This is a genomic window from Aeromicrobium sp. SORGH_AS_0981, assembly GCF_031453195.1.
In the GTDB taxonomy this organism is placed as follows: Bacteria; Actinomycetota; Actinomycetes; order Propionibacteriales; family Nocardioidaceae; genus Aeromicrobium.
Genome location: NZ_JAVIZD010000001.1, coordinates 3,339,162 through 3,565,335 on the forward strand (window position 1 = coordinate 3,339,162; position 226,174 = coordinate 3,565,335).

The 226,174-nt window shown below is 71.0% G+C and carries 221 protein-coding genes, 2 tRNA genes, 1 other RNA gene and 6 pseudogenes (2 of these 230 only partly in view); 103 read left to right on the top strand and 127 right to left on the bottom strand.

What is annotated here, in order from left to right; genetic code table 11:
- Positions 1–370, top strand: partial view of a DUF350 domain-containing protein gene (locus QE370_RS16485; RefSeq protein ID WP_067856032.1) — the 3' portion only. 50 nt of this gene lie to the left of the window's left edge; only the last 370 of its 420 coding nucleotides appear in the window; its start codon lies off the left edge, out of view; it ends in the stop codon at positions 368–370.
- Positions 371–559: 189 nt separating this feature from the next.
- On the opposite strand, the gene QE370_RS16490 is transcribed toward QE370_RS16485, so the two are convergent.
- From QE370_RS16490 to QE370_RS16535, 10 genes are all read right to left on the bottom strand, one after another.
- Positions 560–3,085 (bottom strand): Ig domain-containing protein, encoded by a 2,526-nt coding sequence (locus QE370_RS16490; RefSeq protein WP_309635007.1) that lies wholly within the window; start codon positions 3,083–3,085, stop codon positions 560–562.
- Positions 3,086–3,427: 342 nt separating this feature from the next.
- Positions 3,428–3,820: a hypothetical protein gene (locus QE370_RS16495; RefSeq protein ID WP_309635008.1), complete on the bottom strand. Its 393-nt coding sequence runs from the start codon at positions 3,818–3,820 to the stop codon at positions 3,428–3,430.
- Positions 3,821–4,016: 196 nt separating this feature from the next.
- Positions 4,017–4,568, bottom strand: coding sequence for an RNA 2'-phosphotransferase (locus tag QE370_RS16500; RefSeq protein WP_309635009.1), 552 nt, complete (start codon positions 4,566–4,568; stop codon positions 4,017–4,019).
- The gene (locus QE370_RS16505; protein ID WP_309635010.1) at positions 4,565–4,966 is read right to left on the bottom strand and encodes a hypothetical protein; all 402 of its coding nucleotides are present in this window, start codon (positions 4,964–4,966) and stop codon (positions 4,565–4,567) included. The genes QE370_RS16500 and QE370_RS16505 overlap by 4 nt, the downstream gene beginning before the upstream one ends.
- Entirely contained in the window at positions 4,963–5,439 is a 477-nt protein-coding gene (locus tag QE370_RS16510; RefSeq protein ID WP_309635011.1) for a DUF6896 domain-containing protein, read from the bottom strand. The genes QE370_RS16505 and QE370_RS16510 overlap by 4 nt, the downstream gene beginning before the upstream one ends.
- Positions 5,440–5,549: 110 nt before the next feature.
- Positions 5,550–6,146, bottom strand: coding sequence for a suppressor of fused domain protein (locus QE370_RS16515; RefSeq protein ID WP_309635012.1), 597 nt, complete (start codon positions 6,144–6,146; stop codon positions 5,550–5,552).
- A gap of 334 nt (positions 6,147–6,480) precedes the next feature.
- Positions 6,481–6,693: a hypothetical protein gene (locus QE370_RS16520; protein ID WP_309635013.1), complete on the bottom strand. Its 213-nt coding sequence runs from the start codon at positions 6,691–6,693 to the stop codon at positions 6,481–6,483.
- Between the two features lie 136 nt (positions 6,694–6,829).
- Positions 6,830–7,276 (bottom strand): hypothetical protein, encoded by a 447-nt coding sequence (locus QE370_RS16525; RefSeq protein ID WP_309635014.1) that lies wholly within the window; start codon positions 7,274–7,276, stop codon positions 6,830–6,832.
- A 37-nt stretch (positions 7,277–7,313) separates the two neighbouring features.
- Positions 7,314–8,645, bottom strand: a complete 1,332-nt coding sequence (locus QE370_RS16530; protein ID WP_309635015.1) for a cytochrome P450 — start codon at positions 8,643–8,645, stop codon at positions 7,314–7,316.
- A gap of 112 nt (positions 8,646–8,757) precedes the next feature.
- Positions 8,758–10,668: a KUP/HAK/KT family potassium transporter gene (locus QE370_RS16535; RefSeq protein WP_309635016.1), complete on the bottom strand. Its 1,911-nt coding sequence runs from the start codon at positions 10,666–10,668 to the stop codon at positions 8,758–8,760.
- A 1,239-nt stretch (positions 10,669–11,907) separates the two neighbouring features.
- On the opposite strand from QE370_RS16535, the gene QE370_RS16540 reads away from it, so the two are divergent.
- From QE370_RS16540 to QE370_RS16555, 4 genes are all read left to right on the top strand, one after another.
- Positions 11,908–12,363, top strand: coding sequence for a hypothetical protein (locus tag QE370_RS16540; protein ID WP_309635017.1), 456 nt, complete (start codon positions 11,908–11,910; stop codon positions 12,361–12,363).
- 45 nt (positions 12,364–12,408) lie between these two features.
- A complete protein-coding gene (locus QE370_RS16545) occupies positions 12,409–13,044 on the top strand; it encodes an ATP-binding cassette domain-containing protein (protein ID WP_309635018.1) in 636 nt (211 codons plus the stop codon).
- Positions 13,019–14,269 carry a hypothetical protein gene (locus tag QE370_RS16550; protein WP_309635019.1) on the top strand — a complete coding sequence of 417 codons (1,251 nt, stop codon included), beginning with the start codon at positions 13,019–13,021 and terminating at the stop codon, positions 14,267–14,269. The genes QE370_RS16545 and QE370_RS16550 overlap by 26 nt, the downstream gene beginning before the upstream one ends.
- 155 nt (positions 14,270–14,424) lie before the next feature.
- Positions 14,425–14,877, top strand: coding sequence for a hypothetical protein (locus QE370_RS16555; protein WP_309635020.1), 453 nt, complete (start codon positions 14,425–14,427; stop codon positions 14,875–14,877).
- A 341-nt stretch (positions 14,878–15,218) separates the two neighbouring features.
- Here QE370_RS16555 and QE370_RS16560 read toward each other — a convergent pair whose 3' ends face one another.
- The 5 genes from QE370_RS16560 to QE370_RS16580 form a co-directional block, all read right to left on the bottom strand.
- Positions 15,219–16,013, bottom strand: a complete 795-nt coding sequence (locus tag QE370_RS16560; protein WP_309635021.1) for a hypothetical protein — start codon at positions 16,011–16,013, stop codon at positions 15,219–15,221.
- A 137-nt stretch (positions 16,014–16,150) separates the two neighbouring features.
- Positions 16,151–16,408, bottom strand: coding sequence for a hypothetical protein (locus QE370_RS16565; protein ID WP_309635022.1), 258 nt, complete (start codon positions 16,406–16,408; stop codon positions 16,151–16,153).
- A gap of 31 nt (positions 16,409–16,439) precedes the next feature.
- Complete coding sequence (locus QE370_RS16570) at positions 16,440–17,276, bottom strand: hypothetical protein (RefSeq protein WP_309635023.1); 837 nt, start codon at positions 17,274–17,276, stop codon at positions 16,440–16,442.
- Between the two features lie 42 nt (positions 17,277–17,318).
- Entirely contained in the window at positions 17,319–18,533 is a 1,215-nt protein-coding gene (locus QE370_RS16575; RefSeq protein WP_309635275.1) for a HAMP domain-containing sensor histidine kinase, read from the bottom strand.
- Positions 18,534–18,538: 5 nt separating this feature from the next.
- On the bottom strand, positions 18,539–19,198 hold the full coding sequence (locus QE370_RS16580) for a response regulator transcription factor (protein ID WP_309635024.1): 660 nt from the start codon (positions 19,196–19,198) through the stop codon (positions 18,539–18,541).
- Positions 19,199–19,446: 248 nt separating this feature from the next.
- On the opposite strand from QE370_RS16580, the gene QE370_RS16585 reads away from it, so the two are divergent.
- From QE370_RS16585 to QE370_RS16595, 3 genes are all read left to right on the top strand, one after another.
- The gene (locus QE370_RS16585) at positions 19,447–19,788 is read left to right on the top strand and encodes a hypothetical protein (RefSeq protein WP_309635025.1); all 342 of its coding nucleotides are present in this window, start codon (positions 19,447–19,449) and stop codon (positions 19,786–19,788) included.
- 29 nt (positions 19,789–19,817) lie between these two features.
- Positions 19,818–20,822 (top strand): DUF2599 domain-containing protein, encoded by a 1,005-nt coding sequence (locus QE370_RS16590; protein WP_309635026.1) that lies wholly within the window; start codon positions 19,818–19,820, stop codon positions 20,820–20,822.
- A 223-nt stretch (positions 20,823–21,045) separates the two neighbouring features.
- Positions 21,046–22,050: an IS481 family transposase gene (locus QE370_RS16595; protein WP_309634077.1), complete on the top strand. Its 1,005-nt coding sequence runs from the start codon at positions 21,046–21,048 to the stop codon at positions 22,048–22,050.
- Here QE370_RS16595 and QE370_RS16600 read toward each other — a convergent pair.
- From QE370_RS16600 to QE370_RS16610, 3 genes are all read right to left on the bottom strand, one after another.
- Positions 22,047–22,424 carry a hypothetical protein gene (locus tag QE370_RS16600; RefSeq protein WP_309635027.1) on the bottom strand — a complete coding sequence of 126 codons (378 nt, stop codon included), beginning with the start codon at positions 22,422–22,424 and terminating at the stop codon, positions 22,047–22,049. The two genes, QE370_RS16595 and QE370_RS16600, sit on opposite strands and share 4 nt — an antisense overlap.
- A gap of 836 nt (positions 22,425–23,260) precedes the next feature.
- A complete protein-coding gene (locus QE370_RS16605) occupies positions 23,261–23,479 on the bottom strand; it encodes a hypothetical protein (RefSeq protein WP_309635028.1) in 219 nt (72 codons plus the stop codon).
- A gap of 144 nt (positions 23,480–23,623) precedes the next feature.
- Positions 23,624–25,027, bottom strand: a complete 1,404-nt coding sequence (locus QE370_RS16610) for a SpaA isopeptide-forming pilin-related protein (protein WP_309635029.1) — start codon at positions 25,025–25,027, stop codon at positions 23,624–23,626.
- 355 nt (positions 25,028–25,382) lie between these two features.
- Here QE370_RS16610 and QE370_RS16615 point away from each other — a divergent pair, with 355 nt between their 5' ends.
- Positions 25,383–25,802, top strand: coding sequence for a hypothetical protein (locus QE370_RS16615; protein WP_309635030.1), 420 nt, complete (start codon positions 25,383–25,385; stop codon positions 25,800–25,802).
- A 381-nt stretch (positions 25,803–26,183) separates the two neighbouring features.
- Here the strand turns inward: QE370_RS16615 and QE370_RS16620 are convergent, their stop codons facing one another.
- Positions 26,184–26,756 carry a hypothetical protein gene (locus QE370_RS16620; RefSeq protein WP_309635031.1) on the bottom strand — a complete coding sequence of 191 codons (573 nt, stop codon included), beginning with the start codon at positions 26,754–26,756 and terminating at the stop codon, positions 26,184–26,186.
- A 552-nt stretch (positions 26,757–27,308) separates the two neighbouring features.
- On the opposite strand from QE370_RS16620, the gene QE370_RS16625 reads away from it, so the two are divergent.
- On the top strand, positions 27,309–28,304 hold the full coding sequence (locus QE370_RS16625; protein ID WP_309632998.1) for an IS481 family transposase: 996 nt from the start codon (positions 27,309–27,311) through the stop codon (positions 28,302–28,304).
- A gap of 144 nt (positions 28,305–28,448) precedes the next feature.
- Here QE370_RS16625 and QE370_RS16630 read toward each other — a convergent pair whose 3' ends face one another.
- Positions 28,449–29,693, bottom strand: a complete 1,245-nt coding sequence (locus tag QE370_RS16630) for an MFS transporter (RefSeq protein WP_309635032.1) — start codon at positions 29,691–29,693, stop codon at positions 28,449–28,451.
- 72 nt (positions 29,694–29,765) lie between these two features.
- Here QE370_RS16630 and QE370_RS16635 point away from each other — a divergent pair, with 72 nt between their 5' ends.
- The gene (locus tag QE370_RS16635; RefSeq protein ID WP_309635033.1) at positions 29,766–30,635 is read left to right on the top strand and encodes a LysR family transcriptional regulator; all 870 of its coding nucleotides are present in this window, start codon (positions 29,766–29,768) and stop codon (positions 30,633–30,635) included.
- A 107-nt stretch (positions 30,636–30,742) separates the two neighbouring features.
- Here the strand turns inward: QE370_RS16635 and QE370_RS16640 are convergent, their stop codons facing one another.
- Positions 30,743–31,549: an isocitrate lyase/phosphoenolpyruvate mutase family protein gene (locus tag QE370_RS16640; protein ID WP_309635034.1), complete on the bottom strand. Its 807-nt coding sequence runs from the start codon at positions 31,547–31,549 to the stop codon at positions 30,743–30,745.
- A 284-nt stretch (positions 31,550–31,833) separates the two neighbouring features.
- On the opposite strand from QE370_RS16640, the gene QE370_RS16645 reads away from it, so the two are divergent.
- Together QE370_RS16645 and QE370_RS16650 are read left to right on the top strand one after the other, a co-directional pair.
- On the top strand, positions 31,834–32,463 hold the full coding sequence (locus QE370_RS16645) for a response regulator transcription factor (protein ID WP_309635035.1): 630 nt from the start codon (positions 31,834–31,836) through the stop codon (positions 32,461–32,463).
- A 395-nt stretch (positions 32,464–32,858) separates the two neighbouring features.
- The gene (locus QE370_RS16650) at positions 32,859–33,410 is read left to right on the top strand and encodes a hypothetical protein (protein WP_309635036.1); all 552 of its coding nucleotides are present in this window, start codon (positions 32,859–32,861) and stop codon (positions 33,408–33,410) included.
- Between the two features lie 31 nt (positions 33,411–33,441).
- Here the strand turns inward: QE370_RS16650 and QE370_RS16655 are convergent, their stop codons facing one another.
- A complete protein-coding gene (locus QE370_RS16655) occupies positions 33,442–33,597 on the bottom strand; it encodes a DUF2188 domain-containing protein (protein ID WP_309635037.1) in 156 nt (51 codons plus the stop codon).
- 176 nt (positions 33,598–33,773) lie between these two features.
- On the opposite strand from QE370_RS16655, the gene QE370_RS16660 reads away from it, so the two are divergent.
- From QE370_RS16660 to QE370_RS16675, 4 genes are all read left to right on the top strand, one after another.
- Positions 33,774–34,421 (top strand): hypothetical protein, encoded by a 648-nt coding sequence (locus tag QE370_RS16660; RefSeq protein ID WP_309635038.1) that lies wholly within the window; start codon positions 33,774–33,776, stop codon positions 34,419–34,421.
- 168 nt (positions 34,422–34,589) lie between these two features.
- A complete protein-coding gene (locus QE370_RS16665) occupies positions 34,590–38,474 on the top strand; it encodes a hypothetical protein (protein ID WP_309635039.1) in 3,885 nt (1,294 codons plus the stop codon).
- Positions 38,444–38,938, top strand: coding sequence for a hypothetical protein (locus QE370_RS16670; RefSeq protein WP_309635040.1), 495 nt, complete (start codon positions 38,444–38,446; stop codon positions 38,936–38,938). Before QE370_RS16665 ends, QE370_RS16670 begins: the two co-directional genes overlap by 31 nt.
- A gap of 448 nt (positions 38,939–39,386) precedes the next feature.
- Positions 39,387–39,764 (top strand): hypothetical protein, encoded by a 378-nt coding sequence (locus tag QE370_RS16675; protein WP_309635041.1) that lies wholly within the window; start codon positions 39,387–39,389, stop codon positions 39,762–39,764.
- Positions 39,765–39,825: 61 nt separating this feature from the next.
- On the opposite strand, the gene QE370_RS16680 is transcribed toward QE370_RS16675, so the two are convergent.
- From QE370_RS16680 to QE370_RS16695, 4 genes and pseudogenes are all read right to left on the bottom strand, one after another.
- Entirely contained in the window at positions 39,826–43,566 is a 3,741-nt protein-coding gene (locus tag QE370_RS16680) for a hypothetical protein (RefSeq protein ID WP_309635042.1), read from the bottom strand.
- A 497-nt stretch (positions 43,567–44,063) separates the two neighbouring features.
- Positions 44,064–44,274: pseudogene (locus QE370_RS16685) on the bottom strand (IS3 family transposase); the annotation flags it as partial.
- A 42-nt stretch (positions 44,275–44,316) separates the two neighbouring features.
- Positions 44,317–44,760 (bottom strand): annotated as a pseudogene (locus QE370_RS16690) (AAA family ATPase); the annotation flags it as partial.
- 352 nt (positions 44,761–45,112) lie between these two features.
- Positions 45,113–45,189: transfer RNA gene (locus QE370_RS16695), tRNA-Met, on the bottom strand.
- A gap of 129 nt (positions 45,190–45,318) precedes the next feature.
- Here QE370_RS16695 and QE370_RS16700 point away from each other — a divergent pair.
- A complete protein-coding gene (locus tag QE370_RS16700) occupies positions 45,319–46,752 on the top strand; it encodes a serine/threonine-protein kinase (protein WP_309635043.1) in 1,434 nt (477 codons plus the stop codon).
- Between the two features lie 3 nt (positions 46,753–46,755).
- Here QE370_RS16700 and QE370_RS16705 read toward each other — a convergent pair whose 3' ends face one another.
- Genes QE370_RS16705 through QE370_RS16715 form a run of 3 tightly spaced genes read right to left on the bottom strand, consistent with a single transcriptional unit; the run spans position 46,756 to position 49,449 of the window.
- Complete coding sequence (locus tag QE370_RS16705; protein ID WP_309635044.1) at positions 46,756–47,169, bottom strand: hypothetical protein; 414 nt, start codon at positions 47,167–47,169, stop codon at positions 46,756–46,758.
- Complete coding sequence (locus tag QE370_RS16710; protein WP_309635045.1) at positions 47,166–48,353, bottom strand: fatty acid desaturase; 1,188 nt, start codon at positions 48,351–48,353, stop codon at positions 47,166–47,168. Before QE370_RS16710 ends, QE370_RS16705 begins: the two co-directional genes overlap by 4 nt.
- Positions 48,354–48,363: 10 nt before the next feature.
- Positions 48,364–49,449 (bottom strand): ferredoxin reductase, encoded by a 1,086-nt coding sequence (locus tag QE370_RS16715; protein WP_309635046.1) that lies wholly within the window; start codon positions 49,447–49,449, stop codon positions 48,364–48,366.
- 249 nt (positions 49,450–49,698) lie between these two features.
- On the opposite strand from QE370_RS16715, the gene QE370_RS16720 reads away from it, so the two are divergent.
- The gene (locus QE370_RS16720; protein ID WP_309635047.1) at positions 49,699–50,520 is read left to right on the top strand and encodes an alpha/beta hydrolase; all 822 of its coding nucleotides are present in this window, start codon (positions 49,699–49,701) and stop codon (positions 50,518–50,520) included.
- Between the two features lie 241 nt (positions 50,521–50,761).
- On the top strand, positions 50,762–54,145 hold the full coding sequence (locus QE370_RS16725; RefSeq protein ID WP_309635048.1) for a S8 family serine peptidase: 3,384 nt from the start codon (positions 50,762–50,764) through the stop codon (positions 54,143–54,145).
- On the opposite strand, the gene QE370_RS16730 is transcribed toward QE370_RS16725, so the two are convergent.
- From QE370_RS16730 to QE370_RS16750, 5 genes are all read right to left on the bottom strand, one after another.
- On the bottom strand, positions 54,146–54,532 hold the full coding sequence (locus QE370_RS16730; RefSeq protein ID WP_309635049.1) for a hypothetical protein: 387 nt from the start codon (positions 54,530–54,532) through the stop codon (positions 54,146–54,148).
- Between the two features lie 1,311 nt (positions 54,533–55,843).
- Positions 55,844–58,771 carry a UPF0182 family protein gene (locus QE370_RS16735; RefSeq protein WP_309635050.1) on the bottom strand — a complete coding sequence of 976 codons (2,928 nt, stop codon included), beginning with the start codon at positions 58,769–58,771 and terminating at the stop codon, positions 55,844–55,846.
- Positions 58,772–58,835: 64 nt separating this feature from the next.
- A complete protein-coding gene (locus QE370_RS16740; protein ID WP_309635051.1) occupies positions 58,836–59,384 on the bottom strand; it encodes a PPA1309 family protein in 549 nt (182 codons plus the stop codon).
- Positions 59,381–60,502 (bottom strand): PDZ domain-containing protein, encoded by a 1,122-nt coding sequence (locus QE370_RS16745; protein ID WP_309635052.1) that lies wholly within the window; start codon positions 60,500–60,502, stop codon positions 59,381–59,383. Before QE370_RS16745 ends, QE370_RS16740 begins: the two co-directional genes overlap by 4 nt.
- A 35-nt stretch (positions 60,503–60,537) precedes the next feature.
- Positions 60,538–60,960, bottom strand: a complete 423-nt coding sequence (locus tag QE370_RS16750) for a molybdenum cofactor biosynthesis protein MoaE (RefSeq protein ID WP_253026335.1) — start codon at positions 60,958–60,960, stop codon at positions 60,538–60,540.
- Between the two features lie 97 nt (positions 60,961–61,057).
- On the opposite strand from QE370_RS16750, the gene QE370_RS16755 reads away from it, so the two are divergent.
- Positions 61,058–62,437 (top strand): zinc-dependent metalloprotease, encoded by a 1,380-nt coding sequence (locus tag QE370_RS16755; RefSeq protein ID WP_309635053.1) that lies wholly within the window; start codon positions 61,058–61,060, stop codon positions 62,435–62,437.
- Positions 62,434–62,988, top strand: coding sequence for an NUDIX domain-containing protein (locus tag QE370_RS16760; protein WP_309635054.1), 555 nt, complete (start codon positions 62,434–62,436; stop codon positions 62,986–62,988). The genes QE370_RS16755 and QE370_RS16760 overlap by 4 nt, the downstream gene beginning before the upstream one ends.
- On the opposite strand, the gene QE370_RS16765 is transcribed toward QE370_RS16760, so the two are convergent.
- Positions 62,942–63,433: a M48 family metallopeptidase gene (locus QE370_RS16765; RefSeq protein WP_309635055.1), complete on the bottom strand. Its 492-nt coding sequence runs from the start codon at positions 63,431–63,433 to the stop codon at positions 62,942–62,944. The genes QE370_RS16760 and QE370_RS16765 overlap by 47 nt on opposite strands.
- A gap of 408 nt (positions 63,434–63,841) precedes the next feature.
- Here QE370_RS16765 and QE370_RS16770 point away from each other — a divergent pair, with 408 nt between their 5' ends.
- Both QE370_RS16770 and QE370_RS16775 read left to right on the top strand, forming a co-directional pair.
- The gene (locus tag QE370_RS16770; RefSeq protein ID WP_309635056.1) at positions 63,842–64,642 is read left to right on the top strand and encodes a hypothetical protein; all 801 of its coding nucleotides are present in this window, start codon (positions 63,842–63,844) and stop codon (positions 64,640–64,642) included.
- Between the two features lie 25 nt (positions 64,643–64,667).
- A complete protein-coding gene (locus QE370_RS16775; RefSeq protein ID WP_309635057.1) occupies positions 64,668–66,041 on the top strand; it encodes an AarF/ABC1/UbiB kinase family protein in 1,374 nt (457 codons plus the stop codon).
- Positions 66,042–66,044: 3 nt separating this feature from the next.
- Here QE370_RS16775 and QE370_RS16780 read toward each other — a convergent pair whose 3' ends face one another.
- Positions 66,045–66,680 carry a LysE/ArgO family amino acid transporter gene (locus tag QE370_RS16780; RefSeq protein ID WP_309635058.1) on the bottom strand — a complete coding sequence of 212 codons (636 nt, stop codon included), beginning with the start codon at positions 66,678–66,680 and terminating at the stop codon, positions 66,045–66,047.
- 69 nt (positions 66,681–66,749) lie between these two features.
- Between QE370_RS16780 and QE370_RS16785 the strand changes: the two genes are divergently transcribed.
- Positions 66,750–67,637, top strand: a complete 888-nt coding sequence (locus tag QE370_RS16785) for an ArgP/LysG family DNA-binding transcriptional regulator (RefSeq protein ID WP_253026664.1) — start codon at positions 66,750–66,752, stop codon at positions 67,635–67,637.
- On the opposite strand, the gene QE370_RS18240 is transcribed toward QE370_RS16785, so the two are convergent.
- Positions 67,618–68,874: a 3'-5' exonuclease gene (locus QE370_RS18240; protein WP_396127827.1), complete on the bottom strand. Its 1,257-nt coding sequence runs from the start codon at positions 68,872–68,874 to the stop codon at positions 67,618–67,620. The two genes, QE370_RS16785 and QE370_RS18240, sit on opposite strands and share 20 nt — an antisense overlap.
- 22 nt (positions 68,875–68,896) lie before the next feature.
- Positions 68,897–69,661, bottom strand: a pseudogene (locus QE370_RS18245) (UvrD-helicase domain-containing protein); the annotation flags it as partial.
- Positions 69,662–69,809: 148 nt separating this feature from the next.
- Here QE370_RS18245 and QE370_RS16795 point away from each other — a divergent pair.
- On the top strand, positions 69,810–70,052 hold the full coding sequence (locus QE370_RS16795) for a mycoredoxin (protein ID WP_067855885.1): 243 nt from the start codon (positions 69,810–69,812) through the stop codon (positions 70,050–70,052).
- Between the two features lie 124 nt (positions 70,053–70,176).
- On the opposite strand, the gene nudC is transcribed toward QE370_RS16795, so the two are convergent.
- From nudC to moeZ, 5 genes are all read right to left on the bottom strand, one after another.
- Complete coding sequence (gene nudC, locus QE370_RS16800; RefSeq protein WP_309635059.1) at positions 70,177–71,067, bottom strand: NAD(+) diphosphatase; 891 nt, start codon at positions 71,065–71,067, stop codon at positions 70,177–70,179.
- Complete coding sequence (locus QE370_RS16805; protein WP_309635060.1) at positions 71,064–74,210, bottom strand: ATP-dependent DNA helicase; 3,147 nt, start codon at positions 74,208–74,210, stop codon at positions 71,064–71,066. Before QE370_RS16805 ends, nudC begins: the two co-directional genes overlap by 4 nt.
- Positions 74,207–77,473, bottom strand: coding sequence for an ATP-dependent DNA helicase (locus QE370_RS16810; protein WP_309635061.1), 3,267 nt, complete (start codon positions 77,471–77,473; stop codon positions 74,207–74,209). Before QE370_RS16810 ends, QE370_RS16805 begins: the two co-directional genes overlap by 4 nt.
- 31 nt (positions 77,474–77,504) lie before the next feature.
- Entirely contained in the window at positions 77,505–77,807 is a 303-nt protein-coding gene (locus QE370_RS16815) for an MGMT family protein (protein WP_309635062.1), read from the bottom strand.
- Positions 77,808–78,501: 694 nt separating this feature from the next.
- Complete coding sequence (gene moeZ, locus QE370_RS16820) at positions 78,502–79,674, bottom strand: adenylyltransferase/sulfurtransferase MoeZ (protein WP_253027166.1); 1,173 nt, start codon at positions 79,672–79,674, stop codon at positions 78,502–78,504.
- Positions 79,675–79,845: 171 nt separating this feature from the next.
- On the opposite strand from moeZ, the gene QE370_RS16825 reads away from it, so the two are divergent.
- The 3 genes from QE370_RS16825 to QE370_RS16835 all read left to right on the top strand — a co-directional run bounded on the left by QE370_RS16825 (position 79,846) and on the right by QE370_RS16835 (position 81,465).
- Positions 79,846–80,487 (top strand): TetR/AcrR family transcriptional regulator, encoded by a 642-nt coding sequence (locus QE370_RS16825; RefSeq protein WP_370186822.1) that lies wholly within the window; start codon positions 79,846–79,848, stop codon positions 80,485–80,487.
- Positions 80,488–80,532: 45 nt separating this feature from the next.
- Positions 80,533–80,769: a DUF3107 domain-containing protein gene (locus QE370_RS16830; RefSeq protein WP_309635063.1), complete on the top strand. Its 237-nt coding sequence runs from the start codon at positions 80,533–80,535 to the stop codon at positions 80,767–80,769.
- Between the two features lie 63 nt (positions 80,770–80,832).
- Positions 80,833–81,465 (top strand): DUF2461 domain-containing protein, encoded by a 633-nt coding sequence (locus QE370_RS16835; protein ID WP_309635064.1) that lies wholly within the window; start codon positions 80,833–80,835, stop codon positions 81,463–81,465.
- 199 nt (positions 81,466–81,664) lie between these two features.
- Here the strand turns inward: QE370_RS16835 and QE370_RS16840 are convergent, their stop codons facing one another.
- Positions 81,665–82,423, bottom strand: coding sequence for a ferritin-like fold-containing protein (locus QE370_RS16840; protein ID WP_253027364.1), 759 nt, complete (start codon positions 82,421–82,423; stop codon positions 81,665–81,667).
- 209 nt (positions 82,424–82,632) lie between these two features.
- Between QE370_RS16840 and QE370_RS16845 the strand changes: the two genes are divergently transcribed.
- Complete coding sequence (locus QE370_RS16845; RefSeq protein WP_396127839.1) at positions 82,633–84,156, top strand: DEAD/DEAH box helicase; 1,524 nt, start codon at positions 82,633–82,635, stop codon at positions 84,154–84,156.
- A gap of 55 nt (positions 84,157–84,211) precedes the next feature.
- On the opposite strand, the gene QE370_RS16850 is transcribed toward QE370_RS16845, so the two are convergent.
- Positions 84,212–84,970, bottom strand: a complete 759-nt coding sequence (locus QE370_RS16850) for a ParA family protein (protein WP_253026866.1) — start codon at positions 84,968–84,970, stop codon at positions 84,212–84,214.
- 66 nt (positions 84,971–85,036) lie between these two features.
- Between QE370_RS16850 and QE370_RS16855 the strand changes: the two genes are divergently transcribed.
- The 4 genes from QE370_RS16855 to QE370_RS16870 are packed head-to-tail and all read left to right on the top strand — an operon-like array spanning position 85,037 to position 87,973.
- Entirely contained in the window at positions 85,037–85,792 is a 756-nt protein-coding gene (locus QE370_RS16855; RefSeq protein WP_253026850.1) for an SDR family oxidoreductase, read from the top strand.
- Positions 85,789–86,628: an alpha/beta fold hydrolase gene (locus QE370_RS16860; protein WP_253026852.1), complete on the top strand. Its 840-nt coding sequence runs from the start codon at positions 85,789–85,791 to the stop codon at positions 86,626–86,628. Before QE370_RS16855 ends, QE370_RS16860 begins: the two co-directional genes overlap by 4 nt.
- Positions 86,625–87,245 carry a sulfite oxidase-like oxidoreductase gene (locus QE370_RS16865; RefSeq protein WP_309635065.1) on the top strand — a complete coding sequence of 207 codons (621 nt, stop codon included), beginning with the start codon at positions 86,625–86,627 and terminating at the stop codon, positions 87,243–87,245. The genes QE370_RS16860 and QE370_RS16865 overlap by 4 nt, the downstream gene beginning before the upstream one ends.
- Positions 87,242–87,973: an FAD-binding oxidoreductase gene (locus tag QE370_RS16870; RefSeq protein WP_309635066.1), complete on the top strand. Its 732-nt coding sequence runs from the start codon at positions 87,242–87,244 to the stop codon at positions 87,971–87,973. Before QE370_RS16865 ends, QE370_RS16870 begins: the two co-directional genes overlap by 4 nt.
- A gap of 101 nt (positions 87,974–88,074) precedes the next feature.
- Here QE370_RS16870 and QE370_RS16875 read toward each other — a convergent pair whose 3' ends face one another.
- The 12 genes and pseudogenes from QE370_RS16875 to QE370_RS16930 form a co-directional block, all read right to left on the bottom strand.
- A complete protein-coding gene (locus QE370_RS16875; RefSeq protein WP_309635067.1) occupies positions 88,075–88,722 on the bottom strand; it encodes a TetR/AcrR family transcriptional regulator in 648 nt (215 codons plus the stop codon).
- Between the two features lie 30 nt (positions 88,723–88,752).
- Complete coding sequence (locus tag QE370_RS16880; protein ID WP_309635068.1) at positions 88,753–89,214, bottom strand: hypothetical protein; 462 nt, start codon at positions 89,212–89,214, stop codon at positions 88,753–88,755.
- Between the two features lie 461 nt (positions 89,215–89,675).
- On the bottom strand, positions 89,676–90,329 hold the full coding sequence (locus QE370_RS16885) for a phosphatase (RefSeq protein WP_309635283.1): 654 nt from the start codon (positions 90,327–90,329) through the stop codon (positions 89,676–89,678).
- 77 nt (positions 90,330–90,406) lie between these two features.
- Positions 90,407–90,502: pseudogene (locus QE370_RS16890) on the bottom strand (PHP domain-containing protein); the annotation flags it as partial.
- Between the two features lie 9 nt (positions 90,503–90,511).
- Positions 90,512–91,084, bottom strand: coding sequence for a histidine phosphatase family protein (locus QE370_RS16895; protein WP_309635069.1), 573 nt, complete (start codon positions 91,082–91,084; stop codon positions 90,512–90,514).
- Positions 91,084–92,127: a MaoC family dehydratase gene (locus QE370_RS16900; RefSeq protein WP_309635070.1), complete on the bottom strand. Its 1,044-nt coding sequence runs from the start codon at positions 92,125–92,127 to the stop codon at positions 91,084–91,086. Before QE370_RS16900 ends, QE370_RS16895 begins: the two co-directional genes overlap by 1 nt.
- A gap of 68 nt (positions 92,128–92,195) precedes the next feature.
- Complete coding sequence (locus QE370_RS16905; RefSeq protein WP_067855831.1) at positions 92,196–92,690, bottom strand: general stress protein; 495 nt, start codon at positions 92,688–92,690, stop codon at positions 92,196–92,198.
- 61 nt (positions 92,691–92,751) lie between these two features.
- Positions 92,752–95,361, bottom strand: a complete 2,610-nt coding sequence (locus QE370_RS16910) for a DEAD/DEAH box helicase family protein (protein WP_309635071.1) — start codon at positions 95,359–95,361, stop codon at positions 92,752–92,754.
- A 27-nt stretch (positions 95,362–95,388) separates the two neighbouring features.
- A complete protein-coding gene (locus QE370_RS16915) occupies positions 95,389–96,285 on the bottom strand; it encodes an alpha/beta fold hydrolase (RefSeq protein WP_309635072.1) in 897 nt (298 codons plus the stop codon).
- Position 96,286: 1 nt separating this feature from the next.
- Positions 96,287–97,480 carry an acyl-CoA dehydrogenase family protein gene (locus QE370_RS16920; protein WP_309635073.1) on the bottom strand — a complete coding sequence of 398 codons (1,194 nt, stop codon included), beginning with the start codon at positions 97,478–97,480 and terminating at the stop codon, positions 96,287–96,289.
- Positions 97,481–97,588: 108 nt separating this feature from the next.
- Positions 97,589–98,455: a DMT family transporter gene (locus QE370_RS16925; protein WP_309635074.1), complete on the bottom strand. Its 867-nt coding sequence runs from the start codon at positions 98,453–98,455 to the stop codon at positions 97,589–97,591.
- Between the two features lie 123 nt (positions 98,456–98,578).
- Positions 98,579–99,964: a wax ester/triacylglycerol synthase family O-acyltransferase gene (locus tag QE370_RS16930; protein WP_309635075.1), complete on the bottom strand. Its 1,386-nt coding sequence runs from the start codon at positions 99,962–99,964 to the stop codon at positions 98,579–98,581.
- Between the two features lie 113 nt (positions 99,965–100,077).
- Between QE370_RS16930 and QE370_RS16935 the strand changes: the two genes are divergently transcribed.
- The 5 genes from QE370_RS16935 to fdhD all read left to right on the top strand — a co-directional run bounded on the left by QE370_RS16935 (position 100,078) and on the right by fdhD (position 105,383).
- Positions 100,078–101,178, top strand: coding sequence for an alpha/beta hydrolase fold domain-containing protein (locus QE370_RS16935; RefSeq protein WP_309635076.1), 1,101 nt, complete (start codon positions 100,078–100,080; stop codon positions 101,176–101,178).
- A 104-nt stretch (positions 101,179–101,282) separates the two neighbouring features.
- Positions 101,283–103,709, top strand: coding sequence for an FdhF/YdeP family oxidoreductase (locus QE370_RS16940; RefSeq protein WP_309635077.1), 2,427 nt, complete (start codon positions 101,283–101,285; stop codon positions 103,707–103,709).
- On the top strand, positions 103,706–104,281 hold the full coding sequence (locus QE370_RS16945; protein ID WP_309635078.1) for an NTP transferase domain-containing protein: 576 nt from the start codon (positions 103,706–103,708) through the stop codon (positions 104,279–104,281). Before QE370_RS16940 ends, QE370_RS16945 begins: the two co-directional genes overlap by 4 nt.
- Positions 104,281–104,565 (top strand): DUF6457 domain-containing protein, encoded by a 285-nt coding sequence (locus QE370_RS16950; RefSeq protein WP_309635079.1) that lies wholly within the window; start codon positions 104,281–104,283, stop codon positions 104,563–104,565. The genes QE370_RS16945 and QE370_RS16950 overlap by 1 nt, the downstream gene beginning before the upstream one ends.
- The gene (gene fdhD, locus QE370_RS16955; RefSeq protein ID WP_253027003.1) at positions 104,562–105,383 is read left to right on the top strand and encodes a formate dehydrogenase accessory sulfurtransferase FdhD; all 822 of its coding nucleotides are present in this window, start codon (positions 104,562–104,564) and stop codon (positions 105,381–105,383) included. Before QE370_RS16950 ends, fdhD begins: the two co-directional genes overlap by 4 nt.
- Before the next feature lie 30 nt (positions 105,384–105,413).
- Here fdhD and QE370_RS16960 read toward each other — a convergent pair whose 3' ends face one another.
- A complete protein-coding gene (locus QE370_RS16960) occupies positions 105,414–106,931 on the bottom strand; it encodes an OFA family MFS transporter (RefSeq protein WP_309635080.1) in 1,518 nt (505 codons plus the stop codon).
- A gap of 168 nt (positions 106,932–107,099) precedes the next feature.
- Between QE370_RS16960 and QE370_RS16965 the strand changes: the two genes are divergently transcribed.
- Genes QE370_RS16965 through QE370_RS16980 form a run of 4 tightly spaced genes read left to right on the top strand, consistent with a single transcriptional unit; the run spans position 107,100 to position 110,540 of the window.
- On the top strand, positions 107,100–108,377 hold the full coding sequence (locus QE370_RS16965; RefSeq protein WP_253027001.1) for a magnesium transporter MgtE N-terminal domain-containing protein: 1,278 nt from the start codon (positions 107,100–107,102) through the stop codon (positions 108,375–108,377).
- Entirely contained in the window at positions 108,370–108,996 is a 627-nt protein-coding gene (locus QE370_RS16970; protein WP_374208332.1) for a DUF1003 domain-containing protein, read from the top strand. The genes QE370_RS16965 and QE370_RS16970 overlap by 8 nt, the downstream gene beginning before the upstream one ends.
- A gap of 49 nt (positions 108,997–109,045) precedes the next feature.
- The gene (locus QE370_RS16975; RefSeq protein ID WP_253027000.1) at positions 109,046–110,212 is read left to right on the top strand and encodes an Mrp/NBP35 family ATP-binding protein; all 1,167 of its coding nucleotides are present in this window, start codon (positions 109,046–109,048) and stop codon (positions 110,210–110,212) included.
- A 19-nt stretch (positions 110,213–110,231) separates the two neighbouring features.
- Positions 110,232–110,540 (top strand): sec-independent translocase, encoded by a 309-nt coding sequence (locus tag QE370_RS16980; protein WP_253027007.1) that lies wholly within the window; start codon positions 110,232–110,234, stop codon positions 110,538–110,540.
- Between the two features lie 33 nt (positions 110,541–110,573).
- Here the strand turns inward: QE370_RS16980 and QE370_RS16985 are convergent, their stop codons facing one another.
- Both QE370_RS16985 and sigE read right to left on the bottom strand, forming a co-directional pair.
- Positions 110,574–111,443: a hypothetical protein gene (locus QE370_RS16985; RefSeq protein ID WP_309635081.1), complete on the bottom strand. Its 870-nt coding sequence runs from the start codon at positions 111,441–111,443 to the stop codon at positions 110,574–110,576.
- On the bottom strand, positions 111,443–112,033 hold the full coding sequence (gene sigE / locus QE370_RS16990; RefSeq protein WP_067855790.1) for an RNA polymerase sigma factor SigE: 591 nt from the start codon (positions 112,031–112,033) through the stop codon (positions 111,443–111,445). Before sigE ends, QE370_RS16985 begins: the two co-directional genes overlap by 1 nt.
- A gap of 192 nt (positions 112,034–112,225) precedes the next feature.
- Here sigE and QE370_RS16995 point away from each other — a divergent pair, with 192 nt between their 5' ends.
- On the top strand, positions 112,226–112,855 hold the full coding sequence (locus QE370_RS16995; RefSeq protein ID WP_253027006.1) for a class I SAM-dependent methyltransferase: 630 nt from the start codon (positions 112,226–112,228) through the stop codon (positions 112,853–112,855).
- 55 nt (positions 112,856–112,910) lie between these two features.
- Here QE370_RS16995 and QE370_RS17000 read toward each other — a convergent pair whose 3' ends face one another.
- Together QE370_RS17000 and QE370_RS17005 are read right to left on the bottom strand one after the other, a co-directional pair.
- The gene (locus tag QE370_RS17000; protein ID WP_309635082.1) at positions 112,911–113,240 is read right to left on the bottom strand and encodes a hypothetical protein; all 330 of its coding nucleotides are present in this window, start codon (positions 113,238–113,240) and stop codon (positions 112,911–112,913) included.
- A 17-nt stretch (positions 113,241–113,257) separates the two neighbouring features.
- Entirely contained in the window at positions 113,258–113,419 is a 162-nt protein-coding gene (locus QE370_RS17005) for a DUF3117 domain-containing protein (protein ID WP_019145023.1), read from the bottom strand.
- Between the two features lie 96 nt (positions 113,420–113,515).
- On the opposite strand from QE370_RS17005, the gene QE370_RS17010 reads away from it, so the two are divergent.
- Positions 113,516–114,133 carry a hypothetical protein gene (locus tag QE370_RS17010; protein WP_309635083.1) on the top strand — a complete coding sequence of 206 codons (618 nt, stop codon included), beginning with the start codon at positions 113,516–113,518 and terminating at the stop codon, positions 114,131–114,133.
- Positions 114,134–114,188: 55 nt separating this feature from the next.
- Here the strand turns inward: QE370_RS17010 and QE370_RS17015 are convergent, their stop codons facing one another.
- Together QE370_RS17015 and QE370_RS17020 are read right to left on the bottom strand one after the other, a co-directional pair.
- Positions 114,189–114,779 (bottom strand): hypothetical protein, encoded by a 591-nt coding sequence (locus tag QE370_RS17015; protein WP_309635084.1) that lies wholly within the window; start codon positions 114,777–114,779, stop codon positions 114,189–114,191.
- 84 nt (positions 114,780–114,863) lie between these two features.
- Entirely contained in the window at positions 114,864–115,436 is a 573-nt protein-coding gene (locus QE370_RS17020; RefSeq protein ID WP_253024559.1) for a DNA-3-methyladenine glycosylase I, read from the bottom strand.
- Positions 115,437–115,511: 75 nt separating this feature from the next.
- Between QE370_RS17020 and QE370_RS17025 the strand changes: the two genes are divergently transcribed.
- The gene (locus QE370_RS17025) at positions 115,512–116,315 is read left to right on the top strand and encodes an ion transporter (RefSeq protein ID WP_309635085.1); all 804 of its coding nucleotides are present in this window, start codon (positions 115,512–115,514) and stop codon (positions 116,313–116,315) included.
- A gap of 96 nt (positions 116,316–116,411) precedes the next feature.
- On the opposite strand, the gene QE370_RS17030 is transcribed toward QE370_RS17025, so the two are convergent.
- The 3 genes from QE370_RS17030 to dapE are packed head-to-tail and all read right to left on the bottom strand — an operon-like array spanning position 116,412 to position 119,012.
- Complete coding sequence (locus tag QE370_RS17030; protein WP_309635086.1) at positions 116,412–117,230, bottom strand: TrmH family RNA methyltransferase; 819 nt, start codon at positions 117,228–117,230, stop codon at positions 116,412–116,414.
- Positions 117,231–117,234: 4 nt separating this feature from the next.
- Positions 117,235–117,954: a TIGR00730 family Rossman fold protein gene (locus tag QE370_RS17035; RefSeq protein ID WP_286689331.1), complete on the bottom strand. Its 720-nt coding sequence runs from the start codon at positions 117,952–117,954 to the stop codon at positions 117,235–117,237.
- A complete protein-coding gene (dapE, locus tag QE370_RS17040) occupies positions 117,951–119,012 on the bottom strand; it encodes a succinyl-diaminopimelate desuccinylase (RefSeq protein ID WP_253024562.1) in 1,062 nt (353 codons plus the stop codon). Before dapE ends, QE370_RS17035 begins: the two co-directional genes overlap by 4 nt.
- 670 nt (positions 119,013–119,682) lie before the next feature.
- On the opposite strand from dapE, the gene QE370_RS17045 reads away from it, so the two are divergent.
- The 3 genes from QE370_RS17045 to QE370_RS17055 are packed head-to-tail and all read left to right on the top strand — an operon-like array spanning position 119,683 to position 121,566.
- On the top strand, positions 119,683–120,375 hold the full coding sequence (locus tag QE370_RS17045) for an SDR family oxidoreductase (RefSeq protein ID WP_309635087.1): 693 nt from the start codon (positions 119,683–119,685) through the stop codon (positions 120,373–120,375).
- The gene (locus tag QE370_RS17050) at positions 120,372–120,890 is read left to right on the top strand and encodes a mycothiol transferase (RefSeq protein ID WP_309635088.1); all 519 of its coding nucleotides are present in this window, start codon (positions 120,372–120,374) and stop codon (positions 120,888–120,890) included. Before QE370_RS17045 ends, QE370_RS17050 begins: the two co-directional genes overlap by 4 nt.
- Before the next feature lie 10 nt (positions 120,891–120,900).
- A complete protein-coding gene (locus QE370_RS17055) occupies positions 120,901–121,566 on the top strand; it encodes an SDR family oxidoreductase (protein WP_309635089.1) in 666 nt (221 codons plus the stop codon).
- On the opposite strand, the gene QE370_RS17060 is transcribed toward QE370_RS17055, so the two are convergent.
- Entirely contained in the window at positions 121,563–122,093 is a 531-nt protein-coding gene (locus QE370_RS17060; RefSeq protein WP_253024570.1) for a GNAT family N-acetyltransferase, read from the bottom strand. The genes QE370_RS17055 and QE370_RS17060 overlap by 4 nt on opposite strands.
- Positions 122,090–122,767 carry a VOC family protein gene (locus tag QE370_RS17065; protein WP_309635090.1) on the bottom strand — a complete coding sequence of 226 codons (678 nt, stop codon included), beginning with the start codon at positions 122,765–122,767 and terminating at the stop codon, positions 122,090–122,092. The genes QE370_RS17060 and QE370_RS17065 overlap by 4 nt, the downstream gene beginning before the upstream one ends.
- A 61-nt stretch (positions 122,768–122,828) precedes the next feature.
- Here QE370_RS17065 and dapD point away from each other — a divergent pair, with 61 nt between their 5' ends.
- The 4 genes from dapD (at position 122,829) to QE370_RS17085 (ending at position 126,875) form a co-directional block, all read left to right on the top strand.
- A complete protein-coding gene (gene dapD, locus QE370_RS17070) occupies positions 122,829–123,761 on the top strand; it encodes a 2,3,4,5-tetrahydropyridine-2,6-dicarboxylate N-succinyltransferase (protein WP_309635091.1) in 933 nt (310 codons plus the stop codon).
- 115 nt (positions 123,762–123,876) lie between these two features.
- Positions 123,877–124,707 (top strand): hypothetical protein, encoded by an 831-nt coding sequence (locus tag QE370_RS17075; RefSeq protein WP_253024576.1) that lies wholly within the window; start codon positions 123,877–123,879, stop codon positions 124,705–124,707.
- A gap of 240 nt (positions 124,708–124,947) precedes the next feature.
- The gene (locus QE370_RS17080; protein ID WP_309635092.1) at positions 124,948–125,997 is read left to right on the top strand and encodes a CoA ester lyase; all 1,050 of its coding nucleotides are present in this window, start codon (positions 124,948–124,950) and stop codon (positions 125,995–125,997) included.
- Positions 125,994–126,875 carry a CoA ester lyase gene (locus tag QE370_RS17085; RefSeq protein ID WP_309635093.1) on the top strand — a complete coding sequence of 294 codons (882 nt, stop codon included), beginning with the start codon at positions 125,994–125,996 and terminating at the stop codon, positions 126,873–126,875. The genes QE370_RS17080 and QE370_RS17085 overlap by 4 nt, the downstream gene beginning before the upstream one ends.
- Positions 126,876–126,929: 54 nt before the next feature.
- Here the strand turns inward: QE370_RS17085 and QE370_RS17090 are convergent, their stop codons facing one another.
- The 5 genes from QE370_RS17090 to QE370_RS17110 all read right to left on the bottom strand — a co-directional run bounded on the left by QE370_RS17090 (position 126,930) and on the right by QE370_RS17110 (position 130,451).
- Positions 126,930–127,853: an AEC family transporter gene (locus QE370_RS17090; protein ID WP_309635094.1), complete on the bottom strand. Its 924-nt coding sequence runs from the start codon at positions 127,851–127,853 to the stop codon at positions 126,930–126,932.
- Between the two features lie 216 nt (positions 127,854–128,069).
- Positions 128,070–128,360, bottom strand: coding sequence for a hypothetical protein (locus QE370_RS17095; RefSeq protein ID WP_253024583.1), 291 nt, complete (start codon positions 128,358–128,360; stop codon positions 128,070–128,072).
- Between the two features lie 339 nt (positions 128,361–128,699).
- Complete coding sequence (locus QE370_RS17100; protein WP_253024585.1) at positions 128,700–129,824, bottom strand: aromatic acid exporter family protein; 1,125 nt, start codon at positions 129,822–129,824, stop codon at positions 128,700–128,702.
- Between the two features lie 52 nt (positions 129,825–129,876).
- On the bottom strand, positions 129,877–130,203 hold the full coding sequence (locus QE370_RS17105; protein WP_067855740.1) for a co-chaperone GroES: 327 nt from the start codon (positions 130,201–130,203) through the stop codon (positions 129,877–129,879).
- Positions 130,204–130,205: 2 nt separating this feature from the next.
- Positions 130,206–130,451: a DUF3618 domain-containing protein gene (locus tag QE370_RS17110; protein WP_253024587.1), complete on the bottom strand. Its 246-nt coding sequence runs from the start codon at positions 130,449–130,451 to the stop codon at positions 130,206–130,208.
- 46 nt (positions 130,452–130,497) lie between these two features.
- Here QE370_RS17110 and bcp point away from each other — a divergent pair, with 46 nt between their 5' ends.
- The 3 genes from bcp (at position 130,498) to QE370_RS17125 (ending at position 132,065) form a co-directional block, all read left to right on the top strand.
- A complete protein-coding gene (gene bcp / locus QE370_RS17115; protein ID WP_253024589.1) occupies positions 130,498–130,974 on the top strand; it encodes a thioredoxin-dependent thiol peroxidase in 477 nt (158 codons plus the stop codon).
- Between the two features lie 33 nt (positions 130,975–131,007).
- Positions 131,008–131,089 (top strand) — tRNA-Leu (locus QE370_RS17120).
- Positions 131,090–131,165: 76 nt separating this feature from the next.
- Positions 131,166–132,065 (top strand): carbohydrate kinase, encoded by a 900-nt coding sequence (locus QE370_RS17125; protein ID WP_309635095.1) that lies wholly within the window; start codon positions 131,166–131,168, stop codon positions 132,063–132,065.
- A gap of 20 nt (positions 132,066–132,085) precedes the next feature.
- Here QE370_RS17125 and QE370_RS17130 read toward each other — a convergent pair whose 3' ends face one another.
- On the bottom strand, positions 132,086–132,526 hold the full coding sequence (locus tag QE370_RS17130) for an SRPBCC family protein (protein ID WP_309635096.1): 441 nt from the start codon (positions 132,524–132,526) through the stop codon (positions 132,086–132,088).
- A 26-nt stretch (positions 132,527–132,552) separates the two neighbouring features.
- Here QE370_RS17130 and QE370_RS17135 point away from each other — a divergent pair, with 26 nt between their 5' ends.
- Together QE370_RS17135 and QE370_RS17140 are read left to right on the top strand one after the other, a co-directional pair.
- The gene (locus QE370_RS17135) at positions 132,553–133,017 is read left to right on the top strand and encodes a tRNA (cytidine(34)-2'-O)-methyltransferase (RefSeq protein WP_309635097.1); all 465 of its coding nucleotides are present in this window, start codon (positions 132,553–132,555) and stop codon (positions 133,015–133,017) included.
- An 84-nt stretch (positions 133,018–133,101) separates the two neighbouring features.
- Positions 133,102–133,920 carry an SGNH/GDSL hydrolase family protein gene (locus QE370_RS17140; protein WP_253024597.1) on the top strand — a complete coding sequence of 273 codons (819 nt, stop codon included), beginning with the start codon at positions 133,102–133,104 and terminating at the stop codon, positions 133,918–133,920.
- Here the strand turns inward: QE370_RS17140 and rdgB are convergent.
- From rdgB to QE370_RS17170, 6 genes are read right to left on the bottom strand one after another with little or no spacing between them, the layout of a single operon-like run.
- The gene (rdgB, locus tag QE370_RS17145; protein ID WP_309635098.1) at positions 133,917–134,570 is read right to left on the bottom strand and encodes an RdgB/HAM1 family non-canonical purine NTP pyrophosphatase; all 654 of its coding nucleotides are present in this window, start codon (positions 134,568–134,570) and stop codon (positions 133,917–133,919) included. The two genes, QE370_RS17140 and rdgB, sit on opposite strands and share 4 nt — an antisense overlap.
- Positions 134,567–135,289 carry a ribonuclease PH gene (rph, locus tag QE370_RS17150; RefSeq protein WP_253024612.1) on the bottom strand — a complete coding sequence of 241 codons (723 nt, stop codon included), beginning with the start codon at positions 135,287–135,289 and terminating at the stop codon, positions 134,567–134,569. Before rph ends, rdgB begins: the two co-directional genes overlap by 4 nt.
- Before the next feature lie 23 nt (positions 135,290–135,312).
- Positions 135,313–136,062: an MBL fold metallo-hydrolase gene (locus QE370_RS17155; protein WP_253024614.1), complete on the bottom strand. Its 750-nt coding sequence runs from the start codon at positions 136,060–136,062 to the stop codon at positions 135,313–135,315.
- Complete coding sequence (murI, locus tag QE370_RS17160; protein WP_253024616.1) at positions 136,059–136,865, bottom strand: glutamate racemase; 807 nt, start codon at positions 136,863–136,865, stop codon at positions 136,059–136,061. The genes QE370_RS17155 and murI overlap by 4 nt, the downstream gene beginning before the upstream one ends.
- Before the next feature lie 58 nt (positions 136,866–136,923).
- Positions 136,924–137,694: an amino acid ABC transporter ATP-binding protein gene (locus QE370_RS17165; RefSeq protein ID WP_309635099.1), complete on the bottom strand. Its 771-nt coding sequence runs from the start codon at positions 137,692–137,694 to the stop codon at positions 136,924–136,926.
- The gene (locus QE370_RS17170) at positions 137,691–139,169 is read right to left on the bottom strand and encodes an ABC transporter substrate-binding protein/permease (RefSeq protein ID WP_309635100.1); all 1,479 of its coding nucleotides are present in this window, start codon (positions 139,167–139,169) and stop codon (positions 137,691–137,693) included. Before QE370_RS17170 ends, QE370_RS17165 begins: the two co-directional genes overlap by 4 nt.
- A gap of 118 nt (positions 139,170–139,287) precedes the next feature.
- Here QE370_RS17170 and QE370_RS17175 point away from each other — a divergent pair, with 118 nt between their 5' ends.
- Positions 139,288–140,145, top strand: coding sequence for a DUF4062 domain-containing protein (locus tag QE370_RS17175; RefSeq protein WP_309635101.1), 858 nt, complete (start codon positions 139,288–139,290; stop codon positions 140,143–140,145).
- Positions 140,146–140,199: 54 nt separating this feature from the next.
- Here the strand turns inward: QE370_RS17175 and QE370_RS17180 are convergent, their stop codons facing one another.
- The 4 genes from QE370_RS17180 to QE370_RS17195 are packed head-to-tail and all read right to left on the bottom strand — an operon-like array spanning position 140,200 to position 142,990.
- The gene (locus tag QE370_RS17180; protein WP_067855709.1) at positions 140,200–141,177 is read right to left on the bottom strand and encodes a ribose-phosphate pyrophosphokinase; all 978 of its coding nucleotides are present in this window, start codon (positions 141,175–141,177) and stop codon (positions 140,200–140,202) included.
- Positions 141,178–141,227: 50 nt separating this feature from the next.
- Positions 141,228–142,178: a cysteine synthase gene (locus QE370_RS17185; protein ID WP_309635102.1), complete on the bottom strand. Its 951-nt coding sequence runs from the start codon at positions 142,176–142,178 to the stop codon at positions 141,228–141,230.
- A gap of 4 nt (positions 142,179–142,182) precedes the next feature.
- Complete coding sequence (locus QE370_RS17190; RefSeq protein ID WP_253024624.1) at positions 142,183–142,515, bottom strand: MoaD/ThiS family protein; 333 nt, start codon at positions 142,513–142,515, stop codon at positions 142,183–142,185.
- Between the two features lie 40 nt (positions 142,516–142,555).
- Positions 142,556–142,990, bottom strand: coding sequence for a M67 family metallopeptidase (locus tag QE370_RS17195; protein ID WP_286689618.1), 435 nt, complete (start codon positions 142,988–142,990; stop codon positions 142,556–142,558).
- Positions 142,991–143,083: 93 nt separating this feature from the next.
- Between QE370_RS17195 and QE370_RS17200 the strand changes: the two genes are divergently transcribed.
- The 3 genes from QE370_RS17200 (at position 143,084) to QE370_RS17210 (ending at position 144,871) form a co-directional block, all read left to right on the top strand.
- A complete protein-coding gene (locus QE370_RS17200) occupies positions 143,084–143,716 on the top strand; it encodes a GntR family transcriptional regulator (RefSeq protein WP_309635103.1) in 633 nt (210 codons plus the stop codon).
- A 116-nt stretch (positions 143,717–143,832) separates the two neighbouring features.
- Positions 143,833–144,489: an ankyrin repeat domain-containing protein gene (locus QE370_RS17205; RefSeq protein ID WP_309635104.1), complete on the top strand. Its 657-nt coding sequence runs from the start codon at positions 143,833–143,835 to the stop codon at positions 144,487–144,489.
- A gap of 64 nt (positions 144,490–144,553) precedes the next feature.
- Entirely contained in the window at positions 144,554–144,871 is a 318-nt protein-coding gene (locus QE370_RS17210) for a hypothetical protein (RefSeq protein WP_309635105.1), read from the top strand.
- Positions 144,872–144,888: 17 nt separating this feature from the next.
- Here the strand turns inward: QE370_RS17210 and QE370_RS17215 are convergent, their stop codons facing one another.
- Both QE370_RS17215 and clpS read right to left on the bottom strand, forming a co-directional pair.
- Positions 144,889–145,464: a DUF2017 domain-containing protein gene (locus QE370_RS17215; protein ID WP_253025612.1), complete on the bottom strand. Its 576-nt coding sequence runs from the start codon at positions 145,462–145,464 to the stop codon at positions 144,889–144,891.
- On the bottom strand, positions 145,464–145,772 hold the full coding sequence (gene clpS, locus QE370_RS17220; RefSeq protein ID WP_253025611.1) for an ATP-dependent Clp protease adapter ClpS: 309 nt from the start codon (positions 145,770–145,772) through the stop codon (positions 145,464–145,466). The genes QE370_RS17215 and clpS overlap by 1 nt, the downstream gene beginning before the upstream one ends.
- A 77-nt stretch (positions 145,773–145,849) precedes the next feature.
- On the opposite strand from clpS, the pseudogene QE370_RS17225 reads away from it, so the two are divergent.
- Positions 145,850–147,137: pseudogene (locus tag QE370_RS17225) on the top strand (nicotinate phosphoribosyltransferase).
- Positions 147,138–147,169: 32 nt separating this feature from the next.
- Positions 147,170–147,745, top strand: a complete 576-nt coding sequence (locus tag QE370_RS17230) for an isochorismatase family protein (RefSeq protein WP_253025610.1) — start codon at positions 147,170–147,172, stop codon at positions 147,743–147,745.
- Here QE370_RS17230 and QE370_RS17235 read toward each other — a convergent pair.
- From QE370_RS17235 to QE370_RS17250, 4 genes are all read right to left on the bottom strand, one after another.
- A complete protein-coding gene (locus QE370_RS17235; RefSeq protein ID WP_158509182.1) occupies positions 147,732–147,869 on the bottom strand; it encodes a hypothetical protein in 138 nt (45 codons plus the stop codon). The two genes, QE370_RS17230 and QE370_RS17235, sit on opposite strands and share 14 nt — an antisense overlap.
- A 78-nt stretch (positions 147,870–147,947) precedes the next feature.
- The gene (locus QE370_RS17240) at positions 147,948–148,985 is read right to left on the bottom strand and encodes an LLM class flavin-dependent oxidoreductase (protein WP_253025608.1); all 1,038 of its coding nucleotides are present in this window, start codon (positions 148,983–148,985) and stop codon (positions 147,948–147,950) included.
- Positions 148,986–149,173: 188 nt separating this feature from the next.
- On the bottom strand, positions 149,174–150,073 hold the full coding sequence (locus tag QE370_RS17245; RefSeq protein WP_309635277.1) for an oxygenase MpaB family protein: 900 nt from the start codon (positions 150,071–150,073) through the stop codon (positions 149,174–149,176).
- On the bottom strand, positions 150,073–151,608 hold the full coding sequence (locus QE370_RS17250; protein ID WP_253025606.1) for a long-chain fatty acid--CoA ligase: 1,536 nt from the start codon (positions 151,606–151,608) through the stop codon (positions 150,073–150,075). Before QE370_RS17250 ends, QE370_RS17245 begins: the two co-directional genes overlap by 1 nt.
- A gap of 146 nt (positions 151,609–151,754) precedes the next feature.
- On the opposite strand from QE370_RS17250, the gene QE370_RS17255 reads away from it, so the two are divergent.
- Positions 151,755–152,378: a TetR/AcrR family transcriptional regulator gene (locus tag QE370_RS17255; protein ID WP_253025604.1), complete on the top strand. Its 624-nt coding sequence runs from the start codon at positions 151,755–151,757 to the stop codon at positions 152,376–152,378.
- 736 nt (positions 152,379–153,114) lie between these two features.
- On the opposite strand, the gene QE370_RS17260 is transcribed toward QE370_RS17255, so the two are convergent.
- Genes QE370_RS17260 through QE370_RS17275 form a run of 4 tightly spaced genes read right to left on the bottom strand, consistent with a single transcriptional unit; the run spans position 153,115 to position 156,678 of the window.
- Entirely contained in the window at positions 153,115–154,071 is a 957-nt protein-coding gene (locus QE370_RS17260; protein ID WP_309635106.1) for an alpha/beta hydrolase, read from the bottom strand.
- 19 nt (positions 154,072–154,090) lie between these two features.
- On the bottom strand, positions 154,091–155,785 hold the full coding sequence (locus QE370_RS17265) for a DEAD/DEAH box helicase (RefSeq protein WP_309635107.1): 1,695 nt from the start codon (positions 155,783–155,785) through the stop codon (positions 154,091–154,093).
- Positions 155,778–156,068: a DUF3039 domain-containing protein gene (locus QE370_RS17270; RefSeq protein WP_253025598.1), complete on the bottom strand. Its 291-nt coding sequence runs from the start codon at positions 156,066–156,068 to the stop codon at positions 155,778–155,780. Before QE370_RS17270 ends, QE370_RS17265 begins: the two co-directional genes overlap by 8 nt.
- A gap of 58 nt (positions 156,069–156,126) precedes the next feature.
- Entirely contained in the window at positions 156,127–156,678 is a 552-nt protein-coding gene (locus QE370_RS17275) for a YqgE/AlgH family protein (RefSeq protein WP_253025597.1), read from the bottom strand.
- An 18-nt stretch (positions 156,679–156,696) separates the two neighbouring features.
- Between QE370_RS17275 and QE370_RS17280 the strand changes: the two genes are divergently transcribed.
- The gene (locus QE370_RS17280; RefSeq protein ID WP_253025595.1) at positions 156,697–157,506 is read left to right on the top strand and encodes a MerR family transcriptional regulator; all 810 of its coding nucleotides are present in this window, start codon (positions 156,697–156,699) and stop codon (positions 157,504–157,506) included.
- Between the two features lie 86 nt (positions 157,507–157,592).
- Here QE370_RS17280 and QE370_RS17285 read toward each other — a convergent pair whose 3' ends face one another.
- A complete protein-coding gene (locus QE370_RS17285) occupies positions 157,593–158,117 on the bottom strand; it encodes a hypothetical protein (protein WP_309635108.1) in 525 nt (174 codons plus the stop codon).
- Between the two features lie 136 nt (positions 158,118–158,253).
- Here QE370_RS17285 and QE370_RS17290 point away from each other — a divergent pair, with 136 nt between their 5' ends.
- Positions 158,254–158,922, top strand: a complete 669-nt coding sequence (locus QE370_RS17290) for a TetR/AcrR family transcriptional regulator (protein ID WP_253025591.1) — start codon at positions 158,254–158,256, stop codon at positions 158,920–158,922.
- A gap of 38 nt (positions 158,923–158,960) precedes the next feature.
- Here QE370_RS17290 and QE370_RS17295 read toward each other — a convergent pair whose 3' ends face one another.
- The gene (locus tag QE370_RS17295) at positions 158,961–159,995 is read right to left on the bottom strand and encodes a DUF3048 domain-containing protein (protein WP_309635109.1); all 1,035 of its coding nucleotides are present in this window, start codon (positions 159,993–159,995) and stop codon (positions 158,961–158,963) included.
- A 90-nt stretch (positions 159,996–160,085) separates the two neighbouring features.
- Between QE370_RS17295 and QE370_RS17300 the strand changes: the two genes are divergently transcribed.
- Positions 160,086–164,837 carry an ATP-dependent helicase gene (locus QE370_RS17300; protein ID WP_309635110.1) on the top strand — a complete coding sequence of 1,584 codons (4,752 nt, stop codon included), beginning with the start codon at positions 160,086–160,088 and terminating at the stop codon, positions 164,835–164,837.
- A gap of 65 nt (positions 164,838–164,902) precedes the next feature.
- Positions 164,903–165,682, top strand: coding sequence for a DNA-formamidopyrimidine glycosylase family protein (locus QE370_RS17305; RefSeq protein ID WP_253026424.1), 780 nt, complete (start codon positions 164,903–164,905; stop codon positions 165,680–165,682).
- On the opposite strand, the gene QE370_RS17310 is transcribed toward QE370_RS17305, so the two are convergent.
- Both QE370_RS17310 and QE370_RS17315 read right to left on the bottom strand, forming a co-directional pair.
- Complete coding sequence (locus QE370_RS17310; RefSeq protein WP_309635111.1) at positions 165,651–166,304, bottom strand: DUF998 domain-containing protein; 654 nt, start codon at positions 166,302–166,304, stop codon at positions 165,651–165,653. The two genes, QE370_RS17305 and QE370_RS17310, sit on opposite strands and share 32 nt — an antisense overlap.
- A gap of 117 nt (positions 166,305–166,421) precedes the next feature.
- On the bottom strand, positions 166,422–167,864 hold the full coding sequence (locus QE370_RS17315) for an NAD(P)/FAD-dependent oxidoreductase (protein WP_309635112.1): 1,443 nt from the start codon (positions 167,862–167,864) through the stop codon (positions 166,422–166,424).
- A gap of 107 nt (positions 167,865–167,971) precedes the next feature.
- On the opposite strand from QE370_RS17315, the gene QE370_RS17320 reads away from it, so the two are divergent.
- A complete protein-coding gene (locus QE370_RS17320; RefSeq protein ID WP_309635113.1) occupies positions 167,972–168,607 on the top strand; it encodes a vitamin K epoxide reductase family protein in 636 nt (211 codons plus the stop codon).
- Between the two features lie 3 nt (positions 168,608–168,610).
- Here the strand turns inward: QE370_RS17320 and QE370_RS17325 are convergent, their stop codons facing one another.
- Positions 168,611–168,913 (bottom strand): 4a-hydroxytetrahydrobiopterin dehydratase, encoded by a 303-nt coding sequence (locus QE370_RS17325; protein ID WP_253026416.1) that lies wholly within the window; start codon positions 168,911–168,913, stop codon positions 168,611–168,613.
- A gap of 16 nt (positions 168,914–168,929) precedes the next feature.
- Entirely contained in the window at positions 168,930–169,778 is an 849-nt protein-coding gene (locus QE370_RS17330) for an alpha/beta fold hydrolase (RefSeq protein WP_309635114.1), read from the bottom strand.
- Positions 169,779–169,926: 148 nt separating this feature from the next.
- On the opposite strand from QE370_RS17330, the gene QE370_RS17335 reads away from it, so the two are divergent.
- The 8 genes from QE370_RS17335 to QE370_RS17370 all read left to right on the top strand — a co-directional run bounded on the left by QE370_RS17335 (position 169,927) and on the right by QE370_RS17370 (position 180,625).
- Positions 169,927–170,547, top strand: a complete 621-nt coding sequence (locus QE370_RS17335) for a hypothetical protein (RefSeq protein WP_309635115.1) — start codon at positions 169,927–169,929, stop codon at positions 170,545–170,547.
- Positions 170,548–170,792: 245 nt separating this feature from the next.
- Positions 170,793–171,353: a hypothetical protein gene (locus tag QE370_RS17340; RefSeq protein WP_309635116.1), complete on the top strand. Its 561-nt coding sequence runs from the start codon at positions 170,793–170,795 to the stop codon at positions 171,351–171,353.
- A 68-nt stretch (positions 171,354–171,421) separates the two neighbouring features.
- Positions 171,422–175,636, top strand: coding sequence for a TIGR03773 family transporter-associated surface protein (locus tag QE370_RS17345; protein WP_309635117.1), 4,215 nt, complete (start codon positions 171,422–171,424; stop codon positions 175,634–175,636).
- Positions 175,633–177,192 (top strand): anchored repeat ABC transporter, substrate-binding protein, encoded by a 1,560-nt coding sequence (locus QE370_RS17350; protein ID WP_309635118.1) that lies wholly within the window; start codon positions 175,633–175,635, stop codon positions 177,190–177,192. Before QE370_RS17345 ends, QE370_RS17350 begins: the two co-directional genes overlap by 4 nt.
- Complete coding sequence (locus tag QE370_RS17355; protein ID WP_309635119.1) at positions 177,192–178,178, top strand: choice-of-anchor M domain-containing protein; 987 nt, start codon at positions 177,192–177,194, stop codon at positions 178,176–178,178. The genes QE370_RS17350 and QE370_RS17355 overlap by 1 nt, the downstream gene beginning before the upstream one ends.
- Positions 178,175–178,975: an anchored repeat-type ABC transporter ATP-binding subunit gene (locus QE370_RS17360; RefSeq protein ID WP_309635120.1), complete on the top strand. Its 801-nt coding sequence runs from the start codon at positions 178,175–178,177 to the stop codon at positions 178,973–178,975. The genes QE370_RS17355 and QE370_RS17360 overlap by 4 nt, the downstream gene beginning before the upstream one ends.
- A 1-nt stretch (position 178,976) precedes the next feature.
- On the top strand, positions 178,977–179,855 hold the full coding sequence (locus tag QE370_RS17365) for an anchored repeat-type ABC transporter permease subunit (protein ID WP_309635121.1): 879 nt from the start codon (positions 178,977–178,979) through the stop codon (positions 179,853–179,855).
- Complete coding sequence (locus QE370_RS17370) at positions 179,852–180,625, top strand: lytic murein transglycosylase (RefSeq protein ID WP_309635122.1); 774 nt, start codon at positions 179,852–179,854, stop codon at positions 180,623–180,625. Before QE370_RS17365 ends, QE370_RS17370 begins: the two co-directional genes overlap by 4 nt.
- Positions 180,626–180,638: 13 nt before the next feature.
- Here the strand turns inward: QE370_RS17370 and QE370_RS17375 are convergent, their stop codons facing one another.
- On the bottom strand, positions 180,639–181,472 hold the full coding sequence (locus QE370_RS17375) for a helix-turn-helix transcriptional regulator (protein ID WP_309635123.1): 834 nt from the start codon (positions 181,470–181,472) through the stop codon (positions 180,639–180,641).
- 129 nt (positions 181,473–181,601) lie between these two features.
- On the opposite strand from QE370_RS17375, the gene QE370_RS17380 reads away from it, so the two are divergent.
- The 3 genes from QE370_RS17380 to QE370_RS17390 all read left to right on the top strand — a co-directional run bounded on the left by QE370_RS17380 (position 181,602) and on the right by QE370_RS17390 (position 184,002).
- Positions 181,602–182,543, top strand: coding sequence for an SDR family oxidoreductase (locus QE370_RS17380; RefSeq protein WP_309635124.1), 942 nt, complete (start codon positions 181,602–181,604; stop codon positions 182,541–182,543).
- A 423-nt stretch (positions 182,544–182,966) separates the two neighbouring features.
- Entirely contained in the window at positions 182,967–183,494 is a 528-nt protein-coding gene (locus QE370_RS17385) for a hypothetical protein (protein ID WP_309635125.1), read from the top strand.
- Position 183,495: 1 nt separating this feature from the next.
- Positions 183,496–184,002 carry a hypothetical protein gene (locus QE370_RS17390; RefSeq protein WP_309635126.1) on the top strand — a complete coding sequence of 169 codons (507 nt, stop codon included), beginning with the start codon at positions 183,496–183,498 and terminating at the stop codon, positions 184,000–184,002.
- Between the two features lie 660 nt (positions 184,003–184,662).
- Here the strand turns inward: QE370_RS17390 and ssrA are convergent.
- The 9 genes and pseudogenes from ssrA to ftsE form a co-directional block, all read right to left on the bottom strand.
- Positions 184,663–185,033: a transfer-messenger RNA gene (gene ssrA / locus QE370_RS17395) on the bottom strand.
- 196 nt (positions 185,034–185,229) lie between these two features.
- Positions 185,230–185,307: a hypothetical protein gene (locus QE370_RS17400; protein ID WP_309635278.1), complete on the bottom strand. Its 78-nt coding sequence runs from the start codon at positions 185,305–185,307 to the stop codon at positions 185,230–185,232.
- Positions 185,308–185,395: 88 nt separating this feature from the next.
- Positions 185,396–186,061: pseudogene (locus QE370_RS17405) on the bottom strand (endonuclease I family protein); the annotation flags it as partial.
- A gap of 57 nt (positions 186,062–186,118) precedes the next feature.
- The gene (locus tag QE370_RS17410) at positions 186,119–187,495 is read right to left on the bottom strand and encodes a DHA2 family efflux MFS transporter permease subunit (RefSeq protein ID WP_309635127.1); all 1,377 of its coding nucleotides are present in this window, start codon (positions 187,493–187,495) and stop codon (positions 186,119–186,121) included.
- Positions 187,492–188,397, bottom strand: coding sequence for an amidohydrolase family protein (locus QE370_RS17415; RefSeq protein ID WP_309635128.1), 906 nt, complete (start codon positions 188,395–188,397; stop codon positions 187,492–187,494). The genes QE370_RS17410 and QE370_RS17415 overlap by 4 nt, the downstream gene beginning before the upstream one ends.
- Positions 188,398–188,874, bottom strand: a complete 477-nt coding sequence (gene smpB / locus QE370_RS17420; RefSeq protein WP_253023514.1) for an SsrA-binding protein SmpB — start codon at positions 188,872–188,874, stop codon at positions 188,398–188,400.
- A gap of 55 nt (positions 188,875–188,929) precedes the next feature.
- A complete protein-coding gene (locus tag QE370_RS17425) occupies positions 188,930–190,204 on the bottom strand; it encodes a M23 family metallopeptidase (protein ID WP_309635129.1) in 1,275 nt (424 codons plus the stop codon).
- A gap of 155 nt (positions 190,205–190,359) precedes the next feature.
- Complete coding sequence (gene ftsX / locus QE370_RS17430) at positions 190,360–191,274, bottom strand: permease-like cell division protein FtsX (protein WP_067855597.1); 915 nt, start codon at positions 191,272–191,274, stop codon at positions 190,360–190,362.
- Between the two features lie 9 nt (positions 191,275–191,283).
- Positions 191,284–191,973, bottom strand: a complete 690-nt coding sequence (gene ftsE, locus QE370_RS17435) for a cell division ATP-binding protein FtsE (protein ID WP_067855594.1) — start codon at positions 191,971–191,973, stop codon at positions 191,284–191,286.
- A 67-nt stretch (positions 191,974–192,040) separates the two neighbouring features.
- Here ftsE and QE370_RS17440 point away from each other — a divergent pair, with 67 nt between their 5' ends.
- A complete protein-coding gene (locus QE370_RS17440) occupies positions 192,041–192,571 on the top strand; it encodes a hypothetical protein (protein ID WP_253023512.1) in 531 nt (176 codons plus the stop codon).
- A gap of 22 nt (positions 192,572–192,593) precedes the next feature.
- On the top strand, positions 192,594–193,211 hold the full coding sequence (locus tag QE370_RS17445) for a DinB family protein (protein ID WP_309635130.1): 618 nt from the start codon (positions 192,594–192,596) through the stop codon (positions 193,209–193,211).
- Positions 193,212–193,241: 30 nt separating this feature from the next.
- Here the strand turns inward: QE370_RS17445 and prfB are convergent, their stop codons facing one another.
- A complete protein-coding gene (gene prfB, locus QE370_RS17450; protein ID WP_309635131.1) occupies positions 193,242–194,357 on the bottom strand; it encodes a peptide chain release factor 2 in 1,116 nt (371 codons plus the stop codon).
- 37 nt (positions 194,358–194,394) lie between these two features.
- Between prfB and QE370_RS17455 the strand changes: the two genes are divergently transcribed.
- Both QE370_RS17455 and QE370_RS17460 read left to right on the top strand, forming a co-directional pair.
- A complete protein-coding gene (locus QE370_RS17455) occupies positions 194,395–194,805 on the top strand; it encodes an HIT family protein (protein ID WP_309635132.1) in 411 nt (136 codons plus the stop codon).
- A 54-nt stretch (positions 194,806–194,859) separates the two neighbouring features.
- Positions 194,860–195,375 (top strand): hypothetical protein, encoded by a 516-nt coding sequence (locus QE370_RS17460; protein ID WP_253023508.1) that lies wholly within the window; start codon positions 194,860–194,862, stop codon positions 195,373–195,375.
- 100 nt (positions 195,376–195,475) lie between these two features.
- Here the strand turns inward: QE370_RS17460 and bla are convergent, their stop codons facing one another.
- Positions 195,476–196,405, bottom strand: coding sequence for a class A beta-lactamase (bla, locus tag QE370_RS17465; RefSeq protein ID WP_309635133.1), 930 nt, complete (start codon positions 196,403–196,405; stop codon positions 195,476–195,478).
- 110 nt (positions 196,406–196,515) lie between these two features.
- Between bla and QE370_RS17470 the strand changes: the two genes are divergently transcribed.
- From QE370_RS17470 to QE370_RS17485, 4 genes are all read left to right on the top strand, one after another.
- Positions 196,516–196,998, top strand: a complete 483-nt coding sequence (locus tag QE370_RS17470) for a DUF4383 domain-containing protein (protein WP_309635134.1) — start codon at positions 196,516–196,518, stop codon at positions 196,996–196,998.
- A 347-nt stretch (positions 196,999–197,345) separates the two neighbouring features.
- On the top strand, positions 197,346–197,783 hold the full coding sequence (locus QE370_RS17475) for a hypothetical protein (RefSeq protein ID WP_309635135.1): 438 nt from the start codon (positions 197,346–197,348) through the stop codon (positions 197,781–197,783).
- Between the two features lie 226 nt (positions 197,784–198,009).
- A complete protein-coding gene (locus tag QE370_RS17480) occupies positions 198,010–199,017 on the top strand; it encodes a hypothetical protein (RefSeq protein WP_309635136.1) in 1,008 nt (335 codons plus the stop codon).
- Positions 199,014–200,147 (top strand): hypothetical protein, encoded by a 1,134-nt coding sequence (locus QE370_RS17485; RefSeq protein ID WP_309635137.1) that lies wholly within the window; start codon positions 199,014–199,016, stop codon positions 200,145–200,147. The genes QE370_RS17480 and QE370_RS17485 overlap by 4 nt, the downstream gene beginning before the upstream one ends.
- Before the next feature lie 164 nt (positions 200,148–200,311).
- Here QE370_RS17485 and QE370_RS17490 read toward each other — a convergent pair whose 3' ends face one another.
- Positions 200,312–200,911: a hypothetical protein gene (locus tag QE370_RS17490; protein WP_309635138.1), complete on the bottom strand. Its 600-nt coding sequence runs from the start codon at positions 200,909–200,911 to the stop codon at positions 200,312–200,314.
- Positions 200,912–201,914: 1,003 nt separating this feature from the next.
- Here QE370_RS17490 and QE370_RS17495 point away from each other — a divergent pair.
- Positions 201,915–202,898: a hypothetical protein gene (locus QE370_RS17495; protein WP_309635139.1), complete on the top strand. Its 984-nt coding sequence runs from the start codon at positions 201,915–201,917 to the stop codon at positions 202,896–202,898.
- Between the two features lie 26 nt (positions 202,899–202,924).
- On the opposite strand, the gene QE370_RS17500 is transcribed toward QE370_RS17495, so the two are convergent.
- From QE370_RS17500 to QE370_RS17540, 9 genes are all read right to left on the bottom strand, one after another.
- Complete coding sequence (locus tag QE370_RS17500; protein ID WP_309635140.1) at positions 202,925–203,947, bottom strand: ParA family protein; 1,023 nt, start codon at positions 203,945–203,947, stop codon at positions 202,925–202,927.
- Between the two features lie 305 nt (positions 203,948–204,252).
- Positions 204,253–204,660: a pilus assembly protein TadG-related protein gene (locus QE370_RS17505; RefSeq protein WP_309635141.1), complete on the bottom strand. Its 408-nt coding sequence runs from the start codon at positions 204,658–204,660 to the stop codon at positions 204,253–204,255.
- On the bottom strand, positions 204,657–205,079 hold the full coding sequence (locus QE370_RS17510) for a hypothetical protein (RefSeq protein ID WP_309635142.1): 423 nt from the start codon (positions 205,077–205,079) through the stop codon (positions 204,657–204,659). Before QE370_RS17510 ends, QE370_RS17505 begins: the two co-directional genes overlap by 4 nt.
- The gene (locus QE370_RS17515) at positions 205,076–205,453 is read right to left on the bottom strand and encodes a pilus assembly protein (RefSeq protein WP_309635143.1); all 378 of its coding nucleotides are present in this window, start codon (positions 205,451–205,453) and stop codon (positions 205,076–205,078) included. The genes QE370_RS17510 and QE370_RS17515 overlap by 4 nt, the downstream gene beginning before the upstream one ends.
- Entirely contained in the window at positions 205,453–205,635 is a 183-nt protein-coding gene (locus QE370_RS17520; RefSeq protein WP_286689669.1) for a hypothetical protein, read from the bottom strand. The genes QE370_RS17515 and QE370_RS17520 overlap by 1 nt, the downstream gene beginning before the upstream one ends.
- A gap of 12 nt (positions 205,636–205,647) precedes the next feature.
- On the bottom strand, positions 205,648–206,559 hold the full coding sequence (locus QE370_RS17525) for a type II secretion system F family protein (RefSeq protein WP_309635144.1): 912 nt from the start codon (positions 206,557–206,559) through the stop codon (positions 205,648–205,650).
- Positions 206,556–207,407, bottom strand: a complete 852-nt coding sequence (locus tag QE370_RS17530) for a type II secretion system F family protein (protein ID WP_309635145.1) — start codon at positions 207,405–207,407, stop codon at positions 206,556–206,558. The genes QE370_RS17525 and QE370_RS17530 overlap by 4 nt, the downstream gene beginning before the upstream one ends.
- Complete coding sequence (locus QE370_RS17535; protein WP_309635146.1) at positions 207,395–208,645, bottom strand: ATPase, T2SS/T4P/T4SS family; 1,251 nt, start codon at positions 208,643–208,645, stop codon at positions 207,395–207,397. The genes QE370_RS17530 and QE370_RS17535 overlap by 13 nt, the downstream gene beginning before the upstream one ends.
- A gap of 498 nt (positions 208,646–209,143) precedes the next feature.
- Positions 209,144–210,121, bottom strand: a complete 978-nt coding sequence (locus tag QE370_RS17540) for a hypothetical protein (protein ID WP_309635147.1) — start codon at positions 210,119–210,121, stop codon at positions 209,144–209,146.
- Positions 210,122–210,497: 376 nt separating this feature from the next.
- Between QE370_RS17540 and QE370_RS17545 the strand changes: the two genes are divergently transcribed.
- The 5 genes from QE370_RS17545 (at position 210,498) to QE370_RS17565 (ending at position 214,016) form a co-directional block, all read left to right on the top strand.
- On the top strand, positions 210,498–210,752 hold the full coding sequence (locus tag QE370_RS17545) for a hypothetical protein (RefSeq protein ID WP_309635148.1): 255 nt from the start codon (positions 210,498–210,500) through the stop codon (positions 210,750–210,752).
- A 543-nt stretch (positions 210,753–211,295) separates the two neighbouring features.
- Positions 211,296–211,727 carry a hypothetical protein gene (locus tag QE370_RS17550; protein WP_309635149.1) on the top strand — a complete coding sequence of 144 codons (432 nt, stop codon included), beginning with the start codon at positions 211,296–211,298 and terminating at the stop codon, positions 211,725–211,727.
- Between the two features lie 363 nt (positions 211,728–212,090).
- Positions 212,091–212,690 carry a hypothetical protein gene (locus QE370_RS17555; RefSeq protein ID WP_309635150.1) on the top strand — a complete coding sequence of 200 codons (600 nt, stop codon included), beginning with the start codon at positions 212,091–212,093 and terminating at the stop codon, positions 212,688–212,690.
- A gap of 271 nt (positions 212,691–212,961) precedes the next feature.
- The gene (locus tag QE370_RS17560; RefSeq protein ID WP_309635151.1) at positions 212,962–213,594 is read left to right on the top strand and encodes a hypothetical protein; all 633 of its coding nucleotides are present in this window, start codon (positions 212,962–212,964) and stop codon (positions 213,592–213,594) included.
- 107 nt (positions 213,595–213,701) lie between these two features.
- Entirely contained in the window at positions 213,702–214,016 is a 315-nt protein-coding gene (locus QE370_RS17565; protein ID WP_309635152.1) for a hypothetical protein, read from the top strand.
- Positions 214,017–214,026: 10 nt separating this feature from the next.
- Here QE370_RS17565 and QE370_RS17570 read toward each other — a convergent pair whose 3' ends face one another.
- Positions 214,027–214,311: a hypothetical protein gene (locus QE370_RS17570; RefSeq protein WP_309635153.1), complete on the bottom strand. Its 285-nt coding sequence runs from the start codon at positions 214,309–214,311 to the stop codon at positions 214,027–214,029.
- Between the two features lie 445 nt (positions 214,312–214,756).
- Here QE370_RS17570 and QE370_RS17575 point away from each other — a divergent pair, with 445 nt between their 5' ends.
- The 8 genes from QE370_RS17575 (at position 214,757) to QE370_RS17610 (ending at position 224,023) form a co-directional block, all read left to right on the top strand.
- Entirely contained in the window at positions 214,757–215,215 is a 459-nt protein-coding gene (locus QE370_RS17575) for a hypothetical protein (RefSeq protein ID WP_309635154.1), read from the top strand.
- A gap of 76 nt (positions 215,216–215,291) precedes the next feature.
- A complete protein-coding gene (locus QE370_RS17580; RefSeq protein ID WP_309635155.1) occupies positions 215,292–216,014 on the top strand; it encodes a response regulator transcription factor in 723 nt (240 codons plus the stop codon).
- Complete coding sequence (locus QE370_RS17585) at positions 216,011–217,444, top strand: HAMP domain-containing sensor histidine kinase (protein ID WP_309635156.1); 1,434 nt, start codon at positions 216,011–216,013, stop codon at positions 217,442–217,444. Before QE370_RS17580 ends, QE370_RS17585 begins: the two co-directional genes overlap by 4 nt.
- A gap of 76 nt (positions 217,445–217,520) precedes the next feature.
- On the top strand, positions 217,521–219,713 hold the full coding sequence (locus tag QE370_RS17590) for a glycosyltransferase family 39 protein (protein WP_309635157.1): 2,193 nt from the start codon (positions 217,521–217,523) through the stop codon (positions 219,711–219,713).
- The gene (locus QE370_RS17595; protein ID WP_309635158.1) at positions 219,710–220,924 is read left to right on the top strand and encodes a glycosyltransferase; all 1,215 of its coding nucleotides are present in this window, start codon (positions 219,710–219,712) and stop codon (positions 220,922–220,924) included. Before QE370_RS17590 ends, QE370_RS17595 begins: the two co-directional genes overlap by 4 nt.
- A 62-nt stretch (positions 220,925–220,986) precedes the next feature.
- A complete protein-coding gene (locus tag QE370_RS17600) occupies positions 220,987–222,702 on the top strand; it encodes a TPM domain-containing protein (protein WP_309635279.1) in 1,716 nt (571 codons plus the stop codon).
- Between the two features lie 43 nt (positions 222,703–222,745).
- On the top strand, positions 222,746–223,513 hold the full coding sequence (locus QE370_RS17605) for a PspA/IM30 family protein (protein WP_309635159.1): 768 nt from the start codon (positions 222,746–222,748) through the stop codon (positions 223,511–223,513).
- A 24-nt stretch (positions 223,514–223,537) separates the two neighbouring features.
- On the top strand, positions 223,538–224,023 hold the full coding sequence (locus tag QE370_RS17610; protein ID WP_253027260.1) for a DUF2505 domain-containing protein: 486 nt from the start codon (positions 223,538–223,540) through the stop codon (positions 224,021–224,023).
- A gap of 83 nt (positions 224,024–224,106) precedes the next feature.
- Here QE370_RS17610 and QE370_RS17615 read toward each other — a convergent pair whose 3' ends face one another.
- From QE370_RS17615 to QE370_RS17625, 3 genes are all read right to left on the bottom strand, one after another.
- Complete coding sequence (locus QE370_RS17615; protein WP_309635160.1) at positions 224,107–224,415, bottom strand: hypothetical protein; 309 nt, start codon at positions 224,413–224,415, stop codon at positions 224,107–224,109.
- Positions 224,412–225,812, bottom strand: coding sequence for a wax ester/triacylglycerol synthase family O-acyltransferase (locus QE370_RS17620; protein ID WP_256475775.1), 1,401 nt, complete (start codon positions 225,810–225,812; stop codon positions 224,412–224,414). Before QE370_RS17620 ends, QE370_RS17615 begins: the two co-directional genes overlap by 4 nt.
- Before the next feature lie 62 nt (positions 225,813–225,874).
- Positions 225,875–226,174 carry the end of a hypothetical protein gene (locus QE370_RS17625; protein ID WP_309635161.1) on the bottom strand. 900 nt of this gene lie beyond the right edge of the window, so only the last 300 of its 1,200 coding nucleotides appear in the window; its start codon lies off the right edge, out of view; it ends in the stop codon at positions 225,875–225,877.

The following is a 226,174-nucleotide window of genomic DNA, read 5'->3' on the forward strand; positions in this document are numbered from 1 at the left end:
CATCGTCGTGCTGGGCGTCGGCTACGGCGTGCTCGACCTGCTCACGCCGGGCCACCTGGGCCGGCACATCATGGCCGGCTCGATGAACGCGGCTCTCGTCGCAGCCTCCGGGATCCTCGGCCTGGGCCTGGTGGTCTACACCGCCATCTGGCACCACGCCGACGCCTCGTTCGGCGAGGCCCTCGGCTACACGATCGTGTTCGGGCTGTTCGGCGTCGTCGTGCAGGCGGTCGCGTTCCGACTCGTCGACATCGTCATGCCCGACGACCTCGCCGCCACCGCGATGGAGACGACCTTCCACCCCGCGACCCTCGTCCCGGCCGCCACCCAGATCGCGGTGTCGCTGGTCGTGGTCGCGAGCATCGCCTGACGGCTTCCCGCCCGCCGGCGCCCGCCCCCAGGCGGTAGGTGAGACGCCTTATCCGCCCTGGCGGTACGTGACGCGCCCCATGTAGACCCCGAAGGGCGCGAGACCTACCGCCGACACGGCCAGGGCGCAAGACGGCGACGGGCCCGCCCGTGAGCTTCACGGACGGGCCCGACTCCGGGTGCTGACGGCTCAGCGCTGCGCACGCACCGGGATGGTGTGCAGGGTCGAGCCCGTCTTGACGCCGAGCACCCAGTGACCCTTGCGGCTCATGCCGCGGTCCATCCGCACCGGCAGCGAGAAGCGGTTCAGGCCCGCCTGCTTGCCAGCCCGGACGAGGTAGCTGCCCGAGGCGGTCGGACGGCTGCCCCGCGGTGCCGCGTTGTAGTACTGCGGCCGGGCCGTGCCGGAGGTCAGCGCGACCACCTGGTACGTCTGGCCGTCACGCACCTGCCACGCGCCGTCACGGAACGTGGCGCCCGCGACGAAGAACCGCGCGACGCGGTACGTCACCGACGCGGTGCTGGTGTTGCCCGCCCGGTCGGTGGCACGGGCGGTGACGGTGACCGTCTCGCCCGAGACCTTCCGGCTGGTCCGGCACGACGCGATGCCCGAGAGGGCGTCGCGGCTCGTGCAGGTGGCCCGGGGCGCCTGGCCGGCGTAGACCCGGCCCTTCGACACGCCCCTGACCGCGACCCGCGGAGCCGTGCGGTCGACGTCGATGCCGGCGACCGTGACGGTCGTGGCGCCGCCGTCGGCCGCGAGCACCGTGCGCGTGACCGACTGGCCGGCGCCGTCCCGGCCGAGCGTGACGGGCGCGGGGCAGCTGCCGACCAGCGCGCCGCTCGTCGGGGCGCACTGGAAGGAGACGGTCACCGGCGTGCGGTACCAGCCGCTCGCCGACTTCTTGACCGCACTCGTGACCTTGGCCGTGACGACCGGGTCCTGACGTGCCGTCGAGTCCGACGAGCCGACGAAGTCGGCGTCACCGGCGTACGCGGCCGCGACGGCCCGCTCCTTGCCGGCCTCGACCCGGTACGCGAGCGTCGCGACACCGTCGACGACGGGTGCGGTGCCGACCTTCTCGCCGCCGACCGAGAAGGTCACGGTGCCGGTCGGCGCGCCGGCGCCGGGAGCCGTGGGCTTCACGGCAGCGGAGAGCGTGTCGCGCGCGACCGAGAGCGTGGTCGACGTCGCGGACTGCGCGACGGTGACGGTCTGGCTCGTCGAGGCGGCGGCGTAGCGGCCGTCGCCCTGCTGGTCGGCGTCGACGACGCAGGCGCCCGGGTGCTGGAAGGTCACCGTGGAGCCGTCGATGGCGCAGACGTCGGCCGAGGCCTCGTCGACGGAGAGGACGACGGGCTGCCCGGACGCCCCGGCGGAGGTGGTGACCGCGTAGGTCTGACCGACCACCGCGTTCGCGGGCGCGTCGGACGTGATGGCGACGGTCTGCGTCGCGAGCGACACCGTCAGCGTGACGTCCTGCGTGCTCGACAGCTTCGCGTTCGACGCCTCGACCGTGACCGGGTAGGTGGCGGCGGAGCCGTTCGCGGGGGTGCCCGCGAGGGTGGCGGTGCCGTCGCCGTTGTCGACGAAGCTCAGGCCCGAGGGCAGGTCGCCGGCCACGGTCAGCGCCGTGTCGGACGGGTACCCCGCGACCGTGGTGACGGTGAACGACCCGGCCTCGCCGACCGTGAACCCGGCGGCGGTGGGGCTGGTGATCCCCGGGGCCTCGTCGACGGTCAGCTCGAGCGTCTGCGTGGCGTCGGGCTCGTTGCCGTTGCTCGCCTTGAGCGCCACGTCGTGGAGGCCGCCCGTCCCGGCGGCCGGGGTGCCGGCCAGCGTGGCCGTGCCGTCGCCGTTGTCGGTGAGCGTCAGGCCGCTCGGCAGCTCGGACGTCGCCGAGATCGTCGCCGCGGGCTTGCCCTTGGTCGTGACGGTGAAGCTTCCCTCGACCCCGGCCGTGAACGACGCCGTCGCGTCGCTCGTGAAGCTCGGGGCCTTCACGACGGGCGCGAGCGTCGCGTTGAGCGCGTTGGCGAGCAGGCGCGTGCCGTCGGTGGACGCGTCCCAGAAGTCCGAGCGGGCGTCGCTCGACGGCGGGAAGAAGTTCAGGTAGATCGACTTCTCGCCGCGGACCACGAGCGGCTCGCCCGTGCTCCAGTGCGCGACCACGGTAGAACCCTCGGCCGGGGCCACCGGGATGCGGTAGCTGCTGCCGCCTCCGTCGAACGAGCCGACGCCGGCCAGCAGCGGGTCGTCGGCGTCGTCGACGACGAGGTGGGCGCGGCCGCCCCCGCCGCCCCCGGACGACACGACGGCCGAGTAGTCCTCGGTGCTGAACCGTCCGGCGATGCTGTCCGCTCCGGCGAAGGCTGCGACCACGACGTGCCCGCCGCCGTCGACGTAGTCGGCGAGGACGTCACCGAGAGCGCGCGGGTCCTGGAAGTTGCAGTCGTTCCACACCATCACGGCGTCGTACTGCTGCAGGTCCTGGAGCGTCGGGGTACCGGCACCACAAGCGGACTCGGGCAGGACGACGACGTCGGCGAAGCCGCCGGTCGCCTTCAGCTTGTCACGGGTGTCAGCGTCCCAGGACGCGCTCGCGTTCGCGTTGAGCAGGCCGACGGTGGGCTTGGCCTCCGGCTCGGCCTGCGCGGGCAGCGCGCCGAACGCGAGGGCGGACAGGACGAGCGCGACGAGCGTCGCGACGCTCACGAGGGACCGGGGCGAGGTCGCGGCCGTACGGCGCGATCGTCCCCCTCCCCCGCGGGCAGGCGTGATGGCATGACGAAACACGAGTTCTCCCAAGAAAGTGGCTGCGGGGCCGGTGAGGACCGCGGTGCACCGCCGCGTCGCGGCGGAGCTCCTGGCACCGTGGTCGACCCGCAACGTAACAGCGGTTTCGTCACCGTGTCCTCGGAACTGGGAGAAACTTCCGCAGGACCTCCTCAGCGCTTTGCTCGCGGCCGGCCTTCACGATGGTCCGGCGGGCGCTGCACCTGGAAGATCGCGCTCACCGGGACGGGAGCGCCCTCTTCATGGCCACGACGGTAGCGGTCAAAGGCGAAGACCAGCCGGGTCCACGGTCGCTGCGTCCCAAAGAACTCCGTCCCCGTCGAGGATCCACCTGACACTGTCAGTCGCCTCGGCGATGCGCGCGACGATGTCCGAGGCGAATACTTCGTCGGCGCACTCGAACGGGCACGCGTGGACGAGGGACATGTCGGGGGCGACGACGCCGTCGAGTATCTCGAATGGCCCTTCCCGCACCTCCCAGACGGTCTCCGGGGGGAGGTCCGCAAACAGCGTGAAGAATCGCCCAGCCGGAGCAGGCATCTGCACGACCCGGTCGATATCGCCCGGGGATCGCTCGCCGCCCAAGGCGACCAGCACCGACGCAGCTTGCTCGAACAGGCCCGGGTCGAGCGCGAGCAAGAATGCGCCCTTCATCCACACTCCTTGATGTAGCTCAGCGTCTCGCGGGGCGATCGCAGGATAGGCCTACCCTGCTGAGCTGCATGACGCCAGGCGGATCACTCCTGTTCGGCAAATCCCGTTGTCCGCGCCTCTGGACCACTCTGGCGGACATCTACCGAGGAACCATCTGATCCCGGTCACCGCTCACAGCGCCCACAACGCGCGCAGCTCAGCCCAAACGCGCGACGAACTCCGCCGGTACGCGATCAGCTAGCCACACCGCTTCGTTGCCTTGGTAGAAGGGGACTCCGCGCGACGCGGCAGCGGCCGCATCGATCATCAGCAGGAGGGGTGACGCGCTCTTTCGCCGTCCCACCATCTCGGCGGTCTCCATGTCCACGGACAGATGAACGAACTGGCGTCCCATCGGCAGCAGCCCGTCAGACTGGATCTGAACCCAGCTGCGCGGAGCCGTCCCGTGGAACAGGCGCTCGGGAGGTGCCATCGGCTGCCGTTGAATTCGAGCACGGACCGAGTGTCCGTACAGAGCCCTGATCCGGTCCCCCACGAGCTCATGCCGGCGTTTGCCAGCATCCTGGATCATCCGTTCCAATGCCTCACGGTCGACGGACAGCCACGCGCCTCCCCTCTCCCTGAGTGCGAACACGAGCTGTTCGACCGGCACCCAACCCTCCTGGTCCAGCTCAAGTTCGTAGAGCCACGGCTCGTGCCGAAGCGCATGTGACACAGCCCGGCTGAGGTCTGACGCCTCCACAGTCATCGTGCATTCTCCTCCGGCAGCCATTCGACATCCTGCGCAGCGACCTCGTAGGCACCTTCTCCGTCGATGTAGATCAGGTAGTGACGGATCGTCCAGAAGCCCCACGTCTCGCTCGGCTCCGCCGCGAGCAGGTCGCTGACCCACTCCGAGGGCACAACTTCGACAAGAGTGTCGTATGCACCCTCGATATGCCAGGCCGTGCAGTGGCCTTCGGCGCGAAACCGATATGCGCGCACCTTGTGGAACCTCAGGCCCCCTCGGAACATCGAGCCCTCGCGCTCGTAGAGGCAGCGAAGTTCTATGTCGCCGCCAGAGTGGAGAAGTGTCGCGGCCTCCGTACAGGCGGAAGGTTGCGGCGAGAGCGGTCCAATCATCCGCTTGCCAGATGCGGAGTTCACTGCGGCTCCGTTCCAGACAAATCCGATGACGGCCCGCCCATCCTGGCCTCCTGAGGTGTGAGGTCGTAACGATCATCCATCCACGTGAAAGATTCGTCATCGATCCGTCGAAGGACTGGCACAGCGCGGAGGGCAGCGGCGATCTCCTTCTGCTGCACGTGTTCGTCACCAGCAGAGCGGGCATACATCAGGACCTGCCAGGCGTCGAGGACCAGCCGGCCCTTGCCGTCCCAGTCGACACTAATGTCGCGCCCTGAATCGAGTTCGAAGCGACAGCCCCGACCATGCAGGATGAAGGTGCCGAGCCCTTCCAAACGTACAGAACGCACAGGAACTGTTCCATCCCGCGGTACTGCAAAGAGTCCCGTCCAGACCGTGGGGCGGTCGAGGCCCTTGAACTGAAGGACGAGCGCATCGAGGCATCGACTGGCGAGCTGGAGGAAACCCTCAACGTGTACTCCTGACGTCACCATCGGATTCGGTCAGCTCCCTTCGAGTCCGCCGATCGCACGAGCTCGTCGGCTGTCGGCCAGACCTGGCCCTCGCACATCCACGCACGCGGTGGACGATGAGTCTGTCTCCCTCAGACTTGCATCGGCGGACGATGAAGATCAACGAGGTCCGGGTCCCGCAACACGAACTCGTTCTCGAGGGCTTCCCAGCCCGCACGTGCCACAGCCTCAGCGTCCGACACTGGGACGAGCCACGGGACGACTACCTGACCTGCTGGGCCTGCGTAGGTTGCGAGCTCATCCGGGAAGTACACCGGACTGGTGATGTAGAAGCTCATGAGGCGCGATCCCTCGGTGATCGGACCGGCCGGTCCGATCACCTCACCGCGGAGCAACGCTCGTTCGTTCGTCAGCGCCATTAATCCGACCTGCAGCAGGAGCGACACCACGACATCGTGGCGCAGGGCCGGCGGCGCCAGCATCATCAGCTCTTGACGTATCGCCCGGCCGGAACGCGGCGACCGAAGGACATGGCGACTGAGTCCCAAGGTCGAGTAGGCAACAGACTCAAGGTCGGACCCCCTCGAGAGCTTCACGACCTGGAACGGCGTCCTCTCTCCGTCCGGATCGACAGACCAGCCCGCATCTATCCGGCCGAGATGCTTCTCGAGATGGTCTACGAGACTTTCGATCTCAGCCACCCCCAGCGAAGCGACCGTCGTCGTCACCGCGGTTCGGTTGCATGACGAACACCCTAGACTCGCCCACGATCGTAGATACCCAGGACTTCGGAGCGCGGTTGGCCTCAACTGGTTGCTACGACGTGCCCCGTGTCGACGGCCCGGACTGGAGTTTTTCGTACAAAGGTATGGCGCGGGCGAGGGGCAGGCGTGCGGGATGGCGTCGCACTAGTCCAGGGTGAAGGAGCGCGGGTCCGCGCCTTGGACCAGGTCAGGCGAAACGGCATTGCTCGCCCGAGCCGTACTCCCGTGAGTTCCGGGATCACGTCGTCCAAGTCGCTCGAAGGACGAGCATCTGCATTGCGTGTCGGCGCAGGATGCTTCAGAGTTCCGCATCAACCTTCGCAAGGAACCAGAGCAGTGTCTCGAGGGGCAGCTCGGGACGAAAGAGCGTCACCGTGCGTTCCCCGGTCGCTTCCCGCTCGAAGACCTCGGCGATCACCTCACCGTCGTCGAGGGTCAGCTCGAGCCCTATCCCGTCGCGCTCCCCCACCGAGCTCGCGAGTCTCGTCGAGAATCCTCCGGTCGACGACATGACTCACCCCCATCACTGCGAGTTCCGTGCCCGGGACGAAGAACGAGCACCCCGCCAGGGGCGGACGCGTCGCCTAGGCTCCCTCACTATCGCATCGCGTCACGAGCGAGATCAATCAGCATTGGGACGAGATCCGCTACTGATCCGGCGACGCTCTGACGAACCGCCGTCCGACGAACTCACTACGATCGATGGCGCTCGTCGGCGACGTCTCTCTGTACCGCCGATAGATCTCCCCGCCGGGCCAGTCCTCGTCGTACACCTCGAGGACCCACCGTGCGAGATCTCTGTGCCGGAAGTCCTCCGCTCCGTTCCGGACCTCCTGCAGCAAGGTCTCGAGCTCCGGCCACCGCGCGTCTCGGAGCACGTACTCCAGGATCTCCACCGCTCCGGGAGGCCAATTCTGGGTCAGATCGCCGAGTCGTGCGACCGCGAACTCACGGTCGACATACTCCGTGACAGCACTTCTTCGCACGTGCTCCAGCGTGCTCTCGAGATGCTCCACACCGGGGTGGAGCTGCGCCGAAGCCTGCACGTCCTCGATCCACTCACCAAAGGCCGCCTCAGGCGAGACATGACTCATCGAGCGCCCTCCCGAACCCCGGCGATCCCACGGGTCCTCACCCTGCGAGCCGAGCGGGCAGCGCCGCGTAGCCGCGCAGGATCCTCGTCGAGCGTCGCTCGGCACCGGGCTGGAGGGTCAGGTTCGGGTAGCGGGTGAGGAGGGTGCGCAGCCCGACTTCGCCCTCCATGCGCGCGAGGGCGGCACCCAGGCAGTAGTGGCGGCCGGAGGAGAACGAGACGTGCTGGTCGGCGTTCTCGCGGCTGACGTCGAAGCGCTGCGGGTCGGCGAACACGTCAGGGTCGCGGTTGGCGCCCGCGAGCAGGGTCGTGACGACCGAGCCGCGTGGCACCTCGCGTCCGCCGAGCACCGTGTCGTTGACGACGCTGCGGCCGGTGAGGAGCACGGGCGGGTCGTAGCGCAGCACCTCGTCGACCGCGCGCGACCACAGGTCCGGCTTCTCCTGCAGGAGCTCGAGCTGCTCGGGGTGCTCGTGGAGCAGGGCGATGCCGTTGCCGAGCAGGTTCACGGTGGTCTCGAACCCAGCGGCGAGCACGAGGCCGGCGGTCGCCTTGAGCTCGAGGTCGGTCAGCTCGACCCCGTCGTCGTCCTGCGCGAGCACGAGCTGGCTGAGCAGGTCGTCGCCAGGGTTGCGGCGGACGGCGGCGATGTGGTCGTCGAGCCAGCGTTCGAACGCGCGCAGCGAGCGCTCGACCGCACGGAAGCGTCCCAGCGGGAGCCCGAGGTCGAGGCTGGGCGCGGCCCCCTCGCCGAACTCCAGCACCTTGTCGCGCTGGTCGTGCGGAACCCCGAGGATCTCCGCGATGACCGTGACCGGCAGCAGTGCGCAGTAGCGCTCGACGAGGTCGACGGTCCCGTCGTCGCTGCTGGCGAGGTCGTCGAGCAGCTGGTCGGCGATGTCCTGGGTCCGGTCCTGCAGCCCCCGTACCGCCTTGACGGAGAAGACGCGCGTCACGAGCTTCCGGTAGCGGGTGTGCTCGGGCGGCTCGACGGACAGCAGCGAAGGCGGCGTCAGAGGTCCGATCGGGGTGCTGCTGTCGGCCCAGCGGCGCACGGGACCGAGCAGCCCGCCCGTGCCGAAGTCGAGGCCGGCGTGCACGTCGGGGCTGCCGAGCACCTCCTTGACCACCGGGTGCGTGGCCGTGACGTACGCGAAGGCGCTCTTGTGCAGCGCCCCGCTCGCGCGCACCTCCTCGAAGAGGTCGAGCGGCAGGCCTCCCCCGGCCTGGCCGTCGCTGCCGGTCGAGGTCGCCATGATCAGCCGAGCCTGCAGGTCGCCGCGACGGGCTCCGGCCTGGATCCCGAAGCGCGGCAGCGCATGGTTGAGTCCCCAGCGCGTCAGCGACGCCGCCTCGTCGAGGATCTGCACGATGGACCTCCGATGCTCGGTTGAGCCCAGTATCAGGTACGGTCCGCGCTCGCGCGGCCCGTCTCGCGTCCTGACGGTGACCTCGACCCATGGGACGCGAACCGTGTCAGGCTCACCACGGCATCTCCCGACCGACGCTGATCGTGCGCTCGCGCGGCAGCCGCAGGACATCGACGGGGTCCGGGCTGAGGCGCACGAGCGTCAGGAAGATCCGCTGGCGCCAGCGCGGCATGCCCGACCGCGGGCTGAACTTCACGACCGGCACGGAGGTGAAGTAGATCGCGCGGTCGAGGTCGACGTGGTCGAGCTCGACCTCCGCGAGCGGGATGGCCTGCTCCAGCACGGCGAGGAGGTCCGGTCTCTCGCGGTAGCCGAACGTCGCGTGGACGTGCACGATGCCGTCGGTCGGGTCGTCCAGGACGTCGACGACCACGCGCTCGTCGTGCCGCACCGCGGGCACGTCCACAGACTCCCAGCTGAGCAGGACGGTCGTGGTGTGCAGGACGTGGTTGAGGTCGAGCATCGCGTCGAGCGCGATCGGCACGACGCCTGGCCCTCGGGTCAGGTAGACGGCCGTCCCGGGCACGCGGGCGAGTCCTGCCTCCGTCTCGCGGATACGAGGCACGAGGTCCTCGACCGGTCCCTCGGCGTCGGCGCGCGCGGCCTCGATGCGCCGCTGGCCGGCGCGCCACGTCGTCATCGTCAGGACGAGGATCGCGCCCATGCCGAGCGGGAGCCAGCCCCCGGACCGGACCTTCGGCAGGTTCGCAGCGAGGAAGACGAGCTCGACGACGAGGATGGCCGCGCCCACGAGGAACCCCGGCGACACCCTGCCGTCGCACCGCCAGCGGTAGGTGAGGTACAGCAGCGTCGTCACCGTGATCGTCGAGGTGACGGCGACCCCGTAGGCCGACGCCAGCGACGCCGAGCTGCGGAAGATGAGGACGACCGCCAGGACGGCGAGGCCGAGCGTCCAATTCACGGCCGGCAGGTAGATCTGCCGGGCGTGGTGCCGCGACGTGTGCGTCGTCCGCAGGTGCGGGAGGAAGCCCAGCCGGGACGCCTGGTGGACGACGCTGAACGCCCCGGAGATGACCGCCTGCGAGGCGATGATCGTGGCCAGCGTCGCCAGGACCACCATCGGCAGCTGGGCCCAGCCGGGCACGATGGCGAAGAACGGGTTGCCCACGGCCGTCGACGAGCCGGCGACCGCTGCCGCCTGCCCGAGGTAGCTGAGCACGAGCGCCGGCAGGACGACGAACACCCACGCCCTCGCGATGGCCTGACGGCCGAAGTGCCCGAGGTCGGCGTAGAGCGCCTCCGCGCCCGTCACCGCCAGGACGACGGAACCGAGCGACAGGAACGCGATCAGCGGCTCGTCACGGAAGTACAGGACGATCCAGTGCGGCGAGAGCGCCTCGAGCGCCGCGGGCTCCTTCGCGACGGCGAGCGCTCCCCACAGCGCGGTGGAGGCGAACCACACGACCATGACGGGCCCGAACAGCCTGCCGATCCTGCCGGTGCCGAACCGCTGGATCACGAACAGCCCGACGAGGACGGCGAACGCGAACGGCACGACCACGTGCGACCACGACGGGTCGAGCAGCTCGAGCCCCTCGGCCGCCGACAGCACCGAGATGGCGGGGGTGATCACGCTGTCGCCGAGGAACATCGCCGCGCCGAAGACGCCCAGCAGGCTCACCACGGCCAGCACCCGACCCGGCGCCAGTCGCTGGCGGAGCAGCCCGACCAGCGCGAGCAGACCACCCTCGCCGTCGTTGTCGGCACGCAGGAGCAGGCGCACGTAGAGCACCGTCACGATCAGCATCATCGACCAGACGATGGTCGAGACCATGCCGTAGACGAGCGGCCGCGCGACGGCGCCGCCTCCCGACGTGTCGGCCTGGAGCACGGCACTCATCGCGTACAACGTGCTCGTCCCGATGTCGCCGAAGACGATGCCCACCGCACCCAGCACCATGAACGGTCCGCCCGACGGCCGCCCTGCACTCCGCTCTGTCACGGGCTCGAGCGTATGCCGGTCGCCGGCGCTTGCAGGGCAACCGCGCACGCGTCCAGCGTTCGGTCGACGTTCGTACCGGTAGGGCCGGGAACGACAGAACCCGCGCCCTCGAGGGGCACGGGTTCTGTCGGACTTCTTCGTGGGAGTCCTGAGTCGAGCCAATCTCAACGTCCCGAGCGTCAACGGGCGCCTTCCGCCCGTCTTGCCAAGGCGATCCGAGACGAGACGGCACGGTCGCCTCACGCCGGCGCTGCGAGAGCACGTTGCTGCGTACTACACGCAGAACGAAGTGAGTGCCCTCAACACGGCCGAGCATTTTGGGATCGGCAAGAGCACGGTGCTCAAGATCCTCAAGGCCTCTGGTGCCGAAGTGCGACCGCAGGGCCGCCGCATTGGGTGAGCCTCCCGGCTTTCGTGTGGGTCACTCGAGAGGAGTCGCTCTCGTGGAGTGACAACACCGCGAGTGGCGCGCAGCGCGTCAGCCGTGCTGCGCGATGAGGTCGTTCGCCGCCTTCTCCGCGACGAGGTAGACCGCAGAAGCGATGAAGAACACGGCGACGGACTGTTCCGGCTGTAGGGTCAACCGAGCGAACTTGCCGCTCCACCGAGCGCTACCGCGTGTCGGTGCCATGCTGTCCACACCACGGCTTTAGGCGCCTGCAGTGAATTGCCACTCGGTGCCGATGAGGTTGACGGTCTCGACTGCAGCCTCAGCAGGAACGTCGAGTGCGCAGGCACGCGTACCTACCCTCCACCACGTCGGTGGGACAAGTACTACGCAACTCGCCGTATGCGCCTCTCCGTCCGTCGCGCCCGAGGAACCAGGGTGCGCGCCCGTCGAGCAGGTGCACTTAGACCGTCGATCGCTCCCCATGGCTGCGTCGATGCTTCGCCAAGTCTGCCGGTGGTGGATGCACGGTGGCCCCGCACTCGAGGCAGAGGTATTCAGCGACGCCTGTCCGGTGGAATCCGCGGAATGCGTAGTTCGACGGGCAGTCCGGGTTCAGGCAGAAGTCGGAGGATTCGTGCTCGTCCGACTCCACTGTGCTTCCGGCTGGGGCTTCAGATCCGCTGCGCACCTCTGACCCGCATTCCTCGCAGCGATGTGGGACGGACGTCATGGTGAACCTCCCGCTTCCCTCGCGACTGTGTACCGCGGCGCGTCGGGAGGAGTACGTTCCGGACTGACCGTATTGGGAAGCCTACGCAGTTTTTGCAGGGCCATCAACAACCCAGAAGATGATGAACATGAAGGCAAAGTCAACAGCAGGCGCAGTCGTGGCAGCTGTGTGTCTCACACTGACCGCGGGCTCGGTCGTCTCATCCGCGAACGCGGCGGTTGGTATCTGCCGCAAGGCCAATGACCCCTCGGGCAACGGTTCGTACGTCCACTACGACGTCAACGGCAAGTGCAGTGGCGAGGACGTCGACACTTGGCGAGTGAAGGTCGGGCTCGCCAAGGAAGACATCAACTGGGGACCGATCCCGAACGACTGGCCGACGGTCTCGGGCTCGTACAGCAGCTACTCGACCTGGGCGGCGCGAGGGGCCAACCGGTACAAGGAGAACCTTGAGTACTGCTCCGACCTGCCAGACAACTGGAAGTTCAAGAGCGTTTCCTACTACCAGGTCGATTACAACAACGGCGTGACGGATGGAAGCCGGGGACTCTCCGGCGAGAAGCGCTACTGCTGAGGGCTGGCATCTGTGCAGAGAACAGAGCCGTCCCACGCGCTTCGCGTGGATGGGCTCCACATCCGGCGAAGAGGCGGGTTCCAGCTCTCGGTTCCGACGTTCGAACTTACGGCTGGGATCACGCTTCTGACCGGCGCCAACGGCTCGGGGAAGTCGACCTTGCTAGAAGCTCTCTCGGGCCTGCACCTTCGTTGCCTCGATGAACTGGCAGTATGCGGCCTGAGCGTGAAGCAGAGGAACTCACGAGCGGCCGCGTTCAAGCTCATGGGCTACATGCCCCAGGCGCTGGTGCTCCCTTCCCGGTGGACGGTTCGCGAGTACCTCGACTACGCGGGTTGGCTCAAGAGAGTCTCGCCGAAGGACGCCGCCGCGTCGGCACGTGAGCTGTCGGAGAAGCTGGAGTTCTCCCAGTTCTTGAGTCGTCGGATCGGTGGCCTCTCAGGTGGTTTCAGGCGAAGAGTTCTGGTTGCCCAGGCGATGATCGCCGCGCCGGCAGTCCTCCTCTTGGATGAACCGTTTGCGGGCCTCGACCAGGAGACATCGCACCTACTGCGAACGGTGTTGATTTCAGCCGATACCGCTCCATCGATACTGCTCACCGATCACGGGCGCGACGCCGCCGACATCGCTGACACTCACCTGACCATCGCTGGAGGTGTCCTTGAACCGCTTGTGGTCTGACATCTGGAAGACGCTGCGTGGCCCGGTTAGCCTCAAGGGTTTCCTCGCGTTGTCGGCCGCCATCCTCCTCTATTACTTCGTCATCCGGGTATCGAGTGTCACCAGTTCGCCCCGAGACGCTCAGTTTCTCTACGGCTCGACGGCGCAGCTGCTCATGCCGATCGCAGGAGCCATGGGTACCTTCGCGGTCGTTAGTGCCAGGCCGCGGGGGCTGCGAGACCTCCTGAGGCAAAGCACGCGCACGCGATTCGTCTGCGACATGCAGACGTTGGCTCACGGGTACGTGGCACTCACGCTCCAGACGTTGCTGTTCGCGTTCGCGTTGACGGTGATCAACGTTGTCCAAGTCGGCGAGCCGCAGATCGGCGTTGCCCAGCTGCTCTATCCTCCGGCATTCTCGCTTCTCGGAATCTCGGTCGGCTACCTCGTTGGAGCCGCGATCGATGTACTGCTACGACTGCCGTTGGCGGGAGCGTACGTGTTTGCGCTCTTGGTTGGCTTGATCATCTTCATTCTCGCGATCTCATTGCCGTCCTCACTCAGCGCGAAAGACGCTGAACGCTACAGCTTTGTCATCACGTCTCGAGCTCTTGAGCCGTCCGCTCAAGTCTCGACGGAGTTGCTGTTCGCCCACGAGGCGGTAGCTGCTTCGGCGGCTCTCTTCCTGTTTGCCACGGTCGGCGCACTGTTGCTAGTCAACAGCCGATCGAGGATCGTCTCTCTTGCCTTCGCTGGGCTCACGGTAGTGGTTTTAGCCCTTGGGATCCAGGGGGTCGGGGCCGTGAGTGCCCCCATCGTGGAGCGACCTCAGGCAGGGAACTTCGCCTGCATCGGGAACAAGTACACCGTCTGTGCCTTCACGAATGAGAAGACGGGCGCGGCGCGTCTTCAGAAAGCCCAGGCCAGAATCGGACGGCAGCTTCCCACGTCGATGGTTCCACGAATGATCGTGCAGCGTGGGTTGCAAGTAGAGGGTAGGCAAGCCGGGCCCACTGCCTACTTTTTAGAGACCCCAAGCAGTGACGAGAAGGCCGTCGTCTACGTCGCAGAGTTCGTCTTCAAGGCTAGCGGCTGCTCTGCAGACCAAGTCTTTACTGACTCGCGCTTGCGATTGCTCTACGACTATGTCGTCCAGCAGGGGTCATCGCCCGGGCCGGCGGACCAGTCGACCGATCAGATGATTGCGTCTGCACGACGCGCGATGCAGAACTGCGCCAAGAATTGACACGGGTACGCATAACAGGCCTCTCCGGTCCTGACTGCTTGCTAATCATCCTCGCCTACGCGACCGGAGCTGGCTGCGCTCTTCTTGCCGACGTACTCGTGCGATCTGGATCTCTCTCGGCGATCAGTTTCGGTCAGGACTCACGATGGAACGTCGTGAGCGAGGTACTGGTACCGCTGACAATGGGAACGCTTGCCTCTTACTACGCGTCGGGAGACGACATTGCCGAGATGCGGGCACGAGTTGGTTCGATGACACGACTGTCCGCCGCAGCGCGTCCGACAATCGTATGCAGCGTCGCATTCGCGTTAGCCTTACCGCTAGTGTCGCGAATGGATCCGGCGGCGGCACTGCTGGCGAGCAGAAACTTTGCCGTGACCTATTTTTGCTGCGCGACCGTGAAGTTCGTCTTCTCAACGCGAATCTATCTCGCGAGCGGTGCGATCCTCTTTTTTGCTAGCACATTCTCCGGCAGCGTCTCGGAGCAAGGACTACTAGGGATCTTCTACTGGGATCCGACGAACTACAGAGACGCATCCCTGAGCGCTCTTTTCCTTGTCGCAGGTATCGTCTTGTTCGCTAGCTCGAAAAATGGTCGAAAACTGTAGCCAAGGCATCGAGAATGTCTGGTGGCGTTACAGATCAGGCATCTGGAGGTAGGTCTTGGCCTGTCTAGCGGCGACAACATGACACGCGCGCTGTTCCTGCCGCCGAACTTCCCCTTAGACCGGATCGGGTAGGCGAGAGATCCCGCCCTGAGATTCAGGTCGGCCATCGTTCCTGGAATCGAAATCTCTGCTGCAAGGGCGGATACAGCACAGTGTGCCGTTCTCCGGGGGCCAGAGCGCAGGTGTCACCAGTAGTCGGTGCTCTTGGCGGTGTTGACTACCCAACCGTTGGCTTGGATCCATCTGCATCCGCACCCTCGCCCGCGCGAGATGTAGACCTGTCAGTGTCCGAGCAGGTCGAGGAGCGCGGTGGCCGGGTGCGTCGCGGCGTAAACAGCGTTGGCGAATATGAAGCCGAAGCCGGTCGCAGAGACAGCAGCCACCACGAGGAGCGTCGTATGCATGCCGCGCGCCCCGGTGGCCCGAGCAGCGGTCGCGCGACGGTGCAGCGACCACGCTGCAGTCATCACAGCCACAATGAGAAGGACTGCGATCACGACCGCCATAGACCATTGGTAGGTCGCGACGTCGTCGACGAGGGCCTGGCTTGGTGCGGCCAGTGGGCCGGGCGCCGCGAGGCTCGCGCGCATCGCCGCCACCGCGCTCCCGAGCGGTCCACGCGGGTCATCAGGCAGCAAAGGGAGCAGCGCGATTGACGGAGCCGCCGTCGCCTGGACGTTGGCCGCAAGGACGAAGGCGACGAGGGGAATGACCGCGGTCACTGCCGTGGCAGCGGTCGTGACCCGCGAGTTGTTCCGAAGTCGCCTCGTCCACAGCTCACGCGCGAGCAAGGTCAGCACACCTAGGCCCACGACGCAGATGACGATCTTCGTCGCGTGCCAGACCATCCAGTAGTCCACGACGTGCTGCAGGGTCGACGGGAACGACGCGGCGCCGGAGCGCCAGAAGTCGACGACACCCCGCCCGAGCTCGGCGCAGACGTCGGACAGGTCACGCGAACCGTGAACGGCGCCGGAGACAGCCGCAGGAGTCGTCATGAAAGCGGCCACGAGGGCGACCGCCGTCCCAGTCAAGAGAGGAAGCTTCGCCCGCTGGCGTGCACCTGTGATCGACATGTCTCGAGGCTAGGAGCAGGCACCCCGTCCAATCGTCAGTCCTGGGTTCGGCTTGTCCATCAGACCTCAGGATGACGCGGGCGATGAGATCACTGCAGCGGAGAGGAACATCCGGGCCAGCTGCTCCTGAGTCGCGATCACCGAACGATCACCGTGAAGCAGGTCAGCCGCCCGGCGCGGTCGTGCAGGACGACGGCGCTCGCACCGGGCGCGAGCGCCAGGAGGGCCGGGTTGAACGCGACGCCGTCGCGCCACTCGCCCGGCAGCGACTCGAGTGCACCGTGGTCGTCTACCTGGACCCACCACCCCCCGGGATCGTGCTCGACGGCGATGACCAGCGTGCCGCCGACCGCGAGATCGATCGTCGCGCCCTCCAGCTCTTCAGGGTGGTGCAAGCGTGGAGGGCACGCCGAGACGGCTGCGTCCTCAGGCACGACGGAGGTCGAGGGCCGGGCCGCTCGTCGGCGTGCCGTGCTGCATGATCTCCCAGGTGCGGGACAGGGGGTCCTTCCCGAACAGGGTCGGCACGGAGGGGAAGTAACCCTCGCCCATGCCCGAGGAGTCGGACGTCCACAGCCAGACGAGCTCGTCGTCGAACGGCACGTGCATGCTCGGCACGCGCTCGATCCTCGAGCGGGCCGTGAACCCGCCGCGCAAGGGGTCGTGGCGGTTCTTGGACAGCGCCCGGTAGGTCCGGCCGTCGACCTTCACGGTCTTCCTGGCGTTGAGGATGGTCGCACCGATCGCCCCGTTCTTGGCGTGCCGGTCGACCTTGACGACCACGGGCACGTCGGCGCCGTCGTACGAACCCTTGGAGTAGGTGGAGATCGTGCCGATCCACGTGCGTCCGGCGAACTGGTGCTGCAGCAGGGCGTCCTCGCTCACGCGCAGCTCAGGGGTCAGCGCGGTGACCTTGCCGTCGGTGACGTCGGCCTGGTAGACGGTCGTGGCGTAGGCGTGGTTGCGGCTCAGCTTGTTGATGACGGACGACGACATCGGCAGGGCGCGACCATCGGCGGTGACGAACCGCTCGCCCCCGCGGGCCACGCCGCCCCACGGGTGGTCGGCGTCGGTCGTGGGCAGACGCAGACCACGCTGACCGGCGTAGAGCTTCGTGCAGACCGTCTTCGCGCCATGCCCTGTGTGGGCGGCGCACACGGCGGAGCGGTCGGGGGTCGCGGCGCTGCTGCAGGCGGGGACGAGCGCGGCACAGGCTGCCACGGCGGCGATGATCGTCGATCGGCGAGTACGGGTGGATGTCATGCCAGCGACGCTAGGAGCGTCGGAGTCGCCGGGGAGGAGATGTCACGAGGTCGATGCACTTTCGTGACAGGTCTGCGACAGGGACTCCTCGGCCCACCGCAGCTCCACCCGGCCACCGCCGGTGACCGCGTCGTTGCCGACCTCCAGGCGTGCGCCGAGGACCGTCGCCTGTCCGACGGCGATCGACAGACCGAGTCCGGTTCCGCGGCCCGAGGTGACGAACCTGTCGGTCGCCGTCGAGAGGAGGTGCCCGGCGAAGCCGTCGCCGTGGTCGACCACCGCGAGACCTGCGTCGGTGACCTCGACGCGGACGGGACCGCGACCGTGGACGAGCGCGTTGTCGACGAGGTTGGCCACGACACGGCGCAGTCGACGCGGGTCCGTGCAGGCGCGAGCGGCTCCGACCACGTCCACGCTCGCCCCGCGGTCCTGCAGGAGGTCCGAGCAGAGTGCGGCGACGTCGACGTCCTCCACCTGTGCGCGCTCCGCGCCCGAGTCGAGTCGGGAGACCTCGAGGAGGTCCTCGACGAGCTGGCTCAAGGCCCGACTCTGCTTCCTCACCATCGCCGAGACGTCGTCGTCCGGCAGGAGGTGGGACGCCGTGACCAGGCCGGTCACCGGCGTGCGCAGCTCGTGCGCCACGTCGGCGGAGAATCGTCGTTCGCGCTCGATCCGCTCGGCCACCCTGGCGGCCATGTCGTCGACGACCCGACCGAGCTGGGCCACCTCGTCCCGTCCCCGCAGGTGCGTGCGGGCGTCCAGGTCTCCCTCCGCGATACGACGTGCCACCTCGGCGGCGCGACGCAGCCGCCGACTGAGGGCACCGGCCGCCACGTAGCCGCCCAGACCGGTGAGCACCACGATCCCCGACGACGACACGACCAACGTCCTGCGCAGGTCCGCCAAGGCCCGCCGGTCGGCCTGCCCCGAGGCGACCACCTCGATGGTGGTCGTCCCGCCGTCAGGCTCCTCCACGGTCGCCTCGGCCCGTGCTCCCGGACCGCGATCGCCGGCGCCGGGCTCGGCCGTCCCCGGCGGAGCCCCGACCACGAGCCCGCCGCCCGAGACGATCCTGGCGCCCTGGGGCAGGTCGTCGCCCCGGGAGTACGCGGCCGCTGCGCTCCGGGCACGCTCGGCGGCGTCGTCGCGCAGGTCGCTCGCGCGGCGTGACTCGCTCGCCCCGTAGATCACGACGCTGATGACCGCGACGACCACGACGGCGACCAGCACGAAGGCCGCCGTGAGCCGGGCGCGCATGCTGCTCACGTGCGCACCGCCCGGTACCCGACACCCCACACCGTCTCGATCGCCTCGGCCCCGAGCTTCGCGCGCAGGCGCTGCACGTGGACGTCGACGAGGCGGGTGTCCCCGTCCCAGTCGTAGTCCCAGACCGCCGTGAGCAGGTCCCGACGGCTGCGGACCTCGCCGACGTGTCGCGCCAGCTCGACGATGAGGCGGAACTCGGTCGGCGTGACGGCGAGACGCTCACCGTCACGTCTGACCTCCATCGCGTTCACGTCGACCAGGCAACCGCCGAGCCGCAGCTGCCCCTCCCGAGCCCCGGAGCCTGCACGTCGGAGCACCGACCGCAGACGGGCGAGCAGCACCTCCGGCACGAACGGCTTCTCCACGTAGTCGTCCGCGCCCGCCTCGAGACCGGCGACGACGTCCGCCGGTGCCGTGCGCGCGGTCAGCATCACGACGGGCACCGTGCTGTCGCTGCGGATCGTGCGACACACGGCGACGCCGTCGAGGCCGGGGAGCATCACGTCCAGCAGCACCAGGTCGGGGCGACGCTCGAAGAACGCGGCCAGCCCAGCCGGACCAGCCGCAGCCGTCCGCACCGCGTAGCCCTCACGCTCCAGGATCCGCTGGAGCCCGGTACGGATCGTCTCGTCGTCCTCGACCAGCAACACGTCCACCGCGCCAGTATGGACGGCGGCCGGAACGGGAGGTCTGGCCGGACGGTGGGCATGTGTCAATCAGACGTTCATGTGCTCCTCCCCCGGGCGCTGCATCAAGAGGTGATGGGTGATCGGACGGCCTGAACAGAAGGTTGCCAAGGGAAACCATCAAGCTGCCATACGAACGCCTGGATCTCGTTCTTCGACGTTGACAGCGGTCCGTCTCGGGCGGAGCGTCAGCAGCACCATCGATCGAGGGGGATCTGATGAAGCAACGCATCCCGGGCAAGACGCTCGGACTCGGACTGTCGGCCGCAGCCATCACCGCAAGCCTGGCTCTGGCCGTCTCGGCGCCGTCGACGGCCGCGCCCGCCCACGAGTCTCGCGCGGCATCGCCGGCCGCCACTACTGACCTGCACAAGGTGCACGTCAACTCCACGGGTTCGACGAGGCTGTTCGCCACACCCAACGGTGAGGCGTACTACGGCTGGCTCGCCCCGTGCACCAACTTCTACCGCGAAACCATCGTGAACGGGCGCTACCACTCCCCTGACCTCGGCGGCTACGTGTCGACCGACAAGGCCGGCCCCGGATGGTGCGGGGACTGACCGGCATGTCGAGGTTCGGGGGAATCACCATGACGAGGAAGTCCGCTTCGATGCGGCGGCCGGGCTTGCGCCTGCTGGGCGTCGCCGCGCTCCTGGTCGGGCTGGTGGGGGTCGCGCCGGCGGCGCAGGCCGACGGCACGTACTGCGGGTACCCGGTGCTCGGAGCGATCGAGGCGAAGTACCGGGCGATGGCTCCGAATCCGAATCGTGCGTGGGAGAGCAAGCTCGGCTGTCCACAGTCCGGCGAGAAGCGCACGCCGGACGGTCGAGGACGTTTCACTACCTTCGCCGGAGGCACGATCTACTGGACCTCGGCAACCGGTGCACACGCCGTGTGGGGTGAGATCGGCAAGAAGTGGGGACAGCTGGGCTGGGAGCGCGGCGCGCTGGGATACCCCAAGGCCGATGAGTTCACCAACCCCGACGGCGTCGGCAAACGACAGGAGTACGAGGGCGGCACCATCTACTGGAACCCCAACGCGGGCGCTTTCGCTGTCTGGGGTCGGATCGGAGAGCTGTGGGGTCAGTTCGGGTACGAGGGCGGGTCGTTCGGCTATCCCACGAGCGATGAGTTCTCGATCTCTGGCGGCGGGAAGACGCAGGCGTACCAGAACGCCACGCTCGCTTGGTATCCCGGCACGGGCGACGAGAACAAGCCAGGCTGCACCAGTGAGTGCGTCGTCTACCGGGCCTCGTGCTCAGGGCCGTGGGCTGAGGAAGTCGAGGTCTTCCGCAACCTCACCAACGGTCGCCAGTCAGTCTCGATCCGTCCGACCGCGGCCGCCTACACCGACGCTCAGGACGACGAGCCGAGGTTCTGGAACGAGATCTGGAGCTGTGTCCCCTACCCGAAGGGGCTGAGCGATGACCAGGGGGAATCGCTCTACAAGCAGATGGCGTGCCACGACCGATTCGCTGACGTCACAGGCCACGGCGGCGACACCTGGGATCTGGAGGCCTGGCGCTCCAACCAGCCCTGGAGCTATGTCACCAACCCGATCTACCTGCCGTTCCACGAGTGCAACTGGGATTGACCGCCAGCGGTCCTGGTGCAGGTCGCCGGCTTCAGGTGTGTAGCCCTGAAGCCGGCGACTTCGAGCTCGCCTCCGCGTCCCTTCGATGGTTAGTCCAGGTTCAGCGGACCGGATGCCGGCTGGTTAGTTGTGATGTCCAGGGACGTTGTTTCTCTGGATAGGTGAAGGCCTCCGGGGTGAGAGTGGAGCTGTCTAGGTTCCGTTCTCTTCCCAGGAGGCCTTCGTGGTCCACGCTAACGCTGCTCTGACTCCTCGTGCTCGGCTCCGGCTGGCTCGGTTGATCGTGGAGGACGGTTGGAGGCCCGCTGACGCGGCGAAGATGTTCATGGTCTCGACCGTCACGGCCCGCAAGTGGGCGAACAGGTTCCGCTGCGAGGGGCCGGCTGGGATGCTCGACCGGTCCAGTCGTCCGCGGACGTGTCCGCATCGCACATCCGAGCGGGTGAAGCGCCAGATCGTCTCCCTGCGGTGGCGACAGCGCCTCGGGCCGGTGCAGATCGGTGGCCGGCTCGGCCTCGCGCCCTCGACCGTCCACGCGGTCCTGGTGCGGTGTCGGATGAACCGGCTCAGTCACATCGACCGGGTCACCGGTGAGCCGATCCGCCGCTATGAGCACCCGCACCCGGGATCGCTGATCCATGTCGACGTCACCAAGTTCGGCAACATTCCCGACGGCGGCGGCTGGCGCTACGTCGGCAAGGCCCAGGGTGACCGCAACCGGGCGGCGACCGTGCTGCGCACCGGGGCACCACGCAGCAAAACCCACGAACCGCTCATCGGGACGGCGTTCCTGCACACCGTCATCGACGACCACTCCCGCGTCGCCTATGTCGAGGTCTGCACCGATGAGAAAGCCGTCACCGCGATCGGTGTCCTGCGCCGGGCCGTTGCCTGGTTCGCCGAGCGCGGTGTCACCGTCGAACGAGTGTTGTCCGACAACGGCAGCTGCTACCGCGCTCACGCCTGGACACAGGCCTGCACAGACCTCGGGATCACCCCGAAACGGACACGGCCCTACCGGCCCCAGACCAACGGCAAGATCGAGCGCTTCCACCGCACCCTGGCCGAGGGGTGGGCCTACGCCCGCTTCTACAGCTCAGAGACCGAACGCCGAGCCGCCCTGCCCGGCTGGATCCACTACTACAATCACCACCGGCCCCACTCAGCCATCGGAGCACTGCCACCCATCAGCAGGATCGCCAACAACCTGCCTGGACATCACAGTTAGTCGGTCTCGAGGGTGTAGCCGAATTTGTTGAGTGCGACGCTGATCGGGACGTAGATGAGGGTGCTGTAACAGGTCGGGGTGACGTCAGGGTTGTGGTCCTGGAATTCCCACTGAGTGGTGTCTCCAGCAAGGATGATGCCTCGAGCCTGCTTCTCACCATTGGCGTAGGTGTCGCACACGGGGCTTCCGCTGCCACCTCCCGCGACCATGCCGAGACCGCCGTTGCGAACTCTCACGTACCAGCTGACCTCGTGACCCCCGAAGGCGTAGTCGTCGCCCGGTGCTGGCGCCGCGTTGAGTGCCGATGTTGGCGCCGGATGCTGTCGCCAGCAAGAGGTGACCACCATCAAGCGCTGCGCGGTCCGGCTGGGCATGTCCCACCTTCAAGGGGCGGATTCTGGCTCTTCTGGACCGTGCCCAGCATCACCACCTCGCCGTGGATCCAACTTTTCGCAAGAGCCTGAACCAAGACGTGTTCGCGGCACTGTTCCTCGAAGGCGACCAGGTCGCTGAGGTCGATGTCTCCCGCCCTTCCAGCGCGTCTCGACGACCGCCAGCGATCACGCTCGACCACGAGGTACGACACGAACGGCGATGACCACGGAGGCAATCCAGCGCCACCGCCAAAGCGTTCGGGACGTGGACGCGCCCAGCATCTTCTGATGAAAGAAACGACAGAACCCGCGCCCTTGAGGGGCACGGGTTCTGTCGGTTTTCTTCGTGGTAGTCCTGAGTCGAGCTAATCTCAACGTCGCGAGCGCTGAGGGACCCCTTCCATCCGTCTTGCCGAGACGCTCCGAGACGAGACAGCGCGGTCGCCTCACGCCGTCACTACGAGAGCAGGTTGCTGCTTACTACACACAGAACGACGTGAGCGCACTCAAGACGGCCGAGCACTTCGGGATCGGCAAGAGCACAGTGCTCAAGATCCTCCAGTCTTCCGGAGCGGATGTGCGACCGCGAGGACGCCGCCTCAGGTAGACCTCCCACCAACCAGGACCGCGGCGACACCGCTGACGATGAACAACGGAGACAGGCGAACGACAGCACCGGCGACGTCCCACGGCTGCTGAGTCGCTATCCCGCCTTCGCAGGCGCCGATAAGCCAACCTCACACCATGCCAGCCTGAGCCGTCGACCTCCCGACGCGCCGAAGGTCGACGGCTCGTCGCTCCCCTGCGGTTTGTGGCGCGGCAGATCCTGGGTGTGCTCAGTCGCGGTCCTCGGGGAGTGGTCGTCGGTAGATGATGCCCAACACGGCGCCCAGGGTGTTGAGGCTCATCAGGTACCCGAAGAGCTTCCAGTTGAGGGCGTTGTCGGTGACGAGGGCGAGCACGCCGATGAAGATGAGGGCGAGGATCGCGACGATCACCCATTGGATGACGTAGAGACGAACTACCTGGGAGGATGTGCGCGGGGTGGACGTCATGGTGTCTTCCTTTCCAGAGTCCTTGAAACGGGCGGCATGACAGCCGGCGGTTGCGGGTCAGTCAAACGACTGCGGGCATGGTTGTCAGAACCGGGCGATGTCCCTCGTCGCCGTGGACGAGGGACATCGCCCGGCGCCCGTGCGTCAGGCGCGGCGCCGGCGCAGTGCCAGTGCCGACCCCAAGGCGATGGCGAGGACGCCGGTCGCCAGGAGGGCGAGCTGGGGACCGCCCGCGTCCGGAAGCGGGCCGCCGCCGCGTCCAGGCCTCGTCACGCCGGTGCCGGTCCCGGGGTCGGGGGTGCCGCCGCCGTCGGGCACGGTCGGCGTCGGGGTGGGCGTGGGTGTCGCAGCCTTGACGTTGACCAGCTCGCCGGCGTCGCCGGTCGGGTCCGCCGCGGACAGGGTGGCGGTGAGTTGACGGTCCGAGCGGACGTAGCCGTCCGGAGCCTGCGCCTCCACGACCGTGTAGGTGCCCTCGGCCAGTCCGGTGAGTGAGAAGTGGCCCGGCCTCGTGTCGCGGTCGCCAGCTCCGTCGTCAGCGACCGTGGTGCTGAAGTTGTTCGGCCCGGTGACCGTGAACGTGGCGCCGGCGAGGGCCTCGCCGTCCTCGTCGACCTTGGTCCACGCGAGCGTGCCCTGGTCGCCGGTGCCGCCGCCACCCTGACGGACGTAGCGGATCCGGTCGGTCGAGGTGCTGTCCCGCGTGCCGAAGGTGTTGACGATGACGTCCCCGGAGGCGACGGAGTCGTCGACCGCGGCCTCGTAGATGTAGCGGTAGGCGATCGTGCCGTCGGTCACGGCGTTCGGGATGGTGACGGTGAATCGGTGGTTCGCGGCATCGTCCGACAGCGTCCAGGTGCTGGAGTCGGTCAGCGTCCAGTTCTGGGAGCTGTCGGACTGGTAGACCTTGAAGGTGGAGGCGACGATCGACGTGCGGGGGTCGTACGTGTCGGTGACAGTGGTGCCGTCGTCGAGACGGCTGCCGCGGATGGCGGCGTCGTACAGGATGTTGCCGTTGTCGCGCAGCGTGGAGGTTTTGACGGCGGCGTCGGCCCAGCCGCTCTGACGAGGGGTGATCTCCGTGTCGGTGTGGATGATGCGGCCCGCGCCGGTGGTCCAGTCGAGCCCCGAGCCGTTCGTGGGCTGGGCGCCGACGAGGGGCACCGTCAGCTCACCCTGGACGTTGGACGCGGTCGCGACGTAGTCGGTGAAGGTGCAGGTGGCGCGGGTCTGCTCGATCACGCAGTTCGCGATGACCGAGCCGTCCGGAGCACGCAGCTGCTGGGTGCCGGCGATGCCGGTCACCTGGGACGGGATGCCCACGGTGAACGTGTCGCTCGGCTGGGTCCCAGCAGGAGCCTGCCAGGTGATGCGGGCCTCGAGCCCGTCACCGACGACCGCAGATGCCGGCGTGACCGAGATGCCGGTGACGGCGTCGCGGTCCGCGGCATTGGCACTGCTGGTACTGGCTGCGACGAGACCGGCGGCAAGGACGGCCGCGAGCGCGAGGAACGCGGCGACCGGCCGTCGCCAAAATGTGGTGTCCATGATCCCCCTTGTGGGTGCGATGCCTCGGTCGAGTCGCCGCGGCGCCGGTCAGGAGTCTAGGAAGGCGTTCGCATCACGCGGAAGTGGTACGAATGTTCATTCTCATGTGAGTTCGGCCTCATCGAGCGGTATCGAGGGCTGGACGGTCGCGCCCTCCGTGGAAGCAGCCGACGCCTCTCGTCACGCATGGGGGCGTTACCGTCGGTCGGGATGTTGCGACGGGCGCTGTTCTCGGGCCGTTCGTCGACTGCGTGCCCGCGATACGATCTCAGAGCTGTTGACGCAGCCGCGTGTTCTGACCGAGCACGAAAGGGGCTGCTTGCGGAGCGCTGACCTGGAGCGCTAGCGTGCCGGCATGAATCGTACGACCTTCCAAGATTTCAAGTCGCTCGCCCTGCTCGCCGCGATCGGGCTCGCGCTCCTGACCGGGTGCGGCGGATCAGACGACGACGGCTCGTCCGCGGACGCGTCGGCCTCTCCGAGTGCTTCCGCCGCTCTCCCGAGCCTCGACCCGTCGAACCCGTGCCCGGCCCTCGTCGGCGAAGACGGGCTGGTGGATCGCGCGCTCGCCGGGGCGGACCTTTCGCACGACGAGCGCCAGTCCCTCGGGGAGGCGTTGTTCCCGGTGGTGTCCTCCGGTCCGAAGAACCTGCAGGACCCGGTCGGACAGCTCGTCGACTACCTCGACGACCCCGAGGCCTATCAGCCTCTTGACGGCGGTTCGGACGATGAGGTCACCGCAGCGGCGAAGGCCATCCGGTCCGCCTGCTCCTGAGCGAGGCGCCGGGTGGAGGGTCCACTCAGACTCTGTCGACGTTCGCTCGCCGGGCCGGGGTCCAGGCTCCACGCTGGGTCGCCCTTCGGGCCCAGCCTGCGCCGACGACAGCAGCCACGGCCTGTGCGATGCCTGTCGCGACGAACACGGTCCCAGCTCCGACCCAGCCGATCACGGCTCTTCCCAGCAGCAGGCCGACGGACGTCCCTCCGGAGTGCATCACCGTTTCGGCGGTGAACTGTTGGCCCCCGACGCGTCGAGAGGGCAGACGAGCGCGGCGTGTACCGCCAGCTCAAGCTCGCCCTTGACCGGCTCGCCACCGCCGCCCACGAGCGCCAGGCGGCCGAGGTCGCCGCGGTGTCGAGCGCGTCGGCCTGACCGTCAGCCGACGTCGAGGTCGAGCAGGACGCGGGCGGTCGACGTCAGCGCCCCGCCGGCCTCGCCACGCCCTACCGCGGTGAGGTAGCCGCGTCGTCGGGCCTCGGCGACCCGGTTCGTCCAGGTCCCGGCGCTGCCGCCGTGCCGCTCCGCCATGCGCTTGGCCGGTGCCCGCTCGCCCTGCTCGACGAGCCGTGTGTACTCGAGCGCCAGAGCTGCCATCGCGAGGTCGTCGCGGCCGAGCCGGCCCGACCGCTCCTCCAGCAGCCGACCCACGGTGGTCCGCGGCTCGCTGCCCGGGTCGACACTGCGGGTCGCGAGCCGTCGGGCCTCGGAGACGACCGCCCCGAGCGGCAGGTCGCGCACGTCGGCGCCCTGGAACGACCGGTCTCCCGCGCCGCGCCGGACGACGAGCTCGCGCATCGCCCACTGTCGGTGATTCCCCTCGCGGTGCAGCCGCACCCCCACCGACCACTCCTCCGCCACCCGCATCGCCACGAGACGCTCACCGTCGTCCGTGACACCCACCGCGTGGTCGCGCGTGACCTCGTCCAGCAGCGCACCGAGCTCGTCCATCGGGACCCCTCCAACGGATTGCGTGGTAGTGCGTCCACACTACCACTGGCCGGAAGGTCTGGGCGACAGCAATCTCGCCGCAGAGAGTGGTCGGCACCGTGTCGTCGCTCGGTGCGGAGACAGCGAAACTCCTGTCGTGATCGAGCGCCGAGCCCGGCAGGAAGGCTGCACGGGCTCGGCGCGAGAGGGACTAGCTGGACGGGGTCCAACCGTTGCAGCCACACCAGGGGTTTTCAGTTGGTGTGTTCACAGCCAGCAAGTTTCCTCTCATCATTAGCAGAGCACGTCGTGGGTCGTCATCCATGTGCGGCCGGTCCGTCTCAGTGAAAGTCGCCTCGGGTTACGCAATCTTGCTGCATCGGCTCAGTCGGATGAGGAGTTCGGGCGGGGGGATGAAGCCGGACCAGAGGATGTGGAGCGCCGTGACGGGCTCGTGGATCCCCGCTAGGTGTGATGTCCAGGGACGTTGTTGTCGACCTGGGTGAAGGGTGAAGGCCTCCTGTGGTGAGAGTGGAGCTGTCTAGGAACCGCTTCACGCACCAGGAGGCCTTCGTGTCCCACGCTAACGCTGCTCTGACCCCACGCGCCCGGTTGAGGCTCGCGAAACTGATCGTCGAGGACGACTGGCCCGTGACTGCGGCGGCGAAGATGTTCATGGTCTCTGTCCCGACCGCCCGCAAGTGGGCGAGCAGGTTCCGCACGGAAGGGCCTGCCGGGATGGTCGACCGCTCGAGCCGGCCGCGCTCGTGCCCACATCGCACGTCCGAGGCGGTGAAGCGCCAGATCGTCGCTCTGCGGTGGCGTCAGCGTCTCGGGCCGGTGCAGATCGGCGGGCAGCTCGGTCTGGCACCGTCGACCGTCCACGCTGTTCTGGTGCGTTGTCGGCTCAACCGGCTGCGTCACATCGACCGGGTCACCGGTGAACCGATCCGCCGCTACGAACACCCACATCCAGGATCGATGATCCACGTCGACGTCACCAAGTTCGCGAACATCCCCGACGGCGGAGGCCACCGCTTCGTCGGGCGACAGCAAGGGCGGGTCAACGCCATCGCCACCGCGACCAGAACCGGTGAGCGGAGCCCGACCTACCGCCCGGTCATCGGCACCGCGTTCGTGCACACCGTCATCGATGACTACTCCCGCCTGGCCTACGCCGAGATCCACGCCGACGAGAAAGCCGCCACCGCGATCGGAGTCCTGCAACGGGCCGTGGCCTGGTTCGCCGACCACGGCGTCACCGTCGAACGCGTCTTGTCCGACAACGGCAGCTGCTACCGCGCCCACGCCTGGACCCAGGCCTGCACCGACCTCGCGATCACCCCCAAACGGACCCGGCCCTACCGACCCCAGACCAACGGCAAGATCGAACGCTTCCACCGCACCCTCGCCGACGGCTGGGCCTACGCCCGGCACTACTCCAGCGAGACCGAACGCCGCTCAGCCCTCCCGCACTGGATCCACTCCTACAATCACCACCGGACCCACTCCGCCATCGGCGGCCCGCCCATCAGCAGGATCAACAACCTGCCTGGACATCACAGCTAGCCGGGGCGGGCCTTCCGCGCGACGAGCGCCAGTGCCTCCAGGACATGTTGTTCACGCCTGCTCCTGACGAAGGACGTACAGGCCGATGGGCTGTGCACCGAGTTGATCTCGCGGGCGCGCTCTGGGTCGGGATTGTGCTGACGCTCAGACTCTGTCGACGTCCGCTCGCCTGGCCAGGGTCGAGGTTGGGCGCTGGGTCGCCCTGCGGGCCCAACCGGCGCCGACGACGGCAGCCAGTACTTGGGCGATGCCCGCTGCGACGAGCACGGTCTCAGCTCCGACCCAGCCGATCACGGCTCCTCCCAGTAGCAGGCCGACGGACGTTCCTCCGGAGTGGAGCACCGTCTCGGCGGTGAACGCCGCTCGTCGGTCAGCCCCGTGGGTTCGGGAGCTGATGGCGGCGTTGAGCGCGGCGATCCCCCACGGCGTGGCGGCGCCCCCGACGGCCGCCGCGCAGGCGACGCCGACCAGGCTCGGAGCTGCCAGCGGGAGGAGCACGAAGGCGCCGCCGAGGGTGAGCCACGCGCTCGACATGGCGAGTGTCTGCGGCACGCGCTGAATGGCGAACGGGACGACGAGCGAGGCGAGCACCGAGGCGAGTCCGTACCCGCTCATCCCGGCCGCCAGCAGCTGCCCGGGGCGGCCGCGCTCCGTGCCCAGGACGGTCAGTCCCAGGCTGAAGCCGAACCAGCATGCGCCGGCGACGCCCGCCATGGCCACCCCGGCGGCGATGTCTGGGTGCCTGCGCAGCACGGCCACCGCGGACACGCCTCGCACGGCCGCGGGGACGATCCGGTCCTGCGCCGGGGTGGGGACGCCGGGCACGGCGAGAAGTGCCACCGTGGCCACCCCGACGACGACCGTCTCGCACCACAGCAGCGGCGCAGCACCCCACACGGTGACGGCCCAGGCCGCGGCAGGCGGGGCGAAGACCATCGACACACGGTGGGCGAGGTCCTGCCAGGCCAGCCACCTGGCGGGTCCTGTCCTTCCACCTCGGCGGACGTGCTCGTCGGCGAGATCGGAGACCAGCGACCGCTCCGCCGGCCCCAGCAGCGCGGCTGCCGCCCCTGTGACGAGCCCGGATGCACCGAGAACCGTCGCTCCGAGGTGGCCCGAGCTCGTCGCCGCAGGCACCAGTGCTATGCCGACAGCGTTCAGGGCCATCACGACCGCCAGAGCCCTGCCCGTCGTCAGACGGTCGCGCACGCGGCGGCCCCACCATGCGACGGTCAGCAGCGGCAGGCCGGCCGCTCCACCGACGAGGCCCATCGTCCAGGGCTCGCCGGTCTCCTGGAGCGCCACGAGAGGGAGCGCGACAGCCGTCAGGCGAGTCCCGATCCAAGTGACGAAGGTGGTCGCGGTCAGGAGGAGCAGTGAGGGGCGCACGACTCCACCCTGAGGCGCGGTGCGCGCGTCGGGTAGGAGTGGAGTCGTCACCTTGACTCATACACTGTGGGCATGACGTCCCGCCTTCGAACCGATGACCTGGTCCTCGCCGAGGCGGTCGCCAGGCACGGATCGGTGGGGGCTGCGGCGAAGGAGCTGCTGACCACCCAACCGTCGGCGTCGCGCCGCCTGGCAGCACTCGAGCGTCGTCTCGGGACTCGGCTGTTCGAGCGCGACACGACGGGCGCTCGCCCCACACCGGCCGGACGTGAGCTGGCACGGCACGCCGCGCGACTCCTGGCCGAGCTCGAGATGCTCCCCGCCCACGTCCAGGCGGCCACCGAGACACGCACCCTCAGCCTCGGGACGATCCAGTCGCTCGCACCCATCGTCTTCACGTCTGCGCAGGTCGAGCTCCCCGACATCGCGATCCACGGGGAGGTCGACCACGGCCCCGTGCTCGTGGGCCAGGTGCATCAAGGCCTGCTCGATGCCGCCATCATCACGATCGCGGGCCAGACCGTCCTCCCCCACGGACTCCGCACCATCGCGCTCGGCAGCTCCTCGCACGTGCTCGTCCTGCCACACCTGACACCCGGCCAAGGCAAGGACGGTAGAGACCTGGCAGGTCGAGAGGTGCTCCACCACTCGATCGACCTCGCAGGCCATCGGCTGCACGAAGCGCTCTCCGCGCTGGGAGCCCACGCACAGCACGGTTTGACGCTCGAGGCGACACTGCGGGTCGCGCGACATCGTCGAGTCCCGGCCGTGGTCCCCGAGCTGGCCGCCCGGTGGTGGAACGACCCGCACGACACTCTCCTGCCCTCGCCGGTCGCGAGCAGCACCGGCCTGCAGCTCGTGACCCGGCGACCACCCCACGCCCTCCTCGAACGAGCAGTTCCTGGTCTACGCGACCGCATCCTGGGCGCACCGCGCCCCTAGGTGCAGAGCGAGTCGTCCAACGGGCAGAGGCTGGAGTGCAGCGACGCCCCAGCGTCTGCGGGCTCGCATCGGGGAGGCTCGCTGTGCGGCGGGAGGGTCGCCGCACGCTAGAACATCGAGTTCAGCTCGCCGTAGTCGAGTGCGAGCGCCAGAGACTCGTAGGTGCCAGCGGCGAAGAGCTCCGTGGCTGCTTGTCGGGCCACGGCGTAGGCGGCTTGGGCCATGCTCGAGCCGACGCTCACGCGTGCCACTCCGAGTCCTGCCAGCTCCGCGACGCTCAGACTGCCGGGGCCGGCCATCACGTTGAGCGGGCCCTCCACAGCCTCCGCGAGCGCCGCGATCGTCTCGCGGTCGGCGAGTCGGGGGACGAAGATGCCGTCCGCTCCAGCGTCGAGGTAGCGGTCCGCCCGATCGATCGTCTCGGCAAGGAGGTTCTCAGGAGCGACCAGACCCCGGAGATAGACGTCGGTCCGCGCATTGATGAACAACGGCACACCCGCCCGGAGAGCGGAGCGTCGGGCGGCGCGGATGCGGTCCGCGAGCTCGGTCGGCGGGAGGGCGCCGTCCTCGATGTTGATCCCGACGGCGCCGGCGTCGAGCACGGCGTCGACCGTCCTCTCCACACCGTGTGCGTCGGCTGCGTATCCCGCCTCGATGTCCACGGTGACCGGCACCGAGACCGCGGTCGCGATCCGAGCGATCGTGGCGATCGCGTCTGCACGCTCCAAGGCGTTGCCGTCTGGACGGCCGAGCGCCCAGGCGACGCCCGCGCTGGTCGTCGCGACAGCCGATGCGCCGGCGTTCTCGACGAGTCGAGCGCTGGCGACGTCCCAGACGTTGGCGAGCAGAAGTGGTCGGTCCGGGTCGGTGTGGAGGGCGTGGAAGGTTGCGGCCTGCTTCATCGTGGTGTTCATGCCGCCAGTCAAGCCGCACGGGCGGGCTGGTTCTGGCGAGTTTCGGACCAGACGGGCACCCGGTCCCGAGGTGGTCTCAACCGGGCCACGGCGAGGGCCGCAGGCGCGTTCACCCCGGATGTTGGACACGGAGTGGTTCATGAGGTTGCGGTTTTCAGCGTAGCGCGTCCGTAGACTCGTCTCGTGGAACAGGCGGAATCCGACGACGGGACGCCGATCGGATTCGAGTTGATCGGCGCCAACGCCCGCACGGATGACCCCGTGCTTGTCCTCCCCGGAGGACCATGCCGGGATCCCGCCTATCTTGGCGATCTCGCTGGACTCACGGACGACCGAACGCTTGCAATCGTTCACTCAGCATCGAAGGCGAACACGGCGGGAAGCTCCTCGACGCCCTCGATCGCGGGGTCGAGGTCGATGTCGCGCTGCTGGACCTGCGCATGCCGGTCATGGACGGACTCCGCACCCTGGCTGAGCTGCCACGCCGCGCGATGCGACCCGCCGTGCTGGTCGTGACGACCTTCAACCGAGACGAGCTGGTACTCGACGCCATCGCCGCAGGAGCCGACGGCTACCTCCTGAAACGAGGCCGCCGCGTCGACCTCCTCTCGGCTGTGAGGACGGTGGCCGCAGGCGGTTCGGTCCTGGCGCCCGACGTCGTCCCCGCGGTCGTTCGCCGCGTCCGTCGAGACCCGGCAACGACCACCGAAGACATCTCACGACTCGGACTCACGCCGCGCGAGCGTGACGTGCTCACTCTCGTGGGGCGCGGTCTCAGCAACCACGAAGTCGCAGACCACCTCACCCTGTCCCCACACACCGTGAAGACCCACGTCACCAACCTCTTGGCGAAGACGCAGAACAGAGACCGCGTGCAGCTGGCGCTTCTGGCCGTTCGCGCCGGTTTGGTTTGAATGCCGAGGTCCTCACCGCACACCAGAACGGCGACGAGCGCCTTCCCATGGACATCGACGACGCCGGAAAATCACCCCATGTGTGGTGGCCGCCGGCCCAGGGAGTGACCCTGGCCAGTCCCCCAGTCGCCTCAACGCGCAGTTTGCGAATCCTGGGCAGACGGGGCTCCGACCCGCGGCCTGCGGTCCGCGGACGTACGGGGCTCGCCGTCGGGTTCTGGGACGGGCTCTCAAGCCTTCCGAGCAATAATGGGGTGAGTCTGCTTTGCGGTCTTTCAGAGAGCGGGTTCTTCGCATGGACCCGCTGGGGCTCTACACCAGCAGGGCCTACGCGGGCTTACCCGATGTCATGATGTGGTCCGACCTGCAGTGTGTACTTGAGGACATGATCACCTATGGCCCGTCTTGACCGCTCGATCGCGGCGCTCCTGGTCGTCGGCGGAATCGTTTCTCTGACGGGATGCGGTCAGGCCCGCCGCCACGACATCCCTCACGACGCGCCCTCGGGCGGTCAGACTCTCAGCGAGATGCGTGCAGCCGTTTCGGACATCCCCGGTCTCTCCATCGACGTCGGAGGAGGCGAAGGGCCCAACGTGAAGGGCAACACGGGTTACGACATCGCGGTGACCGTCTCACCTGGATACCGGATCATGGACGGCTCGGCCCTGGTCACCTTCCTGACCGAGTCCGCGTGGTCGGTTCGCGAGGGGTACATGCCCAACGCGCAGATCTCGATCACCGTGAAGGACGACGCCGGGTCGGGCTTCGACGCCGCCGCCGCGGCTGCTGCCGGGGGATGGATCGAGCCAAGGGCCCCCGTGCCTGACTCGCACGGGTTCACTGTCGTCAACGTCAACGTCCGTGACGGCTCGCCTGCGCGGCAGCGACTGGGCGACTGGCCCGGCGATGTCCCCGCTGTTCCCACCGACGTGACCGCGGCGAAGTGACACTTCGCGACACCGGCGCGGAGGGTTCGTGTCAGCCTCGCCTGCTGCGTGGGTCGCGCGATCGGGGATAGGTGTTGCGGTCTCCGATGGTGCCGTCTTTCTTCTTGACCATGTGCTCCACGCCGCGGTCGCCGGCCATTTCGCGGCCGGTTGCCTGGCCCTTCTCGATCACTCCGTAGACCAGCATCCGGGACTGCCCCTTCGGAGCGCGACGAACGCCGACGTGTCGCTCTGAACCAGATCCGACGGCTCGAGACCGAACGCGAGAAGCTTCTCCAGGCGCACTACGCGGATGCCATCAGCGTTGATCTCCTCAAGAGCGAGCAGCAACGCATCGCGGGCTCACTGGCCCACGCTGAATCGGTGCTGGCTGAAGCCACCCAGTCCCGTGCCCAGGTCGACGAGCAACTCGACAACATCCTTGCGCTCCTCGGCCGTGCTCAGCAGCACTACCTCGCAGCCGATCCCGTGGTGCGCAAGAGTCTGAACCAAGCCGTGTTCACAGCACTGTTCATCGAAGACGACGATGTCGCCGGGGTCGACCTTGCCTCACCCTTCCAGCGCGTCCTCGACCACCGCCTAGCTGCCACGCTCGAGCACGAGGTGCGGAACGCAAACCGGAAGGGCCACGGCGTCAGGGCGACACCTTCCGCGCCAGTCCGTTCGAGACGCGAACGTCCGAAGGCCCTCCTGGCCTGGGAACGAAAGAACCCCCGACCTTCACAGGTCGAGGGTTCTCACGAACTTCTTCTGGTAGTCCTGAGTCGAGCCAATCTCAACTTCCAGAGCGCCATTGGGGGCCCTAGGTCCGTCATGCCGGGATGCTCAGAGATCAGACAGCGCAGCCAACTCACGCCGGCACTACGAGATCAAGTTGCTGCCTTCTACACGCACAACGAGGTGAGTGCACTCAAGACGGCCGAGCACTTTGGGATCGGCAAGAGCACTGTGCTCAAGATCCACAAGTCTTCCGGGACGGATGTGCGACCGCGAGGACGCCGCCTCACGTGAAGCGAGATCACTAACCCGGAAGGTGGGATGCACATACATCGCTCGCCCCGCAGGAGCGAGCGCACACCTTTAGCAGCACAGGCTGAGGAGCAGCCACCAAGCCCTACTTGGGATGGTCCAACCGGACTACTCGATTTCTGGCCCCGAAGCACCGTCGGCGCAGACTCGATGGGATACCTTGCGCACAACTTCAATTTTCCTGAACGAAGGAGAAGCATGCGCGCGGTCACAGCTTTGCTGACTGGAGCCCTGTTGGTGCTCACCATCGGCATCCAAGCTGCGCCCAGTGCGCAGGCGGTCGGAGAGGGAAATGGCGGCGTCTATGTTCCGATGACGCCGTTCCGTGCCGGGTCGGCCACCATCGGGGCGGGCGCAGTCGCGAACTACCAGATCACCGGTGATGGGCGGGTTCCGGCCGGCTCGTCTGCTGTGGTGGTCGACATCGCTGTTACTGATGTGACGTCTACCGGCTCGTCGCACCTCACGGCCTACCCGACTGGTACGACGCGTCCCGCGGTGAGCACCATGCAGTACACCCAGGCGACGGCGCCACGCTCGAACACAGCGATCGTTCCCATCGGTGACGGTGGACGAATCACCGTCTACAACAGGCTCGGCTCCAGCGCAGTGCACGTCGACGTCCAGGGCTACTTCACCGCGTCATCGGATGAAGCATCCCCCGGCGGTTTCCAGGCAGTGCAGCCCTTCCGTGTGGCGCGCTCTGACACCGGACAGGGAATGACTCAAGGCATCATCCCGAAGAACGGGGTCCGCGACATCCAGGTGACCGGACTGGGGGACGTTCCCGAGTCGGCGAGCGCCGTGTTCGCCAACGTCGAAGTCAGTGGCGCGTCCGCTGCAGGCAACCTGTGGGTGGGCCCAGGAGGGCAGACTCGCGCCGGGCCTGCCGGGGTGAATTACGGCGGACCCGGGGTCTTCGACACCGGGCTTGCCATCCGACTCTCGAACGACGGCCGAATCCGAGTCACGAACAACAGCACGTCCGACATCCACATCAAGGTAGACGTGCAAGGGTTCTTCACAAAAGACCCGGACCACGGCGGCTCGTTCCACCCCCTCTCGCCTGCCTTGGTCTACGACACGACATGGACAGGGCAGACGGCACTGGCTGGCGGGGAAACGAGAGAAGTCATGCTGCGCGGCATGGGTGGAATCCCCGACGAGGAACAGGTCGGAGCCGTCCCTCTTATCGTGAATGTCAAGAACTGGTCCGCCTCGGGGACGGTTCGTCTGTGGAGCGCTGATGAGGCGAGTGTTCCCGCGACGGTCAATGTGTCGTTCTCCGGGACGGCTGGCAGCCCATCAGTCGGATCGACCTCGAGTGCCATCGTCGCGGTCTCCACTGCTGGAAAGATCAAGCTAAGGAACACGTCCTCGAACTCTGTCCATGTCTCACTCGTATCCAGCGGATGGTTCGACGCGGCACTCAAGAACACCGCCCCGTCAGTGCGGCTATCAGAGAAGGACGTCTCCCCGTCCACGGCCGTGGGATCGATCTACCGCACGTATGCCGACAACCCCGTGATTCAGCCTCTGGTAGTCGACGGGGACGGGGAGGACGTGCGCCTGCGAGTTCGGGTCCGATCTGGCTCAACGGTCGTTTCCGATTCTTGGTCGAGCTTCTCCCCGCAGGGACAACGCGTGAAGGTTCGCCTGAATGGCATCACGGGCACGGGAACTTACGACGTGGACATGTGGGCCCACGACGGGACCGCTGTGTCCGAGCCGCGGAGCCTTCGCCTTCGTCGCGGGACGCCGAGCGGTGTAGTCAACGCTTCGGTCAGGTCCGCGACCAGTTCCGCAGCGTTGGCCGGCATGGTCACTGATCAGCGGTTCCCTTCGGGCGTGAAGACCGCAGTGATCGTGCCGAATGTTGACGATCTCCTCTTGGAGGGTGCTGCGGTCGCCTCGAGCATCGATGCGGCGCTCGTTCCCGTCTCCGGCGCGGAAGCCCGTCTGCAGGAGCTGGGGGTCGAGCAGGTGTACTTCTACTCGACCGCAGACGGAATCGATCCGGGGACCCGAAGTAGCTTGCTGGCGGGACGAAACGAACTCGGCGCGGCTGTGGCGGACAACCCCTCCGTGAGGACGGCCGCTGCAGCGATTTGGGCGAGCACCGACAGGGCGATTCTGGTCAGCACTGGCGCTCCCGACGGTTTGCGGGGAGTCGCAGCCAGCGCCGCTGCAGCCAGCAAGATTCCGCTTCTCGTCATGAATGAAGCCTCCGAAGCCGTGCCCGCTCCCGACAACAGCGCGGTGCGCGAGCTGGTGGTTGACGGCCCGGTGAAGAAGATCGCAGCCGTTGGCGGGCTTTCTGGCCTCCAGTTCTTCGAGGGAGATGAGGTCGGCGAGGACGGCGAGGCGAAGGAAGGCGGCCCGACCAATCCGTCAGTAGACGTCAACGAGTTCGAGGGCGACGTCGACGAGATTTCAGCGGCCCTTGCCGAAGCTGTTGTGGCAGAGGGGCAGTCCGCGAGGCGGGTCGCGGTCGGGCGGACATCAGAACCGTTGGCGATTGCTCTGGCCGGGTTCAACGTCGCGGGCGAAGGTGTAGTCCTGACTGGTGCCCCCACTGCGGACTTGGAGTCGTTGAACAACTCTGCTGCGGTCGACTGGGTCAGACAGTTCAGCGGAGAGATCTCGTCACTGACAGCTCTAGGCGTCGCCATGCCAAGCAACTACGCCGCGTCGATCGGTCTTTTCGCGGAGCCGCGAGCTCACGCGAATGGCCTTCGTGTAGCCGACATCGAGGCCGTCGGTGACACCACCCGACTCAGTTTCGCCGGCATCGGAAACGCAACATCTCTGACTGCCTACGACATCGAAGGTGCCGAAGCGGCAACGAGCTCCTCGAGTGTCCTGACAGTGCCCGGCACCGAACCCGTTTCGCTTCGCGTTGTCGCGAAGAACGGCACCGCGACGACAGCAGATATCGAGGTTCGATACACCAGCCCCGTCGATGACGTCGAGGCCGGAACGCTGGTCTCAAGTGCCGGAAACTCCCACCACATCTCGTGGTACTCCAACAGCGAAGCCCCAAGGCTGGTCACGAGATACATGCTCGATCCGCTCTCGATCGACGAACCCGTCCTGACCGATACAGGCCACGTCGTCGGAGTCACCTGCGGCTCCAGCATCGCCGACGCGACGAGCGACCAGACGAAGCAGTACCGGTACGAGGTGACGACACTCGCCGCCGGCGGCGCGGGTTGTGAGACTTCCGGACAGAGCACTCCCGACGACGAGCCAACCACGGTAGGCACGGTCGAAGCACCGCCAATGGACTCTGGATCCTCCGCCTCCTTGATGGCGCAGAGCGCCGATACCTACAACGAAGGCGAAGGAGTTGCTGCCCGTCCATCGGTCTTCGATGCGCTCATCCGTACGACGAAAGACAGCGAGTCAGGGCTCATGCGCGCCGCCGCTCCGGGCGATGACTGGCTACCTTTCCTCATCCGTTACCAGGGGTTCATTCCGAGAAACAAGGTCACGGTGCCAGTGCCGACTGGGAGCGTGTTCCGCCCCTTGATGAAGTTGGGCGCAGACGGTAACGACCGGGTGCCGCACCCGAGATCGAATCGGTACAGGTTCCGTGTCGACACGCGATTCTCATTCGGCGCGAACCACGGAGTCTCCACGGCGCGTAGCTTCGGCCGCTCGCACCGTTATCACTGCAGACCATGGGGTTCTTCGTGCAAGCTCGCGAAGACTGGTCTTGCTCCTCAGAGCGATATCGACATCCAGGGCGTCGAGACAACGCGGACGAGTGGAAAACTGCGCATCAGCATGAACTCTCCGGTCCCTGTACTGCCACGCTTCCTCACTCCCGGCATCGACGCGGAGCTTGTCTACACCCTGCGGGCGGGATCCTCGTCGATTCGCGGGTTCCACGACCGCATGCCGTCCCATGAGATCTGGGGAGGCCCGGTTCCCGGGCAGTTCTTCCCCATCCACTACACGCGCATGAAGAGCGTCCGGTGTCTCTTTCCAGGCGTCCCAAGATGCACAGCGATCGTCTCAGCGCGATTGTGATGAACATGAATGGCACCTTGAGCACGCGAGCGAGAAGGCTGGTGGGGATCGCCGTCGGGGGGACGGCTTTCTCTTTCGTCGGCTTCACGCTTCTCGGCCTGGTACGCCTTGTCTCAGGCGAGCGAGACTTCACCATCATCGACGTGCCCCTGACCGGTCTCGCGGGCGCAGTGCTCGGACTCCATCTGTCTCTCCTCCTTGGCGTCGTCCTCCTCGTGCGGCGGGGTCAGGTCTCAAGATGGGCTGCCGGGCTTTCTGCGTTCGCGATCGTCCAGGTGTTCGTCATTAGTCTGCTAGCAATAATCTGGCCGGTGGAAGATGGTTCGCTCATCGAGGACGTCATCACTGGTGCGTATCTTGGTTTCATTCCGGCCGCCTGTGTCGGTCTTGGCGCGGCATGGTTGCCGAGATCTCACTACCAGGAAGTAGTGAGCCGCAGCTCACAGCGCAGTGACGAAATGTAGTCCGCGTTGCCATGAACGACGCTCTCGCAACGCAGCGGCAGCCTGAAACGCCGGCCTTCACGATCGCCTCGCGAATCGGACGCTACTGGCGGTGGAGACACGAACGGGGAGGGCCACGGCGCCATTGCACAATCCCCGCCGACAGAGCGTTCGAGACACGAACGCCCGAAGGGCTACGAGTTTAGGAACGACAGAATCCCCGACCTGTCACAGGTCGGGGATTCTGCCGGACTTCTCCGTGGTAGTGCTGAGCAGAGTAAATCTCAACACCCCTCGACAGAGGCGGAAGCCTTCCGCTGCAGTGCCTGATTGCCGGGTTCAGACCAAGCGGCGAATCACCCAAAGCCTGCGAGGCGAGATCGTGGCCTACTACAAACGCGGCAACGTCAGCGCCCTTCAGACAGCAGAAGCGCACGGCTCGGCAAATCCACCGTGCTGATGATCCTTCGTGAAGCCGGAGCTGAGGTACGACCCCACGGCCGGCGCCTCACCTGAGTCACTCAGCGTCAGCGATTGCTCGCGAGAGCACGATGCCGGTGATCCTGGAGACGAGTCGGTGCGGCTGGTTCGGCTCTTGCTGGCAACCGTGGTCGGGACGTTATTGCGTGAGTCGTCCGGCGGTCCAACGCTCGGGTCGACGGACCCGAACGCGGTGGCGCGGCGGCAGCGCGAATTGGAGGCGTCAGGCCTCCCGGCACTCGTTCGAGCCGCGAGCGAGTTGTCGTTCTACGACCAGGATGCGGACTACGTGTACGCGATGGAAGCGTTGATTGAACTGGTGGTCGCCCGATCGCGTGCATGGCACCCGCGCCCACTGACCAGTTAGGGAAACTCGACCCGAGCGCTCTTCACCAGTGAGGCTCGACTCCCTCGCGGCCGCTTCATTCTCAACCGCGACGCTTGCTCACTCGATAGTCGTTGCTGAGCAATTCCTTGCTGTACTTGCTGACGATGCCTTCACGCCTCAACCGCTCAAGCAGTGCCCTAATGCCAGGGACGATCGGTACCTTCGGACGGTCTCTGCCGTGGGTGGTGAGTTTTGCGTACTCGCCGCCAAGCAAGTTCAGCGTGCGGCGGATAATTTCAATGTCGCCGTCATCGGCGTGTGCCCCGAGGAGTTTCACGAATGCCGCAGCGTCGGGCGCCCCTGCCTTCGAAGCAAGTAGTTCGATCGCGTCGAGAGCGAGGCCGCGATCCACCCTTGCAGCCCACTTCGCGAACGCGGCGGACCCACGTTGACCGAATGAGGGGCCGAAGGTGTCGAAGTTGTCAGCAATCGTCACCCGCAGTACCTCTGGGCTTCCCGTCCACATCATGATGTACAGCTCCTGAGCGCTGAACGTTCTTTCCAGCATGTACGACGGGAAGTTCTTCGAGCTGATTATCACCCGCTGTTTCAGGTTGTTGTCCTCGCCGCCGGCCACCGCTTCGTAAGCCGCCTCATCGTCAGTGATCAGGCCCAACTGCAGCAGTTCAGGGATCAAGTTCTGGCCCGCTCCAGTCAACGAAGCAGGGGCGATCGACCCGTTATCCAGCCCCAGGCTCTCCGCCAGTGCTACTCGCAACTCAGACGCGAGCTCCGAAGAGTTCAGGAGTTCAAGCGCGAGTTTGAGGCGCTCAGCGTGTTCACCGTCAGGGTCGATCTCCTTGCGACCCTCGAGCAGTACCTTCATCGCTGCATCGAGCCCGCACTCGTCCAGGTAGGCGGCAACATTCGATGCTGAAGGCGTGACACGCTGCGCACTCGCCAAGGCTGGCCAATGCTCTGCACTCAACTCGCTCAAGTCGGCAACCACGCAAGTGTCGTTCGCACGTTGGGCGATGCCTTCGACCAATGAACTGTCCTTCGCACCCACGGCCTCAAGCACGGCAACGAACTTGGATGGCTCCGTCACTGTCGCTGCGGCCGGCTCCTCGTCCAAGCGATCGATGTAGTCCGGCAGCCTGTTCATGACCAGCTCGTAGACCGGACGGTGCGTGGGCAGCTTCAACACGTCGAGACTGATCGGGTTGCCATCGCCGACCACGGCCTGGAGGTTACGCCGATTGAGCGCGATCGCGGATTGTGCAATGAGCTCCGTGCGAAGCGGGGTCGCGATTTCGTCGATCGCCGCGACGCGAATGCCAAGCTTGCTGACCGCGGCAGCCACAGACTTCGCCTTCGATAGAGGCAGCTGAGACGTTGACAGTTTGAGTTTCCCAAGCAGCGAATTGATGATCTCGCGGTGAGCATCAGACAGATCGTAAGCGCGACTTTCGTTGGCTCCTAACAACGCAGCATCGAGTAAGTCCAGGTCAACTGATTCAGCGTCATCTTCGAGCAGGTGCTCAAACACTCCGTCCCAGGAGCGGCTGAGCTCAGTGACAAACTTCAGCCTAAAAGCACCAGCTGCCTCATACGCGTCGATGAACCGCAGGGCGTCCTCGCCACCGCTCGCTAACCGACGAATCGGCTCGGTGAGGAGGGCCGGGTTGCTGCTGAACAGGTAGTCGAAGATTTCCTTGTTGTAGATACTCTTGCCCTTGAGCAGACGAGTTCCCTCGGAGTCGAGCACCGCCCTAATGTCGTCGGTGTCGACCGCATTGTCGGATCCGAAGTGATAGTCAATGTCCATCTCATTGCGTTGGACAGCTTTCAGGATGAAGTTGATGGCGGAGGCACTGCTGTCGCCCGGGAACTGAGTTACGTAGAGCGTGAAGTTTTCGTCGAGATAGCCGGCTCGCAAGAGACCAAGGACCACTTCGGCGTCCTGGAACACTCCCGACGCGTGAGCCTCCAACGTCTGCTTCTTCTCTCGATAGGTGAAGTCGAGCTCAGAAGCATTGAGCGCGTAGCGAAGTGAGGCATGGGCATATGTCAGCTGCTTCGCTGTTGCGTCCGCAATCTCCTCCTTTAACTCGGAGCGATCGCGTTCCGCCCAGTCGGCGCTGTCGAGCGACTCGCCGATGAGGGTCTCGACCTTGGCGAACGAGAGCGTCGCGCTGACGGCCTGCGGCTGAAAGTGATTCGTGTCGTAGTTGATCGACAATGGCTCTTCGGCGTTCAAGAAAGTTCGCCAGAAATCAACGCCCAACAGGTCGTCCCACCCAAACGGGGTGCCGTCTGCTTGGATCTGGATCCGCGACTGCGAGTAGTCCGGCTGCACACGGGCGGCGAGAACTGCCTGCAGCCGCTCCCCCAAACGCTTGCTTCGTCGCGTCACGGAGTCGAGGCGTCGCAGTTCGGCGCGCTTCAAGACTTCTCTCGTTCGTTCGACCGACGCCCTATGGGCGACCCAGGCGCGGTAGGCCTTGTAAACGTCGTCGAGCAGACTGTCGCCAGTTCGAAGGCGTTCGTAGTCGCTCAGGTACAGGTTCTTGTAGACGATCGATGCAAAGAGCTTGTCGGGTTTCAGGCCCTCGAGCCCGTCGTCGCGAAGGATGCGCGTTCGGAACATGTCGTACTCATTGCAGATGTTTTTGATGAGCCGCATGTCGGTGATGTAGCTGCCGACAAGATCCACGACCTCTTGGCTCGGACGATGCTTGTCGGGTATCGATCGAAGTTCGTCCCGCATCAAGTTGCGTGAGGTGCGGTGCGAGATGAACGGCACCATCGGAATCACCAGGTCGAAGAACTTCGTGCGATTTGTGGTGATGAGACGGCGCTCTTCCGCCTTCGATACCTCGTGCAACTTTGCTGGCTCAGTCTTCACCTCATCGGACTCATCTTCGACGCCGTCGGGCTCAGGCAGTTCGTTATCGAGTTGCTCGAAGATGCTGTCCCGGATGGCGTAGACGAAACGGATGGGGTCGTCGCCGGTTTGAGCCGCATTGTTGAGCAACAGATTGAGCTCGCGAAGCGTCTCGAAGATCTGTGGGTTCTTGAATCGATCGAGATCCTCGAACACCACGATCGTCGTCTGAGAGGTCTGGAAGAAGTACACAATCTCGTCGAGATACTCGTCGAAGTAGGAAGACGTCGATTCGGACAACTTCAGCTTTGCTGGCCCAGCACCTGCTCCCAACTCGGTGATGCGAAGACGCTGCTGGAGGAGGCGCTGAGTCGCGGTTGCCAACCACGTAACCGCGAAGTAGAGCGGAACGAAGCTTGCCCACTGGAGCGCAGTCGAAAGATGATCGAGCGTCTTCCCGTCGAGCCAGGCCCAGGCTGAGTCAGGAAGGATGGACGCGACTCGCGAAGGAAATGAGAGCAAGAGTCCCAGCACGATCGCTGCCACGCCAACTCTGCGACTGTTGCTGCGCGCCCTAGCTTCATCAAACGTATCGAGGCGGTTGTACCGTGACGCCGGCATCTGCGCCGGGGGTCGGCGGTAGAGAAGTTGCTTGACGATCTCCTTCTGAATGAGGTTCGTCGTGTTGAAGACTTGCTCGCCATCCTTCGGCAGGCGACCGTTCCCGATGCCTAGGCTCGGCAGCGACAAGTTCGTGACTTCATGACCGCTTGTCCGCAGTCGCCTTGTAATCTCTGTGAGAACGCTGCTCTTACCACTCCCGTAGTGACCAGTGAGAGCGATGTTGAGCGGAGCTTCGTCACCCGATTTCTCAAGTTCGCCAACGAGGACCTGGACGTATCCTTCGTGCTCATCCTTTTCAAACTTGGGACTGAGGCTTCGCAGCTGAGCCACGTCAGACGTCCCCGGCAGAGCTGGAGGGGTCGCCTCGCTGACCTTTGCAGGGATTCCACCAGCAGGCGCAAGACTAGTAGCGATTCTTGTTGAACCGGATCGAATCATTCTGCGGAGCCAACTCGACTGCTTTGCTTCGTGCTTTTCACTCATATTGCAGTTCCTATTATAGATGAGCTCTGTCATTTTGGACGGATAGTTCGTATCACTAGCGATGTCAGATTCTCGCCTTCATGCCGTTAGTCGTCATTGACGACGTTCAGACTGAAAACTACCCGCCGGTCGAGATCAAAGCCTCTACAGGACCCTCGGGGGTGTAGCCGTACAGATCCTTGACTATGACGCCCCTCCCAGCACCCGATCTGGCATCCTGCCGAGTGGCTTCGGACTGAAGCAGCCGGTCTCCTCCCGCGGGGCTTCTAGAACCGTGCTGCCTGACTCGAACTGCAACCGAGAATCCGCCGGCAAGGGCTGCTGCAAGGATCTGTGACAGCGGTTCAGGCCGCCTGAGTGACGGCCTGGCTCATAATTATCTCGAACTCGACGGGCGTCAATCGTCCGAGTCGGGCCTGTCTGCGGCGACGGTGGTAGGTCCGTTCGATCCACGTCACGATCGCGATCCGGAGATCATCGCGGGTGGCCCACGTCTGGCGGTCGAGGACGTTGCGCTGGAGCAGCGCTGAAGAAACTCTCCGTGGCCGCGTTGTCGAGCACCACCACGTCTATCTCGTCGCACGCCGGTGGCTCGAATCCAGCCAGGAAGACGGTCAACAGGTCGTCACTGACGAGCATGTCGTCGGCCTTTCGCCCACCTCGTCGCGCGAGACGATCTCGCAAGACAATCTCGGGAACGTCGAGGTACAGGACCTGCACTTGCGCACCGGTCACAGCACCGATCGCGCGATACTCATCGCGCTGACGACGCGACCAGAGCGAGTAGTCGACGACCACGTCTTTGCCCTCGAGAAGCGTCCGCTCGATCTCGAGCTTCTGCCGCGCACGAATTTCCTCGGAGATGTCGTCAGGCAGTGGCGCACGGCGAAAACCGCGACGGTAAGCCTCGCGGTCGTTCGAGAACCGCACCCAGCCCGCATCCTCGAGAACGGTCACCCGCCTCGACTTTCCAGACCCAGCGAGACCGCACAACAAGAGCAGACGCGGACCCTCGATCTCGCCCGACACCTGCACCTCCATGCGTCCAGGAACATCACGGAACTCAGTCAACCTTCTCGGCCCGCCGAGCGGCACTACCTGGCGGCGGACCCTGTGGTTCGCAGGAGTCTGAACCAAGCCGTGCTCACGGCCCTGTTCATTGAAGACGACAATCCCGAAGGGGCCGACCTCTCTGTGCGCTTCCAGCGCGTTCTCGACGACCACCTCGCCATCACGCTCAACCACGAGGTGCGATCCACCAGTGGGCACGGCGGCGAGACGACGCCCCCGCGGCCAGAGCGTTCGAGACTCGAACGTCTGAAGGGCCCTCTTTTCCCTAAGAACGACAGAACCCCCGACCTTCAGAGGTCGGGGGTCCTGTCGAACTTTCTCGTGGTAGCGGGGACAGGATTTGAACCTGTGACCTCTGGGTTATGAGCCCAGCGAGCTACCGAACTGCTCCACCCCGCGTCGCACGTAGAACATTACGCCACGGTGAACGGGGATCCAAATCGGGGGTGTGAGACGACGCTCACAGGGGGTCTCTCGACTCGCGGGACCGTCCAACCGCTCCTACCGTCATGGGGAAAGGAGTCGTCGGTGATCGCAGGTCGGTACAGGCTCGAGCGCGAGATCGGTCGAGGTCGCTCCACGAGCGTGTGGGCAGGCCACGACACCCTTCTCGACCGTCGGGTGGCACTGAAGAGACTGGGGTTCTCCCCCGGCTCTGACGAGGTCGACGCCGCACGCGCCGAGCGCGAGGCGAGGCTCGCGGCACGGGTGCACCACCCGCACGTCGTCTCCGTCTACGACCTCGCCGACGACGGCGACTTCACCTGGCTCGTCATGGAGCTCGTCGACGGGCCGACGCTCGCCGACCTCGCCCACGACGGCCCCCTCGACCTCGAGCGCGCAGCCCGCCTCCTCGCGCAGGTGGCCGACGCGCTCGCCGCAGCCCACGCCGACGGGCTCGTGCACCGCGACGTCAAGCCGTCGAACGTCTTCGTCACCGGCGACGACGTCGCGAAGCTCGGCGACTTCGGCATCGCCCGCCGCGAGGACGACGAGGCACTCACCCGCACCGGCCTCATCACCGGCTCGCCCGCCTACCTCTCCCCCGAGATCGCCAGGGGCTCCACCGCCACGGCCGCGGGCGACGTGTGGGCCTTCGGCATCACCGTCTACCGCGTGGTCACCGGCTCGGCGCCGTACGACGTCGAGGGCGACGACGTCGTCACCGCCGTGCAGAAGATCCTCGACGCGCCGGGCCCAGCACTGCCCGCGGACCACCCGCTGGCTCCCGTGGTCGCCGCCGCGACCCGCCACGACCCCACCGACCGCGCGACGATGCGCGAGATCGCCGACCTCCTGCAGACGCTCGCGCAGCCGGGCGGCCTCGGCCACCACCGGTCCGCGCTGGCCGACCTGGCCGTCGCGCGCGCCGCGACCGCTCGAGCGACCGAGTCGACCGCGACGATCCCCGCTCCCGACGGACGCCGCACCTCCGTCACGCAGGCGCCGCCGCCCCGCGACGCCGTGACCGCTCCCCCGACCCTGCCGCCGCCGACCAGCCGTCGGGGCGGACGGGGTCGACGCGACCGCCGCACGATCCTCGTCGCTGCCGCGGCGCTCGTCGCCTTCGGTGCGGCCGGCGCCGGGGTGCTGGCGACCACGGACGACGACAGCGCCCCCGTCGCCGCAGCGGCATCGGCCGCACCACCGCTCACCGCGCAGCAGCGCCTGGAGAAGTTCGCCACGGACTACGTCCAGACGGCGGCCAGCGACCCGCAGCGTGGCTTCCAGCTGCTGACGGCGTCCTACCAGCAGGCCAGCGGCGGCATCGCTGGCTACACCGACTTCTGGGGACGGGTCAGCGACGTGCGCGTCGAGGCCGTGCGCTCCGACCCCGACCAGATGCGCGTCACCTACACCTACTCCTACGAGATCGGCGGAGTGCGTCGCACCCAGGCGCTCACCCTGCTGCTCACGCAGGAGGGCGACCGCTACCTCATCCGCGGCGCGCTGGAGGCCTGACGCTCAGAGCGTCTCGCGCTCCAGCACCGAGTTCGGTCGGAACCACACCGGCTCGCCGCGGCGAGCCGGCCGGACGAGGTCGAAGCCCGCGGTGCTGACCAGCACCCAGCGGTGCGGCCGCTGCTCGTGACCGAGTCGCTGCCGCGGGTCGGCAGCGACCTCGCGGGCGCAGGCCACGTGGCACGGCGGGAACGCGAACTCCCCGTCGAGGGCCTCGTCGGGGGTGCCGACGAACGCGACCGGGCGGGTCAGCGTCTCGCCGCACACCCCGCAGATGCGGCTCAGGGAGCACCGGATGGCCTGCTTCTTCACGACCTTCTCGTGCGTGCCGCGGCCCTCGTCGTCCACGCACGCGAACGGCAGCGCCGAGCCTTCGACCACCGGGCCCGACGCCGCCGTCACCACGCCCTCGCTCACGACGTGGCGACCGCGTTCGTCCAGCGGCCCAGCTCGTGGCGACGTCCGGGACGCTCGTCGTCGCGCAGCCGGCGCGTCCGCGGCGCCGGTGGGGCCGGGTTGTCCTTCGTGCGACGGTTCGGCAGCGACAGCTTCATGATCGTGCGCAGCGTCTGGCCGTACTGCTTGTACAGCGGACCGGTCGTGTACGGGATGCCGTAGCGCCGGCAGATGTCCTTGACCTTCACCGAGATCTCGGCGTACCGGTTGCTGGGCAGGTCGGGGAACAGGTGGTGCTCGATCTGGTAGCCGAGCTGGCCGCTCATGACGTGCAGGAGCGTGCCGCCCTCGAAGTTGGCCGACCCGAGCATCTGGCGCAGGTACCACTCGGCGCGCGTCTCGTCCTCGAGCTCCTCCTCGGTGAAGTGCACCGCACCGTCGGGGAAGTGCCCGCAGAAGATGATCATGTAGGCCCACACGTTGCGCACGAGGTTCGACGTGATGTTCGCCGTCAGCGTGCTGAGGAACGCCGGACCGGTCAGCGCCGGATAGACGACGTAGTCCTTGAGCGCCTGCTTGCCGATCTTGTCGCCGATCTGCTTGAGCTGGCGCTTGAGCAGCTTCGGGTCCTTCTCGCCCTTGCGGATGGCCTCGATGTCGAGGTCGTGCAGCGCCACGCCGTACTCGAAGAACAGCGCGAGCAGGGCGTTGTAGACCGGCTGGCCCAGGTTGTACGGCGTCCACTTCTGGTCGCGGCTCATGCGCAGGATCCCGTAGCCCACGTCGTTGTCGTGGCCGAGCACGTTCGTGAACTGGTGGTGGATGTAGTTGTGCGAGTGCTTCCACTGCTCCGCCGGCTGCGTGGTGTCCCACTCCCAGCTGCTGGAGTGCACCTCGGGGTCGTTCATCCAGTCCCACTGGCCGTGCATGGTGTTGTGGCCGATCTCCATGTTCTCGAGGATCTTGGCCGACGAGAGCAGCGCCGTGCCGAGCAGCCACGCGGGCGGGAACAGGCTCGCGAACAGGGTGATGCGCCCGGCGGCCGCCAGCCGTCGCTGCAGCGCGATGATGCGCAGGACGTAGTCGCGGTCGGCCTGACCACGGCTCGCCTCGACCTCGGCGCGGATCTCGTCGAGCTCGCGCCCGATCGCCTCCACCTCCTCGTCGGTCAGGTGGGTGTACTCGCGCACGTCGGCGTAGGCCATGGGTGTCTCCTCAGATCTTGAGCGTGCAGTCGGTGGCGGCGACGCTGATGCAGGTCTGCACGTACTCGCCCTCGGTGTGCTCGTCGCCGCTGCGCAGGTCCTTCACGCGGCCGCTGAGCAGCGGCACGTCGCACGTGTGGCAGATGCCCATGCGACAGCCGAACAGCATGTTGACGCCGGCCTGCTCGCCGGCCTCCAGCAGCGTCGTGGCCCCGTCGACCTCGACGCTCTTGCCCGTGTCGCCGAAGGTGATCGTGCCGCCCTCGGCGTCGGTCTCGGTGGCGCCGAGCGAGAACCGCTCGACGTGCAGCTCGTCCTCGCGGCCCAGCCGCTCGAAGTGCTCGACGAGCGCGTCGAGCATCGGCTGCGGGCCGCAGGCCCACGTCTCGCGCTCGGCCCAGTCGTGGCAGACGTCGCCGAGCCGGTCGGGCGTGAGGAACCCGTCGCGGTCGGTGAACCGCTCGTGGAAGGTGAAGCGGTCGTGCTCCGCCGCGAGCTCCCGGAGCTCGTCGAGGAACATCATGTCGTCCTCGTCGACCGCGGAGTACGCGAGGAACACGTCGGGCACGGAGCCGCGACGGTCGAGGGTCCGCAGCATCGACATCACCGGGGTGATGCCGCTGCCGCCGACGACGAAGAGCATCTTCGCCGGCGGCGGGTCGGGCAGCACGAAGTCGCCCTGGGGCGACTCCAGCCGGACGATCGTGCCCGGCGCGAGCCCGTTGACCAGGTGCTCGGACAGGAAGCCCTCGGGCATCGCCTTCACGGTGATCGCGACGGTGCCCTCCGAGCGCACGGGCGCCGACGAGAGGGAGTACGACCGCCAGTGGAACCGGCCCTCGATCTCCACGCCGATGCCGATGTACTGGCCGGGCTGGAAGTCGAACGACCAGCCCCAGCCGGGCTTGATGACGAGAGTCGCCGAGCGGTCGGTGACCTGCTCGACCCGCTCGACGCGGCCGCGCAGCTCGCGCGCGGACCACAGCGGGTTGATGAGCTTGAGGTAGTCGTCGGGGTGCAGCGGCGTCGTGAACGCCTTGCCGACCGCACGCACACGACGCAGCACGGTCGACCTCTCGATCAGTGAGTCAGCCATCGGTCCGCCTCCCCCGCCTCGCGCCCCACCGTGACGACCCTTGGCGGCCGTGTGGTGTGCGTCACGGCGAGCGTACGTCCGTCCTGGCATCTGCGCGCGGCAAACCAGGGGCATCCATCCACGGGCTGAGACCGCGAGTTACATCGCGTACGACCACATCGTGCACGTTCGAGTTGCGCGATCGGTGTGCTCGACCAGACTCGAAGGTGCCAGAGCACACGATCCCCGACACCCACGGAGGAACATCCCATGAGCACGCTCGAGACCAACGGCATCCGGATCAGCTACACCGACTCCGGCGGCGACGGCCGCCCCGTCGTCCTCATCCACGGCTGGCCCCTCAGCGGCGCCTCCTGGTCGGAGCAGGTCCCGGCGCTCACCGAGGCCGGCTACCGCGTCATCACCTACGACCGTCGCGGCTTCGGCGCCAGCGACAAGCCCGACACCGGCTACGACTACGACACCTTCACCGAGGACCTCGCAGGCCTGCTCGAGCTGCTTGAGGTCACCGACGCGACCATCGTCGGCTTCTCGATGGGCGGCGGCGAGGTCGCCCGGTACCTCGGCTCGCGCGGCTCCGAGCGCATCCACTCCGCCGTCTTCGCGGCTGCCGTGCCCCCGTTCCTGCTGAAGTCCGACGACAACCCCGAGGGCGGCCTCACCCCCGAGGACGTGCAGGGCTTCAAGGACGGCGTCAGCAACGACCGTGCCGGCTTCCTCGAGGAGTTCACCACGAACTTCTTCAGCGCGGGCGACGAGCTCAAGGTCACCGAGGCCCAGCGCCAGGAGGCCATCGCGCTCGTCGAGCCCGCGTCGACCACCGCGATGCTCGGCTGCGTGGAGGCCTTCGGCACCACCGACTTCCGCGACGACCTCGAGAAGATCGACGTGCCCACGCTCGTCATCCACGGTGACGGCGACGCCGTGGTCCCGTTCGAGGTCTCGGGCAAGCGCACCGGCGAGATCGTCAAGGACGCCACGGTCCACGTCGTGGCCGACGGACCCCACGGGTTCAACGTGAGCCACGCCGACGAGCTCAACCGCGTGCTGCTCGACTTCCTGCAGCGCTGACCCGCTCCGCCGCGTCGGACGACGCCCAGAAGCCCCTCCCGGACCCGTCCGGGAGGGGCTTCGCTCATGGTGCACGGCAAGGTGACGAAACGGTTAAGCCCGAGATTGCAGGCCCGTCAGCCCTGGCGCAGCAGCAGGCACGGGGTGAGACTGTCTCCCATGCCTCGCCCCCTCGGGCGGGCACGCCTTGTCCCACGGGGGGACGCCGGACACGGTCCGGTAGCAGAGAGGACGCACCACCTTGCGCACACGCCGCACACGGCTGCTCCGTTCAGGAGCCGCCTCCACCATCGCGCTCGCGCTCGCCATCACCTCGGCGGGCACAGCGAACGCAGCACCCGACGACCCGCGGACCGCGGTCGACCAGGCCCCGGAGCAGACCGCGCAGACCGACGAGGTCAAGGACGCGCCGACCGGCGACAAGCTCGGCCAGCCCGACCGCGAGCTGCTCGCCGAGGCCCGCCAGAACGGTGACAAGCGCGTCACCGTCATGATCGCCACCCAGCGCAAGGCCACCGCGGCCGTCGTCGACTCCCTCGAGGCGTCCGGCGCCTGGGTCGGCCGGGTCGACGACAAGCTCGGCTACGTCCGCGCCAGCGTGCCCACGTCGCGCGTGGAGAAGGTCGCCGCACTGTCGAAGGTCGACGCCGTCGACCTCGACGAGACCATCCCGATCGACGACCCCGCCCCCGGCAAGGTCTCCGCCGACGGTTCCGCGCCCAGCAGCGCGCCCGGCGCGAGCACGCCCAACGCCAACCCGTACATGCCCACGCGCGAGACCGGCACGACCGACTTCGTCGCGAAGAACCCGAAGTACGACGGCCGCGGCGTCACCATCGGCATCATCGACTCCGGCGTCGACCTCGACCACCCCGCCCTGCAGGAGACCAGCACCGGCGAGCGCAAGATCGTCGACTGGGTCACCGGCACCGACCCGCTCCTCGACGACGACAGCACGTGGCGAGCCATGATCACCTCCGTGACCGCCTCGCCGACGTTCACCTACGCCAACCAGACCTGGACCGCGCCGCGTGAGGGCACCTTCCGCGTCAACCGATTCAGCGAGAGCATCACCGCCGGCAGCGAGCCTGGTGGCGACGTGAACCGCGACGGCGACACCACCGACCGGTTCGGCATCCTCTACGACGAGACGACCCACGACATCTGGGTCGATGCGAACCAGGACAACGTCTTCTCCGACGACGAGCTGATGCGCCCGTACAAGGAGAAGTTCCAGGTCGGCCACTTCGGCACCGACGACCCGTCGACCGACATCGTCGAGCGCATGCCGTTCACGGTCGAGTACCGCGAGGACGTCAGCCTGGCGCCCGCCGACCTGCCCGGCACCGCCGACTTCGTCAACATCGGCATCGTCGAGGACGCGCACGGCAGCCACGTCGCCGGCATCGCCGCCGGTCACTCGCTGTTCGGTGGCGCCATGAACGGCCAGGCGCCCGGCGCCAAGATCGTCTCGAGCCGCGCCTGCACGTGGGGCGGCGGCTGCACCGCCGCCGCGCTCCTCGACGGCATGGTCGACCTCGTCACCAACCGCGGTGTCGACGTCGTCAACATGTCCATCGGCGGCCTGCCTGCGCTGAACGACGCCAACAACGCCCGCGCGACCGTCTACGACCGACTCATCGACGACTACGGCGTGCAGCTGTTCATCTCGGCCGGCAACAGCGGCCCTGGCCTGAACACCATCGGCGACCCGTCCGTGGCCGGCAAGGTCGTCAGCGTCGCGTCGTCCATCTCCAAGGAGACCTGGAAGGCCAACTACGGCTCGGTCGTCTCGGCCGCGCTCGCGCTGCACCCGTTCTCCTCGCGGGGCCCGACGGAGTCCGGCGACTTCAAGCCGAACATCGCAGCGCCCGGCTCGGCCATCTCGACCGTGCCCCAGTGGCTCAAGCAGCCTGACCTCAAGGAGGCCGGCTACACGCTGCCGGTCGGCTACGCGATGTTCAACGGCACCTCGATGGCGTCGCCGCAGGCCGCGGGTGCGGCAGCGGTCCTGCTGTCGGGCACCCTCGCCCGCGAGGTCCCGGTGACCCCCAAGCAGCTGCGCAACGCGCTGTACTCCTCCGCAAAGCTCTTCCCGGGCGAGTCGGTGGCGGGCCAGGGCGCCGGCCAGATCAACGTGCCCGGTGCGTGGAGCCTGCTCCTGAAGAAGGCCGTCACGGCCGACTACCGCACCGACGCACCGGTCTGCACCCCGCTGTCGGACTTCCTGGCCAAGCCGGGCCGCGGCACGGGCCTGTACAACCGCTGCGCCGCCGACCAGGGCGGTCAGACGCTGAACAAGGCCAAGAAGTACGACGTGAAGATCACGCGCTCGTCCGGCACCTACAGGTCGGTCAAGCACACCGTCCGCATCGTCGGCAACGACGGCACGTTCCGCGCGCCCACCTCGATCACGCTCGCGCGGGGTCGCACGGTGAGCCTGCCGGTGACCGCCACCGCCAAGACGCAGGGCGCGCACTCGGCCATCGTGGAGATCGACGACCCGGCGACCCCGGTCGTCGACCACCGCGTCATGGTGACCGTCGTGCAGTCGACCGGGCTGACCTCGCCGAGCTTCGCCAAGGAGAACCGCGGCACGGTCCAGCGCAACCGGTCCACGTCGTACTTCGTGTCGGTGCCGAAGGGTGCCAAGGCGCTGCAGGTGAACCTGTCCGGCATCGCCACGCGCAGCCAGACCCGGTTCATCGCGATCAACCCCTACGGCGTCCCGGTCGAGTCGACGGCGTCGACGGCGTGCTACACCAACTTCAGCGACGCGAAGGCCTGCAAGCCGACGTCGCGGAGCTACGCCGACCCGCTGCCGGGTGTCTGGGAGATCGAGGTGGAGTCGCGTCGCACGTCGCCGCTGCTCGACAACCCGTTCAGGCTGACCGCCGCGGTCCAGGGCGTCACCGTCGACCCGGCCACCCAGGAGGTCGCCCCGGCGGCCGACGGTGGCGCGACGGCCCTGGAGTGGACGCTCAAGAACGCGTTCGGTCCGGTCACGGTCACGCCGCGTGGTGGCGACCTGGGCAGCGCCCTCGCGGAGCGCAAGACGATCGAGGACGGTGCTCGCCAGACCTACACCGTCGACGTCCCCGAGGGCGCGTCGAGCCTGACGGCGACCATCGGCAGCACGTCCGACGCCGGCGCCGACCTCGACCTCGCCATCCTCAACCCGGACGGGTCGCAGGCCGGCCAGTCCGCGGACGGTGACTCCGAGGAGTCGGTCACGCTCGACGCCCCCGCCGCCGGTACGTACACCGTCGTCGTCGACGGCTACGCGGTCCCGGCCGGGAGCACCGAGTACGACTACCTGGACGTGTTCTACTCCGCGGGGCTGGGCACGCTCGCGGTCGACGACACGCCCGTCCAGCTGGCACGCGGCGGCACGGCGGTCGTCAAGGGCTCGCTGGAGCCCACGGCGCAGCCGACCGAGGGTCGTTCGCTGTTCGGCGAGATGCAGGTGATCTCGTCCGAGGGTGCGGTGCTCGGCAGCGGCACGGTCCGGGTGACCGGCACGGCCCCGGAGCCGACCCCGTCGGCGACGACCACGACGCCGACCGCCCCGGAGACGGCTCAGCCGCTCGCTCCGAAGGCGACGGCGAAGGACGAGCAGGAGTAGTCAGCCGCGCTCGACCTCGACGACGACGAGCACCGGTCCTCGCTGACAGGTGGTGGTCGCGTCGGGGTCGGGCCGGCCCCGCACGGTGACACGGTCGCCGGCCTCCATGCCGGCGACCGTTCCTGTGAGCACCCACGTGCGGCCGGTGGCGGCGAGCGTGACGCAGCGGTCCTCCGGCGAGCGCTCCACGACTCCGGTGACGCTCTGCAGGCCGGCCGACGGCTTGGCCGTCGGCGTCGGGTCGTCGTCGGGGAGCGTCGGCGTCGGGTCGTCGGGCAGCGTCGTCGAAGGGGCTGACGAGGGCGTGCTGTCGCGCTCTCCTCCCCCACCCGTGCCACCGCACCCCGCGAGGACCACCGCCACCAGCACCCACCCGACCCGTCTCATCCCCCCAGAGTGCCACCGCCCCCGAAGCCCCGCGTCCCTCGCGCACGCACGCGACCAGCGGAACACTTCGCTGGTCGAGTAGCAGGGACGAGCTTGCGAGGTCCCTGCGATGGAGCCGTCGCAGTGGGGCGTAGCCGCGACGGAGCGAGACCACCCGGCAACGGCCCAGCGCGAGCCAACCCCCAGCGACCGCCTGGAGTGGTCTCGATACACCTCCCCTCGCTGGCGCTCGTGAAGGCACTCGACCAGCGGTGGGTTCCGCTGGTCGAGTAGCAGCACGCGCGACGAAGGAGCGTCGTGGCTGCGATGGAGCCGTCGCAGTGGGGCGTAGCCGCGACGGAGCGAGACCACCCGGCAACAGCCCAGCGCGAGCCAACCCCCAGCGACCGCGCAGAGTGGTCTCGATACACCTCCCCTCGCTGGCGCTCGTGAAGGCACTCGACCAGCGGTGGGTTCCGCTGGTCGAGTAGCAGCACGCGCGACGAAGGAGCGTCGTGGCTGCGTATCGAGACCACCCGGCAACAGCCCAGCGCGGCCTGGCTCCCAGCGTCTGCCCAGAGTGGTCTCGGTACGCCCGGAGCACGCTCGTCCCTCGCGGCTCCGCGCTACTCGACCAGCGGTTGTCTCGCTGGTCGAGTAGTAGGGACGAGCTTGCGAGGTCCCTGCGTATCGAGACCACCCGGCAACGGCTCAGCGCGAGCCAACCCCCAGCGACCGCCTGGAGTGGTCTCGATACACCTCCCCTCGCTGGCGCTCGTGAAGGCACTCGACCAGCGGTGGGTTCCGCTGGTCGAGTAGCAGCACGCGCGACGAAGGAGCGTCGTGGCTGCGTATCGAGACCACCCGGCAACAGCCCAGCGCGGCCTGGCTCCCAGCGTCTGCCCAGAGTGGTCTCGATACGCCCGGAGCACGCTCCTTCGTCGCGGCTCCGGCCTACTCGACCAGCGGAACGCTTCGCTGGTCGAGTAGTCCGAGCGAGCTTGCGAAGCTCGGACGTATCGAGACCACCCGGCAACGGATCAGCGCGAGCCAACCCCCAGCGACCGCGCAGAGTGGTCTCGGTACGCCCGGAGCACGCTCGTCCCTCGCGGCTCCGCGCTACTCGACCAGCGGTTGTCTCGCTGGTCGAGTAGCAGGGACGAGCTTGCGAGGTCCCTGCGATGGAGCCGTCGCAGTGGGGCGTAGCCGCGACGGAGCGAGACCACCCGGCGACAGCCCAGCGCGGGCCAACCCCCAGCGACCGCCTGGAACGGTCTCGATACGTCCGGAGCACGCTCGTCGCGGCTCCGCGCTGCTCGAGCAGCGGACCCCCTACTGGCCGCCGCTCTGGTCGGACTGGCCCAAGGCGTCCTGGGCGTTCTCGACCGCTGCGTTCATCTGGTTGATCCGACGCTGGTACTCGGCGAGGTCGCCGGCCTCGAGAGCCTTCTGGGCCGCGGAGTAGGCGGCCGACGCGTCACGCAGGTACTCCTGCGTCGTCTTCGCGCCGCCGTCGCCGCTGCCACCGGAGTCGCCGCCCGAGGACTCCTCGTCCGGATCGGGGACGGAGCCCTCGGCCAGGCCGAGCGCCACCCGCAGCGCCTCGTCGAGGGTCTGGCCGAAGCCGACCTCCTCGCCGAACGACGCCGCCACGAACTGCAGCACCGGGTACGTTCCCTCGTTCGCCTGCCGTCGGATGTAGACCGGCTGCACGTACAGCAGCGCGTCGCCCACGGGCAGCGTCAGCAGGTTGCCGTTGAGGACCTGCGCGTCGGACTGGCGGAACTGCAGCAGGGCCTGCGTCACGCCGCGGTCGGAGCTGAACTGGTTGGCGATCTGGCTCGGACCCGGCACCTGCGTGTCGCTCGGCAGCTGCAGGATCTGCAGCTTGCCGTAGTCCTCGCTCGACGCCTCGGAGTTCACCGACATGAACGCGGCCAGGTTCTGGCGGCTGTTCGGCAGGTAGACGCTGGTCAGCGAGAACGCGGGGTCCTCCTGGCCGGGACGGGCCGTCGTCAGGTAGTACGGCGGCTGCTGCGTGGCCGTCCGGCCCGACGGGGTGGCCGGGTCCTCGGGCACGCGCCAGCGCTCGCCGTCCTCGTAGAACGTCTGCGCGTCCGTCACGTGGTAGCGCTCGAGCACGTTGCGCTGGACCTTGAACAGGTCGACCGGGTAGCGCAGGTGCTCCAGCAGGCTCTGGTCGATCTCCGAGCGCGGCTCGACGACACCCGGGAAGACCTTCATCCACGTCTTGAGGACCGGGTCCTCGGTGTCCCACTGGTACAGCTTCACGCTGCCGTCGTAGGCGTCGACGACGGCCTTCACGGAGTTGCGCATGTAGTTGACGTTGTCCGTCGGCAGAGCGGCCTGCGACGACCCCTGCGTCAGCGTGTCGTCGGTGGCCTGGCGCAGCGAACGCCGCTCGCTGTACGGGTAGCTGTTGCTGGTCGTGTAGCCGTCGACGATCCACACCACGCGGCCGTCGACGACCGCCGGGTAGGTGTCGCCGTCGACCGTGAGCCACGGCGCGACCTTCTCGACGCGGTCGCGCGGGTGCCGGTCATAGAGGATCTTGGAGTTCTCGTTGACGCGGTTGGACAGCACGATGTTGGGCTCGGCGAACTTGAACGCGTAGAGCACCTTGTGGAAGAGGCTGCCGACGGGCACGCCACCCTCGCCGTCGTAGGTGTTCTGCGTGGCGCTCTCGGCGCCGTCGTTGCCCGACCCGCCACCGCGGGGGATGTCGACCTCGATCGGTGCGGCGCCCTCGGGTCGTCCGACGATCGAGTACGACGGCGAGCTCTCGCCGAAGTAGATGCGCGGCGGCACCTCGGTCTCGATCTCACCGACCGGTGGGATGTCCTTCTGGACCCACACGGGCTCACCCTGCTCGCCACGCTGGTTGCCGCGCGCGGCGATGATGCCGTAGCCGTGCGTGTACACGGTGTGGTCGTTGGCCCAGTTGCGCTGGGAGTCCTGCAGACCGCCCAGGTCGAGCTCGCGGGCCGCGATGATGACGTCCTGCGGGATGTCGTCGTCGCCCAGCTTGTAGCGGTCGACGTCGAGGGTCTGCGGGACGGTGTAGTAGCCGCGCACCTGCTGCAGCTGCTGGAAGGCGGGTGAGATGAGCGTCGGGTCGAGCAGACGCGTGCTGACGCGCGACTCCGCCGACGCGTTGAGCTCCTGCGGCGTCAGGGTCGTGTTCGCCGTGTAGTCCTCGGTCTCCACGTCGGCGACGTCGTACGCCTCGCGCGTCGCCTCGATGTTGCGGGCGATGTACGGACCCTCCTTGTCCGGCTCCGACGGACGGACCTGGAAGGACTGCATGACGTAGGGCCACACACCGCCGATGAGCACCGACGTGAGGAGCAGCAGGCCGAGCCCGACGCCCGGCAGCACCCACGACTTCACGAAGACGGACGCGAAGAACAGCACGGCGCACACCAGCGCGACGCCGATGAGGATGTTCGCCGCGGGGATCCGCGCCTTCGCGTCGGTGAAGCCGATGCCGGTGAACAGTCCGGAGCCGTTGACGGCCAGGTTGTAGCGGTCGAGCCAGTAGCCGAAGGCCCGCAGCAGCACGCCGAACCCGACGAGCACCGCCAGGTGCACCTGCGCCGCACGCGTGAAGCGCGGACCACGGCCGGCGAAGCGGATGCCGCCGAACACGTAGTGCACGAACACGCTCACCAGGACGGCGACGACCACCAGCGCGAACAGGAACGAGGACAGGAAGTTGAACCAGGGCAGGTCGAAGACGAAGAAGCCGATGTCCTTGTTGAACTGCGGGTCCTGCTCGCCGAAGGACGTGCCGTGGCGCCACAGCTGGAACGTCTCCCAGCGCGACGACGCGACGGAGCCGGCGAAGACCGTCAGCACGACGGCGAGCACGATCAGCGCCGGACGCTTCACCGGCGAGAGCGCCTGCCGGTACCGGAACGCGGGGTCGTCACGGCGCATGGGCAGCGTGTCGGGCTGCAGACGGTGCGCGAGCCAGGCGTTGGCGGCGACCACGAGCCCGAACAGCAGGCCGAGCACCGCGAAGAGCCCGACCCGGTTCACGATGACCGTGGTGAACACGTTCGAGTAGTCGACCGAGCGGAACCAGAGCCGGTCGGTCCACACCGACGTGAAGATCGACCCGAGGAACAGCAGCGCCGCCAGCGTGACGAGCGTGGGCACGAGCACCTTCCGGCGCTTGTCGACCCCGCCGGGCGTCGGCTCGGGTCGGGGACGGGGGGTACCGAAGATGTCGCTCACGGGGCTCCAGGTGTCGTTCTGGGGTCGGGTCCAGCGGTGGGGCTGACGGTGGGGCGAGCCTACGTCAGGCGTTCACGTCGAGGGTGCGGAGCAGGGCCTGCACCAGACCGGGCACCAGGTCGGGGCCCTCGAGGAGCGCGGCGTCGGCGGGCGTGCGGGCGCGCACGGCGCTGTGCCGCTCCCCCGCTCGGTCGACGACGGCCACGAGGCGCACGTCCTGGCGGGCGGGGTGGCGGGCGGCCGCCTCCGCGACCGCGGCCGGGTCGGACGGGAGGTCCTCCTCGGCCTCGGGAGGCAGCATGATGCGCTCGACGACGACGGCGCACCCGTCGACGGCGTCGGGCCACTGGATCTCCTCGAGCACGTCCTCGAGCGGTCGACCCTCGAGGTGCAGCTCCTGCTCGATCGTCGTGAAGCCGTCGGGCGCGTCGCGCAGCGGAACGGCGAGCTGGGCCGCGAGCGAGGGCTCGGCCTCGACGAGGGCGGCGGTGCGCACGAGCGCATAGAGGCGGGGGGCCTGGTCCCACCCGTCCGCGGCCACGTGCGCCTCGACCTCGAGGGCGGCCAGCCGCAGCGGGGTGGACGGCAGCGGCTCCTGCTCCGGCGTCGTCACGAGCACGTCCTGACCCGGGCGTCGGGATCCTTGGCGAGCGCCGTGAGCTCCTTGACGGCCTCGTCGAAGGTCGCCACCCGCACGAGGGTCATGCCGTGGTCGGAGCCCTGGGCGGCCTCGGCGCAGTTCGCGTCGGGCACCAGGAAGACCTTGGCGCCTGCCGCCGCGGCACCGGCGATCTTCTGCCGCACGCCCCCGATGGGGCCGACCGTGCCGTCGGGGCTCATGGTGCCGGTGCCTGCGACGGTCCGCCCGCCCGTGAGCGAGCCGGGCGTCAGGCGGTCGTAGATCGCGAGCGCGAACATGGTGCCGGCGCTGGGACCACCGACCTCGTCGCCGACGTTGTTCTCGACGTCGATCGGGAAGTCGTAGACGGTGCCGAGCGAGACCCCCACGCGCGGGACGGAGGCGTCACGCGGGTCGGGGCGGGTGGTGACGTCGACGGTGCGCTCCTTGCCGTCGCGGACGACGTCGAGCGTGACGGTCGTGCCCGGATCGACCCGGCCGACGGCCTCGACGACCGACGCCGACGACGGGGTGCGCCGACCGTCGACGGCGGTGATCTCGTCCTTCGGCTGCAGCTTGCCTGCGGCGGCACCGTCCTGCGCGACGGCGGCGACCGACGCGCGCTCGCCCACGCGGTAGCCGGCGGCCCGCAGCGCGACCACGAGCGAGCTGTCCTTGGAGCTGGTGAGCTGCGCCTGACCCTCGGCCTTCGACGCCGCGGCCGACTCGTCGTCGGGGTAGACGATGTCGCGCGGCACGACGGCCACGTCGGAGGTGAGGAAGGCCTCGACGACCGACCCGAGGCTGACGTGCGTGTCGGCGCGGGTGACGGAGACCGTCGTGAAGTCGAGCGCACCGTCGACGGGGTAGGTCTTGACGCCCTTGCCGAACGTGAACATCTGCCGTCCGCCGATCTCGCCGAACGTGTCGAACGCGGGGCCCGGACGCATGGTCACGTACGGGGCGGGCAGCAGGAACGCCACGCAGGTGAGGGCGACGACGCTCACGCCCGCGACGAGCAGGGTGACGTAGCGACGCCCGAGCCGGTGGGCGTCAGGGTCGTGCGGGGCGCCCTCAGGCACGGCGGTGTCTCGTCCAGGGTCGTCGGGCACGGCTCCACCCTAGAGTTCGACGACAACCGCGCCGGTCAACAGGCCCCGACCCACACGGCGTCGCCGGTCTCGAACGTCTGGTGCTTCCACACCGGCACCTCGGCCTTGAGCTCGTCGATGAGCCGGCGGGCACCCGTGAAGGCCTCGGCCCGGTGGGCGGCGGACACGCCCACGACGACCGCGAGGTCGCCGATCTGCAGGTCGCCGACCCGGTGCACCGCGGCGACCGCGACGACGTCCTCCTCGGCCGCGACCCGCTCCGCGACGTCGCGCAGCCGCTCGACCGCGCTCGGGTGCGCACTGTAGGACAGGGCGCTGACGTCCTGCCCACCGTCGTGGTCACGCACCGTCCCGACGAACAGGGCCACACCACCGGCGTGCGGGTCGCGCACCGCGGTGAAGACCTCGTCGAGGCTCAGGGCGGTGTCGCGGACGTCGACCAGGCGGACCGTGCTCATGGGACACCACCGTAGTCGGCGCGACCGCACCGCGCCGCCCAGCGCGAGCGGCGTCGGACGACCCGAGCCCGTGGGGCCGCCTCGATACGCTGGTCCCATGGCCGACACACCTGACGACCGCGACGACTCCTCCTCCGAGGAGGACCGCGAGCCGCAGCAGCCCAACCCCTTCGCCGGGACGCCCTTCGAGCAGGTCTTCGGGGCGCTCGGTGGGATCCCCGGCGCCGCCGGCGGCCCCGCCGGCCAGGTACCCGACCTCGGCGCGATCTTCGGGCAGATGCAGCAGCTGTTCAGCGGCGCCACCCAGGACGGCTCGGTCGACTTCGACACCGCCCGCGACGTCGCGCGCCGCACGCTCGCTGCTGCCGGCCCCGACCCGTCGCCGCACGCCGGCCAGGTCGGGGCGGTCGCCGACGCCGTCCGGCTCGCCGAGACGTGGCTCGACCGCGTCACGGACGTCCCCGCCGCGACGACGTCGTCGGTCGCCTGGAGCCGCGCCGAGTGGGTCGAGGCCACCGGCACCTCGTGGCGGCGCCTGGTGGAGCCGATCGCCGACAACGTGGTGGGAGCGATCGCACAGGCCATCCCCGACGAGGCGCGCGCCATGGCCGGCCCGCTCATCGGGATGCTGAACCAGGCCGGCAGCGCGATGTTCTCGCAGCAGATCGGCCAGGGTCTCGCGGGGCTGGCCACCGAGGTGCTGTCGTCGACCGACATCGGCCTGCCCATGGGCCCGAGCCGCGTGGCCGCCGTGCTTCCGCACAACGTCGAGGCCTTCGGCGAGGGGCTCGAGCACTCGTCGGCCGACGTGCTGCTCTACGTCACCCTGCGCGAGTGCGCGCACCACCGGCTCTTCGCGCACGCACCGTGGCTCGAGCAGGCCCTGGTCGGCGCCGTCGACGAGTTCGGCGCGGGGACCCACATCGACGTGGAGGCGATCGAGGCGCAGGTGCGTGAGATCGACCCCAGCCGTCCCGAGGCCATCGCCGAGGCGATGCAGGGCGGCCTGTTCGAGCCGCGACGCACCCCCGGCCAGCAGCACGCGGTCGAGCGGCTCGAGACGCTGCTCGCCTTCGTGGAGGGCTGGGTCGACGAGGTCGTCTCGCAGGCGGCGCGCGACATGCCGTCGGCGCCGGCCCTGGCGGAGGCGATCCGCCGACGTCGCGCCACCGGGGGTCCGGCCGAGCAGACGTTCGCGTCGCTCGTGGGCCTGGAGCTGCGGCCGCGTCGCCTGCGCGACGCCGCCAACCTCTGGGCCGCGGTCCGGGACCGGCAGGGCCCGGCCGCCCGTGACGCCGCCTGGACGCACCCCGACCTCATGCCGACTGCTGCCGATCTCGACGACCCGCTCGGTTTCGCGAGCGGCGAGACCGTCGACGACGACTTCGACGCGGCGCTCGACGAGCTCCTCGCGGGCGAGTCCGGCGAAGGCACGCAGGACCGCGACGACGAGCCCGGCACCGGCGACGCCCGGTGACCCTGCACGCCGACGCGACGCGCACGCTGGCGACCTGGACGGCACCCGACGCGGCGCAAGAACGGCTACGGGTGGCGTACCTCGCGCACCTGGCCGCGCACCCCGACGGGATGCTGCGCCCCTGCCGGCCCGACCACGTGACGGCGAGCGCGCTGGTGATGACGGCCGATGCGCAGCGCGTGCTGCTGGTGCGTCACCGCAAGGCAGGGCTGTGGCTGCAGACGGGCGGGCACTGCGAGGCGGACGACGCGAGCCTGGTCGACGCCGCCGCACGCGAGGCGCTCGAGGAGACGGGCATCGCAGGCCTGCAGGTCGACCCCGAACCGCTGCGGCTCTCGCGGCACGCCGTGCCGTTCTGCTCCCCCGGCGGCCACCACCTCGACGTCCAGCTGCTCGCGGTGGCCCCGGTCGACGCCGAGCCCGTCGTGGTCGAGGGCGAGGACCCGGTGGCCTGGTTCGGTGTCGGCGAGCCCGTGGAACCGACCGACGCCGACACGCTGGCGCTCATCGCTGCTGCCAGGACACGCCTTCGAGGAACCCCTCGGCCTTGACCGCGTGCGGGTAGTCCGCGAGCAGCGCCCAGAACCGCGACGAGTGATTCGGCTCGATGAGGTGGGCGAGCTCGTGCAGGACGACGTGGTCGACGACGTAGTCGGGCATGTCGCGGACCCGGTCGGAGATGCGGATCGCCCCGGTGGCGGCCGTGCAGGAGCCCCACCGCTGCGTCTGGTTGGTGACCCACCGCACCGAGCTCGGCACCGCCCGGCCCTCCAGGTAGCGGTCGGAGAGCGTGCGCGCCCGAGCCATCAGCTCCTCGTCGCCCGCGGGAGTCCGGGCAACGCGGGCGTCGAGACGGGCCACGAGTCGCGCGACCTCCTCGCGCTCCTGCTCGGGTGACAGGTGGGCGGGCACGAGCACGATCGTGCGGTCGCCGTCGCGGTACGCCTGGATGGTGCGACGACGTCGCGTGCTGCGCCTGATCTCCACCTCACCCACGTCCTCGACGGTAGCCGAGGGCTCCGACGGTCGAGGAATCTTCGTCCACATCCACCGAACGAGCCCGGGGCCGTCCCGTCGCAGGTCAGGAGGAGGTTCCATACCGTCGGAACGTCGAGTTCCCCGGGCCCCGCCGGCTCTGTCCACGTGCCGTCCACACCGGTCGACGGCGATGCGCACATCTTGCCCACAGACTTGTCCACAGGAGTGGACAACGGTTCTGCCAAGTCGGTTGACGCGCCCCTCCCGGACCCCTACGGTGTCCTCAGCCGGGCTCCCGAATCAGGTCCGCAGGGGAAGGCAGACCCTCGGGAGCCCGGCTCTCGCACGTCAGGACCCCCGAAGGCGTCCACGGGCACTGTGGACACCCGCTGGTCCGAGCCCGTCGAGCCCCGCAAGGTGGCCGCCATGACGTTGCGGCCCGTCCTCCTCCCGGGAGGCGACGTCGTGCGTCGCGACGCGCGGCGACTGACCGTCGTCGGTCGACCCGACGTGGTGCTCGCCGACCGACCAGGTCTCGTCGCCCTCCTGCGGCTGCTCGACGGCCGCAGCCTGGAGTCCGTCGAGCGACTCGCCGGTGAGCGGGTCCCGGAGCTCGAGGACGACCCGCGCTCGGTCGTGCAGCAGCTGCTGGCTCGTGGCGCCTTGCGCGCCGGTCCGCCGCCCAGGCTGCCGCGCCTCTCGGTCCGCATCCGGGCCTGGGCGGGCAGCGAGCACGTCGCGCAGGTCGTGGCGGGCGCGGTCGACGCGCTGGGGCTGCGGCCGGACCCGGTCGGCGACGCCGCGCTGCTCGTGCTGGTCGCGGCCGGCGAGCCCGACCGGCTCTGGGTGTCGCGAGCGGTGGAGACCGGTCTGCCGGTCCTGCCCGTCGTGGTGGACGAGCACCGGGCCCGCGTGGGCCCCCTGACGGTCGCAGGCCGCACGTCGTGCCTCGGCTGCCACGACGCCGCGCGCGCCACCGCGGACCCGACGTGGGCGGCGGTGGTGGGGCAGCTGGGTCGCCCGCTCGTCGCCGCTCCCCCGCCGTCGCCGGGGCCGGTCCTGCTGCACCGCGTCGCCGCCGCGGTCGCCGAGCAGACGGCGGCCTGCGCCGGACCGGACCGTCCCGAGACGGTGGGCGGCGTGCTCCACCTCCGCGGCCGCGAGGTCGTGCGGGAAGTCGTCCCGGTCCACGAGGGCTGCACGAGCCTGCTCCACCGGGACGCCTGAGCCGATGGCACCTATCCTGGGAGACGTGGAGCCACAGGAGCCGGACGACGCCGCCGACGACCGCGGCACTGGCCGGCGCAGTCGGTCGTCGCTCCCGGTCGGGGCGTTCACGCGTGGCGCGAAGCTCGCGGCCCTGCCCGTCGGGTTCGCCGGCCGGACCGCCCTCGGCATGGGCCGGCGGATCGGCGGCGCGCCCGCCGACGCCGTGCTGACCGAGGTGCAGCGGCGCACCGCCGAGCAGGTGTTCAGCGTGCTGGGCCAGCTCAAGGGCGGCGCCATGAAGATGGGCCAGGCCATGAGCATCTTCGAGGCGGCGCTGCCCGAGGAGATTGCGGCGCCCTACCGCGAGACCCTCACGCGTCTGCAGGACGCCGCCCCGCCCATGCCCGTCGACGTCGTGCACCGCCAGCTGGCCGCCGAGCTGGGCGCCGACTGGCGCGACCGGCTCGTCGAGGTCGGCGACCAACCCGCCGCGGCGGCCTCCATCGGGCAGGTGCACCGCGGTCGGTGGCACGACGGGCGCGAGGTGGCCGTCAAGATCCAGTACCCCGGTGCGGCAAAGGCGCTGCGCTCGGACCTGCGCCAGCTGTCGCGCATCTCCCGGCTCCTCGGGGTCCTCGCGCCGGGCATCGACGTCAAGGCGTTGCTGCAGGAGCTCGAGGACCGTGTGGTCGAGGAGCTCGACTACACGCTCGAGGCCGTCGCGCAGCAGCGCTTCCACGAGGAGTACGCCGACGACCCGGAGATCTTCGTGCCGAGCGTCGTGCACGGGACCGAGCGTGTGCTCGTGAGCAGCTGGATGGAGTCCACCGGCTCCCTGGCCGACCTCATCCGCGACGGCAGCCAGGACGACCGCGACCGCTACGGCGAGCGGTACGTGCGGTTCCTGCTCACCAGCCCCGACCGCGTCGGGCTGCTGCACGCCGACCCGCACCCCGGCAACTTCCGTGTGCTCCCCGACGGACGTCTCGGCGTCGTCGACTTCGGTGCGGTGGCGCACCTGCCCGACGGGCTGCCTCCCGCGCTCGGCCCGCTCCTGACCGCCGCGCTGGCGGGCGACGCGCAGGCGGTGACCGACCACCTGCGCAGCGAGGGGTTCCTGCGCCCCGGCACGAAGATCGACCCCGAGGTGATGGCCGGGTACATCGCGCCGTTCGTCGAGCCGGCGGGCGCCGCGACGTTCACGTTCTCGCGGGCCTGGCTGCGCGAGCAGGCAGGCCGGGTCGGCCTGGGCGGCGAGGGCATGTCGACGTCGATGAAGATCAACCTGCCGCCGGAGTACCTGCTGATCCACCGCGTCTGGCTGGGTGGCGTCGGCGTGCTGTGCCAGCTCAACGCGACGGCACCGTTCCGCTCGATCCTGGAGGAGTCGATCCCCGGGTTCGCGCCGCCGGACTGACGCTCAGCGGAGCACGATGCCGGCGGCCAGCACCAGCATGACGCAGCCGATCGCACCGTCGAGCAGACGCCACGCGCGCGGCTCGCGGAGCCATCGCCCCAGGTGACGCGCGCCGAACCCGAGCGCCGCGAACCAGACGACGCTGCCCGTCATGGCGCCGCCCGCGAACCACCCGCGGGCGTCACCGTGCGAGGCCGCGACCGACCCCAGCAGCACGACCGTGTCGAGGTAGACGTGCGGGTTGAGCCACGTCAGGGCGAGCGCGGTCAGCCCGACCCGCCTCGCTGACGGCCTCACCCGCACGGCCAGCCCGCCGGCCTGGACGTGGGCGTCGCCCTCGACCTCGAGCGACTCCCCCGACCCTGTCGCCGCCCGGCGCAGCGCGAGGACCGCGTAGCCGGCGAGGAACGCCGCCCCACCCCAGCGGGCCGCGTCGACGAACCAGGGCACCGACTCGACGAGCCGCCCCAGGCCCACGACCCCGACGGCGACGAGCACGACGTCGGAGAGGGCGCACACGGCCACCACCAGGCCGACGTGCTCGCGGCGCAGCCCCTGCCGCAGGACGAAGGCGTTCTGCGCGCCGATCGCGACGATGAGGGCGAGGCCGGCGCCGAGGCCGGAGAGCAGGCTGGTCACGCCGCCACGCTAGGGCGCAGCGATCTTCAGGACCAGCGAAGAATTCTTCAGGAGCATTAGCATGGCTTCATGTGGTCCGACCCTGTCGCCGTGCGCACCGTGGCCGCGGTGGTCGAGGCCGGTACCTTCGACGGCGCCGCCCGCGCCCTGCACGTGACGCCGTCCGCGGTGAGCCAGCGGGTGAAGGCCCTCGAGGAGTCGGTCGGCCAGCGCCTGCTCGTGCGCACGACCCCTGTGCGGCCGACGGCCGCCGGGGAGGTCGTGCTGCGCTACGCCCGACGTCTGGCCCTGCTCGACGAGGACGCCGCGACCGAGCTGGGCCTGGCCGAGGCACGCCTCCCCCGGCTCGCCGTCGCCGTGAACGCCGACTCCCTCGCCACCTGGTTCCTCGAGGCGGTGTCCCGGTTCACGCGCACGAGCGACGTGCAGGTGGAGCTGTACCGCGAGGACCAGACGCGCACGGCGCGCATGCTCGAGGACGGCACGGTGATGGCGGCCGTCACGGCCCGCGCCGAGCCGGTGCCCGGGTGCCGGGCCGTCCCGCTCGGCGCGCTGACCTACCGGGCGATGGCGTCGCGCACCTGGATGGACCGCTGGGCCCCCGACGGTGTCGGCGAGGCCGAGCTGCGGACCGCACCACGCGTCGACTACGACCCGACCGACTCGCTCCAGGCCGACTGGCTCGCCGCGCACGACGTCGACGCGTCCCTGACCCCACGCCACCTCGTGCCGTCGCCGCACGACTTCGCGCGGGCCGTCTCCCTCGGTCTCGGCTGGGGCCTGCTGCCCGCCGAGCACGCCGCCACCCACGGGCCCGACCTCGTCGACCTCGGAGGTCCGACGATCCGCTCCCCGCTGTCGTGGCAGCGCTGGCGGACGCCGTCGGCCCTGCTCGACCGGCTGACCGACGTCGTGGTGACGACGGCCGCCGAGCGCCTCAACCCTGCTGGGCGATGACCTCGAGCACCGCCTCGCCGTACCGCTCGCGCTTCGTCTGGCCGATCCCCGGGATGCCGAGAAGCCCGTGGGCGTCGGCGGGGCGCAGCTCGGCCAGGGCGAGCAGGGTGGCGTCGGTGAACACGACGTAGGCCGGCACCTTCGCCTCCGCGGCGGTGGTGCTGCGCCACTCCCGCAGACGCTCGAACACCGCTCGCGCGTCGGCGTCGAGCGACTCGAGCTCGACGTTGCTGCGCTTCTTGGGGCGCGGCCCGACGGAGCCGCCGCGCGCCGGGTGGTCCGGCGGCAGCAGCGGGTCGAGGAACCGGGTGGGCTTGCGCCCCTGTCGCCCGCCGGGCTTGCGTGCCCGCGCCCAGGAGATGGTCAGGTGACGCCGAGCCCGGGTGACGCCGACGTAGAACAGCCGGCGCTCCTCGGCCACGGCCTGCGGGGTGTCGGCGTGGGTGATGGGCATCATCCCCTCGTGCGTCCCGACGCAGAACACGGCGTCCCACTCCAGGCCCTTGGCCGCGTGCAGGGTCGCGAGGGTCACGCCCTCCGCGGTGGGCGCGTGGGCGGACTGCGCGCGGCGGTCGAGGTCGGCGAGCAGCTCGGTGAGACCGGCCTCCGGCTGGGACTCGGCGAGGTCGTCGGCCATCGTCACGAGCGCGTGCAGCGACTCCCACCGGTCGCGCGTGGCACCTGGACCCGACGGCGCGGTCTCGGTGTGTCCCATGCTGGCCAGGACCGCGCGGACCTCGTGCCCGAGCCGACCGTGGTCGGGGGCGTCGGCGTCGACCGTCGCGTCGGCCCCGTCCTCGCCGGCGCGCGCCGCACCGCGCAGGAGGGTGACGGCCTGACGCACCTCGGCGCGCTGGAAGTAGCCCTCGACCCCGCGGAGGGTGACGGGGACGTCGCGCTCGCCCAGAGCCTCCTCGAACGCCTCCGACTGCGCGTTGATCCGGAACAGGACGGCCATCTCGCGGTAGGGCACCCCGGAGCGGTGCAGCCGGACGATCTCGTCGGCCACCGCGGACGCCTCGCTCGGCTCGTCGCTGTACCCGAGGTAGCGCACGGGCTCGGCCGGCGCGGCCTGCGCCTGCAGCGGTCGGCCGTGGGCCTCGCCCCGGACGCCGTCGAACACCGCGTTGGCGACGGCCACGACCTGCGGGGTGGAGCGGTAGTTGCGCACCAGCGAGACCCGCTCGGCGTCGGGGTAGCGCCTGGGCGAAGTCGGCGAGGATCTGCGGCGACGCACCGGCGAACGTGTAGATGGTCTGGCGCGGGTCGCCGACGACGCAGACGTCGTCGCGTCCGCCGAGCCAGAGGTCGAGCAGCGTCGACTGGAGCGGGTTGACGTCCTGGTACTCGTCGACGACGAACCACCGGTACTGGCGTCGGACCTGCGCGGCGATGCGCTCGTCGTCGGCGAGGATCGCGGCGGTGATGAGCAGGATGTCCTCGAAGTCGATGCGGCCGCGCTCCCGCTTGACGTCCTCGTAGGCGGCCATGACCGCGGCGACTCGGCCGGGCTCGAGGTCGGCGACCTCGCGTCCGCGACGACGCGCCACGTCGGGGTAGTCGGCTCCCCGGACGTTGCTGACCTTGGCCCACTCGACCTCGGCGGCGAGGTCGCGGATGACGGCGTTGTCGGGTCGGCGGATGCCCTCACGGCTCGCGGCCTCCGCGACGAGCCCGAACTTGGAGCCCACGACCTCCGGCAGCTCGGTGCCGTAGACCTGCGGCCAGAAGTACCGTGCCTGGCGCAGCGCAGCGGAGTGGAACGTCCGGGCCTGCACGTGCGGCGCGCCGAGCTGGGCGAGCCGTCCGCGCATCTCGCCCGCGGCACGCGTGGTGAAGGTGAGCGCCAGCACCTCGGTGGGCACGTACAGCCCGGTCGCGACGCCGTAGGCGATGCGGTGGGTGATGGCGCGGGTCTTGCCCGTCCCGGCGCCCGCGACGATGCAGACCGGGCCGCGCAGGGCCTCGGCGGCGGCCCGCTGCTCGGGGTCGAGGTTCTCGAGGAGGTCCTCGGGGCTGGGCACGCGGGCACTTCTCCTCGGTCGGGGACGGGTCGGGGCCGGGCAACCCGGCGGAGCGGGCGGAACAAGCCCGGCCGTGGTGTCGTTGACACCCGTGGCACCGGCGTCGTCGACACCGGTGCGACCAGCCTAGACCGCACAGGAGACAACGATGACCGGCGACTTCACCCTCTACTCGACCCCGTGGTGCGGCTACTGCCACCGGCTCAAGTCGCAGCTCCAGCGCGAGGGCATCAGCTTCGAGGAGGTCGACATCGAGCAGGTCCCCGAGGCTGCGGCGATCGTCGAGAAGGCCAACAACGGCAACCAGACGGTGCCCACCCTCGTGTTCGCCGACGGCACCGCCCTGACGAACCCCTCCGTCGCGCAGGTCAAGGCCCAGCTGGGCGTCTGACCCCCACGGCGGTAGGTGAGCCGCGGAACGCCTGCTGGCGGTCGCGGACCCGCGTCACCGTGGTCAGGTGACGCGCGCCAGCCACCGCTCGCTCGAGCTCCGCGTGAGGCCCACCGCCCCGACATCAGGACCAGCCGGCAGGGATGCGCTCACCCAACCAGCTCTCGATGAGCCAGCTGGAGATCGAGACGCCGCTCGGCGGGAGCAGCAGCGTGCCCGCCTCGCCCTGCGCCAGCAGCTGCTCGCGCGTGACCCACTGCGCCGCCGCCATCTCGACGCCGTCGACCTCGATGTCGGTGGCCGTCGCCCGACCGAAGAAGCCGACCATGAGGCTCGCCGGGAAGGGCCACGGCTGGCTGCCCGCGTAGGCCACCTCACCCACGACGACACCGGACTCCTCGGCCACCTCGCGTCGGACGGCGTCCTCGAGCGTCTCCCCGGGCTCGACGAACCCCGCGAGCGTCGACCAACGGCCCTCCGGCCAGCTGGCCTGGTGCCCGAGGAGCGCGCGGTCCTGGTCGTCGGTGACGAGCATGATGACGGCGGGGTCGGTGCGCGGGAAGTGGTCGGTGCCGCAGACGGTGCACCGACGCAGGTGACCGGCCGACCGGATCTCGGTGGCCCCGCCGCAGCGCGGGCAGAACGGGGTGGCGGCGAGCCAGCGCGCCATCCCGACGGCGTGGACCGCCAGGGAGAGGTCGTCGGCACCCAGTAGGGGCGCCAGGACGCGGATGCTCACCGGCGTCAGGTCCTGTGGCACGCGCTCGACGACGACGGCGGCGTGCGGCACCCCGTCGAGCTCGCCGAGGAAGATCCAGGTGCCCTCCGGCGCCTCCTCGCGCGGCAGCCAGCGCAGCGCGGGCCCGTCGACCGTGGCGACGTGCTCACCACCCAGCACCAGCACGCGCACCCCGGGACCGTCCCAGGCGTCGTCGGCCCGCAGCAGGCCCGCGCGGTCGTGGCGGGCCCGGTCGAAGGCGAACGGCGGGGTCGCGGACGAGGTCGAGGCGCTCACCCTGCCAGGTTAGGCCCGGGGCCGTCGCCCGGCGCGAGCAGCGCCTCGAGCGCCTCGCGGTCGAGGAGGTCCTCGGGCGCGTACCGCACCACCGTGCCGAGCCGCACGTAGTAGAACGCACCCGACACGAGCGCCGGGTCGACGCCGTGCAGCTCGGCCCAGGCCACCCGGTACAGGCTGAGCTGCAGCGGGTCGGCGTCGGCCCGACGACTCGTCTTCCAGTCGACCACCTCGAAGCCCCGGCCGGCCGCCGTGGTCGTGGCGAACACGGCGTCGATGCGGCCGACCACCTGCTGGCCCGCCAGCAGCATCGAGAACGGCGCCTCGATCGTGTGCGGTGTGCGGTGCCCGTAGGGGCCCGACTCGAACCGCTCGATGACGTCGGCCAGCTCGGCGTCGTCGGCGAGCTCGACGTCGCCCTGACCCGGCAGCTCCGTGGGCTCCAGCAACGGTCGCTGGCCGTAGTGCGACTCGACCCACGCGTGGAACCGGGTGCCGAACCGCGCCGCACCCGAGGGCTGGCGAGGCATCGGCCGCGCCAGGGTGCGCGCGAACGACGACTCGTCCTGTGCCAGGGCCAGCACGGCCGTCGCCGACAGCGTGGACGGCAGCTCGACAGGACGCGCCTCGGCCTGCGCCGCCTCGGCCTCGGCGAGGAGGAGGTCGATCTCGAGCGAGAGCTCGGCCACCCGGTCGCCGGGGACCGGCAGCTCGGGCACCGGGGTCCCGTCCCCGTCGAGGGCGGCCAGGACCTCCGCGGCGAGCGCTCGCCGTCCGTCGAGAGCCGGCGGCTCCACCGGCCACGCGATCCCGTCGGCGAGCACGAGGTGCGGGTTGGTCTCGTCGTCGGCGGGCGGGTCCGCCCAGTGCAGCGGCGCGATCCCCTGCTCGGCCAGCCAGTCGCGCGTGGTGAGCAGGAAGTCCGACGGTCCGAGCGGCTTCAGCTGGGTGCGTCCCCACCAGTGACCGCTCACGACCACGCGCTCCTTGGCGCGGGTGTAGGCGACGTACCCGAGGCGCAGCTCCTCGAGCAGGTCGGCCTCGCGGCTCGCCGCGCGCAGCTCCTTGCCCGCGGTCGGCGTCCACTCCGCGAGGTCGGGCAGGCTCGCCGCGTCGCCACGCAGCGACGTCGGCAGCGCGCTGCCGTTCGTCAGCCAGCTCGGCCGGCCACGACCGGACGGGAACACGCTGCTCGACACGAGGGGCACGAACACCGCGCCCCACTCCAGGCCCTTCGAGCGGTGGATGGTCAGCAGCTTGACCGAGTCGGCCTCCGAGGGCGTCGTGACCTCCATGCCCTCGTTGAACTCCGACTCCGCCCGCAGGTAGGTCACCAGGCCCGTGAGCGAGGCGTAGCGGTCGGTGGCGCCGTAGTCGGCCACGGCGTCGAGGAACGTCGCGAGGTTGTCGGACGCGCCCTCGACGTCGCCGGCCTCGAGCTCGACGTCGAGGTCGAGCGCGCGGACGGCGCGACGCGCGAGGTCGAGCAGCGGCTCGCCCACGTGCGCACGGACGCGGTGCACCACCCGCGAGAGGTCGGCGAAACGCTCGAACGCGCGCGGGTCGTAGGGCAGGTCGCCGGGGTCGTCGAGCGCCTCGGCGAGCGAGACGACCTCGGTGGGGTCGGTGCCCTCGACCGCCCGCGCCAGCTCCTCGGCGAGCGTCGCGTCGTCCTGGGCGCCGTGCCCGCGTCCGCTCAGGGTCGCGGCACGTCGACCGAGGAGGGCGAGGTCGCGGGGCCCGACGTTCCAGCGCGGCCCGGCCAGCAGCCGGAGCACCGCGGGGTTGGCCGTGACGTCCTCGACGACCTCGAGCAGCGAGACGACGTCGAGCACCTCCGGCTGCACGAGCAGCCCCGCCAGGCCGACGATCTCGAACGGCACGTGCGCGTCGCGCAGCGCCTTGACGATCTCGCCGTTCTCGCGGGCCACCCGCACCAGGACGGCGATGTCGGCCCAGGATCGGCCCGCGTCGTGCTCGGCGACGACGCCGGCGACGAGCGCGCCGATCTCCTCGTCGACGGTGCGGTGGAGCGCGACGTCGACACGTCCGGTCAGGTCGGCGGCCGAGACGAGCGGCGAGACCACGGACGACGACGCGTAGAACGGCTGCGCGAGGTGGTTGGCGGCGGCGATGACCTCCGGCGCGCAGCGTCGGGTCTCCACGAGGGCGAACTGACGACCGCGGCTGCCGTCGGCGGCCGGGAAGTCGTCGAGGAACTCCTCGAGGTTGCCGGTGGCGGCCCCCCGCCAGCCGTAGATGCCCTGCGCGGGGTCGCCGACGGCCGTGACGGGGAGTCCGGAGAACAGCGCCTGCAGCAGGTCGCGCTGGGCGACGGAGGTGTCCTGGTACTCATCGAGCAGGACGACGTCGTAGCGCTCGAGCATGGCGGCCCGGACCTCCGGAAGCTGCGCGAGCTGGGCGCCCCACGCCATCTGGTCGGAGAAGTCCATGACGCCGTCGGCCGCCTTGGCGACCCGGTAGGCCTCCACGAGGAGGCTGAGCTCGCTGCGCTTCAGCGCGGTCAGCGCGGCGTCGCGCAGCAGGGCCGGCTTGCCGACGGCCTCGAACTCCGCGACGACGGCGGCGTCGTGCTGGCGCAGCTCCTCGGGGCTGACGAGGTGCTCGGACAGCTGCGAGTCCAGTGCCATCACCTGGCCGACCAGCGTGGGCACGTGGGTGCCGATGAAGCGCAGCTCGCGGTCGTAGGCGGAGATGACGCGAGCCATCCGCTGGAACCGCGAGGCGTCGGTGACGACCTGCAGGTCCGGCTCGATACCGAGCCGCAGCCCGTGCTCGGTGATGAGCGACCCCGCGAACGCGTGGTACGTCGAGGCCGTCACGTCGCCCCACGGGTCGCCGGGGTCGGCGGGCAGGTGCTCCAGGCTCGCCCGGATCCGTTGCCCCAGCTCGGCGGCCGCCTTGTTGGTGAAGGTCAGCCCGAGGATCCGCTCCGGCGCCACGCCGAGGTGCCCGACGAGCCACAGCACCCGCGCCGCCATGACCGTCGTCTTGCCCGAGCCGGCGCCGGCGATGATGGCGCCGGGACGGTCGAGCCCGGCGGTGATGGCGGCGACCTGCGGCTCGGAGAACGGGATGCCGACGAGGTCGCGCAGGTGCTGCGGGTCGCGGACGAGGCTCATGCCTGCTCCTCCCCCGCGACCGGCCCGCGCTGGCGCACGAGGATGCTGGCGCCGTCGTCGTGGGCCGGGCAGACCCGACGGAACTGGCACCAGCCGCAGGCGTTCGGCGACGCGGTGGCGACCAGCTGCTCCTCGGCGACGGTACGCACGCTGCGGCGCAGCTGCTCCACCGCGAAGAACGGCTGGTCGTCGCGGGGACCGTCCTGCGGCTGGACCTTGGGGGCGCCGCCGGCGTCGACGCGCAGCTGCACCAGCTCCGCACCGGCCGCGCGGCCGTCGGGGACGACGTCGGCGGTGGCGCCGTGCTCGACCGCGAGCTGGTAGACGCCGAGCTGGGGGTGCTCGGCGATGTCGCGCGAGGACGGCGGGTTCTTGGACGTCTTGAGGTCCACGACGTGCACACCACCCTCGTCGTCGACCTCGACCCGGTCCATCGACCCGCCCAGCCGGACGGCGCGGCCCTCGACCTCGACCTCGACCTCGACGTCGAACGGGTGCTCCGCCGCGACGACGGTGCGCGGGTTCTCGGTGTGCCAGGTGGCGAACCGTCCGAGCGCCTCGACGGCGGCCGTCTTCTCGCGGGCGCCGACCCAGGGCGGGAGGTCGAGCTCGTGCCAGACGTCGTCGAGGTGGGCCGACATGGCGCTGACGTCGGGCGTGACCCCGGTGCGCACGACGTCGGCGGCGATGGCGTGCACGATCGAGCCGAAGCCCTGGGCCGACGTGGTGGCGTGCGCGCCGCGGGCCTCGTGGTCGAGGAACCACTGCAGGGGGCACTGCTCGAGCGCGGACACCTGGCTGCCCGAGAGCCGGATGGGTTGGTCGGCGGGCCGCAGCGGGGCGTCGGAGGTCGTGCGGGGCGCCAGCCCCCACCAGCGGTCGGGGTGGGCGGCCCGGCCCGCCGGGTGGCCGGCCAGCCGCGCGAGCTGCTCGGCGACGCGCCGCCGCTCGGCGGGGTCGTCGGTGTTCTCCCCGATCCGTCGGAGCTCGGCCACGGCGGAGCGCAGCGACAGCGCGCGTCGCGGCCGGTGCTCGGTCTCGGGCAGCGTCCGGCGCGCCGGGCGGGTCTCGTCGGGATGCGTCAGGGACGTGTGGAGCTCGCCGACGAAGCGCGACGGCTGGTCGCCGTCGTCGGAGCCGCTGGCGACGGCGGTGACGACGAGCCGCTCGCGGGCGCGGCTGCACGCGACGTAGAACAGCCGTCGCTCCTCCGCGATCGCCGAGCGCGTGCTCGGGTAGGGCGCCACGCCCTCGCGGGTCAGTCGTTCGGGCTGCAGCAGGCTGCTGCGCAGGCGCGTGTCGGGCCACTCGCCGTCCTGCACGCCGGCCACGACGACGAGGTCCCACTCCAGGCCCTTGGACCGGTGCGCCGTCATGAGCCGGACGGCGCGGGTGTCGTCGGGGGCCTGGGCGAGCGTGTCGGAGGGGATCTGCTGCGCCTCGAGGGCAAGGACGACCTCGCCGACCGAGCGGTGCGCCTCACGCTCCTCGGCGCGGGCAGCCTCGGCGAACAGCGCACAGAGGGCGTCGAGGTCGTGGTGCGCCCGGGCCGCGCCCCCGCCGCCGGACTCCGCCTCGGCGCGCAGTCGTTGCGGCCAGGTGGTGCCGTCCCACAACGTCCAGAGCACCTCCTCCGCGGACGCGCCGGCTGCGAGCTGCTCGACGGCGCGCACCAGCAGGCCCGAGACCCGTCGCGCCTGCTGCACGGCAAGACCCTCGGGGCCGTCGGCGGCGAGCGTGGCGAGTCGGGGCGGGTCGGCGAGCACCTCGGCGACGAGGAGGCGCGAGGGTCGGGGCCGACCGTGCTCGGCGGCGTCGTCGCGACGCAGCACCCGGCCGAGGCGTCGCAGTCCGGCCGCGTCCATCGCGCCCAGCGGGCCGGTGAGCAGCGACGTGGCGGCCTCGGGGTCGAGCGGCTCGCCGGCGTGCAGGGTCTGGGCGGCGTGCAACGCGGCGAGCAGGGTGCGCACGGCGGGCTCGACGGCGAGCGGGAGCTCGTCGCCCGCCACCTGGACGGGCACGCCCGCGGCGGACAGCGCCCGGTGGAGCCGGTCGAGGTGGGCCGAGGACCGGACGAGCACCGCCATGCGGTCCCACGGGACCGGACGGTCGGCCACCAGGTGAGCCTCGCGCAGCAGGAGTGCCACGTGCTCGGCCTCGGCCGTGGCGGAGGAGAACGTGCGGACCTCGACGGTGCCCGACCGCTGGGGGTCGGTGGCCGGCGAGCGCAACGCGGCGAGGCGTTCGCCGTCGGGACCCGGGACCGCTCCGCGGTTCTCGACGACCGAGCGGACCGCCGCCGCGATCTCGGCACCGTAGCGGTTGGTGCGGGCGAGGGTGAGCACCGCGGGCTCGCCGAGCGGCGTCGCGAACTGCTCGGTGAACCGCAGGATGCCGGTGACGTCGGCGCCGCGGAAGCCGTAGATGGACTGGTAGGGGTCGCCCACCACGACGAGGTCGCGACCGTCGCCCGCCAGGGCCTGCAGCAGCGCGACCTGCAGCGGGTCGGTGTCCTGGAACTCGTCGACGACGACGAGCCGCAGGCGGTCGCGCCAGCGGCGGCGGCACTCGGGGTCGTCCAGGAGCGTGACCGCCTGGAACACGAGGTCGGTGTGGTCGATCGTGTTGGTGAACGCGGCCACGGAGGTGACGTCGTCGAAGAAGCGGGCGGCGGCCTGCCAGTCGGCGCGCCCCGCCTGCTGGCCGACGGCGAGGAGGTCGACGCTGTCGAGACCCTGGGCGCGGGCGGCACCCAGCAGACGCTGCAGCTCCGCCGTCAGGCCCCGGGTGCGCAGCGCGGGCCGCAGCGCCTCGGGCCACTCCTGCGGGTCGGTGCCCGCGAGGAGGTCGGCGAGCACCGCGTCCTGCTCCGGCGCGCTCAGCAGCGAGACGGGGCTGCGGAAGTCGGTGGTGTCCTGCTCGGCGCGCACGAGCGCGTAGCAGAAGGAGTGGAAGGTCATGGCCGGCGTGGTGGCCACCGTGCGGCCCAGCCGTCGGGCGATGCGCGCCCTGACCTCCTGCGCCGCGGCCCGGCTGAACGTGAGCACGAGGACCTCGTCGGCCGCGACCGTACCGGACTCCACGCGCTGCGCCACCAGCTCGACGAGCGTCGTCGTCTTGCCGGTGCCCGGCCCCGCGAGCACCTGGAGGGGCCCGCCGACGGTGGCGACGTGGTCGAGCACGGCCTGCTGGCTCGGGTCGAGCACCACACGCCGCGCCGCCGTCGCGGGCTCGGGAGGCTGGATGCGGTACTCGACGGTCACGTGACCATCCCAGCAGAGGCCTCCGACAGCCTCAGGACACCCCCGCCTCGCCCCACAGCGCCTCGGCGACGTGCACCCGACCGTTGCGCACCGGGGTGCCCTCCTGCGCCCACCGCTGCTGCGCCTCCATCATCAGCGGCGCCGGCAGCGTCCCGTCGGCCCGCGGCACCCGCCACCAGCAGACCGCGTGCCCGTACAGCGACATGATCCGCCCGACGTAGCGCGGTCCGTACCCGCCGGCGACCACCTCCGCCACGCGCCCGTACGGCAGCACCCGCCCGGCCGGGATCCGCTCCACCAGCCGCAGCACCTGCTCGACGTACGCCTCGTCCACCCCTCGATCATGCCTGGCGGCTGCGTCGGCGCGGCTTCTCGGTCGGGTGGGGGTGCGGTGGTGCGGCTTGTCGTCGGCCTGCGGCTGCGTCGGTGCGGCTTCGACTCGTCCTGCGCTCCGAAAGGGCCTCGACCGGGCGGCTGGGAGCGGCGGCGGCTCTGGTTCTCGGGCTGTGGCTCGCGGTAAGCGCAAGATTCTGCGTTTGCGCGGGCCATCGGTGGATCTGCCACCTTCTGAGCGCTCTACAGGTGGCAGATCCACCGCCGACCGGGCTAGACGTGGCAACGATGCTTCCTTCTCGTGGACCGTGCCACGAGAAGGGAGAAGCGCTGCCCACCCCACCCCCAAGTGCACCCACGATGCTTCCTTCACGCGCTTGAGGCCGAACGCTTCTGCATTGGCGACGGGATCCCGTAGCAAACGCAGAACCCTTGGAGTCCCACGCACGAACGCAGAAGCTTGCGTCCACAGCGAGAGCCACAGCCCGAGAACCAGAGCCGCCGCCCCGCCCAGCCGTCCGGTCGAGGCCCTTTCGGAGACCACCCCCAGCGCCAGTCGAGGCAGCGCACCGGCAAGGTCACGACCCCCTGCGGCAGCGCACCACCAAGCCCAGACCCCCCGCGGCAGCACGCCCAGACGCACCGACGCCGCGGGCGGGTGCTCGAGGCACCCGACCCGCGGCGTCGGAGATCGCTCAGTAGGACGGCTGGCTGGGGTCGATCTGGTCGACCCAGGCCACGACGCCGCCGGCGACGTGGACGGCGTCCTTGAAGCCGGCGCCCTTGAGGACGGCGAGGGCCTCGGCGGAGCGGACGCCCGACTTGCAGTGCAGCACGATCTGCTTGTCGTCGGGGAGCTCCGAGAGGGCCTTGCCGTTGAGGAAGTCGCCCTTGGGGATGAGGATCGAGCCGGGGATGTGGTTGATGTCCCGCTCGACCTGCTCCCGCACGTCGACGAGCACGAAGTCGCGTCCGCCGTCGTTGCGCTCCTTCAGCCACCCGTCGAGCTGGGCGACGGAGATCGTCGACCCGGCCGCGGCGTCGGCGGCCTCGTCGCTGATCGCACCGCAGAACGCCTCGTAGTCGCTGAGCAGCTCGGTCGGCAGCTCGCCCTCGGGGTCGCGCTGGATCTTCAGCGTCGTGTACCGCATCTCGAGCGCGTCGTAGACCATCAGACGGCCGATGAGCGGGTCGCCGATGCCGGTGATCAGCTTGATCGCCTCGGTGACCATGATCGACCCGATCGACGCGCACAGGACGCCGAGCACGCCGCCCTCGGCGCACGAGGGGACCATGCCGGGCGGCGGCGGCTCCGGGTAGAGGTCGCGGTACTGCGGACCCTCCTGGGCCCAGAACACCGACACCTGGCCCTCGAAGCGGTAGATCGAGCCCCACACGTACGGCTTGCCGAGGATGACGGCAGCGTCGTTCACGAGGTAGCGCGTGGCGAAGTTGTCGGTGCCGTCGACGATGAGGTCGTACTGGCTGAAGATGTCGAGGACGTTGTCGTTGTCGAGACGCGCCTCGTGCACGATCGTCTTCACGTAGGGGTTGACCTCGGCGACCGACTCGGCGGCGCTGACGGCCTTGGGCCGGTCGATGTCGGACTGGCCGTGGATGATCTGGCGCTGCAGGTTCGACTCGTCGACGACGTCGTCGTCGATGATGCCGAGCGTGCCGACACCGGCGGCCGCGAGGTAGAGCAGGGCCGGCGACCCGAGCCCGCCCGCGCCGATCACGAGCACCTTGGCGTTCTTGAGCCGCTTCTGCCCGTCCATCCCGACGTCGGGGATGATCAGGTGCCGGCTGTAGCGACGGACCTCGTCGATGGTCAGTTCGTCGGCGGGTTCCACGATGGGGGCGACCACGGCTGCTCCTCGCAGTGACGGTGAAGGGGACGTCCGGCACAACGCCGGTCGTGTCGTCCATTGTTCCCCGACCGTCCGACATGCGGTACCGACGTCCGTCCCGTGGACGCCGCACGACGACACGGGGTGCTCGCCGACGAGCGCGTGGGGACCGGGCACTAGGCTGTGCGGGTGAGCGAGACCCCGATCCTGCGCACGCGCGCCGGCCGACTGCCGCGCCGCGCCCGCCGCGCCCAGCTGCTGGAGGTCGCACTCGAGGTCTTCGTCGAGCAGGGCTACCACGCCGCGTCCATGGACGAGATCGCCGAGCGCGCCGGCGTCTCCAAGCCGGTCGTCTACCAGCACTTCCCCGGCAAGCTCGACCTCTACCTCGCCCTGCTGGAGTCCTCGTGCGACGAGGTCGTCGACGACATCAAGCGCGCCCTCGCGTCCACGCAGGACAACCGTCACCGCGTCGAGGCGACGATGCAGCTCTGGTACCAGTACGTCGCCGACCAGGGCGCGGCGTTCCGCCTCGTCTTCGAGTCCGACCTGACGAACGACCCCGACGTGCGCGAGCAGGTCGACCGGGTCGTGCGCGAGTCGGCGCTGGCGATCGCCGAGGTCATCCGCGAGGACACCGGCCTGCCGCAGGACGCCGCCTACCTCCTCGCCGTGAGCCTGGTCGGCATGGGCCACGTCGGGGCCCGCAACTGGCTGGCCGAGGCGTCGTCGCTGTCGCAGCAGGACGCCGTGCGTCTCGTCGGGCGGCTCGCCTGGCGCGGCATCGGCGGGTTCCCGCGCGACGTCACCGACGCCGACGGCGCCGAGTAGCCCCTTCTCCCACCCGCCCCACCCGCACGTCAGAGAGGACCGACCATGGAGGTCAAGATCGGCGTCCAGAACGCCGCCCGCGAGCTGTCCGTCGAGACCAGCGAGGCGCCCGACACGGTGCTCGCGAAGCTCGACTCCGCGCTGAAGGACGAGACCGTCTTCAGCCTCACCGACGACAAGGACCGTACGGTCGCCGTGCCGGCCGACAAGGTCGCCTACCTGTACTTCGTCGCCGACACCGGCCGCAAGGTCGGCTTCGGCGCGGTCACGCAGGAGAGCTGAGGTCCTCGGCGCGCGGGTGCCGTCACGCGGCGGCACCCGCAGCCCCGGCCTAGGCTCGCCCCCGTGACCTTCGCAGGCTTCCCCGTCGCCGCGCTCGACTTCTACGACGACCTCGAGGTCGACAACACGAAGACGTTCTGGGAGGAGCACCGGCACGTCTACGACGAGGCCGTGAAGGCGCCGATGGTCGCGCTCACGGCGGCGCTCGAGGACGAGTTCGGCCCGGCCAAGATCTTCCGGCCCTACCGCGACGTCCGGTTCGCGAAGGACAAGACGCCGTACAAGACGCACCAGGGGGCGTTCGTCGCCGTCGCCCCGTCGACGGGCTACTACGTGCAGGTCGGCGCCCCGGGCGTGCGCACCGGTGTGGGGTTCTACCAGGCGCCGCCGGCTCGGCTGGCGTCGTTCCGCGAGGCCGTCGACCACGAGACGTTCGGGATCGGGCTGCAGCGGATCCTGGGTCGGCTCGAGCGCCAGGGGTGGACGGTCGGGGGCGACGCGGCGAAGACCGCCCCGCGCGGCTGGTCGGCCGACCACCCGCGCATCGACCTCCTGCGGCACCGCTCGCTGACGCTCGGTCGCGACCACGGCTTCGAGCCGTACGTGCACACCGCGGAGCTGCTCGACCACGTACGCGCCGACTGGCGTGCGGGCAAGCCGTTCATCGACTGGATCCTCACGCACGTCCGCGGCTGAGCTCGACGTCGAGGCCGGACCGAGCCGAGCCGGGCGGTAGGTGGCGCGCGCATCCTCGCCCAGGGCGGTAGGTCGCGCGCGGCAAGCGCTGCACGTTCCGCGGGTCACCGACCGCCAGCACGGCCGAGACGCGCGCCACCTACCGCCCACCGGGGCGGCGCGGGGCGGCGCGGGGCGGGGCGGGGCGGCGCGGCGAAACCTAGGCGGCCAGGCCGAGGCGGGCCATGCGCTCGGTGTGGGCCTCGGTGATGCGGGTGAACATGCGCGAGATGGCGGTGAGGTCGAGGCCGGGGGTCTCCACTCCCCCGACGAGCACGGCGCTCAGCGCGTCGCGCTCGGCGACGAGGGTCTGGGCCTGGCGGAGGGCCTCGCCCATGAGCCGACGTCCCCAGAGGGCGAGCCGGCCGCCGACGCGGGGGTCGGCCTCGATCGCGGCGCGCACCTGCTCGACGACGAACTCCGAGTGCCCGGTGCCGCTGAGCGTGTCGATGACGGTCGTGCGCGTGACGGGGTCGAGGTAGGCGGCGATCTCGCGGTAGAAGTCGGCGGCCAGCCCGTCGCCGACGAAGGCCTTGACCAGGCCCTCGAGGAAGTCGGCGGGCTTGGTCTTGCGGTGGAAGTCGCCGAAGGTGGCGGCGAACGGCTCCATGGCGTCGAAGGGGTCCTCGCCCATCTCGACGAGGCGGTCGCGCAGCACCTCGAAGTGGTCGAACTCCGCGGCGGCCATGGTCGCGACCTCGACCTTGCTGCGCAGGTCGGGGGCCATCTGGGAGTCGGCGACGAGCCGCTCGCAGGCGCTGATCTCGCCGAACGCGAGGACGCCGAGCAGCTCGACGACACCGCGCCGGTACTCGGGGTCGTCGAGGGCGCTGGCGACCGGTGCCGCGGGCGTGTCGTCCGGGGGTGCCGCCGCGTCCTCGGGGGCCGACGGGTCGCTCGACTCTGCGTGGGAGGCCATGCGCCGCAGCGTAGCGCTCCCCCGCCACTCGGCTCCTGATTCTCGGGAAGCACGCCCCAACCGGTACCCTGGTGGTGCCCTTGGGGCCGTATCTCCGTCGTGAGCTCTCGGACGCACCGTCGTCGACGCCGCCTCACGACTCGACCCGAGCATCCTTTGTTCCCTCACGAATTCGAGATCCTGTGACCACGTTCACCGACTTGGGCGTCATGCCCGAGATCGCCGACGCGCTCGACGCCGTCGGCATCAGCAGCCCGTTCCCCATCCAGGAGATGACCCTCTCCGTCGCGCTGATGGGCACCGACCTCATCGGTCAGGCGCGCACCGGCACGGGCAAGACGCTGGCCTTCTCCATCCCGGTCATCCAGCGCACCGTCGCACCGCACGACCCCGACTACGACCAGCTGGCCGCTCCCGGCAAGCCGCAGGCCCTGGTCGTCGCGCCCACCCGCGAGCTCGCGCTGCAGGTGGCCAACGACATCAAGACGGCGTCCGCGAACCGCGGCACCCGCAACCTCACGATCTACGGCGGCGTGCCCTACGAGGGCCAGCTCGAGGCGCTCGAGAAGGGCGTCGACATCGTCGTCGGCACGCCCGGGCGCATCCTCGACCTCGCCAACCGTCGCGCGCTCGACCTCTCGCACGTGAAGTCGCTCGTGCTCGACGAGGCCGACGAGATGCTCGACCTCGGCTTCCTGCCCGACGTCGAGGCGATCCTGGCCAAGACGCCGGAGACCCGACAGACGATGCTGTTCTCGGCCACGATGCCGGGCGCGATCGTGTCGCTGGCGCGCAAGCACATGCGCCACCCCATGAACATCCGCGCCGAGTCGCCGGAGGAGAACCACACGGTCCCCGCCACGGCGCAGTTCGTGTGGCAGGCCCACGAGCTCGACAAGCCCGAGGTCATCGCCCGCATCCTGCAGGCCGAGGACGTCCAGCGCGTCATCATCTTCACCCGCACGAAGCGCACGGCGCAGCGCGTGGCCGACGACCTCATCGACCGCGGCTTCCCCGCCTCGCCCCTGCACGGCGACATGGCCCAGGGTGCGCGCGAGAAGGCGCTGCAGGGCTTCCGCGACGGCAAGGTCGACGTGCTCGTGGCCACCGACGTCGCCGCCCGCGGCATCGACGTCGCGAACATCAGCCACGTCATCAACTACAACTGCCCCGAGGACCACAAGACGTACGTGCACCGCATCGGTCGCACGGGTCGCGCCGGTGCCTCGGGCATCGCGGTCACCTTCGTCGACTGGGCCGACCTGTCGCGCTGGAAGCTGATCAACGCCGAGCTCGACCTGCCGTTCGCCGACCCGCAGGAGACGTACTCGACGTCCGACCACCTCTTCCACGACCTCGGCATCGACCGGTCCGTCAAGGGCCGGCTCAAGCCCCCGTCGCCGAAGGAGCCCCGCAAGGACGGCGACCGCGGCGGACGCGGTGGCCAGGGCGGTCGCGGGCAGGGCGGCGGACGCGGCCGCGACGGCCAGGGCGGACGCGGTCAGGGCGGCGGACGTCCGCAGGGCGAGCGCTCCTCCGGACCCCGCACCGACCAGCCGCGGGACGAGCAGGCCAAGGACGGCCAGGGCGGCGAGGGCACCGGCTCGAGCCGCAGCCGGAACCGTCGTCGCCGTCGCACCCGGGGCGGCCAGAAGGTCGAGGGCCAGAACGGCACCCAGACCGCTTCGGGCCAGACCGCCTCGAACGAGACGGCGCCCGCCTCGGCGGACTGACCCGGACCACGACGAAGGGCCCCACGCACGGCGTGGGGCCCTTCGTCGTGCCGGCTCAGAGCAGGCTCTTGGCCACCTCGCGGTACGCGTCGGCGCCCTTGTGGTTCTTGTGGACGCTGAGGATGGAGCGGCCGATCGCGGGCGCCTCGGCGAACCGGATCGACTTGGGGATCGGCGGGCTCAGGACGGGCAGCTCGAACTGCTCCTCGATCGAGGCGAGCACGGCGCGGGCGTGGTTGGTGCGCCCGTCGAACATCGTCGGCAGCACGCCGGCGACCTCGAGCTCGGAGTTGATGAACTGCTTGACGTCGTGGACGGTGTCGAGCAGCTGCAGCACCCCGCGGTGCGACAGGGTCTCCGCCTGCAGCGGGATGACGACCTTCTGCGACGCCGAGAGCGCGCCGACCGTCAGCACGCCGAGCGTGGGCGGGCAGTCGATGACGACCAGGTCGTAGTCGTCGGCGACCTTGTCGAGCGCGACGCGCAGCCGCTGCTCGCGCCCGGTGCGGCTGACGAGCGCCTCCTCCGCCTGCGTGACCGTGACGTTGGACGGCAGCAGGTGCATGCCGTCCTCGGTGACGACGATCGCGTCGGCCGGCTTGGCCTTGCCGAGCAGCACCTCCCCCACGGTCACGTCGACGTCCTCGGGGTCGATGCCCAGGGAGAACGTCAGCCCGCCCTGCGGGTCGAGGTCGACGAGCAGCACGCGCTTGCCGAGCTCGGCGAACGCCGCGCCGAGGGAGGCGACGGTGGTCGTCTTGCCGACGCCACCCTTCTGGTTCACCACGGAGATCGTCGTCGTCACGCGGCACATCATGCCACCGGAGACCGCCCCGTGGCTGCGACGTCCGCCACCGTGACGACATGGCATGCTGACGACATGACCCGCGCTCTCGTCACCGGCGCCACGGCCGGCATCGGACTGTCCTTCGCCCGCGCCCTCGCCGCCCGGGGCGACGACGTCGTGCTGCTCGCGCGCGACGAGCAGCGTCTGGAGCAGCTGGCCACCGAGCTGCGCGGTGCGCACGGCGTGCAGGCCGACGTCGTCGTGGCCGACCTGACCACCGCGGACGGACTGGCGGCGGCCGAGGCCGCCCTCGCCAGCACCACCGCACCCGTCGACCTGCTGGTGAACAACGCCGGCGCGTCGCTCGCGGGCTGGTTCGGCACCACCGACGTCGCCGACGAGGACCGTCAGCTCGACCTGCTCGTGCGGGCGCCGATGCACCTCATGGACACGGCGATCAAGTCGATGGTCGGACGTGGCCGCGGGCAGGTGGTCAACGTCGCGAGCGTGGCCGCCTTCACCCCGCGCGGGACCTACTCCGCCCACAAGGCGTGGCTGGTGAACCTGTCGCAGTGGGCCGACTGGCACTACGCGTCGTCGGGCGTGCGCGTCATGGTGCTGTGCCCCGGCTTCGTGCGCACGGAGTTCCACCAGCGCGCCGACATGGACATCTCGGGCGTGCCCCGCTGGATGTGGCTGAACAGCGACAAGCTCGTGGCCGCCGCGCTCGCCGACCTCGAGCGCGGCCGGACCGTGTCGGTCCCCAGCCTGCGCTACAAGGTGCTCGCGACCCTGGCCCGGCACGCCCCGACGTCGCTCGTGGCGCGCGCCGCCAAGCGCGGGCGATGAGCACACCCCGCTCCCTCGACCTCCCGCCGGGCGTGGTCGCCTCGACCGTGGAGACCCCGCGGGGGCGCTTCGCCGTGCACCACGCGCACGTCGAGCACCCGCGGGCCCACGTGCTGCTGGTCCCCGGCTGGACGGGCAGCAAGGAGGACTTCACGCCGCTGCTCCCGCTCGTCGCCGGCGCAGGATTCTCGGTGACGGCGTACGACCAGCGAGGACAGCACGAGACGAGCGCGGACGACGCCGACGACTTCTCGCTCGGTGCTCTCGCCGCCGACGCAGCCGCCCTCGCCGAGACCCTCGGCACGACGCCCGTGCACCTGCTGGGCCATTCCTTCGGTGGGCTCGTGGCGCAGACGGCGGCGATCGAGCACACCGCACGATGGGCGAGCCTGAGCCTGCTGTGCACCGGTCCCGCCGCGCTCGGCGCGAGCCCCGAGCGGCCGCTCGACGAGCTCGTCGCACGGCTCGACGGACCGGAGCCGATCGGCGACGTGTACCGCGCGCTGAAGGCGTCGACCCTCGGCACGCACCCGCCCGAGATCGAGGCGTTCCTGCTGCGCCGGTTCGAGACGAACTCGAGGGTCGGGCTGCGCGCACTGACCCAGCACCTGCTCGACGCCCCGGACCGGGTCGCCGAGGTCGCGGCCACCGGTCTCCCCGCGTGGGTGGGCCGAGGCGCCGGTGACGACGCGTGGCCGCACGCCGTGCAGGACGACCTCGCGGCACGACTGGGGACCACCGTGCAGGTGGTTCCCGGCGCCGACCACTCCCCCGCCGTCGAGAACCCGGTGGGTCTCGCCGCGGCCTGGCTCCCGTTCCTGGAGGACCTCACATGAGCGACGCACCCGTCACGCGTGGCTTCGTCGGCCGCCGCCGGCCCGCCCGGTCCGACCGTCTGCCGCCCGGCCAGTACGACGCGGGCCGTCAGTGGCCCGTGCTCTCGGCGGAGCCGACCCCGCAGGTCGACCTCGACCGGTGGACGTTGACGGTCGACGGCGCCGTGCTCGAGCCGCAGACCTGGGACTGGTCGGCGTTGCGGGCCCTGCCGCACGCGACGAGCACGGTCGACATCCACTGCGTCACGACGTGGTCGCGGTTCGACACAGCCTTCACCGGCGTCAGCGTCGAGACGCTGCTCGACGTCTGCGGCGTCGCCTCCGACGCCACCCACGTGGTCGCGCACACCGCGTCGGGCTACACGACCAACCTGCCGCTCGACGACGTGCGCGGTGACCGCGCCTGGGTGGTGTGGGAGGCCGACGGCGCGCCGCTGACGGCCGACCACGGCGGCCCGGTGCGTCTGCTCGTGCCGCACCTGTACTTCTGGAAGTCGGCCAAGTGGCTGACCCGCCTGGAGCTGCTCGACCACGACGAGCCCGGGTTCTGGGAGCGTGGCGGCTACCACGACCGCGGGGACCCGTGGCTCGAGCAGCGCTACCAGGGGGACCCGTGAGCAGCCGGCCCGCCGGCCCCGACCCTGTGGTCGAGAACCCGGGCGGCACCGGCTGGCAGCTGGCGACGGTGCGCGCGAAGGACCACCCGACGGAGGGCTTCGTGCGGCTGCGCCTGGAGCTGCCGGAGCCGGCCCCGCACCGCGCCGGTCAGCACTACGTCGTGCGGCTGCGGGCAGCGGACGGCTACACCGCGCAGCGGTCGTACTCGACGGCGTCCGCCCCCGGCGACCGGCTGGTGGAGCTGATGGTCGAGCGGATGGACGACGGCGAGGTGTCGGGGTTCCTGCACGACGAGGTGCGGGTCGGCGACACGTTCGAGGTGCGTGGACCGATCGGTCGCTGGTTCACCTGGGACGGTCGCGAGCGGGCGCTGGCGTTCGCCGGCGGGTCGGGCGTGGTGCCGATGGTCTCGATGCTCCGGCACGCGATCGGCACCGGGAACCCGGACGCGTTGCGGGTGGTGGCGGTGGCGAAGTCGCTGGACCGCCTCCCCTACGCCGACGAGCTGCTGGCATCGGGGGCGTTCGTGGCCCTGACGCGCGAGAACCTGGGCGCGCGGGTGGCCGCGCCGCCCTACCCGGACGAGGTCGCGCCGCTGCTCGACGACGTCGACGCGGCGTTCGTGTGCGGGTCGGTCGGGTTCGTCGGCTACGCCACGCGACTGCTGCGCGAGCAGGCGTTCCCGTCCGACAGCATCCGCGTGGAGCAGTTCGGCGAGACGGGCTGACGCCTCCCACCCCTCCCCTCACCCCGCTTCTGGACCCTTCCGGGGCACGTCGACGACCTCGAGTGCCCCGCAGGTGTCCACAAGTCGGGGATGGGTGGGGGTCAGGTGCGTTGGGTGCCGCGGAGCACGCCGCGGACGGCTCGGCGGGCGATGGGCCCGAGGCCGTCGAGCAGCTCGGCGACGGGCCGCAGACGGGCGAGCGGGTCGTCGGCCGGCCGGCTCCCCCCGGTCCGGGTGGGCTCCATGAGCTCGATGCCGACGAAGGCCGACGCCGCGAGGTCGGTGAGCACGTCGGCGTCGAAGATCTCGCCCACGGGCGACGTCGCGAGCAGACGCTCGAGCGTGGGGCGGACCGCGCCGGTCCACAGCCCGATCGCCCGACCCGCGGCGGTCGCGAGGTCGGGGTTGCCGTGGGAGGCGGCGAGGATCTGGCCGAGGACGGCCACGTTGCCCTCCTCACGCTCGTCGGCACGCACCTGCTCGGCGACGTCGATGAGGCTGGCCCACGTGGTGACCGCGTCGAGCGCCGGTCGGTGCCGGTCCACCCGCTCGCCGGTGAGCACCTGGCAGGCCTCGGCGACGAGCCCGTCGACGGTGCCGAAGTGGTAGAAGACCAGCGCCTGGTTGACGCCGCCGGTGGCGGCGATGGTGCGGGCCGACAGCTTCGCCATGCCCTGCTCGCGGATGGTCTGCATCGTGGCGTCGACGAGTCGGCGCCGGGTGGCCAGCGTGCGGGGGTCGTCGCTCACGCACCGAGCCTAGCCGCGTGGTCGACGACGTCATCGACGTGCCGTCGTGGGGCGCAGCGCCTTCCGGAGCGTGTGGAGCACCGGCCAGGCGGAGAGCAGGCAGACCGGGACGGCGAGGACGAACGTGAACTCGTTCCCGGGTCCGGTGAAGGCGCTGCACGCAAGGGCCAGTCCAACCAGGGTGACGGCGCAGACGAGCCAGGGCGCGACGTCGCCGAGCGGGCGGACGGCGACGAGCAGCAGGCCGGCGAGCAGGCCCGCCACGAGTCCGGTGAGCAGCCCGATCGGTACGGCGATGACCATCAGGATCAGCAGCATCGCCACCCCTTCGTCGAGGTCGGCGACGCTGACTCCGTCGAGGACGGCCCCGGACACCATCCAGCCGAGCACCACCCCCGCGGCCGTCACCGGGCCCCAGCACAGTCCTCCCAGCCAGACGCGACAGATCACGTCGGTGCCGGTGGGCGGTCGGGTGGTCGTCGGGGTGTCCATGCGTGCCTCCTTTTTTGAGCGGTTGCTCAGTTGAAGCATGACAGAGTTTGAGCAGATGCTCAAGAGCCTTCGGCGAGCTCTCGTCGACCCTCCGGCGCGTCGGCCCGGCTCCTCACCGGCCTGCGCTCCGAGAGGGCCTCGACCGGGCGACTGGCGACGGCGCTGGTCTGGGGTCTCGGGCTGTGGATGGGTGCTGGGGTGGACGCAGGATTCTGCGTTCGCGCGTCACAGGGCCAAGGATGCTGCGTTTGCTACGGGATCCCGTCGTGAAGGCAGAGGCGTTCGGCCTCGCCCGCGTGAACGAAGAATCCTGGGTGCCCTTTGCGTTGGGGAGACACGAGATTCTCCCTTCTCGCGGCACGGTCCACGAGAAGGAAGCATCGTTGCCACGCCTGGCTCAGTCGGCGGCGGATCTGCCACCTCACGAGCGCTCAGGAGGTGGCGGATCCACCGTGGAGGGGTCAGCCGAGGAGGCGCTCGTACTCCCCCGGGTCGGTGAGGTTGGCGCCGAGGTGGAAGGCCGACGACTTGCCTGTTCCGTGGTAGTCGCTGGAGCCGGTGACGACGAGGTCGAGGGCGCGGGCGACGTCGCGCAGGCCGCGACGGGCGGTGGCGTCGTGGTCGACGTGGTCGACCTCGATGCCGTCGAGGCCGAGGGCCGCCAGCTCCTCGAAGGCGTCGGCCGTGAGCACCCGGTCGCTGCCGCGCGACCACGGGTGCGCGACGACCGCCCGGCCACCGGCGTCCTTCAGCAGTCGCACCGCGTCGAGCAACGGAGCGGCGTAGCGCTCGACGTACGCGCGACCGCGGCTGTTCAGCCAGCCCTGGAACGCCTCGTCGCGGTGACCGATGTAGCCCTTCGCGACCATGGCGTCGGCGATGTGCGGACGTCCTGAGGCCGCCGCCGCCCCCGACTGCAGCGCGACGTCCTCCTCGGTGATGTCGATCCCGTGCTCGGCCAGCCGCGCGAGGATGCGCGGCAGGCGCTGGTCACGGCCCCCCAGCACCCGCTCCAGCTCCTCGACCAGGGGCGGGTGCGCCGGGTCGAAGGCGTAGCCCAGCAGGTGCACGCTCTCGCCGTGGAACGTCGTGGAGATCTCGATGCCCGGCACCACCACGACACCCTCTCCCGCTCGCCCGCAGCACGCGCCTCGTCCCAGCCGGTGGTCGCGTCGTGGTCGGTCAGTGCGACGACGTCGAGCCCGGCGAGCGCCGCGTTGACCACCAGCTCGGCGGGCGTGTCGGTCCCGTCGGAGCGGTTGGAGTGGGTGTGGAGATCGATCCTCACGAGGTCAGGCTAGAGGGTCGGGCCGACGTTCCAGCGCTGCACCACGGGCTGGCCGCGGTCGTCGCCCAGCACGGAGTAGGTCGCGGTGTCGAGGTCGAAGATGCGTCCGTCCTGCACGGGCAGGCCCAGCCAGCGCGCGGCCAGCACCCGCAGGCTGTGGCCATGGGCGAAGACGAGCACCCGGCCGTCCGTCGCCCGCACGCGCTCGACCACCCGGTCGAGCCGGGCCCCCACCTCGTCGGCCGTCTCGCCGCCCGGCACCGGGTGGTCCCAGATGGTCCAGGCCGGCACCGACTCGCGGATCTGCGGCGTCGTGAGTCCCTCGTAGTCGCCGTAGTCCCACTCGGCGAGGTCGTCCTCGATCGTCGCCTCCGTGAAGCCGGCGAGCGCGGCCGTGCGCCGCGCTCGGAGCCGGGGGCTGGTGAGCACCAGGTCGAAGTCGACGTCCGCCAGCGCGGGGGCGAGGGCCTTCGCCGTCGCCTCCCCCGCCGCGGTCAGCTCGATGTCGGTACGACCGGTGTGCCGACCCGCGAGGCTCCACTCGGTCTGCCCGTGCCGCACCAGGACCAGGGTGGCACCCATCAGCGCGGCACCAGGGCCCAGAGGTCGAGGTCGAGGAGCACGCCCTCGGCGTACTTCCCGTCGTCGCCGCGCAGCGTGGTCGTCTCGTCGCGTCCCTTGGTGGCGACGAGCCGCAGCCGCAGCGCGCCGACCCCGGTGCCCTCCCAGGCTGCCGGGGTGGCCTTGTCGAGCACCTCCGACCACGCATACACGGTGTCGCCGGCGAACGCGGGCGCCACGTGCGAGCCGGCGTTGATCGCGGCGACGAGCTGCGCGTTCGCCAGGCCGTTGAAGGACAGGGCACGGGCCAGCGAGATCACGTGGCCGCCGTACACGAGTCGTCGACCGTCGGGGCGGGCCTCGGTGTTGAAGTGCACCTTGGCCGTGTTCTGCCACAGCCGGGTGGCCATCATGTGCTCGGACTCGCTGAGCGTGACGCCGTCGACGTGGTCGATGGTCTCGCCGACCGTGTAGTCGTCGAAGCGGTGCGGCTCGCCGGCCGCGGTGGTGTCGTAGGCCGAGAAGTCCAGGCCGGCGGGCAGCACGAGGTCGTCGGGCGCGACGACCTCGGCCACCTCGGGCACCACGGTCTCCGGGGCGGGTGCGTCGGCGTCACGTTTGTGCACCATGACCCAGCGCACCCAGTCGAGCGCGACCTCGCCCCGCTGGTTGGTGGCGGTCGAGCGGACGTAGACGACGCCGGTGCGACCGTTGGAGTTCTGCTTGAGGCCGATGACCTCCGAGCTCGTGCGCAGCGTGTCGCCGGTGAGCACCGGACGGTGGAAGCGGCACTCGGCGTAGCCGAGGTTCGCGACGGCGTTGAGCGAGACGTCGGGGACCGTCTTGCCGAACGCGACGTGGAAGGCGACGAGGTCCTCGACGGGGTGGTCCTGCAGTCCGACGGAGGCGGCGAACTCGGCCGAGGAGGGGATGGCGAACCGGGTCGGGTAGATCGCGCCGTAGAGGGCGCGGTCACCGTCGGTGATCGTGCGCGGCGTGGCGTGCTCGATCACCTGGCCGACACGGAAGTCCTCGAAGAAGTTGCCGGGGTTGGTCTTGGTCATGGCTCTCCTGGGTCGCGCCCCACCGCCGTCGGCGGGGCGGAGGGGCACGGCGCGGGGCCGCGGGACGGTCAGGCGAAGGGGTTCTGGCGCGCCTCGGGCAGGTCGGCGATGAGCTCCTGGGCCCGGGCCCGGTGCTTGTGCTCGACCAGCACCTCGTACTTCGTGGCCACGACGCTGCTGACGGAGCTGAAGTCGCGCCGGCCGCGGGTGGCCGCGTAGCCGAGCAGGGCCCAGACCACGCCGAACACGATGCCGATGCCGAGCCCGCCGACGACGCTCTGCAGGAGGGTGCTCTCGCTGCTGAAGAGGCTCAGCAGCAGGCCGACGAACACACCGAGCCAGGCGCCCGAGGCAGCACCTGCGCCGGCCACGCGGCTGGTCGTGAGTCGCCCGGTGACGCGCTCGACCTGCTTGAGGTCGGTGCCGACGACGAGGAGGTTCTGGACGGGGAACTCCTGGTCGGACAGGTGGTCGACGACCTTCTGCGCGGTGGCGTAGTCGTCGTAGACACCGAGCGACTGCGGGAACTCGAGCGTGAAGAGACCCTGGTTGACGGGAGGCATGCCGCCAGTCTAGGACGCAGCGTCCTGGTCGCCCACGGACCTCCGACCCGCGGACGCACGCTCACGACCAGCTCGAGCGCAGCAGCGTCACGACGTCGAGCGGGGTGGTGCCGTAGGCCGACGTCAGCGCGGCCTCCCCCGCCGGCGACGTCGACGCGACGACCTCCGCCGGGCCGAACCACCGTGCCCAGGCGGCCGCGAAGGCACGACGCCGCTGGACGTTGCGCGCCAGCTCCGTCGGCACGGCGTACCAGGTGCGCGCCACGGGTCGGGCACGGCCGAGCAGCACGCGCCAGCCCGTGCCCGCGGACGGCGGTGGCGCCTGGTGACGCGCGACCAGCCAGCGGGGTGCGACGAGCGGCCCCAGCAGCTCCTCCACGAGGTCGACGAAGGTCGAGGCCGCAGCCGCGTCGGCGTCCAGCTCGAACCGGTACGTGCCGGTCGCGTCGACCACCGCACGCACCCCCACCGCCCCGGGACCACCCAGACCGCCCTGGGCCATGGCGTCGGCGACGACCCACGCGTGGGCCGCGAGGCCCGGGTCGCGGGCGGCCTCGCGTGCGGCGTCCCACGGCTCCAGCCGCGCGGAACGACCGGTGGACACGACACCGTCCTCACCCATCCGCGCCCACGGCGGCTCGGGTGCGGGCATCGTCGCGGGCTCCGCGCGGACACCCTCTGCGACGTCGTCCGGGCGGACGCGGATCGCGCGCCGGACCTCGTCGCGGTACGGCTCGCCGACGCGCCAGCGGGCCCGCACGACGTCGCGCTCCCCTGCGCGCTGCGTCATGTCGAGCGCGACGACGTCGAACAGGTCGGGATCCGGCGGGACGAACGGCGAGAAGCGGGCGTCCACGTGCGCGACGCCGGAGACGACCTGCCCGTCGTCGTCGACGCCGAAGTAGCCGTCGTGCTTGCGCACGAAGCGGCGCCAGTCGGAGTCGCCACCCGGGTGCTCGGGCGCGACGCAGACGACGCTCCACGTGGTGGCGACCTTGTCGGGCCACGTCGGGTCGGTGCGCAGCGCCCGGCCGCGCGTCTGGGTCACGGCCGACGTCGTCGACGCGGTGGACAGGTCGACCAGCGTCGAGACCCGCGGTGCGTCCCAGCCCTCGCCGAGCAGCGCGCGGGTGCCGACGAGGACGTCGCAGTGGCCCTCCTGGAAGGCTCGGGTGACCAGCGGCGTCCACCGTCGGCTGGTCCAGGGGCCCACGAGACGGAGCAGCCGGTCCTCGGCGCCCTCGAGCGGCTCGGTGCGCAGCTCGAGCTCCGGGGCGATCCGGCGCAGCACCTCGACGAGACGCCGCGCCGTGGCGCAGCCGGCCGCGACGGTGCGTCCGGTGAGCAGCACCGGCTCGAAGCCGCCGTCGAGGAGGGCGTCCATGACCTCCAGCGCCGACCCGTGCTCGGCGGGTGCGTCGCGGAGCACGAGCGACGACGTGGGCGAGGCTCGCTCGTGGTCGCACACGACGACCGCGCGCAGCCGCTCGCCCAGCGCGTCCCGCTCGGCCTGCAGCACCGCGGCGGCCGCGCGCATCTTGCCGGCGCTGCGCGAGAGCACACGGTCGACCGGGGACCCGGCCCCGCTGACCCCACGCCGCGTGACGCGGAACCCGATGCCCGGCATGGCGCGGCGCAGGTCCTCGAGCACGCCGCGGTCGGCGTCGACGTCGCTGCGGGCGAGGCAGCCGCGCACCCAGTCGTCGACGAGCCGGGCCCAGTCCTCGGCGGTCAGGTCGGTCCGGTGCTGCTCGCGCAGGACGGCGTCGCGCGGGAGGTCGAGCAGGTCGGCGTGCACGAGCCGGAGCACCGCCGTGGCCAGGCTCGGATCGTCGCGCTCGAAGGTGGTCCACGGGACGGGCAGCTCGCCGATCCTCCGGTCGAACCAGGTCAGCAGCGGCACGGAGCCGTACCCGGGGCTCAGCAGCTCGGTGGTCAGCTCGGCGAACCGCACCGCCGACGACGCGAGCCACGCCTCCTCCTCGGCGGAGGGCCGCACCAGCCAGGCCAGCTCGGCGAACGGGGCGAGGTCGCCCTCGCGGACCGCCGCCGGGATCGAGGCCTGGTAGGCGAGGTCGCCGAACAGCTCCTCGACCTGCTCGGCCTGTCGCCGCGAGAGCACGCCGGGCGGCGTGGCGGTGAGGCCGAGGACCAGCACGTCCTCGAGCGGGTCGAGCACCTCGCGCAGCAGCGCCCCCCAGGTCTCGAGGAGGTGGTGGCACTCGTCGAGCACGACGGTCAGCGGACCGGCCTCGCGCAACGCGGCCACGAGCGCGCGGCCGTTCTCGTGGAGCCGGTCCACGAGCGGGCCCGTCCCACGGGCCGACCCTGCGCCGTCGTCGTCCTCGTCGTCCGGCGAGAAGGTCGCGATCGCCTGGTAGGTCAGGACGGTCACGTCGGCGGCGAGGTCGCGGTCCGGGCTCGCGGACCCGAGGCCGTAGCGCGCCCAGGTGGCGATCCACTGCGCCTGGATCGCCGTGTTGGGCGCGAGCACGACGGCCCGGCGCCGCTCGGCGGCGAGCCGCGCCGCCACCAGCTCGGTCCCGAGCACGGTCTTCCCCGCGCCGGGCGGCAGCGACACCCATGACCTGCGCCGACCTGCGGTGCGCGCGCGCTCGACGGCGGCGAGGGCCTCGGCCTGGAAGCGGCGCAGCGCGAACGGGCCGGTCATGCGCCCATCATCGCCCGGCCGGCCGGTTCAGGTCGCCGGGACGTGCCGTCGCAGGAACGCGAGCTCGTCGCGCACCGTCGTCTCGAACTCCTCGCCGACGTAGATGTCGAAGTGTCCGGCGTCGCGGCGCACCACCTCGCCCCGCGGCGCCCTCTCGACGTGCTTGAGCGTGGCCCGCGCGGGCGCGACCGTGTCGCGCTCGCACACGACGAACAGTGCCGGGCAGCGCAGCCGACGCGCCTTCGCCCCGGGCCGGCCGAGCGCGATGTCGAGCGCCACGCGGGCGGCGACCTCGTTGCGGAAGGTCGAGCCCTCCTCCACCAGCGCCAGGTAGCCCGGCACGGCGTCGGGGGCCGTCATCAGCGCGACGGTGCCCGGCTCGCCGGCCAGCGGGATGCTGCGGGGGCGACGCCCGAACCAGCTGCCCACGAGGTCGCGGAGCGCCCGCAGCGTCACGCGCAGCGACGTGAAGGGGGCGACGGCCAGGCTGGAGGCCAGTCCGTCGGTGTACGGGCACTGCGACACGACGGCCGCGACCGACGGGTCGTCGGCGGCCACGGCGATGACGTGCCCGCCGGAGAACGACGAGCCCCACAGCACGGTGCGGGAGGCGTCGACGCCGGGCAGCGTGCGCGCGAACGCGACGGCGGCCGCCCAGTCCTGCCGCTGACGACGCACGGACAGCAGCTGGCGCGGCTGTCCGTCGCTGGCCCCGAAGTGCCGGTAGTCGAAGACCAGGCACGCGTAGCCGGCCTCGGCGAACCGCTCCGCGAACGCGTCGAGACGCATCTCGCGCACACCGCCGAGGCCGTGCGCCATGACGATCACGGGTCGAGCGGCTCCCCCGTCGCCGTCCGGCCGGTAGAGCCAGGCGGCGACGGAGGTGCCCTGCGACGCGAACGTGACGTCCTCGCGCACGCTCATGTCAGAGCTTGTAGTCCCTGAGCAGCGCGCGCCCGATGATCATCTTCTGGATGTCGGACGTGCCCTCGCCGATGAGCATGAACTTGACCTCGCGCATGAGGCGCTCGATCTCGTACTCCTTGGAGTAGCCGTAGCCACCGTGGATCCGGAAGGAGTCCTCGACGACCTCGTTGGCGTACTCGCTCGCGAGCATCTTGGCCATGCCGGCCTCGACGTCCATGCGCTTGCCGGTGTCCTTCAGGCGTGCGGAGCGGACCATCATCGCGTGGATCGTCTCGACCTTGGTGGCCATCTCCGCGAGGCGGAAGAGGACGGCCTGGTGGTCGGCGATCTGCTTGCCGAAGGTCTTGCGCTGCTGCGCGTAGGCGATGCCCAGCTCGAAGCCACGGATGGCGAGGCCGCAGGCGCGGGCCGCGACGTTGACGCGGCCGACCTCGACGCCGTCCATCATCTGGAAGAAGCCCTTGCCCGGCTCGCCGCCGAGGATCTGGTCGGCGGAGATCTGGTGGTCCTCGAGGATGAGCTCGGTCGTCTCGACGCCCTTGTAGCCCATCTTGGCGATCTTGCCCGGCACGGTGACGCCCTGGGCGGTCTCGCCGAAGCCGGGCTCCTTCTCCACGAGGAACGTGGTCATGTTCTTGTAGACCGAGTCGGCGCCCTCGTCGGTCTTGCAGAGCACCGCGACGAGCGTCGAGGTGCCGCCGTTGGTCAGCCACATCTTCTGGCCGGTGATCGAGTAGGAGCCGTCGTCCTTCTTCGTCGCCTTGGTCGAGACGGCCGACACGTCGGAGCCGAGACCCGGCTCGGACATGGAGAACGCGCCCCGGACCTCGCCGACGGCCATCTTCGGCAGGTACTTCTGCTTCTGCTCCTCCGTGCCGTGCTGCTGCAGCAGGTAGGCGACGATGAAGTGGGTGTTGATGACGCCGGAGACGCTCATCCAGCCGCGGGCGATCTCCTCCACGACCAGCGCGTAGGTGAGCAGCGACTCGCCGAGTCCGCCGAACTCCTCGGGGATCGTCAGGCCGAAGACGCCGAGCTCCTTGAGTCCCTCGATGATCTCGGTCGGGTACTCGTCGTCGTGCTCGAGCTGCTGGGCGACCGGGATGATCTTCTCGTCCACGAAGTCGCGGATGGTCTCGAGGATCGCGGTCTGCTCCTCGGTGAGGTTCTCGGTGCTGGCGAGGCGTCCCATGCGTTGTTCCTCCGTCTCGTGGGTGACACGCCGACGATACCCGCGAGTAACGTCCAGCACCGCAGGACTCCCCGTGAGCCGTCGCACAGGGTGGCGGGAGCGGCGACGTCAGGCGACCGGCTCGACCGGCGTCCGCCGCGCCCGCACGACCACCGCGAGGCCCACCAGCACGAGCAGGAGACCGACGTACACGCCCACCGGGGGCGCCTGGCCGAGGAACACCGCGGCCAGCAGGGCCGCGCCCGGCACCTCGAGGAGCAGGACGAGCGAGATGACGGTCGGGCTCATGACGGCCAGCAGGTGGTTGAACAGCGAGTGCCCCAGCAGCTGGGCACACACCGTGACCGCCGCCAGCAGCAGCCACACGTGCGCGTCGTAGCCCACGAAGGACGCGCCGGTGGCGAGGCAGGCGACGGCGAGCACCGTGGCGCAGGTGCCGTAGCAGAAGGTGGTGTAGTGGGTCGTGCTGAGCCGGCGTCGCGCGGACTCCCCCGCCACCAGGTACAGCGCGGCGCCGAGCCCGCCGACGATCGCGAGCAGGTCGCCCAGGAGGGCACGGCGCGAGACCGTCAGGTCGACGCCGGACACGACCAGGACCCCGACCGACGCGACGACGCAGCCGAGGAGCACCGCGCGTCCCGGACGCACGCCACGCAGCCGGTCCACGAGCACCACCCAGACCAACTGGGTGGAGGTGAGGGCCGTCGCCGCCGCCACCGTCGTGAGCTTCAGTGCCCCGACCCAGGCGGCGAAGTGCACGGCCAGCATCACGCCCGCGAAGACCGTGCCGCGCAGGTCGGCCCAGCGCAGGCCCGTGAGCGCGGTGCGGCTGCCCACCGCGAACGGCGCGAGCACGACGGTCGCGGCTGCGTTGCGCCAGAAGGCGATGACGAGCGCCGGCGCCGCCGTGGCCGTCATGAGCGGCCCCGACGCGCTGACGCCCAGCAGACCGACGACCGTGAGCAGGAGGGTCATGCGGGGTGCCGTCGCCCGGACCCGTGCACCGCCGAGCGACGCGCTGCGGCGCCCTGGCGCCCGCTCCCTGACGTCATGGCCGCAGTCTAGGGGCCTCGCAGCCCGCTCCCCGCCGCCGGTGGATCAGCCCCAGGCGGTCTCCAGCTCGGCGAGCGACGTCTCCAGGTGGGTGAGCAGCCGCTGCAGGTGCGGCACGCTCGTGCGGCAGCCGATGATGCCGAAGTCGAGGTACTTGTCGCGGCTGCAGAGCGTGACGTTCACGGCCTGACCGTCGAGCACGATCGAGACCGGGTAGAGGCCGTCGAGCTGGGCGCCGTTGAAGTACATCGGCTGCTTCGGACCGGGCACGTTGGAGATGACCACGTTGAACGGCGGGTGCGTCATGCGCACGAAGCCGGGCACGGGCGTGAGCGCGAGCGGCGCCATCTGGAGCGCCGAGAAGGCGAGGATCTGGATCGGGGTGAGCCCGCCCAGGATCTTCTTCGCCCGCCGCGAGGAGTAGGCGATCTCCTCGAGGCGGGTGGGACCGTTCTCGACGTCGGTCGCGAGGTTGACCACGATGACCCCGACGGAGTTGCCACCGTCGCCGGCCTGGCCCGCCGACTCGGCCCGCAGGGCGAGCGAGACCGGGACCATCGCGGTCATCGGCTCGTCGGGCAGGGCGTTCTGCTCCAGCAGGTACTCCCGCAGCGCCCCCGAGACCATCGCGAGCACCACGTCGTTGAGCGTCGTCGCCGACGACTTCGCGACGCGGCGGATCCGCTCGATCTCCCACGACTGCGCGGCGAAACGACGCGCCCCGCCCACGGGACCGTTCAGGATGGTGCGCGGCGCCCGGGGCAGCGTGACGTCGCCCTCGCGGACGATCTGGTTGACGATCTTCATCGACGCCGGCAGCAGCCCGGCGACGTCCTCGGCGACCGAGAGCCCGCCGCGCAGCAGGCCGAGCGGGTCCGGGAAGCGGCGCGCGACCTCCGTCGACGGGCGACGCCGCGGTGCGAGCGCCCACGGCGGCACGCAGTCGCGCGCGTCCGGGTCGTCGCTGAGGCTGCGCTGCAGCAGCCTCAGGGCCGACACCCCGTCGACCATCGAGTGGTGGATCTTGCTGTACACGGCGAAGCGCCCGTCCTGCAGGCCCTCGACGACGTGCGCCTCCCACAGCGGTCGGTGCCGGTCGAGCAGCGACCCGTGCCAGCGCGACGTGAGCTGCAGCAGCTCGCGGATGCGCCCCGGCGGCGGGACCGCCGAGTGCCGCACGTGGTAGTCGAGGTCGATCGCGCCGTCCTGGGCCCACCAGGTCTGACCGGCGAGGCCCACCGGCTCGGCCGGCCGCTTGCGGAACGTCGGCGAGACGTCCTGCACCGACCGGAAGCCCTCCACGAGCTCGCGCACGAACTCCGGTCCCGCGCCCTCCGGGGGGCGGAACAGCTGCAGCCCACCCACGTGCATGGGGTGCTCTCGGGACTCCGCCAACAGGAACATGGAGTCCGTGGGGGGCATGAAGGGCATGCGATCAATCTCCTGCGGCAGACGGGGCGGTGGCGCTAACGTAACGATTTCGTGTGGCGTAGGTCACCGGGTGTGACATATTCGTGAACGTCGCATGACGAGGGGAGAGGTCGATGGTCGGCACCAGGGAGCGCAAGAAGGCCCGGACGCACGGGGGCGGACACCTGTCCGTCGCCGCCGACGCGCGCTACGTGGAGGGTGCGAGCCTGCAGTCGCGAGCGCTCGGGCTGGGGCTGCGGCACACCGTGCGTCCCGTCCTCGACCTGTGGACCCGACTCCCCTTCGACCTGTTCCCGCCCAACCTGCTCGAGCACGCCGCGCGTCTGCTCCCCGTGCACGAGGGCACCAGCTGGCGCACCGTCGACCTCGCCCGCTGCGGCAGCGAGCTGCTCTCGGCCAAGGGCGTGCGCGACATCCACGGCGGCAACCCGCGCGTGATCCTCTACTTCCACGGCGGCGCCTTCCTGACCTGCGGCCTGAACACCCATCGTCGGCTCGTGTCCCGCATCTCGCACGCCTCCGCCCAGCCCGTGCTCAACGTGGGCTACCGCCAGATGCCCTACGAGCCCATCGCCGAGTCGGTGGCCGACGGCGTCGACGGCTTCCGCTGGCTGCTGGACCAGGGCTACCGGCCCGAGGACGTGACGATCGCCGGCGACTCCGCCGGCGGCTACCTGGCGTTCAGCGTCGCGCGGGCCGTGCTCGACCAGGGGCTCGGCCGCCCCGCGGGCGTCGTGGCCCTCTCGCCGCTGCTCGACGTGGACGCGTCGCGCAAGCGCCAGCACCGCAACGCCGACCGCTGCCAGACCTTCCCGCTGCGGGCGTTGGAGAAGTTCACCGACGTCGCGCTGCGCATGGACACCCGTCGAGGGATCAACGGCCAGCGGGTCTGCCCCGTCAACATGCCCCTCGAGGACATGCCGCCGGCGCTGATCCAGATCGGGTCGCGCGAGATCCTGCTCGCCGACGCGGAGCACATGGCCGCACGCCTGGTGCAGGCCGGGGTGCCGGTGGACCTGCAGGTCTGGGACCGCCAGGTGCACGTCTTCCAGGCCGCGGCCTCGTGGGTGCCGGAGGCGCGCGCGGCGATCGAGGAGATCGGCGAGTTCGTCACCGGCCTCGCCGGGCAGGAGTCCGGCGCCGGCGACTCGCTCACGAGGGCGACCGCCACGGTCGGCGCCGCGACCCCGCGCGCCGGCGTCGCGGCGGTCTGACCGCGCCTCGAGCCCTCGCGCGCGGGGGCTCGTGCGACGGGCGCCCCGGTGGTCCAGCGGGTACGGTCGAACGTGACCGCAGGCACGCACCGGGAGGCAGCATCGTGAGCAACGGGACGGCAGGACCGGGCACCGCCCCGGTCGTCGAGGGGTTCGGCGCGCAGGACGACAGCGAGCTGGAGATCCACTCCCCGAAGGACGCAGCGGCCGGCGTCACGGCCGTCAAGGTGTCGATGGAGCGCGCGCTCTCCCACATGGGCCCCAAGCGCACCGCCCAGACGCTGCTCAAGCTCAACCAGGCGGACGGCTTCGACTGCACGTCGTGCGCCTGGCCCGACCCCGACCCCGACGCCCGTCACGCGGCCGAGTTCTGCGAGAACGGCGCGAAGGCCGTCGCCGAGGAGGCCACCACGGCGCGGGCGACGCCCGAGGTCTTCGCCCGCTACTCCATCGCCGAGCTCGACTCCCACGACGAGTACTGGCTGGGCCAGCTCGGCCGCATCACCCACCCGATGGTGAAGCGTCCGGGAGCCACGCACTACGAGCCCATCGAGTGGGACGACGCGTTCGTCCTCGTCGCCGAGCACCTCAACGGTCTCGCGTCCCCCGACGAGGGCGTCTTCTACACGTCCGGCCGTGCGTCGAACGAGTCGGCGTTCACCTACCAGCTGTTCGTCCGCGCGTTCGGCACCAACAACCTGCCCGACTGCTCGAACATGTGCCACGAGTCGACGAGCGTCGCGCTCGCGGAGTCGATCGGCATCGGCAAGGGCAGCGTGAGCCTGCGCGACCTCTACGACGCCGAGCTGATCGTCATCGCCGGCCAGAACCCCGGCACCAACCACCCGCGCATGCTCTCGGCGCTGGAGATCGCGAAGCGGCGTGGCGCGAAGATCCTCGCCATCAACCCACTGCGCGAGGCCGGTCTCGTCAACTTCCGCAACCCGCAGAAGCCGAGGGGCGTCGTGGGTCGCGGCACCGACATCGCCGACCTGCACCTGCCCGTGCGCATCAACGGCGACCTCGCCCTGTTCCAGGCCTTCGGCCACCTGCTCGAGCAGTGGGGCGCGATCGACCGGGAGTTCGTCGAGCAGTACACCGACGGCTACGACGCGTGGGTCGAGCACGTGCGCGCCCTCGACTGGGACGTCGTGCTGGCCGCCACCGGCCTCTCCCGCGAGGAGATCGAGCGCGCGGCGCGGATGATCGAGGCCTCCGGCGCGACCATCTACTGCTGGGCGATGGGCCTGACGCAGCACCGCAACTCGGTGGCCACCATCAAGGAGGTCACGAACCTCGCGCTCGTCCGTGGCGACATCGGCAAGCGCGGCGCCGGCCTGTGTCCCGTGCGCGGCCACTCCAACGTGCAGGGCGACCGCACGATGGGCATCTGGGAGAAGTCCCCCAACACCTTCCTCGACGCGCTCCAGGCCGAGTTCGGCTTCGACCCGCCGCGCGAGCACGGGCTCGACGTCGTCGACGCCGTGCGCGCCCTGCGCGACGGCAAGGCCAAGGTCTTCATGGGCCTCGGCGGCAACTTCGTGCACGCCGTCTCCGACACCGACGTCACCGCCGACGCCCTGCGCAGCGCCGACCTCACGCTGCACGTGTCGACCAAGGTGAACCGCTCGCACCTGGTCACGGGCGACACCGCGCTCATCCTGCCGACGCTCGGACGCACCGAGGTCGACGAGCGCGCGACGGGTCCGCAGTTCGTCTCGGTCGAGGACTCCATGTCCTCGGTGCACGCGTCGCGCGGACCGCTCGAGCCCGCGAGCCCGCACCTGCGCTCGGAGACGGCGATCATCTGCGGCATCGCCCGGGCGACCCTGCGCCAGGACGACGGCACCGATCGCCACGGGATCGACTGGGACGCGATGGCAGAGGACTACAGCATCATCCGTGGCCACATCTCGCGCGTCGTGCCCGGCTGCGAGGACTACGAGCGCAAGGTCGACCGCCCCGGCGGCTTCGTGCTCCCCCACCCGCCGCGCGACTCCCGCACCTTCCACACCTCCACCGGCAAGGGCCGGATCGCCGTGTCACCGGTCGAGGTCCTGCACGTGCCCGAGGGGCACCTGCTGCTGCAGACGCTGCGCAGCCACGACCAGTTCAACACCACGATCTACGGCATGAGCGACCGCTACCGCGGCATCGAGAACGGTCGACGTGTCGTCCTCGTCCACCCTGACGACATCGAGGCGCTCGGCTGGCGCGACGGCGACGTGGTCGACCTCGTCACCCACTGGACCGACGACGACGTCGACCGGGTGGCCCCCGGCTTCCGGATCGTCTCCTACGAGACCCCGCGCGGCACGGCGGCGGCCTACTACCCGGAGACGAACCCGCTGGTGCCGCTGGACTCCGTCGCCGAGCACAGCAACACGCCGACGTCGAAGTCGGTCGTCGTCCGGCTCGTCCCGACCGCCGTCGGCGGCGTGGGCGAGGGCGCCGACGGGACGCAGCACCCGGTCGGCGCGGACGGCGAGCACCGGTCGCATCCGCAGCCGGAGCCCCTGCACCTGTCGTGACCGCCTCCACGCCGAGCCGCTCCCTCCAGGCCGTGGTCCTGGCCGGTGGCACCAGCCAGCGCTGGGACGGCCAGGACAAGACGCAGCTCGTCGTCGGCGGCAGGCCGCTGCTCGACCACGCGCTCGCGGCGCTGCCCGACGACACCGACGTCGTGGTCGTCGGGCCACCACGCCCCACGTCGCGCCCGGTGGGGTGGACGCGTGAGGACCCCGCCGGCTCGGGACCCGCGGCCGGCGTCCAGGCCGGGCTCCGGGCGCTGGCGCCGGGCGCGCCCGTCGTGGTGCTCGCCGCCGACCTGCCCCGGGCGGCCGAGCTCGTCGACGCCCTGCTGGACGCCCCACGCCCGGGCGGGGCGCTCGTCGTGGCCGACGCCACAGGCCGCGCCCACTGGACGTCGGCCCTGCTCTCGGCGGACGCCGCCGACGTGGTCCGCGCGCTGCCCGACCTCGTCGACGCGTCGCTGCGACACCTCTTCGACCACCTTGACGTCGTGCTGGTCCCCTCCCCCGACGGCGCCACGCACGACCTCGACTCCCCCGCCGACCTCGACGCCCTGCAGGAGGACCACTGATGCGCGACCGCGACGAGACCATCCAGACCTGGTGGCACGAGCTGTGCTCGGAGCTGGGCGTCGACGACCCCGGCACCGACGCGGAGCGGGTCCTCGAGCTCGCCGCCGTCGCCGCGCACGCCGTGGTCCGCCCGGCAGCACCGTTGACCACCTTCCTGGCGGGGTACGCAGCCGGGCTGGCGGGAGGCGGCGAGGACGCCGTCCGGCGCGTCGTGGCACAGGCACAGCTGCTCGCCGAGACCCGTGGCGGCGACGAGGACGACCCCACCGGGTCGCCGTCATGACGAAGCCCGTCCAGCGACGCCGGATCCAGCACGTCGAGGTCGGTGTGGGCGTGACGCCGCGGCACGACTCGCTCGCCGCCGAGGAGCCGCTCGAGATCCGCGTGGCCGGCGCGTCGTTCGCGGTGACCATGCGCACGCCCGGCCACGACTTCGACCTGGTCGCCGGCTTCCTCGTCTCCGAGGGCGTCGTCGCACGCACCGACCAGCTGCACGCCATGCGGTACTGCGCGCCGGAGCAGGACGAGAACACCTACAACGTCATCGACGTCGGCGTCAGCGGTCCGGGTGCGCTCGTCGCCGCGAGCCGGGAGCGGCACGTGTACACGTCGAGCTCGTGCGGGGTCTGCGGCCTCGCGTCGATCGACGCCGTCGCCACGACCTCGGCGTTCGACGTGGCGGCGGACGACGTGCAGGTCGACGCCGCCGTGCTCGCCGCCCTGCCCGACCGGCTGCGCGAGCAGCAGGCCGTGTTCGAGCGCACCGGCGGCCTGCACGCGGCGGGGCTGTTCGGCACCGACGGCACGCCGCTCGTGGTGCGCGAGGACGTGGGCCGGCACAACGCCGTCGACAAGGTCGTCGGCCAGGCGCTGCGGGAGGACCGCCTCCCGCTCACCGGCACGGTGCTGCAGGTGTCGGGGCGGGCGTCGTTCGAGCTGGTGCAGAAGGCGGCCATGGCCGGCATCCCGGTGCTGGCCGCCGTGAGCGCGCCGTCGTCGCTCGCGGTCGACCTGGCCGAGCGGCTGGGCGTGACCGTGGTCGGCTTCTCGCGCGGCAGCAGCTTCAACGTCTACACCCGGCCCGAGCGCGTCGTCGCCTGACCGACGCGCCCGGGCCGGGCGCCGCGGCGCTCAGAACAGGGCCGAGGCCTTCACGACGGTCTCGTACACGCCGTAGACCAGCGGGACCCCGACCACGAGCCACGCCACCACCGCGAGCGGCGTGACGCCCTCGGCGGTCGTGTCCTCGCCCTGCGCGGAGGCCGGCGTGTGCTCGGCGGTCGGCTCCGCGCCGTGCGGCTCGTGGAAGCGCGACGCCACCGGCCGCACCAGGAGGTTGGCGACGAAGCCGACGGCGAGCACACCGACCATGGTGAGCAAGGCCGGACGGTAGTCGGCCGCCGTGAGGGCTCCCGGCTCTCCCCTGGCGTCCAGGAAGCCGTTGACGATCAGCGGTCCCGCCACGCCGGCCGCGGACCAGGCGGTCAGCAGACGGCCGTGGATGGCGCCCACCTGGAAGGTGCCGAACAGGTCGCGCAGGTACGCCGGGATCGTCGCGAAGCCGCCGCCGTAGAAGCTGAGGATGAACCCGGCGAGGACGACGAACAGCACGGTCGAGCCCGAGCCGCCGAGCGCGAGCGTCGCGTAGAGCACGATGCCGACGCCGAGGTAGAGGACGTAGATGTTCTTGCGGCCCACGACGTCGGACGTCGAGGACCACACGAAGCGGCCCGCCATGTTGCACAGCGAGAGGAAGCCGACGAAGCCGGCCGCGGCGGCTGCCGCCACCGTCGAGTCCTGGCCCTCGCGGAAGAAGTCCTGGATCATCGGCGCGGCCTGCTCCAGGATGCCGATGCCGGCGGTCACGTTGCAGAGCAGCACCACCCAGAGCAGCCAGAACTGCGGCGTGCGGACGGCGTTGTTGGCCGACACGCTCTCCGTCGTGACGAGCGCCTTCTTCTTCACGGTCGACGGGTCGAAGCCGCGCGGCGCCCACCCGTCCGCAGGCACCCGCACGAGCCACGCACCGAACAGCATCACGACCAGGTACACGAGGCCGAGCGTCACGAACAGCTTGGCCACCGCCGAGCCGGAGGCCAAGCCGGTGGCGGTGTCGTAGGAGGAGTCGTACCAGCCGAGCAGCGTGCTCGACAGCGGGCTCGCGATCATCGCGCCGCCGCCGAAGCCCATGATCGCCATGCCGGTCGCGAGGCCGGGGCGGTCCGGGAACCACTTGATGAGGGTCGAGACCGGCGAGATGTAGCCGATGCCAAGTCCGATGCCGCCGATCACGCCGTACCCGAGGTACAGCAGCCACAGCTGGCTCGTCGCGATGCCGAGCGCGCCGACGAGGAAGCCGGTGGCCCAGCAGGTGGCGGCCGCGACCATCGCGCGACGCGGTCCGCCGGTGTCGACCCAGGTGCCGAAGACGGCCGCCGACACGCCCAGCATGACGATGGCGATCGAGAAGACGACGCCCACCGCGGTCAGGCTGGTGTCGAAGTGCTCGACCAGCGAGGCCTTGTAGACGCTGGTCGCGTACACCTGGCCGATGCACAGGTGCACCGCCAGCGCGGCCGGCGGGATGAGCCAGCGGTTGAAGCCGGGGCCGGCGACGGTGCGCTCCCGGGCCAGGACGCTCGTGGACATGGTTCCCCCTCGTCTGGTGGGACGGCCAGGCCGCCTGTGACGTGCGTCTCGAAGCGTACGAGAGGACCGGCCGGTCCGCGCGTCGGGCGGCGACCGGGGCACGGCCGGGAGCGTACGGCCGGGACCGGGCGGGCGGGCCGCACGACGTCGAGCCTCTACCCTGGGCAGGTGACCTCGAGCCCCGGACGCATCTTCCTGTCGCGCATCGTCGGACAGGACGTCTTCGACCCCGCGGGCGACCAGGTCGGCAAGCTGCGCGACGTCGTCGTGGCGCTGCGGGGCCCCCGCCGACCGCGCGTCGTGGGCCTCGTCGTCGAGGTGCTCGGGCGCCGCCGGGTGTTCCTGCCGATCGGTCGGGTGACCTCGCTCGACTCCGGCCAGGTCATCACCACCGGGGTGCTCAACATGCGGCGCTTCGAGAAGCGGAGCACCGAGACGCTGGCGATCCACGAGCTGCTCGACCGCACCGTCACGCTGCCCGACGCGCGCACCGGCACCGTCTACGACCTGGCCATGGAGCAGGACACCCGCCGCGACTGGTACCTCGGGTCGGTGGCCGTCCAGGAGTCGGGCAAGCGGTTCGGACGGCGCGGCGCGACCCACGTGGTCCAGTGGGACGAGGTCACCGGCCTCGTCGGCCAGGAGCCCGGCCAGGGCGCCACGCACCTGCTGGCCACGATGGACGAGATGCGCCCGGCCGACCTGGCGAACGCCCTGCTCGACCTGCCGACGAAGCGCCGCGCCGAGATCGTGGGCGAGCTGGTCGACGAGCGGCTCGCCGACGTCCTGGAGGAGCTGCCCGACAGCGTCCAGGTGGAGGTGCTCGGCGTCCTGGATCCCGAACGGGCGGCCGACGTCCTCGAGGAGATGGACCCCGACGACGCGGCCGACCTGCTTGGCGAGCTGCCGCCCGCCACGTCGGAGCAGCTGCTCGCGCTCATGAAGCCCGAGGACGCCGAGGACGTGCGGCGCCTGCTGACCTACGAGGACCGCACGGCCGGCGGCATGATGACGACCGAGCCGGTCATCCTCCCGCCGGACGCGACGATCGCCGAGGCGCTGGCCCGGCTGCGCGAGCCCGAGCTGGGACCGGCGCTCGCGTCGATGGTCTACGTGTGCCGCCCGCCGCTGGAGACGCCGACCGGTCGCTTCCTCGGCATCGTGCACTTCCAGGCCCTGCTGCGCGAGCCGCCGTCGACGCTCGTCGGAGGTCTCGCCGACAACGACATCGACTGGCCCCGGCCCGACGCCAGCCTCGAGCACGTCGCGAACCTGCTCGCGTCCTACGACATGCTCGCGCTCCCCGTGGTCGACGAGACGAGCCACCTGCTGGGCGTCGTCACCATCGACGACGTCCTCGACCACCTGCTGCCCGAGGGCTGGCGCGAGCGCGACAGCGACCGCACGCGCGACGAGACCCCGCAGGGGGTGGGTCAGCGTGGCTGAGCGCTCCCGCGACGGCGGCCGCCACGACCGCGAGCAGGCGCGACGCGACCGCGAGCAGGCGCGCCGCGACCGCGACCGCCTCGACCAGCCCCGCGAGCGCGGACGGCGGCGCACGTTGCGGCCGCGCTCGGGCGACACCGACCGCTTCGGCCGCTTCGCGGAGTCGTTCGCCCGCTACATGGGCACGGCGCGCTTCCTCATCTGGATGACGATGCTCATCCTCGTCTGGGTCGTGTGGAACGTGCCCTACGGCCCGGAGCGGCCGCGCTGGGACGAGTACCCGTTCATCTTCCTCACGCTCATGCTGTCGCTGCAGGCGTCCTACGCGGCACCGCTGATCCTGCTCGCGCAGAACCGCCAGGAGGCGCGCGACCGCGTGCAGCAGGAGCAGGACCGCCGCGCCGACGCCCAGTCGCACGCCGACATGGAGTTCCTCGCCCGCGAGGTCGCGAGCCTGCGGCTCGGCCTCGGCGAGGTCGCCACGCGCGACTTCCTGCGCTCGGAGCTGCGCGACCTGCTCGAGTCGCTGCAGGAGCAGCCCGACGACGGCGAGGACGGCAGCCCCGAGGCCGGCCCGGACGTCCGCGGACGGGGCCGCTCCGGTCCTCGCGGTCACTGAGGCTCGCCTGCGGCACACCGGTGCGGGGGTCGCCCGTACGATGGGAGCCATGGCTTCCGTCCCCACCGAGGAGCAGGTCCGCGAGGCTCTCGCCAGCGTGGTCGACCCCGAGATCAAGCGTCCTGTCACCGAGCTCGGCATGGTCGACACCGTCACGATCGACGACACGTCGATCACGGTCCGTCTCCTGCTCACCGTCTCCGGCTGCCCGCTGAAGGACACGCTGACGCGTGACACCACGGCCGCTGTCGAGAAGATCGCCCCCACACACACGGTCCACGTCGACCTCGGCGTCATGACCGACGAGCAGCGCAAGAGCATGCGCGAGATGCTCCGGGGAGGCCAGACCGAGCGCGAGATCCCCTTCGCCCAGCCCGGCTCGCTGACCAAGGTGTACGCCATCGCGTCGGGCAAGGGCGGGGTCGGCAAGTCGTCGGTCACGGTCAACCTGGCCGTCGCCATGGCCCGCAGCGGACTGAAGGTCGGCATCGTCGACGCCGACATCTACGGCCACTCGATCCCCGACATGATGGGCGTCGGCGACCGCCGGCCCACCCAGGTCGACGACATGATCCTGCCGGTGCCGGTCGAGGTCCCCGACTCCCCCGGCGCGCCGGACGTCAAGGTCATGAGCATCGGCATGCTGAAGCCCAAGCGCGACCAGGTCGTCGCCTGGCGCGGCCCGATGCTCGACCGCGCGCTCGTGCAGATGCTCAGCGACGTGTTCTGGGGCGACCTCGACGCGCTGCTGCTCGACCTGCCGCCTGGCACGGGCGACATGGCCATCAGCCTGGGCCAGCACCTCGCCAACGCCGAGGTCGTCGTGGTCACGACGCCGCAGCAGGCCGCCGCCCAGGTGGCCGAGCGCGCCGGCACGATGGCCTCGATGATGCACCAGCGCGTCGTGGGCATCGTCGAGAACATGTCCTACCTGGTCACGCCGGGCGGCGAGCGCCTCGAGGTGTTCGGCAGCGGCGGCGCCGACGCCGTCGCGAAGACCCTGGGCGAGCGGCTCGGGCACGACGTGCCGGTGCTGGGCAAGGTGCCCCTGGAGGAGCAGCTGCGCGTCGGTGGCGACGACGGTCGCCCGATCGTGGCCACCCACCCGGGCAGCGAGTCGGCGAAGGTCCTGCAGCAGGTGGCGGACTCGCTCACCGGACGCTCCCGAGGCCTGGCCGGCATGCAGCTGGGCCTCGCCCCCGTCGGTCGACTCTGAGGCACCCGACGTGCTCGGGATGGGCTGGCCGGAGATCGGCCTGATCCTCGTCGTCGGTCTGCTGCTGTTCGGCCCCGACAAGCTGCCTGGCATGGCCAAGCAGGCCGGGCAGTTCGTCCGCACGGTCCGCCAGATGGCCGAGAACGCCAAGAACGACCTCGGGCGCGAGATGGGCCAGGACTTCTCCGAGCTGAACCTGCGCGACCTCGACCCGCGCGAGGTCGTCCGCCGGCACGTCCTCGACCAGCCCGGAGAGCCCGCGCCCGTCCGTCAGGACCGCATCCTGCGTCCGGGCGAGGTCCCGCCCCACGACGACGAGGCCACCTGAGCCGACGTCCGCCCCCGCCGGGAGCGGACGGGCTCAGACGGTGAGCCAGCCCGTGAGCCGGTCGAGCCCGTGGCCGACACGCTCGCGCAGACCCGGCCGCGGCGCGGCGGCCGGGAGGTCGCCGAGGGCGGGCACGAGTCGCGCGTCGTCCACGTCGGTCACCACCGTGTAGACCACGCCCTCGGCGTCCCAGACGACGGTCCGCATCCCTGGCTGGTCCCGGACCCAGACCTCGTGGTCGCCCAGCCGGCGCTGCGCGAAGCCGTGCAGCCGCTCGGTGTCGAGCGCCCCGGTCTGCTCGTGCAGCTCCAGGCGGCCCGTGCCGTCGGTGTAGGTGAGGCTGACGGCGCCCTCGGCCTGCAACCGCCCCTCAACCCGTTCGAGGTCGTGACCGAGGGTGCCGTGGCAGGGCCAGCCGTTGGCCGTCAGGTCGGCCATGCGGGCGGTCGTCATGATGTCCTGCCCGTTGCTCACGGGGCGGGCGGTGTCGCCCCCGCCCACGGCTGCCGCCCGGAAGTCGGCGGCGTACGTGTCGACCGGCGGCACCACGGCGTCGCCCAGACCACGGCCGGGGGCGCCCGCCACGTACGCCATCAGCACGACGGCGAGCGAGGCGCCCACCACGACGCCGCTCGCGCCCCAGACCGCCGAGTGGAGCACCCGCGTCCAGAGGGGCGGGGGCTGCGGCGCCGGCGTGCGGGGCAGCTCCGAGAGCGAGGCGAGCAGCGAGGCCGGCGGTCGGACGTCGCACGTCGCCTGCATGCGCATCTTCAGGTGCCGCTGCTGCGCGACGGCCTCGCGGCAGCGGGCGCAGTCCTGGACGTGACGTGAGGCCGCCTCCGTGGCGTCGGGCGAGAGCTGCCCGTCCACGAAGGCGGCGACGTCGGCGTCCAGGTGGGCCATCAGGCTCCTAGGGCTCCGAAGACACGGGTACGACCGGCGGTCGGCGCACGGTGGGCCAGCGCCTGACGCAGCTGGGTGCGCCCGCGGTGGATCCGGGACCGGACGGTGCCGATCTTGACGCCGAGGACGTCGGCGATCTCCTCGTAGGAGAGGCCCTCGACGTCGCACAGCACCACCGCGACACGGAACTCCTCGGTGAGCGAGGACAGGGCGGCCTCGATGTCGGGGTCGAAGCCGGCGTCGTGCACGAACGCCTCGGGCAGCTGCTCGCGGCCCTCGAGGCGGTCCTCGGCGCCGTCGGTGAAGCCGTCCATGCGCAGCTTGCTCGAGCGGCGGACCCGGTCGAGGAACAGGTTGGTCGTGATCCGGTGGATCCAGCCGTTGAAGTTGCCCGGCTCGTAGCGGTCGAGCGAGCGGAAGACGCGGACGAAGACGTCCTGCGTGAGGTCCTCGGCGTCCTGCCGGTTGCCGGTGAGCCGGTAGGCGAGGCGGTACACCCGCGGGGAGTGCTCCTCCACGATGCGGTCCCAGGACAGGTCGGCGCCCGTCTCCAGGGTCGCGGCCTGCATGCTCACGTCGTCGTCCTTCATGTCGTCGATCGTTCCGTCGTCTCCTGAGAGAACGCCCAGAGGACGCTGACGGTTCCCCCTCGATCATCCCGGGTCGCGTGGGCCGGCGCGACACGGATCCCGCCCGGCGGTGCAGCGGCACGGGAGGGCCTGCGCTCACTATGCTTCTGACCGAGCCGGTACCCGTCCGGCCCGGTCAGCCGAGGAGCCATCATCACCAGCGAAGCGAGCCTGCAGTACGTCGAGGGCTACCAGGACGAGGACGACCACCTCGCCGAGGCGCGTCGACGCGCGGACGAGGTCGGTGTGACCCCGATCGGTCCGGCCGGCGGCGCCACCCTGCGCTTCCTGGCCTCCGTGCTCGACGCCCGCGCGGTCGCCGAGGTCGGCACCGGCACCGGCGTCTCGGGCCTGTGGCTGCTGCGTGGCATGGCGCCCGACGGCGTCCTCACGTCGGTCGACCTCGAGGCCGAGCACCAGCGGCACGCCCGTCAGGTGTTCTCCGCGGCCGGCTTCGCACCGCAGCGCTTCCGCCTGATCGCGGGCTCGGCGCTCGACGTCATGCCCCGGCTCACCGACGACGGCTACGACCTCGTGTTCGTCGACGGCGACAAGGTCGAGTACGGCGAGTACCTGGAGCAGGCCCTGCGCCTCGTGCGCCCGGGTGGCGTCGTCGTGTTCGACAACGCGCTCTGGCACGACCGGGTGGCCGACCCCGAGCGTCGCGACGCCGAGACGGTCGCGATCCGCGAGCTGCTCACGCAGGCGGCGACCGACGAGCGCCTGGTGCCGACCCTGCTGCCCGTCGGCGACGGCCTGCTGGCCGCGCGCCGCGTCGGCTGACCCGCCCCCGGCCGTCGGGCCGGGCGCGGGACCAGCGCGTGCAGGGCGGGTCGGGTCAGCGCTCGAACGAGGCCGAGGACCGGAAGCCCGCCGGTCCCCGCACGACCGCGACGATCTCGCACGCCTCGATCAGCTCGGGCTCGCGCCCGATGATGGTCGTGCCGGGAAGGTCGGCACGGCCGGCCTCCATGGCCTGCTGGAACGCCTCGCGCGACCGGGCGTCGACGAAGACGTAGGTCCCCTCGAACCACTCGCCCTCACGGGCCCGCCACGACTTGAAGCGCAGCCCTTCCAGACCCGCGAACTTCGCGAAGCTGACGTCCTCGACGTACTCGCGCAGACGCTCGAGGGTCCCTGACGGAGCGCCGGCCAGGGACCAGCGCATCGTGAGACCGTACAAGCTCAGACAGCCTTGAGGGCGTCGCCGAGGGTGGCCGCCTCCTCGTTGTTGAGCTCGACCACCAGACGTCCTCCGCCCTCGAGCGGGACGCGCATGACGATGCAGCGCCCCTCCTTGGTGACCTCCATCGGTCCGTCACCGGTGCGAGGCTTCATGGCCGCCATGGGTTCCCCTTCCATTCGGTGACCGCCGTCCGGTCTCCTCAGGCGCCTAGTATCTCTCATGCCCCCTTCTCAGTTCCAACCGGCACGAAGGACCTCGTGACCCCTCCCGCTCCCGACGGCGCTCCCCCGGCCACCGACGGTGTCGTCGAGCTCGACCCGTGCTCGAGCGACCGCGGCTCCGTGCCCGCGCACGAGCAGGTCCGCGCCGCGCTGACCACGCCGGGCCTCCGGGCGCTCCTGCTCGTGGTCGACGGCGGCTCGGCGTCCTGGTCCGACGAGGAGGTGGTCGCCGTCGCCGACGCGTCGGTGCCGGTGGTGGCGGTCCTGCACGGCAGCGTCGAGGGCCACGCGGCGGCGGTGGCGCTGGCGTCGGACCTGCGGGTCGCCTCCCGTGACGTCGTGCTGCGGGTCGAGCCGCTCGTCGGCGGCACGAGCGCGAGCCTGCCGCGGCTGGTGGGCGGTGCGGTGGCCCGACGGCTGCTGCTCGACCCCGTCGACCTCGACGGCGTCCAGGCGGCGCGGGTCGGGCTTCTGGACGTCGTGGACGACGATCCTGCGACGGCGGCTCAGGAGCTCGTGGCACGGGTGGCGGCGAGGCCCGGCCGCGGTGCGGCCGTGCTGCGCGCGCTCGCGACCTGGGAGCGCACGGGCGACGTCGTGGCGGCGCTGGCCGACGAGGCGCGGCTGCGGGCCGTGGTCGACCTGCACGACTGAGGCGGGCCGATCCCGGGTGCTGGGCGGGAGCCGGACGCGGGAGGGACGGTCGGGCTCAGGCGAGCCGGCGACGCTCCTCGGCCTGCTCCTGCCAGGCGAGCAGCTCGGTGCGTGCCTCGAGCTCGGCGCTCTGGCTGGCGGCCAGCTCGTCGCGGAGCCGGCGCACCTCGGCGCGCGTGCTCTGGAGCGCGGACCGGGTCTGCGCGAGGTCGCCGTCAAGCAGGACCGTGCGCTCCTCGGCCGCGGCGTGCGCCGCCTCGGCCTGGGCGAGGGCGGCCTCGGCGGCCTCGACCTGGGCGACGAGCGCGGCGATCCGCTCGTCACGACGCTCGACCTTGCCGGTCATGGTCTCGGCGAACGCGATCTGCTCACGGCCGCGACGTGTGGCCTCGCGGCTGCGGTCGTGGGCGGCGGTGGCTCGGTCGCGCGCCCAGTCGCGGCGCACCTGGGCGGTCTCGTTGGCGAGCAGGCGGGCGGCGACGGAGCAGGCCGTCACGGCGTAGACGACCGCGGCCGCGAGGGCGACGACGGTCGAGACCACGATCGCCGCCGCGCCGGCGACGAGGGCGGACACGATGAGCACGACGGCGGCCAGGGTCCGCACGGAGCGGTGGCTGCGTCGATCGGCGGGACGGGAGCTGGTCATGGCGCCAGGGTAGGTCGGTGTGCGCGCCCGCCGTGGGAGGCGCACCGTGCCTGGTGAGGCTGGTGGTGCGGGAGGGAGGAACGGCTAGGACAGCGGCGGCGTGCGACGGGCGAGGCAGCCCACGAGGTGGTCGTCGACCATGCCGGTGGCCTGCATGAGGGCGTAGGCGGTGGTGGGCCCGACGAACTTCAGCCCCCGGCGCTTGAGCTCCTTGGCGAGCGCCGTCGACTCCGCCGACGTCGCAGGCACGTCGGCGACCGTCCGCGGCGCGGGCGACGTCGGTGGCGCGAACGACCAGACGAGGTCGCTGAGGCTCTCGCCCAGCTCGAGCACGGCACGTGCGTTGCTGATGGTGGCCTCGATCTTCGCGCGGTTGCGGACGATGCCCTCGTCGGTGAGGAGACGCTCGACGTCGGCGTCGGCGAACCGCGAGACGAGCGCGGGCACGAAGCCGACGAAGGCCTCCCGGAACGCCTCGCGCTTGCGCAGGATGAGCGACCACGACAGTCCCGACTGGAAGGCCTCGAGGCTGAGCCGCTCGAACATTGCCCGGTCGCCGCGCAGCTCACGACCCCACTCCTCGTCGTGGTAGCGGCGCAGCCTCGGGTCGTCGCCCCACGGGCAGCGCTCGAGGCCGTCGGGGCCGGTCACCGTCATGCGCCGATCCTGCCAGGCACGAGGAGCTCCTCGCTACGATGCGGCTGACCTGCCGTCGCCTTCTCCGGAGCCTGTGTGACCCCGACCCGTGCCCGCGTGCTCGCACTCGTCGAGTCGTCGCGCTTCCAGTGGTTCATCATCGCGGTGATCGTGGTGAACGCCGTCGTGCTGGGCCTCGAGACGTCGCCCCAGCTGCTGCGCCGCGAGGAGTGGCTGGCACCGCTCGGCTGGGCGACGGTCGTCGTGTTCGTCGTCGAGATCGCCCTGCGGATCTACGCCCACCGCGGCGCCTTCTTCCGCGACGGGTGGAGCCTGTTCGACCTGTTCGTGGTGCTGGTGGCGCTCATCCCGGCGTCGGGGGCGTTCGGGGTGCTGCGCGTGCTCAGGGTGCTGCGGGTCCTGCGGCTGCTCTCGGCGGTCCGCTCGATGCGCCGCGTCGTCTCCGCCCTCGCCGCGACGATCCCGGGCATGGTCTCGATCGGGGCACTGCTGGTGATGCTCGTGTACGTCGCCGGCGTCATGTCGACGCAGATGTTCGGCCGGGTCGACCCCGAGAACTTCGGCGACCTGCCGACGTCGCTGCTGAGCCTGTTCCAGGTGATGACCGGCGACGACTGGGCCAACATCGTCCGCCCCGCGACCGACGCCTACCCCGCCGCGTGGGTGTTCTTCATCGGCTACATCCTCGTCTCGACCTACATCGTCCTCAACCTCTTCATCGCCGTCGCCGTCGAGGCGCTGGAGATGCAGAAGGAGGAGGACCGGCGCGAGATCGTCGACGAGGTGGAGGAGAGCGAGCAGGTCGTCGTCGACGCCGTCGCCGAGCTCCGCGCCGAGGTCGCGGCGCTGCGCGCCGACCTCGCCCGCCAGCGCCCCTGAGGCGGAGATTCCCAGGTCGACTTGGGAATCTGCCACCGGGCACGGTTTCCTCAGCGACGCACGGAAAGCTCTCCGTGCTCCGCTGAGAAAACCGGGTCAGCCGCGGTGACGCTGGCGCGAGGCCTCGTAGAGCACGACCGACGTCGCGTTGGCCGCGTTCAACGACGACGCCGTCCCGGTGATCGGGATGTGCACCATGACGTCGCAGATCTCGCGCCACGCGGCCGAGAGCCCACGCGTCTCGTTGCCGGTGACGACGACGGTGGGCACCGTCAGGTCGGCATCGGCGAGCTCGACCGGTCCGTCCTCGTCGGTGCCCACGACCTGCACCCAGCCGAGACGCGAGCGCAGGTCCTCGACCCACGCGAGCACCTCGTAGGGCGACCCGAGGCGCACGGTCGGCACGGTCAGCGCCGAGCCCGTCGACGCCCGCACGGCCCGCGGCTCGTACGGGTCGCAGGCATGGCCGCACACCACGAGGCCGCTGCCGCCGAAGGCGTCGACCGACCGCGCGATGCTCCCGACGTTGCCGGGACTGGTCGGCCGGTCGAGCACGACCGCGAGCAGGTCGGGGCCAGCGGGCAGCCGCGCGAGGTCGTCGGCCGGCTGCGCCATCACCAGCACCACCTCGGGACGGTCCTGCTCCTGCTCGGCCAGCTCGGCGAGGAGCTCCGCCGAGAGGGTGTACTGCTGGGCTCCGCGCACGACGGCCCGCGCCACGGCGTCGCGGGCCCACTGCGACGGGTCGCGACGGTCGTCGTGCAGCACCGCGACGACCTCGAGCGGCGAGTCCAGCGCGACGGACACCGGCCGGACGCCCTGGACGAGCAGCTGGCGCAGCTGGGTGCGCTTGCGCCGGTTGGTCAGCATCGCCTCCCACTGCTGGAAGGCGGCGTTGCGCGACGTGACCCGCACGACGTCAGCTGGACGCGACGGCGTCGAAGTGCGCGACGGCCTCGTCGACGTCGTCGGTGAGCAGCAGGAGGTCGAGGTCGGACTCCTTGATCTTCCCGTCGGGGAGCATCGTCTGACGCAGCCAGTCCACCAGGCCCTGCCAGTAGGCCGTGCCGAACAGCACGATCGGGAAGGTCGTGACCTTGCCCGTCTGCGACAGCGTGAGCGCCTCGAACAGCTCGTCGAGCGTGCCGAAGCCGCCGGGCATGACGACGTAGCCCTGCGAGTACTTCACGAACATCGTCTTGCGGACGAAGAAGTACCGGAAGTTGATGCCGAGGTCGACCCACTCGTTGAGACCCTGCTCGTGCGGCAGCTCGATGCCCAGGCCGACCGACACGCCGCCGCACTCGCTGGCACCGCGGTTGGCCGCCTCCATGGCGCCCGGGCCGCCGCCGGTGATCACGGCGTACCCGAGCCCGCAGAGCTTCTCGGCCACCTCGCGCGCCTTCTCGTACATCGGGTCGTCGGGCGTCGTGCGCGCGGACCCGAACACGGCCACGGCCGGACCGAGCTCGGACAGGGCACCGAAGCCCTCGACGAACTCGGACTGGATGCGCAGCACGCGCCACGGGTCGGTGTGCACCCAGTCGGTCGGGCCGCGCGAGTCGAGCAGGCGCTGGTCGGTGGTGCTGCTGGGGACGTGGCCGCGGCGCAGGTGCACCGGGCCCTTCTGGTAGCTCATGCGGTCAGCCATCTCCTGAGGGCGTCCTCGACGGAACGCAGGTGCGCGACGGGAACGTGCTCGTCCTGCTTGTGGGCGTAGATCGGGTCGCCGGGTCCGTAGTTGACCGCGGGGATCCCGAGCTGCGTGAACTGCGCGACGTCGGTCCAGCCGAACTTCGGGCGCGGCTCGGCGCCGAGCGTCTCGACGAACGCGGCGGCGGCAGGCTGGTCGAGACCGGGGAGCGCCCCCGGCGCGGAGTCGGTGACGGTCAGCTCGAAGCCGTCGAACACCTCGCGCAGGTGCGCCAGCGCGTCGTCCTCGGACCGGTCGGGCGCGAAGCGGTAGTTGACCGTGACGGTGGCGAGGTCGGGCACGACGTTGCCGGCCACCCCGCCGCTGATGCCGACGGCGTTGAGCCCGTCGCGGTACTCGAGCCCGTCGATCACGACACGCCGCGGCTCGTAGTCGCGCAGGCGCACGAGCACCTCGGCGGCGTCGTGGATGGCGTTGTGCCCGGTCCACGACCGAGCGGCGTGCGCACGCTCGCCCCGGGTGACGACGTCGACACGGATCGTGCCCTGGCAGCCCGCCTCCACGGACGCGACGGACGGCTCCATGAGGATCGCGAAGTCGCCGGCGAGCAGCTCCGGACGTTCGCGCGCGAGCCGACCGAGCCCGTTGAACCGCGCGGCGATCTCCTCGGCCTCGTAGAAGACGTAGGTGACGTCGCGCACCGGCTCGGCGACGGTCGCCGCGAGCTGCAGCGCGACGGCGACGCCGCCCTTCATGTCGCACGTGCCGAGTCCCCAGAGCGTGTCGCCGTCCAGGCGCGTCGGGAAGTTGTCGTTCGCGGGCACGGTGTCGAGGTGCCCGGCGATGACCACACGCTCCGCCCGGCCGAGGTCGGTGCGGGCCACGAGCGTGTGCCCGTCGCGCACGACCGTCAGGTGCGGCGCCGCGAGCAGCACCGCCTCCACCGCGTCGGCGATCTCGGCCTCGTCGAGACTCTCCGACGCGATGTCGCAGAGGTCTGCGGTGAGCTGGACGATGTCGCGGGTCGGGTCGAGCACGGCCATGGCGCCCACTCTAGGGCGCGGCCACCTCTCCCCCGCGGGTGCGTCGGTGCGGCTCCGGCGCTGCGCTGGCGCGGCTTCGACTCGTCCTGCGCTCCGAAAGGGCCTCGACCGGGCGGCTGGGCGGTCGCTGCTCTGGGGTCTCGGGCTGCGGGCCGCGCGGGACGCAAGATTCTGCGTGTGCGCGTCCCATCGGTGGATCTGCAACCTTCTCAGCGCTGTACAGGTGGAGAATCCACCGCCGACAGGGTCAGACGTGGCAGGGCTTCTCCCTTCTCGTGGACCGTGCCACGCGAAGTGAGAAGCGCTGCCCACCCCACCCCCAAGTGCACCCACGATTCTTCCTTCACGCGCTTGAGGCCGAACGATTCTGCGTTGGCGACGGGATCCCGTAGCAAATGCAGAACCGTTGACCCTCCCACGCACCGATGCAGAACCGTGCGCATCACGCGAGCCGCAGCCCGAGTGCCCAACCCAGCGCGGTTGCCAGCCGCCCGGTCGAGGCCCTTTCGGAGACCACCCCCAGCGCCAGCCGAGGCAGCGCACCAGCAAGGTCACGACCCCTGCGGAAGCGCACCCGCAAGTCCACGACCACCACCACCCACGCACCCGCAGGTCGACGACGAGCCGCACTCACGTTGCGCCACGCGCCCTCGCGCGTAGCGTCGAACGCATGGAGATCACCGACGCCCGCGTCCTCGTCGTCGGGGCCACCGGCGCCCTCGGAGGAGGTGTCGCGCAGGCGCTGCACGGCGCCGGGGCGCGGCTGGCGGTCACCGGACGCGACGCCGACCGGCTCGCGGCCGTCGCGTCGGAGCTGGCAGCACCGGCGTACGAGCTCGACGTCGTCGATGTCGAGCGTGCCGCCGCCACGATCGGGGAGGCCGTCGAGGCGCTGGGCGGGCTCGACCTGCTGGTCGTCGCGACCGGGGTCCCCGCGTTCGGGCCGGCGGTCGACACCGACCCTGCCGTGGCCGACGAGCTGTTCGCCGTCAACACGCTCGGCGCGACCGGCGTCGTCCGCGCGGCCCTCCCCCACCTGGACGGCGGCGTGGCCGTGGTGCTCTCGGCGATCCTCGCCGACGCGCCCACCGCCGGCATGGCCGACTACTCCGCCGCGAAGGCCGCGCTCTCGGCGTGGCTCACGGTCGTGCGTCGCGAACGTCGCCGCAGCACCCGCATCGTCGACGTCCGACCCCCGCACCTCGACACCGACCTCGCCGCGCACGCACTCGCCGGCGAGCCACCCCAGCTCCCGGAACCCCTCCCTGCCGCCGAGGTCGTCGACGCCGTGCTGGCCGCCGTCCGCGACGACAAGGCCACCGAGGTCGTCTGGGACCGACGAGAGGGCCTGGTGGTCCGATGAACGAGCACCTGACGACGTCCGACGTGCTGCGCGACGCGTTCGGGAGGGTCCGCGAGCTGGTCGAGCAGCAGTGCGCCGACCTCGACGAGCGCACAGCGACGTACCGCGTCGACCTCGACGCGAACACCCCGATCTGGCTCCTGTGGCACCTCTCTCGCGTGCAGGACGACCACGTGGCCGGGCTGGCCGGCACCGACCAGGCGTGGGAGCGCTGGCGCGACCTCTTCGCCCTCCCCTTCGAGCCCGGCGACATCGGCTACGGGCACGACAGCGACCAGGTCGCGGCCGTCCGCACCGACCCCGACCTGGTGGCGCGCTACCACGGCGACGTGCACGCGCTGACCCTCGCCTACCTCGACCGCGTCGACGGTGCCGAGCTCGCGCGCGTGGTCGACGAGGACTGGGACCCGCCGGTCACCGCCGGGGTGCGCCTGGTCAGCGTCCTGGGCGACACCCTGCAGCACCTCGGCCAAGCAGCCTTCGTGGTCGGGGTCGCGCAGCGCCGTCGACGCTAGGGTGCGATGCATGCCCGTCGCACTCGTGACCGGGGCGGCCCGACCGGACAGCCTCGCCGCCGCCATCGTGCCTCGACTCGTGGAGGACGGCTGGGAGGTGGCGACGTCCGATCTGCACGGCACCGACCACGACGTCGACCTGTCCACCCCGCACGGCCCCGACGACCTGCTCGCCGCCGTCAGCCGTGAGCGCGGACCGGTGGGCGCACTCGTGCTCAGCCACGCGCACGGCGTGGAGAGCGGCCTGCTGGACACGACCGCTGAGAGCTTCGACCGGCACGTCGCCGTGAACGCCCGCGCGAATCTGCTGCTCATCGCCGGCTTCGCGCGCCAGGTGCCCGAGGGCGGCGGCGCCGTCGTCGCCCTCACGAGCGACCACACAACCGGCAACCTGCCCTACGGCGCCTCCAAGGGCGCGCTCGATCGCATCGTGATCTCGGCAGCGCGCGAGCTGGGCCCGATGGGGATCAGCGCGAACGTGCTGAATCCGGGGCCGGTCGACACGGGATGGATGGACGACGAGCTGCGCGCCGGTCTCCTGCCGCACCACCCGCTGGGCCGACTGGGCACGCAGCGCGACGTCGCCGACGTCGTCGCGTTCCTGCTGTCCCCCGCCGGACGCTGGGTCTCGGGTCAGCTGCTGAACGCCGACGGCGGGTTCTCGGCCCGTTACTAGAGCCGCGGCGCGCTGGGAGCGAGGCGCTGGAAGAGCACGTGGTCCTGCCACCGTCCCTGGATGCGCAGGTACTGCGGGGCGACGCCGAACCGTTCGAAGCCGCACCGCTCGAGCACCGCCTGCGAACGGTGGTTGTGCACGAGGGTGCCGGCCTGCAGACGGTGCAAGCCGAGCACCTCGAAGGCGTGCACGGACGCCTCCTCGACGGCGCGGGTCATGAGCCCGCGACCCTGCACGTCGGCGGCGAGCCAGTACCCCAGGTGGGCGTTCTCGAAGGCACCGCGCACGACGTCGTTGAGGTTGAGCTCGCCGACGACCTCGCCGCCCTCCTCGACCACCACGAAGTAGGCGCCCCGTCCTTCGGCCATCGCGAGCAGCCGCGCCTCGACCACCTCGAGCTGTCCCTCGACCGTGTAGAAGCGGTCGGGTCGGGACGGGCTCCACGGATCGAGGTGAGCCCGGTGGTCGGTCCAGAGCCGGCTCAGCACCTCCGCGTCGGCGGGGTCGAGCACCCGCAGGACGCTCACGTGTCGGCTCGCTCGAACACGCAGAACTCGTTGCCGTCGGGGTCGGCCATGACCGTCCAGCGCACCTCGTCGTCGGGACGTCGCAGGAGCGTCGCCCCGCGCTCGACGAGGTCGGCGACCGTGCCGTCGGCGAGCGTGACGTCCCAGTGGATCCGGTTCTTGACCGTCTTGGGCTCGGGCACCGAGCAGAACACGACGCCTTCGCACGGCAGCCCGGGCACGTCCTCGACCCAGCTGAAGCCGCCGTCGGCGTCGGTGCCGACCTGCCCTCCCCACACGCCCTGCCACCAGGCGGCCGCGGCGCGGTGGTCGACGACGTCGACGCAGACCTCGTAGAGCCGGTACGCGGGCACGGCGTCGCGCACGAACGTGCAGAGCTCGTCGCCCTCGGGCCCGGCGACGACGGTCCAGCGGAACGCTCCCTCCGCACTGAGCCGCGTCGTCCCCGACGGCACCTCCTCGGCGGCGTGGACGTCGAGGTGCACACGGTCCTTGACGGTCTTCGGCTCGGGCACGCGGTTGACCCAGACGGTGTGCTCGGGCGTCGGCCCCACGAGGTGCGCGTCGTCACCGTCGAGGACCGCGTCGAGACCGAGCAGCGCCGCCCACGACGGAGCCGCGGAGGTCGGGTCGCCCGCGTCGATGCAGAGGTCCTTCCAGGTGACGAGAGGCATGCGTCTCACGCTAGACCCGCTCCCCGACAGCGGCCAGCCACGGCTCGATAGATTGGCTCCCATGAGCGAGAACAGCGCGCACGGGTACGGTCTGGCCACCCTCACCGAGGACGGCGACGTCCTCGACGTCTGGTTCCCCGAGCCCCGTCTCGGCGTCCCGGCGCACGACCCGGAGCCCGAGGAGCTCACCGCGCTGACGGGCGACGATCCGGTCCGTCAGGTGCGCAAGGCGGTCGTGCACGTCGTCGTCGACGACCTCGCCGCCGCTCCTGCCGACACCTACGACGTGTGGCTGCGCCTGCACCTGCTGTCGCACCGGCTCGTCAAGCCGCACGGCCTCAACCTCGACGGCCAGTTCGGCCTGCTCACGAACGTCGTGTGGACGACGATCGGCCCGTGCGCCGTCGCCGGCTTCGAGCACACCCGCGCCCGCGCCCGCGCCGCCGGTCTGACGGTGAACGTCACGAGCATCGACAAGTTCCCGCGCATGACCGACTACGTCATCCCCTCCGGCGTGCGCATCGGCGACGCCGACCGGGTGCGGCTCGGTGCGCACCTCGCGGAGGGCACCACCGTCATGCACGAGGGCTTCGTGAACTTCAACGCCGGGACGCTCGGCCACGCGATGGTCGAGGGTCGGATCTCGGCGGGCGTCGTGGTCGGCGACGGCACCGACATCGGCGGCGGTGCCAGCATCATGGGCACGCTCTCCGGCGGCGGCACGCAGGTCATCTCCATCGGCAGCGGGAGCCTGCTCGGCGCGAACTCGGGCATCGGCATCTCCCTCGGCGACGACTGCGTCGTGGCGGCCGGCTGCTACGTCACCGCCGGCACGAAGGTGCGCACCCCGGACGGCACGGTCGTCAAGGCGGCCGAGCTGAGCGGCCAGGACAACCTGCTGTTCCTCACCAACAGCGAGACCGGCCAGGTCGAGGCGCGACCGCGTGGCGAGCGTCGCGGCATCGAGCTCAACTCCGACCTGCACGCCAACTGAGCGACGTCGCCGCGGCCCGGCCACCGGGGGCGGACCCGCGGCGGTGCGCGACCGGTGCGACGTCGTGCCCTCGCGTCGTCGCCCGCGGGTGGGTCCGTCTGCCTAGGGTGGCGCCGTGAAGCTGCGCTGGGTCCTCCTCGTCACCGTGCTGGTGGCCGGTGGCCTGGTGGTCACGGTCTTCACCGACCGCCAGCCGCGTCGCAGCGAGTACTGCGTGGCCCGCGTGGGCGACACGGTGGCACAGGTCGACGTCGAGCAGGCGCGCTGGTCGTCGTTGATGGCAGCGCTGGCGCAGAACCGGGGACTGCCGCCGCGGGCGACGACGATCGCGATCGCGACCGCGTTCCAGGAGTCGAAGATCCGCAACATCGACTACGGCGACCGCGACTCGGTCGGGCTGTTCCAGCAGCGTCCGTCGCAGGGCTGGGGCACGGTCGACCAGATCATGGACCCGGCGTACGCGATCGGCAGGTTCTACGACGGGCTCGAGAAGGTCGACGGGTACGCGAGCAAGCGGATCACCGTCGCGGCGCAGGAGGTGCAGCGCTCCGCCTTCCCGGGCGCCTACGCGCAGCACGAGGACTACGCGCGGGCGCTGTCGTCGGCCCTGCGCGGCTACAGCCCGGCGGCGTTCACGTGCCAGCTGAACCCGGTGGGCGGCGGGAACGTGCGCAGCGTCGCGGCCGACGTCGACGCGGCGTTCGGCGAGATCGAGCACACGAGCGACGAGGCGCAGGACGAGCTGACGTTCCGGTTCGCGGGCGCCCGGGCCGACGTGCGGGCACGCGGCTGGGCGCTGGCGCACTACCTGGTGGCCAACGCCGAGCACCTGAAGGTCGCCGCCGTCTCCTTCGACGGTCGACGCTGGAGCGCCGAGGACTCCCCCGACGGGTGGGTGCGCGACACCGGCGCCCGCCGCGACCGGGTCGTCGCATCCCTGCGCTGACTCGTCGGCGGTAGGTGACGCGCGTCAGCGAGGGTCGGTACCGCGCGCGACCTACCTGCACGCGTCGTTCCGCGCGTCACCTACCGCCCTGGCGGGGGTGCCGGGCCGTGGGCGGCGCGGGCCTGGCGGGGGTGCCGGGCCGTGGGCGGCAAAGTGAACAGTGACACCCGCCCTACTCACGAGTCACGAAGCCCGGCCATACTGACGGGCAGTCCCGCCGTCTGCAGGAAGAGAAGCCACGTGCGCAACCCCCGTGCATTCCTCCGTCCCCTCGCGGTCGGAGCGCCCGCTCCGCTGTCCGAGGTGCCGTTCCGTCCGTCCCGGATGATCCACTTCTTCGACCCGAGCAACGAGAAGATGGCGGCCAAGGTGCCGGACATCGCGAAGAAGGTCGACATCATCCTCGGCAACCTCGAGGACGCGATCAAGACCGAGAAGAAGGAGGCCGCTCGCCAGGGTCTCGTCGACATCGCGAAGGCGACCGACTTCGGCGACACGCAGCTCTGGGTGCGCGTGAACAGCCTCGACTCGCCGTGGGTCCTCGACGACCTGACGACGCTGGTGACGGAGGTCGGCGACAAGCTCGACGTCATCATGGTGCCGAAGGTCGAGGGTGCGCAGGACATCCACTACGTCGACCGGCTGCTGGCGCAGCTGGAGGCGAAGGGGAACGTGCGCAAGCCGCTGCTGGTGCACGCGATCCTCGAGACCGCGCTCGGCATGACGAACGTCGAGGAGATCGCGGCGGCGAGCCCGCGCATGCAGGGCATCAGCCTCGGCCCGGCCGACCTCGCAGCGAGCCGTCGCATGAAGACGACACGTGTCGGCGGCGGGCACCCGGGCTACCTGGTGCGTCAGGACCCGACGGGTGAGGACCTCACCGAGGGTCGCACGACGTACCAGCAGGACCTGTGGCACTACACGATCGCGCGCATGGTCGACGCCTGCGCCGCGAACGACATCCTCCCGTTCTACGGCCCGTTCGGCGACATCAAGGACGTCGTGGCGTGCGAGGACCAGTTCCGCAACGCGTTCCTGCTGGGCTGCGTGGGCGCGTGGAGCCTGCACCCGGTGCAGATCGACATCGCGAAGAAGGTGTTCTCCCCGAGCGCCGAGGACGTGGCGCACGCGAAGGAGGTCGTCGAGGCGATGGGCGACGGCTCCGGTGCGGTGATGATCAACGGCAAGATGGAGGACGACGCGTCCTGCAAGCAGTGCCTCGTGATGCTCGACCTGGCCCGTGAGCTGGCCGAGCGCGACCCCGAGCTGAAGGAGCTGTACGCCCTGTGAGCACCACTCCCGCCCCCATCCGTCCCCGCCGCTCGGTGCTGTACATGCCGGGCGCGAACGAGCGCGCGCTCGAGAAGGCGAAGACGATCGACGCCGACGCGCTGATCCTCGACCTCGAGGACTCGGTGGCCCCGGACGCCAAGGTCCAGGGTCGCGAGAACGTGGTCGCGGCGGTCCGGTCCGGCGAGTACGGCCACCGCGAGCTGGCGATCCGCGTGAACTCGATCGGCACCGAGTGGCACGACGCCGACGTCGAGGCGGCGAGCCAGGCCGGTCCCGACGCGATCCTCGTGCCGAAGGTCGAGTCGGCGGAGCAGGTGCTCGCGCTCGTCGAGGCGCTGGAGCGGCACGGCGCGCCGGACCACACGCAGCTCTGGGCGATGATCGAGACGCCGCGCGCGCTGCTGCACGCGGAGGAGATCGCGGCGGCCCACGAGCGGCTCACGGTCGTCGTCATGGGCACGAACGACATCGTCAACGAGACGTACGGCCTGCACGTCCCCGGTCGCAACGCGACGGTGCTGACGTCGCTCGCGTGGACGTTGCTGGCGGTGCGCGCGGCCGGCAAGGTGGTCATCGACGGCGTGTACAACGCGGTGAAGGACCCGGAGGGCTTCGAGGCCGAGGCGCGCCAGGGTCGGGAGATGGGCTTCGACGGCAAGACGCTCATCCACCCCTCGCAGGTGGAGCCCGCGAACGTCGCGTTCGCGCCGTCGGCCGACGACGTCGAGCGCGCGCAGGGCCTCATCGACACGTTCGAGGAGGCGAAGGCCGCCGGGCAGGGCGTCGTGACCTTCAACGGCAAGATGGTGGAGGAGCTGCACGTGCGCGACGCGCGGCGCATCCTCGCCTTCCACGAGGCGCTGCAGGGTCGCTGACCACCCGCAGGCAGGGCCCCGTCCGCGTGGACGGGGCCCTGCGTGCGTCCGGCGTCAGCCGACGACGGCTGCCGCGACGGCGACGGCGGGCACCGACAGCACGGTGGTGGCGAAGACGGCGTCGCGCGCCAGCACCGTGGACCGGTCGTAGCGCACGGCGATGACGAAGATGTTCTGCGCGGCGGGCAGCGCGGCGAGCACGGTGACGGCCAGCAGCGGGGCTCCCTCCATGCCGAGCGCGAAGCGGCCGACCGTGTACGCCACCACGGGCTGCACCGCGAGCTTCAGCGTCACGATCAGCGCGAGCACCGGTGCGCTGCCACCGCTGCCCGGGCGGGGTCCGAGCCGCAGCGAGACGCCGTAGGCGATCAGCATGGCGGGCACCGCCATGGCCCCGACGAGGCCGAGCGGCTCGTCGACGAGCCGAGGGAGCCGCACGTCGGTGAGCGAGAGGGTGAGCCCGAGCAGCGACCCGACGGTCAGGGGCGTGCGCAGCGGTCGGGTGACGAAGCGGTGCCACGGCACCCGGTGCTCCGCGACGGCGACGTCGAGCACCGCGAGGGCGATCGGCTGCAGCACCAGCATCTGCAGCAGCAGGGTCGGCGCGACGAGCGCAGCGTCGCCGAGCACGTAGGCCGCGATCGGCAGACCGAGGTTGCCGGCGTTGACGTACGCCGAGCAGAGCGCGCCGACCACCGTGTCGGCGAGACCCTGGCGCAGCACCAGCCGCGCCACCGCCACGTAGAGCAGGACGACCGTGACCACGGCGCAGCCGGTGGCGACGAGGTTGCGCGACAGCACCGCGGAGACGTCGGCGTCCTGCAGCACCGTGATCATCAGGGCCGGGCTCGCGACGTAGAACGCGAGCCGCGACAGCACGACCTGGGCGCTGAGGTCGAAGACCCGCAGGTGCGCCAGCAGGGCACCGAGCGCGATCAGGGCGCCGATGGTGGTGAACCCCTCCAGGACGCCGCTCATCGCCCTCATCGTCGCAGAGCGCCGCCACGCTCACGGCACCAGGCCGGCCCCAGCACCCCCCGCCGCTGCTCCCTCGTTCCCGCGTTCTGTGGACCTTACGACAGTCTCCACGCGGGAGATCGTCATCATCTCCACAGAACGCGGGGAGGGCGTCGTGGTCCGGGGACGACGAGGGGCCCCGTCCAGGTGGACGGGGCCCCTCGCGACGCGTGGCGTCTACCTCTGGGTCAGCATCTGCAGCCGGTGGGCGTCCTGCAGCGCCTGCATCTCGCGGCGCTGTCGGACGGCCTCCAGCAGCACCTGACGGTCGGTGTCGGACATCTCGTCCCAGGCGCGCTTGCGGCGGGCACGGGAGCGTTCGGGCTTCCTGGCCATCGCGTTCACCCCCTCTCCGGATGTCGTGGTGACGTCGTGTCCGTCTCGGTCGACCCGGGTGGGGGTCGTGGCGATCTGGGTGGTCGTCGGGGTGTCTGCGGGCAAGGTGTCGATGTCGTCGTGCTGGTTCATTGCGCGCCTCCTCTCTGTGAGTCGGGTGGGTGGGATCGAGGACAGGGTGGGATCGAAGGGACGGACGTCGTGGGCGGACACGAGAAGAGCCGCTCAGGACACGGGGTCCGGAGCGGCTCGGGGGCCGGGCAGCTGGTGCCGGCTAACGAGGGACTGCTCCGAGGACGTGGGTGCCGAAGGACGCGACGGCGGACGCGCGATCGAAGGCGATCGGGGTCGTGGTCTGGGTCATGCGGCTCACCTCCTCGGGCGGTCGGGTGAGAGCAACGTAGCGCACCGCGACGCTGGGGCGCCACCCCTTGCGTCGGCGCGTCGAGGCTGCCGGCACGGACGACCGGCTCAGGGACCGACGTCGAGCGCCTCGTCGATCTCGTCGCGCGTGGCACCGCAGACGTACAGCAGGTCGGCGGCGATGGACCGGACCTGGGCGGTGATGGCCGCCGTGTTGAGAGTCATCGTGGCGGGCAGCGCCTCGACCGCGATGCGGACCGCGGCGACGAGCCGCTCGCGCGCACCGGCGAAGTCGTCGAGCGTCGACAGGTCGTCGGCGACGAGGTCGACCGCCTCGGCGAGCTCCTCGACCGACAGCCAGAGCGCGTCGGGGCCCGTCTCGCCGTGGCGCAGCATGGCGCTGGCGCGGCGGGCCAGGACCCGGGCGTCCCGGATGGCGTTGTCGAAGTCGCGCACCGCCCCGACGTAGAGGGCCAGGTGGTCGCGCTGGCGCCACCGCAGCGGGGACATGCGCGCGATCTCGCTGACGTTGGCGGCGGTCGCGTCGAGCGACTCGATGCTGCTCTGCAGGCCTCGGGCCCGCGTGAGCGCGTCGTCGGCGACCGTCGAGTCCGACTCGCGCAGCGCCCGGCCGGTGCCACGGAGCACCGAGGCGAGCTGCCGCAGGAGCCGCTGGACCTCGGCGTCGATGTCGCGCACGGGGTTGCGCGGGATCAGCAGCACCATGGCCATGCCGCAGAGGCCTCCGACGAGCGCGTCGAGGAACCGGGTCAGGGCAGGGTTGCCCGCACCCGGCACGGGCACGACGGCGGCCAGCAGGACGGCCGAGCTGGCCGCCTGGGTGAGCGCGAGCCCGCGGATGCCGGTGAGGGTGGCCGCGGCGACGGTCAGGAGCACGACGAGAGCCATCTGCGCCGGACCACGTCCGATGGTGAGGATGATCAGCTCGCCCACCAGCACGCCCAGCGCGACGCCGACGACCACCTCGAAGAGCGTGCGTCCGCGCAGCCCACCTCCCGCGGTGATGACGACGACCGCGGCGATGGGCGCGAAGAACGCCTGCTGGTGGCCGAACACCTGGGTGGCCACGAGGAAGGCGAGCGACGACGCGGCCCCGAGGCGGAGCATGAGCCGCCAGCGACGACGGAGCAGACGCAGGCGGTCGACGAACGTCTCCTCGCTGCGCAGCAGCCGGATGCGGCGCAGGGGCACCTCACGTCCGGTCCCGCTCATCCGTCCTCCGCTCCCTGGCCGCGGCCCGTGGCCGCCACCGTCCGCCGCACCCTCACAGGTACAGGCCGGTCTGGCCCTCCTCGATGCGCTCGGAGGCGACGGCGTGCAGGTCGCGCTCGCGCAGCAGCACGAAGCTCTCGCCGCGCACCTCGACCTCCGCCCGCTCCTCCGGGTCGAAGAGGACCCGGTCGCCGACCTCGACCGCGCGCACGTGCGCGCCCGTCGCCTCGACCTTGGCCCACGAGAGGCGCTTGCCCATGGCGGCCGTGGCCGGGATCAGGATGCCGCCGCCGGAGCGCCGCTCCCCCGCCTCGTCGTCGAGGGAGACGAGCAGCCGGTCGTGCAGCATGCGGATCGCGAGCTTGCCGCGCTCGGCCATGGTCAGCCCAGCACCTTGCGCAGGACGACGACGGCGGCGACCGTGCCCACGACGCCGAGGACGACCGGCACGACGTTCTCGTAGCGCAGGCTGCCGTCGGGGGCGACGAAGCGGCCCTTGACGTCCTCCAGGGTCCGGCGGGCGATGTTCTTGGGGTTCGTCCGGTCGACCAGGGCGTCGACGGTGTCGGCCAGGCGCTCGCGGATCTGCTCGATCTCGTCGACCAGCTCGTCGCTCTGTGACGTCACAAGGTGCCTCTCGTCGGGTCGGACTGACCTTGCAAGGATAGGACCCATGACGACGCGACTGCAGCCCGGTGACACCGCACCCGACTTCACCCTCCCGGACGACACCGGCGCGGAGGTGACGCTCTCGGACCTGCGCGGCCAGAAGGTGATCGTGTACTTCTACCCTGCGGCCATGACGCCCGGCTGCACGAAGCAGGCGTGCGACTTCTCCGACTCGATCGACCGGCTGCAGGCCGAGGGCTACACGGTGCTCGGCATCAGCCCGGACAAGCCGGAGAAGCTGCAGAAGTTCCGTGAGCGCGACGGCCTCACCATCACGCTGCTGTCCGACGTCGACAAGGCGGTCATGACGGCCTGGGGCGCGTTCGGGGAGAAGAAGCTGTACGGCAAGGTCGTGGAGGGCGTCATCCGCTCGACGGTCGTCGTCGGCGAGGACGGCACGGTCGAGCTGGCGCAGTACAACGTGAAGGCGACGGGTCACGTGGCGAAGCTGCGCCGCGACCTCGGCCTCGACGCCGCCTGAGGTCGGCGCCGCACTAGACTCGGGCCCGCACCCGCCGGTGTGGTGGAACTGGTAGACACGCAGGATTTAGGTTCCTGTGCCCCTGGGCGTGCAGGTTCGAGTCCTGTCACCGGCACTGGGGCACACACCTGGGCGACACACCTGGCCGGAGCGCCTCGTGCGGCGAGCCACTCGACCGGCACACTGTGCGCATGGTCCTCGTCATCGGTGAGTCCCTCGTCGACATCGTCGAACGGTCCGACGGCTCCCGGTCCGAGCACCCCGGCGGCAGTCCCGCGAACGTCGCGGTCGGGCTCGGTCGGCTGGGCGTGACCCCCGTGCTGGCCACGAGCCTGGCCACCGACGACCTCGGAGCGCTGGTGCGGATGCACCTCGCCGAGTCCGGCGTTCGCCTCATGCCGGGGCTCAAGCAGCTGGAGCGCACCTCCACGGCCGTGGCGACGCTCGCCGACGACGGCAGCGCGACCTACGAGTTCGACATCGTCTGGGACCCGGGTCGGATCTGGGCCGAGGAGGTGCCCGACATCATCCACACGGGGTCGATCGCCGCGTTCCTCGACCCGGGCGCGGACGAGATGGAGGACGCCCTGCGCCGCCTCGCCCCGATGTGCACGGTGACCTTCGACCCCAACGTGCGGCCGAGCCTGCTGCCCAGCCGGGCGGAGGCGCTCGACCGCGTGGAGTCGCTGCTGCCGCTGTGCGACGTCGTCAAGGTCAGCGACGAGGACCTCGCCTGGCTCGAGCCGCACAGCGACCCGGCTGACACCGCGCGCAGCTGGCTGGCTGCCGGCCCCGCCGCCGTGGTGATGACGATGGGTCCGCGGGGTGCACGCACGTACACGCACCGCGGCTCGATCGCCTCGCGCGCCCTGGCCGAGCACGTCGTCGACACGGTCGGCGCCGGCGACGCGTTCATGTCGGGCCTCATCGCGGCCCTGAAGGACGACGGGCTCGACGGGGTCGTCGGCAGCACGCGCCTGCACGCCGCCGACCTGTCGCTGTGGCGCGAGGTCACCGACTTCGCGTCACGCTGCTCGGCGTTCGTCGTGGCCCGGGCAGGCGCTCAGCCGCCGTGGGAGCACGAGCTCTGAGCCCGGCTGCCCCGACGCCGTCAGGGCAGCAGCCGCGGCAGCCCCGCGGAGATCTTCTGGGTCAGCACCCTCGCGACCACGCCGGCCACGCCAGGGACCGGCGCGTCGAAGTGGATGGTGTAGTCGAGCAGCGTGCCGCCGTCCGCAGTCGGCGTGAAGAGCTGGATGCCGCGGTGGCCGCGGAGCGGACTGCCCTGGGTGATCTCGTACTCGATGCGCTCGTCGGGCTCGGAGACCACGACGGTCTCGACGAACGCGGGCAGCGGGCCGATCTTCAGCGTCCGCGCCGAGCCGACGCCGTTGCGCGACGTCTCCCCGTCGCGCAGGCGGGTGATGCTCGCGCCGAACAGCCGGCCGAGGTTCTCGTGCTCGCCGAGCGCGGCGAACACGTCGGCGGGCGCGGAACGGAAGGTGTGGGTCACGTGGACCCGGGGCTGGCCGAGGGGGTGGGGTCCGGGCATGCCCGACATCCTAGAGTGACGGCGTCATGTTCCGTGTCCTGTTCCACGAGCCGCGCATCCCGGGCAACACCGGGAACACGATCAGGCTCGCCGCCGCCACCGGGGCGGAGCTGCACCTCGTCGAGCCCCTCGGCTTCGACCTGTCCGAGCCGAAGCTGCGACGCGCCGGGCTCGACTACCACGACCTCGCCACGCTGCACGTGCACGCCGACCTCGAGGCGGCACTGACCGCACTCGGCGACGCGCGGGTCTTCGCCTTCACCACCGGCGCGACCCGCGCCTACACCGACGTCGCGTACGAGCCCGGCGACGTCCTGCTGTTCGGCGCCGAGCCGACCGGTCTGCCCGAGGAGGTGCAGCAGCACCCCCGCGTGACCGACCGGCTGCGCCTGCCGATGCTGCCCGCCCGACGCTCGATGAACCTCGCGAACTGCGCCGCGATCGTCGTCTACGAGGCCTGGCGCCAGCACGGCTTCGCGGGTGGTCACTGAGCCGTCGGTCACTCCGTGCCCCGACTCGACGTGGGCGACGTAGGCTGGGGAGGACGAGCGACGACGGGAGGACAGAGCGAGACGATGGCACGACGTACCCTCCACCGACACGTCCTCGTCAGCGCCCTCGTGCTCGGTCTGCTCGCCAGCCTCGCGATCACGCTGGGTCACCAGGGTGCGGTCGGCAGCGAGCCCACGGTCGCCGACCAGCAGGCCGTCCTGGGCGAGCCCGTCGCGGCGCGCAACCCGTTCCCGCGCGGCATCGTGGTCGTCGGCGACTCCATCACGGCCCGCTACGACGACGAGCCCGGCAGTCGGCACCAGGGCTGGTGGAGCTTCGTGGCCCGCCACTACGACACGCCCGTGCGCACCTACGCTCAGTCCGGGTCGGGCTACCTGCGTCCGGGCATGGGCTGCACCGGCGACACGTTCGTCCAGCGCCGCGCCGCGTTCCGTGGTCCTGCGCCGTCGGTGTTCATCGTCGAGGGCGGCCGCAACGACTGGGCGTCGTGCGCGGAGGGACGTCTGGTCCCCTCCTCCGACGCGGCCGTGCAGGAGGCCGTCACGCGCTACCTCCGGCTGGTCAAGCGCCGGATGCCCGAGAGCACCCGCATCCTGGTGCTGGGTCCGCCGTGGGGCCCGACCGAGCCGTGGCAGCAGCGTCGCGTGACGTCGATCGTGCACACCGCCGCGCTCCGCGAGGGGCTCGAGTACGTGCCCACGCGGGGTGCCCTCGACCGGCACGGACGCACCATCGACGGCGTCCACCCCACGCTGTCCGGCAGCCTCGCGCTGGCCGACGTGGTGGTCGACGCCCTCGACCGGCCTGCTCCCGGATCGCCCGGTCTCACCGCGGTCGAGCGGGAGTCGACGGCCCGAGCGGCGACGGATCGCGCGCGCTAGTCGCCCAGCGCCCGCGCCACCAGCGGTGCGACCTGCGTCAGCGCGCGACCCCGGTGGCTGATGGCGTCCTTCTCCGACGGCGCGAGCTCCGCCGTCGACACGTCGTACCCGTCGGCCGCGAACAGCGGGTCGTAGCCGAAGCCGCCCTCGCCCTGCTCGGCTGCCAGGATGCGGCCCGGCATCTCGCCACGGACGACGTGCTCCTGCCCGTCGGGCGTGCAGAACGCGACCACGGCGACGAACGTGGCCGTACGACGCTCCGGCGGGACCTCGGAGAGCTGGCTCAGCAGCAGCCGGTTGTTGGCGGCGTCGCGCGTCTCCCGCGCCGCCCCCGGCCCGGCACCCCCGCCGGGCTCGCTCCTCGCCACGCCCGACCAGCGCGCCGACAGCACCCCGGGCATCCCGTTCAGCGCGTCGACGCACAGCCCCGAGTCGTCGGCCAACGACGGCAGTCCCGTCGCCTCCAGGCACGCCCGCGCCTTGATCAACGCGTTGCCCTCGAACGTCGGCTCGGTCTCGGCCGGCTCGGGGTAGTCGGCGACGTCGGACAGCCCAAGCACCTGCACGTCCGGCACGAGCGGCGCGAGGATGCGCTGCAGCTCCGCGAGCTTCTTGGCGTTGTTCGACGCCAGCACGACGGTGCGGGTCACGCCTGCAGGGCTTCCTGCTGCAGACGCGTCAGGTCGGCGCAGCCCTTCTCGGCCAGCGCGAGCAGCGCGTCGAGCTCGGAGCGGACGAAGGGGGCCCCCTCGGCGGTGCCCTGGATCTCGATGAACGAGCCCTCCCCCGTCATGACGACGTTCATGTCCGTCTCGGCGCGGACGTCCTCGACGTAGGGCAGGTCGAGCATCGGGGTGCCGTCGATGATGCCGACGCTGACCGCGGCGATCGACTGCACGAGCGGCTCGCCCGCGAGGGCGCCCTTCTCGCGCAGGTGGGCGACCGCGTCGGCGAGGGCCACGTAAGCGCCCGTGATGGCCGCCGTCCGCGTGCCGCCGTCGGCCTGCAGCACGTCGCAGTCGATGGTGATCGTGTTCTCGCCGAGCGCCTTGTCGTCGACCGCGGCGCGCAGAGACCGTCCGACGAGGCGCGAGATCTCGTGCGTGCGACCGCCGATCCGGCCCTTGACCGACTCGCGCTGCGAGCGGTCGTGGGTGGCCTGCGGCAGCATCGCGTACTCGGCCGTGACCCAGCCGAGGCCGGAGCCCTTGCGCCAGCGCGGCACGCCCTCGGTGGCCGACGCGGCGCACAGCACCTTCGTCCGGCCGAACTCGACCAGGCAGGAGCCCTGGGCGTGGTCGAGCCAGTGACGGGTGATCGTGATCGGACGCAGCTCGTCGACGGCGCGGCCGTCCTCGCGGGTGGTCATGGTCGCGACCCTACCGACGTCCGTCAGACGTCGTAGACCTGCCCGGCCTCGACGAGCACGAACTCTCCGGCGAACGTCGAGCGCGTGTCGGCGGCGACCTCGTCGCGGTCGGTCCAGGCGGGCACGTGGGTGACGAGCAGACGTCCGACGCCCGCGCGGGTGGCGTAGTCGCCGGCCTCCGCCCCGGTCAGGTGCAGGTTCGGCGGGTTCGTCCCCGACTCCACGAACGACGCCTCGCACAGGAAGAGGTCGGCGCCGAGCGCGACGTCGTCGAGGGCCTCGGTGGGCGCGGTGTCGCCGGAGTACGCGAGCACCTTCCCGTCGACCTCCAGCCGCATCCCGTACGCCTCGACGGGGTGGTCCATGAGGCGCGGCGTGACCGTGAACGGGCCCACCTGCACGGTCTCGCCGTCGACCCACGTGCGGAAGTCGAACTGGTCGGCCATCTGCAGGCCCTCGGTGCGCCCGTAGCTGCTCGCGAGGAACGGACCGGCGCCCTGCGGCGCGTACACGGGGATCGTCGGCAGGGTGCCCTGCGGGTGGTACTTGCTCACCACGTAGAAGCCCGAGAGGTCGAAGCAGTGGTCGGCGTGCAGGTGCGACAGCAGCACCGCGTCGACGTCGCGCAGGTCGAGGTGGCGCTGCAGCGGACCCAGCGCGCCGCTGCCGAGGTCGAGCAGCAGCCGGAAGCCCTCGTGCTCGACGAGGTAGCAGCTGGACGCGGAGTCGGGCCCGGGGTAGGACCCGGCGCACCCGACGATGGTGAGCCTCACGCGACCACCTGCGCGAACTGGCCGACCGAGCCGACCTCGGGACCGAGGAAGCGTCGGCCGAGCACGCCGAACTCGTCGGGTCGGCCGGTGGTGAGGAAGCGGTGCTCGGGTGCACCCGCCGCGGGGTCGCGGAGCAGGTCGTCCTGGACCAGACGGGCGTACACGTCCTTCGCCGTCTCCTCCGCACTCGAGACCAAGGTGACCTCCTCGCCCATGGCCAGGGCGATCGCCCCGGTCAGGAGAGGGTAGTGCGTGCAGCCGAGCACGAGCGTGTCGACACCCGCCTCGCGCAGCGGCGCGAGGTACTCCTCCGCGGCGGCGGTGACCTCGGGCCCGCTCGTGACGCCACGTTCCACGAGGTCGACGAAGTCGGGGCACGCCTGCGTGAACAGCTCGATGCCGGGGTTGGCGGCGAAGGCGTCGTCGTACGCCCGGGACGCAGCGGTCGCGCGGGTGCAGATGACGCCGACCCGACCGTTGCGGGTGGCTCGCGCCGCGCGCCGCGTGGCGGGCACGATCACCTCGACGACGGGCACGTCGTAGCGCTCGCGAGCGTCGCGCAGCACGGCGGCGCTCGCGGAGTTGCAGGCGATGACCAGCATCTTCACGCCGTGCGCGACGAGGTGGTCGAGGCACTCGAGCGCGAACTCGCGGACCGCCGGGATGGGCTGGGGTCCGTAGGGCTGACGGGCGGTGTCGCCGAGGTACAGCACGGCCTCGTGGGGCAGCTGGTCGATCACCGCTCGAGCGACCGTCAGGCCGCCGAAGCCTGAGTCGAAGATCCCGATCGGTGCGTCCGCCACGAGGCGCAAGCCTACGGACCGTCCGGCGACACGGCCAGTCCCGGGACCGTCATGATCATCACCCCGGGTGCAGCACGCGCTCGAGGAAGCGCTGCGTGCGCTCGTGCTGGGGCGCGTCGACGACGTCGCGTGCGGGTCCGCGCTCGACGACGTGCCCGCCGTCGACGAAGACGACCGTGTCCGCCACGTCGGCCGCGAACCGGATCTCGTGCGTCACGACCACCATCGTCCATCCCTGCGAGGCGAGGTCGCGCACGACGGCGAGCACCTCGCCGACGAGCTCGGGGTCGAGCGCCGACGTCGGCTCGTCGAGCAGCACCACGCGGGGACGCAGCGCCAGTGCACGGGCGATGCCGACGCGCTGCTGCTGGCCGCCCGAGAGCTGCGACGGGTACGCGTCCTCGCGTCCGGCGAGCCCTACCTGCTCGAGCAGTGCGCGGGCGCGTGCGGCGGCCTCGTCGGGATCCTCGCCCTGCACCTGCACGGGTCCCTCGACGAGGTTGCCGAGCACGGTGCGGTGCGGGAAGAGCTCGTGGGACTGGAACACCATGCCGCTCTGCGCGCGCAGCCGCTCGCAGGCCCGACGCCCCTCCTTGCCGCGCGGCAGCGACCCGAAGTCGACCGACACGTCGCCGATCGACACCGTGCCGGCATCGGGCACGGTGAGCGCGTTCAGCGAGCGCAGCAGGGTCGTCTTGCCCGACCCCGACGGGCCGATGATGGCGATGGTGGTGCCCTCGGGGACGTCGAGGTCGACACCGTCGAGCACGACGCCGTCGCCGAAGGTCTTGCGCAGGCCGCGGGCCTGCAGGAGCGACGGCGTGGTCATGGCGTCACGTACCTGTTCAGTCGGGTCTCGAGGCGTCCCTGCGCCACCGAGAGCACGGTGCAGACGATCCAGTAGTACAGGCCGCCCAGCAGGTACAGCGGCAGGTAGTCGAACGACGCCGACGCCTGCTGGTTGAGGACGCGCGTGACGTCGGTGAGGAGCACGACCGACACGAGCGAGGTGTCCTTGACCAGCGAGATGAGCGTGTTCGACAGCGGCGGCACGGCGATGCGCGCAGCCTGCGGCAGGACGACCCTGCGCAGGGCGAGGCGGCCCGACATGCCGATGGTCGCGGCGGCCTCGTGCTGCCCGCGCGGCACGGCCAGCAACGCGCCCCGGACGGTCTCCGCGCCGTAGCCCGCCACGTTCACGCTGAGGGCCAGCACCGCGGCCGGGAAGGACGGGAGGTCCAGTCCGAGCTGCGGCAGGCCGTAGAAGACCACGAAGAGCTGGAGCAGCAGCGGCGTGCCGCGGACTGCAGAGATGAAGAAACGGGCCGGCCACGAGAGCCACCGGGACGACGACGCCCGGGCCAAGGCGATGAGCACCGCCGCCGCGAGGCCGATCGCGAAGCTGATCGCGGTCAGCGGGATCGTGATCTTCACCAGGGCGACGAACGCCGGCCACGCGGCCTCGCGGACGCTCGTCACCCACGACGTCTCGTCGCGACCACCGACCTTTGCCTCTCCCCCGTCCTCGACGGAGACGTCGGCGCCGAAGTAGTCCTCGCTGATGCGCTCCAGCGTGCCGTCGGCGCGCAGGGCGTCCAGCGCGCGGTCGGCCTCACGCACCAGGTCGGCGTCGTCCTGGCGGAACGCGAGCGCCTGGCGGCTGACCTCGTCGCCCGCGTCGCCGACGATCTCGACCTGGTCGTTGCCGGAGGTGGCGAGGTAGTCGAGGACGGCGATGTTGTCGTTGACGATCGCGTCGACCCGGCCGCGCGCGACCAGGTCGGCAGCCTGAGAGAACTGCTCGACGTTCTCGACCTTCGCGCCGGCGTCCTTCGCGACCTGCGACCAGTTGCTCGTGGCCGACTGCGCCGTGGTCAGGCCCTTCAGGTCGGCCAGCGTCCGGATGTCCGAGCCCTTCCGCGCGACGATGACGCCGCGCGAGTAGGCGTACGGCTCGGAGAACGCGTACCGCGCCTCCCGCTCGGGGTTGATCGTGATCTGGTTGGCGATCACGTCGATGCGGCCGGCGTCGAGCGAGCCGAAGAGGGCGTCGAACTGGGACTGCACGAACCGCAGGCGCCAGCCGGCCTCCTTCGCCACGGCCTTCATGACGTCGACGTCGTAGCCCGTGAGCTGGCCGTCCTCGTTGAACGAGAAGGGCGGGTAGGTGCCCTCGGTGCCGACCACGACCTCGCGGCCCTCGCCGGAGCCGCCGTCGGCCGCCTGCGCCGGCCCCACCAGGAGCAGCGGCGACAGCACGGCCAGCACGAGGCCCGCCAGCAGCCCCAGCACACGTCGGCTCACGCCGGACCCCCTTCGTCGTCGCTCGACCCTAGTCCGGCACGTCGCGGTCGGCACCTCCGTCCCGTTGCGCGGACGCGATGCGCGAAAAACTGTCCTCTCTCCCAGCTACGGTCGTTGCATGGCATACGTAGCCCAAGTACTTCGAGTCATGATCGCGTCGCCGTCCGATATCCCGGACGCACGCGATGCCGTCGAGAAGGCGGTCCTCAACTGGAACGACGCGAACGCAAGGTCCAAGCAGATCATCTTGCAGCCATGGCGTTGGGAAACCTCCGCGGTCCCTGAGCTCGGGGACAGGCCCCAATCTCTGATCAACGCTCAGGGCGTAGACGACTCAGACATCGTCTTCGCGCTCTTCGGCAGCCGGCTCGGCTCCCCGACCCCCGACGCAGTATCCGGAACGGTGGAGGAGATCGAGCGCGCCCTGCAAGGCGGAACGCCGGTCCACCTCTACTTTTCCACCGCTCCACTGCCGAACGATGTCGACACTGAGCAACTGGACGGTCTTCGAGCCTTCAAGGAGAAGATGTCGAGCCGCGGATTGCTTGGGGAGTTCAGCAACACGTCTCAACTCGAGCATGAAGTCTGGAAGGCCATCGAGCACGACATTGCTCGCGTTGACGCAGATACCCCGGTCCTTCAGAGCGGTTCGCCCAAGGTGAAGTTTCGGGTACAGCCTCGCGAGGAACGCGAGATTCGTGATTACGATTCGAAGGGCAGACCGCGTTACCGCACCCGGCACTGGGTCGAGGTCACCAACGAGGGGCGAGAGGACGCGAAGGACGTCGTCTTCGAACCTGCCAATCCTCAGCAGCGGATGCATGTACTGACAGATGGAGTCCCAACAGTCGTGCACGCAGGCCAAACGAGAACAGTGCATGTTGAGTACATGTTCGGTGGGGACAGCGAGGACATCCTTCGCATCAAGTGGACCGAGGATGGGGAAGCCCGTGACGAAGATTTCCACGTCGGGTAGGACCAACCCGGGAGCTTAGCCATGGCCGTTGGTATCCGACCGGTCCGCCGAAGGTCAGAGCGGCAGCTTGGGCTGCGGCGGGGCGTGGGTGGGGTCGACGCCGTCGAAGAGGCTGCTGACCGACTCGCCGGCGTGGATCCGGGCGATGGCCCGCGCGAAGAGCGGCGCGACGGACCGTACGCGCAGGGCGGGCCAGTCGGCCGGTGGCGGGACGGTGTCGGTGGTGACGACCTCGGCGATGCCGGGGTGGTCGCGCAGCCGCTCCACGGCCTTGCCGGTGAACAGCCCGTGGGTGCAGGCCACGGAGATCTCCGTGACGCCCTGGCGCTCCAGCATCGAGACCAGCTCGACGATGGAGCCGCCGGTGGCGATCTCGTCGTCGAGCACGATGGCCCGCTTGCCGGCGACGTCACCGACGATCGCGTCGATGACGACCTTGTCGTCGGCCTTGCGCTGCTTGCTGCCGGCCGCGACCGGCAGGCCGAGCAGCCGCGCGAACTGCGACGCGGTCTTCGCGTTGCCGAAGTCGGGCGAGACGACCACGGCGTTCGACAGGTCGGAGTCGCGGTAGTGGTCGGCGAGCTCGCCGATGGCGGTGAGGTGGTCGAGCGGCATCGAGAAGAAGCCGTGCACCTGCGGTGCGTGCAGGGTCATGGTGACCACGCGGTTCACGCCGGCGGTGGCCATCATGTCGGCCACGAGCTTGCCGCCGATCGAGATGCGCGACGCGTCCTTCTTGTCCGAGCGCGCGTACGCGTAGTGCGGCACGACGACGGTGATCGACGCGGCCGACGCACCGCGCGCGGCGTCGACCATGAGCAGCAGCTCCATGAGGTGGTCCTGCGTCGGCGGCACCAGCGGTTGCACGATGTACACGTCACGCTGGCGGCAGTTGGCGAGCAGCTGGGACTGCAGGCAGTCGTTGCTGAAGCGCACGGTCTCCGACGGCGAGAGGCTCGTGCCGAGCTCGCTGCAGATGGCCTCGGCCAGGGCTCGGTGGGCGCTTCCGGAGAAGACCACGATGTCGCGCACACGGTGAGGCTAGCGGAGGTGGCGCCGCCCCGGAACCACGAACGGCGAGGTCAGGCCCACAGCTGGCCGTCGAGCGCGTCCTCGGCGTCGTCGAGGGTGCCCTCGTAGGCACCGGTGGACAGGTACTTCCAGCCGCCGTCGCACACGATGAAGACGATGTCGGCGCGCTCGCCGGCCTTCTGGCTCTTCGCCGCCTGGGCGAGCGCCGCGTGCAGGATGGCGCCGGTGGAGATGCCGGCGAAGATGCCCTCGTGCTCGATCAGCTCGCGCACCCGCCGAACGGCGTCGCGCGGGCCGACGCTGAACCGCGCGTCGATGAGGTCGGCGTCGTACAGCTCGGGCACGAAGCCCTCGTCGAGGTTGCGCAGGCCGTAGACCAGCTCGCCGTAGCGCGGCTCCGCGGCGACGATCCGCACGTCGGGCTTGGCCTCGCGGAAGAAGCGGCCCGTGCCCATGAGCGTGCCGGTGGTGCCGAGCCCGGCGACGAAGTGCGTCACCTCGGGCAGGTCGGCGAGGATCTCCGGCCCGGTGCCGCGGTAGTGCGCCTCGGCGTTGGCGGGGTTGCCGTACTGGTAGAGCATCACCCAGTCGGGGTGCTCCTCGGCGAGGCCCTTCGCGACCCGCACGGCCTCGTTGGAGCCCCCTGCGGCGGGCGAGGGGATGATCTCGGCGCCCCACATCCGCAGGAGCTGGCGACGCTCCTCGGACGTGTTCTCGGGCATCACGCAGATCATCCGGTAGCCACGCATCTTGGCGACCATGGCCATGGAGATGCCGGTGTTGCCGCTCGTCGGCTCCAGGATGGTGCAGCCGGGCGTCAGACGACCGTCGGCCTCGGCCGCCTCGATCATGGCCAGCGCGGCGCGGTCCTTGATGGACCCGGTGGGGTTCTGGTCCTCCAGCTTCGCCCACAGCCGGACGTCCGGCGACGGCGACAGCGACGGCAGCCCCACGAGGGGCGTGCCGCCGACGGAGTCGACGAGCGAGTCGAAGCGGGTCACGGGCTCAGGAACCCGGCAGGGGTGCCGGGCCCTGGGCGGCGGAGGACACCACGGCGACGTCGACAGCGCCACCCGCGACGGCGGGCAGGATCACGACGGTGTCACCGTCGGAGACGGCGGTCTCGAGCCCGCCGGTGAAGCGGATGTCCTCGTCGTTGACGTAGACGTTGACGAAGCGGCGGACGCTGCCGTCCTCGACCAGCCGCTCCTTGATGCCGGTGTGGGCGGCCTCGAGGTTCTCGACGAGCTCGGCGACGGTGGCGCCCTCGCTCTGCACGGCGCGCTCGCCGTCGGTGTAGGTGCGCAGGATGGTCGGGATTCGGACCTCGATGGCCATCGGTGTCGTCGCTCTCTTCCGGGGTTCGGGGGGTGGGTGCTCAGGTGTCGTAACGCTCGACGACGGTGACTTCTTCCTCGGTCACCTCGCCGTCGACGATCCGGTAGGACCGGAAGTCGACATCGGTGCCCTCGACCTCGCCGCCGTCACGGGTGGAGACGAGCACGTAGTGGGCGTTCGGCTCCGACGCGAGGTTCACGTCGGTGCGGGACGGGTAGGCCTCGGTGGCGGTGTGGGAGTGGTAGATGACGACGGGTTCCTCGTCGCGGTCGTCCATGTCGCGGTAGAGCCGCAGGAGGTCGCCGGAGTCGAACTCGTAGAAGGTGGGCGACATCGCGGCGTTGACCATCGGCACGTGGCGCGCGGGACGGTCGGAGCCGATCGGCCCGGCGACGACGCCGCACGCCTCGTCCGGGTGGTCGCGGCGTGCGTGGGCGATGATCGCGTCACGGGTCGCGCGGTCGATGGTCAGCACGGCGGCGAGTCTAGCCAGGTGCGGCGGACTCGTCGGGCGACGTCTGGCTCGCGAGACGCACGGGCGCGACGACCGACCCGCTACGCTTTTGGTATGCCAAAGACTCGCCGCGAGGGTGCGCTCGACGCCGACCGCGCCGCCGACGTGCTCCGCGACCTCATCGTGGCCGGTGACCTCGTGCCGGGTCAACGTCTCGTCGAGCGCCGGCTCGCCGACTGGATCGGCGTCTCGCGCGTCCCGGTGCGTCAGGCGTTGCACCAGCTGGTCGTCGAGGGCTTCGCCACCGAGCGGGCCACCGGGGGCGTCGCGGTGAGCGACCTCTCCCCCGACCAGGTGAGCGAGCTGCTGGAGGTGGCGCACGCCCTCGACGCCGTGGCCGTGCGACGCCTGCTCGCCGCGCGCACCGACCTGTCGTCGCTGCGCGCGCTGCTGGTGCGCGCGGGGTCGGCGATCGACGGCGGACGCGAGGCCGACGCCGTGCGGCTCAACGCCGAGTTCCACCTGCGCCTGCTCGACCTCGCGCCTGCGCCGACCGTCCGCCGCACCGCCCGGCCGCTGCGCCGCGTCCTCGCCTGGGCGCTGCAGCAGCACGCGGACCCTGCGCCCGTGCACGCGGAGCACGTCGCGCTCGTCGACGCGCTCGAGCAGGGCGACGCCGACCGCGTGGACGCCGTCCTGGCGCAGCACGTCCGCACCAGCCGCGCGGCGCTCGCGGAGCGGACGTGAGGTCGCGCGGCGTAGTCGCCGTGCTCGCGACGCTCGCCCTCACCGCCTGCTCCGCGCCCGCGGATCCCGACCCGGGTCCCGGCTCCGGACGCCCGACCAGCCCCGAGGAGACCGCCGTGACCCGCACCCCGTCCTCCCCGTCTGCGTCGGCGTCGCCGCGGTCCAGCCTCGACGCCGCCGCGCAGGAGCGGGTCGACCGTCGCCTGCTCGTCGCGGCGCGCGACGGCGACGCGAGGGGTGTCGCCCGCGCCCTGCGCGACGGGGCCGACGTCGAGGCCCGCGACGCACGACGCCGCACCCCGCTGCTGCTCGCCGCGGCGGCGGACCACGTCGAGGTGGCGGAGCTGCTGGTGCACGTCGGCGCCGACCCGGATGCGGTCGACGACCGGTCCGACACCCCGTGGCTGGTCACGGGGGTCACGGGCAGCGTCGCGATGGGGCGTCTGCTGCTCGACGCGGGCGCCGACCTCACCCTGCGCAACCGCTTCGGCGGTCTCTCGCCGATCCCTGCGAGCGAGCGCGGGCACGTCGCGTACGTCCGCTGGGTGTCGACGACCGATGTCGACCTGGACCACGTGAACGACCTCGGGTGGACGGCGCTCCTCGAGGCCGTCGTGCTCGGCGACGGCGGCCCCCGCCACCGGGCCGTCGTCCAGGCACTGCTCGACGCCGGCGCCGACCCGACGATCCGCGACCGCCAGGGGCGTACTGCGCTCCAGCTCGCCGAGGCCCGCGGCCTGACCGCCATGGCAGCGGTCCTGCGTCGCGGCTGAGAGGTCCGGAACACGTTCCGGGTTCCGGTGACGGGAGCTCTCCGCGCGCCCTAGCGTGCGCTGCATGCCGCGTCGGTCGCTCTCACTACCTGTCCTCCTGACACTCCTGGTGCCGGTCGCGGGCTGCTCGGGCGGTGAGACGACAGCCGACATCGAGCAGATGGTCCGGTACGACCTGTGGGACCGGCTGGCCCCACGAGGCACGGAGATCTCGAGCATCGACGCCTCGTGCGAGCCCCTGCCGTTCTGGGCGGGCGTCGGCGACACCATGGACTGCGACGCTCGCGTCCATCGGCGGGGCGGGAACGAGTCGGACGTCCCGGTCCGCGTCGAGTTCCGGGTCGACGGCGTGTTCTCGGTGCCGTTGGTCGACGTCGACTGAGCGCCTCCCCGCGACGGTCAGTCGAGCGCGCCGACCAGGGTTTCCTGCACGTAGCCAAGCCAGTCGTAGACGTCGACCATCGTGCTCACGGCGGGGTCGTCGCTCTCGGACAGCGCGAGCTGGTCGTCCTCGGAGTCGATGCCGAGGCGGACGGCGATGGAGAGCCTGATGTCGGTCAGGCTGCGCAGCCACGCCTGCACGTCGGCCGGGTCGAGCTCGACCTCCACGACGGTGTCCATCTCCTCCTCGTGATCGAGGCCGCCGGCCTCGAGCGACGCGATGAGACGCTCGGCGTTCTCGACCTTGGCGCTCGTGAGCGACCGCTCCGTGAAGCGGCGGAACTCGGCCGACTCCTCCGCGTCGTCGCCGTACGCGTCGGGAAGGAGCCGGCGCAGCACCGGGTCCTCCGGTGGCAGCGACGGGCCACCCATGCCGAGCTGGACGGCGAGCGGGTCGGGGTCGGACTCGCTGGCACCGTTGCGGTCGCGCAGCAGCTCGACCACCTGCCCGGCCAGGTTGGCCAGCACGTGCGCCTCGTCGGGCTCGAACACGGCCACGACCCCGCCGCGTCGGCGGCGCTTGAAGGGACGCATCAGACGGAGTCCGACTTCTGCAGCGTCGCCCACAGGCCGTACTCGTGCATGGCCTGCACGTGCCGCTCCATCTGCTCGCGGCTGCCGCTGGACACGACCGCCCGCCCCTCGTGGTGCACCGCCAGCATCAGCTCGGTCGCCTTCTCCTCGGTGTAGCCGAAGTACGTGCGGAACACGTACGACACGTAGGACATCAGGTTGACCGGGTCGTTCCAGACGATCGTGACCCACGGGTCCTGGAGCGCGAGGCCGAGCTCGGACGCAGGCTCGTCGAGCTCGATCGGGGCCGGGGTGGTCACGCGTCCCATTGTGTCCCAGGGTCGCCGCTGACCGAAACGCGCCCGCGTGGGGGTGCCGCGTCCGACGGCGGCCCTACGCTGGCGAGGTGACCACGGCACTCCTCACCGACCACTACGAGCTCACGATGCTGCAGGCGGCGCTCGCCGACGGCACCGCGCACCGGCACTCAGTGTTCGAGCTGTTCGCGCGCCGGCTGCCGACCGGCCGGCGCTACGGCGTCGTGGCGGGCACCGGGCGCCTGCTCGACGCCCTCGAGGACTTCCGCTTCGACCCCGGCACCGTCGCCTGGCTGCGCGAGCGGGGTGTGGTCGACGACACGACGTGCGACTGGCTCGCCGACTACCGGTTCACCGGCGACGTGTGGGGCTACCCCGAGGGCGAGCTCTACTTCCCCGCGTCGCCGGTCCTCGTCGTCGAGGGGACCTTCGCCGAGGCCGTGGTCCTGGAGACGCTGTTCCTCTCGGTGCTCAACCACGACTCCGCCATCGCGTCGGCCGCCGCGCGCATGGTCGGCGCGGCCGACGGACGACCCTGCATCGAGATGGGCTCGCGCCGTACCCACGAGCGCGCCGCCGTCGCCGCCGCACGCGCTGCCTACGTGGCCGGGTTCGCGACCACGTCCAACCTCGAGGCCGGGCGCACGCACGGCATCCCGACGGCGGGCACCAGCGCCCACTCGTTCACACTGCTGCACGACACCGAGCGCGACGCGTTCACGGCGCAGGTGGCGTCGCTCGGGACCGGCACCACCCTGCTCGTCGACACCTACGACATCGAGGAGGCGGTCCGCACCGGGATCGACGTCGCCGGACCAGGGCTCGGCGCCGTCCGGATCGACTCCGGCGACCTCCCGTCGCTGGCCCGACGCGTGCGCGAGCAGCTCGACGGGCTCGGCGCCACGGCGACGCGCATCGTCGTCACCAGCGACCTCGACGAGCACGCCATCGCCGGGCTCGCCGCCGCACCGGTCGACGGGTACGGCGTGGGCACGTCGCTCGTCACCGGGTCCGGCGCCCCCACGTCGGGGTTCGTCTACAAGCTCGTCGCGCGCGCCGACGCGGGCGACGCCCTCGTCCCCGGTGGCCAAGAAGAGTGCCGACAAGGCCAGCGTCGGCGGCCGCAAGTGGGCCCTGCGACGACTCTCGGCCGAGGGCACGGCGCAGGCCGAGGTGGTCGGCATCGGCGCGCCGCCGCACGACGACGGCGACGACCGCTCGCTCCTCGTGCCGTTCGTCGAGGGCGGCACGCGGGTGCACCACGACACGCTCGACGACGCGCGCGCACGCCATGCCGCGGCCATCGCCGAGCTGCCCGCCGCCGCGCACAAGCTCTCCGCCGGCGAGCCCGTGCTCGAGACGGTCTTCGAGCGCTGAACCGACCCCACCCCCACCTGTCGGGAGGACCCATGACCACGACCCACGACCCGTCCACGGCACTCGTCGTCGTCGACGTGCAGAACGACTTCTGCGAGGGCGGCTCGCTCGCCGTCGCCGGTGGCGCCGACCTCGCCCACCGGGTCGCGACACTCCTGCAGTCCGGCGAGTACGCGACCGTGGTGGCCACCCGCGACCACCACGTCGACCCCGGACCGCACTTCTCGAGCACGCCCGACTACGTGGACTCGTGGCCGCCGCACTGCGTCGTCGGCACCCCCGGCGCCGAGCTGCACGAGCCGCTGCGCGACGACCAGTTCGACGCGGTCTTCCTCAAGGGCGAGTACGAGGCGGCGTACTCCGGCTTCGAGGGCGTGACCTCCGACGGGGTCCCGATGGCTGCGTGGCTGCACGAGCACGGCATCACGACGCTCGACGTCGTCGGCATCGCCACCGACCACTGCGTGCGGGCCACGGCGCTCGACGGCGCCCGCGAGGGCTTCACGGTGCGGGTGATCGAGGGGATGACCGCTGCGGTCGACCCGTCCGGGCTGCCCGCGCTGCGCGAGGAGCTGCGCGCGGCGCGGGTCGAGGTCAGGGAGCGCTGACCGCCGACGCCGTGGGCGTCTGCGTGGGCTGGTCCGGGGCCGGGGGCAGCACGAACAGCAGCGCCCCGAGGGCGATCACCGGGATCGAGGCGAGCAGGTCGCGACGGGTGAGCGTGTGCTTCATGGCGCCAGCGTGACCCCGGCAGCGCAACGGCACCGGTCGCCGACGTGAACGTCAGGTGACCGGTGCCGCACGAGCGGGCTAGAGCAGCTCCTTGGCCAGCAGCTCGAGCGTCTCCTCGCGGGCCGGAGAGCGTCGGGGGTCCGCTCCGCGTCGGGCCGAGCCCACCGGGTGCAGCATGACCTCGTCGACCTCGAAGTGCTCCGCGAGCTCCCGCACCTGCCGGGCGGCGGTCTGCGGGTCGCCCAGCACCGGCCGTGTCGTGCCCGCGTCGACCATGGCCTGCTGCTGCGGTGCGAGCACCGCCTCCTGCGCGTCCTCGACGAGGTCGATCGCGGTGAGCGGCTGACCGGTGCGCAGACGCGCCATGTTCTGCAGGTTCGGCAGCGCCATGGCCAGCGCCTCCTCGGTCGTCGGGGCCACCGACGCGTTGACCGTGAGGAACGTCGTCGGGCGGTCCAGCAGGTCCGACGGGCGGAAGTGGGAGCGGTAGTGGGCCAGCGCCTCCTCGGTGCCCTGTCCCGAGAAGTGGTGCGCGAACACGTACGGCAGACCCTTGGCCGCGGCGAGCTGCGCGGAGTACATCGACGAGCCCAGCAACCACAGCCGGGCTGCCGACGTCGCCGCCGGCGTCGCCTTCAGCACGTACTGCTGCTGCGGGATCGGCACCCGCACACCGCGACCGTCCATGAGGGCCACGACGTCGTCGAGGTACTGGGGGAAGTTCTCGACGTCGGTGTCGTCGCGGCCCGCAGCACCACGCAGCGCCCACGACGTGACCGGGTCGGAGCCGGGGGCGCGCCCGATGCCGAGGTCGATCCGGCCGGGGAACGCGGCCTCCAGGAGCGCGAACTGCTCGGCGACGGCGAGTGGCGCGTGGTTCGGGAGCATGACGCCGCCGGAGCCCAGCCGGATCCGCTCCGTCGCGCCCGCCAGCACGCCGATCAGCACCGGCGGGCTCGACGCCGCCACGGCAGGCATGTTGTGGTGCTCGGCGACCCAGTAGCGCTCGAAGCCCAGCCGGTCGGCGGTCTGGGCGAGCGAGACGGCGGCCGCGACGGCGTCCGCGGTCGACTGGTCGGTGCGGACGGGGACGAGGTCGAGGACGGACAGGCGCATACCGGGGTCAACAACGTCGGGCGGTGAACCCTTCCCCGGGCGCCCGCTGCCGGGGGAGGCCCGGGCCGGCGGCGCCGGCCCGTCCGGGCCTCCCCCGGGACGGGGCCCGGACGGACCCCGACGAAGGGTGACGTCACTCCCTCAACCGTCCGGCGGGGTCGAAGGTCACGGTCCCGGCGCGGAGAACGCTAGGCGGTCGAGGCGGTCACGTCGTCGGCCCGGCTGCCCGAGGGGAAGGTGCCGAGCCGCTCGACCATGAACCCGCCCGGGTAGCTGCGGATGCGGTGCGAGCGCCGAGGGTCGTACGGACGCCGGCGCGGCGGGAGGAGCCGGACCACCCGGCTGCGTGCACGGATGGCGCGCCGCGCCGCCCGCTGCACCCAGCGGGGCGGCGCCGGGTAGTCGAACGCCCGGCGCAGGTGGTCGTCGAGCAGCGCGATCGCGAACGTGCGCATCGCGGGGCGCAGCGGTCGCGGGTAGAACGTCGTGAAGAGGTCGAGCGTGGCGTCGGCGACCGCGCGCGAGCCGGGGTCGAACGCGAAGTGCGCCGCCTCGTAGCGGTCCATGTGCCGCTCGAACCCGGCGTAGTCAACGGGGATCCCGCGGATCCCCATGAGCCGCCCGAGCCGCCGGTAGTACTCGACCGCGGCCCGCAGCTCGGTCTCGGTGAGCCGACGCCATCCCAGCTCCTCGATCCACCGCACCGGTGCCACCACGAAGGTGCACAGGACGTAGAGCATGTCGTCGTTGGAGATGTCGTAGCTGCCGTGCATCTGGTTCATGCGACGGATCGCGGCGCGACCGTCCGGGTTCTCCATGCCGTCGTCGAGCACGGTCTCGAGTACGATGACGGTGTCGTCGTGCCGCTTCTGCGTGCTGCCCGTGAACTCGTCGGTCCGGTGCAGGAGGCTGCCGATCGACGGCACCGCGTAGGTGCGGAACAGCGCGAAGCTGAGGGCCTGCTGCAGGTCCCACGGGAACTCGTGGTGCCCGGTGATGCGCGAGATCTCCTCGTAGTCGACGGTCGGGTCGAGGGTCTCGACGTGCCGCACCCAGTGGTCGCGGGGCAGGAGTCCGGGGATGCGCATCACGCGGTCACCTCCTGCGCCGCCTGGGCCCGCAGCTCCCGCTTGAGGATCTTGCCCGCGCCCGACATCGGCAACGCGTCGACGAGGGTGAACGACCGGGGCACCTTGTAGCCCGCGATCAGGCCGCGGGCGTGGGTCTGCAGCTCGTCGGGGTCCGGGGCCGTGCCCGGCGTCGCGACGACGTAGGCGTGCACCTTCTCGCCGTACCGCTCGTCGGGCAGCCCGATGACCGCCACCTGCGCCACGGACGGGTGCTTGCTGAGGGCGCTCTCGACCTCGGCCGAGTACACGTTCTCACCGCCCGTGACGATCATGTCCTTGATCCGGTCGACGACGTAGACGTACCCGTCCTCGTCGACGTAGCCGCCGTCGCCCGTGTGCATCCAGCCGCCACGCAGGGCCGCCCTCGTCTCCTCCGGCTTGTTCCAGTAGCCCTGCATGACGTGTCCCCCGCGCACGCAGATCTCCCCCACCGTGCCGGTCGGGACCGGCCGGTCGTCGGCGTCGAGGATCCGCACCTCCGCGTGCAGCGCGGCGCGACCACCGGACGAGAGTCGACGACCCTCGTGCTCGTCGGGCAGCAGCAGGGTGGCGACCGGCGACAGCTCGGTCATGCCGTAGGCCTGCGTGAGACGCACGCCGGGCAGGGTGGCCAGCGTGCGCTCGAGGACGCCGGTGGAGATGACCGATCCGCCGTAGAGCAGGCGCTGCAGCGACGACAGGTCGTGGTCGCCGACGGCCGGGTGGTCGACGAGCATCTGGATCATCGTCGGCACCAGGAGCATGTCGGTGACGCCGTGCCGCTCGATCGCGTCGAGCACGGCAGCCGGCTCGAAGAACGGCACCGTCACGTGGGTGCCGCCCTGCAGCACCTGCGACGTCCACGCGGCGAGGTCGGCCAGGTGGAACATCGGTGCCGCGTGCAGCAGGACCGAGCCGCGGCGCACGAGCTCGCCGGAGGCCATCGCGCCCATGGCCGACGTGACGAGGTTGGCGTGCGAGAGCATGACACCCTTCGGGAAGCCGGTCGTGCCGCCCGTGTAGAAGATGCCGGCGAGGTCGTCGCCCGAGCGGCGCGCGTCGTCGACGGGCTCGTGGGCGGCGACGAGCTCCTCGTACGACAGCAGACCCTCGGGCAGCACACCGTCGCCGCAGTGGACGACCGCGACGAGCGACTCGACCTGCTCGGTGAGCGTCGGCACGAGGGGCGCGAAGGCGTCGTCGACGAGCAGCACGGTGGTGCCGGAGTCGCGCAGGGAGTAGACGACCTCGGCGGGGCTCCAGCGGATGTTGACGGGGTTGACGACCGCGCCGGCCCACGGCACCGCCAGCAGGTACTCGGCGTAGCGGTCGCTGTTCAGCGACAGGATCGCCACGCGGTCGCCCTCGCGGACCCCCAGGCCGTGCAGCGCGGCGGCGAGCCGGGCGACGCGGTCGGCGTGCTCGCGGAAGGTGCGGCGACGGTCGCCGCACACGGTGGCGACGGCGTCGGGGCTGGTCTGGACGGCACGGTGGAGGCCTTGGGTGAGCTGCACATCGACTCCTCGGAGGACGCGGGTGGCGTGCGCCAGGTCACTCTTGTTGGCGCACCGCCAACAATGGCACTCCGTGGTGGCGCCGTCAACGGTCGGGTGCGCGGTGGGGCTGCGCAGCGATGCGTGGTCGTGGCAGGCTTCGGCGGGTGACGACGAGCCCCGCCGGCCCCCGCTTCCAGCGTCTCGACGCGGACCGACGCCGCGCCGAGATCCTCGCGGCCGCCACCGCGGCGTTCGCGGCCCGCCCCTACCCCGCCGTCTCCCTCGCCGACGTCGCGCAGGAGGCCGGCGTCGCGCGCGGCCTCATCAACCACTACTTCGGCACGAAGCGCGACCTCTACCTCGAGGTCGTTCGCGAGGCGTCGACCGTCCCGTCGGTGGCCGTCGAGGAGCTCCCGGACGGGACGCTCGAGGAGCGCATCGACGCCGCCGTGGCCTGGTACCTCGACGCACTGCAGGAGTCGGGCACGACGTGGATCGCGGCCGCCGACCCGTTCGTGATGGGCCGCGACCCCGAGCTCGAGGCGATCCTGACGGAGGCCGAGAACATCACCGTCGACCGCGTGCTCGACGCCGTCCACCTCGGCGACGACGCGGCCCACCGCGACCTGCTGCGCGCCCTCGTGCGCACCTACGGGCACCTCGCCCGCTCCGCCGCCCGCGAGTGGCTCCTCCACGACGCCCTCACCCGCCCCCAGGTCCACACCCTCCTGCGCCGCACCCTCCTCGCGATCGTCGACGACGTGGTGCCGGAGGTGCTGGGGGGCTGAGGGTCTCTGATCGTCTCGTCCTGCGGATGCGCCGTGCGGCTTCTCGCTCGACCTGCGGCTGCGTCGGGGCGGCTTCTCGGTCCGTGGGGCTGCGTCGGCGCGGCTTCTCGCTCGGGTGGGGCTGCGCTGGCGCGACCTCGAGTCGTCCTGCGCTCCGCAAGGGCCTCGACCGGGCGGCTGGCGACGGCGGCGCCTCGGGTTCTCGGGCTGCGGGTTGGCGCTGGGGGTGGACGCAAGAATCTGCGTTGGCGCGTCCCATCGGTGGATCTGCCACCTTCTGAGGGCTCTCCAGGTGGCGGATCCACCGCCAAGGGGGTCAGACGTGGCAACGATGCTTCCTTCTCGTGGACCGTGCCACGAGAAGGGAGAAGCGCTGCCCACCCCACCCCAAAGTGCACCCAAGACTCTGCCTTGGCGCGCGCGAGGTCGAACGCTTCTGCGTTGGTGACGGGATCCCGTAGCAAACGCAGAAGCCTCGGCCCTCCCGCGCACAAACGAAGAATCTTGCGTCCCACCCGACCCACAGCCCGAGAACCCAGACCAGCGCGCCCGCCATCCGCCCGGTCGAGGCCTTTCGGAGACCACCCCCAGCGCCAGCCGACGCAGCGCAGCAGCAAGCAAAGACCCCCTGCGGCAGCGCACCACCAAGCCCAGACCCCCTGCGGCAGCGCAGCACCAAGCCCAGACCTCCCGAGGCAGCGCACCAGCAGGGTCACGCCGACCGCAGCCCCGCAGGTCAGAGCACGTCGCGCAGGAACCTCGCCGTCACGTCGACGGCCTGGGTGGCGGCGGGGCTGACGCCGGGGAGGCTCACGAAGCCGTGGAGGGCGTCGGGGAACTCCTGCAGGACGACGTGGACGCCCTGCTCGCCGAGGGTCTCGGCGTAGCGGCGGCCGTTGTCGGAGAGCGGGTCGTGGCCGGCGACGAGGACGAGGGTCGACGGCAGCCCGGCGTGCGACTCGGCGCGGATGGGCGAGGCGCGCCAGTCGAGGGTGCCGTGCTGGTCGCGCAGGTAGAGGCGGACGAAGGCGCGCATGTTCGCCGACGACAGCACGGGCGCGTCGGCGAACTCGTCCTCGCTCGGCCACCGGTCGTACATCTCGACGCCCGGGTAGATGAGCACCTCCGCCTTCAACGCGGGCGCCCCGGCGTCCCGCGCGAGCAGCGCCGTCGTCGCGGCCAGCCCGCCGCCGGCGCTGTCGCCCATGACGGCCACCCGGTCGGGGTCGACGTCGAGCTCCTCCGCGTGCTCGACGACCCACTGCAGCGCCGCCCACGCGTCGTCGACGGCCGCCGGGAACGGGTCCTCGGGCGCGAGACGGTAGTCGAAGGAGAGGACCACGGCGCCGGTCCGGGCGGCGACCCGGCTCGCGAACCAGGCCGACTGCTCCGGGTTGCCCTGCACCCAGCCGCCGCCGTGCAGGTTCAGCACGACCGGCGGCGCCGACCCGGAGCTCGCGGCGCCGGTCGGGCGGTGCTGCAGGAAGCGCCGTGCCCGGCCGTCGACCTGCACGTGGTGCTCGGTGGTACGCACCGACGGGTCGGCCGTGCCGAACAGCCAGCGTCCGACGGCGCTGCGCTGCAGCCCGAGCCGTTCGCACCGTGCCTTGTGGAGGTCGTCGACCTCCTCGATGGGCGTGGAGCCGAGACGGACGAGCACGCCGAACACACGGGTCCTGAGAGGAAGCGCCATGCCCTCACGCTAGTGCCGCTCAGCCCGACGCGCGCAGGGCCCATCGTCGGAGCAGGTCGATCCGGCGCTGCAGCTGCTCGACGGTGGCCTGCGCCGCAGCGGGCCCTCCGGTCTCGGTGCGCAGCTGCGCGTGGGTGACGCCGTGCGGCTGCCCCGTGCGGTGGTGCCAGGCGCCGACGAGGCCGTTGAGCTCGCGGCGCAGCTCGCTGCGACGCTCGTGCGCCACGTCCTCCGCGGTCCGGGTGGCGGCGCGAGGAGCTGCCGCCGACGCCTTCGACCGCTTGGCGCGCAGCAGCTCGGCCACCTGGTCGGCCTCGAGCAGGCCGGGGATGCCGAGGAAGTCGAGGTCGTCGTCGTCGAGGGAGTCCGAGATCTGCGCGGCGTACTCGCCGCCGTCGAAGAGCACGCGGTCGAAGTCGGCCTCGCTGCCGAGCGCCTGGTAGGTGCCCTGCTCGAGCTCGGCCGACGCCGACTCCCCCGCCTGCGCCCGGGCCAGCATCTCGGCCTCCGCGGCGAACAGGTCGTCCTCGTCCTTCACCGGCCGGCCGACGACGTGGTCGCGCTCGACCTCGAGGTCAGCGGCGAGCGCCAGCAGACCGGCGACGCTGGGCAGGAACACCGACGCGGTCTCGCCCCGACGCCGGGCGCGCACGAAGCGGCCCACGGCCTGCGCGAAGAACAGCGGCGTGGCGATCGTGGTGGCGTACACGCCGACGGCGAGCCGCGGCACGTCGACCCCCTCGCTCACCATCCGCACGGCGACCATCCACGGCGACATCGACGCGGAGAACTCGGCGATGCGTCCGCTCGCGCCGGCCTCGTCGGAGAGCACGACGGTGGGCCGCTCCCCCGTCAGGTCGGTGAGCAGGCGCGCGTAGGCACGGGCGGAGTCCTGGTCGGAGGCGATGACGAGACCGCCGGCGTCGGGGATGTCGCGCCGGACCTCCAGGAGCCGTCGGTGCGCGGCCCGCAGCACGGTCGGCATCCACGACCCCTCCGGGTCGAGGGCGGTCCGCAGGGCCTGGGCGGTGGCGTCCTTGGTGAGCGGCTCGCCGAGCCGGGCAGCCACCTCGTCGCCGGCGCGGGTGCGCCAGTGCATCTGTCCGGAGTAGGCCATGAACAGCACGGGCCGCACGACGCCGTCGCGCAGCGCCCGCCCGTAGTTGTAGGAGTAGTCGGCGACGCTCTGCTTGGTGCCGTCGCGCTGCGGCTCGTAGGTGACGAACGGGATGGGGCTGTCGTCGGAGCGGAACGGGGTGCCGGTGAGCGAGAGCCGACGCACCGCGCCCTCGCAGGCCTCCTGGACGGCGTCGCCCCACGACAACGAGTCGCCGGCGTGGTGCACCTCGTCGAGGATCACCAGCGTCTTGCGGGCGTCGATCCGTACGCGGTGCCCGTTCGGGTTCACCGACAGGCCGGCATAGGTGACGCAGTAGCCGTCGAAGCCCGGGGCCAGCGCGCCCGAGAGCGCCGGCTCGAGCCGGATGCCGAGGCCCGACGCGGCGAGCGCCCACTGCGTCTTCAGGTGGTCGGTCGGGGTGACGACGACGATGCGCTCGACCACACCGCGGTGCATCAGGTCGGCCGCGATCGTCAGGGCGAACGTGGTCTTGCCGGCGCCGGGCGTCGCGACGGTGAGGAAGTCGCGCGGCTCCCTGCGCGAGTACAGCTCGAACGCGTCGCGTTGCCAGGCCCGGAGGCGCTGGCTAGGCATCCGAGCCGGAGCCGCCCTCGTCGCCGGGCTGCATGCCCTCCCAGATCTCCTTGCACTCCGGGCAGACCGGGAAGCGCTGCGGGTCACGGCTGGGCGTCCACACCTTGCCGCAGAGCGCGACACAGGGGGTGCCCATGACCATCGCCTCGGTCAGCGTGTCCTTCGGGACGTAGTGGCTGAAGCGCTCGTGGTCACCGTCCTCGAGCCGCTCGTCCCCGCGCAGGTCGGTGCGCTCGTCCTGGACCGTCTGGGTGCCGCTGCCGAAGAATCCCACGTCGCTCATCGTAACGTCTGCGAGCCACCGGTCGAGCGCCCCCGGACCCGGGTCGTGGACGTGCGGCTCAGTTGAGGCCGGGATCCTCGGGATAGGTGGAGAGCAGGCGGACGTCGTCGTCCTGGCGCAGCAGCACGTCGCGCCACAGCCGCTCGGGCACGGGCGACAGCAGGTCGTCGTCACGCGCCTCGACGACGAGCCACGCGCCCTCCTCCAGCTCACCCTCGAGCTGCTCGGGACCCCACCCGGCGTACCCCGCGAACACGCGCAGGCCCCGCAGCGCGCCGCCCTGCGGCGGTGGCCCGTCGAGGTCGACGAGGCCGAAGGAGCCGGTCATCGCCCGCCAGCCGGGCACGGGCACGGCCGAGGGACCGAGCACCCCGACCGCGAGCGCGGCGTCGGTGGCGACCGGCCCGCCCTGGAAGAGGCAGTCGGGCGCCCCGACCACGGCGGCCCAGGCCGGCAGGACGTCCTCGACGTCGGCCTCCAGCGGATGGTTGAGGACCACGCCGAGCGCGCCGTCCTCGTCGTGGTCGAGCAGCAGGACGACGCTGCGCGCGAACGGGCCGGCAGCGATCTCCGGGGTGGCGACGAGGAGTCGACCGGCGAGCGTCTCCATGCCCCCTATGATGCCCGCATGTCAGTGACGGAGGGGCCATCCGGGCCGGACGACGCCGACGGGGACGTCGAGTTCACCGTCGACGAGCTCGCCGCGCGGGCGAACATGACCGTCCGGAACGTCCGCGCCTACGCGGCGCGAGGACTGATCGAGCCGCCTCGACTCGAGGGCCGCACCGGCTACTACCACCGAGGGCACCTGCAACGGCTGCAGCTCGTGCGCGACCTGCTCGACCGTGGGTACACGCTGGCGGCCGTCGAGAAGGCGGTGTTGTCGAGCCCGGCGTCGGCGACCGCCCCGGCGCTGGACCTGCTGCACCTGCTCGACGAGCCCTGGAACGACGTCGAGCCCGAGCTGATGAGCCGCGACGCGCTGGCCGCGCTCGCGAACGTCGGCCGCGACGACGGCCTCATCGAGGCCCTGGTCGAGTTCGGGCTGGCGGCCTGGGTCGAGGACGACCACGAGTCGGTGCTGCTGGTGCAGCCGGCGATCGTCCGCAACGGTGCCGCCGCCGTCGCCCTCGGTCTGCCCCCGAAGGACATCATCGAGCTGTTCCCGCTGCTGCAGCGCAACCTGCGCGAGATCGCGGACTCCTTCGTCGAGAACGCCGTGAAGGCGATCGCCCAGCCGTTCCTGAACCGCGGACTACCGCCCGAGGAGGCGCCGGAGGTCCTGGGGGCGGTCGAGAAGCTCCTGCCCGTGGCGAGCCAGGTCACGTACGCGATGTTCCGCAAGGAGCTGGCCGCGGCGATCGACGCCGAGATCGGCCAGCAGCTGGCCGAGGTGGGCCTGCGCGGTCGCAGCGCCCCCGCGGACGCCGACGGCTGACCCGCACGCCCGGCACGAAGGGGATCACCCCGCCCGCGCCGGGAGGGAGGGAGAAGGCGCGGACGGGGTGACGTCAGGGGGACCGCTCAGGCGGCGAGGGCGTTGCGCAGCCGGGCGATGAAGGCGCTCGCCCGACCCTCGCCGTCACGCGACGGGAGGGTGTCGACGGGTGCGTGGACGGCGCGGTCGCGGGCCTCGGCCACGATCCGCTCGCCCTGGCCGAGCAGGTCGGGGTGCCAGCTGGAGACCCCGGCGGAGACGGCCAGCAGGGCCTGCTCCTTGGCGAAGGCCTTCGCGAGCTCGGGGCGGTCGCGGTGGGCGTCGAGCAGCGCCCGTGCGCCGGGCATGGCGGCAGCCGCCGCGACCCAGGCCTCGACGGCGACCGTCGCCGGGGCGTCGCCCTCGAGCACGGTGCGGTCGAGCTGGCCGCTGAGCCGCTGGTACCAGGCCATCTGGACGTCGAAGAGGAGGGAGAGCTCGTCGCCGAACGCCTCGCGGGCGCCGGAGGTGGCATCGAGCAGCTGGTCGGCGGTGTCCTCGCGGCGGCGGTCGGCCAGCTGCAGGACCCCGCGGAGGGCGGACTTGCGACGGTTGTAGGCATCCCAGGTCATGGAGGTGCTCCTTTCGGGGGACCGTCGTTCGAGGGAACATACCCTCGGTACGTACTTCGAGTATGTTGCGTCTGCGCAGGTCAGGCAACCTGGCGTGCTGTGAGGCTCACCACCACGCGTGCGTAGGATGGGCGCCATGACCAGTCCCGCGAAGGTGCAGAAGAAGGTGCTCCGCGCCGCCCGCAGCACGACCCGCCGGACGGGCTACTCCTCGAGCACCAAGCGCGCCCTGCTGGAGAACGCGACCCAGCTGTTCGCCGCGCACGGCTACGCGGGCACGTCGCTCGACGAGGTCGTCGCGGCCGCCCGCGTCACGAAGGGTGCGCTCTACCACCACTTCCCGAGCAAGCTCGCGCTGTTCGAGAGCGTCTTCGACCGGCTGCAGGAGAAGGCCACGCGCGAGATCGAGAAGCGGATCGACACCGCCGACGACCCGTGGGAGCGCGCCCAGATCGGCCTCGAGGGCTTCCTCGAGGTGTGCCGGGAGCCGCAGTTCCGCCGCATCTGCCTGCAGGAGGGCCCGGTCGCGCTCGGGCACGAGCGTTGGGCCGTCGCCGAGCGCGCCGCCTCCTACGGCATCGTCAAGCGCACGGTCGACGCGCTGCTCGACGACCTCGGCGGGGCGAACGAGCTGAGCGAGGCCTACGCCGCCATCTTCTTCGGCGCCATCCGCTCGAGCTCGGAGTACGTCGCCGACGCCGACGACGCGGAGCAGGCGTCGGCCGAGGTGCTCGCCTCGATCAGCGGCATCCTCGCGGGCATGCGGCTGCTGCCGTCACTCACCGACCCGCACGCCGAGGCCTGACCCCTCCCGGTCGACCTCTCCCGGTCAGGCCCTCCCGCTCAGCGCAGGGAGACCGCGCCCGCGCCCTGCGGGACGAGCTCGATCCACGTCTTGCCGGGGTCGATGGTGAGCGGCGCGCCGTCCTTCGTCGTGAACGAGAGGGTCGAGCGGTTCACCTTCTTGCGCCAGGTGGTCTCCACCGCGCCGTCGGCGGTGAGGACCACGGCACGACCGGAGCCCTTCATCCGCGTCTCGGGCACCGGGTTGCCCGCCGGGTCGGTGTAGCCCGCGTCGCCGACCTTGGCGAACATCACGACGAGGGTGTCGGCGCGGAACTCGCGGGAGGCGTGGCCGTTCGTGCGCACCCAATGGCCCTTCGAGAGCTTCCACTGCGTCGTGGAGGAGCCCGAGAAGCGCACGGAGGCCCGGGTGACCCGGCGTGGCTTCGTCCCGGCCGACGAGGAGGCGGACGGCGACGCCTCGGTGCCGCCGGCGGGCGTCCAGTCGAGGTAGGGGCCCGGGATGTCGCTGGGCTTGGCCCGCTTGAGCCGCTGCAGGTCCACGAGCCGGTTGTAGGGGCGCACCTTGGCGGGGTCGCTGCTGAACCCCGGCGCGCCCTCGTCCTCGGAGAACACCTTGAGACCGGCCTTCTTGACCAGGCCGTAGGTGCCGGACGCGCCGCCCGAGGCGACGATCTGCCCGCCGACCGGCGAGGCGATGCCGATGTCGGTCGCGCGCATCGACCGCACGTGGCCGACCTTGCGCGGCAGGTTCGAGTAGTACAACGCCGCGAGGCGGGTCAGGCCGCCCTCGACGAGCTCCTCGACGACGAGGTCGGCCTGGTCGAGCCCGACCTGCGGCGCGCCCGCGTCGGTGTTCTCGATCTTGACGAGGAACACCGGGTTCTTCGGCCGACCGTCGCGCAGGACCTCGCCGGTGAGCGGTGACGTCTCGACGATGGTCCCGCCGGCACCCTTCGACGGCTCGGGAGCCGCCTTCGTGTCCTGGCCCGAGGAGCACCCCGAGAGCACGAGCCCGAGGGCCAGGACCGGGGCGACGACGGGGGCCAGGACGGCGAGGCGGTGCTTCGTCATGACCTCCACCCTGCCTGACGAGCGGCGCCCGACGTCGGACCCTGCGCCGGACGACGCGCAGGTGTCGGCACCGGCTGACACGATGGGGCCGTGCCCGAACCCACGCCCTCCGACGACCGCGCCGACGCGCCGTCGAGCCGGCTGGTCGACGACCCGCTGAGCACGGTCGCGCCGGCCACGCGGGAGTGGTTCGAGGGCGCGTTCAGCGCACCCACCCCCGCGCAGGCCGAGGCCTGGGCCGCGATCGCGGAGCGCCGTCACGTGCTCGTGGTGGCGCCCACCGGCTCGGGCAAGACCCTCGCAGCCTTCCTGTCCGCGATCGACCGGCTGCTGCACGAGCCGACGCCGGAGAAGGAGCGCCGCACCCGCGTCCTCTACATCTCCCCGCTCAAGGCGCTCGCGGTCGACGTCGAGCGCAACCTGCGGTCGCCGCTGGTCGGCATCACGCAGGTGGCGGCGCGCCGCGGCGACACGTTCTCCGACGTCCGGGTCGGCGTGCGCTCGGGCGACACGTCGGCTCGCGACCGGCGGGCGCTCGTCACCAGCCCGCCCGACATCCTCATCACCACCCCCGAGTCGCTGTTCCTCATGCTCACGTCGGCGGCCCGCGACACGCTGCGCGGTGTCGACACCGTCATCGTCGACGAGATCCACGCGGTCGCGGGCACCAAGCGCGGCGCGCACCTGGCGCTGTCGATGGAACGTCTCGACGACCTGCTCGACGAGCCGGCGCGACGCGTCGGGCTGAGCGCCACGGTCAGCCCGCACGACGAGGTGGCCCGCTTCCTGGGTGGGCGCGCCCCCGTCCACGTCGTGGCTCCCCCGTCGCCGTCGCGCCTCGAGCTCGACGTCGTGGTTCCCCTGGACGACATGACCGAGCTGTCCCGGCCGCCGTCGGCGCGCGGTGCGCAGGAGGCCGAGGTCGTGCCCGACGAGGGGTCGGCCGCGCGGTCCATCAGCGACCCGCTCGCCGACGACAACGGCGGCAGCATCTGGCCGTTCATCGAGCACGACGTCGTCGAGCGGATCCTCCAGGTGCGCTCCACGATCGTCTTCTGCAACTCCCGCGGCCAGGCGGAGCGACTCACCGCGCACCTGAACGAGCAGTGGGCCGACCGCGAGGCCCGCGCGGAGCCGCAGACGACGAGCACCCTGCCGCCGAGCCGGGTGTCCGGCGTGAGCGGCACGGCGTCGGGGCGCGGCGACGCGCAGGAGGTCGGTGCGCTCGCCCGTGCTCACCACGGGTCGGTCAGCAAGGAGCAGCGGGCGCTCATCGAGGACGACCTTAAGTCGGGCCGGCTGCGCTGCGTCGTCGCCACCTCGAGCCTCGAGCTCGGCATCGACATGGGCGCCGTCGACCTCGTGGTGCAGATGTCGACGCCCCCGTCGGTCGCGAGCGGGCTGCAGCGGGTCGGTCGCGCCGGCCACCAGGTCGGCGAGGTCTCGCGCGGTCTCGTCTACCCGACCACGCGCCACGACCTCGTGGGCGCCGCGGTCACGGCCGAGCGGATGCGCGCCGGCGCCATCGAGCGGCTCGCGGTACCGGCGAACCCGCTCGACGTCCTGGCCCAGCAGACCGTCGCGGCCTGCGCCCTGGAGCCGGTCGAGGTCGAGGCCTGGTTCGACGTGGTCCGACGGTCCGCGCCGTTCGCTGCCCTCCCCCGCTCTGCGTACGAGGCCACGCTCGACCTCCTGGCCGGGCGGTACCCGTCCGACCGGTTCGCCGAGCTGCGACCTCGGCTCGTCTGGGACCGCGACGCAGGCACCATCGTGGGGCGGCCGGGCGCGCAACGGCTCGCCGTCACGAGCGGCGGCACCATCCCCGACCGCGGGCTGTTCGCCGTGGTGCTGGCCGACGGCGTCGACGAGGGACCGTCCAAGCGGGTCGGCGAGCTCGACGAGGAGATGGTCTACGAGTCCCGTGTCGGCGACGTGTTCGCGCTCGGGGCCACCAGCTGGCGCATCCAGGAGATCACCCACGACCGCGTGATCGTGACCCCGGCGTTCGGCGAGCCCGCCCGGCTGCCGTTCTGGCGCGGCGACGCCGCAGGCCGCCCGGCCGAGCTGGGCGAGGCGATCGGCGCGTTCCTGCGTCGGGTCACGGAGGGCCACGCCCCCGAGCACCTCGACGAGCGGGCCCGGTTCAACCTCATGGCCTTCCTCGACGAGCAGCGCGAGGCCATGAGCACGCTGCCGACCGACCGCACGCTGGTCGTCGAGCGCTTCCACGACGAGCTCGGCGACTGGCGGGTCGTGCTGCACTCCCCCTACGGCCGTCGCGTGCACGCGCCGTGGGCGCTGGTCGTCGCGGCGCGCGTGCTGGAGCGGTACGGCGTCGACGGCTCGGTCGTGGCCACCGACGACGGCATCGTCGCGCGCATCCCCGACACCTCGTCGCCCTGGGCCGCCGACGACTCCGACCCGGAGGCCGCCGGCGTGCCGGGTGCCGACCTGTTCACGCTCGACGTCGACGACCTCGAGCGCGTCGTCACGGCCGAGGTCGGCGGCTCTGCGCTCTTCGCGTCGCGTTTCCGCGAGTGCGCGGCGCGCGCCCTGCTGCTCCCCCGCCGCAACCCCGGCGCCCGGGCCCCGCTGTGGCAGCAGCGTCAGCGCGCGGCCCAGCTGCTCGACGTCGCGCGCGAGCACGCCGACTTCCCGATCCTGCTCGAGACGGCGCGCGAGTGCCTGCAGGACGTGTACGACCTCCCCGCTCTCACCACGCTCGCCGAGCGGGTGGCGCAGCAGGACGTGCGCATCGTCGAGGTCGAGACGTCGACGGCCTCGCCGTTCGCCCGCACGCTGCTGTTCGGCTACGTGGCCACCTTCCTCTACGAGGGCGACACGCCGCTCGCCGAGCGGCGCGCGGCCGCGCTGTCGCTCGACCCGACGCTGCTCTCGGAGCTGCTGGGCCGCGCCGAGCTGCGCGAGCTGCTCGACCCGGAGGTGCTGGAGCGCACCGAGGCCGAGCTGCAGCGACTCGCCGAGGACCGTCGTCTGCGCGGTGTCGAGGGCGCCGCCGACCTGCTGCGGCTGCTGGGTCCGCTCACCACCGACGAGGTCGACGCGCGCCTCGTCGACGACGCCGTGCCGGCCCTCAAGGAGCTGCAGGACGCCCGTCGTGTCGTGGAGCTGCCGGTGGCCGGCGAGCCGCGCTGGGTGGTCGTCGAGGATGCGGGCCGGCTGCGTGACGCGCTCGGGGTCGTGGTGCCGCTCGGCATCCCGGACGCCCTCCTGCAGCCGGTGGCCGATCCGTTGGGCGACCTCCTCTCGCGCTACGCCCGCACCCACGGCCCGTTCACGGCCGACGAGGCGGCGGCGCGGTTCGGTCTCGGCCGTGCCGTGGTGCTCGACGTGCTGCGTCGGCTCACCCGCGACGACCGGCTCGTCGAGGGCGAGTTCCGCCCGGGTGCTGCGGGCACCGAGCACGTCGACACCGACGTGCTGCGCCGGCTGCGCAGCCGCTCCCTCGCGGCCGCGCGACAGCAGATCGAGCCCGTCGAGCCGCGCACCTTCGCCCGGTTCCTGCCCTCCTGGCAGGAGGTCGGCGGGTCGCTGCGCGGCCTCGACGGCGTGCTCGCCGTGGTCGACCAGCTCGCCGGCGTGCCGCTTCCCGCGTCGGCCTGGGAGTCGCTGGTGCTGCCGTCGAGGGTCCGTGACTACAGCCCGGCCCAGCTCGACGAGCTGCTCGGCGCGGGCGAGGTCGTGTGGACCGGGGCGGGCACGCTCGCCGGCAGCGACGGCTGGGTGCAGCTGCACCCAGCCGACCTCGTGCTGCCCGCCCGGCGCGATCCGGTCGAGCCCGACGAGCTCGGCCTGCGCGTGCTGTCGCTCCTCGAGGACGGTGGTGCGTACCTCTTCCGCCAGCTCACCCAGGGTCTGACCACCGACGACGGCAAGCCGGTCTCCGACGACGCGGTCGTGGAGGCGCTGTGGCAGCTGGTCTGGTCGGGTCGGGTGGCCGGCGACTCCTACGCCCCGGTCCGCGCCCGGCTGGGTGGCCGCGGCGCGCACCGCTCACGCGGCGGCTCCACGCCACGCGCGCGGCTGCACGCCCGTCGCGGCATGGCGGCCTCCCCCCGGGCCGCGCGCCTCGGCCCACCGGTCGCGTCAGGGCGCTGGTTCGCGGTCGAGCGTCCCGGCGACGACCCCGCCGAGCAGGCCGCGCTGCAGGTCGCGCGCACCGAGGCGCTCGTCGCGCGGCACGGCGTGGTCACCCGCGGCGCGGTGGTGGCCGAGCAGACGCCGGGCGGGTTCGCCGGCGCCTACCGCGTGCTGCGCGAGCTGGAGCAGAACGGCTCGGTGCTGCGCGGGTACTACGTCGACTCCCTGGGAGCGGCCCAGTTCGCGTCGTCGGCGACGGTCGACCGCATGCGCTCGTTCGAGCGCCCCGACGACGAGCAGGCCGACGTCGACGCGGTCGTGCTCGCCGCCACCGACCCCGCCCAGCCGTTCGGTGCCGCGCTCCCCTGGCCCGCCGTCGTCGACCCGGCCGACGACCTGAAGCACCGCCCGGCGCGCAAGGCCGGTGCGCTGGTGGCCGTCCACGACGGTCGCGCGGTGCTCTACCTCGAGCGCGGCGGACGTTCGTGCCTGGCGTTCACCGACGACGTCGACGTCCTCACCCGCGCCGCGCGGGCCGTCGCGGGCCTCGGTCGGTCGGGGCGCATCCCGCGACTCACCGTCGAGTCGGTCAACGGCCGCCCAGCCGGCACCACGCCCACCGGCGAGGCACTGCTCGCGGCGGGGTTCGACCGGCACCCGAAGGGCCTGCGACTCGACCTGCGCCGCGGCAGCGACACCGCCCGCCGCCCCACCTCCTCCGGACGGCCCAGCCATGCCTGAGGGAGATACCGGGCGAGGCGTGACACCCCGCACCACCCACCCCGTCGTACGCCAGGAGGTCGCCGATGCCCGAAGGTGACACCGTCTGGCGCACCGCCCACCACCTGCGCGAGGTGCTGGAGGGCCGGGAGCTGGTGCGCACGGACGTGCGCGTGCCGCAGTGGGCGACGCTCGACCTGTCCGGTCGCACGGTCGATGAAGTGCTGAGCCGCGGGAAGCACCTGCTGATCCGCGTCGGTGACGCGTCGATCCACTCCCACCTGAAGATGGAGGGTGCGTGGCACGTGCTGCGCCGGGGCAGCCGGTGGCGTCGTCCGGCGCACACGGCACGCATCGTGCTCGAGACCGAGCAGCACCAGGCGATCGGCTTCCAGCTCGGACTGCTCGAGATCCTCAAGCGCGAGAACGACGACGACGCGCTGGCCTACCTGGGGCCCGATCTCCTCGGCCCCGACTGGGACCTCGCGGAGGCGACGCGTCGGGTCGAGTCCGACCCGGACCGGCCGATCTTCGTGGCACTGCTCGACCAGCGCAACCTCGCCGGGCTGGGCAACGAGTACGTCAACGAGCTGCTGTTCCTGTCGGGGCTGGCGCCGACACGTCGGGTCGGTGACGTGCCCGATGTCGCGCGCGTGGTCGAGCGGGGTCACCGCCTGCTCGACGTCAACAAGGCGCGGGTGGAGCGGACGTTCACGGGCAGCACGCGCCAGGGCGAGGAGCGCTGGGTCTACCGCCGCGAGCACGCACGGTGCCGGCGCTGCGGCACCCCGTTGCGCGACGGCGAGCTCGGCGACCAGCCGGGCCGCGAGCGGATCACCTTCTGGTGCCCCCACTGCCAGACGTGAGGCCGTCCGCGGTGCGCAGCAGCAGGGCGGCGAGCCAGACCCAGGCGACGACGAACGCCACGCGCTGCCAGAGACCGGGTGCGGGCAGCGTGCCCTGGTCCGCGAGCGAGTAGGCCAGCGACGCCCACAGGGACACCACGGCGGCCACGAAGGCACCCTTCGCCCTCGGCGCGGTCGTCTCGTCGCGCCGCCAGCGCGCGGCCTGGACGATCATGGCCGCAGGAAGCGTGGTGGACGCGACGAGCAGCGCGAGGTCGCCGAGGGCGGACGACGCCGTCCCCTGCGCGGCGACCGCGCCCGTCCCGAACGGCTCCGTGCTGGGCGAGGTGAAGGCGAGCGCGACGAGCGACAGGGCATGGAGTCCGAGCAGCACCGGCACCGCGCGCCGAGGCCGCCCAGAACCACGCTCAGGGTCGAGCGACGGAGCCAGGGACTGCAGCGACAGCACGAGCGAGAGCCCAGCGGCCGCGAGCACCACGCGGACGAGCGCTCCGAGGCCTCCCGCCAGCACCACGCCCACAGGTCGGTCGACCACGTCGCCGGGTGAGACGACCACCACCAGCAGGGACAGGACCAGCAGCGCGCCGCCTGCGGCCCGCAGGGTCAGCTGGTCGATGCGCACCGGCCCACCCTAGTCGTCCCCCACCCCGCGTGCCCTACCCCGCTGAGCGTGACGTTCGCGGGGCGCGGACGGCCGATCCGGCCCGCAAACGTCACGCTCAGCGGGGTGGGACGGGGCTCAGGAGGCCTTGGTCCAGACCATCTGCTCGTCGAGGTCGGTGCGCCGGTTGTCCCAGGCGTCGAGGAACCAGTTCTGCCGGACCGTCCAGGGCCGCTCCTTGCCCTGCTGGGGCAGGACGCCGACGGCACGCTGCACGTAGCCGGACTGCAGGTCGAGCGCCGGCGCACCCTGCCCGCCGACGGCGTCGGGATCGGGCATGCCGGCGACGTAGCCGTGCTCGCGCATGTGCTGCAGCAGCCGGGCGACGTACTGCCACGACAGGTCGGCGCGGAGCGTCCACGAGGCGTTCGTGTAGCCGATGCACCAGGCCAGGTTCGGCACGCCGCTGATCATGAGGCCCTTGTAGACGAAGCGCTCGTTCGGGTCGACCTTCTCCCCGTCGACGTCGATCGCGACCTTGCCCAGCGCGACGACCTTGAGGCCCGTGGCCGTCACGACGACGTCGGCGTCGAGGTGCTCGCCCGACACGAGCCGGATGCCGGTCTCGTCGAAGGAGTCGATCCGGTCGGTCACGATCGACGCCTGGCCGCGACGCAGCGTGCGCCACAGGTCACCGTTCGGGACGACGCAGAGCCGCTGGTCCCAGGGGTCGTAGCGCGGCGTGAGGTGCTGGGGGTCGAAGCCCTCGGGCACCGCGCCCTGGGCGCGGTTCAGCAGGATCTTGCGCGCGGCCGACGGGAAGCGGCGGCAGAACTCGTAGAAGCCGATCGCCGTGGCAGCGTTCTTGAGCCGCGTCAGCCGGTGGGCCGGGCCGGCGGGCAGCACCTTGCGCAGGCCCGCGGAGATCGCGTCCTCCTGCGGCAACGAGGTGATGTAGGTGGGCGAGCGCTGGAGCATGGTCACGTGCCCGGCCTGCTCGGCCATCGACGGCAGCAGCGTGATCGCGGTGGCGCCGGAGCCGATGACGACGACCTTCTTGCCCGCGTAGTCGAGGTCCTCGGGCCAGAACTGCGGGTGCACGACGGTCCCGGCGAAGTCCTCCAGCCCGGGAAAGTCAGGGGTGTAGCCCTCGTCGTAGTCGTAGTAGCCGCTGCACATGAACAGGAACGAGCAGGTCTGCTCGACGAGCTCGCCGTCGACCTCGCTCGTGACCGTCCAGCGCGCGTCGTCGGACGTCCAGCTGGCGCCGACCACGCGGTGGCCGTAGCGGATGCGCTCGGCGATGCCGTGCTCCTCGGCGGTGCTCCGGATGTACTCGCGGATGTCCGCACCGTCGGCGATCGCCTTGCGGTGGGTCCAGGGCCGGAACGGGTAGCTCAGCGTGTACATGTCGGAGTCCGAGCGGACGCCCGGGTAGCGGAAGAGGTCCCACGTCCCGCCCACCGCGTCGCGCGCCTCGAGGACCGCGTAGCTCGACCCTGGGCTCATCGTGCTCAGCCGGTAGGCGGCCCCGATGCCGGACAGACCGGCCCCGACGATGACGACGTCGACGTGCTCCATACGTGAACCTCTTTCAGATACCGACGGTATCTGAAACCGTACGCGGGGTACGGGAGCGCGTCAAGACGCTCTGTCCCGACGACCAGCCCTCCACTACGATCGGCGGCGTGAGCGACGTGCTGCAGGACGACCGTGACCGGACCCCCGACACGAGGGAGGCCGGCGACGCCGACGTCCGCGACCCGAGGTGGCTGATGCTGGTCGCCGGCGTCGTCGGGCTCGCCGCGGCGATCGTCCTCACGATCGACAAGGTCAAGCTGCTCACGGCTGAGGCCGCCGGCACCGACAAGACCCTGAACTGCGACCTTAACGCGTTCGTCAGCTGCGGCGGTGTCATCAACACGCCCGAGGCATCGGCGTTCGGCTTCCCCAACCCGATCATCGGCATCGTCGGCTTCACCGTGGTGGTCACGCTGGCCGTGCTGCTGCTCGCCGGCGTCCGCCTCCCCGCCTTCGTGTGGGCCGGGCTGCAGGTCGGCGTGCTCTTCGGGATCGGCTTCGTGACCTGGCTGCAGTACCAGAGCATCTACGACATCGGGAAGCTCTGCCCGTGGTGCATGGTCGTCTGGACGTTCATGATCCCGCTGTTCGTGGTGGTCACCGCCCGCAACCTGCGCGCCTTCGCGCCGGGCTCCGCGGTCACGCGGTTCCTCAGCAACTGGACGCTGCTCGTGGTCGTGCTCTGGTACGTGGCCGTGCTGTCGGCCATCTGGTTCCGCTTCGGCGAGAACCTCTGGGCCTGACGGTCAGGACGCGCCGGCCACGGCGCCGGCGAGCTCGTCGAGCACCTCGGCCAGTCGTACGTCGCGTCCGCTGACGCCGTTCACGTCGTGGCTGACGAGCCGCACGTCGACCCGGTCGTAGACGTTGGTCCACTCGGGGTGGTGGTCCATCTCGTCGATCCGCGGGGCTGCCGCGGCCATGAAGCCGATGGCGTCGGCGAAGCTCTCGAAGTGGTACGTGCGGGTCAGGCCCGACGCGTCACCCTCCCATCCGGGCAGGTGCTCGAGCGCCTGGGTGACGCGGGCCGGGTCGAAGGGCTCGTCCATGTCCCGACCGTACGCGTCAGGCAGCGGCCGCGCGAGCCCGTCGGGTGATGGCGTCGACGAGCACCTGCGGGGCGTGGTCGGGGATCCAGTGGCTGACGCCCTCGAGCACGACGAGCTCGTACGGCGCGTCCACGTGACGCGGCGTGAGGTCGACGCCGGCGCGACCGAGCGCGACGTCGCCGGTGCTCCACACCAGGGTCGTCGGCACGCGCACCGTGCCCTGCAGGCCCTTGGCCGAGAACGGCAGCGCGCGGTAGAAGCCGAGACCGCCCGTCAGTGCCCCGCCGTCGATCATCTCGGTCTGGAAGCGGGCGAGCAGGTCGCGGTCCATGCCGGCGTGGCGCAGCACCCGCTCGCGCACCCCTCGTGCCCGGGTGAGCACGAGCTCAGGGACCACCGGCAGCTGGAAGAAGCCCATGTACCAGGACTTGAGCAGCTGGGTGCTGCGTGCCATCGACGCCACGAACGCCGCCGGGTGGGGCACCGACACGGCGGTCCAGGAGAGCAGCCGGTCCGGGTGGCGTGCCGCGACGACCCAGCCGATCGCCGATCCCCAGTCGTGCCCGACCAGGTGCACCGGCTCCCCCACGACCGCGAGGAGCGCTGCGACGTCGTCGGCCAGCAGCTCGGTGGCGTAGGCCCGTCGACCCGCCGGGCGCGCGCCCGGCGAGTAGCCGCGCAGGTCCGGCGCGATCGTGCGGTAGCCGTCGGCGTGGAGCAGCTCGCTGACCTTGTCCCACGACGTCGACGTCTGCGGGAACCCGTGCAGCAGCACGACGGGCGGACCGTCGAGCGGCCCGGTGTCGCGCACGTCGAAGGTGAGACCGTCGTGGGAGAACGTGTGGATCCGACGTCGCCTGGCCATGTCCGTGACCATACCGGCGGTACGGGCTGCGCCGCACCTCGCACGGCTGCGGCCGGCGCCCAGCACTCCCTGACGTCGCGCACAGGTCCGTGACAGGAACGCTCGTCATCGTCGACGAGGACACACCTCAACGGAAGAGAGTCACCTGATGAACACCTCCACCGCAGCCCGACTCGGCATCGCCGGCCTCGTGGCCGGAGCCGGCCTGGCCGTCGGCGGCGTGGCGCTCGCGTCCGCGGACACCGCCTCGACCGGCAGCGGCACCAGCAGCAGCTCCCGCCCCGCCGGACCGCACGGCGGCCCCGGCGCGCAGGCCGCCGTGATCGCGAAGCAGCTCGGGCTGGAGCAGTCGGTCGTCGAGAAGGCGCTGGCCGCCGTCCGCGACGACCTGCGACCCGCCAAGCCGAAGGACGGCGAGAAGCCGACCCCGCCCACGGATGCCGAGCGCGAGCAGCGTGACGCCAAGCTGGCCGCCGCCCTGGCCAAGGAGCTGGGCGTCTCGGAGTCGAAGGTCGAGTCGGCGCTCGCCGCCGCCGAGAAGCAGGCCGAGTCCGACCGCACGGAGCGACGCACCGAGGAGCGCAGCGCCCTGTCGGAGCGGCTCGACGACGCCGTCGACGAGGGCACGATCAGCTCGTCGGACAAGGCGTCGGTCCTGAAGGCCTACGACGCCGACCTGCTCGGACCGGCCGGAGGCCCGGGCGGTCCCGGCGGTCCCGGTCGCGGCGGACCCGCCGCACCCGACGCCCAGGACGACTCCTCGTCCTGAGCACCTTCCCCGACGCCCCCGTCCGCACCTGCGGGCGGGGGCGTCGTCGTGCTGGCGCACACCTCCTCCTGAGTATTTGACAACGATTCTCATTCTTGTCTAAGGTGCTCGCAGATCGGCCGCCACCACGCGGCCCCCGTCCCGCCCGGTCAGTGGCGGTTAGAGAGCACCGCGACCGCGCCCGCGGTCGTCCGACCCACCCGCGTCCGGTCGGCAGCTGCCCCCGGACGGATCGAAGGAGAAGCATGTCCTCTGCACGACTCATCACCGCCGTCCTCGCCGGTGGAGCCGCCTCCGTGGCGTTCAGCCTCCCCGCCCACGCCGAGACGGCCATTCCGGCCGGGCACAACGACGTGGTCGAGCTCGAGTGCACCGACGCCGGTGGCGCCGCGAGCTACGAGCTCGGCAGCCACCTGGGCGGCCAGCACGTGTCCCCCGCCGACATCGGCAACCACCGCGCGACCTTCCCGGCCTCCAGCGCCGGCGTCAGCCACACCGGCGGCGCCTGGGTCGTCGACGCCGACCTCGACTCGTCCCTGCCCGACCTCGGCTTCAGCTACGAGGTCGCCGCCGGGGCCGAGAGCGTCTGCGCCGACTCCGTGACCATCACGCTCGACTCGGGCGTGACGTTCGGCGGCTCGTCGACCGTGACCCTCACGCAGGCCGCCGACCACGTCCACGGCGAGTGGCGTCTGCCCGCGGCCAGCGCCACCGCGACCAGCTACGCGGTGAGCCTCGACGTCGAGACGGGCGACGGCGCCTTCGCCGAGACCCTCTCGCCGCTGAACATCACGGCCGGCTCCTGACACCCCGCCTCGGGGCGGCACACGCTGCCGCCCCGAGGTGCCCCGCCCCCCTCCCTGCGAAGGTCCCCATGCGCTCGTCCCTCCGACTCCCCGCGACCGCCCTCGTCACGGCCCTCACGGCCTGTCTGGTCGGGCTCGCCCTGTCCGCCGTGCCGACCGTCGCCGCCGACGGGTCGGTCGCCACCGGCAAGCACGTCCTCCGCACCGTCAAGACCGCCGACGGAGGCATCGCCCTCGACTGGGTCACGCCGCCGACCGCACCGACGTTCCGCATCAGCGACGCGACGTCCTACGAGCTGCCCGACACCCCGGCGCACCGCACGCTCGGCACGCCCGGCGAGCGCGCCTGGATCAGCGGGTCCACCAGCGACGACAGCGTGGCGCCGTCCGTCGCGCTCTCCTACACCGCGCGCGCAGCGGGCGACCCGACGCTGACCTACCGCATCGACGACGTCGTCGCCCCGGCCGGCGGCACCTACCAGACCTACCGGTACGACTACACGCAGCCGTGGAGCGGGCTGGCCCGCCCGCTCCTGACCCACGACGAGTTCGCGTTCGTGACGCCGATGGGCACCGGACGCGGCGCCGACGGCACCGAGCAGTCGCGCGAGGGCGTGCTGAGGACGGCGAAGAACACCACCGGCGGTCTCGTGGGCCACTGGGTGCACCGCTTCACCCGACCCGGCCTCTACTGCGTGTCGCTCTCGGTCGAGGGCACCTTGTCGACCATGACGGCCCGCGCCCGCAGCGCGCCCGTGACGCTGCGCTTCGCCGTCGGCGACGCCGTCCCCGACGACGCGGCCTGCGGGACGTCGGCCAGCGGTCCCACGCCCGAGCCGACCCCCGAACCGACCAGCGAGCCGACCACTGGGCCGACGCCTGAGCCGACCACTGGGCCGACGCCTGAGCCCACCCCGGAGCCGACGCCTGAGCCGACCCCGGAGCCCGAGGCCCCGACCTACGTCATGCGCAGCGGCCACGCCGACGTGGTCGCGCCGAGGATCGTCGGCGACACCGACCGTCGCCTCGTGCTCGACGCCTCCGTCGACGGACGCGGTCGCGTCCCCTACCGCGACCTGGTCGTCGTCCACCCCGACCTGCTCCGCACCACCGTGCCGTCCGGCGACGACTGGGCCTTCCTCGGGACGCCCGGCCAGCCGCTGTGGAACAGTCCGCAGTCGTCGGGCTCCGTCGAGGGCGGGACGAAGGCGTTCCCGTGGATCGGGAGCAGCTCCGAGGACGACGCCCTCGTGGCCAACGGTCGGCGCACCGACATGGCGATCGAGCAGGTCGCCGGACTCGACGGCGGGCGTCCGCCCGGCGACCTGTCGATCTGGACCGGCTCCTCCAGCCCCTACGTGCTGGTGAGCACGCGAGGCGGCGTGCTGCCCTCCGGCACCCCCGCGGTGCTCTCTGCAGCCAGCGTCCGCAACCACGCGCACTACAACTGGTCGTTCAGCGCCCCAGGCGTGTACTGCCTGGCCGTGTCGGCTCAGACCGAGATCGCCGGCGACCTCCAGGTGCGACGCGACTGGCTGACCATGGTGGTCGGCGACACCGTCGACGCCGACCGCGTCACCCCGTGCGCCCGACGTCTGCCGCCGCCCACCGAGCCGGCCCCCGGACCGACGGAGCTGACGTCGGGCCCCGGTCCGCACGTCGTCACCGACGACGGTCACGTGTCGCTGCACCCGACGACGAACGCCGACATCGCGGCGGCCTCGTGGAACACGGCACGCCAGCGACCCGTCGCGTACACGCGGCTCGACGACACCGTCGTGCACCTGCGCAACCCCACGGTGCGCAGCTACCTCGACTCCCTGCAGCTGCTGTCGACCCGCACCCTGCGTCTCGACACGCTCGGGGTTCCCGCCTCCGACGGCGGCGGGACGCTCGAGCTGCTGCGCATGCGCGGTCCGGGCCCCCTGCACCTCGACGACGCACGGTCCGACGACGCCGACCGCGCGCCGCGCACGCTGCGTCCCCGCGAGGAGACGGTGCAGGGCGTGCGCGTGCAGGCGTCGCTGCCCGGCCGGTACTGCGTCGACCTGCGCTGGACGAACGGCCGCGGCGAGCGCCGTGACGCGTCCCTGACCCTCGTGGTCGACGGTCCGGTGCGGCCCTCCGACCCCGACAGCCCGTGGTGGCGGGCGGCCGAGCACGGCGCGCTGAGCACGACGTGCGCCGCGGGCGCCGAGCCGGAGGGACCGTCCGACCCCGGACCCTCCCCCGAGCCCACGCCGAGCCCCACGGCGTCGCCGACCCCGACGCCCTCGCCCACTGCACCGACGCCGAGCCCCACGCCGACGACCAGCCCGACGCCGCCGGTCGACGAGAAGGACCCGGTCTACGACGCGCCGAACGGCTGGCGCAACGACGCGGGCGCGACGATCATCGACGAGGGCCACGTCGACCTCGCCTCGCGCGTGGTCCGCGGTGCGCTGACCACCCACGTGAAGGACAGCGCGACCGGTCGCGACGTCGCCTGGCGTCCGTTCACGTCGACGGTGCTGCACGTCGGTCGACAGGCGGCGCAACGCATCCCCGCAGGCGCGAACCTCGCCTTCCTCGGCCGGGCCGGCGACCCCGTCTGGCTGGCGCCGGAGACCCAGGACGAGTCGATCGTGTGGCCGGGCTGGTCCACGGAGGCCATCCCGGACGGCACGCTACGTGGCGGGGTGCGCTGGCGTCTGCTGCGCGCGAGCGGTCCGGGCGAGATGGCCCTGTTCACGTCGGTGCCCAACGGCTTCGGCACGGTCGACGTCCGCTTCAACACCCGCGACGGCATCACCTCCGCCGACGCGTTCACGATCCCGCCGCGCACGCACGCGCACGGCACGTGGGCCTTCAGCGCGGAGGGCGTGTACTGCCTCGACTCCGAGCGCACCGCGACGTCCGCGTCGGGGCGCACCCTGCGGCACCGGTTCACGCTCGCCGTCGCCGTCGGACGCACCGACCTGCGCACCGTCGACCCGAAGGCCTGCTTCCGCGCCGACGGTCGACCGGGGACGGCGGACACCCGACCGGTGCCCGAGGCGTCGCTGACCGACGCCACGACCGGTGGCGTGCGGGTGCTCAACGGACGCGACGGACTCGTCCGCGGGTCGCAGGCGCTCGTCTCGGTGCCCGGCGTCGACGCGGGCGAGTGGGTGTCGGTGTGGCTGCACAGCCGACCGCGCTGGCTCGGCTGGGCCCAGGTCGACGCGTCCGGCGCGCTGCGCGTGCGGATGCCTGCCGACGTCCGCACCGGCGACCACCGGCTCGTCGTCAAGCGTCGCTCCGGCGAGCTCGTCGGCTGGGACCACGTGACGCTCACGGCCGCGCCCCGCGTGCCGACGGTGCCCCGGCCGGGCGGCTCGGGCGGGTCCGGCTCGGGCGGGTCCGGCGACGGCGGCTCCGGAGCGCGCGCCGCGCTCGCCGCCGGGCAGACCTGCGTGCCGCAGCGTGCGACGGTGATCTCGTCCGGGCACGTCGACTACGCCACGCGTCTCGTCGGCGGCCGGCTCCGGTCGCTCGTCGGCACCGACGGCTCCGGCGCCAAGGTCTACCGCGACCCGAAGGACGTCGTGCTCTGGGTGAAGCCGGGCAGCAAGGTCCGGCTCCCCGCCGGGCTGGGTGCCGTCGGACGTGCGGGCAGCTCGATCTACCAGGTGCCCCAGACCCAGGTGCCGGACCTCGTCTGGCTCGGCTGGAACACCGAGAGCCTCGACACGAGCCAGGTCCGCGGATCCGTCCGCTGGCGCCTCGACTCGGTCCAGGGTCCCGGCAGCCTGCGGGTCTACACGGCCGGCACGTTCGGCGGGGTCGAGCGCATGGTGTTCGACGGCCCCGGCACGACGAGCATCCCGCTCGGCGTCCACGCCCACGCCAACTGGGCCTTCAGCAAGCCGGGCTTCTACCGCGTGGCCTTCACCCAGCAGGCCACCCGCGCCGACGGCAAGGCGGTCTCCGACCGCTCGACGCTGACCTTCGCGGTGGGCGACGTGAACCCGGCGGCGGCCGCGTCCGGCGGAGGGTGCGGGGCGCTGCCGCAGTCCGACGTCGCGAGCCAGGACCGTACGCTCGAGGAGTCGGCCGAGGCAGCCGCGCAGGACCGCGCCGAGGCGGCCGCGGTCGCCCGAGGCCTCGTGCCGGAGTCCGACGACGGCACGGCCGAGCGCGTGCTCGCCGCGCTCGAGAAGGGTCCGGTCAGGCTGCTGCTCGGGGTGCTCGGCGGCCTGCTGCTCGCGACGGCGGCCGGCGCGCTCTGGTGGCGTCGGCGCTTCCACGGGACGGCCGCGTGAGACGGACCTCCCGGCTCGCGACGCTCGCGCTGGCGGGCTCGCTGGCGGTCACCTCCTGCGCTCCCCCGCCGCGGTTGTCCGACCAGGACGGGCGGGTGCAGGTGGTGACCACGACGGGTCTGCTGCGCGACCTCGTGCAGCAGGTCGGCGGCGACCGGGTGAACGTCGTCTCGATCGTCCCCGACGGAGCCGACCCGCACTCGTTCGAGCCGACCCTGCGGTCGGCGCGCGACGCCGCGTACGCCGATGCCGCGTTCAGCAACTACGCGCTGCTGGAGGAGCACGCTGTCGTCAAGGTGCTCGACGCGAACATCGACGCCGCCGCGCCCAACGTCGCGCTCGCCGAGGGGGCGACGAAGTACGCCGCCGAGGTCATCCCGCTCGTGGAGAACCTCCGCCTCGACACACCGTGGCTGGGGCTGCGATCCATCGGCGACGGTGCGGCCTTCGGCGCCGACCGGGCGTCGCAGGTGCGGCTGTCGGCGACGGCCGCGACGGGACCGGGCGACGCCTGGGCCTACCTGACCGGCACGTTCGGCGACACGACGGTGACCTTCGGCTCGGCCGACGGCTTCGACGACGACGACACGGCCGTGCTGCCGCTCGACGCCCACACCCACATGTCGTGGGCGTTCACCGAGCCGGGCGTGTACCGGCTGCGGTTCGAGGCGGCCCTGCAGGTCGACGACGACGGGCCCGAGGTGCCGCGCGGCACCGGGACCCTCACCTTCGCCGTCGGCGTCGACCCGGCACGCGCCGGCGTGGACGACGCGGTGGTCGTCGACGGCGGTCACGCCGACCTCGCCGCCGACGTCGACACCGGCCGTCTCGTGGTGCGCTACGACCCGGACGGGGGCGGCGACCACAGCCAGCGCACCCTCCCGCTCGAGGACGTCGTGGTCGAGGTGCCGACCAAGGCGCTCTCCGAGGTGCCGGCCGAGCGCAGCCTGCGGTTCCTCGGCCGCCCCGGAACGGAGATCTACCAGCTGCCGCAGGCCGTCCTCGGCAAGCACGTGCACGGCGAGATCGACCCCCACCTGTGGCACGACGTCCGCAACGTGATGGCGTACGTGCAGCTCGTCCGCGACACCCTCGTCGACGTCGACCCCGCCGGTGCGTCCGTGTACCGCGCCCGGACCCAGGACTACCTGCGCGAGCTCGACCGGCTCGACGCCACGATGCGCCGCGCGGTCGGCAGCATCCCGACGTCGCGGCGGCACCTGGTGACCTCCCACGACGCGTTCGGCTACCTCGCGAAGGCCTACGGCCTCAAGGTGTCGGGCTTCGTGACCCCGCACCCCGGCATCGAGCCGTCGCTCGCCGACCGTCGCCGGCTCGCGCGGACCATCGCCGACCTCGACGTGCCGGCCGTGTTCCTCGAGCCGAACCTGCGAGCCCGCTCGAGCACGCTCGTCGACGTCGCGCGTGAGCAGCACGTGAAGGTCTGCCCCCTCTACGGCGACGCGTTCGACGCCACGGTGCGCAGCTACGCCCAGCTCGTCCGCCACAACGCCCGCTCCCTCGTCCAGTGCCTCGCACCCCAGGAGAACCCGTGATGCCCTCCACCCGCCCCGTCGGCGGCCCGCGCCCGTCCCGCTCCACGTCCAGGAGGAGCCCGTGGCGGCTGGTCGCCCTGGCCGCCGTCCTGGTGGCGCTCGTCCCGTCGGGCGCGACGGCCGAGGACGACCCCGACCTGCGCCAGACCGTGCGCGGCGACGACCCCGTCGTCACCGACGTGAAGGTGCTCGAGAGCGGCCACGTCGACCTCGGTCCCACCTACGTCGACGGCTCGTGGCGCTTCCTCGTCCACGACGACACCGCGAAGGCCGACCCGTCGAAGCAGAGCACCTGGCGCCTGCCCGAGAAGACGGTGTTCGCCGTGCCGGACACCGTCCGCCTGCCCGCTCCCGACGACCCGACGTACGCGTTCCTCGGCGCGGAGCCGGGCAGCACCGTGTGGGCGCTGCCGCAGACCCAGGCGGCCGGCGCCCCGTGGGTCGGGTGGAACACCCAGGAGCCACGGGTCATGGAGACGATCGACCGCGGCATGACGCTGCGGCTGGAGGGCGTCCAGGGCCCCGGCCGCCTGGTGACGTACCTGCAGTCCGGGTCGTTCGAGGAGCCCGAGGTGCTGTGGACGTCGGCGAAGGACGCCCGGCAGGACTTCTTCGTCGACGTGAACACCCACACCCACGCGAACTGGGTGTTCACGGAGCCGGGGGTCTACCTCGTGCGCGTCAGCGCGATCGCCGACCTCGTCGACGGCGGCACCGCCACGGACACCCAGGTGCTGCGGTTCGCGGTCGGTGACGGCACCAGCCCCCGCGAGGCGCTCTCCGCCACCTGGCGGGGCAGCACGCAGACCCCAGGGTCGACCGACACGGCGGCCGCGGCCACGACGAGCGACGACGGCACGATCGTGACGGTGCTCGTCGTGGCCATCGCCGTGCTCGCCGTCCTGCTGCTCGTCGGCGCCGTCGTGGCCGTCGCCCGGCTGCGCGCCCAGCGTCGCCGCGCGCTCGGCCGGACGGACGTCGCGTGACCGCGGTCGTCACGGGGCCGTCGGCGCGCAGCCGGCCCGAGCCCTCGGCGGAGCGTGGGCTGCGCGTCTCCGGTCTCGCCGTCGACCTCGCCGGTCGCGCCGTGCTGCGCAACGTGGCCCTGCGGGTCGAGCCGGGTCAGGTCGTGGGGCTCGTCGGGCCGAACGGGGCCGGCAAGACCACGCTCATGCGCGCGGTGCTCGGCGTGGTCCCCCGCCGGGCCGGCGAGGTCGTCGTCGACGGGCGCCCGGTGCGGCCGGGGCGTTCGGGCATCGGCCACGTGCCGCAGCGGGTCGACGTCGCGTGGGACTTCCCGGTGAGCGTCGCCGACATGGTCGCGTCGGGCCTGACCGGCACCCGCTGGACGGGCTGGCGTCCCGGTGCAGCCGGCTGGCGCGCCGTGGCCGAGGCGCTCGAGCGCACCCACGTGCGCGACCTCGCCGATCGGCCTGTCGCCGAGCTCTCGGGCGGTCAGCGTCAGCGGGTGCTGCTGGCGCGCGCGCTCGTGCTGCAGTCGTCGGTGCTGCTCCTCGACGAGCCGCTCACCGGGCTCGACGTGCCGGCCCAGGACCTCATCACGTCCCTCGTCCGCGAGCTCGCCGACGACGGCCTCGCCGTGCTGATGTCGACCCACGACCTCGTCGGCGCCGTCGACCAGTGCGACCGGTTCGTGCTCGTGAACGGGACCGTGCGCGCCGACGGACCGACCCGCGAGGTCGCCGCCGACGTGCAGGCGTGGGTCGAGACGTTCCGCACCCGGCCCGACAGCGCGCTCGTGCGCGCGCTCCAGGCGGTGTGACGTGGGGTTCCTCGACTTCCTGGCCGACCTCGTCAACCCCGACCTCGCGTTCCTGCCCCGTGCCCTGGCCGTCGCCGTCGCGTCGGCGCTCGTGTGCGGGGTCGTCGGCTGCCACGTCGTCCTGCGCGGGACGGCCTTCATCGGCGACGCGGTCGCGCACGCGGTGTTCCCGGGCCTCGCGGTCGCGTTCGTGCTGTCGGCCAACCTCGTGCTCGGCGGCGCCGTCGCCGGGGTGCTGACCGCCGTGCTCATCGCCGTGATGGCCCAGAACCGCCGGCTCCGGGAGGACTCGGTCATCGGCGTGCTGTTCGTGGCGGCATTCGCACTCGGTGTCGTGATCATCGCGCAGGCGCCCGGCTACGCCGGCTCGTTGCAGCAGTTCCTGTTCGGGTCGATCGCCGGCGTCGACGACGGCGACCTCGTGGCCGTCGGCGTCGTGACGGTCGTCGTCCTCGCCGTGTGCGCGTGGCTGCACCCCGAGCTCGTCAGCGTCGGGCTCGACCGCGAGGGCGCTCGCGCGCAGGGGGTGCGCGTGTTCTGGGTCGACCTCGCGCTGTACGTGCTGATCGCGCTGAGCGTCGTGGTGAGCGTGCAGACGATCGGCAACGTGCTCGTCCTGGCACTGCTGGTGACCCCGGCCGCCACGGCGCGGCTGCTCACCTCCAGGCTGGGGGTCATGATGGTGCTGGCCCCGGTGATCGGAGCGGTGGGCGCGTTCGTCGGGCTCTACGTCTCGTGGACGTGGGACCTCCCGACCGGCGCCGTCGTCGTGCTGACGCTCACGGCCGTCTTCGTCGTGACCTGGCTGGTCGCGCCACGGCACGGGATGCTCGCGGCCTGGACCGGCCGTCGACCGGCTGCGGCGCGGGGCGTCGGGTGAGGGAGCGGCTGCCCGTGCTCTGCGCCGGGCTTGCTGGCCTGCTCGGCGTCGTGCTGCTGGTCGTCGCGGTCGTCCTGCCTGACACCGAGTCCGACGCCGTCAAGGGTGCGGCGAGCGCGCCACCTGAAGCTCGGGCGTCGACGTCGTCGGCTCCGCAGGCAGCGTCGCGAGGCGCCCAGCCCGACCCGGCTCAGGTGCCCGTGGCCCAGCTGCCCGACGGCGCCTGGATCGAGGCGACGGCAGCGTCGACCGGGGTCGAGGCGCGGGTGCTGCGCGCGTACGCCGGCGCGGCCCTGCGCCTGGAGCGCGAGCAGCCCGGCTGCCGGCTCGGGTGGAACACGCTCGCGGCCATCGGCGCGGTCGAGTCCGAGCACGGCACCATCGACGGCTCCGTCGTCACCGACGACGGTGTGGCCGACCCGCCGATCATCGGCGTGGCGCTCGACGGCGGCGACGTGCGCGCCCTCAAGGACACCGACGACGGCGAGGTCGACGGCGACGACCGCTGGGACCGTGCCGTCGGCCCCATGCAGTTCCTCCCCTCGACCTGGGAGCGGTGGGGCGCGGACGGCGACGGCGACGGACGCGCCGACCCGCAGCACGTCGACGACGCCGCCCTCGCCGCTGCCCGCTACCTCTGCCACGGCGAGCGCGACCTGACCCGCGGCCCCGACTGGGTGGCGGCGATCTCCTCGTACAACGAGGGCAGCGAGTACCACGCCCGCGTCCTCGAGCAGGCGCGATCCCTGGCGTCGCTCGCCGCGCGCTGACGAGCCCGCGACGTCAGCTGTCGGCCCCGACGACCGACAGCAGCTGGAGTCGTTCGTAGCTGTCGGAGCCGGGCGCTGCCGTGTAGACCAGCAGCATGTGGCTCTGCTCGGGGTCGAGGAGCGTGTGGCAGTTCAGCTCCAGGAGCCCGACGGTCGGGTGCTGGTAGCGCTTCACGCTGCGCGGTCGGATGCCCACCTGGTGCTCGCTCCACAGCGCACGGAACTCCTCGTTGGAGTCGGTGAGGAGGTCGACCAGCTGCTGGGCGCGCGAGCCGGGGCCGCGCAGGGTCGCGATCTCCCGCAGGCCCGAGACGTACATGCGCGAGTAGAAGTCGTGGTCCTCCGGCGGGTGGAGGTCGCGCGCCGCCGGCTCGGTGAACCAGCGGTAGCCGATGCTGCGGGCAGGACCCGCCCGCTGGCTCAGGTCGCCGACCAGCGCGACGCCCAGCGGCGTCTGGCGCAGCGACTCCCCCAGCTCCGTGACGATCTCGGCGGCGGTGTCGACGAGGCGGTCGAAGATGCGCAGCATCCCGGGGCCGACGTGGTGACTCTCCGCGCCTCTCAGGGGTGCCCGGTGGCCGGCGAGCCGGAAGAGGTGGTCGCGCTCCTCGAGGGTCAGGTGCAGTCCCTGGGCGATCGACGCCACCATCTGCTCGGACGGCTGCGGGCCGCGCTCCTGCTCCAGGCGCGCGTAGTAGTCGGTCGACATGTGGCACAGCACGGCGACCTCCTCGCGGCGCAGCCCCCTGGTGCGACGCCGCGGCCCGTGGGGCAGGCCGACGTCCTCAGGCTGCAGCGACTCCCGCCGGAGCCGCAGGAACTCCGCGAGTCCCGACCGATCGATCATGCGTCCATCCTGACCGACCAGGCGCTCCCGATCCACGGACCGACAGTCCCTGGATGTCCGCAGGCGGATGCCGCACGGTGGGGACGTGCCCCGAACCCGGGGCCGCAGGACGCACCCAGGAGCGAGCCCATGCCGCGCAGGACCCCCGACATCACCCTCCCCGACCTCACCGGGCGACGCGCCGTGGTCACCGGCGCGAGCGACGGCATCGGCCTCGGCATCGCCGGGCGACTGGCCGGCGCCGGCGACGAGCTGGTCCTCCCGGTCCGCACCCTCGACAAGGGCGAGCGGGCCGCCGAGCGGCTGCGGAGCGAGCACCCCGGCGCGAAGGTGACGACCCACCCCATGGACCTGTCGTCGCTGGCCTCCGTGGCGGCCTTCGGCGAGCTGATGCGCGCCCAGGGCGCGCCGGTCCACCTCCTCGTCAACAACGCCGGCGTCATGACCCCGCCGGAGCGCCGGACGACCGCCGACGGCTTCGAGCTCCAGCTCGGCACCAACCACCTCGGCCACGTCGCGCTGACGGCGCACCTGCTGCCGCTGCTCGTGGCCGGCCGGGCCCGCGTGACCTCCCAGACGAGCGTGGTCGCACGCTCCGGCGCCATCCAGTGGGACGACCTCGACGGTGAGCAGGACTACGACGCGATGCGGCTGTACCGGCAGTCGAAGATCGCCGTCGGCCTGTTCGGGCTCGAGCTCGACCGGGTCAGCCGCCGGGAGGGCTGGGGCATCACCAGCACCATCGCCCACCCCGGCGTCGCCCCGACCAGCCTGCTCGCCGCCCGCCCCGAGATGGGTCGCCCCTCGGACACGCGTGAGGTGCGGCTCATCCGCTGGCTCTCCGCCCGCGGCATCCTCGTCGGCACCGTCGACAGCGCCGGCCTCCCCTGCCTCATGGCCGCGACCTCCCCGACCTCCGACGGCGGCGAGTTCTACGGACCCCAGGGCCTCGGCGGCACCTCCGGCCACCCCGGCCTGCAGAAGCTGTGGAAGCCGCTCGACGACGCCGAGGCCGCCCGACGTCTGTGGACTTGGTCCGAGGAGGCGGCGGGGGTGACGTTCGCTCCCTGAGCATCCGTGCCCTCGCTCGAAATTTTCAGGTGAGGCTGCCGGGATCCATCCGACGGCCGCTCCGCGGCACAGGGCGGGGCCCACTCGATTCACGGTGCCCGATTCACCCATGAACGAGGGCCCCGCACAGACGACGAGGACCCCGCACGGGACTGCTGCACCGACAGGTGCCAGCTGTCTCAGTCGTTGAGTCGCAGCGACGCGACGTCCTCGTGCCGATCGACGATTCCAGCCGAAGAACCTAATTACTCAGTATGTCCCTGTCGGTTCGGCAATCGATCCTCCGGAGCTGGGGCAGCGGGGCCGAGACCGGCGAGAAGACATCTGGCGGTGTCGGTGTACCAGCTCAATGGTCACAAAACGCGTACAGGTGCGAGGCAACGTGTCACGCTGGCGTCGGTCGTCCTTTCGGCCTACGTCTAGGTGACGGGCCAGATCTGGTTCGCACTGGTACCGCTTTCCTACTTCGTCGACGTGGAAGGTCGATCCATGGTTACTGCATCCGTCGGGATCCCCGAGATCAACGTGGGTGACACGGTGAATTTTGTGATTACCAGCAATCCGACGCTTGCGGTCCTGGCGGTCTACCCGACTTCCGACCAGCTGCTCATCATTGCTGACCCAAGCACGGGCGGCGATCCGGACTTCATCGTCACGATGTATGAGGCCGGAGGCGACGGGACGGCCAAGATGTCACTGGAGTGGACCGACGGCAACGCGGTGATGGCAGACGACGGGTCGGCACCGGTGCAGGACGCGATGATGCTCGGAGCGGGGCCGCCGGCTCAGTTCCTCCTCACTGACACAGGAAACGGAGTCACAATGCAGGTGATCTTCCCTGGGGAGCTCGGCTACCTCGGCGCCGCCGTCACAACAACCCCCTCCGCCCTCACTAGCGGACACCCGAGCCCCGACGCGTCCGGGTTTTATTCGATCACGGTGGAGCCCTGAAATGGCCCAAGCAATCGCCCTGTACAACCTCGGGCTGACCATCTACCGCGCGCTCCAAGTCATCGCAACGCCCGGTTCATCCAACGCGCAGATCGCGGCTGCCATCGCGACCATCAACACCACGACAACCGCGTACCAAAACACACTGAGCAACATGTGGAACTTTCTGCAGCCGTACTTCCCGCACTACAACCAGCGCTACGTGACCGCGTTCCAGGACTGGGTGGGCAACGGTGTCACACGGATCGACACAGCACTCGCGCCCGTGATCATGGACGGCAACGCCCACGGCGGCGTCTACTCCCAAGCAGTGCTGGCCGCCCAAGCCCCGGACCTGATGGTCTGTATGGGCGACCTCAACGCCTTCCGCAACCCATACAACGCCCAGCAGTTGGAAGTCCCTTACTACAACGCCCCCGGACAGGCTCTGCAACTCCCTGAGCGCGAAGAGATCCTTCCGGGCGATTTTGACCCCGACACGATCGGCCTCCCGACCGACACAGAGTGACCTCACCGTTAGCGCAGCGGCGCTTTACCCTCGCCCTTCGCGACGACGTGCGGAGGGCGAGAGCAACTCCTCCATACAGCTCGTCGACGAGAGCCGCTGCAACACGGTCTCGCACCTGCCCGTGACGACTGACCTCCCGCAGTCCGGTGTGGCCGCAATGATCGATTCACTGACGCATTCGATCCGCGGGTGGTTCGATCCGGCGCCCGAGCTCTGCGCTCCGCCAGCCCCGTCCAGCCCTCAGCGAAGGCGACTTCCCCCGCGAGAAGTTCCGTGAGCGCCTCAACACCATCACTCGCCGCAGAGCCACCGTCTCAGAACGACTTGTGAGCACACGGTCTGAGCTCGACTCCGGGCTGGCCACGCTCACCAGCCTCATCCAGTCCATGACCAACCTCCAGGACCCCTACCGTTGGGCGACCGACGATGCACGCCAACGGATCAACCAGGCCTTGCTCGACGCCGTTTATGTCAACGACGCCGCGACCCTCACCGACGAAAAGGGCACCCCAGCCCTCGAACTTCTCCGCGACGCTCAGAAGGCCTTCCGGAGCACCAACGACCCTGTCGCCGAGATCCTCGCCCGTCCTACGGTCCATGCCCCAGAAGACGACGAAACCCCCGGCCAAAAAATGGCCGGGGGTTCGAAGACTCACCTTCTGGTGGAGCTGCCGGGAATCGAACCCGGGTCCTCTGGCGCTGAGTCAGGACTTCTCCGGGTGCAGTGCGTCAGATCGCTTTTCTCAGCCCCGGTGCTCGGACGAACACGTCACCGACAGGCTCAGTCACGAAAAAGTCCCGACCGCGTCACGTGACGCTACGCGGCCAGCAAGTCCCCTAGATGAGACAGACGATCCGGGACGGGGACGCTCCCGGGTCTGCCCTTCACCAGTCGCTGTCAGGCAGCGAGGGCGAAGTCAGTGCGCTTGGAATCGGCACTTATGGGTTGCGACGAACGTTAAAGAGATGACGTCGCGTTCTCTACCCGCTTCTCCTGAGTCGAACGACCAAAGTCGAAACCGATCAGCCCCTCTTGAGTTGTCAACCACGCCCACCCTCGCGGGCACGGCGTCTCACCACTGTACAACCCCAGGCCCCCGTCGAAGATTCCCGACGCCCGAGGTCGGTGGCCAGGCACCCGCAGCAGCGCTGCTCAGGATGCCCAGCCACCGACACGCCGTCCCACCGGCGCTGAGGTTGCCCAGCCACCGATGGAGGGCGGGACGGTCAGCCGAACACCGACTGCGCCCACTCCGGGTGGTCGATGAACGGGTTGCGGTTGCCTTGATACTGGGAGTCGATGATGTCGTTGCGCCGCTGCTCCGCCGACGACGGCGGGGTCCTGCGCGTGCCACTGCAGCAGCACCGAGATCTTCCCCAGGTACGGCGTGCTGCCGTTGACCTGGTTGTTGGCCTCCAGGTCGGCGAAGCCGTCGCCGCCCTCGTAGCGCACCGCCATGTACATGACCATCCGCGCGACGTCGCCCTTCACGGCGTTCGGCGGCTCGAAGGAGTCGCCGTCGGTCAGGCACGACGAGCAGTTGCTCACCGTCGACCCGCCGGCGTCGAAGTCCTTGTTGCCACGCGTGCCGTTGACCTGCACGTCCTCCGGCCGCAGGTGGTGCAGGTCGGTGCCCGGGCCGGCGGAGGTGCCGAAGTCGCCGTGCGACTGCGGCCACACGTGCTCGCGGTTCCACTGCCCGGTGTTGCCGCCGTTCGCGGACTTCGCGCGCGAGACCTGCGAGTAGAACAGCCGCACGTTGCTGCTGTTGTTCGGGTCCTGGTCGGTCACCTTGAGCGCCTCCCAGACCGCGGAGTAGGAGATCGTCCGCTGCACCGAGATGATGTCGTGCAGCTCGTTCTTCAACGCCTCCCCGCTGAGCCCCTGGGCGCTGTCGTAGTAGCCGTCCCGCGGTGCGGCGTCCGCGGCACGCGGCACCACGGTCAGGACGAGCGTGAGGATGATGGTCAGGCCGGTGTACCGGGACGTGCGCCGGCTCGTGGCCGCGCACCCCCGTCCGGCTCCCCCGAGTCGGTTCATGGGCACACCCCACACCATCGACGACACGACGCGCCAGAGGGCGCGCCGGAGTTCACCGGATGGTCACACAGGGCGTCACGTCGTGGTCGGCGCGCGCTCCGGGTCGGCCGAGCGTCCGTGCACGAGGGCCGCCGCACACACCGACGCGACGACCAGCAGCCCGACGCACATCAACGTCCCCGTCCGGAAGCCCGGGCCGAACACGTCCGGAGACGCGAAGTCGGCGCCGGCGATGCCCGCCAGCGGCGGGATCGCTGCCACCGCGAGCAGGCCGGCCGTGCGGGAGACCGCGTTGTTGATGCCCGACGCGATCCCGGCCTGCTCGTCGGGTGCCGCTGCGAGGACGGCGGTCGTCAGCGGCGCCACCAGGAGCGTGATGCCCAGACCCAGCAGCGTCGCGCCCGGCAGCACGTCGACCCAGAAGCTCGCGTCGGCACCGACCCGCAGGAGCAGCAGCAGCCCGGCCGCCGACACGAGCGGCCCCACCGTCATCGGGATCCGCGGCCCGATCCGCTGCCCGAGCGCACCCGCGCGCGACGACAGCAGCAGCATGAGCACAGTAAGTGGCAGCGTCGCGAGGCCCGCCTCGAGCGGCGTGTAGCCGGCCACGTACTGCAGCTGCAGCACGAGCAGGAACATCGTGCCGCTCAAGGCCGCGTAGATCGCGAACGTGCAGAGGTTGGCGGCCGTGAAGACCCGGTCGGCGAACAGCGACAGCGGGACGAGCGCGTGCGGCGAGCGCGCCTGGTGCACGACGAACGCCACGAGCAGCACCACGCCGACGAGCGCCGACCACCACGTCTGCTCGACCAGCCCGTAGGTGAGGAACGCGAGCGTGCCCACGGTGAGCGCGGCACCCTCGACGTCGAGCCGGGTCTGCGCGCCCCGCGACTCCGGCACGTGCCGCAGCGTCACCCACACCACCGCCACGGAGAGCGGCACGTTGATCCAGAACACCGAGCGCCAGCCGACCGCGTCGACGAGCGTGCCGCCGACGAGCGGACCCAGCGCGGTCGTGACGCCCGCCAGGCCCGACCACAGCCCGATCGCCCGACCCCGGTCCTCCGGACGGATCGACGCCGAGATGATCGCCAGGCTCCCCGGCGTGAGCAGTGCTCCCCCGACGCCCTGCAGCCCCCGGGCCGCCACCAGCACCTCGATGGTCGGAGCCACCGCGCAGAGCACCGACGCGGCACCGAACCAGACGACACCGACCACGAACACCCGACGTCGGCCGTAACGGTCGCCCAACGACCCGCCCACGAGGATGAGCGAGGCGAGCGCAAGCGTGTAGGCGTTGACGGTCCACTGCAGCCCGGCGACCCCGGCCTGCAGGTCGTCGTCGACCGCCGGCAGCGCCAGGGTGACGATCGAGCCGTCGAGGAACGCCATGCCCGTGCCCAGCACCATCGCGGCCACGAGCCAGCGGCCCGCCGCCGAGTCGAGCCTCACGCCTCCCGCCCGAACAGGGCTGCGCCGTTGTGCCACAGCACCCGGCGCAGCCAGTCGTCGCCGAGGTCGAGGCGCTGCAGCACCTCCACCTGGTGCGCGTAGGCGTAGGGGATGTTCGGGTAGTCGGTGCCGAACAGCACGCGGTCGCCGAGGTCGGCCAGCCGCGGGCGCAGCACCGTCGCGAGCTCGCGAGAGCCCTCCCAGAAGTCGACGAGCACCATCGTGGTGTCGAGGCGGACCTCGGCGAAGCGGTCGGCGAGGTCGAGGAACGCCTCGTACTCCGGCATCCCGAGGTGGGCCACCACGATCCGCAGCCCCGGGAAGCGCTCGAGCACCCGCGCGACGCCGTCCGGACCGGTGTGCGCGCCGGGCGCCGGCCCGGACCCTGCGTGCAGCACGACGGGGGTCCCGCTCTCGGCGAGCGTGCCCCACACCGGGTCGAGCAGCGGGTCGTCGGCGGCGAAGTCGCCCACCTGCAGGTGGGCCTTGAACACCTCGACCCCGGACTCGACGAGGGCCGGGACGTAGGAGGCGGCCTCCGGCTCGGGGTAGAACGTGGCCGACCGCAGCGCCTCGGGCACGCGCTGCGCGAGGTCGAGCGTCCAGTCGTTCATGAACGTCGCGACGCCGGGGCGGTGCGCGTACGAGAGCGCCGAGAAGTGCCGCACGCCCATGTCGCGCAGATGCGCGACCCGCTCCTCGTCGCTGCCGCGGTACGTGATCGGCCAGGGCCTGCCCAGGAGCGGCCCGGCGGCGTCGAAGTACGCCCAGACCTTCGCCAGCACCTTCGGGTGCATGAAGTGCACGTGCACGTCGAACAGTCCGGGGAGGTCGAGGGACGCCGCGAGCGTCGGCAGGTCGGCGTCGGCCAGCCCGCGACGGTCGGCGTCCGCCGAGGTCATCTAGCGCATGCCCTTGATCTTGCGGCCCAGCTCACGCTGCGCGTCGGCCTTGGCCTGACGCTCGGCGATGGCGTGCCGCTTGTCGTACTGCTTCTTGCCGCGGGCGAGCGCGATCTCGACCTTCGCGCGACCGTCCTTGAAGTACAGCGAGAGCGGCACGATCGTCAGGCCCTTGGCCTGGATGCGCTGCTCGATCTTGTCGATCTCCTGACGGTTCAGCAGCATCTTGCGACGTCGCCGCGTCTCGTGGTTGGTCCACGTGCCCTGGCTGTACTCGGGGATGTGCACCTGGATCAGCCAGGCCTCGCCGTTCGCGATCTCGCCGAAGCCGTCGACCAGGGACGCCCGACCGGCACGCAACGACTTCACCTCGGTACCCGTGAGGACCAGGCCGGCCTCGTAGGTGTCCTCGATGTGGTAGTCGTGGCGCGCCTTCTTGTTCTGCGCGATGAGCTTGCGCCCGGTCTCCTTGGCCACCGACCCATCCTAGTGCGTCGGGCCACACGGCCCCGGGCCGGTCACGGCGGGCTGGTCAGAGCCAGCCCATGGGGTTCACGGTGACGCCGTTGGCGATGACCATGAAGTGCAGGTGGCAGCCGGTGGAGTAGCCCGTGCTGCCGACGTAGCCGATCACCTCGCCGCGCGAGACCCGGGCGCCGGCGCTGCGGGCGAACCCGGAGAGGTGGTTGTACGTCGTCACGATGCTCTGGCCGCGCTTGATGCCGTTGGCGAGGATGACGCGGTTGCCGTAGCCGGCGTTGTAGTACTGCTGGATGATCGTGCCGCTCGCGGCGGCGCGGATCGGGGTGCCGCAGCCGACGCCGAAGTCGGTGCCGTCGTGCAGCTTGTACACGCCGGTGACGGGGTGCACGCGCATGCCGTAGGGCGACGTGATCGGGCCGTTGACGGGGTAGGACAGCGCACCGTTGTCGTCGCCGCCGGAGAGTCCGCCGTTGTTGCCGCTGCCCCCGCGTCCGGCGCGCTCGCGGGCGCGCTGCCGCTCGAGCTCGCGACGGGCGAGCTCGGCGAGCTCGTTGTTGAGACGGTTCCGCTCGGCCTCGTAGGCGGCGAGCAGACGCTCGTCCTCGACCTTCGCGGCGCGGGCCTTCCCGCTCGCGTCGGCGCGGGCGTCGACGAGCTTGCCGACCTCGGCGGTCTGCGCCTCGGCGGCAGCCTCGAGCTCGGTCATCTTCTGGAGGTTGGCGGCGGCGGCCTGGCGGGCCACGGCGACCTGGTCGCGCAGCTTCTCGACCTTGTCGCGGTTGAGGCGCAGGATGACCTTGGCGGCCGCGAGCTTCTGCATGCGCGAGACCTGCGCGTCGCCGACGGAGGCGTTGAGGCTCATCCGGTCGGTGAACGTCGACGGGCTCTCGCCGCCGAGCAGCTCGCCGAACGCCTTCATCCCGCGGTCGCCCTCCTGCACGGTCTGGACGGTGAACGCCTTCACCTCGTCCTCGGACGCCTTGAGCCGCCGCTCCCCCTTCTTCAGGTCGGCGACGGCCTTGTCGAGGGCGGCCTGGCTGCGGTCGAGCTCGGCCTGCATGCGGGCATCCTCGGCCTGCGACACGGCCAGCTGGCCACGGGTCTTGCCGAGCGTCACCCGCGCCGACGAGAGCTTGGCCTGCGCGGCGTCGAGCGCCTTCGCGGCCTTCGCGTACGCGGCGCTGGAGGAGTCGAGCGACTTCTGCGCGCCGTCGATCTTGCCGTTGACGCCCTGCCGCTGACGCTGGAGGTCGTCCTTCTTGTCGGCCAGCACCGGGTTGGTCAGCCCGACCACGAGCGCGCACGTCGCGAGGAGCGCGAGCACGCCCCGACCCGCGTGACGACGCGTGGCGGTTCGATGCGGACGGGACGACGTGCGGTGGGACATGGGACCTCGGCCTTGGGGAAGGAGAACTGCGAGGTGACCCGCCGCGAGGCGGGTGGTGCAGATGTTACTGGTGTGACTCTAAGCCATCACGGTCACACGTCAAGGTACTTGCGGGTCATCACGAGTGTCGGGACGAGCGCCAGGAGCATGGCGAGCACGGTCGTGTAGCCCATGACGGCGGCCGCCTCCTGCCATCGGATCCAGGTGGTCAGCTCACCCAGCTGGGTGCGCAGGTAGCCGTAGACGACGAACGACATGAACGCCGCCAGGCCTCCTGCGGCGAGCGCAGCCGACACCAGCGCGGCGAGCAGCGACTCGAGCACGAACGGCAGCTGGATGTGCCAGCTGGAGGCGCCGACGAGCCGCATGATGCCGATCTCGCGACGTCGGGCGTAGGCCGTCATGCGGATGGTGTTCGACACCTGGAGGATCGCCGCGACGATGAGCAGCAGCGACGTGGCCAGCGCGGCCCAGCGCATCTTGTCGAGGATCTCGAACAGGGGCCCGAGCAGCTTCTTCAGCGACTGCACGTTGCCGACGCCGTCCATGCCCGAGACCTGGCTGACGAGACCGTCGAACTGCTGCGGGTCCTTCAGCGTGACGAAGTAGGACTCGGGGAAGTCCGACGGCTCGACGGTGTCGAGCTGGGCCTTGCCGGAGTCGGTCTGGCCCAGCAGCTCACGTGCCTTGTCGTAGTTCTCCTGCGGGCTGCGGACGTCGTAGGACTTGACCTCGGGGTTGGTCGACAGCGCCTCGCGGACGGCTGCGGTCTGGTCCTTGGTCGCGGCACCCCCGACGCACGTGGGCGCCGTGGAGTTGTCGGTGCACAGGTTGACCTGCACCTGCAGCCGGTCGCCGTAGAACTGCTCGGTGCGGTCGGCCTGGCTCTGCAGCAGCAGGCCCAGCGCCGCCAGCAGCAGCGAGACGGTCATGGTGACGACCAACGAGATGGTCATGGACGTGTTGCGGGACAGGCTCGCGCGGAGCTCGCTCAGGATGGTGCGCACAGGATCGCCTCAGGACTGGTAGCCGTAGATGCCGCGGGCCTCGTCGCGCACGACGCGCCCCTCGTCGAGCTCGATGACGCGCTTGCGCATCTGGTCGACGATCGAGGAGTCGTGGGTGGCCATGACGACGGTGGTGTCGGTGCGGTTGATGCGGTCGAGCAGCTTCATGATGCCGACGCTGGTGGTGGGGTCGAGGTTGCCGGTGGGCTCGTCGGCGATGAGGATCATCGGCCGGTTGACGAACGCGCGGGCGATGGCGACGCGCTGCTGCTCGCCGCCGGACAGCTCGTCGGGCATGCGGTGGCCCTTGCCCTCCAGCCCGACCATCTCGAGCGTCTCAGGCACCAGCTGGTCGATCTCGGAGCGCGAGCGGCCGATGACCTGCAGCGCGAACGCGACGTTCTCGTGGACGGTCTTGTTGGGCAGGAGGCGGAAGTCCTGGAAGACCGTGCCCACCTGGCGGCGCAGCTTCGGCACCTTCCAGGACGAGAGCTTGTTGATCTCCTTGCCGGCCACGTGCACGCGTCCCGACGTCGGCCGCGCCTCGCGCAGGACGAGACGCAGGAACGTCGACTTGCCCGACCCCGAGGATCCGACGAGGAAGACGAACTCCCCCTTCTCGATCTCCAGGTCGACGGCGTCCAGCGCAGGACGCTTCTGGCCCGGGTAGGTCTTGGTGACCTTGTCGAAGCGAATCACCCGACGAGTCTAGGCACGCGGGTCCACGTCCCCGTGCAGACTCGCCCGCGCTCGGTAGCGTGACGACATGCTCCCCCGCCTGCCCGACCCGCGTCGTCTGCCGGACCTGGTCGAGGCGGTCGCCTCGCTGCTGCCACGGGCCGTGGGGCTGCTCGACTCGGCCGAGGACCTGGTGCGCCGGGCGCACCGGTTGGTCGACGACATCGACGCCACGCGCAAGGCGGCGGACGCCGTCGTCGTGCGCACGGCGGGCACGGTGGCCAGCGTCGAGCCCACGCTCGAGCGGGCCCAGGCGATGGTCGACACGTTCGGGCCCATCCTCGACGACCTCGCTCCGTCGATCGAGCGGCTGGCCCCGACGCTGCAGCGCATCTCCGAGACCACGTCGCCCGACGAGATCGAGGCGCTGGTGGGCCTCATCGACCACCTGCCGATGCTCGTGGAGAAGCTCGAGACCGACATCGTCCCGATCCTGGAGGACATGAAGAACGTCGGACCCGACATCCACGCGCTCCTCGACACCGCCACCGACCTCGCGGGCATGCTCGAGAAGGTGCCCGGCCTGAACCGACGTCGCAGCAGGGCTCGACCCGACTGACGCGCGGTGGCAGGGTCGAGTCATGGCCGACCCCGAGAGCCCCGATGTCGACGGCGCCGTGCCCGAGAAGGACCTCCTGCGCGACTACCTGTACACGGCGCGTGACGCGCTGCGCTGGAAGGTGGAGGGTCTGGGCGAGCTCGACGCGCGCCGCAGCCTCACGCCGACCGGCCTGAGTCTCCTGGGCCTGGTGCACCACACCGCCGTCTGCGCGTGCGAGTACTTCGGGGTGGTGTTCGACCGGCCGTTCCCCGAGCCGACGCCCGACGTCGACGCCGACCCCCACGCCGACTTCGTGGTGCCGGCCGAGGTCAGCCTCGAGGAGGCGCTCGGCTACGTGGACCGCGCGTGGGCGCACGCCGACGCGACGATCGACGCGCTCGACCTGGACGCGACCGGGGTCGTGCCGTGGTGGACCGCTTCGCGCGACGCGGTGACGCTGCGGAGGGTGCTGGTGCACATGATCGCCGAGGCGCACCGGCACGCCGGGCACGCCGACGTGCTCCGCGAGCGCCTGGACGGGCTCGCCGGGCTGCGACCCGACGCCACGAACCTGCCCGACGACGTCACCTGGCAGGACCACGTGGCCCGGGTCGACGCCGTCGCGCACGACGCCGCGGCCCGGCACGACGCCACCTGACCGGGGCCGGGGCCGGCCCGCGGGGGAGGGTCAGGCGCTGGCCTCGGCCTCCTGGCCGCGACGCCAGCGGATGCCGGCCTCGATGAAGTCGTCGATCTCGCCGTCGAGCACGGCCTGGGTCTGGCCCGTCTCGTGCTCGGTGCGCAGGTCCTTGACCATCTGGTACGGGTTGAGCACGTAGTTGCGCATCTGGTCGCCCCACGTGGCCTGCACGTCGCCGCGCAGCGAGTCGAGGTGGGCGCGCTCCTCGGCCTTCTTGAGAGCGAGCAGCTTGGCCTTGAGGATCACCATGGCGCTGGCCTTGTTCTGCAGCTGGCTCTTCTCGTTCTGGCAGCTGACCACGACGCCCGTCGGGACGTGCGTCAGGCGCACGGCCGAGTCGGTCGTGTTGACGCTCTGGCCGCCGGGACCCGACGAGCGGTACACGTCGACGCGGATCTCCTCGTCGGGCACGTCGATCTCGTCGGTCTGCTCCAGCACGGGCACGACCTCGATCGCCGCGAACGACGTCTGGCGCCGGCCCTGGTTGTCGAACGGCGAGATGCGCACGAGCCGGTGGGTGCCCGACTCGACCGACAGCGTGCCGTAGGCGTAGGGGGCCTTGACCGCGAACGTCGTCGACTTGATGCCGGCCTCCTCGGCGTAGGAGGTGTCGTAGACCTCCACCGGGTAGCCGTGGCGCTCGGCCCAGCGCGTGTACATGCGCTGCAGCATCATGGCGAAGTCGGCCGCGTCGACGCCGCCGGCGCCGGAGCGGATGGTCACCAGGGCCTCGCGCTCGTCGTACTCACCCGACAGCAGCGTGCGGACCTCGAGCGACTCGACGGCCTGGTGCAGCTTGACCAGCTCGGACTCCGCCTCGGCCAGGGAGTCGGCGTCGCCCTCCTCCTGCGCGAGCTCGACGAGGACCTCGAGGTCCTCGAGCCGGCCGCGCAGACCCGTGATGCGCTCGAGCTGCGCCTGCAGCGTCGACAGACGCCCGGTGACGCGCTGCGCGTTCGCCTGGTCGTCCCAGAGGTCCGGCGCGCCGACCTGCTCCTGGAGCTCGTCGATCTCGCGCTGCATCGCGTCGAGGTCGAGCACCTTCTCGATGGAGGTCAGGGTCGCGCCGAGCTCCTTGATCTGCTCGGGGAAGTCGGTGGCCACCTGTCGAGGTTACCGGCCCTGTGGTGGGATCGAGACCGTGGCGTGCCTGTTCTGCAAGATCGTCGCCGGCGACGAGCCGGCCGAGGTGGTGCTGGAGGACGAGCACGTGCTCGGCTTCCTCGACGTGCGGCCCGTGTTCAGGGGGCACACGCTGCTCGTCCCGCGCGAGCACGTGGACACGCTGCTCGACCTGCCGGAGCCGATGACCGTGCCGCTGTTCGCGGCGGCCCGGCGCGCTGCCGCGGCGATGTCGAGCGAGCTGGGCGCGCAGGGCACGTTCGTGGCGATGAACAACGTGGTCTCCCAGAGCGTGCCGCACCTGCACGTGCACGTCGTGCCGCGCACGAAGGGCGACGGCCTGCGCGGCTTCTTCTGGCCGCGCACCCGCTACGCCGACGGCGAGGCGCGGGAGTACCGCGACCGCCTGCGTCACGCGCTCGTCGACTGATCGTCACCGCCGGGGGCTTGCGTCACCGTGCCGACTCGGGTTGGCATGGGAGCCATGAACACATCGGGGAACCAGAAAGCACCTGTCCTGCGACGGCTCGTCGTCCTCCTGACCGGCGCCCTGCTCGGGCTCGGCAGCGTGGTGGGCGTCGCGTCGTCCGCGTCGGCCGTGACCCAGGCGCAGGCCGAGTCGGCCTTCCGCGCCGCCGGCATCACGTGGTCGTCGTCGGGAGGCTGCACCACGCGCAGCAACCCGTCGTGCACGTCGTTCGAGGGCCTGCGCCAGACCAGCGTCGACGGTGCGCGCACGCTCAAGTCGGCCAGCGGCTGCGCACTGAACATCACGGGCGGCACCGAGGTCGGCCACGCGTCGGGGACGTACTCGCACTACAACGGCTACAAGCTCGACTTCAGCCTGTCGACCTGCCTGACGTCGTACGTGACGAACACGTTCACGTACGTCGGCACGCGCAGCGACGGCGCGCAGCTGTACCGCTCCGCGTCGGGCAACGAGTACGCGAAGGAAGGCAGCCACTGGGACGTCACCTTCTTCACCTGCGGCGGCTGCTGACGTCGCACCGACCCGTCCACGACCCACGACGCCCACCCCGAGGTCGGGGTGGGCGTCGTCGCGTCTGCGTCTGTCGGTCGCCGGGGCCCGGTCGCCGAGCTCAGTCGTTCGAGACGCCGAACCCGGCGACGGCGACGCGCGTGGCGTCGGCGACGAGGTCGTCGTCGGCCTCGGCGTCCTGGTCGTCCTTGGACGACATGATGGCGATGACGATGGGCGCGCCCTCCGCGCGACGCAGGATCGCGATGTCGTTGCGGGTGCCGTACTTGGCGGCCCCGGTCTTGTCGGCGACCTCCCACGTGTCGGGGACGCCGGCGCGGATGAGGTCGTCTCCGGTGGTGTTGCGCACCATGAGGTCGGTCAGGAAGGCGCGCGCGTAGCCGTCGTTGACGGCCTTCTCGCCGTCGGCCGGCGGGAGCGTGAGCCGGCGCAGGTCGGTGGCGAGCGCCTGGGGCGTGGTGGTGTCACGGTCGTCGCCGGGCGTGGCCTCGTTGAGGTCCGGCTCGATGCGCGACACCTTCGTCGTCCGGTCGCCGATCTCGCGGAGTACTCCTTGCAGCTCCTCAGGACCGCCGAGCAGGTCGAACAGCAGGTTGCCGGCGGTGTTGTCGCTAAACCGGACGGCCGCGTCGGCGACCTCGCGGACGGTGAGCTCGGTCTGCCCGGCCTCGAGCGCCTTCTCGACCTGCGGGGAGAAGTCGACGAGGTCGTCCTCGCTGATTTGCACGGTCTGGTCGAGCACCGACCGGGGCTTCTCGTGCAGCAGCGCGCCGACCGCGATCGCCTTGATCGTCGACGCGTACGCGAACCGCTCCCCCGCCCGGTGCTCCACGACCTGGCCGGTGCCGGTGTCGATGGCGTAGACGCCGAGCCGCGCGTCGTACTCCTGCTCCAGGTCGGCGAAGTCGGCCGAGAAGGTGGGCGACGCGGTGGGCGTGGAGGTGGCGCCGGGGTCGGCGCTGCTCCCTCCGCCGGTGCACCCGGCGAGCAGCAGGGCGGTGGCGACCACGGGCAGCAGCAGGCGACGCATGGCCCCTATTCGACCATCCCCGTCCACATCGACGTGTCGAGGCCGTCGTTTCGGGTACGCACCCCCGGACCCGGTCGCGTGGCCGGGTCCTTCCTGGAGAGGACGTCACCGTGCCCGAAGGTCAGCACCTCTCCAGCACCGGCCCCCGCCCCGACGAGGACCCTGAGGTCCTCGCACGCGGAGCCGCGTCCCTGTTCGGCGCGCTGTTCCTCGCCGCCGGCGTCCTGGGCTTCGTGCCGGGTCTCACGACCCACCTGGACCAGCTGAGCGGCAGCGGCCACCACAGCGGCGCGGAGCTGTTCGGCGTGTTCCAGGTGTCGGTGCTGCACAACGTCGTGCACCTGCTGTTCGGCCTGCTCGGCCTCGCGGCGGCCCTCCGCCCTCGCCTCGCTCCCGCCTACCTGGTGGGCAGCGGCATCGTCTACGCCGCCCTCACGATCTACGGGCTCGTGATCGACCACGGCTCCGACTCCAACGTCGTGCCGGTCGACACCGCCGACACCTGGCTGCACGCCGTCCTCGCGATCGCGATGCTGCTCATCGGCTTCGCCGTCGGCTCGGCGTTGCAGCGGAAGGGGCAGTACACGCGCTGAGGCCCGTGGGCATCCGGCTCTCGACCACCCTCCTCCACGCGGCGCGTTCGCGTCGCGGTAAGGCGAGGTGGGACTCAGCGCATTTCTCCGTGCCTCTGCCTCGTCGGACATCCACCGGCGCGCACGACGAAGTGCTCCGACGGAGACGGGGACCTACCGGCTCGTGGCTCGGTTCTCGTCCGCCCGTATGGCCGCAGCCAGGAATCGCGCGACGCCACTACTCCCCCAGCTAGCTTCCCTCTACGGTGCTCGGCAGATCCAGCTGAACCCCGTGATCGAACCGACCTCAGCGAAGCGTTGGAGGGTGATGGATGGCGAGCCGACCAGCCACGTTGCGACGACCTCACGTGAACGTCGTGCTGCTCGTCGTCCTTCTGTCCGCCTGCGCCTCGGAACCAGTGAGCCAACGCGAGTTCGATCGCCTCAGCGCTGAGGCGCAGGCCGTAGACGTCGCGCTGTCGAAGCGACTGGCAGCAGCCCTTCCGGGATCTCGGCCGATCTCGCGCGCCGCTCATTCTGTCGCGTGCAAGGGATCGGACGCAGAAGAAAGCTTTCTGGTCGAGCGAAGCTTCACCGTCGCCGAGGCGTCGGTCGAGGGTGTGGTCGACTCGGCCGAAGAGGTGCTCCGGGTCGAGGGTTTCGAAGTAAGGGAACCGAGTCCACGGGAGCTCCTTGGACAAAGGAAAGACATCGACGTGAGCGTCTCCGTCTCACGGTCGGGTGCCAGCGACGTCGCCGTCGCCACGTCGTCGTGGACCGCCTGTGTGAAGGTCGCGCGACAGTAACCTGCGGGAGCGGGCTCCAGTTTCGTCTCGCCCGTACCGAGCCGAGGGCACAGGGCGCTCGACCGTCCGGACTGCTCGAGGCAGGCCACCGGAGCGCCCCTGACTTGGCACCTCTGCGGCCGGATGTCAAGCCGTCTTCAGAAGATCGTTCGAACGCTTCTTCCCGCAACTCCTCCCATGGGTTGATCGACGCACACACCGTCGACGCTCCCAGGGGGGACACATCATGTTCAGTTCGCGACGCCGCCGCAGGCAACGCACCACCACCGGTCTCGGCCTCGCCGTCCTGTCTGCCGTCACGATCGCCGCGCTGCTCGCGGCGGCGCCGGCATCCGCGGCCGACGAGCCGGCCACGCCGGAGGGACGGGGCATCGCGTTGCCTGGCGGGTACGAGTCGCTCGGGGACCTGCCGTCGGTGCAGGCCGAGAAGCCGCTCAACGACGCCCTCGACGCGCTGCACGCGCTCTACGCCGAGAAGTACCTCGCCGGTGGAGCCGGCGCCGCGACCGCGCAAGCCGACGGTGAGCCGTCGCTCGACGAGCGGATCGCAGCGGCACGCGCGGAGGTCGAGCGCGTCGCCGGACGGCCGTACTCGGAGGTCGAGCCCGCGCCCGACTTCTCCACCGACGCGTCGACCACGTCCGACTCCGACGCCCAGGTCATGGCGGCGACGCAGAAGGCACTGCCCGTGCGCCACTCCACCCAACGCACCTCCTACTACTGCGGGCCCGCGTCCGTCGCGATGGCCATCCGCGCGTCGTGCAGCGCCTGCGAGCGGAGCCGCTACAACTCCTCCGACACCATCTCGCAGACGACGCTGGCAGCGTCTCGCTACCTCGCGACGACCTCGAGCGGCACGAGCATGTCGCGCATCCCGCTCACGCTCAAGAGGTGGGCGGGCTTCGCGTCCCGCCTCGTCTCGAGCCCGTCGGCGGCGTCCATCAAGAGCGGTGTCGTCAACTCGATCGGCGTCTACAACCGCGCCGTCGTGTACGGGACGCGGGAGCTGGCCGGGGCCGGCAACCCGCACTACAACTACCACTACACGACCTTCACGATCGACCACCTGATCATGGGCTACGGCTACTCCGGCTCGGGCGACCGACTCGCCTACGCGGACCCGGTCGCGGGCCGTTGGACCAACACGGGACAGTCGAGCGCCCCGAGGAAGACCAACGCCATGAGGAACACGAGCATGCGCATCTTCACCCAGCCATGGGGCGTCGTCCTGTGACCTCAGCGCGCAGGACCGCCGCCATCGCCTCGGTGATGGCGGCGGTCGTCCTCGGCACGGCCTCCTGCACGACGACGCAGGAGCCGGAGCCCCAGCGTCAGTTCGCGCTCTCCCCCACGCCGCCGTCGTTCAGGGAGGGCGACGACTACACCGTGCAGTCACGCATCCCGACGGTCCTGGAGGGACAGCAGGCCGTCTACTTCGACCGCGCCGACGGGCGCCTGATCATGTCGCTCTCCGGCACGTCGGAGTCTGGCCAACCCTCCGAGGACGACCCGCGGGGCGGCGCCCTGGTCTCCGTCGACCCGAAGACCCGCGACGTCACCGAGCTTGCCCGCCATGGGAAGCCGGGCTCCCCGCGCTACATCGTCGACGTCACCGTCGCCGGCGAGACCGTGGTGTGGGTCGAGACCACGCAGCCGAACTACGACGCCATGCCGTGGCGGATGTATGCGCTCGACCTCGCGACGGGAGAGGAGAAGGAGCTCGCGTCCTACCAGCAGCTCGGCATCACGGACCCGCCCTGGCCGTCTCCGAACGCCATCCGGCCGCAAGTCGTGGGCGACGACGTCTACGTCGTCGCGGTCGATCGCGTGGACGACCAGCAGAACGTCGTCCAGACATCCGCCTACCGCGTGCCGTTGACAGGAGGCAAGCTCGAGAAGGTCGCGCCGAAGGCGACCGGCGCCTGGGCCGCGGGACGTGAGCTCGACGTCCTCGTCGACAGCGAGCTCGTGCCCTGGGACCCGGACCGTGGGACCTCCGGAGAGGTCACGGACTCTGGGATGCGCGCCGACTGCGGCGCCTTCGCCGCGAGGGGGGTCCGGGTGGCCTGCACGACGGCCGACGGTCGCCGCCGTCTGACGGTCGAGTCGACCGAGCACGGTCGCTCCACCGTCGACCTTGGCAGGAACACGGTGGGGTACCTCAACGGCACCGACGACTGGGTCAGCTTCTCCACCGGCGACCGCGCCTACCTCCTCGACCTGCGGCGCGGGAAGCTCTTCTCCCTCCCCGGCAGCAACGACACCGGCTCGAGTCGTCTGAGCGGAAGCAGCTTCATCTACGTCAAGCAGACGTCCAGCCCGGACGCGATGCGGCTGGTGACGCTCGTGGACATGGACCGGTGAGCACGACCCAGAGACCCGAGGTGCCGATGTCGAGAGGGCCGGATGACCCTGGACAAGGGACGTGCGTCGACCTTCGTGTTCGACCTCGGCAGGAGGAGCGCGGTGGCCGGGCGATCAGTCTGAGACTGGTCGCCCGGCCACGCCCTCCACGCAGCAAGCGCTGACTACTCTCCGCTCCATCCCTCCGGGCACGTGACGTCCGCACAGACGCGGATCTGTGCGTTCACGAAGTCCTTATAGCGGTTCCCGCCGTACTCGTACTCGACCTCGTAGCCAGTTCGGAGGAACACACCTTTCTTCGTCGCCTTCGTCGCCAGCAGGAGCTGGAGCTGGCCCGGTGCGCGGTCGATCGAGGAGAACGTCCGGCCTGACACCTGCGTGATCGTTCCCAAATCAGGGTCACGCGGCGGCGCCTCGTCGTAGACCTGGTTGATCGCGGCTGTCGCAGAACGATCCTTTCCCGCCGCCCACACGCCGACCGTCTCCAACCCCTCCGTCTCGTACACGGGCGTCACGGAGATCACCCTCCCGACGTCGTTGCCGGGCAACCGCAGCGTCTCCATGGAGTCCGTGAAGCTCTCTCCGACCTGGACGTTCACCTGGTAGCCGTGTTCTGCGACTGTTCCCACTGGACCCTCGGGAAGGGAGAACGGCCACCGTCGATCCATCGACTGCTGGGCGAGAAATCCTCCTGCGAGCAACAGCATCAGGGTGGCGACGAGAGCGAGGCGCCGGCGCTCGACCACCCGGCGGAGCTTCGACACGGGTCAGGCCCGGGTCGTCGGGGACATGAACCACATCGCCATTGCGCCTGCTGCGCACACTCCTGCTATCAACACGTCTCTCTGCGCTACGGCGACAACAAGGCCGATGATGCACGTGCCTATGACGATCCGCCGCACTCGCGCCGCGTCCCAGGTCTTCACGGCGTCCACACTAACGAAGGAAGCGGCCATCCTTCGGTGGCCGACAGAGCTTGTCAGCCGTCCGCACCGGAGTCTCAGCACCTGAACGTGGGACCGCTCCTATTCCTCACTCGGCGGGCTCCCGCAGCTGCGACGACGCCTCCGCCGAGACCCGCGTGCGGGCCGGCCAACCGGGTGGCGTGAGAGGAAGCGAGGACAAGCGCTCCAGGCGCACCGTGACCGTCCCGTCCACGACGCCCACGGGCAGGGCGGAGCCCCCTCTCCGGCCAAGTAGCTGCACGACATGTACGAGCACGCGGCGGCGGCATCCGGCCGACGCACGGCAACACGGGCGGCCAGACGCTCCACGTCCTGATCGAGTACGACGTGTTTGGCGGGCACCTCGCCGACAGGCGTCGCAGACTCAAGAAGGTGCTTGACCGGACCTCCTCGGCGTTGGTCGAGAACCCGATCGTCGCCGCCGTCATCCGTACGCTTCTGGCAGAAGACGGACAGCTGACCTCGCCCTCGCCAGAGCCCTGAGGCTTGTCTCAGCCGCTGGCCCCGTCGAAGTTGAGTTGCCTCGGCGGGGCCACTGCGGCGGTTCTAGGACGATCCGTCAGATCTCACGCCTACGCTTACAAACATGGCGAGTGCGGACGTGGAGTCTTATAGACAGCACCAAGTTTGGGAGGTGCTGAAACTGAAGTCAGACGCCTTGTCTACTACGCGATTCGGCAGTTCTCAGCTTGAGCAGTCTCGTCTTCGAACTATCAAGATTCTTCGGTCCGCACTTCGATCACGGTCCAATACAGCGCAGCCACACCTTTACCCGAAGGTCCTCGATGAGCTTCGAGACGTCGTGAACAACATCCAGACCGACGAGTACGCGTTCAGCAACTTTATGAACAGCTACGAGGGGCAGTTGGCGGCCTACGTACGGTCGCTCCCGGGTCCGCCCGCCAAGAACATGCCCGCCGCGTATGTCGAGCAGATTGATGCTGCTGTTCGTCTCCGCGAGAAGGAGATCACGACCCTTAAAGAGGAGGTTGCGACGCTGCGCCAGCAGTTGGCAGAGCAGGAGGCCAGCCTGGAGGCGCACGGCCGAACCATCTCTCAGCAAGAGCAGGCTGTGTCTGCCGCCCGAGAGCAGATCGAGGAGGTCGCGTCCGCTACGGAGGAAACCGTCAACAAGAGCTTCCAAGCGATGCTTCTGAGTTGGAGGAAGGATCGTGACGAGAAGGATGCGGGCTTCAACGAGCGCATGGAAGCCCAGGTTTCATTGCTCACCGCCGCTGCTCAAGTGGGGCAGCGCCTGACTGAGCATGCAGCTGGGAACCTGACAGCAGTAGATTGGGCATCGCGGGCAACGAGGGAACGGCGAAACGGTTTCGGCCTGCGCCTGCTCGCCATTGTTTTCGGTTTTGCGGGACTCGCCCTCGCCTACTACATCGTGGACCGTGCAGTGAAGCAGGACTTCGATCTGACTGTTGGGGATGGCCTACTTCGGGGTGCAGCGATCATCGCGGTCATCGCGGTTGGTGGCTATTTCGCCGCCGAATCGCGTCGACACTATGCAGAATCCGACACGGCAGAGGAAGTCGCGACGGCCATGCTCGCGATCGAGCCGTACTACGCCGGTGCGTCGGATGATGACCGAACGGCAGCACGCAACGCCGTCGGCGAGACAGTTTTCGTGAAGAACGTGTTGTCGCGGTTCACGAGTCGTGATGCTGGCCGGCACAACGAGGCTGTCAGCAGTCAGGACCTCTCCCAGATCGTGGACGAATTGACGAAGGCTCTGAAGGCGGCGCAGACGACTCAGAAGCCGGACGCGAGCGCCTGACGTCGCCCAGGTGGCCGACACCGTCACTACAAGCGGCTCACCATCGCCTCCATCGCCTCGACGCAGTTCTTGAGGTAGTCGGCATCAACCCTGATGCGCTGGCCCATCACGTCGAGCCGGCCCGGCTTCTGCTCGTAGAAGGGGCACCCGCGTGCGTGCGCGACAACGCCCGTCGTCTGGAAGTCGCGAACGTGAGCAATCCCGTCGTCCAGGTCGGAGAACGTGAACATCTCGGGGTGGTCCCCCATGAGCGTCTCCACGTCGGCATCGATCGACCGCAGCACGGCGCTGTACGCCGACGCGGGGCCCATGTACTGGGTCAGGCGATTCTTCACAATCATGTGCACTTTCGGCAGGCCGCGTCCGGCCTCGCGCAGTCGAGTTGCGAACGCGTAAGTGGCGTAAATCTCGGACGGCAACTTCAACCCGTATACCAAAGAGAACGCATTCTGAATGGCGCGCCGGGAGGAATCATCCGCCATGACCGGGAGAACCAGGCGGTCAGTGCACGCCAGCGCGACCTGCGTGTACATGGAGAAGGACGGGTTGGAGTCGATGAAGATCGTGTCGTAGTCGTCCTTCACGAGCTCGATGAGGTCGCGCAACCAGTCGATGACCGAAAGCCATGCGTTGAGCCCCGGCAGCTGCGTGTTCGACAGCGTCGAGATGGCGTTGCTCTGCAGCTCGAGCAGCGGGTCGCCCGCGATCAGGTCGACGTTGGACGGCACCGAGGGGTTGTAGTCGTGAGGCGTGCAAACGTAGTCGCTCGGCGTCACCGACGGCATCGCGTAGGGCGACGGCAATCGGCGCTCGAAGTACCCGCCGATCGTGCGTCGAGGAATCTCGCCCTGCCGCTGGAGCAGGACGGTACTGCCTCCGTTCGTGAGACCGCCCAGGAGCAACTCGGAGAGGTTCGCTTGCGGGCAGACGTCGATCGCGAGGATCTTCTTGCTGGGGTTCTGATGCGCATAAAACGCAATGCTCTGAAACACCAGCGTGGTCTTGCCGGTACCACCCTTGTTGTTCCAGAACCCGTAGACCAGGGACATCGTAGGCTCCTCCGCGGACTTTGGGTACCTCCCGATGTCCACATTGGACAGCATACAGGACGTACAGGACTGAAGGCCGTCTCCTCGACAAAAGTCGCAGCAGGTAAGCCGTGACGCAGTCCAGCACGCGCCAAACCTGCACGTGGCGCCAGCGCCGCGCCCGTCTCGACGGCAGAGACACGCCGCTTCGGATCGGGTCGTCCGGGAAGACCTGCAACGGACCGAGTACGGCCACGCCTCCTGACGCCGACCTCTGGAATCGCGGCGAGATTCATACAGGCGCGAGACCTCGAAGCCGCTGCTCGTTAGCCCGCAGGTTCGCGCAGCTGCGACGACGCCTCCGCCGACACGCGTGTGCGGGCAGGCCAGCCGGGTGGGGTGAGCGGAAGCGAGACAAAGCGCTCCAGGCGCACCGTGACCGTCCCGTCCACGACGCCTACCTGCACCGCTGACACCTCTTCCCCTGCCAGGTAGTCCCCAACCAGCGCACGCGCCGACGCTGCGTCGAGCTCGACGCGCTGGTCGGCGTAGAAGGCGGCCTCGTCGAGACCGTCGGCCGCGGCCAACGCCGCGCCGTCGGCCAGGTTCGCGATTTCCTGACGCTGCAGGTAGGCCGTCGTCGCATTTACGACCACCGCCAGAAGCAGGGCGACCAGCACCAGGAACCCGATCGTCATCACCGTCACGCTGCCCCGCTCGTCCGCGCGCGTCATCGGCCCTCCCGGAACGACCCGTACGGCTCGACGTGCGAGGAGTCGACCGCGACCCCACCGACCTGGTCCCCCAGCACCGACGGCGTCAGCGGCAACGGCTGCACCGTGCTCACCGACACCCGCACCGACGAACCCGGCTGCAGGCACGACGACGGCGTCGGCAGGCACACCACCTCCACGTCGGCCTGGACCCTCTGGTCGCCCAACGCCACGGCTGCTGCACGCTGTGCGCGCTGGGCCGCCGTCACCGTGTCGGGCGCCTGCACGTACGCCCGCGCCGCCGCCTTGCTCGCCGACGACACCGCGTACGCCGCCCGCTGCGCGTCGAACACCGCGAGCATCACGTAGACGAACGGCACCAGCAGCAAGATCGTCAGCCACACCAGCTCCACCGGAGCCGACCCCCGCTCGTCCCTCACGGCTCCACCTGCACCAGCGCCCGCCCGCGCACATCGAGCGCCACCCCCGGCCCCAGGACACCCAACGCCGGCACCCTGGCCCGCACCCGCACGACGACCGCCGGCGCACCGTCGAGCGACGTCCGCGTCGCGCTCACCGACCGCGCGTACCGGGCCGAGAGCGAGTCGGTGATCATCCGCCGCGCCCGCGCCTCCGCGTCCTCGGGCGTCGCCCCCAGCGGCGCGCCCGCCCTCGCTCCGTCCGACGCGGCCGCGGTCAGCGTGTTGCGCACGTGCAGCACCAGCCCGAGCTGCACGATCCCCAGCACCAGGGGGACCAGCAGCACCATGGCGAGCACGAAGTCGACCACCGCCGAACCGCGCTCGCGGCGCATCAGCGCACCGAGCTCAACGCGTCACGCAGCATGGCCGTGAGCTCCGGGCCGGCGACCGCCGTGAGCACCGCGACGAGCCCGGCGGACATGACGGTGATCATCACCCAGCCCGGAACGTCACCCCGTTCGTCGTGCGGAGGCTCCAGCAGACGCGACCTCAGCCGCAGGGTCAGGGACGACATGACACCACTCCTTCAGCTCGACAGACGCAGGCCGACGAGGCCCGGGTAGAACGCGAAGACGACCGTGACGGGCAGGACGAGGAAGACGACGGGGATCATCATGAGGATCTCCTTGCGGCCACCGGACTCCATCAGCTCGCGGCGGGCGGACTCCCGCACGTCGGCGGCCTGCGCGTGCAGCACCTCGACGAGCGGGGTGCCACGGTCGACGGCCACGGCAAGACCCTCGGCGAAGCGCGCGATGCTCGGGACCCCGGTCCGCGATGCCAACGCGTCGAACGCGGCCGGCACGGTGTGGCCGGTGCGAACGTCGGCGAGGACCTGGCCGAGCTCGTCGGCCAGCGCACCCCGCAGGACGCGCAGCACGCGGTCAAGCCCGGCGACGGGACTCTCCCCCGCGGCGACCGCCAGCGCGAGCAGGTCGGCGACGGCGGGGAACTCCTCCGCGAGCCGCTCCTCGCGGCGGTTCACTTGCGAACTGAGCGCCGAGTCGCGCCCCAGCACCCCGCCCACTAACCCCACACCGCACAGGATCAGCAGCACGACCGGCGAACCACCCGACGTGCTCCACACCAGCACCGCCAGGGCCGCGGCTGCCGCGAAGCCCGCCGCACCCCACGTCAGCTGCTGCACGCGGAAGGCGTCGACGCCGTAGGGCGAGCCGAGCCGCACCAGCCGGCGCTCGACGCTCGCCGTACCGCCCGTCAGGCGCCCGACGAGCTCCGCCGCGCCACGCAGCCACGGACCGTAGACCGCACCGACCGTGCTCGACGCCCGCGTCCGAGCGGGCACGAGGTCGCTCAGGTACGGGTCGACCCGCATCGCCGGCGTCGGACGCCGGACCTGCCACCAGGCGACGACGACCAGCAGCACCCCGACCGCCCCCGCGGCGCCCGCCGCCGCCCCCAGCAGCGTCGCCGTCATGCCAGCACCCGCCGTTCCTCCGACAGCCGACCGAGCCACAGCATGAGCCGGTAGGCCACGACGCACACCACCGCGCCGCCCACCAGGACGAGCGCGCCCGCGCCTGTCGCGTACCGCGCGACGACCTCCGGCTGCAGGCTCATCGGGGCCAGCACCACCCACGGGGCGGCGACGGCCAGGCGGGCTGCGTTGACCGTCCACGACTGGCGCGCCTCCAGCTCGCCGCGCGTCCGACCCTCCTCGCGCAGGAAGCCGGACAACGCGCGCAGCATGCGGCCGAGGTCGCCGCCGCCGACGTCGCGAGCGATCCGCAACGCCTCCACGACGCGGTCGCCGGTGGGGTCGGCCAGACGCTGCTTCAACCGGTCGAGCGCGACGTCGAAGCGCCCCGTCGACTGGTAGTCGCGGCCGAACCGCGCGAACGGCTCGCGCAGACCCTCGGGCCCCCGCTCCCCCAGCTGCACGACCGCCTCGGGGAGCGACAGCCCCGCCCGCACGGCCGACGCGAGGTTGTCGACGGCGTCGGGCCACAGGTCGGCGTGCTCGCGGGCCCGGCGACGGGCGCGTCCCCGCAGCGTCGCCACGGGCAGCAGCGCCGCGAGCGTCCCCAGGACGAGACCGATGACCAGCACCCCCGACACCGCCGTCATCACCAGGCCAGCGACGACGAACGACCCGACGCACAGGGCGAGCAACGCAGCAGGCTCCACGTCGGACAGGCCGGCACGGTCGAGCAGCTCGCGAACCCGACGCCGGCCCGGCGTCCGGCGCTGCGGCAGCGGAGCGAGCGCCCACCACACCAGCAGCGCGACACCGGCCCCGGCGCACAACCCGGTCAGCGTGGCCACGGTGCGTCTCCGTCGGCGGCGAGCACCGCGTCGAGGTCGATGCCGACGCGCGCGAACGCCTCGGTCCGCGCGGGTCGCCCGTGACCACGACGCAGCACGGCACCGTCGCGCACGAACACCGTCTCGGACTCGATGTGCCCGTTCTCGACCCGTCCGCTGACCGCCGTGACCTCCTGGACCGCGCGGCGACCGTCGACACCGAGCGCGGTGTGGACGACCAGGTCGATTGACGTCGCGACGGTCGGAACGACGAAGTCGCTGGTGATGTTCGCCCCGGCGAGCAGCGGCAACGTGCACAGCTTCGTGAGTGCCTGCCGCGCGGAGCTGGCGTGGACGCTGGCCATGCCCGGCAGGCCCGCGTTGAGGGCGAGCAGCATGTCGAGCGCCTCGGCCGAGCGCACCTCGCCCACGACCACGCGGCTCGGCCGCATGCGCAGCGCCTCCTTCACCAGCATCCGCAGCGTCACCTCGCCGGTGCCTTCGAGGCCGGCTTGCCGGCACTGCAGCGCGACCCAGTCGGGGTGGCGCCCGCACTGCAGCTCGAACACCTCCTCCACGGTGATCAGCCGCTGCGACCCGGGGATCGCCGCGGCCAGGCAGTTCAGCAGCGTCGTCTTCCCCGCCTGGGTGCCGCCGGAGACCACGACGTTCAGCCCTGCCACGACGCTCGCCCGCAGGAACCGCGCGACGGCGGCGTCGATCGTGCCGAGCTCGACGAGGTCGTCCAACGAGTGCGCCCGCGCCACGAACTTGCGCACGTTGACCGCGCTGAACCCGCGCGCGATCCCGTCGAGCACCACGTGCAGCCGGTGCCCACCGGGCAGCATCGCGTCGACGAACGGCTGCGACACGTCGAGCCGGCGCCCCGACGACGACAGCATCCGCTCCACCAGCTCACGCACCTGCGTGGCCGTGAGGATGACCGACGTCAGCTCGTGCCGGCCCTCCCGCGCGACGAACACCCGGTCGGGCTCGTTGATCCACACCTCCTCGACCGTCGGGTCGTCCAGGAACGGCTGCAACGGACCAAGCCCGGCGACGTCGGCCACGATCCCGCCGACCACCCGGTCGGGCTCCTCCAGCGACCGCACAGCACCCGTCAACGAACGGCGCTCGTGCTCGGCCACCACCTCGTGCGCCACCTCGCGCACCGCGTCGGCGTCCGTCTGCGGGTCGAGCCGCCGACGTCGCACCTGCTCGCGCACCCGCTCCGCGAGCGTCGCCTGCACCGGATCCACCACTGACCTGTCCCCCGAGAAGTCGTGTCGATGCCCAGGACCATGACAAGAACAGCGCGATCTGTGAAGGGGCCGCCCGCCGAAACTGTGGACAAGTGGGACGGACGGACGGAACGACGGAGCCGCCGTCCGGTTCGGCACTCGTTCGCCGGGATCGGCACAAGTGCTCAAGACCGCTGCCACCGCCAAGACATCGAAGATGCCACGAGTCGCAACCTGTCCTGCGAACCACGACGTCCCGAAGGTTGCGTTGCGCCCGTGCTCTTATCGCCCCTTGTTCTTCCCGTCGCGCCGCCGATCCGACGCGATCGACTTCGCGTGTTCGGGACGGCTCCGATGCAACGCCGACAACCTGGTCGTAGACGCGTTCCGTGGAAGCGAGACCGAGCATCCAGAGATGCCGGCCCGAGGTCAACACGGAGAGGGAAACCAAGCCCCCTACCCAGAATCGAGCGACGGCCGGACAGTCCGATTTTGCTGTTCGATGCCGCCCTCTAGCTAACCGGGCTGCCCGCCGCCGCGAGTGAGCGCTGCGAGCATCGCGGCGCCGCCAGGTGCCTCTATCACGGTCCGATCGCCCTGCCCGGCGAGGAATCCGGTGTCCTCGCCACTGAAGACGGCCCGCACGAGCTCACCCACCACGAGGTTTCGGGCATCGTCTGTTGTGACGGCGCCTGACAGGAGCCGGAACGTCTCAAGGGCGTTGACGCTCCGTGAGTTCAAAACCGTAAGGTGCTGGTTCACGCGGTAGTTGCGGAGGCAGAAAGCCAACGCAACCGCAGCGAGCGAGAGCAGCACCACTCGACCGGAGGCACCGCGAACGAAGCGCAGCCACTGCTCAGCACTCGCATCCGCGGTGTAGGCGGGCGGGTCGAGGAAGAACGACCATACGGTGCCCGCGGCGAAGACGCCTGCAGTGAAGAGGCTGGCGACGAGCCACCGCTTCGCTGCCTCTCGGTGGGTGGTCGCTTGCGCCTTGTACTCCGGCGAAAGGTCGCCAGCCGCAGCCTCGACGTTCTTCGAGGCGAGTGCCGCCTGCTGCGACGCGAGCTCTTGAAGCCTCGCTTCATATTGCTGGGCAAGATCGACCAGCTCCTCAATCTGAGCATCGGCGGACGCCGTTCTACGGCTGGAATCAATCCTGACGTAGGGGCGGACGTTCTGTATGAGAGTGTCGCGCAACCGGACGAGGTCCTGTCGAACGTCGACCCAGTCACGGCGTGAATTCCGCCGGGACCCGATGGAGGACTCGATGGCACGGTCGAAGACGACGTGGAAGTCAGCGTTCTGGATTGCGTCGAACGCCGAGGTGGGAAGGTTCTCGTCGCCGAGCTCTTCTCCCTCAACCAGGAGCTCGCGGATCTGGGCCCACAGTCTCTGAGCGTCCGCCCTCCCCGCATCGCTGAAATTCTCGAAAACACGCGACCAGGACATGGTCTGGTCGAGCTCCTCGATCAGCGGCTGAAAGATCCCCATCGCGCGCCTCCGTACAGGTGTTGGGACACCGATGTTTGCACACCCGGAACACAAGTCGGATCGACCGCAGCTCTAGAAATCGGCCGGCGGACGACAAGCCGATCGAGGCGCCGGTCGGGAACATCGTCGTGCGCGATCACCCGGCCGCAGGGGAAGTACCCACCGCCAGGGCATGTGCATCATGCACGGGCGTTCGATTCGAGCGAGGGCGGGACCCCCGTCGCGTGGCGCGCCGCCAGAATCGGCGGCGCCAAGTTCGATTTCATTCCGACCGTCGCGGCTCCGCCCTTTCTCTCGACCGAGACGCTGGTCGGCGAGCGCCGAGTCGGCTCGTACGCGGGGCTCAAGGTGCTGGGCCAGTACGGACGAGCCCTCATTGCGAGAGTCCTACCTCATGCCGCTGGGCTACCTCGCCGCCCTCGCCAACGACGGCCACAACTCCGACCGCAACCACGTCGCGCTGCGTGAGCACGCCCGCCGTCAGGGACTTCAGATGGTCCGCGGCGACAACGCCGAGTACCCGCTCCAGGACTCGTATCGCATCCACGGCGTGGGCGCGGGCGTCCGGCATCGCGGAGCCCCCGCCGTGATGAAGGTGACGACTGGCTCCTACACGGTCCCGGTGTTCTGATGAGCACGATCATGGAGGACAGCCACGACCTCGTCGCCTGGGCGAGCCGGCACGCTCGTGCTCAACGACCAGCGCGCCGAAGCCGCCGTGCTGAACTCGCTCAGCAACCGTGGGCCGGCAGGAGCGGACCAGCCGTACCTGCGGACGTGCGGCAAGCGCGACCCGCTGCCCCCTCATCGAGGCGATGGTCGGAGACCAGCACACGCGGGCTGGCTCGTGCGACCGCTGCGGCGGGGCACGCGCGGAGCACCGGCTCTGGGTGCCCTGCGGCGAGTCCGCGTCCGGGCTGGCGTGCTGCGGCCACTGCCGCCGGACCCTGGACACGTCGTGCGGGAATGCGTTGGTCTGGCGATGACCTACAGCCGGTCAGTGACCCACTCGGAGGATTGGTTGGCCAACCACGCACCCGCCCACATCCTCCGCTGCGTGGGCACGCACAAGAGCACCGGCACGCAGTGTCGCCGTCTGGCCGTGGACGGTTGAGTCGTCTGCGGCCACCACGGCGGCACCTCACCCCAGGTAGTTCGTCGTGCAGCAGAGCGGGTGCAGTTCACGGCTGACGACGCCGCCCGTCAGCTCGTCGAGATGATGAGCGATCCGCAGGTCGATGCGCGTGAGCGAGTCAAGATCGCCCAAGACCTCCTGGACCGCGCCGGGCTCGCCGCGGCTCAGGTGCACAAGGTGCTGCCGATCGAACAGGATCCGATCGAGAAGCTGTTCACCGACTTACTCCAAGACGAGCAGGCGTTGCTGCCCGAGCAGCCCGAGCTCGACGCGCCCGCTGCCGACCAGCCACTTCTTCCGGCTGAAATCGAGCAGCCCACCTCGCGGGAGGTGGAGGATCCCTGCCCCGCGCCCCCCGCGAACGCTGGAGCTGGCCGAGCGAGCGCGGAGCCGCACTCCGCGGCACATCCGGGAAGCGCTGGACATTCTCTGACCAGACCGGGAGCTGAGGTCTGCGGGTTCCGCCACTGAGGGCGGGACCTTCACCAGGCGCGCCGCATCGTACTCCCATGAGCGCAGACCCCAAGCAAGGGGATGGACGGGAAGTTCCAGTAGTGCAACTCGCTCGATGACTTAAGATTTAGTGCTGGAATTGCAGCGCCGAGGGCTCTCACTAAGCGCCAGACAAGGGCGGTACTGAACCTCGCCCTTGAGTCGGCTACCAACACGATCGAGATACCCTTTCCTTGCAGCCCTGCAATCGCGGCTTAAAAACGGCACCACGATCACCGGGCCTTGAGTCCGGCAACAATCCAGGGACAACGAACTGAAGGCCCCCTTGACTATCAATATCAAGGGAGCCTACGATCGGGGCAAACAGAAGGAGATGTCCCCATGAACGAGATCAGCGATCTGCTGCGGAAGGCTCACGAGGCAGTGACTGAGTCCGGCGTGCCGGAGGAGTACCGCCTGGTGGCATTCCGCGAGGCGATCCGTTTCCTCGCTCCGCAGTCCACGGTAGCCCCGCGCGCAGCCGCAACGGGTGCGCCACGACCCGTGTCGGCGTCTGAGACAGCGCGGGAGGGCGAGGCCGACTTTGGGGTTTCCGAGGCTCAGATGTACGACCGCGTGGTGTCCCAGACCGACGCGGATCGAGACAAGCTCGAGCTCCTCGTCCACCTGGACGAGGACGGCCCGCGGATCGACATCGCCGGCATCAAGCTCGGCAAGACCAACGCGGAGCGGACGCGCGCCGTCGCCAAGATCTTGACGATCGTACGTGGCTTCGGTCTAGACGAGGACGCCACCGACTTGGACGTGGTTCGCAGGGAGTGCGCCCGACTCAAGGTGTACGACCAGGGCAACTTCTCGAGCCACGTGTCGAAGCTGGACGGGTTCGTCGTGAGCGGAACCGGAGCCAACCGAAAGATCCGTGCTCGCGGTCCCGGCATCCAGTCCTTCGCCGGGCTGGTTGACGAGCTGATCACCGACTAGCAGAGAGGACGACCGATGACCACCATCCGAGGCTCACCCTGTGCCTGTGCACGACAGACTCATACGTGTCTGTTGCCAGTTCTACGCTGAGCAGACTCCTATAGACGCAAGACCCCGGAAGAAGCGGGGCTCCTGCCGGGGACTGACGTTGTCTTGGTCGACACATCAGACTCTACTCGTACGGCTCGGGCGATCAAGCCCCGGTTGACGCAGGCGCAGGATCTCCGCTTCCTCTGGGCACCCCCAACCCAGAAGAAACAGGAGGGGACACATGTCCTCCATCACCACCGAGCACGACAGCACCAACACCAACGAGAACGACCCGTACGAGCGCCTGTTGTTCGAGATGCCGCGCATCGCCGAGGTCGTGAACGCCTTCGACAGCGAGGACGTGCAGAAGAGCGCCTTCGACGCGCTGGTCTCGGCGATCGGGGCCGACGTGGCTCCGGTGCTCCGCAGCATCCAGCCCGCTACGCCCTCGGAGGCGGAGGGACCGTCCGACAGCGACGAGTCCAAGGGGCGTCGCCGCCGCGCGGGCAAGTCGGCGAAGAAGACGTTCAGCCCGACCAAGGGGCTCAACTTCGCCCCCAGCGGTAAGCCCACGCTGGCCGAGTTCGTCGCCGAGAAGGCTCCGCGCAACCAGCACGAGCGCAACCTGCTCGCGTGTTACTACCTCACCGAGATGATGGGCATCCAGGAGGTGGACGTGAACCACGTGCTCGCCGTCTACCGCGCCGCGGGCTGGGAGGCGCCGACCTCCCCGGACGTCTCGCTCCGTGTCACGGCGAGCAGGACGAGCTGGATCGACACGTCGGCATCCAGCGCGATCAAGGTGATGTGGAGTGGTGACGAGCACATCGTCAGCAAGATGCCGTCGGCTCAGCCCAAGAAGGACGCGGCCTGATCGGCTAGGGCGGTGGTGGCCCCGGTCGACTTCGAACGGGGCCATCATCGTCTGCTTTGCGCCGCCTCCAACGCGAACCGGCTCGGCTGATGGGGCATGCTTCGGGCATGTCTACCTATATCCACTTGCAGGATGCGCAGGGGCAGATCGTCTTGCGGGAAGCACACGTCAGCCCCGCTGAAGCTCGTCAGGGGCTCGAATCCTTCAACGTGATTCGGTGGCAGGATGAGGCCGGCACCTGGGGACAGGACTCCGTCGCCCGGATGGTGAACTTTCTGAAGAATGGTGGAAGCCTTGCAATAGAGGTCGACGACAGATTGCGCGCGGTCGTCGTGTCTTCCACAGGGACGTTCCTGATCACGCAAGACGCCACCCCCGACGAGGACCCCCTACTAGCACTGCCGCCTTTCACTGAGCACTAAGAAGAACCCTCTAGCCAACTAGACCTGGCTCGTTGATCCACAGCTCCTCGACCGTCGGGTCGTCCAGGAACGGCTGCAGCGGTCCGAGCCCGGCGACGTCGGCCACGATCCCGCCGACCACCCGGTCCGGCTCCTCCAGCGACCGCACCGCACCCGTCAACGAACGCCGCTCGTGCTCGGCCACCACGTCGTGCGCCACCTCACGCACCGCATCAGCGTCCGTCTGCGGGTCGAGCCGCCGACGTCGCACCTGCTCACGCACCCGCTCCGCGAGCGTCGCCTGTACCGGATCCACCACTGACCTGTCCCCCGAGAAGTCGTGTCGATGACCAGGACCATGACAAGAACAGCGCGATCTGTGAAGGGGCCGCCCGCCGAAACTGTGGACAAGTGGGACGGACGGACGGACGGACGGTCGCGCCTGCCGTGAGCCGTCTTCCGAACGACGCTGCGTTCTCGCGCCGAGGGCCGAACGATGCTGCGTCCGCGACGGGATCCCGACCCGGACGCAGAGCCCTTCGGGGCCCAGCGCGCGAACGCAGAATCGTGCGTCCACCGGGTCGGAAGCGCGTCGTCGGCCGCTCGAGTACCCCCTGCACTGCACCCCGGCACGGGCTGGTCAAGCGTGTGATCGGTCACGTAGAGTGGACGTGGGACTGCGGAAATGATCCGTTCGAGCTAGGGCGCGCGAACGTGCAAACCGGGAACATGTCCTCTGGGAGTGGGGAGAAGTGGAAGACATGGTGACGACCACCCGCGTGGTGCAGCCGTCGTTCGACGACGACGCCCTCGTTCCGCACGCCTACCTGCGCAGCCTCCTCAGCGAGGCCGCCACCCTTGCCCCGCGCGAGGGACTCGCCGACGTGCTCACGCTCGTCGCGGCAGCCGTCGAGGACTGCGCGCTCACGCCCGACGTCGCGTTCTCGCTCGGCCAGCAGCTGCGCCTCGTCATCGGCGCGCACCCCGCCGACGGCGACCTCGACGCCCACCTCCTGCTCCACGCCCTCCTCTCGGAGCTGATCGAGGTCACCAGCCTCGTCGACGGCGTCCACCTCGACGACCTCGAGCCGCTCGTGCAGCACCTCGTCTCTGTGGGAGACCTGGCCGAGGCCCAGCGCACCACGCGCCTCGCCGACGCCACCCGCGCCCGCGTCCGCGCGCTCGAGAGCAGCATCGCCGCCGACCTCGGCGCCGCCTGACCCTCCGCAGCCCGCTCACAGGAACCGCACAGGTTCCGCACGGACAGGCGACGGACAGTCCGTCCACACTGGACCCATGACCGCGCCCCTCACCCGCGCCGACGGCACGCCCCTTCGCGTCCTCGTCGTCGACGACGAGCCCAACATCGCCGAGCTGCTCATGATGGCCCTGCGCTACGAGGGCTGGGACGTGCGCACCGCCGCCACCGGACGCGACGCCGTCGCGACCGCCCGCGAGCACGGCCCCGACGTGATCGTCCTCGACTGGATGCTGCCCGACGTCGACGGCCTCGAGGTCCTGCGCCGCGTCCGTCAGCACGACGACCGCGTCCCCGTGCTGTTCCTCACCGCCCGCGACGCCGTCGAGGACCGCGTCGCCGGGCTCACCGCCGGCGGCGACGACTACGTGACCAAGCCGTTCAGCCTCGAGGAGGTCGTCGCCCGCGTCCGCGCCCTCGTGCGCCGCACCGGCGTGCTCGAGCAGCGCTCCGACCACGTCGTCACCGTCGGCGACCTCACCCTCGACGAGGACAGCCGCGACGTCACCCGCGCCGGCACCTCCATCGAGCTCACCGCGACCGAGTTCGAGCTGCTGCGCTACCTCATGCGCAACCAGCGCCGCGTGCTCAGCAAGGCGCAGATCCTCGACCGAGTGTGGAACTACGACTTCGGCGGCCAGGCCAACGTCGTCGAGCTCTACATCTCCTACCTGCGCAAGAAGATCGACGCCGGCCGCGAGCCGATGATCCACACCAAGCGCGGCGCCGGCTACGTGCTCAAGCCCGCCGAGACCGCATGAGCCTCACCCGCCGGCTCGTCCTCACCGTCGTCGTGCTCGTGGCCACCGCGAGCCTGCTGGTCGCCGCGGCCGCGACGCTGCTCATGCGCAGCTCGCTCACCGACCGCCTCGACGCCCAGCTCGCGCAGGCCATGGACCGGGCCAGCACCGAGGCGCGCGGCAACCCGCTCGGGCCCGGAGGCGGTCCGAGCGGGCCGGGCGGACGCGTCGACGTCGTGTGCGGCGAGCGTCCCCGACCACCGCTCGGCCAGGCCGCCGGCAGCCTCACCGCCGTCTACACCTCCGACTGCGCCAGCGGCGTGCAGATCACGTCGAGCGGGAGCCTGCGCGGCCTCTCCACCACCGCGCTGCAGCGCCTCGGCAGCGTCGACGCCGACGAGACGCCCCGCACCATCGACCTCCCCGGCCTCGGGTCGGTGCGCGTCGCCGCCACCACCACCCCCGACGGCACCGTCGTCGTGCAGGGCCTGCCCACCGACGACGTCGACCAGACCCTCACGCAGCTGCTGTGGTGGGAGGTGCTGCTCACCGTCGTCGGCGCCGCCGTCGCCGCGGCCGTCGGGGCTGCCCTCGTGCGCCGCCAGCTGCGCCCGCTGCGCGACGTCGCCGCCACGGCGCACGAGGTCTCGGCCCTCCCCCTCGACTCCGGCGAGGTCGGCCGCACCGCCCGGGTGCCCGACGCGCTCACCGACCCCGGCACGGAGGTCGGTCAGGTCGGCGAGGCGCTCAACCGGCTGCTCGGGCACGTCGAGGGCGCGCTGGACGCGCGGCACGAGAGCGAGCAGCAGGTGCGCCAGTTCCTCGCCGACGCGTCGCACGAGCTGCGCACCCCCCTCGCCACCATCCGCGGCTACGCCGAGCTCGGCCGACGCACCGGCACCGACCAGCTCGCCAAGGTGGAGGAAGAGGCCCAGCGGATGTCGACCCTCGTCGACGACATGCTGCTGCTCGCCCGCCTCGACGCCGGACGACCGCTGGAGCGGGAGCCCGTCGACGTGAGCCGGCTCGTCGCCGAGGCCGTCGCCGACGCGCAGGTCGTCGACCGCGAGCGACGCTGGCGGCTCGCCCTGCCCGACGTCGCCGTGGAGGTGCCGGGCGACGCGATGCGGCTGCACCAGGCCGTCACGAACCTGCTGCGCAACGCCACCCGGCACACCCCGCCCGGCACCGAGGTGACCGCGCGGATCGACGTCGACGACTCCACCGTGCGGGTCGAGGTGCACGACGACGGTCCCGGCCTCTCCCCCGACCTGCTGCCCGTGGTGTTCGAGCGGTTCACGCGCGGCGACACCTCGCGGACCCGGGCGTCCGGAGGCGCCGGTCTCGGGACGTCGCTCGTGCGGGCGATCGCCGAGGCCCACGGCGGCCGGGTCGAGGTCGAGAGCCGCCCCGGCAGCACGACGTTCCGCATCTCGCTGCCCCGCGCCTGAGCCCCGCCGCCCACTCACAGACGACGCACAGCGCGACGAGACGAGCGCCCCAGCGGAGCCGTCGAGCATCGACGTCATGCACCCGACGACGACGCTCCGCGCGGCCTCACGACCCGCCGAGCCACCTCACGCCCCGACCCAGCGCGACACCGCCACCCGGCCCCTCGCCCGCCTCTGGCGCGGACGCCCCGAGGACCATCCCGCGGCCCGCCCCGCCCTGCTGCTCCTGCTCGCAGGAACAGCCGCGCTCTACCTGTGGGGCCTCGGCGCCTCCGGCTGGGCGAACTCGTTCTACTCGGCCGCCGCGCAGGCCGGCTCCGCGTCGTGGAAGGCCATGTTCTTCGCCTCCTCCGACGCTGCCAGCTCGATCACCGTCGACAAGACGCCGATGTCGCTGTGGGTGATGGCGCTGTCGGTGCGTCTCTTCGGCCTGTCGTCGTGGAGCATCCTCGTGCCCCAGGCGCTCATGGGCGTCGCGACGGTGTGGCTGCTGCACGGGACGGTGCGCCGGACCACCGGCAACGCCTGGGCCGGGATCGCCGCCGGGCTCGTCCTCGCCCTCACCCCGGTCGCGACGCTGATGTTCCGGTTCAACAACCCCGACGCCCTGCTCGTGCTCCTCCTCGTGGGCGCGACGGCCGCGACGCTGCGCGCTCTCGAGGACCCCGCCCGCGCGGTGCGCTGGCTCGTGCTCGCAGGCGCCCTCGTCGGGTTCGGCTTCCTGACGAAGATGCTGCAGGCCTTCCTCGTCCTGCCGGCGCTCGGTGGCGTCTACCTGCTCGCGGCCACCGTGCCGCTCTGGCGTCGTGTCGGGCACCTGCTCGTCGCGTTCGCGTCGATGGTCGTCGCGGGCGGCTGGTGGGTGCTCGCCGTCGAGCTGTGGCCCGCCTCGAGCCGACCCTGGATCGGCGGCTCGCAGAACAACTCGATCCTCGAGCTGACGCTCGGCTACAACGGCCTCGGACGACTGAACGGCAACGAGGTCGGCTCCGTCGGCGGTGGCGGCGGCGGCGCCGGTGGTGGCATGTGGGGCGAGACCGGCCTCACGCGGCTGTTCGACGCCGAGATCGGTGGTCAGATCGCCTGGCTGCTCCCTGCGGCCCTGCTCCTGCTCGGTCTCGGCCTGTGGTTCGCGGTGCGCTCCGGCCGGGGCTGGCGCTCCGCCCCGCACACCGCCGGGCTGGTCGTCTGGGGCCTGTGGCTCCTGGTCACGGGCCTGACGTTCAGCCTCATGGCCGGCATCTTCCACGCCTACTACACGGTGGCGCTGGCTCCCGCGATCGGCGCGGTCATCGGCATCGGCGGCCACCTGCTCTGGCGTCACCGCACCGAGCTGGTCGCGATCGTCGGCGCGGCGGCCGTGCTCCTCGCGACCACGGCCATGGCGGTCGTCCTGCTGCGACGTGCCGACGGGTTCCTGCCGTGGCTCGCGCCGACCGTCGCGGTCGCGGGCGTGCTCGTCACCGGTGCTCTCCTCGCGCTGCCGGTCGTCCGGCGTCGACTCCCCTACCGCGCCGCACGACACCTCGGCCTCGGCCTGGCCGGCGCCGCGGTGGTGACCATGCTCGCCGGCCCTGCCGTCTACGCGGTCGACACCGCCGCCTCGCCGCACACCGGCTCGATCCCCACCGCCGGGCCCGACACCGGTCGTGGCGGGCCGGGCGGCTTCGGCGGCGGCCGTCCCCCGGGCGGCTTCCCCGGTGGTCGTCCTGGCGCGACCGGCCAGCAGAACGCGCCCCAGGGCGCGCCCCAGGGCCAGGGCTTCCCCCAGGGTCCCGGACCCGCCCAGGGCCAGGGTCAGGGCCAGCCCCAGGGACAGGGCTCGCCCCAGGGCCGGACCGGCACCGGACAGAACGGCACCGGTCAGAACGGCCAGACGGGCGGAGCGGGCGCCGGTGGCCTGCTCGAGGGCTCGACCTCGTCGGCCGAGGTCGACGCGCTGCTCACGCAGGACGCCGACTCCTACACCTGGGTTGCCGCCGCCGTGGGCTCCAACAGCGCCGCCGGCTTCCAGCTGTCCACCGAGAAGCCCGTCATGGCGATCGGCGGGTTCAACGGCTCCGACCCCTCGCCCACCCTGAGCGAGTTCAAGCAGCTCGTCGCCGACGGCGAGATCCACTGGTTCATCGCCGGTGGGGGCGGCGGACGGGGCGGACCGAGTGCCAGCGGCAGCACGAGCACCGAGATCCAGGAGTGGGTCGAGGCGACGTTCACCGCACAGACCGTCGACGGCACCACGCTCTACGACCTCTCCGGAGGTGTCCAGTGAGCGCCGTGCTCGAGCCGGTCGTGTCGCCGGCGCGGCGCCTCGGCACCCTCGACGTCGTCATCCCGGTGTTCAACGAGGAACGCAGCCTCGTGGCCTCCGTCGAGGCGGTCGTCGCGCACCTGGAGGGCCTGCCCCTCGTCTCGACGGTGACGGTGGCCGACAACGCCAGCACCGACGGCACCGGCGAGCTCGCCGACGAGCTCGCCGCCGTCCACCCCACCGTCCGGGTCGTGCACCTGCAGGAGAAGGGGCGGGGTCGCGCGCTCAAGGCGGCGTGGTCGAGCTCGGACGCCGACGTCCTCGTCTACATGGACGTCGACCTATCGACCGACCTGAACGCGCTGCTGCCGCTCGTGGCGCCCCTGCTCACCGGTCACTCCGACCTGGCCATCGGCAGCCGGCTCGCCCGGACCTCGCGCACGGTGCGCGGACCGCGGCGCGAGATCGTCTCGCGCGGGTACAACTACCTGCTGCGCGGTGCGATGCGAGCCCGGTTCAGCGACGCGCAGTGCGGCTTCAAGGCGATCCGTCGCGACGTCGCCGACCGGCTCCTCCCCCTCGTGCACGACGACGCCTGGTTCTTCGACACCGAGCTGCTCGTGGTCGCGGAGCGGTCGGGGCTGCGCATCCACGAGGTGCCGGTCGACTGGGTCGACGACCCCGACAGCAGTGTCGACGTGCTCCGCACCGCGCTCGACGACCTGCGCGGCATGGCGCGGCTCGGCTGGTCGCTCGTGCGCGGCCGTGTGCCGGTGGGCGAGGTCGCCGCGGAGCTCGGCCGCGTCTCGCGGCAGGGTGCGGCCGGCGGGCTCTCCGCCCAGCTGGCCGGGTTCGCGGTCGTCGGCGTGCTCTCGACCCTGGCCTACGCGCTGCTCTACCTCGGGCTGCGCGGACCCCTCGGCGCGCAGGGCGCCAACGTGGCGGCCCTGCTGCTCACGACGGTCGCGAACACCGCCGCGAACCGACGCTTCACGTTCGGCGTCCGCGGTCCGGGCGGCGCCGCCGTCAACCAGCTGCAGGGCCTCGTGGTGCTCGGGGCAGGGATCGTGGTGACGAGCGGCGCCCTCGGCCTGCTGCACGAGGTGGCCGGCACGCAGCACCGCGGGCTCGAGGTGGTCGTGCTCACCGCGGCGAACCTGCTGGTCACCGTCGGGCGGTTCCTGCTCATGCGGGGGTGGATGTTCCGCCGGGGTGCGGCCCGGGCCGGGTGAGCCGACACGCCCGGTCGTGCGCGGTTGTCCCGCAACCAACGATCCGCAAGGATCGACGTGTGATGCCGCGCCCCGTCCGCCGTGCCCTGGCCGTGACCTCGGCCCTGCTCGCCCTCGGGGTGGTCGGGATCGTCGGGGTCGGGCCGGCCGCGGCGGAGGAGCCGGTCGACGTCAACGGCCAGATCACCGACCGCGCCGACGCCCTCGGCGACGACCGTGCAGAGGTCCAGGCCGCGCTCGACCGCTACTACCGCGACACCGGACGTCAGCTGTTCGTCGTGTACGTCCGGACCTTCGACGGGCTGACGGGTGCCGAGTGGGCGACGCGCGCCGCCGAGCGGTCGGGCCTTGGCCGCACCGACGTGCTGCTGGCGGTGGCGCTGGAGTCGCGGTCCTACGGCTACGACGCCGACAGCGACGAGCTCTCCGACGCCGACCTGGAGAAGGTCGACCGCGAGTACATCCTCCCCGCCCTGCGGCAGGACGACTGGGCCGGAGCCGCCACCGGCGCCGCCCGCGGACTCACCGAGGTCGATCGTGACACCGGCATCCCATGGGGCTGGATCGTCGGCGGCACGGCCGTCGTGGCCGCCGGCGCGGCGTACGGGGTCCACCGCTCACGCCGACGCTTCGACCACACCCACCCGGTGGTCGACGAGCACGGCCAGCCGGTCGACCCGGCGGCGATCCTCGACGACGACGAGCTCGAGGCCGCAGTGGCGGAGGCGCTCGTGGTGGTCGACGACGCACTGCAGAGCGCCGACCAGGAGGTCGGCTTCGCCGAGGCCCAGTTCGGCGACGCCGCCGCAGCCGACTTCCGGCGGACGGTCGAGGAGGGCCGGGCCACGTTGCGCGAGGCGTTCACGCTGCGCCAGCGTCTCGACGACGCCGAGCCCGAGACCGACGCCGAGCGTCGCGTGCTGCTGTCACGGGTGCTGCACCTCTGCGACACCGTCGACGACGCGCTCGACGCCCAGGTCGAGCGCCTCGACGCACTGCGCGACCTGCAGACCCGCGCGCCCGAGGTGGCCGAGACGCTGCAGCAGCGTCTCGACGCCGTCGTCGCGCGGCTGGCTCCCACCGCCGAGACCCTCCGGACCCTCCAGTCCGAGCACGCGGGCAGCGCGCTCGCCGCCGTCTCCAGCAACGTCACCCGGGCGGAGTCGCTCATCCGGAGCGCCACCGAGCAGCTCAGCCAGGCCCGCGCCGCGTTCGGCGGCTCCGACCACGCGACCGCGGCCGTGCGGCTGCGCACCGCGGAGGAGGCCACCGGCCAGGCCGTCGCCCTGCTCGACGCGGTCGACACGGCTCGCGACGACCTCGCGCGCGCCGCCGACGCCACCGACGACCTGCTCGCCCAGGTGACGGCCACGGTCTCCGCCGTGTCCACCTACGTCGAGACGCACCGCGGCGCCGTCGGCAGCACCGCCCGCACGCGGCTCTCGGAGGCCGGTCGGCTGCGCGACGCCGGGCGGCAGGCCTTCCACACCGACCCCGACGAGGCGACGCGGACGCTGGAGCGCGCCGCCGGGCTCGTCAAGGAGGCGCAGACGAGCGCCGAGGCCGACGTGGCCGCCTGGCGCGCCTCGTCGGCACCGAGCGACGACCTCTCCCTCGGCGGGATCCTCGGCGGCCTCGCCCTGGGCTCGGGCAGCCGTGGCCGCGTCCGACGCTCCGGCCGCACGACCCGCTCGAGCAGCCGCGTCGGCAGCCGCCGCACCAGCAGTCCACGTCCCAGCAGCAGACGGACCCGTCGCAGCGGCGGCGGACGGTTCTGACTCCCGACACCACCCCGCACGTCCCACCGGAAGAGAGAGCACCATGGCCCAGAAGCAGTCGATCCTCGGTCGCATCGCCCAGCTGACCCGCGCGAACGTGAACGCGATGCTGGACAAGGCCGAGGACCCCGAGAAGATGCTGGACCAGCTGGTCCGCGACTACACCAACAGCATCGCCGAGGCCGAGGACGCCGTGGCCCAGACGATCGGCAACCTGCGACTCGCCGAGGCCGACCACGCCGAGGACGTCGCCGCCGCCAAGGAGTGGGGCGCGAAGGCGATCGCCGCGTCGCAGAAGGCCGACGCCCTGCGGGCCGCCGGCCAGCCGTCGGAGGCCGACCGTTTCGACCAGCTCGCGAAGGTCGCGCTCGGCAAGCAGATCGGCTTCGAGAACGAGGCCAAGACGGGCGCCCCCGCGATCGCCCAGCAGAACGAGACGGTCGAGAAGCTCAAGACCGGGCTCGTGACGATGCGCAGCCGGCTCGACGACCTCAAGACCCGTCGCGACCAGCTCGTCGCGCGCCAGAAGACGGCCGCTGCGCAGGCCCAGGTGCAGGAGGCGGTCGGCTCGATCAACGTCCTCGACCCCACGAGCGAGCTGTCCCGCTTCGAGGAGAAGGTGCGGCGCGAGGAGGCTCGCGTCGCCGGCCACGCCGAGCTGCAGGCCTCGAGCCTCGACGCGCAGTTCGAGGAGCTGGAGGCCGACACGACCCAGCTCGAGATCGAGGCACGCCTCGCGGAGCTCAAGGGCCAGCTCGGCACGTCGTCGGCGCCGCAGGTCGAGTCCGCCCCCGAACAGCCCGCCTCCTGAGCGCAGAACTGCAAGGATGACGCCATGAAGATCAACGAGACCCACTCCTACGGCGACGCCGACGTCGAGGCCGTGTTCGGCCTCATCTCCAGCGAGGCCTTCCGCACCGAGGCTGCCGAGGACGCCGGCGCGAGCGACATCGACGTCGACGTCACCGAGTCCGGCGGGGCCGTGACGATCACGATCGTGCGCACCCAGCCCGCCGAGATGCCCGACTTCGTCAAGAAGCTCACCGGCGACACCGTCAAGGTCAAGCAGACCGAGAAGTGGAGCAAGCCGGAGTCCGACGGCAGCCGCAAGGCCGACGTGAAGGTCAGCATCATCGGCCAGCCTGCCGAGATGCTGGGCACGGCCGTCCTGGAGGCCAAGGGTGGTGGCACCTCGTTCACCGTCGCCGGTGACGTGACGGTGAAGATCCCGTTCATCGGCAAGAAGATCGAGCCCGAGGTCGCCAAGGCGATCAAGGGCTCGCTCAAGCACGAGGTCGAGCTGGGCAAGACCCGCCTCTGACCCGGCAGGACCGCCCCGCCCGCGGTCCGCGCACGAGGGCCCCCGACCGTTCCGGTCGGGGGCCCTGCTGCGTGGTGCGCGGCTCAGCCCAGCAGGCCGAGGACTGCCTCGAGCTCCTGCGGGGCGTACCAGGCGAGGTTGCCGCTGCCGTCAGCGTCCACGTGCAGGGCCTCGACGTCGGCCAGGGTCACGTCGGCGGTCGACCCGTCGGCCGCCTGCGCCACCTCGGCCACGACGACGACCGGACCGTCCTCCGCCGCGGCCTCCAGCGCCTCGAGCTCGTGCTGCTCGTCGTCGGACTCCGCCGCGACGACCTCGCCGTCGAGCGGGCTGCCGTCGCGCAGGGCGCGCAGCCGCTCGGCGTCGACCCCGACCCACACCCGCACGCTCATGCCTTCCTCGGCTTCTGCCGGCCACGCGGGGCCCGACCCCGCCGCGGTCCGACGGTCTCGACCAGCTCCTCGAGCGCCTCCTCGATGCACTGCCCCAGGACGTCGACGTCGGGCACGGCCTCGCGGTCGGCGACGATCCCGAAGAACACGCCCCCGTGGTAGGACGTGACACCGATGGACACCACACGCTGGTCGATGAGCGGGATGGCCGGGTACACCTCGGCCACCTGCTCCCCCGCCATGTAGACGGGCTCCTGCGGGCCGGGCACGTTGGTGATCGTCAGGTGGTGCCCGCGCGACGTCTCGGTCGCGGCGACGCGGGCGCCCACAGCGTGGAACGTCGACGTGGCGAAGCCGGGCAGGCTGGCCAGCTGGTTGGCGGCGACGGCCGACCCGGTCTCACGGTGGTCCTTCAGGGCGTACGACACCTGGTGCAGGCGCACGACGGGGTTGGTCTCGCCGACCGGCAGCGAGAGCAGGTGTCCGCGCACCTTCGAGCCGAGCGACGTCGGGAGCCCGTCGTCGGCGGCGACCGACATCGGCACCATGGCGCGGAAGCTCGTCTTGGCCGTGACCGGCTCGGCGCGGGTCAGCATCCAGCCGCGGATGCCGCCCGTGATGACGGCGAGCACGACGTCGTTGACGGTGCCGCCGTGCTGGTCGCGCACCCGTCGGTACTCGTCGAGGCAGGTCGAGACGGTCGTGAACCGTCGGTGGCGCGACAGCGTGCCGGAGAGGACGCCGCGCTGCGACGGCGCGCCCGCACCGATGACCGGCAGGTGCCGCGCGACGCGTCCGACGTTCATCTCGGCGATCCGCAGCGCCTCGCCCGGGTGGCGCACGTTGCGCTCGAGCGTGGCGGCGACGACGCCGAGCGGACCAGGCCGCGGGTGCGGGTTCCAGTCCTCGTGCGGGATGTCGCGGACCCGGTCGGTCTCCTCCAGCAGCACCTGCGCGAGGTCGATCGTCTCCGAGCCGTCGACGAGCGCCTGGTGCGCCTTGAACAGCAGCGCCTGGCTGCCGTCCTCCAGGCCCTCGATGAGGTAGAGCTCCCAGAGCGGGCGGTCGAGGTCGAGGCGACGGGCCACGAGCCGACCGACCAGCTCGTGCAGCGCGTCGCGCGTGCCCGGGCGGGGCAGCGCGGAGCGGCGGACGTGCAGGGAGATGTCGAAGTCCTCGTCGTCGGTCCACAGGGGCGTGCCGAGCGCGCCCGGGACCTTCCGCGGCACCTGGCGGTACCGCGGGACGATGTCGAGTCGTTCGTTGATGACGCCGATGAGTCGGTCGTAGGTGAGCGAGCCGCCGGGCTCCAGGATCGCCAGCGAGGCGATCTGGCGGGGCACGTCCGGGCTGTCCAGGTTCAGGAACATCGCGTCCAGAGGACTCAGGCGCTGCATCTCACTCCTCGCAGATCCCGACGAACCTACCACCGGTATCGACGTCCGGCGTGCGGCGTGGTTCACGTCGTGGGTGCGGCGAGCGTCACGGGACGGACGCGGGTCACCAGCGTCGCGAGCGTCTGGGCGGAGGCCGCCAACGCCGACCTCGGGTCGACCTCCGTGAGGGTCGCTCCGCGCAGCGCGGCGGTGTCGACCGTGGGCCCGTCCTGGGGCAGCGCGACGAGCGGTCGGACACCGGCGAGCCGGTGGACCGTCGAGGCCAGCTGCTCCACGCTCCACCCGATCGAGTCACGCACCTGGTTGAGCACCACCACCGGCTCGTCCGGCACCACGTCGCGCAGGTCGTGCAGCCCCCGGAC

Coding starts and splice junctions, on each gene's coding strand:
- QE370_RS17415 (WP_309635128.1), bottom strand. CDS start 188,397: ATGACCTCGGCGGACGCCGACCGTCGCGGGCTGGCCGACGCCGACCTG.
- QE370_RS16865 (WP_309635065.1), top strand. CDS start 86,625: ATGAGCGACGCACCCGTCACGCGTGGCTTCGTCGGCCGCCGCCGGCCC.
- QE370_RS17520 (WP_286689669.1), bottom strand. CDS start 205,635: ATGTCGTCCCTGACCCTGCGGCTGAGGTCGCGTCTGCTGGAGCCTCCG.
- QE370_RS17445 (WP_309635130.1), top strand. CDS start 192,594: ATGGCCGACCCCGAGAGCCCCGATGTCGACGGCGCCGTGCCCGAGAAG.
- QE370_RS17215 (WP_253025612.1), bottom strand. CDS start 145,464: ATGCGTCCCTTCAAGCGCCGCCGACGCGGCGGGGTCGTGGCCGTGTTC.
- QE370_RS16525 (WP_309635014.1), bottom strand. CDS start 7,276: ATGAGTCATGTCTCGCCTGAGGCGGCCTTTGGTGAGTGGATCGAGGAC.
- clpS (WP_253025611.1), bottom strand. CDS start 145,772: ATGGGACGCGTGACCACCCCGGCCCCGATCGAGCTCGACGAGCCTGCG.
- QE370_RS17235 (WP_158509182.1), bottom strand. CDS start 147,869: ATGAAGCACACGCTCACCCGTCGCGACCTGCTCGCCTCGATCCCGGTG.
- QE370_RS17005 (WP_019145023.1), bottom strand. CDS start 113,419: ATGGCGGCCATGAAGCCTCGCACCGGTGACGGACCGATGGAGGTCACC.
- QE370_RS17580 (WP_309635155.1), top strand. CDS start 215,292: ATGACCGCGCCCCTCACCCGCGCCGACGGCACGCCCCTTCGCGTCCTC.
- QE370_RS16585 (WP_309635025.1), top strand. CDS start 19,447: ATGAAGCAACGCATCCCGGGCAAGACGCTCGGACTCGGACTGTCGGCC.
- rph (WP_253024612.1), bottom strand. CDS start 135,289: ATGACCACCCGCGAGGACGGCCGCGCCGTCGACGAGCTGCGTCCGATC.
- QE370_RS16650 (WP_309635036.1), top strand. CDS start 32,859: ATGGCCCGTCTTGACCGCTCGATCGCGGCGCTCCTGGTCGTCGGCGGA.
- QE370_RS16795 (WP_067855885.1), top strand. CDS start 69,810: ATGACCGGCGACTTCACCCTCTACTCGACCCCGTGGTGCGGCTACTGC.
- QE370_RS17035 (WP_286689331.1), bottom strand. CDS start 117,954: ATGAGCTACCAGAAGGGCCCGGTGCACCTGCGCCGCGGCCACGTCCCC.
- QE370_RS16730 (WP_309635049.1), bottom strand. CDS start 54,532: ATGAGACGGGTCGGGTGGGTGCTGGTGGCGGTGGTCCTCGCGGGGTGC.
- QE370_RS16935 (WP_309635076.1), top strand. CDS start 100,078: ATGGTCGGCACCAGGGAGCGCAAGAAGGCCCGGACGCACGGGGGCGGA.
- QE370_RS17600 (WP_309635279.1), top strand. CDS start 220,987: ATGCCGCGCCCCGTCCGCCGTGCCCTGGCCGTGACCTCGGCCCTGCTC.
- QE370_RS17335 (WP_309635115.1), top strand. CDS start 169,927: ATGAACACCTCCACCGCAGCCCGACTCGGCATCGCCGGCCTCGTGGCC.
- QE370_RS16520 (WP_309635013.1), bottom strand. CDS start 6,693: ATGTCGTCGACCGGAGGATTCTCGACGAGACTCGCGAGCTCGGTGGGG.
- QE370_RS16590 (WP_309635026.1), top strand. CDS start 19,818: ATGACGAGGAAGTCCGCTTCGATGCGGCGGCCGGGCTTGCGCCTGCTG.
- QE370_RS16880 (WP_309635068.1), bottom strand. CDS start 89,214: ATGGACACCCCGACGACCACCCGACCGCCCACCGGCACCGACGTGATC.
- QE370_RS17340 (WP_309635116.1), top strand. CDS start 170,793: ATGTCCTCTGCACGACTCATCACCGCCGTCCTCGCCGGTGGAGCCGCC.
- dapE (WP_253024562.1), bottom strand. CDS start 119,012: ATGGCCGTGCTCGACCCGACCCGCGACATCGTCCAGCTCACCGCAGAC.
- QE370_RS16855 (WP_253026850.1), top strand. CDS start 85,037: ATGACCCGCGCTCTCGTCACCGGCGCCACGGCCGGCATCGGACTGTCC.
- QE370_RS17585 (WP_309635156.1), top strand. CDS start 216,011: ATGAGCCTCACCCGCCGGCTCGTCCTCACCGTCGTCGTGCTCGTGGCC.
- bla (WP_309635133.1), bottom strand. CDS start 196,405: ATGCGTCGCCTGCTGCTGCCCGTGGTCGCCACCGCCCTGCTGCTCGCC.
- QE370_RS17175 (WP_309635101.1), top strand. CDS start 139,288: ATGGCATACGTAGCCCAAGTACTTCGAGTCATGATCGCGTCGCCGTCC.
- QE370_RS16495 (WP_309635008.1), bottom strand. CDS start 3,820: ATGAAGGGCGCATTCTTGCTCGCGCTCGACCCGGGCCTGTTCGAGCAA.
- QE370_RS16620 (WP_309635031.1), bottom strand. CDS start 26,756: ATGGACGAGCTCGGTGCGCTGCTGGACGAGGTCACGCGCGACCACGCG.
- QE370_RS17305 (WP_253026424.1), top strand. CDS start 164,903: ATGCCCGAAGGTGACACCGTCTGGCGCACCGCCCACCACCTGCGCGAG.
- QE370_RS17325 (WP_253026416.1), bottom strand. CDS start 168,913: ATGGACGAGCCCTTCGACCCGGCCCGCGTCACCCAGGCGCTCGAGCAC.
- QE370_RS16840 (WP_253027364.1), bottom strand. CDS start 82,423: ATGGCCTCCCACGCAGAGTCGAGCGACCCGTCGGCCCCCGAGGACGCG.
- QE370_RS17210 (WP_309635105.1), top strand. CDS start 144,554: ATGCCGCGTCGGTCGCTCTCACTACCTGTCCTCCTGACACTCCTGGTG.
- QE370_RS17000 (WP_309635082.1), bottom strand. CDS start 113,240: ATGCGCTGGTCCCTGGCCGGCGCTCCGTCAGGGACCCTCGAGCGTCTG.
- QE370_RS16635 (WP_309635033.1), top strand. CDS start 29,766: ATGACGTCCCGCCTTCGAACCGATGACCTGGTCCTCGCCGAGGCGGTC.
- QE370_RS17240 (WP_253025608.1), bottom strand. CDS start 148,985: ATGCGCCTGTCCGTCCTCGACCTCGTCCCCGTCCGCACCGACCAGTCG.
- QE370_RS17505 (WP_309635141.1), bottom strand. CDS start 204,660: ATGACGCGCGCGGACGAGCGGGGCAGCGTGACGGTGATGACGATCGGG.
- QE370_RS17265 (WP_309635107.1), bottom strand. CDS start 155,785: ATGCCTAGCCAGCGCCTCCGGGCCTGGCAACGCGACGCGTTCGAGCTG.
- QE370_RS17065 (WP_309635090.1), bottom strand. CDS start 122,767: ATGCCTCTCGTCACCTGGAAGGACCTCTGCATCGACGCGGGCGACCCG.
- QE370_RS16905 (WP_067855831.1), bottom strand. CDS start 92,690: ATGCCTCCCGTCAACCAGGGTCTCTTCACGCTCGAGTTCCCGCAGTCG.
- QE370_RS17355 (WP_309635119.1), top strand. CDS start 177,192: ATGCCCTCCACCCGCCCCGTCGGCGGCCCGCGCCCGTCCCGCTCCACG.
- QE370_RS17105 (WP_067855740.1), bottom strand. CDS start 130,203: ATGGCCGAGCGCGGCAAGCTCGCGATCCGCATGCTGCACGACCGGCTG.
- QE370_RS17330 (WP_309635114.1), bottom strand. CDS start 169,778: ATGGCCAGGCGACGTCGGATCCACACGTTCTCCCACGACGGTCTCACC.
- QE370_RS17555 (WP_309635150.1), top strand. CDS start 212,091: ATGAACGAGATCAGCGATCTGCTGCGGAAGGCTCACGAGGCAGTGACT.
- QE370_RS16895 (WP_309635069.1), bottom strand. CDS start 91,084: ATGGGTGCCACCCTGGTCCTGGTGCGGCACGGGCAGACCGAGTGGAGC.
- QE370_RS17165 (WP_309635099.1), bottom strand. CDS start 137,694: ATGACCACGCCGTCGCTCCTGCAGGCCCGCGGCCTGCGCAAGACCTTC.
- QE370_RS16570 (WP_309635023.1), bottom strand. CDS start 17,276: ATGACATCCACCCGTACTCGCCGATCGACGATCATCGCCGCCGTGGCA.
- QE370_RS17390 (WP_309635126.1), top strand. CDS start 183,496: ATGGCCCAAGCAATCGCCCTGTACAACCTCGGGCTGACCATCTACCGC.
- QE370_RS17050 (WP_309635088.1), top strand. CDS start 120,372: ATGAACGAGCACCTGACGACGTCCGACGTGCTGCGCGACGCGTTCGGG.
- QE370_RS17560 (WP_309635151.1), top strand. CDS start 212,962: ATGTCCTCCATCACCACCGAGCACGACAGCACCAACACCAACGAGAAC.
- QE370_RS17610 (WP_253027260.1), top strand. CDS start 223,538: ATGAAGATCAACGAGACCCACTCCTACGGCGACGCCGACGTCGAGGCC.
- QE370_RS17515 (WP_309635143.1), bottom strand. CDS start 205,453: ATGCGCCGCGAGCGCGGTTCGGCGGTGGTCGACTTCGTGCTCGCCATG.
- QE370_RS17605 (WP_309635159.1), top strand. CDS start 222,746: ATGGCCCAGAAGCAGTCGATCCTCGGTCGCATCGCCCAGCTGACCCGC.
- QE370_RS16750 (WP_253026335.1), bottom strand. CDS start 60,960: ATGAGCACGGTCCGCCTGGTCGACGTCCGCGACACCGCCCTGAGCCTC.
- QE370_RS16715 (WP_309635046.1), bottom strand. CDS start 49,449: ATGGCTGACTCACTGATCGAGAGGTCGACCGTGCTGCGTCGTGTGCGT.
- QE370_RS17290 (WP_253025591.1), top strand. CDS start 158,254: ATGACCAGTCCCGCGAAGGTGCAGAAGAAGGTGCTCCGCGCCGCCCGC.
- QE370_RS17245 (WP_309635277.1), bottom strand. CDS start 150,073: ATGCGCATCCCCGGACTCCTGCCCCGCGACCACTGGGTGCGGCACGTC.
- QE370_RS16560 (WP_309635021.1), bottom strand. CDS start 16,013: ATGTCGATCACAGGTGCACGCCAGCGGGCGAAGCTTCCTCTCTTGACT.
- QE370_RS16500 (WP_309635009.1), bottom strand. CDS start 4,568: ATGACTGTGGAGGCGTCAGACCTCAGCCGGGCTGTGTCACATGCGCTT.
- fdhD (WP_253027003.1), top strand. CDS start 104,562: ATGACGAAGCCCGTCCAGCGACGCCGGATCCAGCACGTCGAGGTCGGT.
- QE370_RS16655 (WP_309635037.1), bottom strand. CDS start 33,597: ATGCTGGTCTACGGAGTGATCGAGAAGGGCCAGGCAACCGGCCGCGAA.
- QE370_RS17045 (WP_309635087.1), top strand. CDS start 119,683: ATGGAGATCACCGACGCCCGCGTCCTCGTCGTCGGGGCCACCGGCGCC.
- QE370_RS16980 (WP_253027007.1), top strand. CDS start 110,232: ATGGGCTGGCCGGAGATCGGCCTGATCCTCGTCGTCGGTCTGCTGCTG.
- QE370_RS16985 (WP_309635081.1), bottom strand. CDS start 111,443: ATGGCCCACCTGGACGCCGACGTCGCCGCCTTCGTGGACGGGCAGCTC.
- QE370_RS16860 (WP_253026852.1), top strand. CDS start 85,789: ATGAGCACACCCCGCTCCCTCGACCTCCCGCCGGGCGTGGTCGCCTCG.
- QE370_RS17015 (WP_309635084.1), bottom strand. CDS start 114,779: ATGACCAGCTCCCGTCCCGCCGATCGACGCAGCCACCGCTCCGTGCGG.
- QE370_RS17500 (WP_309635140.1), bottom strand. CDS start 203,947: ATGTCCCTGGTCTACGGGTTCTGGAACAACAAGGGTGGTACCGGCAAG.
- QE370_RS17280 (WP_253025595.1), top strand. CDS start 156,697: ATGTCAGTGACGGAGGGGCCATCCGGGCCGGACGACGCCGACGGGGAC.
- QE370_RS16785 (WP_253026664.1), top strand. CDS start 66,750: ATGTGGTCCGACCCTGTCGCCGTGCGCACCGTGGCCGCGGTGGTCGAG.
- QE370_RS17380 (WP_309635124.1), top strand. CDS start 181,602: ATGCCGCGCAGGACCCCCGACATCACCCTCCCCGACCTCACCGGGCGA.
- QE370_RS16615 (WP_309635030.1), top strand. CDS start 25,383: ATGAATCGTACGACCTTCCAAGATTTCAAGTCGCTCGCCCTGCTCGCC.
- QE370_RS17125 (WP_309635095.1), top strand. CDS start 131,166: ATGGTCCTCGTCATCGGTGAGTCCCTCGTCGACATCGTCGAACGGTCC.
- QE370_RS16640 (WP_309635034.1), bottom strand. CDS start 31,549: ATGAACACCACGATGAAGCAGGCCGCAACCTTCCACGCCCTCCACACC.
- QE370_RS17200 (WP_309635103.1), top strand. CDS start 143,084: ATGCCAAAGACTCGCCGCGAGGGTGCGCTCGACGCCGACCGCGCCGCC.
- QE370_RS16770 (WP_309635056.1), top strand. CDS start 63,842: ATGACGTTGCGGCCCGTCCTCCTCCCGGGAGGCGACGTCGTGCGTCGC.
- QE370_RS17460 (WP_253023508.1), top strand. CDS start 194,860: ATGAACACATCGGGGAACCAGAAAGCACCTGTCCTGCGACGGCTCGTC.
- sigE (WP_067855790.1), bottom strand. CDS start 112,033: ATGAAGGACGACGACGTGAGCATGCAGGCCGCGACCCTGGAGACGGGC.
- QE370_RS17540 (WP_309635147.1), bottom strand. CDS start 210,121: ATGGGGATCTTTCAGCCGCTGATCGAGGAGCTCGACCAGACCATGTCC.
- QE370_RS16915 (WP_309635072.1), bottom strand. CDS start 96,285: ATGAGCGTGCGCGAGGACGTCACGTTCGCGTCGCAGGGCACCTCCGTC.
- bcp (WP_253024589.1), top strand. CDS start 130,498: ATGACGACGCGACTGCAGCCCGGTGACACCGCACCCGACTTCACCCTC.
- QE370_RS17615 (WP_309635160.1), bottom strand. CDS start 224,415: ATGAGCGTGCGGGTGTGGGTCGGGGTCGACGCCGAGCGGCTGCGCGCC.
- QE370_RS17095 (WP_253024583.1), bottom strand. CDS start 128,360: ATGAACCAGCACGACGACATCGACACCTTGCCCGCAGACACCCCGACG.
- QE370_RS17285 (WP_309635108.1), bottom strand. CDS start 158,117: ATGACCTGGGATGCCTACAACCGTCGCAAGTCCGCCCTCCGCGGGGTC.
- QE370_RS17565 (WP_309635152.1), top strand. CDS start 213,702: ATGTCTACCTATATCCACTTGCAGGATGCGCAGGGGCAGATCGTCTTG.
- QE370_RS17440 (WP_253023512.1), top strand. CDS start 192,041: ATGCTCCCCCGCCTGCCCGACCCGCGTCGTCTGCCGGACCTGGTCGAG.
- QE370_RS16830 (WP_309635063.1), top strand. CDS start 80,533: ATGGAGGTCAAGATCGGCGTCCAGAACGCCGCCCGCGAGCTGTCCGTC.
- QE370_RS17230 (WP_253025610.1), top strand. CDS start 147,170: ATGACCACGACCCACGACCCGTCCACGGCACTCGTCGTCGTCGACGTG.
- QE370_RS17620 (WP_256475775.1), bottom strand. CDS start 225,812: ATGCAGCGCCTGAGTCCTCTGGACGCGATGTTCCTGAACCTGGACAGC.
- dapD (WP_309635091.1), top strand. CDS start 122,829: ATGAGCGAGAACAGCGCGCACGGGTACGGTCTGGCCACCCTCACCGAG.
- QE370_RS17480 (WP_309635136.1), top strand. CDS start 198,010: ATGTTCAGTTCGCGACGCCGCCGCAGGCAACGCACCACCACCGGTCTC.
- QE370_RS17590 (WP_309635157.1), top strand. CDS start 217,521: ATGCACCCGACGACGACGCTCCGCGCGGCCTCACGACCCGCCGAGCCA.
- QE370_RS17375 (WP_309635123.1), bottom strand. CDS start 181,472: ATGATCGATCGGTCGGGACTCGCGGAGTTCCTGCGGCTCCGGCGGGAG.
- QE370_RS16925 (WP_309635074.1), bottom strand. CDS start 98,455: ATGACCCTCCTGCTCACGGTCGTCGGTCTGCTGGGCGTCAGCGCGTCG.
- QE370_RS16665 (WP_309635039.1), top strand. CDS start 34,590: ATGGGATACCTTGCGCACAACTTCAATTTTCCTGAACGAAGGAGAAGC.
- QE370_RS17315 (WP_309635112.1), bottom strand. CDS start 167,864: ATGGAGCACGTCGACGTCGTCATCGTCGGGGCCGGTCTGTCCGGCATC.
- QE370_RS17345 (WP_309635117.1), top strand. CDS start 171,422: ATGCGCTCGTCCCTCCGACTCCCCGCGACCGCCCTCGTCACGGCCCTC.
- QE370_RS17275 (WP_253025597.1), bottom strand. CDS start 156,678: ATGGAGACGCTCGCCGGTCGACTCCTCGTCGCCACCCCGGAGATCGCT.
- QE370_RS16670 (WP_309635040.1), top strand. CDS start 38,444: ATGCACAGCGATCGTCTCAGCGCGATTGTGATGAACATGAATGGCACC.
- QE370_RS16960 (WP_309635080.1), bottom strand. CDS start 106,931: ATGTCCACGAGCGTCCTGGCCCGGGAGCGCACCGTCGCCGGCCCCGGC.
- QE370_RS17270 (WP_253025598.1), bottom strand. CDS start 156,068: ATGAGCGACGTGGGATTCTTCGGCAGCGGCACCCAGACGGTCCAGGAC.
- QE370_RS16845 (WP_396127839.1), top strand. CDS start 82,633: ATGCCCGAGATCGCCGACGCGCTCGACGCCGTCGGCATCAGCAGCCCG.
- QE370_RS16920 (WP_309635073.1), bottom strand. CDS start 97,480: ATGGGACGCCTCGCCAGCACCGAGAACCTCACCGAGGAGCAGACCGCG.
- QE370_RS16540 (WP_309635017.1), top strand. CDS start 11,908: ATGATGAACATGAAGGCAAAGTCAACAGCAGGCGCAGTCGTGGCAGCT.
- QE370_RS17190 (WP_253024624.1), bottom strand. CDS start 142,515: ATGGCCATCGAGGTCCGAATCCCGACCATCCTGCGCACCTACACCGAC.
- QE370_RS17575 (WP_309635154.1), top strand. CDS start 214,757: ATGGTGACGACCACCCGCGTGGTGCAGCCGTCGTTCGACGACGACGCC.
- QE370_RS16975 (WP_253027000.1), top strand. CDS start 109,046: ATGGCTTCCGTCCCCACCGAGGAGCAGGTCCGCGAGGCTCTCGCCAGC.
- QE370_RS16645 (WP_309635035.1), top strand. CDS start 31,834: ATGCCGGGATCCCGCCTATCTTGGCGATCTCGCTGGACTCACGGACGA.
- QE370_RS16950 (WP_309635079.1), top strand. CDS start 104,281: ATGCGCGACCGCGACGAGACCATCCAGACCTGGTGGCACGAGCTGTGC.
- QE370_RS17100 (WP_253024585.1), bottom strand. CDS start 129,824: ATGAGCGGGACCGGACGTGAGGTGCCCCTGCGCCGCATCCGGCTGCTG.
- QE370_RS16600 (WP_309635027.1), bottom strand. CDS start 22,424: ATGCCCAGCCGGACCGCGCAGCGCTTGATGGTGGTCACCTCTTGCTGG.
- QE370_RS17135 (WP_309635097.1), top strand. CDS start 132,553: ATGTTCCGTGTCCTGTTCCACGAGCCGCGCATCCCGGGCAACACCGGG.
- QE370_RS17130 (WP_309635096.1), bottom strand. CDS start 132,526: ATGCCCGGACCCCACCCCCTCGGCCAGCCCCGGGTCCACGTGACCCAC.
- QE370_RS17525 (WP_309635144.1), bottom strand. CDS start 206,559: ATGACGGCGACGCTGCTGGGGGCGGCGGCGGGCGCCGCGGGGGCGGTC.
- QE370_RS17295 (WP_309635109.1), bottom strand. CDS start 159,995: ATGACGAAGCACCGCCTCGCCGTCCTGGCCCCCGTCGTCGCCCCGGTC.
- QE370_RS16720 (WP_309635047.1), top strand. CDS start 49,699: ATGAGCACGCTCGAGACCAACGGCATCCGGATCAGCTACACCGACTCC.
- QE370_RS16610 (WP_309635029.1), bottom strand. CDS start 25,027: ATGGACACCACATTTTGGCGACGGCCGGTCGCCGCGTTCCTCGCGCTC.
- QE370_RS16605 (WP_309635028.1), bottom strand. CDS start 23,479: ATGACGTCCACCCCGCGCACATCCTCCCAGGTAGTTCGTCTCTACGTC.
- QE370_RS17140 (WP_253024597.1), top strand. CDS start 133,102: ATGGCACGACGTACCCTCCACCGACACGTCCTCGTCAGCGCCCTCGTG.
- QE370_RS16805 (WP_309635060.1), bottom strand. CDS start 74,210: ATGAGCCTCGTCCGCGACCCGCAGCACCTGCGCGACCTCGTCGGCATC.
- QE370_RS17090 (WP_309635094.1), bottom strand. CDS start 127,853: ATGAGCGGCGTCCTGGAGGGGTTCACCACCATCGGCGCCCTGATCGCG.
- QE370_RS17020 (WP_253024559.1), bottom strand. CDS start 115,436: ATGACGGTGACCGGCCCCGACGGCCTCGAGCGCTGCCCGTGGGGCGAC.
- QE370_RS16710 (WP_309635045.1), bottom strand. CDS start 48,353: ATGGCCTACGCCGACGTGCGCGAGTACACCCACCTGACCGACGAGGAG.
- QE370_RS16850 (WP_253026866.1), bottom strand. CDS start 84,970: ATGTGCCGCGTGACGACGACGATCTCCGTGGTGAACCAGAAGGGTGGC.
- QE370_RS16510 (WP_309635011.1), bottom strand. CDS start 5,439: ATGGTGACGTCAGGAGTACACGTTGAGGGTTTCCTCCAGCTCGCCAGT.
- QE370_RS16900 (WP_309635070.1), bottom strand. CDS start 92,127: ATGACCAAGACCAACCCCGGCAACTTCTTCGAGGACTTCCGTGTCGGC.
- QE370_RS16575 (WP_309635275.1), bottom strand. CDS start 18,533: ATGCGCGCCCGGCTCACGGCGGCCTTCGTGCTGGTCGCCGTCGTGGTC.
- QE370_RS17260 (WP_309635106.1), bottom strand. CDS start 154,071: ATGGCGCTTCCTCTCAGGACCCGTGTGTTCGGCGTGCTCGTCCGTCTC.
- QE370_RS16930 (WP_309635075.1), bottom strand. CDS start 99,964: ATGCCCTTCATGCCCCCCACGGACTCCATGTTCCTGTTGGCGGAGTCC.
- QE370_RS17055 (WP_309635089.1), top strand. CDS start 120,901: ATGCCCGTCGCACTCGTGACCGGGGCGGCCCGACCGGACAGCCTCGCC.
- QE370_RS16755 (WP_309635053.1), top strand. CDS start 61,058: ATGGCCGACACACCTGACGACCGCGACGACTCCTCCTCCGAGGAGGAC.
- QE370_RS16910 (WP_309635071.1), bottom strand. CDS start 95,361: ATGACCGGCCCGTTCGCGCTGCGCCGCTTCCAGGCCGAGGCCCTCGCC.